Genomic DNA, 230,686 nt, shown 5'->3' on the forward strand with positions numbered 1-230,686 from the left:
ACTTGGTAATGAATACATCGTCATTGGACATATCCTTGAAGGCCACCAGTCGGTAATTATCGGGATGAATATCTTTTCTCATCGTACGCTCGTTTTATTCCTCAGTTTTTCAGGCTGCAAATGTAATAATTTTTACTGGAAAACAATCAAGCACAGAAAAGATTTTTATCTGCAGAATGCTTATCTTTCCTGTAACATTCCTCCCCCGAAAGCAACTAATAACCAACAAAAACCAAAAAAATCAAACGACAAATGGAACAGATCCAACCAAAAACCGGGAAGTACTCCCTGAATTACGGCCTCATCCTCGGCGCTATCGGGGTGGCCTTCTCCCTGATGCTCTTCCTGGTGGATGCGCATACTACCAACAGCCCGGTCGTGCAGATCGTCAATATTGTGATCTCCGTAGCGATCATCTTTTGGGGCATCCTCAGTTTCCGCAAGGCCAACGGCGGCCTGCTCAGCATTGGCCAGGCCCTGAAACTCGGGGCGGGCATCTCCCTGATCGCCGGGATCCTTTCGGTACTTTACCTGTTATTGCTCTCTAATGTTCTGGACCCGGATTTTGCCCGGGTAATGACCGAGGCGCGAATGGCCGAAGCGGCTGCCTCCGGGAACATGACCCCCGAACAAATCGAACAGGGGGTGGAAATGGGGGAGAAATTCTTCTGGTTCGGCTACCCGATTATCCTGATCATGTCCGTGGTCTTTGGACTCATCATCGGCCTGGTGGGCGGCCTGATTTTCAAAAAAACCGAGGAGGCCTGATTTTGGCCTAAAATCGTACATTTGGGCAGAACCGGAATACTGAGTATGCACCTGTCCATCGTCATCCCCTTGCTCAACGAGGCGGAATCGCTTAACGAACTCCACGATTGGATTGTATCCGTAATGCAATCCAATCGTTTTTTGTACGACATTCTTTTTATCGACGACGGGAGCAACGACGGAAGCTGGGAAATTATCCGGACCCTGGCAGCAACCAACCCCAACGTCCGGGGCATTCGCTTCCTCAAAAACTACGGTAAATCCCAGGCGCTGCATGCCGGTTTCCGCCAGGCTTCGGGCGATATCGTGATTACCATGGACGCCGATTTGCAGGACAACCCGGAGGAGATTCCGGAAATGGTCCGCATGATCCGGGATGAGGGCTATCACCTGGTTTCGGGGTGGAAGAAAAAACGGTACGACTCCCTGCTGATGAAAAACCTGCCGTCCAAACTCTTTAACTGGGCGGCGCGCAGAACCTCGGGGGTTCGCCTCCACGATTTCAACTGCGGCCTGAAAGCCTTCCGGAAGGAAGTGGTGGACCAGATTGAGGTTTCGGGCGAGATGCACCGCTACATCCCCGTACTGGCCAAAAACGCCGGGTATACCCGGATCGGGGAACAGGTCGTGCAGCACCAGGCCCGCAAATACGGGAAGACCAAGTTTGGGGCCGACCGGTTTATCAATGGTTTTCTGGACCTGATCACCATCTGGTTCGTCTCCAAATTCGGCAAGCGCCCCATGCACCTGTTCGGGGCCCTGGGCGTATTGATGTTCCTGATAGGTTTTGGGTTTGCACTCTACCTGGGTATCGATAAGTTATTTCTGAACCCGGCCGGCCGGCTGCTGACAGACCGCCCCCAATTTTTCCTGGCCCTCGCGGCCATGATCATGGGGACGCAGTTCTTCCTCTCCGGTTTTGTGGGGGAGATGATCCTCCGCAGCAAGCGCAACGAACAGCGCTATTCCATCTACGACCGGGTAAACATCAGCGAATCAGTGCAAAATGTCCGGTGACTTCCCGTCCTGTTTCCAAATGCAACCGGTACCAGTAATCGGATGCCGGGAGCGGGCTGCCCATGCGGTTGCCGTCCCATCCCGGGTCTGAATCGCTCATCTGCCCCACCAGGTTGCCGAAACGGTCGTAAATCTGGAGCTGATATGGCCCGAAATAGGCCGCATTGTGAAATTCCCACCGGTCATTTTTGCCATCCCCGTTCGGGGTGAAAAAGTTCGGCAGGCCGCCCACCGCGATTTCCCTTGAAAGTGTCTGGCAGGTCCCCTGTACAACGAGTTCGTATACCCCGGGTTCCAGCCCCCCGAAAAAAGGCGATTCCTGGAAATTCAGTCCGCCGTCCAGGGAAAAGGACACGGCGGATTCCGACCCCCCAACCATTACGCGAACGCTGTTGACCTGCCGGAAATCCGAAACGATTACTTCGTTTATTTGCAGGGTTTGCGGGGGAAGGACCCGGAATTCCTGCACCTGCTCACACTCCCCTACTCTCAGGATGACCGAATAACTGCCCGGGGCATCTACTGTCCGCACCCGGCTCGTACTGCCGTCGTCCCAAAGGTATTCGGAAAACACCTCCGGAGCCTCCAGAACCACCGGGCTGTCGCAGTAGGACATTTCGACAAAGCCGTCCAGGTCGGGCGGGGTGACAAAGTCGACCTGAACAGACCCGATCTGCCCGCATCCCCCCCCATCCTCGATACGGAACCAGACAAACCGGGGGGAACCGGGCTGGAACCGGATGTTATAATTGAAAAAAGCGCGTTGGCTCAGGAGGGCGTCCGAACGGGTGGCATGTAGGGTCAGGTTGCCGGAAGCCCCGTACAGACCGGAGAGAAAAGCTTCCATCTCCTCGCGCTTCAACCCTGCCGTGCTTTCCCCGGAAGTGACCTGACAGACCGTCATTACAGCTGCTTCAGGGATTTCCAGGAATCGCGTTTGCAATTCGATTTCCGATATGCGGAAACAATCCGGGGTTTCAAACACCCGGGCATAGACAACCTGGTCCGGAATCGTGTTGGCAAAGCCCACAGGGTTTAGCGGGTTCCGGTTAATTTCGGCATCCTCCCGGCTCAGGTAGTAGAATGCGTTGATTTCCGGGTTGCCCCCCTGCAGCGCCGGCAGGGCCTCCCCCAGGTTGAATTCCGCCAGTCCGTCGTCATCCCCGTCGATATCGCATTGCAGGAGTTCCACCGTGGACGGGGGGTCCGGGACGTCGGCAATCTCCACGAACTGCAAAAACTCCCGGCGGGTGCCGTTCCGATACGTCACATCGAAGCGCACCTCGTAAACCCCCGGGGACGAATATTGATGCCCGGGGACGATTTGATCCGAAAAGTTCCGCGATCCGCTGGCCGGGTCGCCGAAATCCCAGGAAATGGCAGCGATATCTCCGGCTCCATCCGGGGTAAACTGCGCGGTGGAACCAAAGCAAAGCGGATGTACATCCACCACAGTCTCAAAATAGGACTGGATAAACTGCGGGAGCCCGTAGGTGGCTGCCGGGCCGCCGAGGTTCGTGTCAAAAGGGCGAAAGTCGCAGGCATTCCCGGCAGCTTCCGGATTCCGGATCACGGATAACTCCCGGCCGGGCATGGAGTGGTAGATTCGCCGGTCTACCGCCAACTGGATACTCCCGCCTATAAACCCCTGTATGGGCCGTTCGAACCGATGGACCCGGTATCGGGAAGCGGGGATATCCGCCGTCGTCAGGTCGAACTGGAGGATCTCCACGATCTCCGTCTCGAGAAACAGGTCGGAGGTCTCCCCGCCAATCAGCGTCCCCGTCGCGTAGAGTTTGGAGGAATCCGGGGAGAATTCCACCCCGTAAAACAACAGGTCGCCGCCCAGGGCCCTCGGGTTGGCAACCCGGCCCGTACCGGCATCGAAGTCGTAGAGGAACAATTGGCTTTCAATCCCGGGCTCCACAATGGTATGCGCTATGGCCAGTCGCGTCCCGTCCGGGGAAATCTTGGCGCACCCCCTGAAATTGGCCGGAAGTCGCGTATCCGGCCCCAGGAGCGTAACCACGGGGTCGGGGTCCAGGCCGGAAGCCGTCAGCCTATACGCAAAGAAGCGGTCCCGGCGATGGGTGACCACCCAGTAAAAGTCGTCCCCTTGGTTCCGGACAGCCGTAATATTTTCCGATGCAGAAGCCAGTAGCGGGACATTGCGCCGTACAACCGCCCCCAGCCCGCCATTCCGGCTCATGTCCACCACGGAATAATTCAACCCGTTGGGGGTGCTCCCGGCCAATCCGCCGGCATACGCCAGGGCATCGTCCGGGGTAAATATGTAAAAAATCGTCTCAGAACCGGGCAGGGGAACCACCACCGCAGCCTGGGAGGTCGAGGGGCTGCCCGCCAGACCGTTGCCACCGTCCATCTGCTGGTGATTCCGGTCCCAAACCGAAATGCCGTCCGTATAGAAGAGCAGGTTGCCGTCTGCGTCCGAATACGCATCGCATCCCTCCACCGTATTCACCAGACCGTCAAAAAGCGCCACGGGTTCCCCCGAACTGAAATCCAGGCCTGCATACTGGCCAAAATACCAGACCGCCGCTTCTTTCTGGCCCAGGACTATTCCAAAGCCGTAGAAAAACAGCGCCAGGCAGGTGATCCATCTGGAGCGGTTCATGTTCATAGCGCTAGCAGCTTGTAAAGTACAAAATATTGGCCTCCTCCCTTCGGTTAACCGCTTAACGGCCCGTTTTTTCGAAGCATTTCCCCTATTTTGCATTTCTGATGTACCTTTGTTTAAAACTTTGAATATGGATTCCGAAACCATCCTGAAAACCGCAAAAAGCTGGCTCACCGACTTCTTTGACCCAGCGGTTAAAAAGGAAATACAGGACCTTGTGGAAAACGACCCGGAAGAGCTCAAAGACCGGTTTTACAAAAACCTGGAATTTGGCACGGGCGGGATGCGCGGCATCATGGGGACCGGCACCAACCGCATCAACAAATACACCCTGGGCAAAAGCACCCAGGGCCTGAGTAATTACCTGAAAGAAATTTACGGAGCGGACGGTTTGCAGGTGGTAATTGCCTACGATTGCCGGAACAACAGCCAGTCCCTGGCCCGCCTGGTTGCCGAGGTTTTTTCATCAAACGGTATCCGCGTCTACCTGTTCTCCGAACTGCGGACCACCCCGGAACTCTCCTTTGCCGTCCGTCACCTGGGTTGCCATGCCGGCGTGGTCCTGACCGCCTCCCACAACCCGCCGGAATACAACGGTTATAAGGTATACTGGACAGACGGCGGCCAGATTGTGCCCCCCCAGGACGGGGAAATCATCCGGGCCATCAACCGCCTGGAATACGAGGACATCCGTTTTGAACCCCGGGAGGACCTGATTAAAACGATTGACGCCGAGGTAGACGAGGCATTCATCGAGGCCTGCGTGGCCAACGGCAGTATTGGCGCTGCAGGGAAGGACGATTTCTCCATTGTATTTACCTCCCTCCACGGCACGTCCATCACGGCCATCCCACAGGTACTCGAAAAGGCCGGCTATAAAAAAGTGACCATCATCCCGGAGCAGGCCGAGCCGGACGGGAATTTCCCAACTGTGGCCTCCCCGAACCCCGAGGAGCCGGCTGCCCTGGCGTTGGCCCTGGAAAAGGGGGAAGCCATTGGCGCAGATATGGTGGTGGGGACCGACCCGGACAGCGACCGCCTGGGCATTGCCGTGAGGAATTCCGAAGGTCGGCTGGAACTGCTCAACGGGAACCAGACCATGGTACTGATGACCCGGTATTTGCTGGATGCCCGGAAATCCAAGGGCTTTAAGGGCAATGAATTTGTTGCGACCACCATCGTGTCCACCCCCATGATGCCCGCCATGGCAGATGCGTACGGGGTGGAATGCAAAACATCCCTGACGGGATTTAAATGGATTGCCAAGATGATTGTCGATTTCCCGGACCAGGAATTCCTGGGCGGGGGCGAAGAGAGTTACGGGTATATGGTCGGGGATTTTGTACGCGACAAGGATGCGGTGACATCCACGCTCCTGGCCTGTGAGATTGCGGCCCAGGCCAAGTCGGACGGCAGCAGCTTCTACCGGGAACTGTTGCAGTGCTATGCAGATTTCGGCTGCTACCGCGAACGCCTGGTGTCCCTGGTGAAAAAGGGAATGGACGGGGCAAAGGAAATCCGGCAGATGATGAAGGACTTCCGGGAAAACCCACTGAAACAACTGGACGGGTCCGAGGTTGTCCGCATCGACGACTACAACGACGCTACCTCCCTGGATACCCGCACCGGTGAGCGCACGCCCATCGACCTGCCCACCTCCAATGTCCTGGTCTACACAACTGCCGACGGGACGCGCGTAGCAGCCCGGCCCAGCGGTACCGAGCCGAAGATCAAGTTCTATGTGAGCGTAAATGCCCCCATCGACTCGGTCTCGGACTACCCAGGCATGCACCGGCAGCTCGAGGAAAAAATCGACCGGATACTGGCCGACCTGAATCTCGAAGGATGAAATATTTCCGGAAAATCCTCCGTTTCGCCCTCCCCTACCGGCGTTACGGGATCCTGAACATCTTCTTCAACATCCTCTACGCGCTTTTCAGCGCCCTGTCGTTTGTGGCGCTGATCCCCATGCTGGAGGTGCTGTTCCAGCAAACCGAACCCGTTCAGGAACCCCCGGTGTACGAAGGGATCGGGCAACTGGAATCCTATGTAAAAGATTCCCTGTACTACGAGCTGGGTTCCGTGGCCGGGGATGACAAGATGCAGGCCCTGGTCTGGGTAATCGGCCTGGTGCTGGTCCTTTTCCTGTTGAAGAATGTCTTCAACTACCTGGCGATGTTCTACATCACCTTCCTGCGGAACGGCGTGCTAAAGGACCTTCGGAATGCCATTTACGAAAAGATCGTGACGCTGCCGGTGTCCTTTTACTCGGAAAAACGGAAAGGCGACGTGATCGCCCGTATTACCTCGGACGTCCTGGAAATACAGCATTCCTTCCTGTCCATCCTGGAACTCATCGTACGGGAACCGCTTACCATCCTCTTTACGATCCTGGCGATGTTTTTTATCAGCGTCAAGCTCACGGTCTTCGTCTTTGTCTTTATCCCCCTGGCCGGGTTTATTATCTCGCGCATCGGGAAATCGCTGAAACGGCATTCCGACCGGGTACAGCGCGAACAGGGGAACTTCCTGTCCATCGTGGAGGAGACCCTGGGCGGGTTGCGCGTCATCAAGGCCTTCAATGCCGAAAAGCGATTCGCCGACCAGTTTGCCGCGTCTACCGGGCGGTTTTTCCGGTTCTCGAACAGCCTGCTCAACCGGCAGAACCTCGCCTCCCCCGTCGGGGAATTCCTCGGCATACTGGTTATCGGGATCCTGCTGTGGTTCGGGGGAAAGATGGTGCTGGTGGAAGGCAGCCTGAATGCCGCCTCCTTTATTGCTTATATGGGGCTCGCCTACAACATACTGACGCCGGCCAAAGCCATCAGCAAGGCCTCCTATGGGGTAAAAAAGGGCAATGCAGCAGCCGAGCGCGTACTGGAAGTACTGGAAACCCCATCCACCCTGTCCGATCCGTCAGACGGGAAACAAATTGACGGTTTCAATACCTCCCTCAAACTGGAACGCGTTTCGTTCCGGTATGAAGACGAGCCGGTACTGACGGACTTCAGCCTGGAAGTCGCCAAGGGGCAAACGGTGGCCCTCGTAGGACAATCCGGAAGCGGGAAGAGTACCATCGCCAACCTGGTGACGCGCTTTTACGACGTCAATGAGGGGCGCATTACCCTGGACGGGACGGATATCCGGGAAGTGACCAAGGCTTCGGTCAGGCATTTGATGGGCCTGGTAACACAAGACTCCATCCTCTTCAACGACACGGTCCGCAACAATATCCTGCTGGGTCGGGAAGAGGCGACGGATAAGGAAGTGGAGGCGGCCGCCCGGATTGCCAACGCTCACGAATTCATTACCCAGCTGCCCCGCGGTTACGACACGAATATCGGGGACGGCGGGAATAAACTCAGCGGCGGTCAAAAGCAGCGGTTGTCCATCGCACGGGCCGTGCTGAAGAACCCCCCGATCATGATCCTGGACGAGGCGACTTCGGCCCTGGACACGGAGAGCGAACGCCTCGTACAGGATGCCCTCGAAAAAATGATGCAGGGACGCACCTCCCTGGTGATCGCCCACCGGTTGAGCACCATCCAGCACGCAGACCGGATCGTGGTCCTGCAGAAAGGGCGCATCGTGGAACAGGGTACCCATCAGGAGCTCCTGGAACAGGGCGGGGTGTACAAGCGGCTGGTGGAAATGCAGCAATTGGCCTGATACAGGCACGAAATTAAACCAATCGGGTTTCCGGTGGTCCTATACCATACAAGCAGCAGATGTCTGAAGATGCCGACTTAATAGCCAGGTTGCAGGATCCCGCCCGCAAGGATGCGGCATTCCGGGTATTGCTGGAAAAATATCAGCAACGGCTGTACTGGCATATCCGGAGGATGGTGATTTCCCATGACGATACGGACGACGTGCTGCAGAATACCTTTATCAAAGTTTTCAGGCATATTGATAACTTTAAAGGGCAGAGCAAGTTGTATTCCTGGATGTACCGTATCGCCACGAATGAAGCGCTGAGCTACATGAAGAAACGGTCCCAAAGGATGGGTATTACCGATGAAGCGCTCAGGGAGCACCTGGTGGACAGCCTGGAGGCCGACCCCTATTTTGACGGCGACCAGGCCCAGTTGCAATTGCAGCGGGCGCTTGCCGGACTGCCGGACAAACAGCGACAGGTGTTTAACCTGAAGTACTTCGAAGAGATGAAGTACGAGGAGATGTCCGAGTTGCTCGAAACGTCGGTCGGGGCCCTGAAAGCCTCTTATCACCTGGCGGTGAAAAAGGTTGAAAGTTACCTCAGGGAAATAAATGCATAGACGATTAAACCTTTTTAACTAATTGGAATCTAACAAGTAATGATGGCAAAAAAAGGTAAAGGCGGATTCCGGGTGCCGGACAATTATTTTGAGGAGCTCCCGGGTCGCGTTGAAAAACGTCTGGAAGCTTCAAAAGGGACTCCCCTACCCCAGGAAGCAGGTTTCCGGGTGCCGGAAGGTTACTTTGAAAACCTGGGCGAACGCCTTGAATCGCGGCTGGGGAACACCCCGGGCAAGGTTCGGCCGCTCTGGCCGGTCCAGCTTGGCTGGGTAGCAGCTGCCGCCGCGGCAATTGCCCTGTTATTCACGCTCTGGCCGGCTAAGCCTGTCGATTCGCTGCAATTCGAAGACCTGGCGGGAATCGATATCCAGCAGTACCTGGAAGCAGACCGGGACGAGATGGATGCCTATGAACTGGCCGAAGGGCTCCCACTTGACGATATCGCAGTGGGCGATGTCCTGGAAAACATCCCGGACGAAGAACATATCCTTGAATACCTGAGCCGGGATAACGAATCAGTAGATGAATTATATTGGGACGACAATGAATAAATTCACCATTATAGCTTTATTGCTCACCGTATTTTCCGGGCAGCTCCTGCGCTCTCAGCGCGGTGACAGCCAGGAAAAAATCAAGGCGCTCAAAGTTGCGTTTTTTACCGAGCGGCTGGGCCTGAGTTCCGACGAGGCCGCTGATTTCTGGCCCATGTACAACGCGTACGAGGCCGAAAAAGAGGCAATTCGGGATGCGCAGAAACAGGAAGTTTTTCGCAGGATCGGTGCGGGCAACTATTCGGAACAGGAGGCGCGGAATATCCTGGATCGCTACCTGGAGCTTGAAGAACAGGAAGAAGAGCTGGATAAGGAATTCAACCTGGAACTCTCAAGGAAATTCTCGGCAACGCGGACGTTGTTGCTGTTCCAGGCGGAGTACGACTTCCGCAAACGCCTCCTGAACGAATTCAGGAAACGGGGCGGCAATGAACCCGAACCCTGATAGGGTTTACCGGCTGAAATTGAGGCGGGCCAGGCGCCCCCTGCCGCCCGCGTAAGCCACCGAATCATTTACAAAGCGGATCGTGTAAAACGACTCCCCGGACAACTCCCTCCAACTGCGGCCCTGATCCCTTGAGTACACAATACCCGTGTACCCGACGGCCACCAGGTCTTCCCCCCCGGAACCCGGCACAAACTGCACGCAACTTTTATAGCCCGGCAGCTCGCCATCCGCCACCCGCGACCAGGTCTGCCCCCCGTCCCGGGTAATCATTTTGTTCCCGGTACGAATTGCTGTGTCGGTATAGTCCCCACCGATGGCAAACCCGAGTTCCTCATCGAAGAATGCCAGGCTGAAAATACCCTGCGAATCGGAATCCACGGCAGCCGGGGTCGTAAATACCTCCCAATTGTTCCCCCGGTCCGGAGAATGGAAAACCCGCCCTTTGGTAGTGGCAACCCAGCAATGGTTGCCGGAAAGGGCAATATTCGTATTGCTGGCGGCAAAAGCCCCTTCCCCTTCTATTGCCGGCGGCAATTCGCCGCACGGCTTACGCTCCCAGGTCTTCCCGCCATCCCGGGTCAACAGGATGCTCAGGCATCCCTCCCGGGCATCCCCCACAGCTATTCCGAGGGTGTCGTCCCAAAATGCCATGGAATCGTAAAATACGCCCGGGCCGGATTCGGTAAACACGAGTTCCATCGAGCCGGAGTCCCCCGTTTTGTACAATAGAGCCGGATCGCCGGCAGATAGCAGGAAGAAGTCTGTAGCGGTATGGGCCACTGCCCGGAATTCCGGCCGGGAGCCCCTGTGTTCCAGGTTGCCCAACCGCACGGTTTCCCCTGGGAAGGAGATGCTGCCAAACCTGCCGTCACTACCGGCAAACCCGATACTCCCCGGAAGGACTTCCAGCGCCCTGTAGGACGCGGAATCCTCATGGAGGACAGTTATTGCAACCCGGGTGAATTCATGGGAGGCAGGGCCGGGTGTACAGGATTGAATGGACGCGGCCAGGCTTGCGACCAGGATCGGCATCCAACCGGAAAACGCACGTGGCATAGGCATAGATTTGAAGTAAAGATACCTTTATTCTTACCAAAACGATACCTTTGCCGGATGATGCGCATGCACCGAAATCTCGTATTTGCTGTCTGGGACGGACTGGACCAGATATTCAATGAAAATGCCTATGCCGACAAGGTGGTGGAAAAACTGCTCAGGCGCGATAAGCGTTGGGGAAGCAGGGACCGGGGGTTTATAGCCGAAACGGTTTACGACATGGTCCGCTACCGCAGGCTGTACGCCGAGATCGCAGGGGTATCCGCCCCCTACAGCCGACAGGACCTGGGCCGGATGTTCGCCGTTTGGGCGATTTTACGCGGCCATACCCTGCCCGACTGGAAGGAATTTGCCGGAACCCCCGAACGCCGGATCAAGGGACGGTTCGATGCGCTGCAGGAATCCCGGGCCGTTAGGGAGTCCGTTCCGGACTGGCTGGATGCCCTCGGGGCGGAAAGCCTGGGGGAGGCCGTTTGGGATCGGGAGCTCCGGGCCCTGAACCAGCAGGCCGAGGTGGTATTGCGGGTAAACCGGTTGAAGGCTTCGCCGGAGCAGGTACGGGAGTCCCTGTCGGAAGCCGGTTTTGAAACGGCTCCTATTTCGGGGTATCCGGATGCCCTCCGCCTTTTGGAGCGTGCCAACGTGTTCGGCAGCGAGGCGTTCCGTTCGGGCTGGTTTGAAATCCAGGATGCGTCTTCACAGCGCGTGGCGCCCCTGCTGGCGCCGGAGCCCGGGATGCGCGTTATCGATACCTGTGCCGGGGCGGGCGGCAAAAGCCTGCACCTGGCGGCCCTGATGGAAAACAAAGGGCAAATACTGGCCCTCGATATCTATGCCAACAAACTGCGGGAGCTCAAGAAACGGGCCAAGCGGGCCGGCGCCTTCAACATTGAAACCCGCCCGATTGAATCGTCCAAAACGCTCAAACGCCTGGCAGGCTCTGCCGACCGGGTACTGATCGACGCCCCGTGCAGCGGCCTGGGTGTTCTCAGGCGTAATCCGGATGCCAAGTGGAAATTGCGGCCGGAATTCGTGGAAGAACTCACGCGGACCCAGGCAGAGCTCCTGAATTCCTACAGCCAACTGCTGAAACCGGGAGGGAAACTGGTATATGCCACGTGTTCCATCCTGCCCGGCGAAAACGAACAGCAGGTGGCCCGGTTCCTGGACTCCGGGGCCGGCCAGGCGTTCCGGCTGGAGGAGGAACACCGCATCCTGGCCTGTGAATCAGGCTTTGACGGGTTTTACCTGGCACTCCTGAACCACACGGGCTGATCCGGCCAGGGAGCCGGTCGATCCCACCGGCGCGCCGGCAGACGCCAAAACCCCGGGATGCGGATTAATCGAGCGGATTAATCAACAGGCCGGCCGCGGTTTGTTAATTATTCAGCCAGTTGCTTACCGCTAAAATTGGTACCTTTACGGCTTCATCGTACAACCAACACACCGGTAGCAATGATCCACTTTTTCGGTGACCCCCAATCCAAGATTTATGCCCTGCAATCCAACGCGGACCTCCACCCGGAGGCTATCCGCAAACTCTCCTGGCTGTTCGGCAACATGCCCCGGCTCGATGCGGCGTCCGTGGACGCCTTTTTTGTTGGCCCCAGGGCGGCGATGATTACCCCATGGAGCACGAATGCCACAGAAATCACCCAGAACATGGGTATAGAGGGCATCCGGCGAATTGAATCCTACCAGGCCGTCCCTGCCGATTTTACAGAGTACGACCCGATGCTCTCCGAAAAGTACAACGGGCTGGGACAGGACCTCTTCACCGTAGAGCACCTCCCGGAACCCGTCCGGGAAATACAGGACATCGCGGCGTACAACGCTTCGGAAGGGCTGGCACTGAACCCGGAGGAAGTCAGTTACCTGGAAGCTCTCAGCGAGCGGCTGGGAAGGCCGCTGACGGATTCGGAGGTATTCGGTTTCAGCCAGGTGAATTCCGAACATTGCCGGCACAAGATATTCAACGGGACCTTTATCATCGACCACCGGGAAATGCCGGATTCCCTGTTTAAACTCATCCGGAAGACCTCGGAGGCAAATCCGAACGATATCGTCTCCGCCTATAAGGATAATGTAGCATTTATCAAGGGGCCGGAACTCGTGCAGTTTGCGCCCCGGAGCGCCGACAAACCGGACTATTACGAGGAAAAGCCCTTCCGCTCCGTCCTGTCGCTTAAAGCGGAAACCCATAACTTTCCAACCACCGTTGAGCCTTTCAACGGCGCTGCCACCGGGTCCGGAGGGGAAATCCGGGACCGCCTGGCCGGCGGAAAAGGCGCCCTCCCCCTGGCGGGTACCGCGGTGTATATGACCGCCTATTCCCGACTGGAAGAAGGGCGGTCGTGGGAAGCGCACGTCCCAGCAAGGCCCTGGCTCTACCAAACTCCCATGGATATCCTCATCAAGGCCTCCAACGGGGCCTCGGATTTCGGCAACAAATTCGGGCAGCCGCTCATTTGCGGCTCAGTCCTCACCTTCGAACACGAGGAGGAACAACGCGTCCTGGGTTATGACAAGGTCATTATGCTGGCCGGGGGAATCGGGTACGGCAAGTCCGACCAGGCCCTCAAAGACAAGCCTGTCCAGGGCGATCGGATCCTGGTGATGGGAGGCGACAACTACCGGATCGGCATGGGGGGCGCAGCTGTATCCAGTGCGGATACCGGGGCTTTCAGTTCGGCCATCGAGCTGAACGCCGTGCAGCGCTCCAACCCGGAAATGCAAAAACGGGCGGCCAACGCCATCCGCGGCCTGGTGGAAGGTGATAAAAACCCGGTGGTCTCCATCCATGACCACGGGGCAGGCGGCCACCTGAACTGCCTCTCCGAACTGGTGGAGGAAACCGGGGGGAAGATCCGCCTGGATAAACTACCCGTGGGCGACCCGACGCTTTCCGCCAAAGAACTTATCGGAAACGAATCCCAGGAGCGCATGGGGCTGGTGATTGCACCCCGGGACCTGGAATTGCTGCAGCGAATTGCCGACCGGGAGCGGGCGCCGCTTTACGACGTGGGCGAAGTGACCGGCGACCACCGCTTTACTTTTGCCTCCGATTCGGAGCGGCCCATGGACCTGGCCCTGGCCGACATGTTCGGCAGCTCGCCGAAAACGGTGATGCAGGACGAAAAACAAGACCGTACATATGCCGGGGTGGATTACGAGTTTCAGCGGTTCCACGCCTACCTGGAAGAAGTGCTCCAACTGGAGGCTGTGGCCTGCAAGGACTGGCTCACCAACAAGGTAGACCGCTGTGTGGGGGGGCTGGTCGCCAAGCAACAATGTGCAGGCCCCCTGCAACTCCCGCTGAACAATTGTGGGGTGATGGCCCTGGATTTCAAGGGGAAGGACGGGCTGGCCACCTCGGTAGGGCATTCCCCGGTCTCCGGGCTCATACACGCCGGAGCGGGCAGCCGCAACAGCATTGCAGAGGCCCTGACCAACCTGGTTTGGGCGCCCCTGGAAAAAGGCCTGAAATCCGTCTCCCTCTCCGCCAACTGGATGTGGCCCTGCAACAACCCCGGAGAAGATGCCCGCCTGTACGAAGCGGTTCAGGCGGCTTCGCAGTTTGCCATTGCGCTGGGCATCAATATCCCTACCGGGAAGGATTCGCTTTCGATGAAACAGAAGTACAGGGACCAGGAAGTACTGGCCCCCGGGACGGTCATTATCTCGGCCGCTGCCCATTGCAGCGATCGCCGGAAGGTGGTGGAACCCGTATTCCGGCCCGGCGGCGGCCCGGTGTACTACCTGAGTTTTTCGGGAAGCGAATTTGCCCTGGGCGGCTCCTCCTTTGCCCAGGTTTTGGGCAAGGTCGGCAACCAGGTGCCGGATATCCCGGATGCCGATCGTTTCGCGCGGGCCTTTGACACCCTGCAGGACCTGATCAAAAAAGGCAAGGTCCTGGCCGGTCACGATGTGGCTTCCGGCGGGCTGGTCACCACGCTGCTCGAAATGTGCTTTGCCGACGGGCAACTCGGGGCCGACCTGGACCTGACCGCAATCGGGGAGCCGGATTCCATGAAATTGCTTTTTGCCGAAAATGCCGGGGTGGTTTTCCAGGCAGTCGACAGCAAGGTGGAGAAGGAATTGAAGTCCGCCGGGTTGGAGGTTTACCGTATCGGGACGGTCCTCAGGGAACCCCGGTTGCATATCAAGAACCACCGCCAGAGTATGGACCTGGATGTCGCTGCCCTCAGGGACGTGTGGTATAAGACCTCTTACCTGCTGGATGCGCGGCAGACTGCCGGTGACCTGGCGGCGACACGTTACCGGGAATACAAGGCGCAACCCCTGAGGTATACCTTCCCGAAAAAATTCAAGGGATCGCTCCCCGCAATGAAACAACCCCCGGGTACCCGCCCCAAGGCGGCCATCCTCCGGGAAAAAGGCAGCAATTCGGAGCGGGAAATGGCCCATGCCATGTTCCTGGCCGGGTTCGACGTAAAGGATGTCCACATGACCGACCTGATCTCCGGGCGCGAAACCCTGGAGGACATCCGGTTTATCGGCGCGGTAGGCGGGTTCTCCAATTCGGATGTGCTGGGGAGCGCCAAAGGCTGGGCCGGGGCGTTCAAGTACAACGACAAAGCCAACCGGGCCCTGAATAATTTCTTTGCCCGCCCGGATACCCTCTCTGTCGGCATCTGCAACGGTTGCCAGTTGTTTATGGAACTCGGGCTGATCCACCCGGACCACGATGACCACGGGAAACTGACCTATAATGATTCGGGGAAACACGAAAGCGCCTTTACCTCCGTGGAAGTCGCTCCGAACCATTCCGTAATGCTGGGGTCCCTGGCCGGCAGCCGGCTGGGTGTCTGGATTTCCCACGGGGAAGGCAAGTTTGCCCTACCCTACGACCGTTCGCGCTACAATATCGTAGCTACTTACGGGTATGACGCCTATCCGTCGAATCCAAACGGCAGCGCCTTCAACACGGCCATGCTCTGCGACGACAGCGGACGCCACCTGGTGACCATGCCGCATATCGAAAGGTCCATTTACCCCTGGAACTGGGCCTGGTATGAACCGGGGAGGGAAGACGCGATTTCTCCCTGGATTGAGGCGTTTGTGAATGCCCGCAAATGGATTGAATCGAATAACGGCTGACCTTACCGGGAACCGGGAGAACAGGCCGATAAAACGCACGACCATGGATGTACATCCGGAAGCAGCCTTACAGGTCTGGCGAAGGAATCGTAAAAACCTTCTCCAGTTTATGAATTCGTATGACGCCGCCCAACTCAACCGGGTTCCCGACGGGTTTTCGAACAACCTGATCTGGAATCTGGGCCATATTCTGGCGGTGCAGCAATTGCTGGTCTACGGCCTGTCCGGACAGCCCCTGCATATCCCCCAAAAATTTGTGGTGCGCTACCAGCGGGATACCCGGCCGGAGGGCCCGGTGGACGAGGCGGAAATCTCGGAAATTCGCGAGTGGCTGGAAAGGACGGTGCCGTTACTGGATAAAGACCTGGAGGCCAATCGCTTTGGCACATTTCGACCATTTACCAATTCTGCGGGGTTCCCGGTAACGAACCTGCAGGAGGCCATCACCTTCAACAACTTCCACGAAGGGCTCCACCTGGGATATATGCTTTCGATCCGGAAGTTCCTCTGACCCCGCTTGGAAAGCTGTCTGCAGCGCCCTATTCGGTAACGGGCACCTCTACCTCTGTAATGATCGGGTCGCCATTGTTGTCGTCCCCCTGATAGAAGCGAAAGGTATACGTCTGATCAAACAGTACCTGGAAAACCAGGGTTTCGGTGCCTTCGGTGATTGCCTGTGTGCAGCCGCCGGTGTCCGTCCGGGTGCCTATCGCAACAATTTCCCGGACATCCTGTGCGGGAGAACCCACATTCAGTTGGTAAAACTCCGTGCACCCGTCCGGCAGCTGGTAGGTGACCGGGATTTCATAAAGCTCCCCGAGGTTGAAGGATTCCGGGAAGTCGATCTCGGAAATTACCAGCTGTTCAAAAGTTGTTTCGGGCCCGTCGTCATTACTGGAACAGGAACTCATCAGGAACACGCCTGCCAGGGCCAAAAAACTGTAGAAGTAATTTTTCATGGTGCAATTGTTTGAAAATTAACGATATTCAAGGTTGTTATAAAAAATAGGGCTTCCGGAGAATTCCGATTGCCGCTCCTAAGATGGATCTGTTCGGAAAACGTTGCGTTGCCATTTTTTAATACGGGCCCTTTTCTTATTTTGCAAGAACGCTTTACAAACTAACTATGCAATCCGTCACCCGACTATTTGATTTTCCGCATTACCAGCTCGAAAAATACGGCATGGACCGTGCCTTTGCAACTAAATACGACGGGGAGTGGTCGTATATCTCGTCACAGGAATACGTGGATCGCGCCAATGCCGTTAGCCGGGCCCTGCTTCGGCTCGGGGTATCAGCCGGCGATAAGATTGCGCTGATCTCCATGACCAACCGCACGGAATGGAATATCATGGATACCGGGATCCTGCAGGTGGGTGCACAGGACGTACCCATCTACCCGACAATTTCGGAGGAAGATTACGCCTATATCCTGAACCATTCGGGTTGCTCCTATTGCCTGGTGTCCTGCCAGGAAGTGTACGAAAAAGTGGCCGCCATCCGCGGGAAGGTCCCAAAACTCAAAGAGGTTTACAGCTTCGACAAACTGCCGGATTGCAAGAATTGGCAGGAATTGTTGGACCTGGGAGCGGATACGGGAAACCAGGACGAGGTTGAGGCCCGGAAAGCAGCGGTACAACCCGGCGACCTGGCCACGCTCATCTATACGTCCGGCACTACCGGCAAGCCCAAGGGCGTAATGCTGTCCCACGACAATATCGTATCCAATGTGATAGCCAGCGACCGGCGGGTGCCGTTTGAACACGGGGCTTCCGCACTGAGTTTTCTCCCGGTCTGCCACATTTTTGAACGGATGATCCTCTACCTGTACCAATATTGCGGGATCTCGGTCTATTTTGCCGAAGGGCTGGACACCATCAGCGAAAACCTCAAGGAGGTGAAGCCGCAGGTGATGACGGTCGTCCCCCGGTTACTGGAAAAAGTCTATGACAAGATTATCGCTAAGGGGGCCGACCTGACCGGTATCAAGAAAGCACTCTTCTATTGGGCGGTGGACCTGGGCCTGAAATTTGAACCGTACGGCGCCAACGGCTGGTGGTACGGGGTGCGCCTGGCCCTGGCCCGGAAACTGATATTCAGCAAGTGGCAGGAAGCCCTGGGCGGCAACCTGGAGACGATGGTGTCCGGGAGCGCGGCCCTGCAGACCCGCCTGGCCCGGATATTTGCTGCTGCTGGTATCCCGGTCATGGAAGGATACGGCCTGACGGAGACGTCCCCGGTAATTTCGGTTAACGACCAGCGGAACAGCGGATGGAAAATCGGGACGGTGGGACGCGTTATCGACGAGGTGGAGGTGCGCATTGCCGAAGACGGTGAAATCCTTTGTAAAGGGCCCAACGTAATGCTCGGTTATTACAAGGACCCCGAACGGACGGCCGAGGTGCTCCGGGACGGGTATTTCCATACAGGTGACATCGGCGAAATCGATGCCGACGGGTTTTTGAGGATCACCGACCGCAAAAAAGAAATGTTCAAGACTTCCGGGGGCAAATATGTGGCCCCGCAGTTACTGGAAAACCGCTTCAAACAATCCCGGTTTATCGAGCAGATCATGGTCGTTGGGGAGGGTGAAAAAATGCCTGCCGCCCTGATCCAGCCCAACTTCGAATTCCTTGAGGAGTGGGCGCGCCGCAACCAGGTAGCGGCAAGGGACCATCGGGAACTCATCCAAAACCCCAAGGTACTGGAGCGCTACCAGGAAGAGGTCGATAAAGCCAATGAGGACTTTGCCCGATGGGAAAGGGTAAAGCAATTCCGGCTGACCCCGGATACCTGGTCTGTTGAAGCCGGCCACCTTACGCCCACCATGAAAATTAAACGCAAGGCCATCCTGGAACAATACCGGGAACTCTACGACGATATCTACAGAGGCTAATCCACACTCTTAAGAGCTGGTCTATGCCGCTTTAAACGCGGACTACCGCGCTGCATGGCTGAAATTCTCTGATTTTATTATTTATTATGCATGCATAATAATATTTTTGTATATTTGATCAGCTTCTTCACAGCGTATGAAAGACATTACTATAGACTATGCCCTGAGGGCCACCTGGCAAGCCGTTGCCCGGATGTACAATGAAGAGGCCCGCAAATTTGATTCGACGATGGCGGTAGGCTTTTGCCTGCTGAGCATCGACCCAAAAGAAGGTACGCCTTCTACCGCCCTAGGGCCCCGCATGGGCATGGAGGCTACCAGCCTCTCGCGCATCCTGAAGAGCATGGAGACGCGCGACCTCATCGAACGCCGGCCCAATCCCGACGACGGCCGGGGCGTACTGATCCACCTTACGGCCTTTGGCCGGGAAATGAGGGCTAAATCCAAAGATGTGGTGCTCCGCTTCAACGAAGCGGTTCGCAGTGAAGTGAGCCCCCAACAACTCAAGGGTTTCTTTGAAGTGGCGGCAGTTGTCAACCAATTGATTGCCGAGCGAAAAATTTACGAACAAACCCCGGATGCCGAGTCTTCCGGAAAAAAATAATCGAGAATACACCTGACAATGAAGAGAAGAATCAACAAGGTCGCAGTAATCGGCTCGGGTATCATGGGAAGCGGGATCGCCTGCCATTTTGCCAACATCGGCGTGCAGGTCCTCCTCCTGGACATCGTCCCGAGGGAGCTGACCGAGAAAGAGCAGGCCCGGGGAATGAGCCTCGAGGATGCCGCGGTTCGAAACCGCCTGGTGAATGAATCCCTTCAAAAAGCGCTGAAGTCCAAACCCTCGCCCATCTACCACCCGGATTTCGCCAATCGTATAGAGACCGGCAATCTGGAAGACGATATCTCGCGGGTTTCCGAGGCCGACTGGATCATCGAGGTGGTTGTGGAACGCCTGGATATCAAGAAAAAAGTCTTTGAAAACCTCGACAAGCACCGGCGGGAAGGCACGCTGATCACGTCGAATACCTCGGGCATCCCCATCCGGTTTATGAGCGAAGGCCGCAGCGAGGATTTCCGGTCCCACTTCTGCGGCACGCATTTCTTTAACCCGGCCCGTTACCTGAAACTCTTCGAGGTAATCCCCGGTCCGGATACCAAGGAAGACGTCATAGACTTTCTGAAAAACTACGGGGAGCAGTTTCTGGGAAAAACCTCGGTGGTGGCCCAGGATACACCTGCATTTATCGGCAACCGCATCGGAATCTTCAGCATTATGAGCCTCTTTCATATGGTGAAAGAAATGGGGATGACCGTTGAAGAGGTAGACAAACTCACCGGCCCCGTAATCGGCCGGCCCAAATCGGCCACCTTCCGGACCGTAGACGTGGTGGGGCTCGACACCCTGGTACACGTGGCCGAGGGGATACACGAGAACTGCCCGGATGACGAGCGCCACGAGCTGTTCGCCCTGCCGGACTATATCCGGAAAATGGCGGATAACGGCTGGTATGGCAGTAAAAGCGGTCAGGGGTTCTACAAAAAAGTGAAAAAGGATGACGGATCGAGCGAAATCCTGAGCCTGGACCTGGACACCCTGGACTACCGGGACCGAAAACGGGCCAAATTCGATACCCTGGAAGAAACCAAAACCATCGACAATGTGATTGACCGGTTCCCGGTCCTTATTGGCGGGAAGGACAAAGCCGGGGAATTTTACCGAAAAAGCCTTGGGGCCCTTTTTGCCTATGTCTCCCATCGCATACCCGAAATTACCGACGCCCTCTATAAGATTGACGATGCGATGAAAGCCGGTTTTGGCTGGGAGCACGGACCGTTCCAGATCTGGGATGCAGTAGGCCTCGATAAAGGTTTGGAACTGGCGGTCGCAGCCGGGCAACAGGCGGCTCCCTGGGTAGAGGAAATGCAAGTCGCAGGCCACACGTCCTTCTACGAAATCCGGGACGGGGCCACGTATTATTACGACATCGATGCCGGGGAGTATCGGAAAGTCCCCGGGCAGGATGCGTATATCATCCTGGACAATATCCGGGAAAGCAAGGCGGTATTCAAGAACAAAGGGGTGGTGGTCCAGGATCTGGGCGACGGCATCCTCAATGTGGAATTCCGTTCCAAGATGAACACCATCGGCGCGGAGGTGCTCGCGGGCTTGAACAAGGCCGTGGACCTTGCCGAAAAGGACTATGACGGGTTGGTGGTCGGAAACCAGGCGGCCAATTTCTCGGTCGGGGCCAACATCGGCATGATCTTTATGCTGGCCGTGGAACAGGAATACGACGAGCTGGCCATGTCCGTGAAGTATTTCCAGGATACGATGATGCGCATGCGGTATTCGTCCATCCCGGTAATCGCCGCACCGCACGGCATGTGCCTCGGGGGCGGCTGCGAATTGAGCCTGCACGCGGATAAGGTGGTAGCCGCTGCGGAGACCTATATCGGCCTGGTGGAATTCGGCGTCGGGGTAATCCCCGGCGGGGGCGGTTCCAAGGAGATGGCCCTCCGCGCCGCCGATACCTTTAAGAAAAATGACGTGGAGCTCAACGTATTACGGGAATATTTCCTGACTATCGGGATGGCCAAGGTATCCACCTCGGCCTATGAGGCTTTCGATACGGGCATCCTCCAAAAAGGCAAGGATGTGGTTGTGGTTAACAAGGAGCGTCAGATTGCAACTGCCAAGGCCAACGCCCGGTTGCTGGCCGACCGGGGATATACGCGGCCCATTGAGCGTACGGATGTCAAAGTGCTCGGGAAACAGGCACTGGGGATGTTTTTGGTGGGCACGGACTCCATGGAAGCCGGCAACTATATCTCGGAGCACGACAAGAAAATCGCCAACAAACTCGCCTGGGTAATGGCCGGGGGAGATTTGTCCGAAGCGAGTTACGTAAGCGAGCAGTACCTGCTGGATCTCGAGCGGGAGGCCTTCCTTTCCCTGTGCACGGAACGCAAAACCCTGGAGAGGATCCAGCACATGCTGAAAAAAGGGAAGCCGCTTAGGAATTAGGGGTGTTGGCGATTTGGCGATTTGAAGATTTGAGGATTTGAGGATTTGAAGATTCAACTTTTCGAATTGAAACCTATAGAATTTGAAGACCTGAAAATAAAATCCATGAACACCGGGTAAATGAGTCCCGGATTAAAAATAAAAATGGGGGATGCGAGGCAGCATCCGGGATCACAACAACCGGATAGGCCCCTTCTGAAAAAAGCACCTGAATCATGAGAACAGCATATATTGTTAAAGCATACCGGACAGCCGTGGGAAAGGCCCCCAGGGGTACCCTGCGTTTTAAGCGGCCCGATGAACTGGCTGCGGAAACCATCGCCTACCTCCTGGAGCGCGTGCCCGGCCTGGAGAAACAACGCATCGACGACGTAATTGTGGGCAATGCCATGCCCGAGGCCGAACAGGGTCTGAACATGGCGCGGCTGATTTCCCTGATGGGCCTGAAAATCGAGGACGTACCCGGAGTTACGGTGAACCGCTACTGCGCCTCCGGCCTGGAAACCATCGCCATCGCCACGGCCAAAATCCAGAGCGGCATGGCCAACTGCATCCTCGCCGGGGGAGCCGAAAGCATGAGTTACATCCCCATGGGGGGCTACAAACCCGTCCCGGACTACGGGCTGGCCAAGGCCGGCCATGAAGATTATTATTGGGGCATGGGGCTGACGGCCGAAGCTGTTGCCAAACAATACAAGGTATCCCGGGAAGATCAGGATGCCTTCGCCTACGAGTCCCACCAGAAAGCCCTGAAGGCGCAAAAGGAGAAGCGGTTTGAATCCCAGATCGTCCCGATTGAGATAGACCACACCTATGTAAATGAGGCCGGGAAGAAGACCACCCGTCAATACGCCGTGGATACGGACGAAGGGCCCCGGGCAGATACGTCCAAAGAGGCATTGGCCCGGTTGCGGCCCGTTTTTGCAGAAGGAGGCAGTGTAACGGCGGGAAATTCCTCCCAAATGAGCGACGGGGCCGCCTTTACCCTGGTGATGAGCGAGGAGATGGTGAAGGAACTCGGCCTTGAACCCATTGCCCGCCTGGTAAATTACGCCGCCGTCGGGGTGGAACCCCGGATCATGGGGATTGGCCCGGTGAAGGCCATTCCCAAGGCGCTAGGGCTGGCGGGAATAAAACAGGACCAGCTGGAGCTCATCGAGCTGAACGAGGCCTTTGCCTCACAATCCCTGGCGGTAATCCGCGAACTCGGGCTGGACCCGGATCGGGTGAACGTCAATGGGGGAGCCATTGCCCTGGGCCACCCGCTGGGCTGTACGGGGGCGAAACTATCCGTCCAGCTATTCGACGAAATGCGCTTGCGCAACCTGCAGGGAAAATACGGCATGGTGACCATGTGCGTGGGAACCGGGCAAGGGGCAGCCGGGGTATTTGAATTCCTATCCTGAATCTAAAAAAACAAAAAATGAGTACCCAAACCGAAGAAAAAGAAATCCTGCGCGGCGGCCAGTTCCTGGTAAAGGAAACTGCCTGTGAAGACGTCTTCACCCTCGAGGACCTGAACGAAGAACAACGTATGATGCGCGAGAGCACGGTAGAATTCGTGGATCGCGAACTCTGGGCGCACTGGGAGCGATTTGAGCAAAAGGATTACGCCTATACGGAGCAATGCATGCGGAAGGCCGGGGAGCTCGGTTTTCTGAGCATCGCAGTGCCCGAGGAGTACGGGGGCATGGGCATGGGCTTTGTAAGCACCATGCTGGTCTGCGATTACATATCCGGGGCCACCGGTTCCTACAGCACCGCTTTCGGCGCCCATACGGGGATCGGTACCCTGCCGATTACGCTCTACGGAACGGAGGAGCAAAAAAAGAAGTATGTACCCAAACTCGCCAGCGGCGAATGGTTTGGTGCCTACTGCCTCACCGAACCAGGTGCCGGCTCGGACGCGAACTCCGGGAAGACGAAAGCGGTTTTGTCGGAAGACGGGAAGCACTACCTGATCAGCGGGCAGAAGATGTGGATTTCCAACGCGGGTTTCTGCAACCTGTTTATCGTTTTTGCAAGGATTGAAGACGATAAGTATATCACAGGATTCATTGTGGAGAATGACCCGGAAAATGGGATTTCCCTGGGGGATGAAGAGAAAAAGCTCGGGATCCACTCCTCCTCTACCCGGCAGGTCTTTTTCAACGAAACCAAGGTACCGGTGGAAAACATGCTGTCGGAGCGCGGTAATGGGTTTAAAATTGCCATGAATGCCTTGAACGTGGGGCGGATTAAGCTGGCGGCTGCCTGCCTGGAGGCCCAGCGCCGCGTGACAGACGAAGCCGTGCGCTATGCCGGGGAACGCAAGCAGTTTAAAACTGCGATAATCAATTTCGGGGCGATTAAATCCAAGATCGCCACCATGGCGACGAACGCCTATGTGGGCGAAGCGGCCTGCTACCGGGCAGCCAAAAATATCGAAGACCGGATCGCTCTGAGGGTGGCCGCGGGGAATTCCCATGCCGAAGCCGAGCTCAAGGGAGTGGAAGAATACGCCATCGAATGCTCCATCCTCAAGGTGGCCGTTTCCGAAGACGTCCAGGAGACCACGGACGAGGGCATCCAGATTTTCGGGGGGATGGGCTTCAGCGCAGACACCCCCATGGAGTCTGCCTGGCGGGATGCCCGGATTTCCCGGATTTACGAGGGGACGAATGAGATCAACCGGATGCTGGCGGTGGGCATGCTGGTAAAAAAGGCGATGAAGGGACATGTGGACCTGCTTGGACCGGCAACCGCGGTCGGGGAGGAACTTCTGGGGATCCCCTCCTTTGAAGCCCCGGATTACAGCGAGTTGTTCGCTGAGGAGAAGGACCTGATCGCCCGGCTTAAAAAGGTATTCCTGATGATTGCGGGTAAGGCGGTACAGACCTTCGGCACGGAACTCGAAGAGCACCAGCAGGTATTGATGGCCGCCGCGGATATCCTTATCCAGGTCTACATGGCCGAATCCGCAGTCCTCAGGGCAGAAAAGAACGCCAAACGCCAAGGGGAAGACGCCCAGGCCGCACAAATCGCCATGGCCCGGCTGAACCTGTACGAAGCCGTGGACATCGTGATCCGGCGCGGGAAGGAAGCCATCGTCTCATTTACCGAAGGGGATGAGCAACGCATGATGCTGATGGGCCTCAAACGCTTTACAAAATATACCAATCAACCCAATGTCGCCGCCCTGCGAGAACTGATCGCGGATAAAGTGGCGGAGTCAGGCGGGTATAACTTTGACTAATTCAAGTAGCACCTTTTGAGACAGAGGTGAGGCCGCCTTCCGCAAGGGAGGCGGTTTTTTTTCGCGCCTCCCTGTTCCCTTTTGTTTTGCCATGTGCGTCTGCCAAACTACTTTTAGCCCATGGCAAAGTCGCTTTTGGAACGGGCCTACGACCCGGAGGCATTCAGGGAGCTCGGAAAATCCCTGGTAGATACGCTGGCAGGGCATTTGCACGCAGCGCAAAACGGCCGGGGGAAGGTACTGGATTACCGGGATGCCGCAGACGAACTGGCATTCTGGAAATCATTTCCCGAAAAAAACAGCAGCTTCGCGGCCTGGACGGAGGAAGTACTGCGGCATACAACCCAGGTGCACCATCCGCGCTATATGGGTCATCAGGTAGCCCCTCCCCTTCCCCTGGCCTCCCTGGCGGCACTCCTGGGGGAATTCCTGAACAACGGCATGGCAGTTTACGAGATGGGGATGGCCCCGACGGCCATGGAACGCCTGGTTACCGACTGGCTTTGTGACCGGGCCGGGTTTGGCCCGGATGCGCGCGGATTCCTCACTTCGGGCGGGACCCTGGCCAACCTGACCGCCCTGCTGGCAGCCCGCCGCGCAAGGGGAAGGGACGATGTATGGAACCGGGGATACTCGGGGCGCCAGGCCATACTGGTCGGGGAGGCAGCCCACTATTGCATCGATCGGGCGGCCCGTATCATGGGCATGGGGCGTCAGGGGGTGATCCGGGTTCCCGTAGATGCCGGCTACCGGATGCGGACGGACGAGCTTCACCGGTTGTACAACCAGGCCCTCGCGGACGGGCTGGAACCCATCGCCCTGGTTGGCAGTGCCCCGTCCACCGCCACGGGCAGTTATGACCCGATCGAGGAGTTGGCGGACTTTTGCACCTCCCGGGACCTATGGCTCCATATCGACGGGGCCCACGGGGGTTCTGCCCTCCTCTCCGAAAAGTACCGGGGGTTGATGCGCGGCGTCCACCGGGCGGATTCCCTGGTCATTGACGGCCACAAGATGCTGGGTCTTCCCGTGCTTACCACCGCCCTGCTGTTCCGCAAGGGCAGCGTGTCCTACACCACATTCAGCCAGGAGGCCGAATACCTGCTCACCGAAACGCAGGAGGAAGATTGGTACAACCTGGCCAAGCGTACTTTTGAATGCACCAAACTCACCAGTGCATTTTGCTGGCATGCGGTAATCAGCCAATACGGGGAATCCGTATTCCCCGCCTACCTGGACCGGCAATACGATCTGGCCCGGGAATTTGCCGGGATGATCCGCCAGCGCCCGAACTGGGAACTCGCGGTCTCCCCCCAATCCAATATCGTCTGTTTTCGATGGGTACCCCCGGGGGCCGGGAAGGAGGTCTGCAATGAAATAAACGCGCGGATCCGAGGCGAAATCCTCAAGGAGGGAAGATTCTATATCGTCCAGACGCAGCTGAACGGGTTGACTTTTCTGCGCACGAGCCTGATGAACCCGTTTACGACCCGGGAGCATCTCGAAGAGTTGCTGGAAACCTGCGAAAAATACGGGGAGGCTTAGCTTTGCATCGTCTCCAGGACCCGTTCCACGGAATCCTTGCGGGAGAAATTGATGGCGCACTCAATCAGGGCCAGGTGGGAATACGCCTGGGGAAAATTCCCCAGCAGCCGTTTGGATTTAAAATCGATGTCTTCGCTGAAGAGCCCCAGATGGTTGCTGTAGGATAGCAACTGGTCAAAGAGTTCCCGGGCCCGATCCTCCTCCCCGATTTTAAACAGGCTGTTGATGAACCAGAACGTACAAATGGTAAAGGAAGACGAAGGCAGCCCAAAATCGTCTTCGTTCCGGTAGCGGTACAGGAGGCCTTCATGGCTCAGGTGGGTTTCGACGGCCTTCACCGTGCTGACAAATTTCGGGTCGCGGGCATGGATAAACCCATAACTCTCCATAAGCAGGACGGATGCATCCATGTGGAACGACCCGTAGGATTGGGTAAAGGCCTGCACCTCCTCGTTCCAGGCGTTTTCGTGGATATCGCGCTTGATTTCTTGTTCCAGGGCCGTCCACCGTTCAATTTTCCGCTGCTTGCGGAAGATCCGGGCAATTTTTATGGCCCGGTCGATTGCCACCCAGCACAGCACTTTGGAAAAGGTAAAGTGCCGGTCTTCCGTCCGGAATTCCCAGATGCCCTTATCGGGCTCCTTCCAGTGTTTTTGTACGATCCATACAATCCCCTTGGTGAGCGTCCAGAGTTCCTCCCCGTGCTCCAGGTCGTTCTTAAAACGCACGAGCTGGGCGTAGATCACATCCATCAGGATGCCGTAGATGTCGTTTTGCCGCTGTTTATAGGCCGCATTGCCCACGCGGACCGGCCGGGAGCCTTCATACCCGTCCAGGTGGTCCAGGGTAATTTCCGTGAGCCGTTTCTCCTTGTTGATCCCGTACATGATCTGGAGTTTTTCGTCCTTATCGGGGATCAGGTCGACGATAAAGCGCAAATATCGCCGGGCGACATTCTTATGACCCAGTTCGCTCACCACCTTCACCACCATGGAAGCATCCCGGATCCAGCAGAACCGGTAATCCCAATTCCGCGTTTCCCCTATGGTTTCGGGCAGGGAGGTCGTGGCCGCGGCCAGGATGGCTCCCGAACGGTCATAGCTCAGGAGTTTCAGCGTCACCGCCGAGCGCTGGATCTGGTCGTTGTATTCCCGGTAAAGCGGTGTCTGATTGCTCCAGTTGAGCCAGTACACCTTGGTGCGTTCCAGCTCCAGGTACATGCGTTTGGTGGTGGGCTTGAACAGTTTTTCGTTATAGGAAAGGAGAAAAAACCCATCCTTTTTTAATTCCAGGGGGCGCCCTTCCATCACCGCGTTCTTGTTGAAGGAGGTGTAGAGGAAAACCGTATCGTACTTCTCCCCTTTGTTTACGCTGGCGATAAAACTCTTTTTGATAAAGGTTTCAGTTAGCCCCAACCCGTATTCCAGTTTCGGGTCGTAGGATACGGAGAAGACCGGGCGGCCCTTGATGTGCCGGATGTAGCGGATAATTTCCGGCGGAGCGTGATAGGTGCCATTTTCTTTGTGATACCGCGGCATAAAATCGCGGACTTCAAAGATATTGTCCCCGTCGGCATACCGGGTAATCAGCAGGGCGGTATCTTTCTTGTACCGCTGGGAGACCTCGTACTCAGGGCCTGTATTGATGGAGAAACTGCCCCCTTTGTTTTTATCCAGGATTTTGGCGAATACGGAAGAGGAATCAAATTCCGGCAGGCAGCACCAATCCAGGGAGCCGTTTTTCGAAACCAGGGCCGCCGAGCGGCAATTTCCGATAATTCCGTAATCCAGGTTATCCATATGTTGCAGATTCTCTAAAAGTCCCCAATTTATTGGTTAAGCGATGCAATTTGACGAAATTTAGACAAACAGCGAGCGAAAAAGGTTAAAATCCACAAAATATGTCCAAAACCATTATTATTTCGAACAGATTACCCGTACAGCTGCAAATCAAGGAGGGTTCCATTGAAGCGACCCCGAGTGTGGGCGGCCTGGCCACAGGTATGAAATCGGTCCACAGCGACGGGGAAAGCCTGTGGATTGGTTGGAGCGGACTGACGTTGGAGGAGATCCCCGATTCCCTGGATGCCGATATTGACCAAGCCCTGGCCCGACACGGCTGCTCCCGGGTGGACCTGAGCAAAAACGAAGTGGATGGCTTTTATTACGGCTTCAGCAACCGGACCATCTGGCCGCTCTTCCACTATTTCATGGAGTACTCCGAATTTGAGTTGTCGAACTGGACCGTCTACGAGGCGGTCAACCGGAAATTCGCAGATGCCATCGCGGCAGCGGCGGCGGACGACGATGTGATCTGGGTACACGACTACCAGCTCATGCTCGTGCCCCAGATGGTTAGGGAGCAGCGGCCCGGCCTGTCCATCGGTTTCTTCCTCCATATCCCCTTCCCCTCCTATGAAATCTTCCGGACCATGCCCTGGAGGCGGGAAGTACTGAGGGGCCTGCTGGGTTCCGACCTGATCGGCTTCCACACCTACGACTACGAGCGGCATTTCCTCAGTTCCGTCCGGCGCCTGCTGGGCCTCGAGGTGTCCTTTAACGAAATCCACCTGGAAGACCGGGTGGTGAAGGTGGATTCCTTCCCCATGGGGATCGACTATAAAAAATTCAACGAAGCCGCCGCCCGGCACCGGGACATGAAACCCGGGGAAATCTCGGACCTCCAGAACCGGCTGGATACGCACAAGGCCTCCACCCCGGACGCAAAGTTTTTCCTTTCCATCGACCGTCTGGACTATACAAAAGGGATTGCGCGGCGCATCAAAGCCTTTGAGTATTTCCTCGAAAAATACCCGGAATACAAGGAAAAAGTACGCCTGATTATCCTGGCCGTGCCTTCCCGGTCCAAGGTGCCCCAGTACCAGCGGCTTAAAAGGGAGATCGACGAATTGGTCGGGCGCATTAACGGGGAGTTATCCACCGTTAGCTGGACACCCATCTGGTATTTCTACCGCTCCCTGCCCTTCGACAACCTGATCGACCTGTATACTTCCTGCGATATCGCCTGGCTCACGCCGATCCGCGACGGCATGAACCTGGTGGCCAAGGAATACATCGCCACGCGTACCGACCAGACCGGGGTGCTGATCCTCAGCGAGATGGCAGGATCAGCCAACGAAATGAACGAGGCGCTGCTCATCAACCCGAACAACTTCGAACAAATTGCCGAATCGCTCCACCAGGCGCTCAACATGCCCGAGGAGGAACAGAAGCGGCGCAATGCAGCCATGCAGAAACGCTTGGAACGTTACAACGTGGAAAAGTGGGCCAACGATTTTATGAATTCCCTGCCGACACAAAGGCAACAGGATTATTCCATGGTTGCGCGTCGGCTCTCGGTAGATCTCACCAACACGCTGCTGGAGAAATACCGGGAAGCCCGGAGCCGTATCCTGTTCCTGGATTACGACGGTACGCTGGCCGGATTCACCAACGACCCCCAGGACGCCAGGCCCGACGAGGCGCTCATGGAGTTGCTGGACCGCCTGAACGCCCAGGGGCGGACGGATGTTTTCCTGATCAGCGGCCGGGATAAGGACACTTTTACGCGTTGGTTCCAGGACAAGGAGTACGCGATGATCGTGGAGCACGGCGTCTGGATCAGCGAAGGCGGAAAACCCTTCAGCATGCTGGAAAATGTCAAAAACGACTGGATGGGCAAGATCCGCCCGGTGCTCGAGTCGTTTGTAGACCGGACGCCCGGTTCCTTTATCGAGGACAAAAATTATTCCCTGGCCTGGCATTACCGGAATACGGACCCGGATTTTGGCCAAAAGCGCACCATGGAACTCAATACGGTGCTCACCTCCCTGATCGCCAATGACGACCTGACCGTGATGAACGGGAATAAGGTGGTGGAGATCAAGAGCAGCAACGTGAACAAGGGCCGGGCCGCCATGCGGATGGTCGCCCGGAAGGAGTATGATTTTATTTTTGCCATCGGGGACGACTGGACGGATGAATTCATGTTCCAGGAATTGCCCAAGGAGGCGGTAACGGTTAAAGTTGGCCGCATGAAAACCCAGGCCCGCTATTTCCTGGATGGCCCCGGGGCTGTCCGCCAATTGCTCGGTCGGTTTGCGGATATCTGAATTCGGGCCGTGCTTTTGCAGCCTGCAATACAAATGAAACCTGCGATGAAAATAAAATTGCCGCTCATGCCGGGGGCCGGAAGGCCCAATACGCGAAGACGCATAAAGCAACCGCTCCGGGCCTTACTCGCCGGGGCGGCCCTGGTTTTAGGTAGTTCGCCGGCCTACCCCCAGGCGGAATCCGAAATCTTCCTGGCCCCGCTGTCCAGGGGCGAGACGGGCTGGACGCTGGGTACGGCCAGGAACATCTCCCAAAACCCGGGGTACGACAACCAACCCGCATTTTATTCCGCGGGGTTGCTCCTGTATTCCGGCACCCGGGAAGGACAAACCGACATCGCCAGTTACGACCTGCAGCAGGCCACCCGCCAATGGGTATCCGATACCCCGGGGGGAGGGGAATATTCGCCCCTGAAAATCCCCGGGCGCGCGGCGGTTTCCGCCATCCGGCTGGACACCAGCGGCCTGCAACGCCTCTACGCCTACCCCATGGGGGCCGGCGAAACGGAGATGTTGCTGGAAGGCCTCAAGGTCGGCTACCACGCATGGTTCGGGCCCGACCTGCTGGTTTGCACGGTATTGGTGGAAGACCGGATGGACCTGGTAGTTGCCTCCCTGCCCGATAATTCCCGATACACCTACCAAAAAGGCGTGGGCCGGTCGTTACACAAAATCCCCGATACCCAGCGTATCAGTTACACTACCGTGATGGCAGACCTGCAAGGGATAAAATGGATGGACCCCCTGTCGGGGGCAACCGGGGAGATTGCCCCGCTGCCGGACGGGGTACAGGACTATTGCTGGCTCCCGGACGGCAGCCTGATTTGCGGGAGCGGCAACCGGATCCTCCGCCTCCAACCCGGCCCGGGGGCCAGGTGGCAAACGCTCTGGGAATCCGACGATGCAGCCGTGGGCACGATCACCCGTCTGGCGGTGAGTCCCGACAGCCGGCATGTGGCCTTTGCCGCCCATCCGGAATAGTTGGAAATCCGTAGTGAATTAACTACTTTCAACAGGTGAAATTCCAGCACAACACCAACCGCCTTGAAGCTTTCAGCGACGGGGTTTTAGCCTTTGCCGCCACCCTGCTTGTGGTCGGCTTTGAATGGGACGGAGACTTCCGGGTACTCGAGTCACAGGGTACCAGTTTCCTGGCCTTTGCTGCCAGTTTTTTTGTACTGGTCGCATTCTGGTGGGTCCATTACAACTACTTCCGGCGGTCCGGCTATGTCGACAACTGGATCATCGCGGTCAATACCGTGCTGTTGTTTGTAATCCTCTATTATGTTTTCCCTCTGAAATCCCTGGTGAATTCCTTTATGGGACAGGAGCGGATTACCATGGAAGGGCTTTCCAACCTGTTCCGCATGTACAGCCTGGGTTTTGCCTTAATTTTCCTGTGCTTCGCCGCGATGTATTTTAGGTCTTATAAGAAATTGCGCGCCGTGGAACCCTCTCTTGTCAGCCTGTTCTATGCAAGGCATTTCACCATTTTCGTGCTGATAGGGGTCCTGTCCATGGTCCTCGCAACCCTGCAGGCCGGAGTGCAAATCGGCCTGCCCGGGTTTATATATGCCCTGCTTGGCCCCCTGTGTTTCTGGCACGCCCAATGGTTTAAACGCAAATACAAAGATATCGATCAATGAGACAGTTAGTACTCCCCCTATTCCTCTTATTCACAATTACCCTCCAGTCCCAGGCCGATCCGCGGCTCTACGACATCATCCAGGCGGTTTCGGCTGACCGCATCGAATCGGATATCGCCACCCTGGCGGGCTTTGGCACGCGGCATACGCTCAGCGATACCGTCTCCGATACGCGGGGTATCGGTGCCGCTCGCCGATGGATCAAAAAGGAATTTGAGAAAATATCCGCAGATTGCGGCGGTTGCCTGGAAGTCTTCTACCAGCGGAACCTGGTGCCCGAAGGGGAAAACAACCGGATTATCCGCGATGTATGGGTAGTCAACGTGGTGGCTGTGTTGCGGGGAACCGAAAACCCCGGCCGGTATGTGATCATGAGCGGCGATATCGATTCCCGGGTCAGCGACCCGACGGACTTTACCTCGGATTCCCCTGGCGCCAACGACAATGCCAGTGGCATGGCCGGTGTACTGGAGGCAGCCCGGGTATTGAGCCGGTACCAGTTCCGGAACAGCGTTGTATTTACCGGGCTGTCCGGGGAGGAACAGGGACTGTTCGGGGGGCGGGGACTGGCGGAATACGCCAAGAACAATGAATGGGAAATCATCGGCATCCTGAACAACGACATGATCGGGAATACCACCGGGGTGGACGGCGTGGTCAGCAACCGGGATTTCCGCATTTTTTCAGAACCCGTTCCCCCCACGGAAACTGAACGGGAGCGCCGGGCGAGGCGTTTCTACGGCGGGGAGGTAGACGGGATTTCCCGGCAATTGGCCCGGTATGTCCATAAAACCACGAAAACCTATATGCCGGAGATGAACCCGATGATGATCTACCGGCTCGACCGATTCGGCCGCGGGGGCCACCACCGGCCCTTCAACGATGCGGGATATGCCGGGATCCGCATCATGGAAGCCCATGAAAATTACACCCAGCAACACCAGGACATCCGCCTGGAAGACGGTATCCTCTATGGGGACCTCCTGGAATATGTGGATTTTCAATACGCGGCCAAACTCACGGCCGTGAATGCCATCGCACTGGCCTCCCTGGGCTGGGCCCCTTCCGCGCCCGAAAATGTCCGGATCGGGGGCATCGTGGAGCCTGCGGCCCGTTTGCAATGGGATCCGGTTCCTGGAGCAACAGCCTATAAAATTTACTGGAGGGACACCACCTCCCCGACCTGGGACCATTTTGTACAGGTCAACGATACGAGCCATACCCTGGAGGGGATTGTCATCGACAATTTCTTTTTTGGGGTAGCCGCCGTGGGGCCGGACGGGCACGAAAGCCTCGTGGCCTTCCCCTCCGGCATCCTCCGGGATTAACCCAGAAGAAATACCGGCATAGATGTGAAACCGATTCGCAAACTTCCTGAAGTTTTCATCCGTTACGCCGGGGTCATCACCCTGACGGCGGTTCTCTCCGGGCTGTTGGACGGCTGCTCGGACCCCACCCCGGCAGATCCGGTTGCCAGCGCCTACCTCCCGGATATCAACCAGCTTTTTGAGGAGTACTTTGTTCTGGATAGCCTCGGGGATCACGAAGATCTCGGCGACCTCCTGGTTCGCGAAAACCGGGACCTGAAGTCTTCGGAACTCTATTTGATCGCCGCGTGGGCATATGAAGGTGCCGGGCAGGCCGATTCGGTCCTCTCGCTGATCCACCAGGCCATCGACCGGGGGATGGCCAACCCGAAAATCCTCGGGAAATTCAGGGCAACCGCATTCTCCGAAGACAATCCGGAATACGTCCGGCTCCTGCACCGCCTGGATTCCATAGAAGCGGCGCTGAGCCACGTGGAGCATTTTGCCGTGAAACTGGAGGCCATGGAAGCGTTCTGGCCCTATTTTGACCGGGCGCTGGCCGATACCACCCGGGCCCGGCGGGAACTTCGCGCTTTTATCCTCGAGGGTCCCCGGGAACTCCGGGACTTCTATACGGTTCGCTATGGGAGTATCGACCAGATGTACGGACAGATGATCAACGGGGCCCCCGACTACTACCGCTACCTGAAGCAACAATTCAACCCGGATAGCATCCACGTCTTGAAATCCCGCACCACCCGCTGGATGGAACGTTTTAAGGATTTGTACCCCCAAGCTGTGTTCCCAAAAGTATTTGTCGTCCCGGGCATCCTCAATTCAGGGGGTACGGCCACGGAGATGGGACTGTTTGTGGGAGGGGACATGTACGGCCGGTCCCCAAACATGCCCATCGAGCAATTGACCGATTGGCAGCGGGGGGCGATTATGGGCTTTTCCGACCTGCCGGCGCTCACCCTCCATGAACTGATGCATTTTCAGCAGAATTACCGGGATACGCTGTTGAACGAATCCGTCCTGGCCGGGGTTATCGGGGAAGGCGTCTGCGATTTCCTGGTGGAATTATCCTCCGGGGAGCCCCTGGACAACGAAAACCTGCGATTTCTGGAAGACCGCGAAAACCACCATCGCATCTTTGCCGACCTCCGGGAGGACCTCTTCGGGTCGGACAATTCCCGCTGGTTGTACAACGGCGGCAGCATCGACGACCGGCCCCACGACCTGGGCTACACGGTGGGTTACCTCATCAGCAAATCGTACTACCGGAACCGGGACGACAAGCAACAGGCCATTTACGAGCTGCTCAACTCCTCGGACCTCGTTTCCATTGTCCGGCAGAGCGATTATGCGTATATTCTCGCCGGCCCTGCCAGCGCCACCCGGTAGTTGGCAGGACTTTTGAAGAGGATGTTACCAATGAGCGCATTTTACAGAACCACGATGAAACTTTTCCTGACCTTACTGGCCCTCTTTGGGCTGACAGCCGGTCTGTCCGCCCAGTTGGGAGCGTCCGGGCAACCGGAAACCTTTACCCGACAGGACTCCCTGCGGGGCAGTATCACGCCGGAACGCGCCTGGTGGGACCTCAACTATTATTCCCTGGACCTGCGCGTAAACCCGGAGGAAAAATCCCTTTCGGGTACCAACACAATCCGCTACCGGGTGCTCGAGCCGGCTACCCGGATGCAGATCGACCTGCAGCAGCCCCTGCAAATCGATTCGGTGTGGCAGGACGGACAGCGCCTGGACGTCACTTCCGAGGGCAATGCGCATTTTGTCCAGCTCCGGAAAGTACAGCGGCCCGGTGCGTTCGAAGCGGTGCATGTGGCCTACTCCGGGAAGCCGCGGGAGGCCGTGCGCGCCCCCTGGGACGGCGGGTTCTCCTGGGACACAGACAGCCGGGGCCAGCCCTTCGCGGCCACTTCCTGCCAGGGGCTCGGGGCAAGTGCCTGGTGGCCAAACAAGGATCATATGTACGACGAACCGGATAGTATGGCTATTGCCGTCCGGATCCCGAAACCGCTGATGAATGTGTCGAACGGGAGGCTCCGGCAGGTAACGGACCACGGCGACAGCCGGACGTATCACTGGTTTGTCTCCAATCCCATCAACAATTACGGGGTGAATGTAAACATCGCGGACTACGCGCATTTCGGGGATACCTATGCAGGGGAAAACGGGGATCTGGACCTGGATTACTATGTTTTACCCGAGAACCTGGAAAAAGCAAAAAATCAGTTCGGGCAGGTACCCCTGATGCTGGAGGCCTTCGAACACTGGTTCGGCCCCTACCCGTTTTACGAAGACAGTTTCAAACTGGTGGAAGTACCCTATCTGGGGATGGAACACCAGAGTTCGGTGACCTACGGGAACGGCTATTCCAACGGCTATTTGGGGCGCGACCTCTCCGGGACCGGCTGGGGTTTGAAATTCGATTTTATCATTATCCACGAAGCGGGGCACGAATGGTTCGCCAACAACATCACCTACCGGGATATCGCCGATATGTGGATCCACGAGGGCTTTACGGCCTATTCGGAAAACCTCTATCTGGATTACCACTTCGGGACGGAGGCCGCAGCCGCCTATGTAATCGGGACGCGCCGGAATATAAAGAACGACCGGCCGCTGATCGGCACGTACGGCGTCAACCGGGAAGGTTCCCCGGACATGTACTACAAGGGGGCCAATATGCTCCACACGCTGCGGCAACTGGTGGAAGACGATGCGCTGTGGCGCTCGGTGCTCCGGGGCCTCAACGCAGAGTTCCGCCATCAGACCGTCACCACTGCCCAAGTGGAACATTATATGAGCGAGCGAACCGGGAAAAACCTGAGTGCATTTTTTGACCAGTACCTGCGGACAACGATGATACCTACCCTGGAATACCGCCGGGTGGGCGATCGCCTGGAATTCCGGTATACCGAAATCGTAGACGGCTTTGACATGCCCATCCGAATCCTGGCAAACGGCGAGCCCCGGTGGATCTTTCCGGAGGCCGACTGGAAATCCGAGCCCCTGAAAGCCGATGCCGTCCTCGGGTTTGATGCCAATTTTTACATCCACAAGAAACCGGTGCCCGCCCCCTGAGTTGAGCGTTTCCCCGGAAGCACCTATAAAGAGCAACCATTCAAATCATCCAACTGATATAATTACACACATGATTGTTTTATTTCCTTACCTGAAGCACAGGTATTATCGCCATTTCAGGAGCCAAACCCGGGTGCTCCCCTCCCGCCTTCTAGCCGTTGGCTTCCTGGGCCTGCTGGTTTCCTGCGGGGGCAAGTCTGAGAATTCGGATTCCGCTGCGCCGAATCCTGAAGTAGTTACGGCGGAAGCGGCATCACGGATCGATTCCCTGCTGCGGAACATGGTGGTTACCGGGAATGTCGCAGGGATATCTGCCCTGGTCTGGGAGAAGGGTCAGGAGGCTTATTTCGGCGCCTATGGCTATTCGGACCGGGAAGACAGCATCCCGATGGACCGGAACACAATCGTGCAGATCTATTCGATGACCAAGCCCATTACGGGTACCGCGCTGATGACGCTCTACGAAGATGGAGCCTTTGAACTGGACGACCCGCTTACCCAATACGCCCCGGAATTCGCGGACATGCAGGTGTATACCGGGGTGGACGAAAATGGCGAAATGCTGCTGGAGCCCGTTCACCGCCCGATTTCCATCCGGGATATTACCCGGCATACCGCAGGTTTTCCGAACCGCCCGAACATCCCGGGCCTCAGCGAGGCCCTGGCAGCTGCAGATCCGTTGAATCGGGAAAATACGTTGCAGCAGCTCGGCGCAAAATTCGGATCACTTCCCTTGTGGTTCCAACCCGGGAGCCAGTGGGAGTACGGCCCCAGCGTAGATGTACAGGCCTTCCTGGTAGAGCGGATCTCCGGCCAGCCCTACGGGGCCTACGTCCGGGAGCACGTACTGGACCCCCTGGGGATGGAGGAAACCCGGTATTTCGTACCCGAGTCAGACCGGGACCGGTTTTCGGCCATGTACCGGCGGGAAGACGACAGCACCCTCACCCAATTACCCGATTCCACGGCTAAAATAGAATACCTGCAGCGCTGGCCGCTTACCCGCGGGGGATGGGGGCTGACCTCCACCCTGGACGACTACATGCGCTTTGCCCGCATGCTTTTAAACAAAGGGGTCCTGGAAGGCAGGGCAGTCCTGGAGCCGGAGACTGTTGAGCTGATGGCGACGAACCACTTACCGGACAGCGTGGAGGAACGCTCCTGGTTGCCCGGCAAGGGAAATGTGGGTTTTGGGATCGATTTTGCGGTACGCGTGGCCCCGCCAGCCTCCCCGGAGGAAAACAACGGGGTGGTCGGGGAGTTCTTCTGGGACGGAGCCGCGAGCACCCTGTTCTGGGTAGATCCGAAAAATGATCTCGCCGCCGTACTTTTTGTGCAATTATTTCCTTACGACCCGATAAAACTGCATAAAAAGTTCAGGGATGCAGTTTACGGACCTTACCAGCCGCGGTCCGGGACGGAAACCGAATAGAAGGGGACGGAGCCTTCCTCTCCAACTGCAATAGAAAGGGTTGGCACCTCCGATTTTAACCGCAATAAAAAGGCGCCCGTTGGGCGCCTTTTTTTCTCTGTGCATTTGCTCCGGACCAAAAACGGGTCCGGGATACCATTCATTAACGGAATTGGATACCTACAATGGCCATCATGCCGGGGTCGTCCCCTGCTGCTTCCTGCCGCTTAAACGTAAGGAATAACGGCTGCCGGCCGCTGAGCTCTTTGGAAAAGGCAACCGGGATGGCCGCACCCGGCCCGCTCGGGGAGTCCAGGCTACCCGTCCCGACGAGCTCCCCGTCGGCGCTGCCCAGGCGTAGCTCAAAATCCGACCCGGCGGCCGGGGGCGACTGCCACGCGGCTTCAAGTACCAGGGTATTTACTCCGGTAAGGTCATATCCGCCGAGATCCAGCCAGCCCTGAGGGGCATTGAGCAACACGAGGTCCATCCCGCCGAAGGTCATGGACTGCATCCCTTCCTTCTCCATGTCTTCCCGGGGGGAAATCCGGTTTCCGGTTAGTGCCGTCCGGGCAACCCCGGTTAGCGGCTTAACCCCGTTCTGTCCCGGGTCCGTATAGGATGCCGTCAGGATCATCGTATTAGCAGCCTGCGAAGGGTCCGGCACTATGGTGCCGTTGGCGGGCAGGGAGGGCGGCCGGGGCCGCTCGTCTGCCAGCGACAGGATGTAGGACGCCATTTGGTTCAGCTCATCCGTGCTCAGGTCCGGGTGGGCCGCCATGGCCACCTCACCCCAGACACCGCTTCCGCCGTTGCGGATTTTGTCCATCAGGTACCTCAGGTTGGAATTCCGCCGACCTTCCTGGTACTTCCGGGAGACCTCCATATAGGACGGCCCGATTGAAGCTTCCTGATCTTTATGGCAGGCCTTGCAATCCAGGCTCTGGGTCAGGGCCTTCCCGGTGATGGCGGCCGATGCCTGCTGGTGACCGAAGTCCCTGGAGCTGTCGTCCATGCCTTCCCGGTAGTCCACCGATACGTACAAATTATCATCCGGCGCTACTTCCTGTCCCTCGTCCATCACCGTAACACTATATTTTACAGGGACACCCGGGATAAAAAAGGATTCATTCCCGCCTTCCATCGAAATTCGGACTTCAGGCCGTGTATTCCCCACATAGATCGTCTCGGAGGCGCCTTCGGAAATTTCCCCGGAATTGTCCATCGCCCTTGCCGTCAGCTGGAATTCTCCGGTACCCTCAAAGGTATAGGCCAGGCTGGGTGCGTCGGTTACCAGGCTGTCGCCGTTGCTCATGGTCCAGACATACTGGATCGGGTCGCCCTCCAGGTCTTCGGCAGAAAGGGTGGCCTGGATGGCCAGGGGGGCAGCCCCGGAAGTCAGGTCCACTTCGAGGCCCTCGAGCATGGGCGGACGGTTCCCGCCGTTGTATTCAATGTAGCTCAAACCGCTGTTGTCATTGGCTGTAAACCATCCCGTTCCATACTCGAGCAGGTAGATGCGGCCGTCCGGGCCCACTTCCATGTCGATCAGGTTATTCAGCTGGATATCCGAGGCAAAGGGTACCATCTTATTAAAGGTCCCGTCCTCAAACAATTCCACAGATTTCATCCAGCCGCGCATCCAGTCGTAAACCAGGATTTTTCCGTCGTAATAATCCGGCAGCGCGCCTTCCCCGTTATACAGGTCCGTGTAGTAGGCGGGTCCGGCCATCGCGTTTCGTCCGCCGGATCCCACCTGGGGGAATTCCGCGGATTGCCCGTAATGGTAATAGACCATTGCCGGTTGTGCGGGGGGTAACTCCCTGAGGCCCGTATTGTTTTCCGAATCGTTGATCGGCCGTTCCGGGTCAAAGGTTTCCCCGCTTTCCCCGGTGGCGTAGTCGTAGTCCACATAGGCCTTATTGTCAGCGATAAACAGCGGCCAGCCAAAGTTGCCGGGCTCCCGGGCCTGGTTGATTTCGTCATAACCGCGCGGTCCCCGGGTCTGGAGGCTGTCGCCCCGTGCATCCGGCCCCACATCCCCCCAGTAGACATATCCGTTTTTAGGGTCAACGGAGATACGGTAGGGGTTCCGGTGGCCCATGGTGTAAATCTCAGGCCGCGTGTTTTCAGTTCCTTCGGCAAAGAGATTGCCCTCCGGGATACTGTAGCTACCATCTTCGTTAACGCGGATGCGCAAAATCTTCCCGCGCAGGTCGTTCGTATTCCCGGAAGACCGGCGGGCGTCGAATTGTTCGCTCCCCGGCAGGTCGTTCAGGGGGGCAAAACCGTTATTGACGTAGGGTACGTCCTGTTGGTTGAACGGGGTGGAATTGTCCCCGGTGGACAGGTAGAGCAGCCCATCGCCACCAAAGGCAATAGACCCCCCGGTATGGCAGCAGATCTCACGGTCGCTGGCCACTTCCAGGATCACCTGCTCCGACTCAAGGTCAAAATTCCCGTCCTGGTACTTAAATCGCGAAAGCACGTTTTTTTCTTCGTCCCCGGTTGGGGCGTAATAGACGTAAACCCAATGGTTATTGGCGTAGTCCGGGTCCTTTTGCAGGCCCATCAGGCCTTCTTCGGCATTGACCCCCGGCGTATTCAGCGTTTTATGGTATACGTCCAGGACCGCGACCTGACGGAAATCACCCGTGGCGGCTTCGTAGAGCATCACTTCGCCCCGGCGCTGCCCCACAAGGATGTCCCCGTTGGGCAGGATGGTCATTTCTGTGGGCTCAAAAAATTCGCCTCCCACGAGTTCCACCTTGCTGAAACGATTGGCCTCCGGCGGGATCTGCGAATGGGCCTGGTCGTAATCCAGTTCCAGGTTTTCCCCAATGGCATAGCGAATACCCCCCAGGAGATGCTGCAGGAACAAATCTTCCGAGAACGATTCCTCCGTGTGGCCCAGAGCCGTATAGAAGGCCCGTCCCCCGTCGTATTCATGGTACCAGGCCATCGGGTGGTAATCGCCATTTTCCCCGCCTTCGTAAGTGGATTCGTCTATGGTGATCAGGACGTTTACCTCGGGGTTCAAATTCTTAAAGTTGTACATTTCATCCGTGCGGTGCCAAACCGAGTCCTGGAAAAATTCGGTGGCCGGGTGTCCTTTGTCCACAATATGGAAGTCCGCCTCGGGAGTTCCTGCCGGATGGCTCTGGAAGTAGGCGCCGGCCAGTCTGCCGTACCAACCCCAATCGTATTCCGTATCGGTGGCAGCGTGGACTCCCACGTATCCTCCCCCGGCCTGGATATAGCGTTCAAATGCGGCCTCCTGGGCAGCATCCAGAACGTCCCCGGTGGTACTGAGGAAGATAACTGCGCTGTACTGGCTCAGGTTTTCCTCGGTAAAGCGGGCTGCATTTTCGGTAGTATCCACCGTAAAATTGTTGTTGGCCCCCAGTTGTTGGATCGCTGCGATACCGCTGGGGATAGAGGCGTGTCTGAATGCGGTCGTCTTACTGAAGACGAGGACTTTCGGAGGGCCCGGGCGCTCCTTGTCGCATGAAACCATCAATGCCAGTACGAGAATGACCGGCAGGGCTTTTCTTATTAATTTCATGAATCGGGTTGTTTTTGTTTAGTTTGACTTGCTAATGTACATATTACACGTATTGATTGCCAGAAATGCCAGAACTTTCTTGTATTTTTAAAAGGAAGTTACATTTGAAACAAACGTGGACCTGGAAACCCACTACTTTCCCACGGCCGGTGAATGGCGCCGCTGGCTGGATGCAAACGCCGGCAAGAGCAGGGGGATTTACCTGATCTTTTACACGGTGGCGCATGAAAAAACCAGCATGCGCTGGGAGGAAGCCGTCCGGGAAGCCTTGTGTTTTGGCTGGATCGATTCCACGGTCAAAAGCCTGGGTAGCGGGAAACGCCGGCAGTATTTTTGCCCGCGGAAACCCGGGAGCGTTTGGAGTAAGGTCAACAAGCAGCATGTCCGGGAACTGATGCAGGAGGGCAGGATGCGACCCGGGGGCCTGGCAGTGATTGAAGCCGCCAAAAAGGATGGCTCGTGGAGCGCGCTCGACGATGTGGAAAACGGGGTGGTCCCGGCCGACCTCCGGGAGGCATTTGAGTTACATCCCGAGGCGCGGGAATTTTTTGAAGAAATCGCCCGGACCTACCGGAAGAGTTATCTCTACTGGCTCTTCCAGGCCAAACGCGAAGCCACCCGCAACAGACGAATCAAAGAAATCATCCGGTTGCTCAAAGCCGGTAAAAAAACGCGATCCGAATGAAAACGCTCAGTAAACTCATAGGTGCCCTGTCGATAGCTTTTCTTTTTATTGCCTGCCGGCAGTCTTCCCCCGACACCCCGGGGGATACGGCCTATCTGTTCCGGAATGTTCACGTGGTGGATGTGGTCAATGGCCGAATCCTGGAAAACCAGATGCTGGCGGTAGATTCCGGCCGGATCCTTGAAATTGCGCCCCGTGTAAAAAATTCGGGGGCTTACGCAAACAACATCGATGCGGGCGGAGCCTATGCCGTGCCCGGCCTGGCGGAGATGCACGCGCACATCCCGGCCCCGCCGACCCCGGAGACGCGGATCGAGGAAACGCTATTCCTCTACCTGTCCAACGGCATAACCACCATTCGCGGCATGCTGGGCGACCCCTACCACCTGGAACTGAAAAAGCGGCTGGACCATGGGAACCTGGTAAGCCCGCGGATATTTACCTCCAGCCCTTCGCTGAACGGCAACTCCATACCCACCCCGGAAGACGCCCAGAGGCTGGTTACACAATACGCCGCCGACGGTTATGATTTCCTGAAGATCCATCCGGGAATCCGCCGACCCGTTTTTGATACCCTGGTAGCCACTGCCCGGGAGGAAGGCATCCCGTTTGCCGGTCATGTGCCCGTGGAGGTAGGGATTCGCCACGCCCTGGAGAGCGGGTATGCGACCATCGATCACGTAGACGGCTTCCTGGAGGGGCTGGTGCCCGAATCGGAGGGGGTGGACCCGCATGCCAACGGGTTCTTCGGGTTCAATTTTACCCCCCTGGCGAAAACCGAATCCATGGACCGGCTGGTAGCCCTTGCCAGGGCCTATGGCGTGGCCGTCGTGCCCACTCAAAGCCTGTTTGAGCGGTGGTTCGCCCCCGCGGACGCAGACAGCATCCTGGCCCAGCCCGAGATGAAATACATGCCAGCCGAAACCCTGGCCAACTGGAAGCGCTCCAAGGAGCAATATATGTCGGATCCTTCCTGGGACCCGGAACAATGGGAGGCTTTCAACGCAATCCGGCTGGAATTGATTGCCCGGCTGCAGGCGGACGGTTACGGCCTGCTTCTTGGGTCGGACGCCCCGCAGGTGTTCAACGTCCCGGGGTTTTCCATCCATCATGAAATCCGGGGGATGCGCAATGCGGGTCTTTCCCCCCTGGAAATCCTTCGGATGGGCACGCTTTACCCGGCCCGGTTTTTCGGGATGGAATCTGAAACGGGTACGCTGGAAACCGGGAAACGCGCCGAATTTTTCCTGGTGGAAGGCAACCCGTTGGAAGACCCGGGGACACTGCGGAATATGCGCGGGCTGATGCTCGGGGACCGATGGTTTCCGAAAGAGGCCATCGATGAACGGCTAGCGCAAATTGCGAAAAACAACGCAGGCGGCTAACCAGCTGCCCCCTGCCCAAACCACCCTACCCTAAGATTCAACCGGAACAGTCCGTAACAGTTACAGTACTCAAACGCGATATCTTTACTCGGGTCATGACCGGAAAATGTTAAATTTCCATGTTGGATTAAACTTTTGACGGGTAATTGCATCCAAAGGAGGGGATTCCTCCGGCCAATACCGGAGGGGCTTCTCAAATAACTCCTGCCCGGCAACCGGATATGGGGTCACAAGAAACGCTTCTAACACAAACACCCAATTAAAATGAAACAATTAAGCATCCTTTTAACCGCCCTCCTGACAACGGGTTTCCTGACCGCCCAGTCCGAATGGAAGGCAGACGGCGCCCACTCCAGTGTGGAATTCGAAATCACCCACCTGATGATCTCCACCGTGACGGGGAACTTCAATGAATTCGATATCTCGGCCAAGGCCTCGGACGATTTCAGCGCCCCGGAGTTTACGGCAACAGTCCAGACCACCAGTGTGGACACGGACAATGAGCGCCGGGACAACCACCTGCGCAGCGCGGATTTCTTCGAGGTGGAAACCTATCCTGAAATGACGTTTACCACCACCTCAAGCACCTCCACCGGGGAGAACACCTTTGAATTAAAGGGCGACTTAACCATCCACGGGGTGACCAAGCCGGTGACCTTTGAAGGTAAGGTTGGCGGTGTGATCACCGACCAGCGCAGCCAGAAACTCAAGGCCGGCGTGCGGTTGGAGACCACTATCAACCGCCTGGAATTCGGCGTTGGGGGGGACACTCCTACCCTCGGTGATGATATCGAAATCACCATCCGCCTGGAAATGGCTCAGCAATAGCCGAATCCGGCCCCTCAGACCCGGCGATTCAGTTTCTATTACAGATAACCAAACCAACACATCATGATACGCTTATCAAACCGACCCCTTGCGACGGGGCTCCTCCTTGCCATCCTGCTTTCAGGTTGCGGTCCCAAATGGGAAGAAACCCAGAAAGACGGGTTCAACCTGGTCACCAATGAAGGCGGTCAGACCCTGGGCTATTCCCCGGAATCCGGGGTGCAACTCCTGGAAATCGACGGGTATGCCTTTAAGGACCTGAACCGCAACGGTTCCCTGGACCCTTATGAAGACTGGCGCCTGCCGGTTTCTGAGCGGGCTGCGGACCTGGCATCCAGGATGTCGGTGGAACAGATCGCCGGGCTGATGCTCTACAGTGGTCACCAGCGCATCCCCGGAGGGGGATTCCGCGGCGGCGGCACTTATGGCGGGAAATCCCTGGAAGAAAGCGGGGCAGCTTCTTCCGACCTCACCGACCAGCAAAAAGCTTTCCTGACCGATGACAACCTGCGCCACGTATTGATGACATCCGTGGAAAGCCCGGCCGTTGCAGCCCAATGGAACAACAATGTCCAGGCGCTGGTGGAAGGTTTGGGACTGGGAATCCCTGCAAACAACAGTTCGGACCCACGGCATGAAGCGGAATCGGATGAGGAATACACCCTGGGCGCCGGGGGGGATATCTCCCGCTGGCCGAATTCCCTGGGGCTGGCAGCAACATTCGACCCCGGGCTGGTTGAGGAATTCGGGCGGATTGCCTCGGTGGAATACCGGGCCCTGGGCATTGCTACGGCGCTTTCCCCCCAGGTAGACCTCGCTACAGACCCCCGTTGGTACCGGTTCAGCGGTACTTTTGGGCCCCACCCGGTGCTGGCAACCGAGATGGCCCGCGCCTACGTGGACGGTTTCCAGACCTCGTCCGAATCTGCCGGGACCTCGGGGGGCTGGGGCTTTGAAAGCGTCAATGCCATGGTCAAGCACTGGCCGGGCGGCGGTACCGGGGAGGCAGGACGGGATGCCCATTACGGGTTCGGCAAGTTTGCCGTATTCCCCGGGGACAACCTGGAAATGCATAAAAAACCATTTGTAGAGGGTGCATTTAACCTCAATGGCGGCACCGGGAAAGCGGCTGCGGTGATGCCCTATTACACAATTTCTTTCGGGCAGGACCCGGGAGGCGACAATGTCGGGAATGCATTCAGCAGTTATTTTATCACCGACCAGTTACGCGGCAAATACGGTTACGATGGGGTGATCTGCACGGATTGGGGAGTCACGCGCCCGGATGAGGGGATGGCCGTCTTCGGTCGGACGCCCTGGGGGGTTGAACACCTGACGGAGGCCGAGAGGCACTACCGGATCCTGATGGCGGGGTGCGACCAGTTCGGCGGCAACAATGCAGCCGGCCCCGTACTCGAAGCGTTTGAAATGGGCGTTGCGGAGCACGGGGAGGAATTCATGCGGGAGCGTTTTGAAACCTCGGCCCGACGGCTCCTCACCAATATCTTCCAGGTTGGGCTCTTTGAAAACCCTTACCGGGATGTAGCTGAAACAGAAGCCATTGTGGGCAAACCGGAATACATGGATGCAGGGTACCGGGCCCAGCAGCGCTCTGTGGTGGTATTGAAAAACCAGGAAAACATCCTACCGCTTTCGAAGGAAACCGCGGTATATATCCCTGAACGATTCGTACCGCCTTCTCAGACCTTTTTCGGGGACGTCATCCCCGGACGCTGGGAAATGCCGGTAAACCCGGATCTCGCCGACAGCTATTTTGAGCTGGCGGAAAGCCCCGAATCCGCCGATGTGGCGATCGTGGTCATTACCGACCCGGAGAACGGGAGGACCGCCGGATACAGTGCGGAAGATGCGGAAGCCGGGGGGAACGGCTTTCTGCCGATCAGCCTCCAATACGATACCTATACGGCGGATACGGCGCGGGATCCCAGCCTGGCCGGCGATGCCCGGGAAGGCGATGTGCTCAATCGAACCTACCGCGGGAAGTCCGTGACGGCTAAAAACAAGTCAGACCTCGAACTCATCCGGCAGACCGTCCGGGCGATGGACGGGAAACCCGTGATTGTGATCCTGAAACTTTCCAACCCGACGGTCGTTGCTGAATTTGAATCTGCTATCCAGGGGCTTGTCCTGAATTTCAACGTTCAGGACCAGGCAGTGCTGGACGTCCTGACGGGGGTTGTGGAGCCATCCGGCCTCCTCCCCATGCAGATGCCGGCTAACATGGCAACCGTGGAGGCGCAATTCGAGGATGTGCCCCTGGACATGGAACCCCATGTAGATGCGGCGGGCCATGCCTATGATTTTGGCTTTGGCCTGAACTGGGACGGCCCCATTGAAGATGCGAGAACCCGGAAATTCACTTCGGAAAACAAATAATACCTATGAATCGATTCTTGTACATCCCGGCCCTGGCCGGGATGTTCCTGTTTACCGCCTTCGGGTTTTCACAAGCCCGGACGCAGGACACCCGGACTACCAATAGCCTGGTGATTGCCCGGGCCAATTCCCCCATAACCCTGGACGGCCAATTGGAGGAGGCCGCCTGGCAAGAAGCAGCGGTCGCCACGGATTTCTGGCAGAAATTCCCCATAGATGGCATACCCGCGGCCAAACGCACTGAAGTTCGGGCAACTTACGACGACCGCTTCTTTTATATTTCGGCAGTCTGTTACGACGTTGCAGACTACGTGGTCCAAACCCTGAAGCGCGACAGTCGGTTTTTTGACGGGGACGGTTTCGGTGTGGTGATCGACCCGCTTAACCGCCGCACGAACGGTTTCCTGTTTGGGGTAAGCCCGTATAACGTACAATCCGAAGACCTCTTGAGCCAGAGTTCCTTCGGCAACTTGAATTTCAGCTGGGACAACCGCTGGTTTTCCGAGGTAAGCCGGCTGGAAGACCGCTGGGTAGTGGAAATTGCCATCCCGTTCAAAACCCTGCGTTTTGAAGCGGGTATCGACACCTGGGGAATCAATTTTTTCCGGAATGACCTCAAGGAAAACCAGTACCACAGCTGGACGCCCATGCCCGTCAACTTCGACCTTACGGACCTGGGCTACACCGGGGCCCTGAATTGGGATACCCCCCCGGCCAAAACCGGCACGAATATTTCCCTCATCCCCTATGTGCGGACTTCGCATTACAAGGACAAGGAAGCCGATCCGGCGGCCAGCGAAACGGAATTCGACGCCGGCATCGATGCCAAACTGGCCCTGACTTCTTCCCTGAACCTGGACCTGACTGTAAACCCGGATTTCTCCCAGGTGGATGTGGACGTACAACAGACCAATCTGACGCGGTTCAACCTGAATTTCCCGGAACGCAGGCCGTTTTTTCTGGAAAATGCCGATTTGTTTACCAGTTTTGGGCCCCCTCCTGCCCGTCCGATATTCTCGCGCCGGATTGGCCTGGACGAAAACCGTATGCCGGTCCCCATCCTTTACGGGGCGCGCCTCAGCGGGAACCTGACCAAGCGTTTCCGCATTGGCCTGCTCAATCTGCAGACCCGGGCCGAGGAGGGCCGTAATGGACAGAATTACACGATAGCCACCTTCAACCAGAGTGTCTGGGACCGCTCCATCATCAAGGGGTACGTCACCAACCGACAGGCTGTTGTCAAGGACGAAGGCCTGGACTACGGGGATTACGGACGAAATGCCGGCGTAGAATTCAATTATGTAAATCTCCCGGGTACCTGGAATGTGATAGGCGGGTTACACCTGTCGGACAAACCGGACATCGGTTTGGGAACGTTCCGGAATATCGTAATTAGCCGGGACACGCGGAACGTCTCCTTCTTGGTAGATTATTTCGGGATTGACACGGATTACTATGCGGATATCGGCTTTATCCCCCGCCTGGACAACTACGATGCCGCCAACGACACGATTGTTCACCTGGGGTATGAACACCTTTTTACCCGGGCCGGCTATACCTTCCGACCCAAAGGAGACCGGGCCGTAATTGCCCACGGCTTTTCCCTGAGGAATGTGATGGACTGGCAACCGGACTGGACCTTCAACGAACGCAGCAGTTCCATTGATTACGATTTGCGGTTTCGCAACACGAGCCGGGCGAGCCTGAGCCTGGAGGATAATGATACAAGGCTCCTGTTTGCCACCCGTTTCACGGAAGGAGAACCCCTGCCGCCTGGGAAATACACCTACAGCCAGGCTTCGGTTGCCTATAGTTCCGACGAACGAAAATCCCTGGCTTTCGAAGGGGAAGTGCAGATGGGGGAATTCTTTAACGGGACGCTCAACCGCTTCAGCGCCGGGCTCACCTACCGGGTACAACCCTGGGGGAATTTCAGCTTCAGCCTGGAGCAGAATTACCTGAGGCTGCCGGAGCCTTACGGGGCCGCCGACCTGACGCTGATTGGTCAGCGCTCGGAGGTAAACTTCTCGAACAAGTTGTTCTGGACCACGTTTTTCCAGTACAATACCCAGTCCGACAACTTCAACATCAACAGCCGACTGCAGTGGCGTTTTGCCCCCATGTCCGACCTGTTCATCGTCTATACGGACAATTACCTGAGTACCCCCTTCCTTCAGGTAAACCGGAACCGGGGGATTGTCCTGAAATTGAATTACTGGTTGACGCTCTAATCCGGGTACTGCCCTACGGCCAGGGCCCGTCGACAGGCGGGGAGAAAAGGGGCGAATGCCGGCTTAGGGGAAGATCAGCCGGATCTCCGTCCCGGTATCCACCTCGCTCCGCAGGCGGACTTTGCCGCGGTGGAGCGTCATAATCTGTTTGCAGAGGCTCAATCCAATGCCGCTTCCCGTGGCCTTGGTACTGAAGAACGGCACAAAGACAGTCTCCCGGATTTCCTCCGGAATGCCCTTTCCGTTGTCGATTACACGGATGGTCCCCTGCCCCTGTTCATTTTTACGAGCTACCACCCGCACCGAGGAGCCGGGCCGGTTCTCGCATGCATCCATGGCATTGATGACCAGGTTAATCAGCACCTGTTCGATCAGGTAGGTATCTATATCCAGGCGCAAGTCCGGCTGGGGGGAGGAAAATATCAGGTCTACCTGCCGCTGTTTCAAAGACGGCTCCAGCAGGATACGGATATTCTCAAAGAGTTCCGCGCTGCCGATGGTAGTCCGGTTCAATTGAGTGACCTTGTGCAGGCTGCGGTAGGTCCTGGCAAACTTCATCAGGCCCTCGCTGCGTCTCTGGATACTCTGGATACCCGCACTGAGGTCTTCCAGTTCCAGGGGTTTTTCCGGGTCGTCCATGGCCGCCTGTATATGGTCCTGAAGCGTTCCCGACAAAGAGCTGATGGGTGCAATGCTGTTCATAATTTCATGGGTCATCACACTCAGCAGCTTTTTCCAGGCATCGCTTTCGTTCCGGTTCAGGGTCTCCTCGATATTTTGGAGCACCACGAGTTTGTAGGAGTCCTCCCCCACCTGGAAAACCGTATCGGCAATGAGCACGCGGACGGAGTCCTGCCGGATTGGCAATTCAACGGAAGCCGTGGTGGCATGGTAGGTTTCAAACAATTCTTCGTAGGCCTGCGGGAGCCGTTTGGCGATAAAGCTAATCCGTTTGAACGATGGGATATCCAGGAGCCTCAGGAGATATTCGTTTACCCAAAGCACCTGGCCGGTCTCCAGGTTGAAGGCGATGATACCTACTTCCACCATCTCCAGAATTTTCTGCAGGTAGCGGAATTGCACCTCCCGTTCCTGGTTGATATCCTTAAAGGTCTTGTTGACCAGGTTGAAGCCGCGGTGCAACTTCCGGATTTCGAGGGAGCCGTGTTTCTCGCTGAACCAACGGGAAAAATCCCGGTATTTTACCGCTTCAAAGAAATCGTCCATTTCGCGGAAACGGCGCACAACGCTCCGGTAGAGGGAATTCAATGCCCACAGGGATACCAGGGCGCCCCCTAAGGCCAGGTAGGTATGCGGCTTCAGCCACCCGTATATGCACACGGCCAGGGATGCCGCGAGCAGGAATGTCCGCAGCAGAAGGAATGCCGCATAGCTCCTAAAGGTCATACTTTTCGAGTCTGCGATACAGGGCGGTGCGGGTAAGTCCCAGCTCCCGGGCCGATTTGGAAATATTTCCGTTATTCTTCTCGATTACGCTGAGTATCGTATGCTTCTCCAGGGCTTCCAGGTTGGTGGTTTTCGGGACATCCCGGGCCCCGCCCTCTTTTTCCATGGCTGAAAAAACCAGGTCCTCCGCCCGCAATTCGTCTCCCTCGGCCATGATCACGGCACGCTCCAGGGCGTACTGCAATTCCCGGACATTTCCCGGGAAGGTATGGGCGTCCAGCTTTCGAAGGAATTCGGGTTCGAAGCGAAACGGTCCTTTACCGTATTTCTCGGCATACGCGTCCGCAAAATGGCGGGCGAGCAACCGGCGGTCTCCCCCGCGTTCCCGCAGGGGAGGGATCAGGATATCCACCGTGTTGATCCGGTAGATCAGGTCGCGGCGGAAGGTGGCTTCATCCGCCAGTTCCTCCAGGCCCTTGTTGGTGGCGCATACCAGGCGGATATCGACGGGAATCGGTTCGTTGCTTCCCAAAGGAGTTACCTGCCGGTTCTGCAGGACCGTCAGCAGGCGGGCTTGTTGCCGCAGGCTGATATTCCCGATTTCGTCCAGGAACAGCGTCCCACCCTGGGCGGCCTCAAATCGACCCGGGCGATCTTCCCGCGCATCGGTAAAGGCGCCTTTCCGATACCCGAAGAGCTCGCTTTCGAACAGGGAATCGGTCAGGGCCCCTACATCCACCTTGACAAACGGCCCTTTCCGGCGCATTGAATTTTCGTGAATGGCCCGGGCCACCAGGTCTTTTCCGGTTCCGTTTTCCCCCAGGATCAGAATATTTGCATCGGTGGGCGCTACCTTCCCCACTTTCGTAAACACATCCTCCATCGGGGCGCTCTGCCCCACAATCTGTGTATTGCCCCCTGCCCTGGGCGGCTTCGCCTTCCTCCCCTTCTTGCCCGCTGCCTCCCGTACGGCCTCCAGCAGTTTCTCGTTCTGCCAGGGTTTGACCAGGAAATCCGAGGCCCCTTTTTTCAAAGACCGGATGGCCAGGTCGATATCCCCATAGGCCGTAATGAGGATTACCGAGGCCCCGGGGTCCTTTTCCCGCACCTTCCCGAGCCAGTAAAGCCCTTCGTTCCCCGTATGGACCAGGCCGTTAAAATTCATATCCAGGATCACGACATCGAAGGATTGGCCGGACATCAGGTGGTCTATCTGGTTTGGGTTCCGGGCGGTTACCACCCGGGCCACCTTCGATTTCAGCAACAACCGGAGCGCAATCAGGACGTCTTCATCGTCGTCGATGACCAGAATATGTGCGTTCTTGAGCGACATACTACAATATTACAATTTTCAATTGCTCAGCCTGTGGCAGGGGCCGCTAAATTTCGGGTAGCGCACCCGGTGTTACGGCACCGGACACCCGGTGTATCAAAACCGGACACTCCACCCGCGCACAATCTAAACATCCACTTGATTTATAGCGCCTTATGGATTTGGCATGCTTTTGCACATGAAATTCATAGAATAGCTAAAACCACTATGGACATCCCAATTGAAAAGAAACGATTCGACTCCCGGAAAATCGCCTATATCGCCGGTGGCATTCTGCTGATCGCCCTGATTACCTACGTGGTTATCGCCACCAGCGGCGGCGCCAAGCTCAACGTGCAGACCGAACGGATTTCCATCAGTACGGTCCAGCGCGGCGCCTTTCAGGAAAACATCCCGGTGAACGGGGTGGTCCTGCCCATCACGACCATCTACCTGGACGCATTGGAAGGCGGCCGGGTGGAAGAGAAATTCGTGGAAGACGGGGCGATGATGCAGCAGGGCGAGCCCATCCTTCGGCTCTCGAACACCGACCTGGAACTCAGCCTGGTCAACCAGGAAACCCAGGTATATAACCTGCTCACCCAAATGCAGATTTCACAAAACGCCGCCAGGCAGAATACCATCAACAGGCTCAACCAGTATACCGATGTGGAAAACAGCCTGATTGAGGCGCGCCGGCTTTACGAGCTCAATAAGAGGCTGTATGAAAAAGACGCCATCGGACGGCAGGAGCTCATCATCGCCGAAAACGATTACAACTACCAGAAGGAGCGGATGGAACTGGCGGAGGAAATCCTCCGGCAGGATTCCCTTTCCGTCAGCCAGGAGGAACGGCAAATAGCCAATTCCTATGCGCGCACCCAAAACGCCCTGGAGCTCATGCGGCGCAAGGTGGCAGACCTGGTGGTCCGGGCCCCTATTGACGGGCAGCTGACCTCCCTGGATGCGGAAATCGGGCAATCCAAGGTCAAAGGGGAGCGCCTCGGACAAATCGACGTATTGAGCGGGTTCAAGGTACGCGCGGATATCGACGAGCACTATATATCCCGGATCTACACGGGCCAACGCGGGAGTTTCTCATTTAACGGGGAGCGCCATGTGCTGGAAATCAAGAAGGTATACACCCAGGTAACCAACGGGCGCTTCCAGGTGGATATGGAGTTTACCGGGGAGGCACCGGAAGGGATCCGCCGCGGGCAGTCCCTGCAGATCCGCCTGGCACTCAGCGAGGAGAAGGAGGCCCTGTTGATTCCGAAAGGCGGGTTTTTCCAGAAAACCGGGGGCAACTGGATATTCAAGGTGAGCGAGGGGGGCGGGACCGCCTACCGCACTGATATCACCCTGGGATCCCAGAATACGGAATATTACGAAGTGCTGAGCGGGCTCCAGCCGGGCGACCGGGTGGTCACGAGCAGTTACGACAACTATGGCGACATCCAGGAACTGGTCCTCGAGGACTGAGACGGGCGAGCTGAAATACGATTAGAACGAAATAATATACTACCACCATGATCAAAGTTGAAGAATTAGAGAAATTTTACAGTACCGAGGAGGTACGGACCATCGCCCTGAACAAACTGTCGTTTGAGGTGAAGGAAGGCGAATTCGTAGCCGTTATGGGCCCCTCGGGCTGTGGCAAGTCTACCCTGCTGAACATCCTGGGCCTGCTGGACGACCCGGACGGGGGGAGCTTCCAGTTCAACGGGATTGAGGTATCCGGGTTTAACGAACGCAAACGGGCCAACCTGCGCAAACACAATATCGGCTTCGTCTTCCAGAGTTTTAACCTGATCGACGAACTCACCGTCTTTGAAAACGTGGAACTGCCGCTGATCTATACGGGAGTGAAGGCCGCCGACCGGAAGGCGCGCGTGGAAGAGGTGCTGGAAAAGATGCAGATCATGCATCGTCGGCGCCATTTCCCCCAGCAGCTCTCAGGCGGACAGCAGCAGCGCGTGGCCGTGGCCCGGGCCGTGGTGAACAACCCGAAGCTCATCCTTGCGGATGAGCCCACCGGGAACCTGGACAGTTCCAACGGGAACGAGGTGATGGACCTGCTCACGGAGCTCAACGAGCAAGGCACCACCATTATCATGGTCACCCACAGCGAACACGACGCCAAGTACAGCCACCGGATTATCCGGATGCTGGACGGGCAGAAGGTGACCGAAAATGTACTGGCAACCTATTGATCCAACCGGGTCGGGAAGGCCAGCTTACCCAGCGGGCAGCTACCGGTAAAAAAGCAATTCTCGGAGTTTATTCATCAAGACCTTCCAAGTTGGGAGGCACCATCAAAAAACGACATGTATGTTGCGTAACTATTTCAAAATCGCCTGGCGGAATCTCTGGAAGAACAAGGTGTATTCCGGGATCAACATTATTGGGTTAGCTGCCGGCATGGCCGTCACCCTGCTGATCGGGTTGTGGGTTACGGACGAACTGGATTACAATTCGCATTTCCCGAACCGGGACCGGATTGCGCAGTTCTACCAGACCCAGACCTTCAACGGGAAGCAGGGAACCGGCTCTGCCATCCCCCGGCCGCTGGAATTTGCCATCCGGGAAAGTTACAACCAGTACTTTGAGCATATCGTCATGTCCTCCTGGCAAATCCCGTATTACCTGGAGGTAGGCGACAAGAAAATCAGCCGGGAGGGCAATGCCATGCAGGAAGGGGCCGTGGACATGCTCTCCCTGGAAATACTGCAAGGTGATCCGGCCGGGCTGAAGGAACCGAGCTCCATTATGCTTTCCGAGTCCGCGGCTACGGCATTGTTCGGGAACCAGGATCCTGTGGGCCAAATCCTGCGCCTGAACAGCGAACACGACATGCAGGTCACCGCGGTGTACCGGGATATCCCGAACAACACCAACTTCGGCGACATGGACTACCTGATCCCCTGGAAATTCTATGCAGAAAGCCAGGCATGGATCCGCAATGCCATGGATTCCTGGGGCAATAACTCCTTCCAGCTCTTTGTGCAATTGAAAGAGGGGATCGACATGGCCGACGCTTCAGAAGGCATCCGCAATGCAAAATACGACCGGGTAACCGACGAGGGACGCACCTTCAACCCGCAACTCATGCTGCTGCCCATGACCGATTGGTACTTGCGCGGACAGTTCGAGAACGGGGTGCAGAGCGGCGGACGCATCGAATACGTCTGGCTCTTTGCCTGGATCGGCCTTTTTGTACTGATCCTGGCCTGTATCAATTTCATGAACCTCAGCACGGCCCGTTCCGAAAAACGGGCAAGGGAGGTAGGCATCCGCAAATCCATCGGTTCCTCCCGCGGGCAGATCATCCGGCAATTCCTGGGGGAATCCCTGCTGACCTCGGCCATCGCTTTTGTCCTGGCCGTGGCGATCGTGCTGATCTCCCTGGGCGGATTTAACCAGCTCACCGCCAAGGAAATCAGTTTTCCCTGGGGGAATAGCCTGTTCTGGACATCCTCCCTGGCCTTCATTATCCTGACTGCCCTATTGGCCGGAAGTTATCCGGCACTCTACCTGTCATCCTTCCAACCGGTGAAAGTCCTCAAGGGGACCTTCCGCGCCGGTCGCTTTTCCGCCCTGCCGCGAAAAATCCTGGTCGTTACCCAGTTTACCATTTCGGTGGCCCTGATTATCGGTACCCTGGTAATCATGAAGCAAATACACCATGCCAAGAACCGCCCCATGGGCTACAATACCAGCGGTCTCATCCAGATTCCTGTGATGAGCCAGGACTTCTCCGGAAAATACGACCTGATGCGGAACGAATTCAAAACCTCGGGTGCCGTGGTGGAAATGTCTGCATCCAGCAGCCCGACCACTTCGGTGTGGTCCAACCGATCCGGGTTTACCTGGGAAGGCAAGGACCCCGGTTTCCAGGAAGATTTTGCCTGGGTAGCCATTACGCCAGAGTACGCTTCCAGCATGGGGCTGAAAATAACCCGGGGACGGGACCTGTCCAGGGATTTCGCCACGGATTCCCTGGGGGTACTCCTCAACGAGACGGCCGTGGAATATATGGGGATACAGGATCCCATCGGCATGCTCATCCGGGACGACGACGACGAAGACCCGGACCCGCCCCTGACCGTGGTCGGCGTGGTGGAAGACATGATCATGCAATCCCCCTACGAACCGGTGAAGCAGACGATGTTCGTATTTGACCGATACGAAAACATCAGCTATTACAACCTGAGGTTGAACCCCGAGCGAAGCGTTACGGAAAACCTGGCCACCGTGGAGGCGGTATTCAAACGCCAGTTCCCGAACCTGCCCTTCCAGTACGACTTCGTGGATGAGCGGTATGCACAGAAATTTGCTTCCGAGGAACGCGTTGCCGACCTGGCCCTGGTATTCACCATCCTGGCCATCCTGATCAGCTGCCTGGGCCTCTTTGGGTTGACCGCCTTTGTCGCAGAGCGACGCACCAAGGAAATCGGGGTGCGGAAGGTCCTCGGAGCCCGTGTTAGCAATATCTGGATGCTGCTCTCCAAGGACTTCCTGCAACTCGTACTGATCGCCTGCCTGGTGGCTTTCCCAATTGCCTGGTGGATGATGGACGGCTGGATTCAGAAGTTCACCTACCGGACGACCATCACCTGGTTCATCTTTGCAGCCGCCGGCCTGGGGGCCCTGACCATCACCGTAATCACCGTGAGTTTCCAGGCGGTTCGGGCGGCCACGCAAAACCCGGTCAAAAGCCTTCGGACCGAATAAATCCTCATCAAGAAACCGAGCAGCCATGATCCGCAACTATCTAAAAATCGCCTGGAGGAACCTGAAAAAAAACCAGGTGTTTTCCTTTATCAATATTTTCGGGTTGTCCCTGGGACTGGCGTGTTTTGTGCTGATCGCACTCTATGTCTCGGACGAACTGAGATACGATCGCCACCACGAATTTGCCGACCGCATTTACCGCGTGGATTCCGATATCCGGATGGGGGGCACGGACCTGAGCCTGTCCGTCACATCCGATCCGATGGGCGAAACCCTCAAAGCGGAATTTCCCCAGGTGTTGGAGTACGTTCGAATCTACAACAATACGGGGGCCAAGCTCATCCGCAGGGGTTCGGAGTTCATCCAGGAGGAACAGGTGGCCCATGCCGATTCAACGCTGTTTGATTTGTTTACCCTCCCGGTAATAGCCGGACAGGGGTCCCATGCCCTGAATGCGCCGAACACCGTGGTGATCTCCGAATCTGCCGCCAGTCGGTATTTCGGGAGTCCCCAGGCAGCCGTGGGCCAGGTGCTGGAAACCAATGACCCGGGCGATGGAAATTACCAGGTTACGGCCGTATTCGAGGATATTCCTGAACAATCTCATTTCCATTTTGACTTTTTCTTTTCCATGCAGAACGTCTCCTACAATTGGGGGAATTACGGGAGCCACAACTTTCATACTTACCTGCTGCTGGCCGAAGGGGCCGACCCGGCAGACTTTCCGGAGAAATTTGAACAAATCATTGTGGAATACCTCTCCCCGCTTCTAAGGGACTTTATGGATACGGACCTGGAATCTTTCCGCCAAAGCGGGAACCGGATTGAGTATTCCCTGATGCCGCTTACGGACATCCATCTGCAATCTGACCGGAGTTTCGAATTGGAGCCGAATGGCAACATCCAGAACGTCTATATCTTTGGCTTGGCTGCCCTGTTTGTGCTGGTCATCGCCTGCGTAAATTTTATGAACCTCTCCACGGCGCGATCTGCAGGTCGGGCCCGGGAAGTCGGAATCCGCAAAACACTCGGCTCCCGCAAACCCGCCCTGGTGGGCCAGTTCCTCACGGAATCCACGCTGCTGGCCGCCCTCTCGCTGGCACTGGCCCTGGGCCTCTGCGCCCTGGCAATGCCCTGGTTCAACGACCTGTCCGGTAAATCCCTGGTAATTTCCGACCTGTGGCGCCCCGGATACCTGCTTTTCCTGCTCCTTTTGCCTTTTGTGGTGGGTATCCTGGCCGGGCTGTATCCTGCATTTTTCCTGGCGGCTTTCAACCCGGTGCGCGTATTAAAAGGGGGTGGGGCAACCGGAAACGCGGAATCCCGGTTCCGGAATGCACTGGTAGTCTTCCAGTTTGCGGTTTCCATCATCCTGATAATAGGAACGTTGGTAATCTATAACCAGCTGGAATTTATCCGAAATATGCGAATCGGCTTTGACAAAGAACAGGTTGTGGTCGTGGAAACCGACGGGATTCCCGGATCCAGCCGGGAGACTTTCAAAAACGAGGCGGCTAAACTCGCCGGGGTGCATGCTGCCACTTTCGGGGGATACCTGCCTGTGGCCAATTCTTCGCGGGGGGACACCACCTTCTCTATGGATCCGGTGATGACGGAGGACAACGTTTTCAATATGCAGATTTGGCGGTCGGATTTTGACTACATCCCCACCCTGGGGATGGAGCTGCTCCAAGGCCGGAATTTCTCGCGTGAATTCGGGACGGATTCCACGGCGCTGATCATCAACGAGCGGGCAGCTAAAATCCTCGGTGTGGATAACCCGGTAGGGGAACAACTCTATACACAATCCCCGGATATGTCGGAGCCTTTGATATTTACAATAATCGGCGTAGTCCGGGATTTCAATTTCGAATCGCTGCGGCAGAATGTCGGCCCCCTGGCTATCCGCCTTGGCAGGAACGATTGGGTAACTGCCTTCCGTGTCGATCCGCAGGGCCTGGAATCCACCCTGGCGCAAATCGAAGCGAGGTTCCGGGAAGTGGCTCCCGGCATGCCGTTCACCTACACCTTCCTTGACGAATCTTTTGACCAGATGTACCGACAGGAGCAGCGAATGGGACAGGTAGCCCTGAGCTTTGCCGTACTGGCCATCCTGATTGCCTGCCTGGGCCTGTTTGGGCTGGTCACTTACGTGGCGGAACAGCGGACCCGGGAAATCGGTATCCGCAAAGTGCTGGGCGCATCCCTCGGGAATATCCTGGGGTTGCTCTCCCGCGATTTCCTCAAACTCGTACTGATCGCATTTGTTATCGGCAGCCCGGTTGCCTGGTGGGCAATGCATTCCTGGCTGGAAGACTTTGCGTATCGCGTCCCCATTGGGGCCTGGATCTTTCTCGCAACCGGCGGGGCGGCCCTGGGGATTGCCCTGCTCACCGTGGCATTCAAAGCCGTCCGTGCGGCCCTGGCAAATCCCGTAAAAAGTTTGCGCACTGAATAAAAAATGCCCTGAAGCGAAACGTCAGGCCCTAAGTATACACTCCAACATGTTGCTACAACTCGAAAATATCTATAAGTGGGTCCAGCAGGGGGGAAACCGGATCTACTTGCTCAAACACCTGAACCTGGAAGTAGCTGAAGGGGAATTCCTTTCGGTTATGGGGCCATCCGGCTCGGGGAAATCCACCCTGCTCAATGTCATCGGGTTGCTCGACAATTTCGATGAGGGTGCCTATTACTTCCAGGGCCAGGCAGTACACGGGATGCGGGACAAGCAGCGGGCCCGCTTGCAGAAGGACCACATAAGTTTTGTCTTCCAGGCCTACCACCTGATCGACGAGCTGACGGTTTACGAGAACATCGAGACACCGCTTCTGTATCAAAAGGTACCGTCCCCTGAGCGGAAAGCGCTGGTTGGCGACATCCTCGACCGCTTCAACATAGTGGGTAAAAAAGACCTGTTCCCCAGCCAGCTCAGCGGGGGCCAGCAGCAGCTCGTCGGTGTGGCCAGGGCCCTGATCTCAAAACCGAAACTGTTGCTCGCGGACGAACCGACCGGCAACCTGAATTCCCGCCAGAGCAAGGAAATCATGGACCTGTTCCGGGAACTCAACCAGGACGGTACCACCATCCTCCAGGCCACCCATTCCGAATTCAACGCCTCCTACGGCAGCCGCATCCTGCACCTGCTCGATGGAAGCTGGACCGATAATCCCGAATTATGATACATGTACGCTTAAGCATTCTGCCTGTTATTTTCTTGCTTATTGCCGAATCCCGGGTTTCTGCCCAGGAGTCTGCGGTGATTACCCTGGAAGACTGCATCGCCATGGCGCTAGAGAACAACCCCGGCCTGGAGGGCAGCCGTTTGGATGCAGAAACCGCCCGCGTCAACTTCCGCCTGGCAGCCGGGGATATGATGCCCGGGATCAACAGCAGTTTCGACCTCGGGATTAACGAGGGGCGAAGCATCGACCCGTTTACAAACGACTATATCAATGAGAAGCTGACCTTTTCGAACATTGGCCTGAACCTGAACGCCCTGGTGTTCAATGGATTTAGCCAGTACAACGCGATGCGCCGGCAACGGTTGAACCTGAAAGCGGCCGACCTGGAATACGAGGCGGCCCGGCAGGCGCTCTCCCTGGATGTTACCCTGGCGTTTCTCCAGGCCGTGAATGCCCGGGAACTCGTCCGCCTAACCGAAGGCCGTATTGGCTCTACCCAGGTACAGGTAGACCGGTTGAAAACCCTCTTTGACCAGGAAACAGGGAACCCGGCTGCCTTCCGCGACCTGCAGGGTCAGTATGCCTCTGACCGGGCCACCCTGGCCCAGGCCCGCAACGCCCTTACGGCTGCTGTGCTGGAGCTGGAACGACTGATCAACGCATCTTCCCCCATCGACCCGGCCCGGCTCGGCATCCTGATGGATTTTGAGCCCTATGCGCTGTCGGCCGAGGAGGTGTACGGCCAGGCCCTGGCGAAACTGGATGCCATCGAGGCACGCCGCCTGCGCCTGGAGGCAGCACGGAAAGGGGTTGCCTCCGCCCGGGGGCAGTTCACGCCGGAAATTTCGTTTTTTGCAGGGCTGCGGTCCAATTATTCCAGCCTTGCCAATATGTTTACCCAAACCGGGACCGAGGTTGTCGATACGGGCGATTTTGTTACGGTTGGCGGACAAAACTATCCTGTACAAAGCGAAAATTCGATTTTCCAGGCAGATCGGATCGAGTTTCAGGACCAGTTAGACAACAACCTGAACACCTTTTACGGGGTAAGCGCGCGCATCCCGCTATTTAATGGCTTGCAGGCGCATAACAACCTCAAACAACAGAAGATTGAACGCAGCCGGGCGGAGGTCGAACTCTCGCAGGCAGAACTGCGATTCCGGCAGGCCATCCGGGGAGCCCATGCGGATATGGAAACCGCATTGGAACGGGTTCGGGTGCTCGAGGAGCAGGTGACTGCCTATGAGGAGTCCTTCCGCATCAACGAAATCCGCTTTAACAACGGGGTTTCGAACAGTACGGAATACATCGTGAGTAAAAACAACCTGGACAATGCACGCGTGGCCCTTGCCAATGCGCAATACGAATACCTGCTCAGGGTGCGGGTACTGGAATATTACCGGGGGGAGGCGCTCTAACCGAATTGCTTAGGGATGCTGCCCCATACGCAGGAACCGGTAGCGGCCGTTCCAGGTCATCTCCAATGTATCGCCAACTACTGAAAACCGGACGTTTTCCCCTTTTTCCACATCGACGAATTTCAGGGAATCCATGGGGCTCAACAGGTTCTCCTCCCCGTTATTGGGGTCTTTAACGAATAAGTTTCCGTCCCGGGGCTCCACGAAAATCCGGTATTCCCCAATTCCGGGAACCGGAAAATCCAGGACATAATTCCCCGCTAATGCGGCCAGGGAATCTGCCGCCATCTCGATGAGTTGGACCGTTCTCGGTTTGCTGAAGCCCCAGCCGTAATAGTCGGATACCGCGCGGATGGCCTCCCCCATCAGGTTGCCCCCCTGGTCCGCATTGGTCATCACAATTACCGCCCGGCCCTGATGGGCAGTTGCCAGCATATTATTCGTAAAACCCGCATTTTTACCCCCGTGGCCAAAAAGCAGGGAATCTCCCTCCTTCTGCAGGGCCGGCCCGAGTCCCCAGTCCCCGAGGTGTTTGGTAAGCATTGCCTGCGCCGTTTGCTGCGAAATGGGGCCATTTCGTTCACCCGAAAGGATCTCCTGGATGGCAATACAATAGGCCGCCAGGTCGGATGGGATGGTCCAGAGGCCTGCGGCTGCCTGTTCCGGGTAGTTGTTCCAAAGCCCATCGATAAGTTCGCCATCACGGTCATAGGCGGCACTCGCATTGTCGGTGAACGGGGAGTCCAAGGGTTGTTGGTAGGTGCTATGATGCATCCCGAGTTGCGGGAGGATGTTTTTATCCATATACGTTTCCAAAGGCATCCCGCTTACGTCTTCAACGACCTTTTCCATGACGGTATACCCGCCGCCCGAGTATCTCCAGAGGCTGCCGGGCACCGTATCCACAACTATCGGGTCCGTGTTGCCGCGTCCCTCCAGCACTGTCACGATATCCGGAAAACGGTCTGTTTGTTTGTAGCCGGGGAACCCATGGACGGTCATCCCGGCTGAGTGGGTGAGCAGGAGCCTCAGGGTGACCCGGGCACTGTCCGTGTAGGCAGACTGCGGTACTTTCCAATCCTTGAGATAGGTGTTGACATCCGCATCGAGGTCCACCTTGCCTTCCTCCCAGAGTTGTAGGGCGGCCAGGGCAGCTATGGGCTTGCTGATCGACCCTGCCTGAAATAAGGTTGCCGTATCCACGGGCTGCCCCGTCTGGGTATTGGCCACACCATAGGCCCGGGCCCAGCGGAGTTTTCCATCCGATACCACGGCAATACCTGCCCCTGGGACGTTGTATTTTTCCATCCGTTCTTCCATAGAATAACGGGGGATGGATTCCCCTTCCACGAGGATCCCGGGGAGCAGACCGTTTTCGACCGTATGGATTTCAGCTGCCCGATCGTCCCCGGTTTCCGAGGCACAGGAAATAAAGAAAAACAGGATGGTCAGGACGTACAAATAGCGCATGAGATCGGGAATTTTCAGTTGATACTAAGATAATCGTTCTCCCGGATAGGACTGGCTGGCAGGGTAAAAGGTTACGGATATTTTCTCCTGAACTTAGGGGCTATGCGCATATCAGATCCGGTTGGCGACGAGGCGCAAACCGGGCTCTTCCACCGTGAGGCTCCTGGCGGTTTCCCCATCCAACTGGAAGGTAACGGTTACGGAAGGCGTCCCGTTATACACAAAGGCCTGGTTCCCGCGGTAGTACAAGCCCCCGCCAAACGCACCCAAACGCCCCAGTGAAAGCATTTTACGCATGTTCAGGCGGACGCTGAAACCGTCGGCCTCCCCGGGGCCGTATTTGTAGTCCCCCAGGTATTTCTCCTTTTCTGCTTCGCCCATAGGCGCATCCGGCCAGCCGGGGTCGGCATCCCCCAATGCTTCCAGGTAGTCGATTAAGCGCTGTTGCCGGGTAGTATCCACCGGTACGCCTTCAACCTCCCGCATGCCTGCTTTGGCATGGGAAAGCAGGGAGATGCCGTGGGGGCCATAAACCCTCTGAATCCCCGGGGTTGCTTCGATCATTGCGCGCACCGCTTCCAGAGCCCCGAGCATGGCGTAGGTGAAGATATTGGGGCGGGCACCCTTCCCCATCAAGTAGGCGGCGATATCCCGGCGGCCCACGTGAGAAGCAGCTCCCAGGGCAGTTTCAAAATCCCCGAAAGCCCAGTCCCAGCAGGCCCTGGCCAGTTCGGGCCGAGGTTCCACCAATTCCCGGACGCGATCCAGGTTCGAATGGCTGGCGCCTACTACAGAGCGAACCGACTCGTCAGGCAGGGAAGGAAAGTTCTCCGGGATGTCTGGCGTCGGAAGGCCTGTAGGCTGCCGGTAAATTGCGGCGTTCGCATATTGAATGTTCGGGAGGCTAACGGCCAGCAGGCCAAAAACGGAGGAATTCAGGAAGGTGCGGCGGGAAGGCGTGAATGGCATGCTGTTGGGAATTGATTCAACCTTCAAGGTACTGATTATCAGTATTCCTATTTGTGAAATCCATGTTAATTGGGATTTTTCCTGATACGGTTCCCATCCTCGTGGTAGCGGTCCACCACCTGCTTAAGAAGTGCGGCTTTCGGGGAGGGCACCGGCCCGTTAAAATCCAGGTCGGCAGCTTTTTCCCCCGTCAATAGGAAATAGAACTCACAAGCGTTCAAAAAGGAGCCTGCCGGGCTCGGGTGGAAGGCGTCGTCGAATAATCCAACCTCCGCATGCAGGTTGCGCATTTCCAGGAACAGGTCCCCGTGATTGGACTTTTCAACGCCATTGTCTGCAGCCAGTTTGGCGTATCCCGAATTGATGGCCCCGGTATGCCGCGCCAGGTTGTCCAGGGTCTCCGAACAATACGGCCTGCTGCGCAGGGACGGGTGGATTATGGCGCCCGGTTGACAAAATTGCAAGGGATAGGTGGTATCGGAAGCCCATGTATTGAACAGGATGATGCGCGCGGGGCCTCCCAGGTAGGATTTCGTCCTGGCGATGGCCGGGGAAACCGAGAGGTTGCGCGATTCAGGAATCAGCGCCTCCACGGTACCGGTTTGCAGGATGACGACGTTCCAGTTGCGCTCCAGCAATTTGTTTTCCGTGCCCGTTAGTTCTCCGGCCATTTTCCCGCGGGTAAAGGCCGTCGAATCCGTCAGTGCGGTAATCATTTGGGTAAAATGCCCCCTGAGCGACATGCCCGGCACCGTGCTCTGATGGATGCGCACCGGGTGTCCTTTTTCCGAAAGCATGGCCTGGAGCATCCCGGGCATATCGTGGTAATAGGTCAGGCTGTTGCCCACGAACAATACATGCGTGGTGTCCTGCTGGCCATTGAGACCGAATGAAATCAAGAAAAAGCACAGAAGGAGATGTCTCAACGAAATCGGGGTTGCGGGCCGTTACCCGGGTTTCATTAAAGGTAGTGAAAAGCCCGGTACCCGGTGCCGGTTCCGTATACCCGCATCCTGCAGGATACCCGTCCGCCCGCGGTTAATTCCCCCCAGGAATACTTGCATCTAGCGCCTGCGGCCCCGGTTTTGGCGCCCCTGTCCTCCGCCGCCCCTCTTCCGGGAGGCGAAATACTCCTGCTTGCGACGCTGCTTCTCCTTTTCGAATTCCTGCTTCTCGGCAGCCGTCATCGGGCGCTCCGTCTGCGGGAATGGGTGGTCCTCCACCCGTTCGATTTTCAGGTCGATCAGTTTTTCAATATCGCGGATATAGGCGTTTTCCTCCGGTTCGCAGAGGGAGATGGAGACCCCTTCCTCCCCGGCGCGCCCGGAGCGCCCAATTCGGTGGACGTAGGTCTCTGCCACATTCGGGATGTCGAAATTCACCACATAGCGCAGCTGGTCGATGTCGATGCCCCGGGCGGCAATATCCGTAGCCACCAATACGCGGACCTTCCCGTCCTTGAACTGGCCAAGCGCTTTCTGGCGCTGGTTCTGGGATTTGTTCCCGTGGATGGCCGCGGCTGAAATTTTTTTCTTGCCCAGGTTTTTTACGATGCGGTCCGCCCCGTGCTTGGTCCGGGCAAATAGCAGTACCTGGTCCATGTCCGGGTCCTTCAGGATATGCAGCAGCAAATCGTTCTTGTCGGATTTATTGGTATAGTAGAGGTACTGGCGGATGGTTTCCGCCGTTGAGGAAACCGGGCTCACGGCTACCTTTACCGGGTCGCTCAGGATTTTCCGGGAAAGGGAAACGATGTCGTCCGGCATGGTTGCGGAAAAAAACAGGGATTGCCGTTCCGCGGGCAGTCGGGCGATGATCTTCCGGATATCGTGGATAAAGCCCATGTCCAGCATGCGGTCCGCTTCGTCCAGCACAAAGTACTCCACCTTGCTCAGGGAAATGATCCCCTGGTCCATCAGGTCCAGCAGACGTCCCGGGGTAGCCACCAGTATATCGACCCCCCTGCGGAGGGCTTCTACCTGTTTGCCCTGTTTCACCCCGCCAAAGATGACGGTGTTGCGAATGCCGGTATAATGGCCGTAAGCCGTAAGGCTTTCCCCGATCTGGATGGCGAGTTCCCGGGTGGGCGTGACGATCAGCGCATTGACTACGCCGCGTTTACCACCGTAACGTCGGTCGCGTTCCAGATGCTGCAGGATGGGGATGGCAAAGGCCGCCGTTTTTCCGGTCCCGGTCTGGGCGCTTCCCATTACGTCACGCCGGTTGAGGACGTGGGGGATTGCCTGGGCCTGGATATCGGTGGGGCGGGAATAATTTTCTTTTTTCAGGGCCCGGAGAATGGGCTCTGCTAGTTCGAGTTGTTCAAATGTCATAGGGATGTATCGGTGAGATCCCCTGAGTTTTCAAACACCGGAACCTCGGATTAAGGGCGCGAAGGTACTGTTATATTCCGGTATTTTTCACGGAATTGGGAAATAATTGGGGAAGGGCAGCCCAGGCAGCCTGTTTTGATAAGGTGCCCAAATCCCTTACATTACGGGGAGGCATACTGCCTTACCAGGATACCAACCCCGGGGCTTATGAAGAAAGATAAAATCAGATTTTTTGCGGGCCTGTTGCTCGTATTCTTTGTCATCCTGGCCACCTACCGCATCGACCAGGCAAATTTTGACAAGGTGGAAGATTCCATCATCACTATCTATGAAGACCGGTTGGTGGTGAAGGACCTGATTTTCAAAATCGCAGACCTCCTGGACGAAAAACGCATGGCCCTGGCCACCTCGGATACCGTCTTCTTCCAGCGGCGCAACGCGGTGGTCGATGCCCAGATCGGGCAGTTGTTGCGGTTGTTCCGGGAAACCCGGTTAACCGAGAACGAAGAGCGGACGCTAACCGCCTTCGGGGAACAAATCGAGCAGCTGCAGGCTGCGGAGGCCGAAATGGCGAACCCCGCAACGCATCCGGACCGGGACGAACTGTCCACGAGGCTGGAAGTTCTGAAGGGGCAGGCCCGGACGCTTTCGGACATCCAGCTCAGCGAGGGGAAACGCCAACTCCTGATCGGTTCCCGGGCCATCCGGTCCAGCAAGCTCCTGATGCAGGTAGAATTGATTGTCCTGATTGTGCTTGCCCTGGGCATCCAGTTCCTGGTTTTGCAGAAGCCCCGGAGAAAAACAAAAGAGCCGAAAGAGCCGGAAGAAAAAACCTTCAAGGGGAAGATTACCTGAGTCCTTTTACGACGGAGTCCTTTTACGACGCTTAATCGGGGAATCGTTGTTTAACCAGTGCAATCTGCCCCATGTGTGCTGACGCGTGTTCGAGGACATGAAACCATACCCAATGGTTGTTGACTCCTTCCTCAATTTCAGACGCCAGCCAGGCATCGTCCCGGGATTTGAGGCCTCCCAGGGTTTTCTCCCGTACGGTATCCCAGATATCCAGGTAATGGGCAATCGGTTTGCCGGTGAAGGTTTCCCGCGACGCCTCCCCAAGGTCCGAGGCTGCCCCCCAAAAGGCCATGTCTTCTGCAGACCAGGCATTCCCTTCCAGGGTCTCGATCTGGTAATAGGCCTCGGTAGCCGCCAGGTGCATAATCAGGGCGCCGATGCTGTTGGCCCGATCATCGAACCTAAAATCAGTTTCAGCCAGGCTCAGGCCCCGGACATCGGCTTCAATCCGGTCTTTGATTTCCTCCAACATGTCCACCACTATCCCGATTTGGGGCGTAAATCCTTCAACCGGTTCAACTGCGTATTGGGCTTTTACAGGGGCATTTAACCCGACGATACCCGTTAAGAGCACGAGCCTGATAATATTCTTCATGAGTTCAGATATAAAATAGCGAATCGGTAGGGAAACGAGTTAAATATAAGGCAGATCCCTATGGAGGCTGTTTCTAGCGGGCCTTCTTAACACACCTTTAAGAAATCCCCGGACCCCTTTTCGTATTTTTAGGCCGCTAACTAATTCCCTTATGAAAAAACGACTTCTCGCAGCCCTGCTGCTGGCGGCAGCCCCCCTGTTTTCCCAACAATTCAACATGCAACTCGCAGGCGACCTGAAACCCCGGAATATCGGCCCGGGCGGTATGAGCGGCCGGGTTACCGCCATTGACGTGGTAACGGAGGATCCCGAGGTGATGTACGTCGGGACAGCTTCCGGCGGCCTGTGGAAAAGCACCTCCGGGGGAATCAAATGGGAACCGGTCTTCGACGACCAGGTTACCGCGAGTATTGGGGCCGTGGCCATCCAGCAGAGCAACCCTTCAGTGATCTGGGTGGGGACCGGCGAAGGCAACCCCAGGAACAGCCTCAATGGCGGATACGGGGTATTCCGCTCCCTGGATGCCGGGAAATCCTGGCAGCGGATGGGGCTGGAACAAACACGCCATATCCACCGGATTATCATCGACCCCACCGACCCCGAAACGGTGTATGTCGGGGCCATTGGCTCCCCCTGGGGGGAACACCCGGAACGGGGGGTATTCAAGACCACCGACGGGGGCGAAACCTGGGAGAAAATCCTGTTTGTCAACAACAAAACCGGCGTGGGGGACATGGTCATGGACCCCTCCAACCCGAACAAACTGATCGTGGGGATGTGGGAGCACCGTCGCTGGCCGTGGTTCTTTGAATCCGGAGGGCCAGGAAGCAGGCTGTACATGACCCACGACGGGGGTAAGTCCTGGAAACAACTCACCGATGCGGACGGCCTGCCCAAGGGGAACCTGGGGCGGATTGGCCTGGCCATAGCCACGAATAAGCCCAACCGGGTCTACGCCCTGGTGGAATCCAAAAAGAATGCGCTCTACCGCAGCGATGACGGTGGGTTTTCCTGGAAAAAAATCAATGACGGGGACGATATCGGGAACCGTCCGTTCTATTACTCGGACCTGTATGTGGACCCGGAAAACGAAAACCGCGTGTATTCGGTATTTACCTATGTGAATGTCTCCGAGGACGGCGGCAAGTCCTTTACGGAACTCATGCCGGCATACGGTGTGGACAATGGCGTCCACCCGGACCACCACGCCTGGTGGATCCACCCGGAAAACGGGCAGTTTATGATGGACGGGAACGACGGGGGCCTGAACCTGACCATGGACGGGGGCAAGTCCTGGCGCTTTGTCGGTAACCTGCCGGTGGCCCAGTTCTACCATATTTCCGTGGACAACGAGTTTCCCTACAACGTATACGGGGGGATGCAGGACAACGGCTCCTGGCGGGGGCCGGCCTATGTCTGGAAAGCCCAGGGCATAAGGAATTCCTACTGGCAGGAAATCGCCTTCGGGGACGGCTTTGACGTAGTCCCGGACCCGGATGATTCCCGTTATGGATATGCGATGAGCCAGCAGGGATACGTGGGGCGCTACGATTATGTTACCGGGAATGATTACCTGGTCCGGCCCACGCCCCCCGATGACACCACGCGCCTCCGGTTTAACTGGAATGCCGCTATTGCGCAGGATCCGTACGACAACAGCACGGTGTATTTCGGCAGCCAGTTTGTGCACAAAAGCACGGACAAAGGACTCACCTGGTCGGTGATTTCGCCCGACCTGACCACCAACGACCCGGAAAAACAAAAGCAAAGCGAAAGCGGGGGGCTCACCCTGGATGCCACCGGGGCGGAAAACCACTGTACGATCCTGGTTATCGAACCCTCCCCGGCCGAGCGCAACCTGCTTTGGGTGGGTACGGACGACGGGCGCTTGCACATTACCCGTGACGGGGGCGGCACCTGGACCGAGGTGGGCACCAACATCAAAGGGCTGCCCAAAGGGAGCTGGATCCCGCAGATCAAGGCCTCTCCGGACAACCCGGGAGAAGCCCTGCTGGTAGCCAACGACTACCGGCGGTTCAACTATACGCCATACGCCTACCGGACCCGGGATTTCGGGCGGAGTTGGGAACGGATTGTGGACGCTGACGACGTGGCCTCCTATACGCTGTCGATCATCCAGGACCCTGAAAATCCAAACCTGCTTTTCCTGGGTACGGACGATGGGTTGTACTACAGTATGGACGGGGCATCCAGTTGGTCCAAATGGGACCACGGCTACCCGACAGTTTCCACTAAAGACCTGGCCATACATCCGCGGGAGCATGACCTGGTCATCGGCACCTTCGGACGGGCGGCCTGGGTCCTGGACGATATCCGTCCCCTGAGGGCCATTGCCGGGAACCCGGCGGTCCTCGAGAAGGATATTGCCCTCTTCCCCACCCCCACTGCCTACCAGGCGGCCTACCAGCAACCCACCGGCAGCCGGTTTGGGGGGGACGCCATTTTTAACGGAGAGAATCGTCGGCGCGGGGCGATGATTACCTATTACCTGAAGTCCGGCAAAAAGGAAATGGATGCAGAAAAGAAAGGAGCCGGCAACAGCGGGGCAAATGAGAAGGAGTCGGCCCCGGGGGAAGACAACGAGGGGGAAGACAACGAGAAAATGACCCGGGACTCCGTTGTTTTCAAATTTTACGACGGGGAACGCCTGATCCGCACCCTCAAATACAAAACCCCCGATTCGGCGGGCCTGCACCGGATTTACTGGGGGCTGGATGAGGCGGGTGCAGACCGGCCTTCCCGATCCATCCGCAAACGCAACCGGGAACCCGGCGGCCCGGACGTGCTACCCGGCACCTATAAGGTGGTTGCCCATTTTGGCGAGTCCGCAGACAGCACAACCGTGAAGGTTGCAAGCGACCCGCGCCTGGACATCCCGCAGAAGGCACTTACCGATGCCTACGAGACCTCCCGGAAATTGGAAGGGTGGCAGCAAACGGCTGCCGATGCCGTCCGGCAGCTCATCGAAAGCAAGAACATCGCGGAGGAATACCGGAAGGAACTCAAGAAAAAGGACGAGGAGGCCTTTAAGGACCCGATTGCCGCTTCCGGGGAGATCGTTAAGCAGATCGATTCCCTGGTGGCCCTGTACATCGGGAAGGAAGACAAACGCCAGGGCATCGTGCGCAACCCGGAAATGACCGTGATGCAGCGCCTGAGCAATGCATCCGGCTATTCCAGCAGCCGCCCCGGCGGCCTCACCGCTACGGAGCGACAATTGATCCGGTTTGCTGAGGCAGACCTGCAGGCCGCCCTGGAAAAAACAAATGCATTTTTTACGGACCGTTGGGAAGCCTACCGGGACGAGATGGAAGCGCTGGAGGTAACTCCTTTTGAGGAAACTGAAACCTTCCGGCTGGAATAGGCGTCCTAATCCGGGAGACGACGAACCCACTTAAAAAACAAAGCCATGAAACGATTACTTTTTTTATCGCTCCTGGCCGTGGCTTTTGGCTGCAAGGAGGAGGCAGAACTGGAGAGTGAAACCCAATAAACGACCTAATATTTTATGAGATTGATAAATAATATCCAACAAGCGGGCCGGATCTCCGGCCTGCTATTGCTTTTAATGCTGGGCGCAAATACCCTGCAGGCCCAGGTGAACGGGGAGGAAAAACTGGGGGCCTGGTACATGTACTTCGGGATGAACCAGGTGGCCGAACGCTGGAGCATCCACACCGAGGCGCAGTTCCGTTTCTACGAAATTACAAACAGCTTCAACCAGATGCTTTTGCGCACCGGTGCAAACTACCACATTTCCGATGAGGCCATCGCCACTTTCGGGTATGCGTACATCGATACGGACCCGACATTTGAAGGGGATGAGGCCCTGTTGAATAAAATCACCGAACACCGTATCTTTCAACAGTTTATCCTGAAAAACACCGTAAGCCGTTTCGCTTTTGAACACCGCTACCGGTTGGAGCAGCGGTTCCTGAATTTCGACGGCCCGACGGAAACCCAGCACCGGGCGCGATACAGGTTGCAGGTAACCTATCCGCTCGGGGACACGTTTTTCTTGAACTGGTACGACGAGGTCTTCCTGAACCTTCAGGGCAACATTTTTGGCCAGAACCGGCTCTACCTGGCACTCGGGGCCAAACTGAGCCCGACCCTGAGCGTTCAGGCGGGATACCTGAAAAACCATTTCTCAACCGCGCATTACGACCGGTTGCAACTCGGGGTTTTCTTTAATCCGGACCTGAGGCGGAAACAGGCAACCCCCTAACCCTCCAGGCGGTGGGAAGCACGGGCTGAACCGTTAAAACATTTGCCATGAAATCTGAAAGCATCCGATTTACCGGCGCCGGGAACCTGCAATTGGCGGGCAAGCTCGAATTGCCGGCCGATAGGAAACCCGCCGCTTTTGCACTGTTCGCCCACTGCTTTACCTGTTCCAAGGATTTGCGGGCGGCACGTGAAGTAGCCAGGTCGTTGACTATGAGCGGTTTTGGCGTTTTGCGCTTTGATTTTACCGGCCTGGGCGGCAGCGATGGCGAATTCGCATCCACGGATTTTTCGAGGAATATCTGGGATCTGGTGGCCGCTTCGGATTTCCTGAAATCCCATTTTGAGGCCCCGCAACTGCTCGTAGGCCATTCCCTGGGGGGTACCGCCTGTCTGGCTGCGGCTTTTGAGCTTCCCGATGTACGGGCGGTGGCAACCATCGGCAGCCCGGCCAACCCAAAGCACGTAACCGGCTTGTTGGGGGAATCCCTTGAAACCATCGAGACAACGGGCAGCGCCGAGGTCCGAATCGGCGGCCGGCCTTTCAGGATCCGGAAAGAATTCCTGGACGACCTGGAGGATCATCCCCTGGAAGAACGCCTGGGCTCCCTGGGGAAAGCCCTGTTGCTGTTGCATTCCCCCCAGGATACCATCGTGGGCATCGACCAGGCCGAACGGCTTTACAGGGCGGCCCGGCACCCCAAGAGTTTCATCACCCTGGACAGGGCCGACCACCTGCTCAGCCTGCCGTCCGATGCCCGGTACGCCGGTTCGGTGATTGCTTCCTGGGCAGCCCGGTATACGGTGCAACCAGACCAACCGCCCCTGAAAACGGAGCAGCAGGTGGTAGCCAGCCTGGAAGCGGACGCCGGGTTTACCACAAAAATGCTCGTGGGCAACCACCGCATGCTGGCGGACGAACCGGAGAGTTTCGGCGGCCGGGACCTGGGCCCGTCCCCTTACGAACTGGTGGCTGCAGGCCTTTCGGCCTGTACGGCCATGACGCTTCAGATGTACGCCAAACGAAAAAAATGGGACTTGCAGCACGTGGAAGTCCACACCTCCCACGGCAAAGAACACGCCCTTGATTGCGACCAGTGCGAATCCGGGGAGGCACGGATCGATACCTTTCGAAGGGAAATCCGCATAACCGGAGACCTGGATGAAAAGCAGGTGCAAAAACTGCTCGAAATCGCCGATAAGTGCCCGGTCCACAGAACCCTGCACGGACCCGTCCAAATCCTGACGCGCCTTTCGCCATGATCCGGAGCCCAGAGTTTGAAACCACCCTGCAGGATACCCATGCCCTGGCCCTACCGGATGCGGTAGTCCGTCCGTTCGTTGAAAAAGACATGCGCCGGGTGGTGGTTTGCGCCAGATTCGAAGGAAAATCCGTCCGTTATCACGCTGCACTCCAGAAGCGCCATGGGGCCTTTTATATAATGTTCAACCGGAAAAACCAGAAATCCCTGGGCGTCTTCCCCAATGATTATTTTACTGTGCGTCTCGAAGAAGACCAGACGGAGTTCGGGGTGGACTTGCCGCCCGAGCTCGAGGAAGTCTTCCGACAGGACACAGATGCCTTCAAAAAGTTTCGCCAGTTATCCCCTGGGGCTTGCCGTTCTGTGATCTACTGGGTTCTGGGAGTTGCCTCACCCCAAAGGCGTATCGAACGCTCCCTGACGGTCAGCCGCCGGCTGCACCAGGGGGCGAAAACAGCTAGTGATCTGGTTAAAGGAAAGCCGGATTGAGGTTGCCATCCATTGGAATATTCCCTATTTTTAGCCGAATCCAAAAACAGTAAAATGAAAAAGACCACCATAAGCGTACTCGCACTTCTTTTTGCAATCAGCTTCAGCTGCAAAGAAACCAAGAAAGAGGCCGACGCCGCCGCGGATGAAATGGAAGAAAATATGGAAACTGTCACTGAGGAAGTCAGTGAGGAAATCGTCAAGTTCACCATGGAGCCCAAGAGCGACAGCGGGGTGCAGGGAGACGTCAGTTTTACCGAGAAAGATGGAACAGTGATGATGGAGGCTTCCTTCACAGGCCTCAGCGCCGGGGAACACGCCATCCACATCCACCAAAACGCCGATTGCTCGGCAGCTGACGGGACTTCTGCAGGCGGGCACTGGAACCCGACCGGGGAGCCCCATGGACAGTGGGGGGACGAAGCCGGATACCACAAAGGCGATATCGGGAATTTCACGGCCGCCGAAGATGGCACCGCCACTGTGGAATTCGAGACCGACCAATGGTGCCTGGGCTGTGAAGACCCGAACAAGAATATTATCGGCAAGGCCGTTATCGTACACCAGGGCGCGGACGACTTTACTTCCCAGCCCAGCGGGGCGGCCGGCGCGCGCGTAAGCTGCACCGGTATAATCCAATAATCCGCACAGGTTCCGATACCGAGCAAAACCCAGACCCTACCCTATTGGAACAGGACCTCCTGATTGAACAATTTAAGGCCGGCCGTTTGGCCGCCTTTAAAGAATTGCATACCCGGTATGCCCCGAATATCTGTGGGGTGATCCACACGATTTTAAGAAACCGGGAACGGGCCGAGGAGCTCACCCAGGACGTCTTTGTTAAAATCTGGGACTACCGGGCCAGTTACGACGCCTCCAAAGGCCGCTTCTTTACCTGGGTCCTGAATATTGCCCGCAATGCGGCAATCGACGAATTGCGCTCTAAATCGCACAAAGAGCAGCAATTGAACCTTCATACGACCTTTTTCGTAGATATGGCAGAAGAGCAGGAGGAGCAAACCTTCGGCGTGGACATGAATCACGTCAAAGGGTTGATCCGCGGCCTTGGTAAAAAATGCCACCAGATCATCGAATTGCTGTATTTTAAAGGCCTGACGCAGAAAGAGTCTTCGGACTATTTGGACATCCCCCTGGGGACTGTTAAAACGCGGGTCCGCAACTGCATCTCCCGTCTTCGTAAAAATTTAGTCGACTGATGGATGTTCAAGCCTACATAGAATCCGGGATCCTCGAGCTGTACGTAGCCGGGGCACTTGGCGAAGACGAAAGCCGCGAGGTGACCCGCCTGGCTTCCGAACACCCGGAAATCCTGGCAGAAATACAGGCGATTGAATCGGCCTTTAACCGGTTGGGCAGCAGTCTGGCCCCGTCGGGTGCCCGGTTCGATTTCGAGTCAGTCCGGCAGCGGATCCAGGCGGATCCTTCGGAAGGACGGGCCGGGACCCCCGGCGTCAGGACCCTGGAACCCCGGAGGAAACCCTGGGCAACCTGGGCCGGCTGGGCGGCAGCCCTGGTACTCGGGGCCGGGCTTATATGGATGGCAAGCGAACGGCAGCGCCTGCAGGCCGATGTCCAGGTACTCCAGCAGGACAACCAGTTCCTGGAGCAACAGGTGGAGGCGACCCGGGAGGCCCTTGCCGACACCGATTCTATAATGCGGGAACTCCGGGACAAAAATATTTCCGTCGTGCCGCTCGACGGCCAACAGGTGGCCCCTGAGGCCTACGCCCGCGTGTACTGGAACCGGGATTCCGGGCAGTTGCTGATCGATGCGATCGGCCTGCCGGAGCCACCCCCGGGAATGGTCTATCAGGTATGGTCCCTGAAGCTGGATCCGCTGACCCCCACAAGCCTGGGCCTCCTGGAGGATTTTGCCTCCGAGGATGACCGGATCTTTGCCTTACCCAACCCGAATGAATCCGAGGCCTTTGGAATTACCCTGGAGCCGGCAGGGGGAAGCGAGACACCCACCCTGGAGCAACTCTACACCCTCGGGGAGGTAAAAAAAGCTACTTAGTATCTTAGAATCACAAGCAGAACCGGATGCGGTCCTATGGATTGGGGCGGAATAATTTCCCGTAGAGACGCTTGAGGGTGTCCGGTTTGCATCCGCAATGAAATAGAATCAAGAGGAACAGATTGCTGAGGTTTACCCGCAGATAGGAATTCCGCTTATACTTCCGGGCGGAAACCACCATGTCATTATGGACGATTCGATAGGGGGTGCGGGCCCGTTTCATCCGACGAAAAAACTCAAAGTCTTCCATCAGGACCTGATCCGGGTCAAATCCGCCCAGGGCTTCAAACGTTTGTTTTTCAATAAACAGGCATTGATCCCCGCCTCCCGTAAAAAGCCCGTCCTTCCGGGTAAAATACCCATTGATCCTGAGCAGGAGCGTCGGGTTGTCGAAGCGATAGGAAAAAAAGCCCGCCTGGTAGTCTTCGGATAAGGTCCGGGAGATATCCCGGAAGAATTCGTCCGGCGGCCACACATCGGCATGCAAAAAGACGAGGGTTGTACCCCGGGCGCGCCTTGCACCTGCATTCATCTGGCTGGCCCGGCTTGTAGCCTCACATCTAACGGGTTCCAACCCAAGTTCCCTCAGGACCTCCGCAGAACCATCCCGGGTGGCACCGGACAGGACCGGCAGCAATTCCACGGGATGATCGCCCCGAATGCGCTGCAGGTGGGGGATTAACCGGCTCAGGTTGTTCCGTTCGTTATGGATGGGGATGACCACACTGATCATGGGCGGGAACTCGTATTTTGAAAAAATAAGGATGTTTTCGGAAATACGAGGTGACCCTCCGGGAGAAAAGTCCAGAAATTCCGGTTGGAGCCGCCAATAAGGTTCCTGGGGCGTATCAGTGCTTCATACGCAGCTGTCGTTCGGCTTTCTTGGTTTTTTGAAGGGAATGATGGGCCTGGTATACCATCACGGCAGAAAATGCCATTGCGGTAATACCAAGGGAAAATAACAGGATTTCCATAACATATAGGTTTTAAGTTCCGGGCCTTTCGGAGGGGCGTCCGGCAGGCAGTTTGGGTTCTGGACTGGGCAATATATAGATTCGCGTCCATAATGAACAATAAAAATTCACAGTTTTCGATGAAAAGCCCTGATTCCCAAAAGGATCAGGGCTTATGTGTAGCAAAATCAATTTGAATCCTAAAAACCTCCGTTTCGAAAATGCTACATCTTCAATGTCCGCAACCGGGACGGGGATTCCGGTCCAAGCTCGTATACGGCCTCCTCGAGTTCGGCAGCCAGTTGGGCGGCCCGGCCCTGCATTCCTGAAGCCTTGTAGATCTCAGCCGCGTACAGGAGCGTTTGGGGTTCAAAGGTCTTGCCGTCCACTTGTTCGCGGATGAGCTCGAGGGCCCTGGAGGTATCGCCGTTTCGAAAGTAGGCATAGGCCAGCAGGCCATGGGTTTCCGGGGTTGGCCGATTGTTGACCTCGCGCCGTGCCAGGTCCAGGGCCTTGCCAACCTGCCCGGTCGATTCCAGGTAAAGCGAGGCGGCATGGGCGTTATACATATCTCCGTATCCCGGATCACTGAGCAGGCTGGCAAAGCGGTCCAGATAGACCGACTGGGCCTGCAAATTTCCCTGGGAGGCGGCAATATCCGCCTGTAACAATGCGATATCGGGGCTCTGGTAATAAGTAGACACGGTATCCAGAATACGCAGTGCCTCTCCAGGTTGTTTTTCGTGCGAATAGACGATCCAGGCGATGCCCTTTTTGGCATAGGCATTGGAGGGATCCAGCTGCAAGGCTTTCAGGTAGTGCTTATAGGATTTTTTAATTTCCCCTGCGTGGCCGTAGTAATCGGCCAGGTTCGTGTAGCACCATTGCAACAAAACGGGGTTCTTGCTTCGCCCGGCTGTTTCGGTTGCCAGTTCCAGTGTAGATATGGCCTTCGGGAGGTTCCCCCGGTGGTCGCTCCACTTGGCCAGGCGAATCAGGTAATCCATCCGGACCATGTCGGCAATTGCTTTCAGGTGCGTCTCGGCTTCTTCATATTCGCCCAACTCCATCAGGATATCGAATTGCAGGGCGTGGTTGGCCCGCATCCCGCTACCCATTGCCATGGCAGAGTCCGCCAGGGCGGCCGCTTCCCGGAATCGGTGTTGTGAAATGTAGTTTCGCGCCAGGGCCCGGTAAAAATCGGCTTTGCCGATGGCGGCAATTTCCACCCCGCGCTGCAGGGCCTGTTCCGCTTTTTTCAGGTAGTCGATGTTCCCGGTATTGTCAAACGCCCGGGCGTATTCGCCTGCGACAATTCCAAAACTCGTCAGCTGCAGGCTGTCCGGCCGTATCTTGTCATTCCAGATCCGGAAATACTTGGATTCCGGGCCGGAAGGGGTCGCGGCTAGATAGGCGTCGTAGTCATTCGGATTCGTTATGCGTTCTTCGGCCTGATGCTGGCAACTGCTGAGCAGGACAACCGGCAACAGGAATAGATACAAAGTATATTTCATGATTGAGGATTTCTGAGGTTCAACATGTGATGGGTGTGCCACCGCGAATAAAGAAGGGGAGGGCCGTCCGGGGACGGGGTCCCTCCCCTGCTCTTTTTCACAGCAATTGCTTCTTATTCAGGCGCTCCCACATAGGGGAAGTCGGCGCTGAGGGTAGCGGTGAGGGCTACGCCGTCCGAGGTGAGCCTGGGCAGGTCCTGCATCCCGTCGCCATCCACATCCTGACCGCTGAAGCGGTCGCCTTCCATCCCGCCGAAGAGCAGGATCAGGCTGATATCGATTACGTCGTCCTGCAGGGTCCGCCCGGTCAGGCCGATTTCATCTCCGTCCGGCACCAGGATCCGACCGTCATTGTCGTTATCCGTACCCGGGTCGAAGTAGGTGGTGCGGGCATCCGGCGCCACTTCAAGCACGTCCGCCGCCAGGTAAGTGGTCAGCGTGGTGGCATCCAGCCCCAGGATATTCGTTTCGTAATCCACATCGGCCGGGTCCAGGCCAAGCAGGTTGGCATATACGTCGTGATACGCTTCAAGGCGCGCCTCGAATCCCGCCTGGAATGCCGCGGTCATCTCTGAGGGTATCGTGACGTTGTGGGCGTCTTTAACGCTCGCTTCGCCTTCCATGTCCGCGCTGAGGACCGTGTTGATCCCGGGCCGGCCCATGTGGTCCTGTTGCTCGTAGGTACCGCTGAAGTCGGGTTCCATCCCTTCCATACAGGGGGTGCAGCTGCCGCCGCAGTCAATTCCGGTTTCATCGCCGTTCATGACGCCATCCGTACAGGTGGGGTTCATAACCATTTCCATTTCCTGCGGGTCGTCGTCGCTGCAGGACAGGGTGAGGCTCAACATTCCGATGAGGCCCAGGCCTGCTAAATATCTATATACTTTCATCATTGTAAATTTTTAGGGGTTTATGATTTGCGGTTGGTGGTTACCCAGGTTTTGTACACAGGTACGCCCAGGGCGTTTTGTCCGGTAGGGGTACCCAACATGCTGTTGGGGATTTCAATCACAATTGACATGGTGTTGGCACCGTCAAAGGTATCGGTGGCCTCTTCCGGGGGAAGGAAGCCCTCGGGCGCCATACCGCCTATTACCGCATTGAACTGGAAGAAATCAAAATAGAACGGATCCTGTCGGGGACCGGCAAATAAACGGACGCCGTCTGAGGTCGTTTCTACCGTGGCGGATGGCCCGGAAATCGCTACGCTTCCAATCGGGTTGTCCGTGTAGATTCCGCTGCTCGTCCCGGTGGTCGGTGTATCGCTCATGAAAAAATACATCATCCCGCTCCTCGGGATTGCCTGGATCACCCGGTCTTCCACCAGGTCGCCGTCCAGGTCGATGTTGATTTCCGTCACGACATCTTCGTCAAAACTGCCGTACGCCAGGTCCGGCAACACATTGGATTGCAGGTCTACCACGAATACCGTGTTGTCCGACCCCTCGTTGGGCTCAAATGCAAAAAAATCTGCGATATCCGCTGTCGTACCAGCCGCGGAAGGGGCGTCGATGTGGTCGGCAGCCACAATCAGTGCGGCCAGGCCAACCAGGCCAAGCACGCCGCCGTAAATGTTACTCTTTCTCATCTTTTAGTTTTTAGAGGTGATTCGCCAACACTTACGGAGGAAAGCTGCCGGGGTTCGGTTTAAAATGTTAAAATAACGTTAAAGCTATCTGCCGGGCACTTTAAATCAGCAGTCGCATACACCGGACATGGAAATAAAAATTAATTTGGCCCTTTAAATCTGACGGGTCGTGAATCCCTCTTCCTCGGGCTGGATTGAAAAATTCGGGCATCTGGCGTCCAGGCACGCCGAACCTTTTGACGATTTCGGGCAGCTATACCAGGCGCTCCGCAAATTGGGATTCTCCTATGGAATGAATATCGGCATCCCCTCCTTTATAGATCCCGCCCACAAGCTGACCCAGGACGAATACGCCAAGCTCAACCTTTTATACGGACTGTACGCCACCTATCAACTGCGCAACCGCACGGTGCGCTTCAACTATTTCCTGGAATCCGTTTTTAATTTTTACAAGGATCTGGAAGTAGGGCGCATCAACTTCCTTCAAAAAATCCTCAGCGGGAAGAAAACGTCCAGTCAACTGGAAAAACTCCTGGATTCGCGGATCTACCTGGAAGCCAATATGCTTTCCAAGACCTTCAACAGCATTATTACCAATTCCCTGTTGTTCGTGGATGTCCTTACCTACAAACACTACCTGGACGGACACCAGCAATTGCGGCTGTACGCAAGGAACCTGGAATTTGTGACCATCAACATCACCTCCCAGGCGCTTGGAAGCAAGAAAAAGAACCCCACGGACGAGCGGCTCAGGGAGTTGTTCCGGTCATCCATCACCTATATGGAAGATCAGGAGGCCGAACCGGACCTGAGTTACCGCGCCATGCTCGAGGACTACCGGGGTACGGGGGCCGCCCGGTATTTCCTGGATGTGGCCTGTCTGACGGTTTGGGAAGACGGGAACCTGGAGTTCCGCGAATCCGATTTTGTCTTTCTTCTGGGGGAAGAACTCGGGCTGGACCGCGAATATGTCCGCCAGGCATTGGAAGATGTAACCCGGTTTTTCGGAAGCCACGCCGGGGAAATTTCGGTCCTCAACGACGGGCGGTTCTACGACGGCATGAGCCAGGTGGTCAACAAGCTGATCCGGCGGAACAGCAAACGGCTGCAAAACGAATTGTCCCAAAGCAGGGAACTCATGTACCTGCTCTCAAAATCCACTGTCCGGGAACTCACCGAGGAGGAGAAAAGAAAGGTACAGGAACAGCTCGTGGATATCTTTAAGAGCATCCCGTCGCTCGCTATTTTCCTGTTGCCAGGCGGGGCCGTTTTACTGCCGATGTTCATCAGTCTGATTCCCCGACTACTTCCCTCTTCGTTCGACGAAAACCGGGTGGATCCGGAGGAGGAATTGGAGAAATAAGCGGTATAAGAAAATTCTATAGCGGGTATTTAGTTGTTGTTATTCAGGCTTTTGAACCTATTTACTCCAACCATAACTTAAAGTCCTTTACCCGTTCCCGGCTTACGATGATTTCGTGCTCATCATAACGGTTCAATTTGATTTTAAGGCGGGAATTCGCATACGCGATGATGTCTTTTATGTGGTCGACATTCACAAAGAATTTCCGGCTTACCCGGAAAAATTTCGACGGTTCCAGGTCGTCTTCCAATTGCTCCAGGGTCGTGTCGAGCAGGTAGGTACGCCCCTCTTTTGTGGCTGCGTAGGTACCCTTGTTTTCCGAGAGGAAACATTCAATTTCGTCCGCATGGAGAATTTTAAGGTGCTGCCCCACCCGTGCCGTAAACCGCTTTTTGTAATCCCGCTCCAGCGGGTTGACCAGGAGCTTTCGGATGTCCTCAAAATCGACTTGCAAGGGCGCATTGGCCGCTGTTCGTTCCCGGAACTTTTTCAGGGACGCTGCCAACTCGTCCTCGTCGATGGGCTTTAGCAGGTAGTCAATACTGTTTAGCTTGAAGGCCTGCAGGGCGTATTCGTCGTAGGCGGTGGTGAAGATGATGGGGGAGCGCACCTCCACAGCATCGAAAATCTCAAAGGAAAGACCGTCCGAAAGCTGGATGTCCAGGAATATCAGGTCCGGGTTGTCGTGCTTCCGGAACCATTCGATGGCCTCCTCTACCGAATGGAGCAGGACCGCGGCAGTAACCCCGTGCTTTTCCAGCATACGGGAAAGACGCCGTGCCGCAGGCTTCTCGTCTTCAATAATAATGGCGTTCAAAAGCGGTTGGTTTTATTGATGGAATATTGCGATTTCCTGAATATCAGGTTACTTGAATTTTTCGGATTCCCTCCGGTCCTTCTCCATATACTTCCGGATTTGCTCGTCTTCCCATTTTTTGCCGAAGAATGGGAGCCAGCCAAATACCTTGGCCCCGTGGAAAGCCAATCCGATTCCCCAAAACAACGGGGTGTACAGGCTATACCATTGGAAGAGCGCCTGCCCGTCGTAGAAGATCCGGATGTTCTGCACAATCAGGAGCATTAAATTTATAAAAATAAATACGCTCAGGTGGATGTAGAACCCCTTGATCTCCTCCACGCGTTTTTTTGCTCTTTTAAGCTTTTCTTCTGGTGTTTCCATAACTACTTCTATCAATCGGCCGCTGTATGCAGCCGGGCCGGACCCTTAACGGGTCTATTCCCACCGTTTCGGATTGCGCTCCTCTTCTTCCATCAATTCCCGGATCTTGCGCTCTTCCCAGTCCCGTGAGAAAAACGGGTTCAGGTTAAAGGTATGGAGGGCGTGGAAAAAAAGCCCGATCCCCCATCCCAGGGCTGCCCAAAGGAACCATTTGTAGTCCCAGTACGTCAGGTAATTTATAATTCCCAACAGGGTAATGACGAAGATATAGGATGCGACATTCCCGTAGAACTTCTTGAGTTCCTCCACGCGCTCCCTGGCGCGGATGTATTTGCTTTCCTTTTTGAAATCTTCCATGGCGATTCGTTTTTTGGTTTTCAGGTTAAAATTCCTCCCGCGACATGTATTCGCGGATTTTGCGATCCTCCCATCCCCGGCCCAGGACCAGGTCGTAGCCAAATACCTTCAGGCCGTGCATCAACAGTCCGAACCCCCAGCCAATTGCGGGAAATAAAGCCCAGGGGAAACTGGTCGTCCGCCAGTTCAGCCAGATGAGGAAAGGGATAACAATCAGGTAGGTGATCAGGTTGCCGTAGAATCCGCGTATATCCTCGACGCGTTTCTTGGCGCGCAGGTAGCGGTCTGCATGTGAAAAGTCTTCCATTGTAGTTGTTTTTAGTTTCTGCATCAAATATGCAACGCAGGGCCCGCTAACTGAATTTATGCCGACCGAATTGTCGAAACCCGCTACCGAACCGCGGTGTACCTAAAAATCGTCCTTCTCCATCAATTCCCGGATCTTCCGCTCCTCCCAGCCCTTGCCCCAAAGCGGGTTGTATCCAAAGGCCTCCAACCCGTGCATCACCACCCCAAACCCCCAGCCGACGGCCGGGAATATGGCCCAGGGGAAGTCCGTACTCCGCAAATTCAACCAGGCCAGGAAAGGGATCACGATGCAGTATGCGGTCAGGTTCCCGTAAAAGTTCTTGATGGCTTCCACCCGTTCTTTCGCCTTTAAGTAGCGCTTATCTTCCAGGTACTCCTCCTGACGGCTCACACGTCTAACCTGTCGGGTTAACAGCGGCAGGGACACGCGGAACGTTTTGTCGTCCCGGGCAATTTCCACCTGTCGGTCCGTCAACAGGGCATAGCGCTGGCGGATGTTCCGAAGCCCCACCCCGCTTGATTTTTTTACCACGGCCTTCTCCTGCAGGTTGTTGGAGACCACTACCCTGCCGTCCAGTTCCCGGACGCGTATATGCAGGGGGCGGGAAGGGGTTACCACATTGTGTTTTACCGCGTTCTCCAGGAGCAATTGCAGCGAAAGCGGGACAATCCGGGCTTCCGGGTTGCTGCTGGCTTCGGGGATCTCGAAAACGATACTGTCTTCAAACCGCATCTTCAGGAGGCGGACGTAGGTGTGGGCAAAGGCGAATTCCTCGTCCACGGTGACAAGCTCCTTGTTTTTCTGCTCGAGGACGTATCGGTACACCTTGGAGAGGGAGGTTGTAAATCGCTGGGCCTGTTCGGGGTCTTCGTCAATCAGGCTCGTGAGTACATTCAGGCTGTTGAACAGGAAATGCGGGTCCAGCTGGTTCTTCAGGGCGTCGAATTGCGCAGCGGCCGTACCTGCTATAATTTTCTGTTGCTTTACGCGGGTTTCCTGCCGGTACTTGTTGTAATAAAAAAGGTAAAAGATCCCAGAGACCACCAGGGCAATCAGCAGGGAAATCGCATAATAGTCTGGGGTCTGCCGTTTCAGGAAGGACCCCACCGGTTCCCCCATCATCAGAACATAAACCGTAAAATTGGCCAGGGCAATGGCCAATAGGGAAACCAGGGCATTGCCCGCCAGGGAAAGGGCCAGGTTTTTCCATTTGAAAATCCGGTTTCCCCAGCGCCTGAGGGCAAAGAAGATAACATAGGCGTTGGCCAGGTAGATAAACAGCGTAAAGACCATGTGTTGTAAAAAATCCAGCAACTGGTCCATACTCCAGGTGAACTCCCGGCCCAGGAAATAATAGATTCCCAGGAAAACGATGTAAATGGCCACTCCCACGACGCTCGCGCGGCCCAATTCAATAAAAAATCGTTTCCAACCCATAGTGCGCTTTAAATGTAGCAAATGTTCGGGGAGCAACAGCCATTTCCCCAGGTCCGGACATACGAAGCCCGGAGGCATTCCCCACAGGTTCCAAAGAACCGGTATGCGCTCCGGGCCTGAAAATTTAACCGTCCGAATTGTCGGATCCGGCGGCTGAACTGTCTATTGGCTTACTTTTTCAGGAACCCTGCCAGCATTTCGTTGAGCTCCCTTGCATGGGTCAGGTGGAGTCCGTGCGGGGCTCCTTCCAGTACTTTGAGGGTAGCATCCGGGATGCCGCTGGCCGCCTGCCGGGCCGAAGTTTCTATGGGGACCGTCTGGTCGCCATCCCCGTGTACCACAAGGGTGGGCACCCGGACGTTGGCGAGTTCCGGCCTGAAATCCGTATGCATCCAGGCAAGGGCAGTCTGGATGGTGGCCCTGGGGGATGCGTGGGAGGCCACGATGAAGTCGTAATCGAGCTGTGCCTGGCTGATGCGGTCCTTTGCCGCGTTCTCGTCAAAATTGTAAAACCCTTTTGAAAATTCCTTCAGGAAGCCTACCCGGTCTTTCTGCAGTGCCTCCTTGATGGAGTCCAGTGTTTCCGCTGGGACACCCCCGGGATTGTCATCGTGTTGCTTGACCAGGGGGATGATGGAGCTGACCAGGGCAATTTTGTCGATGCGGTTGTCTCCAAAATCCGTCAGGTAGCGGATAACTTCGCCCCCGCCCATCGAAAACCCAACCAGTACGCAATTGTCGAGTTTGAGTTGTTCGATGATCTCGTTCAAATCACCTGCCAGGTCGGAGTACCCGTAGCCGTCCCAGGGGGCAGAGCTGATCCCGAACCCCCGCCGGTCATAGGAAATGCACCGGTAGCCGGATTCGACGAGCTTCCAGACTTGCTGTTCCCACATCTTATTGCTCAGGGGCCACCCGTGAATCAGGATAACGGCCTGTCCTTTCCCATAGTCTTCATAATAAATACTGTGTTCTTCCTCTTTGCTGTGTGTGATAAATGGCATATTCTCTTTTATATTTAAACTACGGGGTTTCCCGGGAATCCCTTGCCGGAATGCCATGGAATCCGTGCTGTATGCAAAGTTTGGAGTGCGGTTGCATTTACCGGACATGCATGCCGGAATTGCGCCATCCGGAATTGCACGATCCGGAATTGCGCCATCCGGAAACGGCCAAATTGCTACCTTTGGAATTCTGTCAGGCTTTTGCCGCAGGATAAAAATTATCAAGTGATACCACTCCATGTATATCCCGGATAAATACCGGATAGAAGATCCGCGGGTGATCCGGGAATTCCTGGAAGCACATTCCTTTGGCCTGCTTGTCTGCAACGGGCCGGCAACACCGATGGCCACCCATTTACCCCTTGAGCTCATACCCGGCAAGGACCCCCTGGAGCTATGCGGCCACGCTGCCCGGGCCAATCCGCAGTGGAAACATATCCGGGACGGACAGGAAGTCCTTTGTATTTTCCAGGGGCCCCACAGCTACGTATCCTCCTCATGGTACCGGGAGGAAGAGGTGCCCACCTGGAACTATATGGCGGCACACGTCCGGGGGGTCTACAACGTTCAGGATGCCGATCAGCTGCGGGCCTCCCTGGATCGACTGGTAGACAAATACGAAAGCGATTCCGTGGAGCCGGTATCCATGGAGGGGTTTTCGCCGGCCACACTCCGTCAAATCCGGGGCATTATCGGGTTTACGGTCCGCGTAACAGCCGTGGACGTTGCCTTTAAGCTATCGCAGGGCCGCAGGGAGGACCTCAACCGGATAATCGGCGAACTCAGCCAAAGAGGCGGATTAGCCGCAGCAGTGGCTGACGCGATGAAAAAGCATCTACTGTCTTGATTCTGAACGGTGAAATCGATACCTTGTAGGAAATTCAACCCACCATGTTACACAACAAATTCTGGCAGGGCTTCTTTGCCCTTGCACCGGTTGCGGGGCTCGTGTTGCTCTTTGCCGGCTATGCCGTATTCATGTTTACCCTCTTTGGAAATATCGAGCGGTTCGAAGGCCAGGAGGCCCCGCCGGCCAGCTTTTTTGGCGGGTTGGGCGTGTTTATTGCCATGATCCTGCTATTGGTCCTCGTCAGCCTGGGGAGCCTGGTGTTTTATATTGTTCACGCCGTTAAAAATCCGAACCTCCAGCACAACAACCTGCTGCTGGTGTGGATCCTGCTATTCATTTTTGCCAACGGTATCGGGCAGGTAATTTACTGGGTAGTCGAAATCCTGGGGAACCGTAAGTCGGCCCCCCTTCAGGATGGCTGACACATTTCCCAAGGCCCCGGATAGCATGCACCCGGGAAACGATGTGCGAATCGTGCCCTATACCCCCGCGTACCGGGAGGCCTTTTTTAGGCTGAACCAGGCGTGGATTGAACGATATTTCGAGATGGAACCCAGGGACTATCAGGTGTTAGGCAACCCGCAGGAGACGATCCTGGATCCCGGGGGCCATATTCTGGTTGCCCTTGCCGGGGGGCAGCCGGTTGGGGTCTGCGCCCTGCTCGCCTCCGGACGGCCCGGATACGATTTTGAACTGGCCAAAATGGGGGTGGACCCTGCCTCACAGGGGCGTGGGATCGGGCGTGCACTGGCCCGGGCCATCCTGCAAGTAGCCCGGAATTCCGGAGCCCGGAAAATCTTCCTGGAAAGCAGCACCCGCCTGCCGGCAGCCCTGTCGCTCTATCGGAAACTGGGCTTCCGGGAAATTGCCGGGGGCCCCTCCCCCTACAAACGCTCGGATATCCGGATGGGCCTTTCCCTTTGATTACCCCTAAATTACCCCCGTCGCTTGCCCCGAGTAATCTCTCAGGCCGGCACCTCTCACGGTTCGGGGGCCGAAATCCCCAATTCAGCAAGTTTGTTTTTTATGCCGCAAATGGGTTTTGCAGATTTGGGCCAGGTTCAACACAAAAAACGCAACCCATGAAAACACGCATCTTATTTACACTGGCATTACTTCTTTCCCTCGGCCTCGGCGCCCAGGATTTTAAAGGGGCTACCGTTACCGTTACCCTGGAAAACGTCCTGAATGATCAGGGCGATATCCTGGCCGCCCTGCACACGGACCAGACGTTTATGAAAGGGGCCGGGATCAAAAACTTTAAGGCCGGCGCATCTCCGGGGTCCCTGACATTCACCTTTGAAAACGTCACCCCCGGCACATACGCCGTTTCCGTCCTGCACGACCTGAATAGCAACGAGCGGATGGATTTTGAGAGCAACGGCATGCCCTCCGAACCTTATGGGATGAGCGGCAACGACATGGCGATGGGGCCGCCCACTTTTGGCGGGGCCGCCTTTGAGGTGGGCTGGGACGACGTGGAATTGCATATCCGCTTCTGACCCTGGACCCTATTCATCCTGCCGGGACCTTACCCCGGAACAACGCATAAACAAAGCCATCCCGCGGGATGGCTTTTGCCTTGCAATCTGTGGGGTTATTAAACTTGTTCCGCCAACCAGGCCCTTATCTTAAAGACAATTATCCACCGTCGCTAATTCAAGAGCGATTTAAAGGTGTCGGAGACTAAGTTATCTGAAAGTTTTATAATAATAGTAGGGTTAAATACGTTCTGGTTGTTATTGGATACCAAATCTTTAAAATTCAAAAATTATGAAATCGTTAAAATTTGCCTTTTTACTGTCCGCCTTGGTGCTGTTTATATCCTGTAGTAAGGATGATGACTCCTTTGCAAGGGTAAGTGTTAACGGCACCCAACTTACCGCCAGCCCTTCGGATTTTACCGTGGGCGACACCTCGGATTTCAACGGGGATGTGGATGCGAGCTTCACCGGGAATGGCGGGACTACTATCCGAATGTTCAGCTGGAACAACAACCTGAGTACCGCTGATTATAACGCGGATGTAACGCTTGCGGTTGAAGGAAGTTTCCGAATCATCGTAGAAGATGCCGATGGGATGCCCGTATTGGACCGGACCATCCAGGGCGGATCCGAGCCAGATTCCATCAGCGGGGTAACCGATTCAGGGGCTTCGGGCATCTGGACTGTGACCATTGAGGTCAAGAACTTCAATGGAGACGGCAGCTTTTCTCTGAGCGAAGGCAACTAAAATACATTCTCTTATATCGTTAAGCCCTGCGGAGTTCCCGCAGGGCTTTTTTAATTCCGACTATCCTTCGGGTTCTCTCATTGGTTTCAATTCCCATTTCAGTCAGTTTTCAGTCCGGAGTATTGAATCTCCCTATGATAATTCGCTATTACTATCCTTACATTTTATACTTTTAAGTCGCCAAACAGACTCAAATGACAATTACACAACTGCAATATGTCCTCGCCGTGGCGGAACACCGGAATTTTACCGTTGCAGCCGAGAAATGTTTTGTCACCCAGCCTACCCTGAGTATGCAGGTACAGAAACTGGAAGACGAACTCGACCTCCTGATATTCGACCGGAGCAAAAAACCCATCAGCATCACGGAAGCAGGTCAGAAGATCGTAGACCAGGCCCGGAATATCGTCAATGAGGCAGCGCGAATCCGGGACATTGTAGATCAGGAAAAGGGTTTTATAGGCGGCACGTTCACCCTCGGGATAATCCCCACAATCATGCCCACGCTGCTGCCCATGTTCCTCAAGCCCTTTATCAACCGGTATCCGAAGGTTCGGCTCATCATCAAGGAGCTGAGCACGGAAAGGTTGATTGCCAATCTTTTGGAGGGCCACCTGGATGCGGGGATTGCAGCGACCCCGCTCCGGAATGAGCAACTCACCGAGCGGCCGCTTTATTACGAGCCTTTTGTGGGTTATGTCCCGGACGGGCACAGGCTGGCGGGGCTTGGAAAGATCCGACCCGAGGACCTGGACCTGGAAGACATCCTCTTACTTCAGGACGGTCATTGCTTCCGGGACGGGGTGGTCAACCTTTGCAAGGGCGGGTTCCGCCTGGACTCGGACCGTTTCCAACTGGAAAGCGGCAGTTTTGAAACCCTGGTAAAACTAGCGGATGAAGGGCTTGGCATGACCCTCCTCCCCTACCTGCACACGCTGGACCTGGGGAATGGCAACCGGGATAACCTGCGGTTTTTCCAGGAACCTCCGCCGGCGCGGGAGGTGAGCCTGATCTACCACAAGAAGGAACTGAAATTCCAGATAACTGAATCCCTCAAGGAGGTTATCGCCTCCGTAGTTCGCGGCGCAATTGCATTTCAGGATGTTAAAATTATCAGCCCGACTCTGCAGGGGAACCGCAAACAACCCAGATAAAAAAACCCCGCTTTTGCGGGGGGTGTATCAGACGGGCAGGTATTGCAGCGTTTTTTGCAATTCCGGTTTGTCGGTGGTGAAGAGCAGCAACCAGTTGCGCAACTCCTCCAGTTCATTCGGTAGTAGTCTTTTGATCGCTTTTTGGAGTTCCCTGCTGAATAAACGCGCATCGAAACTCACCTTCTGGAGCACGGTTTTTGTGTACTCCAACATCGAACCAGCCATTTTTTGAGTTTGTTTAGTTAGACGTGTCTCTTCAAAAGTAACCAAAAATTGTTGCGGATTATTGCTCCCAAGTCGTTAAAAATTTGATATTTTCATCAACAAATAGTTAAAATAGTCCGATGCCCGGATACCTGTTGAGATTCGCCATTCCATATTCTGTTTTGGGCGCCCTGGCAATCCTGGTATTCCTCTCGGGTTGTTCGCCGGTTCGAAAAGTAAACCGGCATCTGAACAATCAATTCCAAAACGAAGCGCACTCCAACCAGTTCACCGGCATCCTCCTGGTGGATGCGACCAGCCGGGACACCCTCTTCTCCCTGAATGCCGAAAAGTATTTTACACCCGCCAGCAACGTGAAGCTATTTACGCTTTACGCCGCCCTGAAAACCCTGCCAGACAGGGTACCCGCCCTCAAATACGCCCGGCACCGCGACAGCGTCTACGTTGTGGGGACGGGCGATCCGTCGGCGCTCCACCCGGATCTGATGGACAGTACAGCCCTGAAGTTTATCCGGGGCTTCCCCCATGTTACGATGGTCAATTCCAACCTCACGGATCCCGCCTGGGGGCCGGGTTGGTCCTGGGACGATTTCGACGCGTATTACATGCCGGGCCGGAGCGCCTTCCCGGTTCACGGAAATATCCTGCGCCTGATTGGTTATCCGGACAGTTTGCACGTCTCCCCGTCCATCTTCAGGGACAGTCTTTCCCCCCGCAGAGGCGGACGGGCACGCTCGCAACTGCGGAATGTGTTCCTTCGAACCCCTTCTCCCGGGGATACCCTGGATATCCCGTTGCGGATTTCCGGACAATTGGAGCGGGATCTTTGGGCCGCTTTTTCGGGCCGGGTGGTTGTGCGCGGAGATACCCTGCCTCCGCCCCCCCTGGAAACCCTTCCCGGCATGGCTTCGGACAGTCTGTACGCCAAAATGATGAAGGAGAGCGACAATTTTATCGCGGAACAACTGATGCTCCTGGTGTCCGGCACACAATCGGATACACTGAGTTTTGAGGCTGCCCGCGACCGGGTACTGGAAGAGTTCCTGCCCGGGATACCGCAGGTCCCCCGATGGGTGGATGGCTCGGGCCTCAGCCGGTATAATCTCTTTACCCCGGAATCCGTGGTCTTCCTGCTGGACAAACTATACCGGGAGTTCCCGGAACCCCGCTTATTTGCCTTGCTGGCACAGGGGGGACAGGACGGGACCCTGGCGGCATGGTACCGGGACAGCGCGTCGCCGTACGTATTTGGAAAAACGGGGAGCCTGAGCAACAACCACAACCTCAGCGGGTACCTGGTTACCCTCTCAGGCAAACGGGTCTGCTTTTCGATGATGAACAACCACTTTACGCAGCCCTCGGATGTCATAAAGGAAAACATGCAGGAACTCCTGCAATGGGTGCGTGAAAATTACTGAATTTCCCGGGCTACTGGACGCAACGGGCCAAAAAGCGCAGCGTACTGGATTAGGATGAGCGTTTTGGCATCCCGGATCTCCCCGTTTCGTACCTTCTCCAGGATTTCTTCGAACCCGAACTCCAGCAATTCGATGTCCTCGGTTTCCTCGGGAACGCCACCGCCTTCCGCCTCCTTTTGCCCGGGGTGGTAAGCGGCCAGATAATAGTGCAGGATTTCGGTAACGGCGCCCGGGGAACTATACGCCTCCAGGATTTTTTCCAGTTGCTCCACCCGGTACCCCGTTTCCTCCAGGATCTCCTTCCGGATAGCAGCCTCAGGGTCCGCCCCGTCGAGCAGGCCGGCACAAACCTCGGTGAGCAGGCCGTCCGGGTTGTGGTTTACAAAAGTAGGCATCCGGAATTGACGTGTCAGGAGTACTTTCCGCCGGGATGCATCGTACAGTAAAACGGCTGCGCCGTTGCCCCTATCGTACACTTCCCGCTGCCGGGACTCCCATCTGCCATCCGAACGCCGGTACTCAAAATCGTATCGGTACAGGGTATACCAGGCACTTGAGAGCGTCTCTTTCCGGATATTTCTCAGTCTGTCGTTTTCGGGCATCTTGTCAGGGTTTAAACTCAAAGGTAGGGCTTCTGCAGCGCATCCCCACCCACGCACCACAGCCCCCCGGGAACGGCTGGCCTATAAAATTAAATTGATACTTTTAATGCGCGGGCGGCAACTAGCTGCCTGCTGCCAAACCTCTTTAAAATCCTTACACAGATCCGTTGCCCATGAATCCAATTCGATACACCCTGTTTTTACTGCTTATTACATTACTGGCCTCCTGCGGCCAAAACAACCGCTCCGGGAATGAGCCGGGAACCGACCTGCCTCGGATTGCCATTGCAGGACTCGGCATTGAATCGAGCACTTTTTCGCCGGCGCGGACCGAAGAAGCCGCCTTCCACCCCCGCACAGGCGATTCCGTTTTTACCCGATACCCCTTCCTCCATGCGGATTCCGTTAACCGGAAACGCGCCGAATGGGTCCCCACCCTGGTGGGGAAGGCCCTTCCCGGCGGGACGGTTACCCGCAAGGCCTACGAATCGCTGGTTGGGCAAACCCTCAAACGACTCGAGGCCCAAAAACCCTTTGACGGGCTTTTCTTTGACATCCACGGTGCCATGAGCGTCGAAGGGATGGATGATCCCGAAGGCGATTTGATATACCGCATCCGGGAGGTGGTGGGCCCTGAAGTCCTGATATCCACCTCCATGGACCTGCACGGAAACGTCTCCCGACGGCTCGCTAGGCATACGGACCTGATTACCTGTTACCGCATGGCGCCGCACGAAGACGCCCTGGAGTCCAAGAAACGCGCTGTGGAAAACTTGCTGGACCGGTTGGAAAGCGGCAAGGGGAAACCCGCTTACAAGGCCTGGGTTCCCGTGCCCATCCTGCTACCCGGGGAGAAGACCAGCACCCGGGTGGAACCCGGAAAGAGCCTGTATGCCAGGGTACCCGGCGTAGCGGCCCGCGACGGGGTGGTGGATGCCGCCATCTGGATCGGCTATGCGTGGGCAGACGAACCCAGGAACCACGCGGTGGTTATGGTAACCGGGGATGACCGGGAACAAGTGGTTTCCGGGGCGGAGTACCTGGCCGGGGAGTTCTGGAAGGTACGGGACGAATTTGAATTTGTGGCCCCCACTACGGACTTTGAAAGCGCATTACAATTGGCCCTTTCCAGCGAAGAACAGCCATTTATCATCAGCGATATGGGAGATAACCCAACCGCCGGGGGCGCCGGGGATGTCACCTGGACGCTTACCGAATTGCTGAAACGCCCGGAATTTACCACTCCGGGAGGGCCGACCCTTATCTACGCTTCCATCCCCGGCCCCGAACTGATACGGGAAGCCGTTCGCACCGGGGTGGGCGGTACCGTCAGTGCCCGGGTAGGGGCAGCCGTCGATGACCGGTATGCACCTCCCCTCTTGCTGGAGGGAACCGTCACCGCACTGCGCAAGGGCGACCAGCACGCCGGGACCGAGGCGGTGGTAAAAACCGGGAATGCCCATGTTATCGTTACTGAGAAGCGCAAACCCTACCACCGGGAAGAAGACTTTACCCGACTGGGGCTCAACCCCCGGGAAACGGATATCGTTGTCGTGAAAATTGGTTATCTCGTGCCGGAATTATACGACATGCGGGGCGGCTGGGTAATGGCACTCACGCCTGGTGGGGTGGATCAGGACCTGGCCCGGCTGGGTCATCAACGGATCATCCGGCCCATGTTCCCCCTGGACGCGGATATGGCCGACCCGGATCTGAGCGCCCGGATGATCCCCGCTTCGGACAATGCGGTTCCCGAATAGGCAGGGGTAATCCAGCCAAATTGCCGGCAGCCGGCTGTCCCGACCTGGTGCAGGAAGGATCGGGGCCTGGCGCAGGAAGGATCAGGGCCTGGTGCATCGGGGCCAACCGGCATCAGAACCGGTTGTCGCCGTCGAGCAGGTCGCCGAGACCTCCGAGGATGCTGCCCTCCCCTTTGTCCTTACCGCCGCCTTTGGGGGCTGCTGCCAGGACCCGTCCGGCCAGGCGGCTGAATGGCAGGGATTGGATATAGACAGTGCCCGGCCCCCTCAGGGTGGCAAAGAAAAAGCCTTCGCCCCCGAACAGCGTATTTTTGATCCCGCCCACAAATTCGATATCGTAGTCAACGGTTTGGGAAAAGCCTACGATACACCCGGTGTCGACGCGTAGTACCTCCCCTGCCTGGAGGGTGCGGCGCGCCAGGGTTCCTCCTGCATGAACGAAAGCCATGCCGTCCCCTTCGAGTTTTTGCATGATAAAACCCTCGCCCCCAAACAATCCCCGACCCAACCTGCGGGAGAATTCGATACCCACGGAAACGCCCTTGGCGGCGCAGAGGAATGCATCTTTCTGGCAGATAAACCTGCCGCCTTTTTCCTTCAGGTCTATGGGGACGATCTTTCCAGGGTAGGGAGAGGCAAAACTCACTTTCTTTTTGCCCTGCCCGCCATTGTAGAAGGCCGTCATAAACAGGCCCTCACCGGTAAGTACGCGTTTGCCGGCGGAAAATATCTTGCCCAGTACGCCCGTATCTTTCTTACTGCCGTCGCCAAAAATGGTTTCCATTCGGATGTCCGGGTCCATCATCATAAAACTGCCGGCTTCGGCAATGACCCCTTCGTTCGGGTCCAGTTCCACCGACACATACTGCATCTCCTCCCCGAATATTTCATAATCTACTACGTGGTTTCCGGTATTCATAGGTTGCATTCCTTTGAGTTACTATTCAGACTATCTGTTGGTAGCAGGCCAACTTAAAATGTTACAAATATCCTGAGGATTTCGCCTTGGACCCATTGGCCGGCAACGGGGGGGAATTATTGGGATCTATCCGAGCAGCCATTTTTTGGCCGGTCTTTTTTTCAGAAATAATTTCATCTCGTAACCCAGGCTGTTCAGGGCTGTTTCCGTAAATAGCTGTTCACTGAACCGGTCGGGGTCCGGGATAACCACCGCCAGTTTGAGGTTTGGGGTCCAACCGATGGAAGAAGCCCCTTTGGCGAGTTTGAATTTGGTCTCCATCCCGTAACTCCCGTTAAAAGACATGACAACAAGCACTTTATCCCGATTGTTTTCCCGGCATATCCGTGCAATCGCCTCCCACCGCTCCATGGCTTCCTTCAGCTCCTGCCCCGGGGCGATTTTGACGGATAGTTCTGCTGTTACATAATCGGGTCGGACCTGAAAACTGAGATCATAAGGCATATTATTGTTAATTGGCAATGGTTGATTGATGATATGCAGTAGAGAAAAAAGATACTAAAAAAATAAACTACTCAGGATTTGACCTTCAGCGTCCATTCAAAATCAAAGGTGCTCACCGTGACCCCGTCGGCGTTCACTCCCACCGATTGCATCCAGACTGTTTGCCCCTTCCCGGTCGTAACGGCCTGGTCGATGGCATGGCGGACCTTATCGCCGTCCGGGCATTCAAACCGGATGCGGCCCGTTGCCTTTTTGGAAAAGTTTGCCCGGTTGTTGAGTACCAGCATGGAGATCGGAAGCCCGCTTTTCCGGATGTGATACATAACCAGGGCCCCGGTAGACAATTCGGCAGCCATTCCCTGTACCGCCCAGAACATGGAGCGGAATGGGTTCTGGTTGATCCACCGGTGGGTAACGGCAGCTTCCCCCCGATTCCCATCCAGTGCCGTTAGCCGGACGCCGCACCACCAGGCCGCGGGTAATTTGAAGAACATGAATCTGTTGAAACTGCGAACCGATAAGGCCATCTGATGGGATTTATACCTATAAATGTATCAAAAATATCCCCGTTTACATTTGTTAAATATATGTTAATTTATAGTACTATGTTTTGCATAATACCTTTCTTCGTATATATATTTGCATAAGAAACAACTAGGCCATGACAGAATCACTATCAAAACACGAGCGCAACCTGTCTGCGTTAATCCACGGATCCACCCTGTCCCGGTTCTTTATTCCCTTCGGACAGTTCCTGGTTCCCCTGGTGCTCTGGCTCTCCAATCGCAACCAGCACGAATTTGTCGATTACAACGGCAAACAGGCATTGAATTTCCAGATCAGTATGTTCCTCTATTCCTTCCTGGTAGGGGCTATCAGCATCCCGTTCTTTGTGGCCTCAATTCCGGGGCTGTTTGAACACGGCATCCTCTCCTGGGACAACCATCACAATTTTGAATCCTTCCACTTTGACTTCGGGACCGGATTTTTTGACTTCCCGTTTTTCTGGTGGCCTGTCGGCATCGGCGGCTTGCTGGCCATGGGCCTGTTTGTCGTCAATATCGTTTATACGATCCTGGCTACGATCCGCACCAATGAAGGACAGTATTTCAGGTATCCCCTGACCATTAAATTCATTCGCTAATGAAAACGCAGACCATCTACCGCACCCTCCCTGCCCTGAAAACCCGGCACATCCTTTTGATCCTGGCCATTTTGGTCGGGGCGCTGGCGGATGCCTTCGGACAGGTCCCCGAAGATTCCGACCTGTACCGGACCATCCTGGACCTGGACCAGGCGTATTTCACCGCCTATAACGAATGCGATATGGCTACCCAGGAGGAACTCCTCAGCGACAGCCTCGAATTCTATCACGACCAGGGCGGGCTGAGCACATCCAAGTCCCGGATCCTGGAGAGTATTGAAGACAATATCTGTGGGCAAGTGTCCCGCAGCCTGGTGCCCGGAAGCGTTGAAGTACATGAAATTAAGGGCTTTGGGGCGGTTGAGATCGGATTGCATAAATTTTACAACAACCGGGAACCGGACGCCATATCAAAACCCAGTCGTTTTGTGACCGTGTGGAAACAGGAAAACGACGGCTGGAAAATGCACCGGATCATCAGCCTGCATTAGGCCACTAGGAGTTTATTCATCAATCAAACCATCATGAGAACAAGAAACGAACAGTTAACACCGACCCAACAGGGGGCACCTTGTGAAATGTCGGATTAAGACCCGAAATTATGAATGTAGAAAATACAAAAGCACAAATGCGGAAAGGGGTCCTGGAGTATTGTATCCTCTCCATCCTTAGCGGGGAGGACAAATACGCCTCCGAAATTCTGGATACCCTGAAAGACGCAAAGATGCTGGTGGTGGAAGGGACCATTTACCCCCTGCTCACCCGACTGAAAAATGCGGGGTTGCTTTCCTACCGTTGGGAGGAATCCACCTCGGGCCCGCCCCGGAAATACTACGGTCTCACGGAGACCGGCACCATTTTCCTCAAGGAGCTGAACACCACCTGGGACGAGCTCCGAACCGCCGTCAATGTGGTCACCAACGCAAAAAACAAGTAAGATGAACAAGACTGTAAATATCAATCTGGCCAATATGCTTTTTCATATAGATGAAAACGCATATCAAAAGCTCCTCCGGTACCTGGAAGCTGTCAAGCGTTCCTTTGCCGGCACGGCGGGAAGCGACGAGATCATCGCCGACATCGAGGCGCGGATCGCCGAGCTTTTTTACGAAAAAATGGAAAATGAACGGCAGGTGATCACCCAAAAGGAAGTGGACGCCGTCATCGCCATCATGGGACAACCCGAAGACTACCAGGTGGATGAGGATATTTTTGAGGATGTCCCGCCGGGTACGGGATCCGCCAAAAGCCGCACTACCCGTTCCGCCAAGAAACTCTACCGGGATATCGACCACAAATACATCGGCGGCGTCTGCGCCGGGCTCGAGCACTACCTGGGCCTGGACGCCCTGTGGATCCGCCTGATCTTTATCATCCTGGCCGTCTTTACCGGCTTTGGCTTCATCGCCTATATCCTGCTCTGGATCCTGGTGCCCGAAGCTGCAACTACCGCGCAGAAACTGGATATGACCGGGGAACCCGTGAATATCAGCAATATCGAGCGGAAGGTAAAGGAGGGCTTCGATGACGTTGCAGAACGGGTCCGCAGCGTGGATTACGAAAAAGTGGGTTCCAGGGTGAAAAGCAGTGGAAAGACCTTTTTCGACACGCTGGGCGACGTCATCATGTTTTTCTTTAAGGTAATCGGCAAATTTATCGGGATCCTGCTGATCATTATCGGGGCTGCCACCCTGATCGGGCTGTTTATCGCCCTTTTCACCGTTGGGGTGGTGGATGCGGTCCAGATTCCGGGCGTCGACCTGATCGGGTTGCTCAACTCCACGGAAACGCCCGTGTGGATTGTCTCCCTCCTGGTATTCCTGACAGTGGGAATTCCCTTCTTTTTCCTGTTGTACCTCGGCTTGAAAATCCTGGTGAACAATCTGAAATCCATTGGGAACATCGCCAAGTTTTCCCTGTTGGGCCTCTGGCTGATCGCCGTTATCAGCCTGGCCGTACTGAGCGTAAAACAGGTAGCTGCACACGCCTACACGGAAAGCGTCACCACCACCGATACGCTTGCGCTGGCCTCACCGGCCACCGATACGCTCCGTATCCGGTTTCGCGGAGGCGATTTCGACAGGCATTCCGGCCCGGTTGTGGCAGGCATGCGCATCCGGTATGACGATGACGACCAGCCCCTGCTCTATTCGGACGACGTGTTGCTCGACATCCGCAAATCCGAGGATTCGGTGGCTACCCTGCGCCTGCGTCGGGATGCCGACGGCCGTTCTTATGAAGATGCGCGCCAACGGGCCGGGTCCATCCGGTACGATTACGCCCTGGCCGGTTCGGCCATTCACCTCGACAACTTTTTCACCACCGACGTGGATAACAAAGTCCGCAACCAGGAAATCCGCCTGACCCTTTTTGTGCCGGAAGGCACCCACCTGATCTTTGAACCGTCTGCCCGGAATTACCTGGGAAGACGCACCCAGAACGACCGCGGGATGTATTACCGGGATATCGTCCGCCACCAATGGGTTATGGGTCCTAACGGCATGTTGGTATGCCAGGATTGCCCGGAGGATACCGGCTCCGGACAATGGGAAGATGACAGTCGGGAAAACCGGATTATCATCGACGAGAACGGGGTGGACATCGACCTGAAAGACGAACAGGACAGTTTTAAGATGAAAATCGACGAGAACGGGGTGGAGATCAAAGCCCAGGAGGACGGGCTCTGACAATTCATCCGGCTGAAACGACAGTTCGGTCGGCACAATTGGGGCAGCCCCTTGGGAAAGCGCAATTTTGAAAAGTACAAAGCAACAACCAGAACCTAAATGTAAACCGGGGAACCAACCCCACAATCAAAAATCGAATACCATGGCAACACTAGCGCGAATTACAATCGGAATTATACTGGCCCTGCTGGCCTCTTCCTGCATGCTCGACATGAATTGGGGTGCCGGGAAAAGGGGCAACGGCGTTGTGGTCGAAGAAGCCCGCTCCGTTACGGGCGATTTTACTGCCGTATCGGCCTCCGAGGGCCTGGATGTATACGTCACTCAGGGTGACGAGTACGATATCCGGGTGGAGGCGGACGAGAACGTCATCGACCTTATCGGCACGGATATCCGGGACGGGAAGTTGAAAATACACGCTATAGAGAATATCGGGCGTGCTACCAAGAATGTTTATGTAACCCTGCCGGAAATAACGGCTCTGAGCGCCTCGAGCGGCAGCGACCTGGAAACCCGGGGTACGATAGCGTCCCGGAACATCCGCCTGGATGCCAGTAGCGGTGCCGACCTGAAAGCGGCAGTAGAGGCCGACGAGGTGGAAGCCGATTGCAGCAGCGGTGCCGATATCCGGGTCAGCGGCCGGACCAACTTGTTTTACGCAGATGCCAGCAGCGGTTCGGACATCAAGGCCGGGGACCTGCAGGCAAAAATATGCCATGCCAACGCGAGCAGCGGTGCGGATATCCGGGTATATGCCACCGAATCCCTTACAGCCGATGCCAGCAGCGGCGCGGATATCCACTACAGCGGCGAGGCCAGCGTCCAAACCAAAAAATCTGCCTCCGGCAGCGTTCACAAGTACTAATCTTTTCGCCGGCCATTCATCAATCAGGACCCGAACGGTCTGCTGAAAACCCTTGTCCCCGGACAGGGGTTTTTTGCTGCGATTTACTACTTTCGGGATTCAAACCGATTCGATGTGAAACTGACCCTGCATGCCCACCAACTTGAACTGGCCCATACCTTCGGAATATCCCGGGAGCGATACGACCGCCAGCCCACGCTTATCGCCTGCCTGGAATCCGGCGGAAAAAAGGGCTACGGGGAAGCAACCTCCAACCCCTATTACGGGGTAACCGTCGAGGGCCTGATAAAGGAAATTGAGAAGGCCCGCAGCGCGGTGGAAGCATTCCCCCAAACCGACCCGGAGGCGTTTTACGAACTGCTCGAAAACCTGGAACTCACCCCATTTGCCCGCTGCGCCCTGGACCTGGCCTGTAATGACCTCCATGGGAAACTCCTGGGGAAACCCCTTTATGCAATCTGGGGGACCGCCGCCCGGGACCTGCCCGTTACAAACTTCACCATCGGCCTGGATACCCCTGAAAAAATGGTTGCCAAAATGCAGGAGCGACCCTGGCCCGTCTACAAAATCAAGCTCGGGACGGACCGGGATGTGGCACTGGTTCGGGAACTGAGGCAGCATACGGATGCCGTATTCCGGGTGGATGCCAATTGCGCCTGGACAGCCGGGGAAACCCTGGACAACGCGCGGGCCCTGAAAGAACTGGGCGTGGAATTCATCGAGCAGCCATTGCCCGCAGATGACTGGGAGGGGATGGAGCAGGTAGCCCATGGCAGCGTCCTCCCGATAATCGCAGATGAGAGCTGTATCGTGGAATCGGACGTGGATCGCTGCGGCCTCCACTTTAACGGCATCAACATCAAGCTGACCAAGTGCGGGGGCTTGACCCCGGCGCGGAGGATGATTCGAAGGGGCCGTGAACTCGGGCTGAAGATCATGGTTGGCTGCATGACCGAATCCACTGTCGGGATATCCGCCATTGCCCAGCTGCTGCCCCAACTGGACTACGTGGACATGGACGGAGCGCTGTTGCTTCGCAGCGACATCGCCCGGGGTGTGGTGATCACCGACGATGCCGAGGTGATCCTGCCGGAAACAGGGGGTAGCGGCGTGGTGCTGACAGCCGACTTATAAACCGGGCTGCGAACCACGGACCATGGGCCAGAAATTCAATTATGCAAAATAAACCACAGCACGTTGCAGGAATTCCGGGAACGGAAATCCGGTTAGAAGGCGCCACCTGGGGGTACTTCGCGGGCACCTCCTACCTGGGGTTGCAGACGCTGCCCGCCTTCACTGACCTGGTTGCCGATGCCACCCGCCGCCTGGGCACCCATTGGGGGGCTTCCAGGGAAGGGCCTGTTGCACCGGCCATCTACGAAGAAGCCGAAAAGCAAATCGCGCGCTGGACCGGGAGTGAAGCGGCCTGTAGTGTGTCGTCCGGCTTCCTGGCCGGCCGGCTCCTGGCCGATGCCTTCGCCGGTAAGGCTTTCCAGTGCGTCTATCACCCCGCCTGCCACGCCGCCCTTATGCCTGCAGGCGCCGAAAGGGCGCGCGATTTGAAGCACATGGTCCGGCAACTGGACGAAGCCCGGAACAACGGCGAGGCCCAACCCGTTTTGTTCACCGACACCATCGATTTTTCCAGGGGTCCTGAACTGGTTTCCAGGCAGTTGGAGGGAATCGACCTGTCCGGGGTCATCCTGGTTGCCGACGACTCCCACGGATTTGGGGTCCTCGGGCCTGACGGGGCCGGGGCTTGCAGCGATCTTGCCAGCCTGGATGCAGCCGAATTGATTGTTTGCGGGTCCCTGGGCAAGGCACTGGGTATCACGGCCGGAATTATCCTGGGCCGCTCCGAACGCATTCGGCAGTTGCGGAGACTGCCTGCCTTTGCCGGGGCCAGCCCGGCTCCGCCTGCCGGGCTGGCGGCCTTGTGTACCTCCCTGGAATCCGGGCTAATCCGGGCGCAGCGAAGCAAGTTACTCCTGAATATCCGGGACTTCCAGGGCCAGCTGGGCCACCTGACCTTTCTTTCCGGCCTGGACGATTTCCCCGTATACCTTTTTGCCGGTTCGGGCCTGGCTTCCTTCCTGGCATCCCAACAGATCCTTGTCTCGCATTTTCGCTATTCGGCAGAAAGCTCCGGAGCTCCCGGAAGGATTGTGCTTACTGCTGCCCACACCCCTGTCCAGCTTGAGAGGTTGGCAAAGCACCTCAGTCAATTTCCGGATACACAATAATTTAGCAATATAATTTGCGAACCGGTAGGAATTACACGGTATTTCTATGGCTTTATCAAAAAAATATGTATCTTTTTAACACTTTATTAGCACTTCAACATATTAGAGCCATGAAAAAAGTTCTCGGAATCGTTTTTTTGTTCGCTGTTTTTCTATCCGCTGTATCCATGAGTACCGCCCCCCCGGAAAGCCTGCACAGCCTGGAGGGGACCTGGGAACTCCAAAGTTTCTGCAATTATGCCGATAACGAGCCGGACACAATCAGCCTGGAAGAGGGGTACAGGCAGGTAAAAATGTATTACAATGGCAAGGTCATGTGGTCCCGAACGGACCCCAGTGATACGATTGGCCGTTTCGGGTTTGGTTCCTATAAGATCACCTCAAACGAATTGATAGAAGACATCGAATACGGGGACCATTACTTTATGGCCAACCTCGGGCCCATGCAATTCCGGTTCCGGTTGGTCCTTGACGACAATTCCTATAGCCAGATTACCCTGGATGAAGAAGGTAACCCGACGTTTTCCGAAAACTACAAACGCATTGATTGATCAGCAGATCAGGTATATTTGAATTAGCTGATGGGAATCCCGGAGCGCCGACGGTGCTTCGGGATTTCAATTTACAGCAGGCCCGGGAAGCCGGCTATTGCTGTTCCACTTCCTCCCCTTCGCCCGCTTCAACCTCGGAGAGATAGCGCTCAGCATCCAGGGCAGCCATACACCCCGTCCCGGCCGCAGTTACGGCCTGGCGGTATTCTTTGTCCTGTACATCCCCGCTGGCAAAGACACCCGGCTTGTTGGTCCGGGTAGATTTGCCATGGGTGACGATGTATCCGGTAGCGTCCATATCGAGCTGTCCCTTGAAAATATCTGTATTCGGTTTGTGCCCGATCGCTATAAACAGTCCGGTAATGGCAACTTCTTCTTTTTCCCCTGTCTGGTTGTTGACCATGCGCAGGCCTTCCACCACCTGATCCCCGAGTACCTCGTCAACTTCCGTATTGAAGCGTATATCGATGTTTTCCAGGCTCATCACCCGGTTTTGCATGGCCTTGGATGCCCGGAAATGGTCTTTCCGGACCAGCATGGTGACCTTGTTGCAAATTTTGGCCAGATAGGACGCCTCCTCAGCTGCGGTATCCCCGCCCCCGACAATTGCCACATCCTGACCTTTGTAAAAGAAGCCGTCACACACGGCGCAGGCCGAGACGCCGCCACCCCGCAAGCGCTGTTCACTCGGGATATTCAGGTATTTGGCCGATGCACCGGTAGAAATTATCACCGTTTCAGCTTCAACAACCTTGTCGTCGTCGATGGTTACCCGGTGGATTCCCCCGGGTTCGTCGCTGAATTCCACGGCCGTTGCCATGCCGATACGCACATCTGTCCCGAATCGCTCAGCCTGTTGTTGTAATTGCACCATCATGGTAGGCCCGTCCACCCCATCCGGGTAGCCCGGGAAATTCTCTACTTCCGTGGTGGTGGTAAGCTGTCCCCCGGGCTCCATCCCCGTATATACCACGGGCTTCAGGTCTGCCCGCGCGGCGTAAATGGCTGCGGTATACCCGGCGGGCCCGCTGCCCAGTATCAGCGTTTTGATGCGTTCGATGCTTTCAGACATATCTCGGCGTGTATTTAAAATGCTTAAATTGTTTGCAATGCAAAAGTAGGTTTTTAAGGCCGTTCCTTACAGGGCAAGTTATCAAAAGTTTATCAACGCACGGCAAAAGCCGCGCAGTGCCATCGCTTCGCTGCGTGCCGTCAGGCCATTGCATCCCGACGGGCCGCCCCGACGGGCCGCGACGCCTCGGCAGGGGCGCTGCGTTACAGCGTATCGCGCACCTCCCCGCAGGTGAGCATTTCGTCTCCAAAGTACGGGTTTCGAATCGATTCCTGTTTACTGAGCCAGTAAGCCCCCCGGTTCTCGTCGGCCATCGGGCAGTACTGGACAAATAACGTGCCGGGCAGGTCGGACACCCCGCTGGCCAGGGCCACCATCCGTTCAGACAACCCGATAAACCGCTCCCGCTTGCCGTCCACATCCGTTGCGGCACCCAGCTCCCGGAAATCGCCCCGGAGGCCCGAAAGGCCTTCGCCAGCACTTTTCAACAAGCCGGCTGCATGGGCCGCGGCCCGTGCCGCCTTATCGTTATCCGAGGTAACCAGGGCGTCTTTGAGCTCCAGATAAGCGGAAAGCACCTCCCGGAACACGGCCTGGTCTGCCTGCGGCAGTTTCGGACCGGGTTGGCCGGTGCCGGAACTCACATTGGCCGCCATACCATCCTCGGACCCCATATCCCCGTGGTCATGCATTTTACCCATCGGCTCGCTTTCCGGGTTCATCATGGATTTCTTACCCTGTAGTTGCGCCGCGGCATCCAGGGTGAAAGTCCCGTTAACCACTACTACCTCGCCGGGTTGCAGGCCGTCAAGGACCCGGTATCCCCCCGGGAGGGCGGTCCCAAGGTGCACTTCCCGCATTTCGAAAACGGGGCGGGAGGCATCCGGTTTTACGTAGACGATCGACCGTTCCCCGGTCCAGAGAACCGCAGATTGCGGGACCACCAGGCCTTCCCCGGCGGCTTCGCCCGAGACTTCCAGTTCCGCCCGGACAAACATTCCGGGTTTCAGCTCACCCCCGGAGTTGTCGATTGTAGCGCGCACCACAGCCGTACGGGTCGTACTGTTGAGGATTGGGCTGATGAATTGGATCGGGGCCCGGAATTCGCGCCCTTCAAGGGCCCCGGCACGGATAGTCAGCTCCTGGCCGGTTTTCAGAGCGGCGAGCTGGTTCTCGTAGGCGTCAAACTCCACCCATACTGTCCCCAGGTCGGCAATCCGGAACAGGGGCTCCCCTTTCCGAACGTAGTCCCCGGCTGCAACGTCAATTTGGGAAACTGTTCCCGAGACATCCGAAAATACCGGAAAATACTCCTGTACCTCCCCGGATTCCTCAATTTGCCGGATACGCTCCCCGGAGAGCTTCCAGAGCTCCAGTTTTTTGCGTACGGCCTGGTATAATTGGGGCTGGGTCTCCTTCAGGCGGGCGGCGGTGAGGAGTTCCTGTTGGGCCGCGACCAGGTCCGGGGCATACAGGGTGGCCAGGCGCTGCCCCTTGCGAACCGGTTCGCCTTCGTAGTTGATGGAAAGCGTTTCGATCCGGCCGTCGAAATAAGCCGATTGCGTTGCGATTTTCTTTTCGTTGGCCTCAATGGTACCCGACAGCGTCAGGACCCGGTTTCCGGATTCGGTGTCGCCCAGGCGGATCGTCTGTACATCGGCAAGGGCCAGGGCATTTTCGGTCAACCTAAGCTGTCCGGGAGCCAGGCCATCTGCTCCGGAGTCGGCCGGAATCAGGTCCATACCGCAAATGGGGCAACTCCCGGGTTCCGGCTGCAGGATTTGCGGGTGCATGGAGCAGGTCCACATTTGGTCCGCATCGGCCTGGGTATGGTTGTGCTCCCCGGTTGCATTCATCGCGTCGCCCGGTCCGGAGAATATAAAATACCCGAGCAGGAGTCCTGCCGCAAGGGCCAATCCAATCCATAAATATGACTTTTTCATGATGTGCGTTTTTTCTTGATTAAGTTGCGCTGGATCCGCCGCACGGTTGGCGAACTGATAAACCAGAGCGTAAACCCACTGAGTACCGTGATCAGGCCGAAAAGGGAAAAAGCCCGCAGCAGGGTCGTATTAAAATTATCCCGGGTCTGGTAGTCCATCGTATGGGTCATCCAGAGAAAATCGAACCAGCGCCAGTTTCGGTGGCGAACGGTCTGGAAGGCCCCGTTGGCAACGGCCACATACGCCTTCAGGTTTTCCGGAGACCGGTAGGCAACCTCATAGGCCGGTAGCGGGCGCCCCCTGTACTCGTGGTGGGGGCCCACGCTGTCGATGCGGCGGACCCCCGCCACCTCCAGGCCGGGAAGCATCTCCCGTTCGGCAACCAGGAGTGCTTCCTCCCGGGATATCCCGGGCTTTGCCTCCCCGGTCCGGGCATGGTACAGGGATTGATTATTGACCCAGTAAAAGGGCTCACCCCCGATATCCAGCAGCCGGAGGGTTGCAATGGGTTCCCCGATGCCCAGCTGGTCGGAAGCGAGCAACCCCGTGAAGGCCGTTTGTTTCGGTTCCATATTCCTGAAGTGGTCCCCGTGGATCTCGTCCAGGTCCGTCCAGGAAAAGTACATGCCGCTGATAGTCCACATCAGGAATTGTACCCCCAGCAGGATCCCGAGGTACCGGTGGGCCAGCCTGAATTTTCTCGCTGTTTTTCTGTTAACCATAGAATCAATTTATACGTGCAGCCCGAAGCCGCAATGCATTTGCAATTACCGAAACCGAGCTGAAACTCATGGCGGCAGCGGCTATCATCGGGGATAAGAGGATGCCGAAAAACGGAAACAGGACACCGGCCGCCACCGGGACGCCTATCGTGTTGTACACCAGGGCAAAAAATAGGTTCTCCCGGATATTCCGCATGACTTTTTTACTGAGCTTCCGGGCTTTAACAATGCCGCTCAGGTCTCCATCCACCAGGGTGACCCCGGCGCTTTCAATTGCCACGTCCGTGCCTGTGCCCATGGCGATGCCCACATCGGCTTTTGCCAGGGCCGGGGCATCGTTGATCCCATCCCCGGCCATGGCCACTACTTTTCCATCCCGCTTGAGTCGCTCCACTTCGGATAGTTTGTCTTCGGGGAGCATGCCGGCGCGGAATTCCGCAATACCCAGTTCAGCCGCTACAGCCCGCGCTGTCCGCTCGTTGTCCCCAGTGAGCATATGCACGGCCATCCCCCCCTGGCGGAGCTGGTCGAGGGCTGTACGGGTTTCATCCTTAATCCGGTCGCCCAGGGCCACGAGGCCGATGACCTCCCCATCTGCAGAGAGGAAGGATACGGTTTTGCCCTGGTCCTGGTATTCCCGGGCCTTCTCCTCGAGGACGGCGGGAATCCCGGCTCCCCGCTCCTCCATCAGGCTGGCATTGCCCAGGGCGAGGGACTGCTTGCCGACCATGCCGGTGACCCCTTTCCCGGTAACCGACTCGAATTGCTCCGGCTCCTGGATCGGAACGCCTTTTTGCTCCGCGTGTGCTACCATTGCGCGGGCCAGGGGGTGTTCGCTTTGCTGGTTCAGGGATGCGACCAATTCCAATACTTTCTCCCCGGGAACCCCGTCCGGGACCCCTTCCACCCCCTCAACGGAAGGCCGGCCCTCGGTTAACGTCCCGGTCTTGTCCACAATCAGCGTATCCACCCTGGCAAGGGTTTCCAGGGCGGCTGCCTCACGGATCAATACCCCGTTCTGGGCCCCTTTTCCGACCCCGACCATTACAGACATCGGGGTAGCCAGGCCAAGGGCACAAGGGCAGGCTATGATCAGGACCGCTATGCCATTGACAAGCCCATACACATAGGCTGGCTCCGGGCCCCAAATTGCCCAGACCACAAAGGTAATGACGGCGATCACTACCACGGCCGGGACAAAATATGCCGAAACCCGGTCTGCCACGTTCTGGATGGGGGCGCGACTGCGACTGGCCTCATTGACCAGGCGGATGATCTGGGAGAGGAGCGTATCGGAACCTATTTTTTCGGCCTCCATCAGGAAGGATCGGTTTCCGTTCAAAGTACCGCTTCGCAAGGAATCGCCTGCGGATTTATCCACCGGGATGGGTTCCCCGGTGATCATGGACTCGTCCACGGTGGTTTCCCCTTTAGTGAGCGTGCCATCTACCGGAATCTTCTCCCCGGGTTTTACCCTCAGGATATCCCCTATTTCGATTTCCTCTACCGGGATTTCTTCTTCTTTTCCATCCCGAACACGTACGGCTTTCCCGGGGGCGAGCTTTAATAGCTCCCTGACGGCGGAATTCGTTTTGCGGTGGGCGCGTGCTTCGAGCACCTGACCGAGGAGTACCAGGGTCAGGATGACGGTGGCAGCCTCAAAATACACATGGACCTCTCCGGTATCCGTCTTGAACTGCTCCGGGAAGAACCCGGGAAAAAGCAACCCGAAAACGCTGAATAGCCAGGCGATCCCCGCCCCGATACCAATCAGGGTAAACATATTCAGGTTCCAGTATCGGACCGACCGGTACGCCCGGGTAAAGAACATCCAGGTAGCGTAGAAAACCACGGGGATTGAGAGGACCATCTGCAACCAATTCCAGTATTTCCGGTCCATCCAGTTATAGATTGGGTTTCCGGGCACCATCTCCGACATGGCGATCAGGAATATCGGCAGGGTGAAACCCAGTGCCACCCAAAATTTCCGCAACAACCGCTGATACACCTTTTCCTCCGCACTGGCCTCAGGTTCCACGGGAACGAGTTCCATGCCGCAAATCGGACAACTCCCCGGCGTATCCTGACGGATTTCCGGATGCATCGGACAGGTATATCCGCTAGCCTGCCGGCTTGCCGAACCGGGTTGCTCCACAAGGTCCATACCGCAAACCGGACAATCCCCCGGGGCATCGTAGGTCTTATCCCCCTCGCATTGCATCGGGCAGTAATAGGTGCCATTCCCCGAATCCCGGTTGCTGCCGGTACCGGTTGAAGCCTCCCGTCCTGCGGTGCCCGGTTTTTCCCCGGGCAGGTGGATGCTGTACCTGCTTCCGGCCAGGGCCTCCCGGAATTCCCCGATGTCGATATGCGAATCCATCTCGACCTCCGCAAGTCCGGCATCCAGGTCTACGGTAACCCCGCGGACGCCGGCTACCGACTCCAGGGCTTCCCGGACGTGGTTCTGGCATCCGGTGCAACTCATCCCGTATATGTGATACGTGTGTTTCATGGTTTTTGACTTACTGATTTACGACACAAATATCGCAAGCGGTCTGTCCGGGGGTTTTCATCCTGATGGATCATTTTTATACAATTTTGTCCCATTCACTCCGGGGCGGATCCAACAACTTCCTGTAGGACCCCATGGACATGCCCGTAACCGACTTGAACTGGCGAGCCAGATGGCTGCTGCTCGAATAATCCAGTGCATAGGCAATCTGCGTAAAATCCATCTGCCCCATCTGAATCAGTTCCTTGACTTTCTCAATCCTGAGGCGAATCCAGTACTTTTCGACAGTGATTCCCTCACGACGGCTGAAAACCTTACTTATCATAGAATAGTCCCGCCCCGTGCGGGAAGCAATAAAGAAAGACAGCGACCCAAGCGGCACCAGGGTTTCATGCAGAGCCGTTACGAGCAAGGCTTTAACCTCTTCCACCAATACCGCCCCGGCCTCCCCGATCCGTTGGAACCCGTGCGTTTCCAGTATCCGGTCGATGCGATCAAAATCGGCCTCGTAGCCGGGGGGAAATTCAAGTTCCCCCAACCGAATGGAAATCAAGGGGATGCCCGCTATTTCCAGCGTATCTGCCAGCACCGATTTACACCGGTCGCATACCATGTTCTTAACCCGGATCTTCACCTGTCTCCCTTTAGTACCTTTCAGGATACCCTACAGGGCAACCAGTTTGTCCTCCACCTTCCCGCATTTGAGCATCCTGTCACCAAAATAGGGATTGCGGATTTCCTCTTTGTCGGAAAACCAAAAGCCGCCCTCGTCGTTGAAGGCCATCGGGCAGAATTGTTTATAGACCGCACCCTCGCTGATATGGTCCCGCAGAATGGGTTCCAGCTTCTCATTAAGCTTTAAAAAGCTGGCCCGTTGCCCGTCAATTCCATCGGCAGACAAAAAGGCTTCAATTTCGGCGGTGACGATCTCGTTCTCAAACCCGGGTACCCGGCCCATGTCCGCAGCAGCGGCTTTGGCCGCATCCGGGTTGCCGGCTACCAAAGCATCCTTTAACTTCAGGTAGGAGGCAAATACCTGCTGGGTAGCGTCTTCCTCAAACGCGATACGGGCTGTTTCCTTTACCTCAGTTTTTGCGGTTCCGGACCCTGTTGTTTCCGGGGAAGGATTCGCCTCTTTTTCACCTTTACAGGATAACATTAAAGAGATGACTGCCAGCGGCATCAGGGTTTTCTCCAATCGTTTAAATGGGTTCCTTTTCATGTTTCGAATTTTAGAATTAATTAATTTACTATGTGATTTTCCTATTATAATCCCGGTTGTGCCACCAGGTAATTGACCAGGGCGCCCTGCGATAAATACGATGCAAAGGCCTCGGTACGTTCGAGTTCCAATTTTAGTTCCATCTCCTGCATTTCGAGCAAATCCCCGAAATCCGCCTGCTGCGTCTGGTAATTCTTTAACAGGATCTCGATTGCCTGGCGGGTATTCTGGCTGTTTTCGGTCAGGGTGGCAAATCGGACCCTGGCGGATCGCTGCCCCTGCCAGGCCTGTTGCAACATGCCTTCCAGTCGGTTGCGCCGCGCATTTTCCTCGGCTTCCAGTGCCGCCTGGCGGAACTCGTTTTGTCGGGTGCGCGATTTATACGGTGAGCGAAACAAGGGAAAGGAGAAGGATACCATGGGCATCACAATGTCCTTCCCGCTGTCCGGAATGACCATATCCGTGCGTTCCGCCACGGGGATGTAATCCAGCCCCAGGCCAATTTTCGGGGCTGCGGATTTGCGGTTCAGGGCTTCTTCCCGTGCGACAGAGGCAAAGAGCCGGTCGTATTTCTCCAATTCCGGGTGGGGGCCCAACACGGGGGGATCGGGCTCTGGAAGCTCCCCGGGCAGCTCGGTCACCATAAAGCCGATTGCTGTTTCCGTGGCGTTGATCAGCCTGAAAAATGCAAACGCCCCGGATTCATACTGGTTTTCCAGGACCTGGGAACGGGCAGTTACGTCGTTTTTCCGAATCTCCAGCCGAAGGACGTCGACAGCAGACGCCTTTCCGGCCTCCACGGCTGCCAGGGCCACTTCCCGGTAGGAATCCAGCAGCACGGCCTGTTGTTCCAGTATGCCGATTTGTTGGCGTAGCGCCTGCAACCGGTAGTATGCCTGGGCCACCTCCAGCCGCAGTTGGCGGCGGGCAATCACCCAATCCAGGTACTCGACCTCAGCCATGCTGGAGGCGAAATTTTCGCGGGCGGTGATTTGCCCGAACCAGGGAAGCATCTGGCGCACGGAAAACCGGACAACCTGGGCACCCGTCCGGGTTTCGGGTTCGCTGACAAAGACCCCTGCCCCAATTTCTGTATCCGGCAGGGCCCGGGCCTCGTTGACTTTCTCCCCGGCCAGGTCGTGACGCAGGCGGAGCGCCCGCAACTCGGGGTTGTTCGTTTCTGCCAATTCAAAGAAGTACCTGATTTCCTGGGCACCCATACCGGATACCACTCCCAGGACAAAAAGCACATTCAGGGTTATCTTTTTTACATTCATGACGCAGTGCTTTTGACCGTTGGTGTCCCCAGGGGACGCGTACGGCGATTCAGTCGGTATTCTTCCCGCCAGCTGTAGAGCACGGGCACCACAAACAACGTGATGAGTGCAATGAGCATCCCCCCGAAACTCGGGATGGCCATCGGGATCATGATGTCGCTACCCCGTCCCGTGGAGGTGAGCACCGGCAGCAGGGCCAGGACGGTGGTGGCCGTGGTCATCAGGCAGGGTCGGATGCGTTTCTCTCCCGCCTCTACCACGGCATCCCGGACCTCCTGCAACGTATTGGGCTGGTTGCGACGGAAACTCTGGGTCAGGTAGGTGGCCATTACCACCCCATCGTCGGTGGCGATGCCAAACAGGGCAATGAATCCCACCCACACCGCAACGCTCAGGTTGATTGTGCGCAACTGGAACAGGTCGCGGAGGTTCTCGCCGAAGAACGAAAAGTCCAGGAACCAGGTCTGCCCGTAGAGCCACATGGTGATAAAGCCGCCTGCAAAGGCCACGGCAATGCCGCTGAATACCATCAGCGAGGTCGTAACGGAACGAAATTGGAAATAAAGGATCATGAAAATGATCAGGAGAACCAGGGGCACCACCACGGAGAGTGTCCGTTCGGCCCGGACCTGGTTCTCGTAAGAGCCCGTGAACCGATAACTAATACCCGGCGGCACTACGAGTTCCCCGGAATCGATTTTCTCCCGGATCATTTGCTGGGCGTTCTCCACCACGGTCACCTCGGCATATCCGTCCATCTTGTCGAACAGCACATAGCCCACCAGGAAGGTATCTTCGCTCTTGATCACCTGGGGCCCCCGTTCATACCGGATCTCCACCAGTTCGCTCAGCGGAACCGGGTTGCCCCCGGGAACCGGCACATAGACAGACCGGATGTCCTCAGGACTGTCGCGGAGTTCACGCGGGTAACGCACCCGGACGCCATAGCGTTCCCGGCCTTCCACCGTCTGGGTGAGCGCCATACCGCCCAGGGCTACCTCGAGCACCTTTTGTACATCCTCCAACAGCAGGCCGTAACGGGCTAGCTGGTCCCGGTCGATATCGATCAGCAAATAGGGTTTTCCCACGATCCGGTCTGCAAACACCGCCTCGTCCTTCACCCCATCGGCCTCTTTGATAATGCCTTCCAGCTCCCGGCCAAACGCTTCAATCTGCCGGAGGTCCTGCCCCTTGACCTTGATCCCCATAGGGGCGCGCATACCGGTTTGCAACATAACCAGCCGGGTTTCGATCGGCTGCAGCTTGGGGGCGGATGTGACCCCCGGCAGGCGGGTATTCGAAACGATTTCCTCCCAAATATCATCCGGGGATGCAATCCCGGGACGCCAGTTCCTGAAGTACTCCCCATCGGGGTCGGGTACCAGCATCCTGTGGGTGACGTCCGCAAAATAAACCGGGGTGACAGTATCGGCACGCATGTTCGGGTTGGCGACGGTCCCGCCCTGTTTCAGGATAAAAAGTCCGTCTCCGTCCGTTCGATAGCGCAGCCGCTCCCCGTCGGGACCCTGGAGGTATTCGGATTTATACTGGATGATATTCTCATACATGGACAAGGGCGCCGGATCCAGGGCGGATTCCGTCCTGCCTGCCTTGCCCACTACGGTCTCCACTTCCGGGATAGCCGCAACAGCCATGTCCAGTTGCTGCAGAACCCGTTTATTCTCCGCTACTCCGGCATGCGGCATGGAGGTGGGCATCAGCAGGAACGAGCCTTCATTCAGGGAGGGCATAAACTCCTTCCCGGTACCGCGCAGGATAAAGAAACCGGAAATGACCAGGGCCACCGGAAGGGACAGAAAAAGGAGCTTGTTCCGGAGCGTCCAGCGCAATATCTGCGTATAGCGGCTGCGGAACAGCGCAAAGCCCCCCAGCAGCCCCGCGCAGATAAGGGAAACGAACAGGAAGTTCAAAAACAGGTTTTGTTCCAATCCAAGCGGCCGCCAGTAGACAGAAAGCAGGGCCACAATCGTCAGGGCCGCAATCCCCACGTTTAATTCGGTTTGCCGGTTGCCCCATTGCGCCATGCGTTCCGGCAGGTATCCGGATACGCGTGGATCCGTCAGCAGCCCGGCCAGGGCAAACGCCACCAGGGCGAGCCCCAGCGGATAGCCCATCAAGAGCGTCACCAGGCCCACTGCCGCCAGCAGGGCCTGGACTGTGAAACGCAAATTCCTCCGATGCTTGCGCTTGCGGAAGAAATATGCGGCAAAGGGCGGTATCAGGAACAGGGACACGACCAGGGCGGCAGCCAACGCAAAAGTCTTTGTAAATGCCAGGGGTCGGAACAGCTTCCCTTCGGCCCCGATCAGCGTAAAGACGGGGATAAAGCTGATAATGGTAGTCAACACGGCTGTCAGGATGGCGCCGGAGACTTCCGCGGAAGCCTTGTAAACGGTTTCGTCCACCGGCTCGGAATCGTCGGATTCCTCCAGGTGCCGGATGATATTCTCGCTGAGGATCACCCCGATATCCACCATGGTCCCGATCGCAATGGCAATACCGGAAAGGGCCACGATATTTGCATCCACCCCTCCGTAACGCATGGCGATAAACACCATCAGCACCGCAACCGGCAGGAGGCCGGAGATCAGGACGGAAGCCCTCAGGTTAAAGACCATAACCACGATCACCAGGATGGTGATCAGTATTTCGAGTGTCAGCGCTTCCTCCAGGGTGCCCAGGGTTTCCTGTATGAGTTCGGTCCGGTCGTAAAAGGGAACAATGGTCAGTTGGGAAGTCCGGCCGTCGCTGAGTTGCCTGGAAGGCAACCCGTCGCTGAGTTCGGCGATTTGCTCCTTGACATTGTTAATCACCTCCAGGGGATTGGCCCCATACCGGGCTACCACCACCCCGCCGACCACCTCGGCTCCTTCCTTGTCCAGGATCCCGCGTCGCACGGCAGGGCCCAGCGAAATATTCGCCACATCCCCGAGCCGCAGGGCCGTGTATTCCTCCGAGGCAATAACCGCCTTTCGCAGGTCGTCCAGGGAGTCGATATAACCCAATCCTCGAACCAGGTACTCCGCCTGGTTGATCTCGATAGTCTGCGCCCCGATATCCCGGTTACTCATCCGCACGGCATCCACTACCTGTTGCAACCCGATATTGTATTGCCGCATTTTCTCAGGGTCCACATCAATCTGGTATTCCTGAACATATCCACCGATGGAAGCCACCTCCGACACCCCGTCGGCCGAAGAAAGGGCGTACTTCACATAAAAATCCTGGATACTGCGAAGTTCCTGCAAATCCCAGCCGCCGGTAGGGTTCCCCTCGGCATCCCGCCCCTCCAGAGTGTACCAGTATATCTGCCCCAGGGCCGTGGCATCGGGACCCAGGGCAGGAGTTACCCCATCCGGCAACAGACCCGCGGAAAGCGAATTGAGCTTTTCCAGGATCCGGCTGCGGCTCCAGTAAAATTCCACACCTTCTTCAAAGATGATGTAGATGCTTGAAAACCCGAACATGGAAGAGCTCCGGATGGTCCGCACCCCGGGTATGCCGAGCAGGGAAGTGGTCAGCGGATAGGTGATCTGGTCCTCGATGTCCTGGGGCGACCGCCCGGGCCACCGCGTAAACACAATTTGCTGGTTCTCGCCGATGTCCGGGATGGCATCCACAGGCACAGGGTCGGAAGGCAGCCAGTCCGACTTCCATCCAAACGGGGCGTTGGCCGTCCCCCAGCCCACGAAGAGGACCAGGAGCAGGACTGCCACCAATTTATTTTCTATGAGGAATTTTATGCCCTTGTTCAGCATGGGGTTGATTTAGCATTCTGGGAATCAATAGATCGTGACTTATGGAACCCGTGATCGGGAACCGGCACAAAACAGTCAGGCCCGTCGGCCAGTTGCGGCAGCGGGCGTTGTTCCGGGGAGGCTAAATCAAATCAGGAAAACCTGGTGGCGTACAGGTAGATCTCGTATGAGTTTCGGGGGAGAATAATCGTCAAACGGGGGTTCGGCAACCCGGGTATCCATTTCCAGCAGGATGGGGAGTCCCTTTGCCAGCAGGGCGACCATCACCAGACGCGGGCCCGAAACGGATTCGGCCTTTGTTTTCTCCAGGTGGTCCTGGCCCAGCACAACGATCTCGACATCGTCACAACAACCGGAGTCTGCCATTTGAGAATCATCCATGGCCATGCCGCAGTCGGAAGCCTCTGCAAAGAAGGCATAGTCTACCAGCATCTTCCCGCAGAAGTGCATATCCATGCTGAAGGACAGCGTGGAAAAGAGCAGCAGGAATGCCAGCAATACCGAACCGGTTTTATGTGCCACGGAATTCATATCAGAAACAAAACTACAAAATTCACCGGATTATTGTTTTGTTTAAGAGAAGTTTAGCGGTTTTGCCTGCAAACCGCTCCCTTCTCAGCCGGCGGCAGGCAGTTCCTCCGAGATCGGAGTTACAGGACCTGGAACCCCTGGGGAAAGGGATGTGCCTCATCGATGACCAGTGTGTTGTAACCGTAAACCCAGGCCGACCCGCGGATTTCGGGTACGATGGCGGGTAGCTCCCCGATCCGGGCCTCGGCCAGGACCCTCCCCTCAAATCGGGAGCCGATAAAACTTTCGTGCAGGAAGGCTTCCCCTACCCGTAGCCGGGCGCGGTGTACCCATTGCGCCATACGGGCAGATGTCCCCGTACCGCATGGGGATCGGTCAATGGCATTGTCGCCGTAAAAAACGGCATTCCGGGCCGTGGAATCCTTTGCCAGCGGCTTTCCGGCCCATAAAACGTGGGAGACCCCGGAAATGCTTCTGTCTTCCGGATGGATAAAGCGATCTGGGTACCGGGCATTTATAAGAGTTCGCAACTCCCGGCTAAAGCGGATAAGCTCTGAGGCCCGGAAGGTTTCGAGTCCGGGAAAATTGGGCTGGGGGTCTACGATGGCGTAGAAATTCCCCCCGTAAGCCACGTCAAACCGCAGTGTTCCCAGCTCGGAGGTTTCCAGCTCCAGGTCGGTGGCTGCGACATAAGCAGGGACGTTTGTAAAGGCCACCCAGAGGACTTTACCATCCCGGATCTCATAGCGCACCCGGACCAGGCCCGCAGGGGTCTCCAGCATAACAATGCCGGGGGTTTTGGGCCGGATCAGCCCCTCCTCCAGGCCGATGGTGATGCTGCCGATGGTGCCGTGACCGCACATGGGAAGGCAGCCGCTTGTTTCGATAAAGAGGATCCCCAGGTCATTGGCAGGATCGGAAGGGGGATAGAAAATGCTGCCGCTCATCATATCGTGGCCGCGGGGTTCAAACATCAGTCCCCGGCGAATCCAGTCGAACTCCCGGAGGAAGTGCCCCCGTTTCTCAGACATATTTTTCCCCTGCAGGTCCGGGCCGCCTTCGGCCACCACCCGAACCGGGTTGCCGGCCGTGTGCCCGTCGATGCATTTAAAAAGGTGCCGGGCCATTTTATAAATTGATGATCCCCTCATCCGACCACGCACCGTCCACCATGCGCCAAACCCCGGTGGGATTTGAATTGCGCAAGACATCCGGCAGGAGGGACTGGGGGCAATTCTGAAAGCTTACCGGGCGCGCCCAGCGAAGGATGGCATCCGTGCCCACCGAGGTGAACCGGGAGTCCGTTGTTGCCGGGAACGGGCCACCATGTTGCATGGAAGGGCAAACCTCCACCCCTGTCGGCACCCCGTTGAACAGGATGCGTCCTGCCCGGGACCGCAACAACTCCAGAACTTTATCGCTTTCCCTGAACTCCGCCTCACTGCCCAGCAGGGAAGCAGTTAACTGGCCTTCTAGCCCCGCCAGGGCCGCCTGGAGCTCTTCGGCGTCCCTACAAATTACCAGCAGGGTAAAGGGTCCGAACACTTCCATCTGCAACTTGGGGTTGGCGAGGAAATCGGTCCCGGATACCCGGGCCACAGTTGCCGGCACCTCATTGGGCCCCTCCGGGGGATTTCCCGGTGTCAGGAATTCCACCCCGTGCTGCTGCTCCATGGTCCGGCGCATGTCAGTAAAGTGGCCGGCCATATTCGGGTGTAACATGCAGGAAGGCGGGAATGCCGCAATTTCATCGGCCAGGGACCTGGCAAATGTTTCCAGGTCCGGGCTGTCAATAGCAAAAAGCAATCCCGGATTCGTGCAGAACTGGCCCACCCCGAGGGTTACCGAAGCCGCATAGGCCTTTGCCCAACCTGCTTTAGCCTTCAGAGCCGACGGCAGGAATACTACGGGGTTGACACTCCCCATTTCCGCAAAAAACGGGATAGGGACTTCCCGTTCGGCTGCCAGGCGCGACAGGGCCAGCCCCCCGGCACGACTTCCCGTAAAGCCTACAGCGGCCACGGCTTCATGGCGGACGAGGCGCCCCCCCAGATTTTGCGAAGTGCCTTGCAGGTGTGAGAATACGCCATCCGGCATCTTCGTCTCCCTGGCCGCGCGCAGGACTGCCTGGGCCACCAGTTCCCCCGTGGCGGGGTGCATCGGATGTCCCTTTACGATCACCGGGCACCCGGCTGCCAGGGCCGATGCCGTATCGCCCCCGGCCGTGGAAAAGGCAAAGGGAAAATTACTGGCGCCGAAAACCACCACGGGCCCTATCGGCAGCAGGCATTTCCGGATATCCGCTTTGGGCAGCGGTTCCCGGTCCGGCTGGGCAGTATCGATGCGCGCCTGCACCCAGGAACCTTCCTCCGCCAGGTCGGCAAACAAGCGCAACTGGGAAGTAGTCCGTCCGAGTTCGCCTTTGGCCCTGCCTTCCGGCAATCCGGATTCCACGGTATATGCAGCTATCAGTTGTTTCTTATTTTCCTCGAGCCCGTCGGCTATCTCGCGCAGGAATGCGGCCCTGCGATTGCGCGATAATCGCGCGTATTCCCCGGCAGCCTGTGCCGCCAGTTCTGCTGCCCGGTCGATTTCCCCATCGGTGGCTTCGGAGAACTCCCAGGGGTTAGGATCCCCGGTAGCGGGGTTGATGCTCCTGAAAGTCTCAGTACCTTCCGAAGAAGATGTTAATCCGATGAATTGTTTCCCGCTGATTGGTAGTTGCATGATGTGGGTGTATCTTGTTTACTGGGGCGGGGCCTGGAGGCCCCACCCCGTTTAATTACAGGTATTGCTTGTATTGTGGAAGTTCCGGCCGTTGCGCCATGGCTTTCCGGATAATCCCCATGACCCGTTCCCGTTCGGCCCCTTCCAGCGGCAGCCTGGGCGGGCGCACCTGCTCGGATCCCAAGCCGGTGGCCACTTCGGCCAGTTTGATATTCTGTACCAGCTGGGGGCTGATATCCAGTTCCAATAACGGCAGGAACCACTGGTATATGGACCGGGCTTCCGCTATCCTCCCCGCTTTTCCCAGGGCGTAGACCGCCACCGTTTCCGCCGGGTAGGCACAAACCAGTCCGGCCACCCAGCCGTCGGCACCCATCAGGATGCTTTCCAGGCCCAACGTATCCACCCCGGTAAGGATGCGAAGCCGGTCGCCAAATCGGTTCCTCAGGCGGGTTACATTGGAAATCTCCCGGGTAGATTCCTTAACTGCGCCTACGGTTGGGCAGGTACTCAGCAATTCCTCAAACATATCCGGGGTCACCTCAATCCCGTAATCCACCGGGTTATTGTAGATCAGGATGGGCAGGTCCGTACTATCCGCCACAGCCCGGAAATAGGCCACCGTTTCCCGGGAAGTTGCCTTATAGCGCATGGGGGGAAGCAGCATCAGCCCCTGGGCCCCGTTGAACGCTGCACGCCGGGCCGCCTGGACGGCATCCGAGGTGCGCTGTTCGGCGATATTTACAATCACCGGGATCCGCCCGTCGGCTTCCTTCAGGGCAGCCAGCGTTAAGGTGTCCTTTTCTTTTTCGGTAAGCGTACTGGCCTCCCCGAGGGTGCCGCCGAGGATCAGTCCGCTGACCCCTGCAGCCATCTGGGCCCGGACATTTTTAACAAACAGTCCGGTGTCCAGTTCATCCGAGTCGGTAAACTTCGTGGTGAGAGCAGGCATAACGCCCTGCCAGGTCCATTCCATGGTCGATTGTTTGAGGATAAAGATACATATCCCCTGATTATTTCGCGGCATGGTTTCCCTTCAGGTTTTACCCTTCCCGAGCAGGGGGTCTTACACGTATTTTCGAGACAGGTAGTATATTTACAGGGCCTGGCAAATCCAGGTCACCAGATACCAAACATACTATATGGACATCTTCCTGATAACCACCATCCTCGTCCTTGTGTCGGCCCTATTTGGCTATGTGAATACGCGGTTTATCCGGCTCCCGAATACCATCGGCCTTACGGTCATCACCATTGTGTTTACCCTGGCGGTCTTTGCCATCAGCGCTGTGGACAGCACATTGCTGGACGCCGAACGATACATCCTCGAGCACATCGATTTCAAGTCGCTTTTGCTGGATACCATGCTGGGATTTCTACTGTTTGCGGGGGCCCTGCATACCGACCTGGAAAAACTCAGGGCCCAGCGGTGGCCGGTGCTGGCATTCGCCACTTTCGGCGTCCTGGTTTCCACCTTCCTGGTGGGCGGGGCCACGTATGTGCTCCTGCCGCTTTTAGGCTTGCAGGTAGACTTTATTTACTGCCTGCTATTCGGCTCCCTGATCTCCCCCACGGACCCGATTGCCGTTTTGGGCATCCTGAAAAAGGCGGGAGCACCGAAAAAGCTGGAGATTAAAATCGTGGGGGAATCCTTGTTCAACGACGGCGTCGGGGTGGTCATCTTCCTGACTATCTTCGGTTTGGCCAGTGGCAGCGGGGAGCCCTTTTCCCTGGCCCACGTAGCCGAATTGTTTATCCACGAGGTGGCCGGCGGCCTCTTGCTGGGGCTCGCCCTGGGCTGGGTAACCTACCGGATGATGCGCAGCATCGACGATTACTCCATCGAGGTGATCATCACCCTGGCCACCGTGATGACGGGGATTGTTTTATCCCAGTACCTGCATGTCTCGGGCCCGCTGGCCATGGTAGCCGCCGGGCTGATGATCGGGGGTCCGCGTACGCGGAGCGCAGCCATGTCCGAGATTACCGAAACCTATGTGGACCGCTTCTGGGAATTGCTGGACGTTCTGCTCAATACGATACTCTTTGTCCTGGTGGGGATGGAAATCCTGGTCCTGGACCTGGAAAGCCCGTATGTCATCGCCGGGGTGGTTATGATCCCCATTACCTTGCTCTGCCGGCATATTTCCCTGTTCCTCCCGGTCAAGATCTTTGAGAAACGGCTGGATTTTGTACCCCACACGCATTTGATGATGACCTGGGGCGGCCTGCGAGGGGCTATTTCCATTGCGCTCGCCCTGGGCCTGACCCAGGATATGCACCGGGACCTCTTCCTGGTAGTGACCTATATCGTGGTGATCTTCTCCATCATCGTACAGGGCCTGAGTGTGGAAACCCTGGTGGGCCGCCTGCGTAAATGGTGGAATTGACCGTCAGGACACCGAACCCCTGCATTTGAAGCAAACTGCTAATCCACCAAAGCCTGGTAGACCAGGTTGCGCAGGAGCGCGTGATCGGGTACGCGGGCATTGGGCCGGACCTGGGTGAAGTAGACTACGATCAGTTCCTCGGCCGGGTCTACCCAGTACGTGGAATGGTACGCCCCGCCCCACCGGTAGGAACCTTCGGACCCATAGGTGCCGTGCCTCCCCATATCAGTGACCACTTCAAATCCCAGGCCGAAACCCCTGCCGGCGCTGTACGCCACATTTTCACCCAGGTGATTAACCGTCATCAGGTCGACGGTTCGGGGGGAAAGCAGTTGTTTGCCGTTATATGAGCCGCGGTTTTCCATCATCTGGAGAAAGCGATAATAATCTGCTGCCGTCGACACCAGGCCGGCACCGCCTGAAAAACTCTTTCGTGGCCCCTTCACATAATTGCCCTGGGTATTCATGCCGGCTCCATCCGGGGCGCGTTTAAGACCCCCGCCTTCTTGTGGGTTGTAAACCGTCGCCAGGCGTCCGACCTTGTCGGGAGGCACATAGAAAAACGTATCCTCCATCCCCAGGGGTTCAAAAACCCGCTCCCTCAGGAATACATCCAACGACTGCCCGGAGACCACCTCGATGACGGCCCCGAGGATATCCGTGCTGTATCCATAGACAGTTTTTTCGCCCGGGTGAGCGCTCATGGGCAGGGAAGCTATCCGACGGACCGTTTCCAGGATGGGCTCCTCCCGATCCGCGAAATACCAACCCATTATACCCGCTTCCTCCCACTTTTCCTGGGCCGGACCCCAGCCGTACCCGATGCCCGAGGTATGCGTCAGCAGGTCGCGCAGAGTTATGGGTCGGCGGGCGGGCTCTTCCCGGTAACCGTCGTCGTCATTAATGGCAACAATTGTTTCGGCGAATTCCGGAATGTATTTGGACAAGGGGTCCTGGATCAGTAACCGGCCTTCTTCCTGCAGTAAGAGGATCCCCACACTGACAATTGCCTTTGTCTGAGATGCAATCCGGAACAGCGCATTTTCGGGCATGGGGGCGCCCGATTCCAAATCCCTCTGTCCAAAGGCCCGGTGGTATGCTACCTGATCGCGGCGCGCCACCAGGATCACGCCTCCCGGTAGTTCCCCCGCCGCTACATACTGGTCAAAAGCCCTGTCCAGGCGTTCCAGGCGCTCGGCGGAAAAACCGAGGGCCTGGGGATCCGCTGTTTTTAAATCCTGGGCATGCAGTCCTGACAGGCTGACGATGCAAATGGTCAGGAACAGCAATGGACAACTCCGGAGGTCGCTGAAGAGGTCGCTGAAAAAGTCAAGTGTTTTCATCGGTTGGGTGGTTTGTTGGTTTGTATCGATTCCGAACAGTCTGGGAAGCGGTGGATTCCCCAAAAGGATCGGCCCGATAAGTTACCATAAAAATCCTATATTGAAAGGGGGGGGATCCCCTACTTTCAACCGTTAATACCAACCCTATGCGACTCACGGAATTCAAGGTACCCCTGCTGATTGCAGCTCTTTTCGCCACGGTTTCAACAGCCCAAACCACAGGCGCATCTGCCTCGATGCCAGCATCCCCATTGACGGAATCCCATAAGGCGAATACCCCGCTACCGGCGGCATCCAACAGGAACCCGGACCTCCTCCATCGGTGGACGGCGCGCTGGATCTCCCATCCGGAGGATCCCGGGGATACCTTTGGCGTATTCCATTTCAAAAAGGAGATTGAGTTGGACGCCAAGCCAGACACTTTTATCATTCATATATCGGCAGATAACCGGTATAAACTCTATATCAACGGAACGTATGTGACATTCGGGCCCGCCCGGGGGGACCGGCTCAACTGGCGGTATACGAGCCTGGATCTCGCCCCCTATCTCGAGCCGGGCATCAATGTACTTGCAGCAACCGTCTGGAATTTTGCGGAACATCGCCCGGTGGCACAGCACAGTTTCCGTACCGGGTTGATCGTCCAGGGGGACGGGGAGGCAGAGCGCGTGGCGGATTCGGACAGCACGTGGATGGTAACTGCCTGCAGAGCATTCAGCCCGCTCCCCGTGCAACTCAATGCTTATTACGTAGTGGGGCCCGGAGAGTCCTTTGACGGATCGGCCCACCACTGGGATTGGCAGGATCCCGGATTCGGGCTGGGTTTTGTCCCCGCCCGGGAAGGGGAAGTCGGCCGACCCACCATGAGCCTGGAAAAATACGGGGGCATTGCCGGCCATGTCCTGATGCCGCGGACCATTCCCCTGATGGAAGAGTCCCCCCAGGAATTCCAGGGGGTACGACGCAGCAACCCGGCCGGCCTGGTGGAGGACAATTACAATGGGACCCAGGTGCTGACCCTCCCCCCAAACATGACAGCGACCTTCCTCCTGGACCAGGGCCACCTTACCACGGCCTACCCCGTGGTACAGTATTCCGGGGGCAAAGGCAGCCAAATTTCCCTGACCTATGCGGAAAGCCTCTTCCACGCGGACGGCTCCAAGGGCAACCGCAACCAGGTTCAGGGGAAGTCCATCGTCGGGAATACCGACGTGATCCTTCCGGACGGGGGCAGCGGCAGGGTACATGAACCCCTTTGGTGGCGGACGTTTCGGTACGTCGAAGTACAAATAACCACCAGGGCGGAACCCCTGGCCATTCACCGGATCCACTCGCGGTTTACGGGGTACCCTTTTGAGGAACAGGCCGAATTCCGCGTTGATGCAAACTTTGAAGCCGATGCAGAATTTCAATCCCAAAACGGGTTCCGGGCGGATGCGAAACTGCTGGGTGAAATCTGGGAGGTGGGCTGGCGCACCCAACGGCTTTGTGCCGGGGAAAATTATTTTGACTGTCCCTACTACGAACAATTGCAATACGCCGGGGACACCCGGATCCAGTGCCTGGTGTCTGCCTATGTGTCCGGGGATACGCGCCTTTTCAAGAATGCGCTGCTCTCCTACCGCGACTCGAAAATGCCCTTCGGGCTGACACAGAGCCGTTATCCGAGCTACGACCCCCAACTGATCCCCACCTTTTCCCTGGTCTGGATCGCCATGATCCACGATTACTGGATGCTCACCCCGGATACGGAAACAGTGCGCGACCTGGTTCCCGGGATGCTGAGCGTATTGGATTGGTATGAAGACCACCTGGAGCCGAACGGGATGCTCGGGAAACTCGAGTGGTGGAATTTTGTGGATTGGGTGGTTCGGGACGGCTGGGATGCCGGCGTCCCCCCCGGGGCACGGGACGGGCAGTCAGCTGTCATCAGCCTGTATTACGTCTATGCCCTGCGCAAGGGGGCCGAGTTACTGGAGGCTTTCGGGTACCCGCAGCAGGCACGCCGCTATCAAACCCTGGCCGACCGGGTCGGGGATGCCGTATGGGAACAGTGCTGGGATGCCGGGCGGGGAATATTCGCCGATACGCCGGACAAAAATTATTACAGCCAACATGCAAATGTCCTGGCTGTACTTGGAGGGCTTGTACCGAAAGGCGGAGAAGAGAAACTCATGGAACGGGTACTCGAGCTGGAGGATATGGCCCCGGCCTCCTATTACTTTACTTTTTACGTAATCGAAGCATTGCAGGCCGCCGGTATGGGCGACCGCTACCTGGAAACTCTGGCCCCTTGGAAAACCATGCTCGACAATGGCCTGACGACCTTTGCCGAGGAGCCCGAGCCCACGCGTTCGGACTGCCACGCCTGGAGCGCTTCCCCCCTTTATTATTTCCTGTCGTTGGTGTGCGGGCTCCAGCCGGCCGGACCCGGATTTGAAACAGTAGAATTCCGGCCCCACCTCGGCCCGCTCCCGGGCGTTCAGGGAACCATCCCCCATCCGGCCGGGAAAATCTCGGTCCGTTTCCAAAAAACGGATTCCGGGGGTTTGGGCGGAATGATCGATCTACCGGCGGGGGTCTCGGGCCTCCTTCATTGGAAGGGAAAGGAAGTTTCCCTGCGTCCCGGGGCAAACGAGGTTCAGCTATAGACGCGACCCCGGGGAATGGCTGTAGCCTAATCCTTCGGGTGGGCCCCCAGCCTGAATCTCAGTGCCTCCTGCCAAATCTCAGTGCCTCCTGCCCAGATCTCAGGGCCTCCTGCCCAAATCTCAGGGCCGGGCGCCTGCCTAAACCGCCTGGTATTGCCCGGGCATGGGGACCGGGTACTTCCCGTCCGCATCGGGCAGGGAAGGCGGGGTTGTCTCCCAGCTAACGGTCTCCGGCATCAGCCTAACCTCCGAATTCATGGCTTCATCCCAACCGATGACCTGGCCGCTGTAGGTGGCCATGCGCCCCATAATTGCCGTAAGTGTGCTTTTAGCCCCGTTGTAGGCATCGTTGATCTGCCCCCCTTCCCGGATAGAGGCAAAAAGTCGGTTGTGCTCTTCCTGGTAGGGATTGTGCCCCTCGGAATTGGCAATGGCAGCCTGCTCCTTACCTTCCAGGTCGAAGATTTTAGCAACACCTGCATCATTGGTCTCCACCGATCCGGCAGTGCCCTGGAAGCACTCCCCCACCCGGTACATGGTACCCGGCTGGTGGCGGCACTGGCTCGCTACCACTGCCCCGCTGGGATAGGTATATTCCACAAAATGGTGGTCGTAGATCTCGCCGTGATCGGCTCCGGTACGGACCAGCCGGCCGCCCATCCCCTGGGCCGATACCGGGTACTCCCCGATAAACCAGTTGGCCACATCGATATTGTGGATGTGCTGCTCCAGGATATGGTCGCCGCAAACCCAGTTAAAATAATACCAGTTCCGCATCTGGTACTCCAGTTCCGATTGCCCGGCTTCCCGCGGGCGGAGCCAGACACCGGCGCTATTCCAGTATACCTGCCCGGATCGGATTTTCCCGATGGCCCCGGCCCGAAGCTTCTCAAGGGTCTGAATATAGTTTTCCTGGTAATGGCGCTGGAGGCCGACCACGACATTGAGATTTTTTTCGTCCGCCAGCCGGGCGGCCTCCAGTACCTTGCGGATCCCCGGGGCATCGGTAGCCACCGGTTTTTCCATAAAAACGTGCCTGCCGTTTTCCACCGCATAGGCAAAATGGTAGGGGCGGAATCCCGGCGGGGTGGCCAGGATAACTACATCGGCCAGGTCAATGGCTTTCTTAAAGCCGTCAAACCCAACGAATTTACTTTTCTCCTTCACCCGGACCTTCCCGGTACCCTGGTAGGCCTCCGAAAGGCTGTTGTAACTGGAAGCCAGACGGTCTTCAAACAGGTCGGCCATAGCCACCAATTCCACGTCCGGGTCGGCCTGCAGCGCCTGGTTGGCGGCACCCGTTCCCCTGCCCCCGCACCCCACCAGGGCGAGCTTTAATTTCGAGTTTTTGAGGATGCCGGCCATCGCTTGCAGATCAAAGGTCGGCAGCATCGTTGCAGAAGCCGCCAGGGTGGATGCTTTGATAAATTTTCTGCGGCTGGGGCCGGGAAGGTCTTGATTGTTCATTTTCATTTGTGTTTTTGGTAGCTGATCTGTGGTTATTTCGTATCCCAATATCGGGAAAAGTCCGAGGCTTCAGGTGGATTCTGGGGGCGCACAATGCGAAATCCGGCAAACGGGGCATCCGTAAACCAGAATTTACTCCGGGGAAACTGCGGGTCGCGCTGCTTCCACACCGGGTTGGAGGCCAGCCTTGCCGCATTTTTTAAAGCCTCCGGTCCGTCCCTGTAGGAGCCGCCCCTCAATACGCCGGGGTACTCAGCAACAGGGGGCTCAAACTCAGATGCTGCGTTTCCAAACGCCCCGGATTCAAAACGGTCCAGGGTCCACTCCGCCACATTCCCGTAGATATCGTAAAGCCCCCAGGGATTTGGCTGCTTCTTCCCAACCGGGTGGTAGGTCCCGTCGCTGTTCCCGCTGTACCAGGCGTACCGCCCCAGGCTGTCCGGCCGGCTGCCGAAAAAATACGGGGTATCCGTCCCGGCCCGGGCCGCGTACTCCCACTCCGCTTCCGTTGGCAAACGGTAAAAGTTCCCGGTTTTTGCGGAGAGCCATTTACAGAAAAGCGAGGCGGCCTTCCGGGTGACATTGCCGACAGGGAATTCTTCACCGGTCCCCATCCCCAGGCTCATATCCACATAGGGTATGGTGGCCCCGGCAACCGCATCGACTTCAAGGTTTACCTCGTTGCCACGGCCGGGCTGGGGTTCCGAATCGGCAGATCGCTGCAGGAATGCCTGGTACAGGCCCCAGGTGATTTCCCGGGAGGACATCCAGAAGGGATCTACCCGTACAATGCCGGGGGAAACGCCCGCCTGCCGGCTGGCCGGGGTATACGTCCCTCCGGGTATGGCGGCCATGTCGATTTCGAGGTTTGTACCCGCCAGGGTCTCCGTATAGCCAGCTTCCTGAGCGTTGCCGCTGGAAATTGCGAGCAGACACAACCACCCGATAGCAATCCCTTGAATCATTATCTTCATCAGCAGGTTAAAATAAGGAAAATGGCAGAATCTAAACGATTGTCCTACCTGCCCACCGGTTGCCGCCGCTACCTAACGTCCTCCCCCGAAATTTTCCAATATCCACCGGATACAGGGTTCCATCCACTGCCTGTCGGCGGTCGGGTTGACCATACCATACCCGTGACCGCCTTTTGCATAAAAAAACGAGGTCACCGGGATGCCCTGTTGCTGGAGGGCGGCGATAAAGAGTATGGAATTCTCCACCCGGACAACCGGGTCGTCCACCGCATGGGTTACGAAGGCCGGGGGCGTGTCTGCCGATACCTGTAATTCATTGGAATAATCCGCAATTCCGGTTTCCGGAATTCTCCACGTGCCGTCCGTATCCTGTATTCCGATCAAATTCCGGCGCGAGCCTTCGTGGGTGAGGCTATCGGCAAAGCTGATAACCGGGTAATTGAGTACCATAAAATCCGGCCGCAGGCTGGTTTTTCCCGGATTGGCAATGACCGCCTGCTCGTAATGGGTGCCGGCGGTGGAAGCCAGGTGCCCGCCTGCCGAACTTCCCGCTATCCCGATTTTATCCGGGTCCAGCCGCCACTCCACGGCCCGTTCCCGGACCAGTTGCAAGGCCCGTTGGGCATCCTGCAAAGGGGCTGTTTCCTTCCGTGACGAGGTGGCATCGAGGGGCATGCGATATTTCAGCACAAAGGCTGCAATCCCCGATTCGTTGAACTTTTGGGCCATTTGGTGCCCTTCATGGTCGATGGCGACCCCCGTGTATCCGCCCCCGGGGCAAATGACAATTCCGATTCCGGTGTTCCGCGATGCTTCCGGCAGGTAGACGGTAAGTTCCGGCTGGCTGGTTTTTGAGATAAACCGCCGGCTTTCGCCTTCTGGCCCCTTGTAGGACTCGACAACTTCCTGGACGCTATGCGGCAATTCGCCCGGTATAGCGCCGGCCGGGTAGAGTTTAAGGGTTTGCTGCCCGTAACCGATGAAACCAATCAAAAAAATCAAAAGGAAATATACTTTCTTCAAGTCACCCCAGTCCATCTTTTTAAAAATTTAAGGCCTGCCAGCCAGGTGGCACAATCATCCCTAGGCAAATCGCCTGCTTTTCATACTCGGTTTACTTTATTTTCAGTAACCGAACCGGTCCCACTAAACCAGAAGGCAATAAGGGCTCCGTTCCGTTGTAAAATGGCATCGTGGTAAAGGTAATCTTTTCGGTCACACCCGGTTGGGCATCCCCGATTAACCGGTTGACCCATGTATTGGTGACGCGGATTTCCAATTGATTCGCCCCATCCTTAAGAGCCTCTGTAATTTCAATCCGGTACGGGGCTTTCCAGGCAACACCCATGGATTGACCGTTGAGGATCACTTCTGCCAGGTTGTGTACCGCGCCCAGGTCCAGCCATACCCCGGCGTCTGCCGACGCTTCCGGCCGATCGAACGACTGGGTATACGTAGCCGTACCGGAGAAGTACTTCACCCCGTCATCCGCGTGTTCCGAAAGGGAGGCAAGGGATTCAAGCGTTATGGAGCCAGGTGCCCCGCGTCCTTCTTCAAACGTCACTTCCCACGGGCCCTGCAGGGTGTGGAGGGATTCCTCGGTGAATTCCGGCAATTCCCCCAAATCCTCGGTGGCTTCTCCTGCAAACACCACAAATACGGACCCCCAGGGGGCCATATCGAGGTCGACTACGGTACGCCCGTCCGTTTTTTTATAAGAAACCGGATGGACGGCCCCCGTCTGCGGATCCCAGAGCTCTGGTTTTCTACCGCTCACGCGGAAACTGGCCAGGGCCCGGGTGCCTCCTTCCGACCGGTTATTGAGCCAGTAAATATCAATTTCCCCGGCACGGCGGTGGCGGAACAGGATCTCATGGTCCGTGCCGTTAATGACCACATCCTGGGGCACATCCAGGGAAACATCCGCTCCTACATGCTCCAGTGACCAGGTGGCATCCGCCACGGCAGAAAAGACTTCGGGATCGTCGGCCAGGCTGGGCGAGGCTACCGGTTTTGATCCTTTGATCTTGACGCCCGCATCTGCCAGTTCCCGGAGCTTTTGCAGCGTCGAGAGCGTCATGCGGGCCGTACCCGGATCCAGTTGGAGCATCTTATAAGTCGCCCCGCCGAGGGTCTTCAGTTGCCCGTTGGCTGCGGTGACTGCCTCCTTGAGGATCGCAGCACTCACAAAATCGAATTCATGGCCCTCGGGAATATCCGGCAGGCTTTCCTGGGTGATGTGGGTGATGTTGTCGTTTTCCCCGTATAGGTAGAGGACATCGGCTACGTTCCGCCCTTGCTGCAACAGGTAGGAACTTCGCGCCAGGTAATTGATCCAGGCTTTGGCGCCTGCTCCGGACCAGGTTTCCTGTCGCGTGAAGTATTGGCCGAACGGGCCCAGGCTAAAGCCCGGCATCAGCCCATCCAGCGGCTGGTGGACCGAGGTGTGGATCACATACCGGTTCAGGCCTGAGGCGAGCTCCAGGTCGGCCGTACGCTTGAGTTTTGCCGGGTGCCATGAGAATGCGTTTTGGATAGAAGTCATGGATTCGGCCGCCACATACGGCTTCCCGTAGATGTTCGCCACGGAGGCCGATTCCCGGATGTCCCCTTCGCTGCGGACCTCTTCGTCCGAGCCCCCGGCCAGGCTCCCGGGCGTCCACATCGCCGACATGGGCACATCTGCGTTTCGCTTCACGTCCATACCGTCCGCCAGGTAAATCCGGTTGCCTTCGTGGCTCTCCGTATAGCGTCCCATCCCGCGTTTTTTCAATTCTTCGCCAATGGCGTCGTAATGATTATCCGCAATCATCTCCCCGATGGTTTTGCGAAAATCCCACAGGAACTTTTCGGAGGCTTCCCGGCTTTGAACCACCCGTCCTGTCAGCACGGGAATCCAGGGTTTGATGCTGTAGCCGCGGCGCGCCTCGAATTCGGCAGGCATATCGTGGGTCCAGTTCATGTGACCCGCCTCATAACTATCCAGGATGATATACCCCAGGCCTGACTCGCCCAGTTGCCCGCCTGTGGCATCCGCATACAGGTCCAGGTAATGGTTGATATAGCGGCGGACAGCTTCTTCATCCAGTTTGTCGACCTCAAGCCCCGTTGCCTCCGGAGAGGCCGGGTGATTCTGGCGACCCGTGAGCGAATAACCCAGGCGGACCACCTTCCACTTGCCATCCGGCACCTCCCAGTTGAGAAACCCGTCTTCGGTGACCTGGTCGGTCAGGTCGATGACCTCATCGGCTGGGATTGCCGCATCCGCTTCCTGCCGGTAGGTTTCCGTTTCTTCACTCCAGGCGCTGAACCCTGCCTTGTCCTCAAAACGGTCGATCCGGTCGGCCTGGTACAGGACGAATTCTGCTACGGGGACCCCATCGGGTTTGGCGGGTGCCGGTGCCCCGAACAGCGCCCCCACCCCTGCCGGTGCAGGTGGTAGCGTTTCATAGGCGAAACGCCAGTGCCGGGCCGAGGTTTCGGGAAAACTCCCTGAAGTCTGTGGGTTCAAAGTCCCGGGGATATCTACAACCTTCCGGAAATTGACCCCATCGTTGCTCACGTACAGTTTACGGTTCTGCGGGCTCCCCCTGAACTGCTCCAGCTGGCTGTGGTTTGCCCCCACCACGGAATAACTCCGGAAGGTCTGCGGACTGTCAAAACTGTACTGAATCCAAACCTCTTCCCCCACCTGCCCGGGCGGCAATTCCGTCGCAGTGTGTACATCCCCGTCGGTCAGAGCTTCCAGGGTAAAGTGTCCGCCGCTGGAGGAAACCCGGGGTGCCAACCGGGCCATAGGAACTTCACCATCGGGAACCCGGTAGGCAACCACAGCCGCATCTTCGTAGAATTCCGGTAATTCAATATGCCCTTCGCTCATCTCAATACCCCCTTCACCAGCGGCATTCTGGAAGCTCCCCGTGGCCGTTATGGGTTCCGGTAGTTTTCCATCATAGGTGGTCCCGCCTTCCAATACCATCTCGCTCCAGACATATTTTTTCATCCCGTCCCGGGGTTCCACCCAGGGACCGCCGGTAACGCTCCATCCCGGGGAACCCGCAATGGTCATTTCCAGGCCTTTTTCCACGGCCAGGTCTGTGGCGTGTTTGAAAGCTTCCTTCCACGGAGGCGTCATAAATACGAGCTTCTGGTCTACAACAACCGGCGTAAACAGGTTTGCATCAAAATTCTGGAACCCGCCAATCCCGGTACGCTCCATCCATTCCAGGTCTGCCGTGATACCTTCAAGGGTGACATTTCCGTTCATCCAGTGCCACCAGACCCGGGGCCGGGCCTCATTCGGCGGGTTTTCAAAGCCGGCACGCAGTTCGGCGAGATCCGGTGTTGGGTCTTGATACTCATGGGGGTCCTGCTGGCAGGCTGCCAGGAATGCCAGGACAGCTGTGGCGGCCAACATGTGTTTGATTGGTTTCATACTTCGGTTTGTTTTGTTTTTATGTTTGTTTACTCGGTACCTGCAGGTTGGACCGTCACCCGCTTGAGGCATATGGCCTATAATTTCTGGGCCTCAAACCGCTGGCTGCCGTAATTGAATTGCAACCCTTCTATCTCGCCTGCTTCATTCGCCACAAACCGCACCGTGTTGGAGGGCTCGTCCGTGTCGATATACAGTAGCGGATCGGTTGGGTCCGGCCGGTAGACGGCACTGTTTTCCGAGGTGACCATGCGGAGGTTTCCGCCCTCCAGGGATTCCACCTCGATTTCATAGGAAAACCCGCTGGTAAAGCGGTATGTCCCCGCAAAACCACCGGCTTCCGGGGTGCTCCGTTCTACGGCAACGCTGAAGGAATATGTGCCCGGGGCGAGTTCCAGGCGAACTTTTCCGTCCCGGTCATCCAGGCGCCTGAGTCCATCCGCGCGGTCAAGAGGCCGGCCGCCCTCCCGAATGGCGTCATAGGCCCCATAAGGCAGCACGATTTCTGCCGTGGTATTGACAGGCACCAGAACCTGATGCGAAAAAGTATCCCCTTCAAAAGCCCAGGCACTGCGGATGGTGCCGTAATAGGTGTCCAGGTTGGCCTCAGCCCGGGTAAGTCCCGCCCCGGGGGAGGCAGCGATGCGGAATTTCTTATAGCCCGGGCCTTCTGCAAGGGCCTGTATCCCTCCGATTTGCTGGTACATCCAATCCCCGATGGCTCCATATGCATAGTGGTTGTAGGAATTCATAGACGGGGTCTGGAAAGTCCCGTCGGGTTTGATCCCGTCCCATCGTTCCCAGATGGTTGTGGCCCCCTGGGTTACGGGGTAGAGCCAGGAGGGATACGATTTTTGCATCAGCAGCCGGTAGGCGATGTCCGTGTGCCCAAACCGGCTGAGTACGTGTGCCAGGTAAGGGGTCCCTAAAAACCCGGTCGTCAGGTGGTATCCATACGACTGGATATTCTCCACCAGGCGGTCGGCCGCCTGTTTGCGCAAATCTTCCGGGAGCAGGTCGAACTGCAGTGCCAGGACATAGGCGGTCTGCGTCCCCGAAACCATCCGGCCCGAAGGCGTCAGGTATTCCCTCCGGAAGGCACGGATGACGTCATCCAACAGGGCTTCGTATTCCCGGATATCCTCCTGGTTGCCCAATACCCTGGCTGCCTTGAGCAGCAGTTGGGTGGAATAGGCGTAAAACGCCTGGGAAATCAGGTATTTGTCCGTGATGGCAGCCCGGCCGTCCCGGTCGTCATCCGGGCTGTAAAACAGCCAGTCGCCAAAGTGGAATCCCTTGTTCCAGAGGTTTTCCGTGCTTTGGGACCGGATGTATTCCACCCATTGCTTCATGCTGGGATACTGGGTAGCCAGTAATTCCCGGTCGCCGTAGAGCAGGTAACTCTCCCAGGGGATGATGGTAGCCACATCGCCCCACCCGGCGCTGCCTGCTGAATTTTCCCCCAGGACATTCGGAACCACAAAAGGCACGGAACCGTTGTCCAGCTGGTCCGCGGCCACATCCTTCAACCATTTGGAAAAGAAGGGGTTTACGTTGAAATTGTAGGCAGCGGTACGGAAGAAGGCCTGCGCGTCCCCGGTCCATCCCAGGCGTTCGTCCCGTTGGGGGCAGTCAGTGGGCACGTCCAGGAAATTGCCTCGCTGCCCCCACTGGATATTGTGCTGCAACTGGTTGAGGAGCTCATTGGAGGTGCTGAACTGCCCGGTTTGATCCATGTCCGAATACAGGGCGATGGCTGTCAGGTTATCGGGTGTCGGGGTGAAGCCTTCAACCCGTACGTACCGGAAACCGTAAAATGTGAAATGAGGCTCCAGGACCTGCTCCGGGCTGCCGTCCAGGATATAGGTGGCTTTCTGGTCTGCATCCCGCAGGTTGTCCGTATAGAAATTTCCTTCTTTGGTCAGCACTTCCGCATGTTGCAGGATGACTTCCTGCCCGGCACTCCCCCCGAGACGGAGCTGCACCCAGCCCACCAGGTTCTGCCCGAAATCCACCACCACATCGCCCTCCGGCGTAGTCAGGATTTCAGCGGGCCGGAAAGTTTCATGTTTGCGGACCGGTTCATTCTCCGTGGCGATCAGGTTATCTTTCGCATAGTCCCCCACCCGTACGGGTTCCCAGGAGGCATCGGCATAGCCTGCCTGGTCCCAGCCGTCCAGCTCCTCGGTGGAATCGTAGGTTTCCCCGTCATAAATTTCAGAATTCCGTATGGGGCCTGTACTGCTCACCCAGGTGCCGTCGGTCAGGATGCTGCCTGTAGTGCCGTCCGCATAGGTGATATCCACCTGCATCAGAAGTGCCACATCGTCCCCGTAGTGGTCGCGCCGGTCGCCCCAGGCGAGGTAATCCCGGTACCAGCCATTGCCCAGTATGGCGCCTACCGCATTTTTTCCCTTTTGCAGCAAGTCAGTGACGTCGTACTGCTGGTATTGCAAGCGGGTGTCGTAGCTGGTCCAGCCCGGGGTCAGGTAGGCATCCCCTACGCGCTTTCCGTTGATCCGGGCCTCGTACATACCATGTGCCGTAATGTAAGCCGTGGCTTTACGGACAGGTTTGTCCAGGGTAAACTCCTTGCGGAGGTACGGACTGGGCCGGTTGATGGTATCCTCGGCAAAGCCCGGCCCGATCCATTCTGCCCTGAATTCGGTTTCCGGCCGAAGCAGGCCCATCTGCCAGTAACCCGTTGGGCTCCAACGGCCGCGCCGGCCGTCCTGGTCCCAGACGCGGACCTGCCAGGCGTATTGTTGCCCGCTTTGCAGTTCGGGCCCTGCATAGGCCACATGGACCGATTGTCCGGATTCCACCTTGCCGGAGTCATAGAAGCCCCAATCTGGGGAATCTCCCTTACGGGCTACCAAACCCACACGGACCTGGTAGGCCGCCTGGGATGCCCCTCGTTTGTCGGAGGCCATCGCCCAGGACAGGCGGGGGGATTCGTCTGTGATCCCGGAGGGATTTACCCGGTTTTCCACCCAGGTTTTTTCCACGGAAATTTGTGCGTTGCCCAGCAATCCGCAAATTGCGAGCAACAAGAAGAGGTAAGCTTTTAATTTCATTCTTGGCAGGTGTTTGTCCGGGCAGGAGGCGTATTCCACTCCCGGGATTAGTATTCATTCAAGATTAGCTATTCCACCCGGATTATCCATTCCGTACTGTTCCGTACACGTTGGAGCGGTAGGTGTAATTTCAACCCGGGAAAGTAGTCTTTAACAGTACAGAATAGTTTTCTTGCCAGGTTCAACTACATTTGGGATATACCATGTAATCAACGAAAGAAACGGTAAATAAATCGCTGATGAAAAATTCAACCCTAGCCAGATACACCTCGTGCCTCACATTACTATTTGTCCTGCCATTTTTTTCCGGTATGGCCCAGCCCCCCTCACCAGGCCAGATACAGGAGCGCCTTCCTGAAGGCACCACCATCCACGGCAATATCCCGTACCACAATGACACCCTTCAGAAACATTTACTGGACATTTATATTCCAAGTGAGGCCGAAAAACCGGTTCCCCTTGTGGTTTTTATACATGGTGGAGGGTGGATTTCCAATGACAAATACGCGGATATGGGCTATATGCCCAATACCATCAATGCGATGCTGGACAATGGGATGGCGATTGCCTCCATCGATTACCGTTTTGCGCAGGATGCCATTTTCCCTGGGATCCTGCAGGATTGCAACAAGGCGGTGAGCTTCTTATACGACCATGCAGGCGAATATGGGCTGGATACCAGCAACATCGGCCTGATGGGATTCTCGGCAGGCGGCCACCTGGCAGCGCTCATGGGGACCTCCCAGAACAATGAAGTGGAAGGCCTCCACGTGGCTGGCAGTTACCGGCCTTTCCGCTATCAGGCCGTGGTGGACTTCTACGGACCCACCGACCTGGTACTCCTGCCGGGGAACGAGGATGAAAAGTCGCCCGAGGGGATCCTTATCGGGGCTGCCCCCCTGCTTCGTCCGGACCTGGCAAAAGCGGCCAGCCCGATTACGTATATCGACCCGGAGGACCCGCCTTTTCTGATCTTTCACGGGGAGAAGGACAACATCGTCTCAAACAAGCAGTCCAAGCTATTCAGTGCCTGGCTGGATATCCATGGCGTGGAAAACGAATTGACCATCGTGGCGGACGCCCCGCATTTTGGAACCATGTACGATGTGGAGGAAATCCGCTCACGCGTTATCGCATTTTTAAACGAGCATTTGAAATAAGCGGACAAGGGCTCAATTACCCCATTTCGCGAATCACCCGGGCCGGTACCCCGGCCACCACGGTATTCGGGTGTACGTCCTTATTTACCAGTGCCCCTGCAGCGACAACGGAATTGCTGCCAACGGTAACGCCCGGCAGGATGGTAGCCCCTGCCCCGATCCAGGCATTGTTCCGGATAATCACCTCAGCGGGCACCATCGATTTCCTGGTAGGGATGTCCACCGGGTGATTCTCCGAGGTAATATTCACCCGGGGTCCAATCATCACATCGTCCTCGATGGTGATTCCCCCCAGGTCCAGGAAACTGCAGGCATGGTTGATAAAGACCCGCTTCCCTAGCACAATATTCCGGCCAATGTTGGTGTGGAAAGGCGCAAAGACGGTTGTGGAAGCATCTACCGGGCTACCGATGATCCGGCTGAGAATTTCCCGGATTTCGTCCACGTCCGACGCCACATTGAGCCTGGCCGAAAGTTTCAGGGTCTGGTTGACGGCCTCCCGGATCTCCGAATAATCCGGATCATCCATCGGGATAATTTCCCCCTTGCGCAACCGATGAAAGATGCTGTTTTTTCCCATGGTCAAACTCGTATAAATATTCGTATTACCTATAAAACAAAGAAGGTATTAAAGAAATAGATAGGATCAAAAAAAGGCCTGCTTCCCGCAGGCCTTTTTCCTTATCAATTTCCGGGGTGCATGCCCCGACCCTGCACAAGGCAGGCTAACCGGCTTTTTAAATACTGAAGTTGTTCCGTCCGCTTTGCAAGGCGCGCACCTTCCCGTTCCAGTGAAACTCCCCCGTGAGGCCGGCCGGCAGCGTAACGGTAGCTTCCAGGGCCTGGCCAGACCGTTTGTAATCTACCGAGATACTGCCTTCGGGGTGCGGCATCTCCCCACCGATTTCATCGATATCCCCAAGGTTGGGCGCAATGCGGACCTGTTTAAAGTTCGGCGCGGCACTCTCAATTCCCAACAGGATCCTGAAGAATTCAATATTCGGGCTGGACCCCCAGGCGTGGCAATCCGAACGGGTGGTTTCTACCTGGGAGGTCTCCCCCCAGGTTGTAAGCCCCAGTTCCATGTTTTTACGCCAGATATCCAGCATGTCCAGGTATTTGTCGCCATAACCGGCCTCCTTCAGTGCCAGGTGCAGGTAGTACTTGAAATAGATGGACGCAGGTGCCAGGGAATCGTCGTTAAGCAAGGCTTCCCCGATGGCCTGCATTTGCGGCGCGTCTACCAGCCCCGCCAGGATGGCCAGGGAATTAACATGCTGGGAAAAAGTGTCCTTAGCCGGCGTATCGGCAAATAGCCCACTGGAGGCGTCCCAGTATTTCTCCCGGATGGTGACTGCAAGCTGTTTTGCAAACTCGGAATACAGGGCAACAAACTCCTTATTCCCTGCTTCTTGCTCCAGGGAAATCCCGGCCTGGAGAGCGTGTAGCATTTGCAAGTCCAGGGCCGCTGAGGACCCATCCTCGGCCATCGGGGCCATCCCAAAGCGCCATTCGGGTACCCAATCCGTATAGTTCCAGCCCTGGACGTTTTTCAGAGAACCATCAGAATCCAGGTAGGTAATAAAATAATTCAGGATCTGGCGGGTCCCCATGAGTTTGTCCGCTACAAATTCTTTATCGGATCCGTACATCAGGTAGTCGTACAACATACTAACATACCAGAGGGAATAAGTCGGGATCACCTGGTTCTGCCGGTCCGGATACCGACTGAGCGTATACCCATCCGGCTGACGGGAGTAATCAATAAGATTGAGGGCATTTTTTGCCAATCGTTCGTCACCGCTGTTGTAATAGGAGACAAAATGCTGGATCCGGGTATCCCCAACATATTGGAGTCTTTCGTAATACGGGCAGTCCATATAGGTGTCCACCGCACAGAGGCGGGCGGTGCGCCAGCCGATCTCCATAATGTCCTTCAACTCCGACCGGTCTGTGCGAAGGGTGGCTTTCATTTCAAACGGATACCCGGTAAATGTGCCGTAAATGTCCTCGATGACCAGAGGCTCCGCCCGAGTCTTTATATCCAGCTCCACATAGCGGAAGGTCCGGTAGGTCAGGGTGGTAAATTCCTGGTTGGCCATGCCCCCGGAAATCAGGCTGTCCCTGCGGCCGGAAATCGTCTTGCCTTCAATTACATCCCGGTTGCCCTTGGCGCCTTCCGCATCATAGAGCCCTTCCGCATAGGTGATCAGAATTTGCGCCCCGTCTCCCCCACTGAAGCGCAGGGTGGGGTAGGCATTGGTCAGGTGGCCCTGGTCCAGGAGGATTTTGGCCGAGGAATTCGCCGGAATCCGAACAGGAGTCGCCGACGTGGGGAATCCCGGAGGTACCCGAACCCCTTCCGATTTCCGGACATTGGCAAAACGCTCCTCCCTGAGTTCCAGCGATGGAAGAATGGTTGGCACGAGTTTCCAACCAGGTCGTTGCCGGAAACCAAAGCCACTAACTTCCGTTGCGAACACCGGAGTGGCTGACTCCCAGGATGAATCGTCGAAATCAACGCGTTTCCAACCTTGGATTTTTTTATTGAAATCGATCGCATCTCCTGCCCCGGCAGCGTAATAGCCCCGAACCTGTTGGGGTTTTGCGGTATAACTCAAATCTTCCCGAACTTTCCAGCCCGAATTTGTATTGACCCCCTTATACAAAGAATCGGCATGCTGTAGGATCAAGGCTGTTTTATAAGAAAACTGAGCTACTGGCCGAAGCTCCGCTTCATTCCATACCTCCGCGGACAACACATTCTTTCCGGGTTTCAGGTACGGTGCCAACTCCACGGTTTCATAATTCCAATTTTCGATATCGCCCCAATAGGGACCTACAGAAACAAGCTGTCCATTTACGTACAGCTTGTAGCGGTTGTCCGCAGAAATATGAACTTTATAGGATTCGGGTATGCTCTCCATGTTGATAGATTTGCGAAAATGGTAGAGGGCCGATTTCTCATTATCCGAATTGGGAAGGGTGATCCACTGGGCGGTCCATTCTATCCCCCCACCAGAATTTCCAAATTGGGCATAGCAGGATGTAGCGAGAAATATTAGTAATAATGTGAATGTTCTATTCATGACTGGAAATTTTTTTCAACCGATGTATTCCGAATATCTGGGAGGTCATTGGTTTCGATGCCTCCCTTTAGATACGCAAGCCCGGTATTCGCTGGGCGATCCGGGCTTGCTCCACTACCTAAAATTTAAACAAGTGCATCAAAAATTAGGATTTAACAATGCTTCACTCGCAGGAAGGGGGAATGTTTCGGCTATGGTTGTGAAAGAAGCCGGTGGCGGTGCGATCCCGGGCGGATAATAGTAAGCCTCCGGATTCGCCTTTACCCGCGCCCCGAAATCGGACATCACCTGCTGGGCATTGCCGGTCCGGACCAGGTCCAGCCAGCGTTTGTTCTCAAAGGCAAGTTCCGAACGGCGCTCATCCAGGATGGCCTGCCGCATGGTAGCCTGGTCTACGCCGGTGATCGGCCCAAGCCCTGCCCGGTCGCGTACGGCGTTCAGGTATTGTTCGGCTTGTCCGGGCTGTCCCTGTTCGTTCAGGGCTTCTGCCAGGAACAACAGCGCCTCGGCATAGCGGTAAACGGGCCAGTTGACCCCCGTGAGTCCCGGGTTGGAATGGGGCTGCCAGAATTTCTTGATATACGGATAAAATGTTCCTTCGAGTTCAATGCTGTCCAGATTAACGCTGGTACGCGCGTCGGAGGCTTCCCGGCTCTGGATGTAATCCGGCGTCGGTATGTTGAACCCTTCAATTGTCGCTGCCTGGGAATTGGATACTCCGGAGATTTGGGCTACCTGGTCTGCTGTCAGCGGCATCGGCAGCCATTCGTACATAAAACTGCTGGCAAACCCTTCTGTGCCTTCCAGGTATTGCACCTCAAAGATAGACTCTGCATTATTCTTGTTGTTGATGTCAAACACACTGGCGTAATCGCCCAGCAGATTGTACTGCCCGGAATTTACCAGGTCCGTGAGCAAGCTGCTGGCCGCCGACCAGTTCTCTTCCACCATATACAGGTTAGCAAGCAACATCTGGGCAGACCCCCGTGTGGCACGGCCTGCTTCCTGGTTGGCCTTTACCGGGAGCAACCCGATGGCCTCGTCCAGGTCACTCACCACCTGGGCGAGGATCTCACTGCGGGAAGACAGCGGTAAGGCAGCTTCTTCACGGTTGGTTACCGGTGTCAGGTGGAGCGGCACGGATCCGTAATACCGGGCCAGATCAAAATAACTGTGTGCCCGTAAAAAGAGCGCCTGCCCGATGACGTTGCTCTTCACGCCCGGGTCGTCGAACTCTACCGCGTCGATTTCCGCCAGGATTTGGTTGGCCCTGGCGATGATCAGGTAGTTGTTGTCGTACTTGGTTTCGACAAAAGCGTTCGGACTCTGCACCAGAAAGTTGGCAACATTTTCCTCTGACTGCACCGCCCGGTAATTGGGGTTGTGCCGATAATGTGTATTGTCCGACCGCATCTCGCCCATTATGTATGCATCGCTGTAAAGGTCGCGCAAGGGGGCATAGGTGGCATTGATGGCCTGTTCAAAATCCGATTGGGTTTCGAAGAATATGGCCTGGCTTAAGGAGTCCTCCGGGGGCAGTTCCAGGAAATCCTCCCCGCAACCGGTCAAAAGGCCGGCAAGTAACAGACTGCTATATATATACTTTTTCATGTTCTTTTATTTAAAATGACAGGTTAATACCCATAGTAAAGGTCCTCGGAAGCGGATAGGCCGCCCAGTCGAAGCCCAGGGCAAGTGCATTGAGCTCCCCGGCCCCGGTACTTGTCGTGCTGACATCGGGGTTGGCGCCACGGTACTTCGTGAACATAAAGGCATTCTGTACGGAACCGTACAGACGTGCCCGTTTCAGGAAGGAATCGTCGCGGAGTTGGAAGTTGTATCCAACCGTGATATTCCTGACAGCCAGATAGCTACCATCCTCTATGAAGCGTGTGGAAAACCAATCGCGCTCCATGAATGTCGCCGCGGTGGTTTTTCCATAACGCCCGCTTCCCGGGTTTTCAGGAGACCTCCAGCGATCCTGCACATTGCGCAGAACATTGAAAACGCCATCCAGATTGGTGGTGCCCTGGTCGGAGGTAATTGCAATATCATTGCCGACAGATCCCTGCATAACGATGGTGGCATCCCAGTTTTTGTATCGGAAATCGTTGGTAAACCCGAAGATGTAATCCGGGAAGGGGTTTCCGATAACCGTACGGTCGTCATTGTCCCCGCCATAGGTAATCACGCCATCACCATTTACATCGGCAAACTTGATAGTACCCACCTGCGACTCAGCCGCCTGGGGAGAATTGTCAAACTCTGCCTGGTTGTCGTAAACGCCATCCCAGATGAGCCCCCAGAATTGCCCCAGGGGTTCCCCCGGGCGCGTGAGGCTTTGGTAGGCGCCGAAACCTGAGTAGATCCGGTCTACGCCCTCGGCAAGGGCCACCACTTCATTTCGGTTGAATGCAATGTTGAAATTGGAGGTCCAGGTGAAATCGTCATTGACAAAGTTCCGGGTAACCAGGGCAAATTCATGTCCCCAGAATTCAATTTCCCCTACGTTGTCGTTGAAGTTGGTGAACCCGGACTCCTGGGGCACTGCCACATTGAAGAGTAGGTCCGTCGTATTCTTTTTGTAGTAATCATAAATAAACTCCACGCGGTTATTAAACATGCGCAGGTCCAGGCCGATGTCGAATTGTTTGGTCCTTTCCCAGCCGAGGTTGTTGTTCCCCAGCGTAGTTACCGCTGCACCACTGGCAATGGTGTTCCCGAATACGGCATTCAGGGAGTTGTCTACCAGGGCATATTGCGTATAGTTCCCGATATTATTGTTACCGATTATTCCGTAGCTGGCGCGTAATTTACCAAAGGAAAGCCAATCCGTTCCTTCCATAAAGGCCTCATCTGTGAACACCCAACCTGCGGAAATAGAGGGGAAGTTACCCCAGCGGTTTTCGGAACCGAAGCGGGAGGACCCGTCGCGGCGTACTGCCAGCGTAAGCAGGTACTTACCCATATAATCGTAACTGAGCCGGCTAAAATAGGAGGTCAGGCTCCAGTCGTTGATATTGTTGAAAGTGGCTCCACGGTCTATATTTAATGCAGACTGGATGGTTTGCACCCGGTCATCCGGGAAATTCGAAAGCCGGAGCTGCTGGTATTCACTTTCGTATTTCTGATAGGACGCCCCCAGGAGAATTTCCAGGTTGTGGTCCCCGAAACTGCGCGCGTAGGTCAGCGTGTTTTCATTTAGCCAGCTTAGGTAACTGGTTTGAGCCCGCGTACTGGTTGCGAGTATGGGGGGGAGCGACGCGAAGGTGTTTGACGCGGTTGAGGGGCTGAAACTAAAAAAGTTCGATTGCCCGAAGTCCCCGTTGATGGAGGTCTTGACTGTTAGCCCATCGATTGGTTCGTAGGTGAGGTAAAGGTTTCCAAGAATCCGTGTTTCCTTGGTTTCATTGGTGATTTCCCTGGCAGCCCGCACCCAGTTGGGTGTCGGGAACGCGCTGACCCCCGGTATCCAGGCTGTGAGCGGATAGGTTCCGTCATCGTTCTGGTACGGGAAAATAGGCCAGGTGAGCAGGGAGTTGTTGATGAGTCCGCCCCCACCGACCCCGTCGATGTTCGCACCGTAAAAGGCACCGTCGGAATTCGGAATATTATCCACTACGTAAGTAGGAGCCACGGAAAACCCCAGATCCAACTTGTCCCCCAGCTGGAAGCTGGAATTAGCCCGCATGGAATACCGCTTGAAATCCGAATTGATCATAACGCCTTCCTGGTCAAAATACCCGGCCACAATGGCGTGGGAGGCGCGTTCTGAGCGCGAAGACCAATTGAGGTTGAAACTCTGGATGGCCGCCGTCCGGAACATCCCGTCGTACCAATCATAACTCTGTCCGGCATACTGCTCCGGGTTCTGGAAAGGTTCCGGTACGGCAACCCCGAGGTCTTCGGCCGATTCCTTCTTAAACTGGGCGAATTCCTGGGCATTCATCATATCAGGGCGCCCCTTCTGGGGAACGGTCTGCACCCCGCCATAATAGTTGAAGGAGAGTTCGCCTCCTTCGACTTTCCCGGATTTAGTAGTGATAAGTACTACCCCATTGGCCGCACGCGATCCGTAGAGGGAAGTGGATGCAGCATCCTTCAGGACGGAAATACTCTCGATTTCGTCCGGGTTGATGGAACTGATGTCCCCAACTATCGGCTGCCCGTCCACAACGTACAGCGGGTCACTGCCCGCAAGGATGGAAGCCTGTCCACGGACCCGGACCTGGACGCCCTCCCCGGGCCGGCCGGTTGTCTGGTTTATCTGCACCCCAACAAGGCGGCCCTGTAATTTTTGGGTCACCTGCGGTACCGGAAGGTCAGCCAGTTCGTCCGTGTTGATCTGCTGGACTGCACCAGTCACTTTTCGGCTGGACTGCGTCCCATACCCTACAATGACTACTTCGTCGAGTTGTTCAGTGTCCGGCTGCATGACCACATTAATAGTGCTCCGTCCGTTTATGGCGACGGTCTGTCGCACAAACCCGAGATAGGAAAATACCAGGGTGGCATTGGCCGGAACATCGATCGTGTAGTTTCCGTCAAAATCTGAGGTGGTACCCGTGGTGGTGTTTTGCACCAAAACTGTTACGCCGGGCAGCGGTTGCCCCGTTTCAGCATCAGTCACCGTCCCGCTGACGGTCCCCTGCCCAATAGCCCAGAAGGGCAACATCAATAGAAAGCTCCATATAAAAGGCAGCCTCCCGTCGGATCTTTTTGTTTTCATTTAGAGGATTGTTTGAGTTTGGTTTTGTTCTCTTCCATCGCCCGATCTGGGCAACATAGGACAAGTTTACTGGAATGAATCCGCAATGCTATTCCGTTCTGTACTGTTCTGTATGATTTCATATCCTGAAATCCTGATCCGCTCAAAATGACTGATATAAGGGCAACTCATTTAAGGTACGTGCGCGTAGTACCCCCATCCCCTGGCCCGCACTCCGGGTTGAAATCCGGCGATTCTGTATGGATGTTTTTTTATTGGTGAAAATTGCGGGCGGGAGGGGTGGATAACTTACAAACTGGGATGGCGTCCGGAAATAGGCGCAAACGCATTGATAATATAAGAGAAGTTGTTAAAGCGAATTCCGGGAAATCACGTAGAAGGGGTTGGCCACGCTTCGGGTCCCTTTTTCAAGGACCATGTCGGCTGCCTGGCGACCCAGGTTTTCGAAGTCTGTGGAAATAACCGTAATCCCATCGCGCAGGATTTCCTTTACGGGGGTATCGTTGTAGGAGATGATGCCCACCTGCTTGCCCAATACCAGTCCGGAGGCATTGATCTTCTTGATAAGGATCACCAGATCGTCTTCCTTGAGATTGATATACACCGTATCGGGTTCGAGTTCCTCCTCTTCAATTTTCTCCACAATGCCAAAATCATAGGCGAATTCCCCGCAAAACCGGATAAAACCCTTCTTGATTTCTACCGGGTGGTACGTGCGCTGGCGCAGGAGCATCTTAATTTTTTTGTATTTGCGCAATTTAGGGTTGAGCTCCACCAACGCATCGTAGATATTCTTCTCAAATTCCTGGAAAACGGTAGCTACCTGGATGCAATCGTCCGGGAGTTTTTTATCCAGGACAATGAGTTTCTGTTTCGGGATGGAAGCCTGCAGGAAATCGCACAGGTCTTCCCCCCCTTCCTCAAAATGGCAAATCACGACGTAGTGCGTATAATCCCGGTTCTTTCCGTATTCGATCAGGTCCTTAAAATGCCGGTAGTTATTCTCATATATAAAAAAATCGACAGTGGCCCGGTCTCCCAACGTCCGGGCAAAAGCATCGTAGATGATTTTTTTATGCACACTGAGCTTATTGAAAAGCAGGAAAACCTTGGCCCGCAGTTTCAGCTGGTCATTTTTGATGTAATACCCCTTGCCCGGGACCGATTCAATTATCCCGGACTCCTTTAAATGATCGTAAGCCCGGACCACTGTATCCCGCGAAATATCAAATTCTATAAGCAGTTCGTTGACTGAAGGCAATTTGTCGCTGGCACGTACGTCGCCGTTCTCGATTGCCGTATAAATGGAATCGATGATTTGTTTGTACTTGGGGACCTTGGAGGTTTCCTTTATGTCGATAAAGTCGATCATTCTCGGGGGTAATTATAGTGAAAATTACGGAATGGACGCTTTTAATCTTCCATTCCTGCCGAGGTTCAGGGGCGCTTTGTATATTTAAGGAACCGTGACGCATGGAACAGGCCCCAGAGCTACTTCCCCCCGCAGGTCCGGGTTTTTTCTGACTCCCGATGATCGAAAAACAAAAACAAAATTCGCCGGGTGACTTCGCCCGAACTGAACAGTACAGAACAGGTATCTCAAATGTGCAGAATACATTTATACGCAAATTACAGCTAACAACACGAAGATGAAAACGAAAACCTTCAAACACGTGGACTACCTCTGGGACGAAAAGGAAGCAGCCAAACTCGGCGACGACCAGGTGGCACTATTCCTGTACCGTTCAAACATCCTGGGGTCCGATCTGCGGATCACCAACTACGGCGGGGGAAACACCAGCTGCAAGACCATCGAAAAAGACCCGCTTACCGGGACTGAAACGGAGGTGATGTGGATCAAGGGCTCCGGCGGGGATATCGGGACACTTACGCGCGCCGGAATTGCCGGGCTTTATACGGACCGGTTGCGCAGCCTAAAGAATGTCTATGGCGGTTTGCAGGACGAAGACCGGATGGTGGGCCTGTTCAATCACTGCATATTTGACCTGGACAGCCGGGCGCCCTCAATCGACACCCCCTTGCACGGGCTCCTGCCTTTCAAACATATCGACCACCTGCACCCGGACGCCCTTATTGCAGTTGCCGCCGCCGAAGACAGCGAAAAAGTTACCCGGGAAATCTGGGGCGACACCATGGGCTGGGTCCCCTGGCAGCGCCCGGGTTTTGACCTGGGGTTGCAACTCGAAAAATGCCTGGAGGAAAACCCGGGGATTCGCGGGATCGTCCTGGGGAGTCACGGGCTCTTTACCTGGGGGGACACCTCCTACGATTGCTACGTAAACAGTCTGGAAGTCATCGAGATGGCCTCCGAATACATCGCCGGGAAAATAGAGGAGCAGGGACAGGTCTTCGGCGGCCAAAAAGTGGCCCCGCTGCCGGCCGATAAACGGCAAGACCAGGCAGCCCTGCTCATGCCGCTGCTCCGCGGGCTCTGTTCCTCCCACCGGCGGATGATCGGGCATTTCAATGACTCGGAACCGGTACTGGAGTTTGCCGGTAGCCGCGACCTGGGCAGGCTGGCCCCCATGGGGACTTCCTGCCCGGACCACTTTTTGCGGACCAAGATCCAGCCGCTCGTCCTGGAACTCGCCCCGGACGAGGACCTGACCGACCCGGAGGCCACCCTGGCCAAACTCGAGCCGGCTTTTGAACAATACCGACGGGAGTACGCCGAATACTACGAGACCTGCAAGCGGGAAAACAGCCCGGCCATGCGGGATCCGAACCCGGTGATCATCCTCTATCCCGGGGTGGGCATGTTCAGCTTCTCCAAAGACAAACAGACCACCCGGGTTGCCAGCGAATTCTACATCAATGCCATCAACGTGATGCGGGGGGCGGAAGCGATATCCGCCTATACGTCCCTGCCCCGGCAGGAGGCCTTTGATATCGAATACTGGCTGTTGGAGGAAGCCAAACTCCAGCGCATGCCAAAACCCAAAGTCCTTTCCGGCAAGGTGGCCCTGGTCACCGGTTCCGGGGGTGGGATTGGCAAGGCCATCGCCGATAAACTGGCAGCGGAGGGCGCCAACATCGTCCTGACGGATATTGCCGAAGACCGCCTGAAAGAAGCCCTGGGAACCTACAAGCGCGACCAGGCAGTGTCCGCCGTCTGCGATGTCACGAGCCGCAACTCCATCCGGGACGCCTTCAAAAAAGCAACCCTTGCCTTTGGGGGCGTGGATATCGTGGTCCACAGTGCCGGTCTCGCCATTTCCAAGCCGCTGAACGAAACCACGGAAAAAGATTGGGACCTGCTGCAGGATGTGCTGGTAAAGGGACAGTTTGAACTCGCCCAGGAGGCAACGGGAATCATGCGCAAACAGGGTCTCGGCGGTGATTTTATCAGCATCGCCAGCAAAAACGGCCTGGTGGCCGGCCCCAACAATGTGGGCTATGGAACCGCCAAAGCCGCCCAACAACACATGGTGCGCCTGCTGGCCGCCGAACTGGGCCCGGAGAAAATCCGGGTGAATACGGTCAACCCGGATGGCGTGATTGTCGGGAGCAAGATCTGGGAAGGCAAATGGGCCGAAGGACGCGCAAAAGCCTACGGCATAGAAGTGGAAGAACTTCCGGCCTTCTATGCAAAGCGCAACCTGATGAATGAAATTATTTATCCGGAGGATATCGCCGCCGGGGTCTTTTCTCTGGTCGGCATTTTGGAGAAATCCACCGGGAACATTATCAACGTGGACGGGGGCATGGCCAATGCCTTCACCCGTTAAACAACCAACATGAAGCTATCCAAAGACCAGATTGCATCCCTCAACAAAGATGCGGCCGGCGGACAGAAGTCCGCTTACGAATTCCTATCTGAAGCCCTGGAAACATCCGGTCACGACGTCGGGGACCTTACCCGTCAGATCGCAGATTTCCAGATTGCCATCCCGAGTTGGGCGCTGGGAGCCGGGGGAACGCGCTTTGGGCGGTTCTCCATGCCGGGCGAGCCTCGGAACCTGGAGGAGAAGTTGGCCGATGTCGGCCTGTTGCACGCCCTGACAGGGGCTGCGGGGGCTATTTCCCTGCACATCCCCTGGGACACCCCCGAAGACTACAAGGCTGTCCGGGAGCAGGCCGAAGAGGCCGGTCTGGTATTCGACGCCATGAATTCCAATACGTTCCAGGACCAGAAAGGTGCCGGGGAAACCTATAAATTCGGGTCCCTGAGCAACAGCTCGGAAGCTTCCCGCCAACAAGCCGTCGAACACAACCTGGAAGTTATCCGGATCGGCGAAAACCTCGGCTCTAAAAGCCTGACCGTCTGGTTGGCCGACGGGGCCAATTTTCCGGGGCAGCGCAATTTCCAACGGGCTTTGGACCGCACGGCAGACAGCCTGGAAAAGATCTACGCGGCCCTGCCCGAAGATTGGAAGCTGTTTATCGAATACAAACCCTACGAACCGAATTTCTACAGCACGGTCATCCAGGACTGGGGCACCTCGTTTATGCTCGCCAACCACTGCGGGCCCAAAGCCTATACCCTGGTAGACCTGGGGCACCACCTGCCCAATACGAACATCGAACAGATTGTGGCTACCCTTATGTACAAGGGCAAGCTGGGCGGGTTCCACTTCAATGACAGTAAATACGGGGACGACGACCTGACCGTGGGGAGCATCAAGCCCTACGCCCTCTTTTTGATTTTCAACGAATTAGTCTACGGCATCCGCAACAACCCGGACAACCCGTATCCCGCCTGGATGATCGACGCAAGCCACAATACCAAGGACCCGCTCGAAGACCTGATCCAATCGCTGGAAGCGATCCGTGAGGCCTATGCGAAAGCGCTGTTGGTAGACCAAAAAGCCCTGGAATCGGCACAGATGGAACACGACGTGGTCCGTTGCCAGGAAATCCTGCAGGATGCCTACCGTACGGATGTCCGTCCGCTGCTGCGCCAGGCGCGCCTGCTAACCGGGGCGGCAATCGACCCGATCGGCGCCTACCGCAAACTGGATGTTCGCAGGCACCTGACCGACCAGCGGGGGAGGGAAACCGTAGCAACCGGACTTTGACACGCACCGGATGGAACGCACGCTAACCGCCGTTTTCGACATTGGGAAGACGAACAAGAAATTCTTCCTGTTCGACCCCGAATTCCGGGAAGTATACCGGCAGTACGAGCGGTTACCCCTGACGGCGGACGAGGACGGACACCCCGCAGAAGACCTGGAAGCCCTGGTAGCCTGGATGCGCCGGGTCCTGGTAGACGCCCTTAAGTCCGGCAAGCCCATAGGCACCCTGAATTTTTCGAGCTACGGCGCCAGTCTGGTCCACCTGGATGGAGACGGCAGGGTACTCACCCCCCTGTACAATTATACCAGGCCCATGCCGGCTGAAATAGAAGATGCATTTTATGCCGCCTATGGCCCTGAAGATGTATTCGGCAGGATCACGGGCACCTCCCGTTCCGGCATGCTCAACTCCGGGCTGCAGCTGTACTGGCTGAAACAGGCCCGGCCCGGGGTTTTCAAAAGAATCCGGCAAAGCCTGCACCTGCCCCAGTACCTCAGCTATGTTTTTACGGGGCGCCTGCTGAGCGAATACACCAGCATCGGGTGTCATACGGCCCTCTGGGATTACGAAAATCAGGCGTACCACCCCTGGGTCCGGAATGAAAAAATCGATCGGTTGCTGCCGCCCATCGTACCTGCCGATGCAATTTCCACCGGGGAGGTGGCGGGACATACCTTGCGCATCGGCCCGGGGATCCACGACAGTTCAGCTGCCCTGCTCCCCTATCTGGAAAGTATCCGCAAACCTTTTATTCTCCTCTCCACAGGAACCTGGAGCATTGCCCTGAACGCGTTCACTGACGGCAGGCTTCGTGCAGGAGACAGGGATCGTGACTGCATCCATTACATGCGGATTGACGGCAGGCCCGTCAAGGCGTCCCGGTTGTTCCTCGGGAATGAGTTCGGGGTGCAACTGGATGCCCTCTCCCGTCACTACGGCGTTCCCCGGGACCGGTACCGGGAAGTGACTTTTGACCGCAATCTCTACCGTCAGATCCGAAACGCATTTGTTCCCGCGTTCCGCTGGACAAGCCTGGATACCCGCAACTGCCCGCCCGCCACACGGTGGCCCCACCAAACCTACGAGGCGGCATACCACCAGCTCGTTTACGAACTCTGCCTGTTGCAGGAAGCGCATATCCGGCATATCGTCGGGGACTCAGGGATCAAAAGGTTATACATCGACGGCGGCTTCAGCGATAACGAAGTTTTTGTGGAAACCCTCGCCCAACGGATACAACCCATGCGGATCCGCACCACGGATGCCTCCCTGGGATCTGCCCTGGGCGCTGCCCTGGCGGTTTCCGGTAAAGGCATACCGAAAGGGTTCCTCAAGCATCATTACGCCTTAAAAAAACACAAACCCCTGATCCTTTCCTGATATGGATTTTGACACCCGTTACCCGTCCATCGAATCCCTGCGCGAAAAAGCGCAACGCCGGATGCCGGCCTTTGCCTTCGAATACCTGGACGGGGGCTGCAATGAAGATATCAACCTCCACAGGAATACCGAGGAGCTCCGGGAAATACAGCTGGAGCCCCGCTATATCCGGAAAACCGGTGAAATTGATACGAGTTGCGAGCTCTTTGGGCACCGGTACGACATGCCCCTGGGGGTTGCGCCGGTAGGCCTGCAGGGCCTTATGTGGCCCAACGCCCCCGAAATCCTGGCCCGGGCGGCCCTGAGGCACAACCTGCCCTTTATCCTGAGTACCGTTACGACCACCGATATCGAACGGGCAGCCGAACTCACCGAAGGGCGGGCCTGGTTCCAGCTCTATAACCCGGTAGATCCCGAGATCCGGCAGGATATCATCCGGCGCGCCGGCGATGCGGGCTGCCCGGTCCTGGTGCTCCTTTGCGATGTTCCCACCTTTGGCTACCGGCCCCGGGACATCAAAAACGGGTTGGCACTCCCACCAAAAATGTCCTTGACAAACATCCTCCAGGTCCTGGGCAAACCGCGCTGGGCCCTGCAAACCCTCAGGTACGGCCAGCCGACGTTTGAAACGGTGAAACCCTATATGCCGGGCGGGATGAACCTGCGGCAACTCGGTGCCTTTATGAACCGGACGTTTTCCGGGCTTTTGGATGCCGAAAAAATTAAACCCATCCGCGACCAGTGGAAGGGGAAGCTGGTCCTCAAAGGCGTGGCTTCCGAATGGGATGCGCAGCAGGCCGTGCAACTCGGCTTTGACGGCATCATTGTCTCCAACCACGGCGGCCGACAACTGGACGCGGGCGAATCGACGATCCGCCCGCTGGCGCGCCTGGCAGCCAATTACCGCGACAAACTCACGGTGATGGTGGACAGCGGGCTGCGCTCCGGTCCGGATGTGGCGCGGGCCATGGCCTGCGGGGCCGATTTTACTTTTATGGGCCGCTCCTTTATGTACGGGGTCGGTGCCCTCGGGGCAAAAGGGGGCGACCATACCATGTCCATGTTGAAAACCCAGTTCCGCCAGGTGATGGACCAGCTCTGCTGTGAACGGGTGGAGGACCTCCCGAAACATTTGGTCATATAACAATTTCCGAAGGCCGGCCAATGAAGTCAAACAAGAAATGCCAACCGTACACGCCCGAACCAATTAAATCGAACTGAACAAACCAAACGAGCAAAACCCATGACGCAATTCGACATAGATGAACAAATCGAGGAACTCGCCGGGGGCGAATTCGAACGACAACCCGTTCCCCAATCCCGGCTGAAGAGCTGGAAGAGTTTTCTGGGCATGTATGCCGGGGAACACGCGGCGGGCACAGAGTTTGTAATCGGCCCGTTATTCCTGACTACAGGGGTCAGCGCCTTTGACCTGATCATCGGCTTGCTCGTGGGCAACCTGCTCGCCGTTCTCAGCTGGCGGTACCTGACCGCCGAGATTGCCGTGAAACACCGGCTGACGCTCTATTACCACCTGGAGAAGATTTGCGGCAAGAAACTGGTGGTGGGCTACAACCTGGCTAACGGCATCCTCTTCTGTTTCCTGGCCGGGGCCATGATCACCGTCTCGGCCACCGCGGTGGGTGTGCCCTTCGACATGGCCATGCCCAAACTCACCGATACGATGCCGAACAGCCTCACCTGGGTCCTCATCGTGCTGGTGATCGGGGCAGTCATCTCCCTGATCGCGGCCAGGGGGTATGAAACGGTTTCCAAGGCTGCCAACTGGATGTCCCCGGTAATCGTACTGGCGTTTGTCGCTTGCGGGGTGGTAGCCCTCGGACAATTGGGCATCGGCTCGTTCGGGGAATTCTGGGAAATCTGGGGCGAAGGCTCCGAACCGTTCCCCGGCCAGATAAAATACACCTTCTGGCACGTGGTACTCTGGTCCTGGTTCGCCAATGCTGCCATGCATATCGGGATGTCCGACCTGTCCGTCTTCCGGTTCGCCAAAAAAGCGAGTAGCGGCTGGACCACGGCAGCCGGGATGTATGTGGGGCATTATATGGCCTGGATTGCCGCTGCGCTCCTGTATGCCGTTTACCTTCGGACGCCGGAAGCCCAGGAATTGCTAGGGCTCGGACAGGCTCCGACCGTGGCTCCCGGGCCCCTGGCCTACAATGCCATCGGGGTATTCGGTATCATAGCCGTGGTACTGGCCGGATGGACCACTGCCAACCCGACCATCTACCGGGCCGGCCTGGCCTTCCAGGCCATCCTCCCGAAATTGTCCACCTTCTGGGTGACCATCCTGGCCGGGGGGGTCGCCACAGCCGCCGGATTGTTCCCGGCATTCGCCATGAAATTACTGGATTTTGTAGCCCTCTATGGCTTTATCCTCGCCCCGGTGGGCGCGGTGATCGCCTTTGAGCACTTTTTCGGGAAACGGGCGGGGATCGTCCCCAATTATGCAGAATTCCATAACCTGGGCATTAACCGGGCCGTCCTCCTTGCCTGGCTCATCAGTGCAGGCGGCTTCTACCTGCTTTCCGTCACCCAGGGGATCTTCCTTTCCTTCCTGACACTCCCGGCCTGGATCCTGAGCGGCCTGTTGTTCCTGTGGCTGAGCCGGATGGCACATGTAAAGCCCGGGGCCGCCGCAGCGGGATAATTGCAACGGGCCTTCGATTCGGGCAGCCACCCTGCCGCTTAGCAAGTAGGCATTCTGACAGGATACCACTGAATAAAAAAACCCTCCAGGCGGAGGGTTTATTCGTTTTCAGATGTCCATTGAATATCAGTCCTCCACCCGGAAACGATAGGTGCCGGAAGCCAGCCTCATCCGCACCTGGTTGCCGGTATCCGAGATATCCGTAATCCCTTCGCTGCGTTTGATCCTCCGGCCGCTTTCGGTTACCTGTTTTGGCGATTCCGCCTGCAGGATGAGCGTAGCAGTCGTATTGGCCGGTACGGTAAACTCATAGTCCACGGCCCCCGGTTGCTGTGTCCAGCTGCTTGCAATGCGGCCGTACGGGCTGTCGTAATATCCCCTGGCAAACTGCAGTTCGTTATCCGGGTCCGGCGTTGGGGCCAGGATAAACTCTTTGAATCCGGGGTGCCCGGGATCGCGACGGATTCCCAGGGAGTGGTTGTACATCCAGGAAGCCACTGCCCCGAACGAATAATGGTTGAAGGAGTTCATACTGTTGTTCCCACCGAAACCGTCTTCCACCGTATAGGAATTCAACCGTTCCCAGATGGTGGTGGCCCCGTTGACCACCGGGTAGAGCCAGGACGGATAGTCGCGCTGGCGGAGCAACCGGTAGGCTTCTGCATCATAACCGCTCCCGGACAGGGCGTGGTTGATGGACGCGGTTCCGATAAACCCGGTCATGAGCGAATAGGGCGGGCGGGCGGCCCCGGTATCGTCCGTGTTTTCGCGACGGACCGTCTGGGCGAGCCTCTCGGTTGCCGGTTTGGCGTAGGTTTCGTTGAATATCCCGAAATTGAGCGGGATGGCATACGAAGCCTGCGTATCCACAGGGTCACCGGGTTTCGGGGCCTGGTAGCCGGCAGGCGGCGGACCGAACATCCGGCCTTCATAGCCGGAGTGTACCGTTTGAAACGTTTCCGGGTCCACATAGTTTTCGTTAAAATACGCTTTGCGCTCCTCATAGCGCTGCCGATAGCGAGCGGCATCCTGCTCCCTGCCGAGGATCTTAGCAATTTCCGCCATGATTTTCAGGTCGTAGGCGTGATAGGCTGCCCAGAGCAGCGTATTGTCGTTTTTGCTGCCCTCCGGGCTCAGCCAGTCGCCCAGGGGTCCTTCTTCCAGGCGCCCGGTTTCCGGGTCAATCCGGGATTCCAGGAATTCCAGGTACTCGGCCATGGCCTGGTAGTGATCCTCCAGGATGCGCGTATCCCCATACTGTTGGTATACCTCCCAGGGAAGTATCATCCCTGCGCTTCCCCAAAGCGTCCCCCCGAATCCGCCTCCAACCGGGGCCACGTCGGTAAACCGTCCGTCCTCCCGCTGGATATCCCGCATAGCGAGCAGGTGGCGCGACAGGAAGGGGGCCACCCCGGCCAGGTAGGTAGCTGCCTGGGAAAATACGTTGATGTCCCCGCTCCAGCCCATCCGTTCGTTCCGGGCCGGCGTATCGGTGGGTATCGATAAGAAATTGGAGCGAAGCGACCAGGTGATGTTTTCCCAGAAGCGGTTGATGAGTTCGTCCGATGTTTCATAGGAGGAATCCAGGTGCCGGATGGAGCTAACGACCAAACCTTTAACATCATGGCTGGCAGGGGCCCGGACAGGCCCCGTCAATTCCACAAACCGGTATCCATGGAACGTGAAGCGCGGCCGGATAACCTCATCCCCGCCTTTTAGTATATACATATCCTGGGTCAGGGCTGCCCGGATGTTCTCCATCATGACCATCCCTTCGTTCCCTTCGTACTCCGGCAATTCCGGATACCGCACCTCGGCATACCGCAGAATCACAGTATCCCCGGCCTGTCCATTACGGATCCGGATTTCCGGAAAGCCTACCATGTTCTGCCCCATATCGTATACGAAAACCCCGGGCCGGACTTCTTCCCGGGTTTGGGCCACGAGTGTCTTCACCACGGCGGGCGGTAACCCGATCTGCGCGATCAGTTGTAAATTTGAATAGTCGAGCCCCGGGAAGGTGGTGCCCTCCAGGGACACCTCCCGGGCAGGCTTCCACCCGCGGGCGTCAAAGCCCGGGGCGGCCCAGCCGGCGATTTCCGCTTCCCGCCGGGCATCGTAGACTTCGCCCTGAAAATAACTGCCATACCGAACCGGGCCTTCCGTATATAGTTCCCAGGTATCCGGGGAGGTGGCCACTACAGCCTGGGATCCGTCTTCATAAGTGACTTCCAGCAGGGCCCTGAGGGAAGGTCGGTCTCCAAAGAAATTCCAGTTCTCGCCGCTATAGGTAATGTTGCCGCCCCACCAGCCTTCACTGAGCCACCCGCCCAGTACATTTTCCGATGCCGGCCGTATCCGGTCGGTAACATCGTACACCTGATACTGGTGGTGTTTGTTGTATTGCGTCAGGCCGGGGGTGAAGTAGTAATCCCCTACCCGTTCTCCGTTTAAATAAAGCTCGTATATCCCGCGGGCCGTAGCATAGATCCGGGCCCTGGCTACCGGTTTGTCTTCCAGGGTAAAACTGCTGCGCAGCATGGGAACGGCATCGTGGCTCGGGTTGGCGGTTACCAGCAGGCCGTCGGTACCCCCGCGGGCCACCCAGCCTTGCGGGCCGGTTCGAAAATTATCGGTGAGCTGGTCAGAAAAAATACCTGTATACGAATCCCCATCGGGGCTTTCACCGAACAATTCATTGGCGGGGGCCCGGAAGTTTTTAACGGATATACCCGTAAACACGGCCTGCTGCCCGGGACGCATGTGGAACCCAATATCCCCGAGCATCGGAAAACTGATGTAGTTGTTCCCGGATCCTACGGGATTTACATTGAACCCCTGCGGGCCAAACCGGCTCCCTCCCCCTTCGGATTTCGAAATGTTGTGCGCATCGTCTTCCCCGTCGATAAATACCTGGAAGATGCCAAAATTGCATTTCAGGTAGATCCGGTGCGGGTCGTACATGTTCTGCCTGTTCACCAGGCCCTCGGGGATATCGAGCGTTTTAAACGGCGTATCCGGGGAGTCCCCCGTATCGTAGCCTACCCGAAAAACGTGCAATTGTGCCGGGCCGTCCCCCTGAAGGAGCCCGCGGGCGTCCAGCTCAAAGCTGATATAATGACCATCGGGGCCTGATGCCACCCCCTGCAGGTTCAGGTCCTCGTCCATCAGGCGCGGGTCGTTGGCCCCCAGCAGGAAAGCTGCCCGGGTGCTTTCGGAAGCCGAATCCAGCTGCAGGCCATATTCGAGCTGGAAAACCGAAAGGTAATGTGCGTAGAGTTGCAGGTCCTCCGGACCGCCGCCAATCCAGGATGACCCCCGCCACCCGGGAGATTCCGGGTCGGGGTCCATAATCCCGGTCTCGAACCAGCTATGGGAGGTGTGCTCCCGGTTATCCCGGTCCCATACCGTGACGTTCCATGTATACCGGGTTTTAGGCTGAAGTGGCTGCCCGGCATACACGATATTCAGCGAATGCCCATCTTCGCGCCGACCAGAATCCCAAACCTGTGTTCCCGCCGGATCGATTACGCGGATCCGGTAATCTTGCTGGAAGATACCGCGATCTGCGCCATCAGCCTGTAATTGCCAGGAAAATCGGGGTTTCGCCTCGTCCAGCCCCAACGGGCGGTCGAGGTATTCGGTCTTCAAGCTGTCCACGGACACTTGCGCCGGGAGGGAAAAGGCCAGAAACAACAGGGCGACCAGGGCGAGAAAATGCGAATTGAATGTGCGGTGCATCGGTTGGATTGTTAGGGGTTACAGCGTCATCAAGATTACGAAATATGGCGGGCGCAACTGTTCCGTACTGTTCGGGAATTACGCGCAGAGAATGGATTTGCCAGCCTACCTGGGGAATCTTAAAATACGTTATTTTTAAATTCACAGAAACCTGCCCGCAATGAAAAATTGGTTCTCTCCGGCCGTAATCCTCCTTACTGCCATTTTGCTGACCGGATGTAACGAGTCGGCACCCCAACCAGGCCCGGAATTGGCAACATGGTCGGAACCGGTCCCGGAGATTCCCGACTACAGCAGCCTGGAACTGCCCGAGAAGCCCAATATTCTCTGGCTGGTTGCCGAGGACCTGAGCCCGTACATTGCCGCCTATGGGGACTCCACAGTACATACGCCCAACCTGGACCGCCTGGCGGCCGAGGGGGTCCGCTACACGCGGATGTTCTCGCCTTCCGGGGTTTGTGCCCCGAGCCGGGCCGCCATCGCCCTGGGGATGTACCCAACCCGTACCGGGGCCATGCACATGCGGACGGGACCCTGGTACAGCACCCAGGAAAACCCGCCCGATACGTGGTACGACGGCCGGAAAATCTACGAAGCTGTACCCCCGGCGGGCACGCACATGCACAGTACCCTGATGCGCCGGGCCGGGTATTACGCCACGAACAATGCCAAACAGGATTACCAGTTCCGGACGGAACTTACAGCCTGGGACGAAAGCAGTCGGGACGCCCACTGGCGCAACCGGCCGTCACCGGAACAACCGTTTTTTGCCATCTTCAATTTTGAGGTGACCCACGAATCCCGGATATGGATGCGGGCCGGGGATTCCCTCCTGATAGACCCCGACCGGGAAATAACCGTGCCGCCTTACCTGCCGGATACGGACTCCGTACGGACCGACCTGAGGCGGATGTATTCCAACATCGTGGAAATGGACCGGCAGGTAGGGATAATCCTGGATCAGCTGGAAGCGGATGGCCTGCTGGAAAACACGGTGGTTTTCTGGTACGGCGACCACGGGGGGCCGCTGCCCCGCAGCAAGCGGTCGCTCTACGATACCGGGTTGCAGGTGCCCTTGCTGGTGCGTTTTCCCGGGGCACAACTGGCCGGACAGACCGACGGGCAGCTGCTGAGCTTCGTGGACCTGAAACCGACAATTTTATCCCTGGCCGGGGTGGAGCCTCCCAGGGGCCTGGACGGGCGTGCCTGGGCCGGGGCGTTCCGGGCCGAAAAACCCCGGGAATACATCCATGCCGCTGCCGACGATTTTGACGGCTGCTGCCACGGCCGACTGCGTGCGGTCCGGGATTACCGGTTTAAATATATCCGGAATTTCCTGCCGGAACAGGCCTATTACCAACCGGTCCCCTACCGGGAACAAATGCCTGCCATGCGGGAACTGTTGCGCAGGAAGGAACAGGGTACCCTGGACAGCGTACAGCTGCAATGGTTTGCAACCGGCGGCGCGGGGGAAGCCCTCTTTGACACACAAAATGACTCCCTGGAGCTCCGAAACCTGGCCGGCAACCCGCAGTACGCGGATGTCCTGGAAGAACTGCGGGAGGAACTCAGCCGGTGGATGCAGGCAACCCACGACCTCGGGATGATTGACGAGCCGGAATACCTGGAGCGCATCTGGCCGGAAGGCTCGCAGCCCGTAACCCAAACCCCGGTCGTTGAAGCATCTTCCGGGCAGTTGATCCTGGAATCCGAAACCCCGGGTGCCGCAATTGGGTTTCAATGGGTTAAACCGGGGCAGATACCCGCAGCAGCCTGGACACCCTATACAGACCCAATAGAAATTCAAACCGGGCAGGAACTCGTGGCCCGGGCACACCGCATCGGATTTTTGCCCAGCCAGGAAATACGCTGGCAAGCCGCGGAATAATATCAGGTGGCAGGCAAACGCCCAGGCATTTCATTTAGTAAATCGGGCTGCGCCTCATGGGCCATCCGGGTAGAATTGGCTCCAATTCGCATCGGCCTGCCGGAGCAGCCGTTCTTCGTCCCGGTTCCATTTCTTCAGGGGGTTGTTCAGCCGCGTACGGTTAAAGAGCATCAGACGGCCATCCACCATTTTGTAGGTTTCAGGATCTACTGCAACCCGGTCCCCGGATTTCCCCATCGCATAGGCGCACCAGCCTCCATAGGCAGGGATGTACTGCTCCGGCATGGCCTGGAACAGGTGCATGTTGCGTTCCGTGGTAAACAAAAAACGTACCCCCTGGTAATCGTGGGAGAATTCCGGTGTCCCCCTCACCGGCGTCCCGCGGGTATAGCTTACCAGGTCGTACCCCTGAATGGCAACGCCGTCTTCCTGGTTGATCCAGCCGGCAGCATCAGGCTGGGCCACCGCCCACAGCCCGCAGAACAACAGGCATAGTAATACGTACGGTTTCATCTGCTTCAAACTTATAATGGGTAATATCCATGCAGCCGGCACCCAGGGACATCTGCGTGATGCTTGTGGAGCAAACCTCCGGCCGGTCCAGGACAAAAGGCGTGGGCGATTCCCGGCCGTGGATCCTCAACAGGGCTTCCCGGCTGTTCCCCTCCCGGTCCAGGGCTTCCCGGAAGTAGGCCTCCTTCTGGGCATGTTGTTCCCGGGTATACAGGGTGGCGGATGACCAGAGGTGCCCGGTTGCGGCATCCGGCTGGAAATGGTGCGAGTGGCGCCCGTCCCACACCCAGCGTTGGATCCGGCCCGGCTCAACGAGGATAAGCGTAAAGGGTTCCACTCCCGACGGGTCCGCATCCTTCAGGAAGCTATCGAAATCCGATGCCTCAAACGCCTCGAGGACCACGATTCCGCGACTCTTCCTGTAGGGCGGTTTTCGCTTGTGGTTCTCCAGGCCGCCGTTCAGGAGACAGGCCGTCCTACCTGTGTGGTCGGCAGCTATCCAGGTGCCGCCAGCCCGGGCATCCAGGGGAGCCATCAATTGTGTCCCATTGGAGAGTATGCGAGCTTGCGGCAACAGCGTTTCCCTTTTTGGGTCTTCGTCCCGGTTGGTTGTCAACAGGTAGCCGTCCGGGCGGGGTATATAACTTACTGTGCACATAATTTTCGATTTTGTAGTGCAGTTCGCGATGCAGGCTGGTGGGGATCTCTGCAGGTGTCCCGGCTTCGGCCGAGAGATTGGCCGGCAACGCGCTGCCTGTCCAATTCGACGGGGTTCCCGGGCATCCCTTACGCCGCAGACGTAAATTCCGCTCCAAAACCCCGCCTACCGCCTGACCACCCCGGCAGGGCTCCTGCCCTAAGGCAGCGTTTGCCTGGCCTGGCGGTCCGGGTCGTCCAGCAGTTCGCAATGGTCGTCCAAAATCATGGTTTCGCCCCTTTCGGGAGTGTAGGCAGCCCACTCAGGCAAGTCCCCGCCATTCGGGTTGCCCGTTCGCATAAACTGCAGCAGCCCATCGGACATCTTTTCGGCAAGTGCCCGGGGGCGGCTTCCCCCACCGGTATGGGTAAGCATCAGATCCGTGTTGTAAAACCAGAAACAGATATCCAGGCAATGAAAAGCGCGCATACGGTTGTTGAACAGGGGGGGCTCCCATCCAAACCAGGCCACGTAAACCGGGGCGGGTTGCGCGGATTTGGCATTGGCCGTTTCCACTACCGATTTCCTGTTGCTGGAAACCAGGCACATGATTTCTATGGGTTTTGCATTGGGGAAGGCCTTGGCATAGGCATCGTAAATCTCGGCGGCCTTGTCCCCGAAACCGCCGCGGAACCCGGCCTGGTCGGCGAGCATCTTTTTGGCCCCGGCAGCGTCGATTTTTTCAAGTTCCGGGTTGGTGCGGGACATCCCCCACTCGTGGAATGTACTGCATATCAGCATGGGGACATCCGAGGATACCCCCGACGCCTCTGAATAAAAGGTTCCTTTGGGGATATGCACCCCGTCTGCAACCGGTCGGAACCCGCCCCGGAAACCTCCCCCGCCCGGGTTTTCTTTTTCCATGGTCTCCTGGGCCCTTCCAGCAAGGAGGATATAGTCTTTCCAGGCCATTTCCTGGAGCTTTCCGATTTCCCCCGCCTGCAGCCCGGCTTCCTTCAGGATATACGATCCGAGTTTTTGGGAATACTCCTGGTCCAGGGCCGAGGTGGAAGACCCGCTCAGGGGTACCGCCTTGTGGATCAGTCCCCGGGTAGCCGGCATGGCCGCCAGGGTACATACTTTGGAACCACCCCCGGACTGTCCCATGATGGTTACGTTGTTCGGGTCGCCCCCGAAATTGGCGATGTTCTGCGATACCCATTCCAGGGCCGCTACCATATCCAGGGCTCCCACATTCCCGGAATGCTGGTATGCCTCGCCGCCAACCCCGGAAAGGTCGGAGAATCCTATGGGCCCCAGGCGGTGGTTGATGGAAACAAATACGATATCCCCTTTCCTGCTCAGGTTCTCGCCCATATAACCGTCCTGTTCAATACCGTTGCCATTGCGATACCCCCCGCCATGGTACCAGACCATGACCGGGCGTTTACCTCCGTCTGCCAACGCAGGCGTCCAGACATTGAGCCTCAGGCAGTCCTCGCTGACATCGTCGTAATTCCAATGGTCCGCAAAGGAGTACCAGGGGTTGGCATAGCGGTTGTCCATAATTTGCGGGGCGGTATTGCCCCACCATACGGCGGGTCGCACATCCGACCAGGGTTCGGGCTGCCGCGGGGGCATAAACCGGTTCTTCCCGCTTGTATCCGCCCCATATGGGATGCCCCGGAATTGATAGATGTCGCGGAGGACGAAACCCTGAACCTTTCCGTAAACGGTATCGGCTATGGCCGTGTCATCCCCGATAAACAATACCTGGTCATCGTTGGAAGGGGCGTTCTGCCCGGGCCTGGAGGCTCCCAGGGAAATACCGGAAGCCAGGCCAATGCCGGCTGCACCGGCCCCCATGGTTTGGATAAAATTTCTTCTGTTTGTATTCATGGTTGTCAGGTTGAATGAATGGGGACGCGCCGGCCCGCCACCCGGAGTTCGTTTCGTTTGCAGCGAATAAGTTACGAAATCATCTCCGTTATCCTGACAGCCGGAAATTTTACATATCAAAATTTTCGGTTCCTGTTACATTTTGCGAAACGGGGAATGGGTATCCCCATCAGGGAGGAGTATCCTGGAGGTAAGGAAAACGGACTTACCAATCCCGCAAGCCCAGAAGCTTCTCGCCCAGTGGCGAGAGCTCCGCCCGGGGGTAGCGCTCCTGCTCCCAGTTCCTCGGGTCGCCGGGAAAGGCATAGCCCTCGGGGGCCACCCGGTCCTTCCACGAGTGGATCCGCCACTCCCGGAGTTCCCGGTTCGATTCCTCGGCGGGCATCATCGAAATATATTGGGCAATGCGAACCTTGTTGTCCGAGCGGTTCGGTCGGATTCCATGGGGCTGCAGGCTGTTAAAGATCAGCAGGTCTCCCGCCTCCATGGGTACTTTTACGATTTTATCCTCCAAGCCGGCGATGTCCGGCTTGAACCGGTCCCGGTCCTCGGGCTGGGTTTGCTTCCAGGTATCGTAATTGCGGAACAACCAGGGGATGCACTGAAAGCCGCCCATCTCGGGGTCCGTCTGGTCGGCAAGGGCCAGGACGCCCTGCACCTGCTGGGGCCTGGTTTCCGGGTCGTAATCCCAATGGATAAAACCCTTGTACTCGTGGCCCGGGCGCATCGGGAAATTCAGGTTGGCCCGGTCGATGGTTACCCAGAGGCGTTCCGTCCCCCAGATATCGACAAAGGCATCATATACGCGCGGGGCCTGCCGGTTGTCCCACAGGGCCTGGTTGTTGTACACCTCCACCATCCCCGTACCGGCGAGTTCCTTCATCTGGATCTCCGCCCGGGGCGGGGCATACCAGGTTTCCGGGTTGTCCGGGTCCTTTTCGTCGAATTCCCAGAGAAATTCCGCTGTTTTTTGCGCCTGTTCCCGGGGTACGGCCCCTTTGATGACGATATAGCCGTTCTCCTTCCAAAATGCCCAATCGTCCGGGGAAAGCACCCGGAGGGCGTCCGCCCGGGCTTCCTGTCGGAGCGCCACCTGACTGCTTTTGGCCGTAGAGGGGTTGCCCGGTATGTCTTTGTGGGCGTTGTCGGATTGGGAGGGTTTTACAGGTGGATTCATAGTGATCTTTCTTTTTAAGGGTTTTTCGAAAACGGGCAATTACCCGGGAATTCCGGTTTGAAGGATGTTAACACGTATGGTCGCCGATGCCCGGGAAAAATCAGGCAAATAGCCGCTTCCAAACGTATTTCATTCCGATAACCCCTATGATGTTATACAAAAATGCCACTTTATTCGTTGAATTCTATGACGTCCTTTGACTTGCCTTTGTACTATATTGACAATTTGGCGTAGTTTAATCGGGATTCAATAGACAACACCATGCAAATCCGCCTGGAAACCATTACGAGTTCGGAAGACCGGTCGTTCTCCCTTATGTTCAACCCGAGGCTCAGCGACCTGTTCTTCTGGCACTTCCACCCGGAATTTGAATTGGTCTATATCGACAATGCCTGGGGAAACCGGCACGTGGGTCGGCATTTTTCCCGCTACAACCAGAGCGACCTGGTTTTGATCGGTTCGAACATCCCCCACCTGAATTTCGATTACGGGGTGACCACGGATTACCGGAAAGCGGTACTGCACATGAAAAAGGAGTGGGTGGAATCCCATTTTCTGGGAACGCGCGAACTCACGCGGATTAACCACTTAATGCGTTTGTCAGCCCACGGAATTGTATTTCACGGGACGATAAAACCCCAGGTAGGCGAATCGCTCTTTGAACTGGAAGGCCTGAGCCCTGACGAACAGTATTTCCGATTGGTGGGCATCCTGCAAGCCCTGGCGGAATCCCTGGAGACCGAGGAAACGGAACTGCTGCACGAACAGCCCTACCACAACCCGGCCAGCGCTGTCGACCAGGAGCGCATCCGGAAGATATTCGCCTATATCGATAATCATTACCGGGAACCCATTGCGCTGGAGGATATTGCCGGTACCTGCCACCTGACCCGGGAGGCCTTTTGCAGGTACTTCAAGAAAATGACCAAATACACCTTTACGGAATTCCTGAACCGCTACCGGGTAAGCCAGGCCAAAAGGGAATTGCTGGCAGGGAACACCGTAGGAGATGCCTGTTTTGCCTCCGGCTTCCAGAGCATGTCGTACTTCAACCGCGTGTTCAACCGGGTGGCCGGGATGAACCCCAGCGATTACCGGGATTCCGGGGAAGCCTTCAGGAACTCGCCACAACCGGGTCCAGCGAGCACCCCGGGTTCCTGATCCATTGCCTATTGCCGTACGCCGACGCCTGGACGGAACCCGGCGGGGCCAACCGGAGTCAACCGGGGCCAATCAGGGCCAACCGGAGTCAACCGGACCCATCCGGAGCCACCGGATTTTTGTTATCTTCGGATGGTGCACCAACCCTGCCGGCATCCGGTTCCGGGTTGTGCACGCATCAACCGACCTACATGAAATTTAAAGATCAATCGGCCATAGTTACCGGTGCCGGTAAGGGCATCGGGCTCGAAATTTGTCGGGAACTCATTCGGGAAGGAGCCCGCGTGGTCCTCAACGACCTGGACGAAAAACTGGCGGCAGAGGCGGCCAGGGCACTGGGCCCATCCTGCACGCCGGTTCCCGGGGATGCCAGCAACCCGGAAATTATCCGGCAGTTGGTCCATGCCGGGACCTCCTTTACCGGTCGCCTGGACATCGCGATCGCCAATGCGGGAATTACCTTGTTTGGCGGGTTCATGGAATATAAACGGGAAGATTTTAACCGGGTGATGGAGGTGAACCTTGCGGGGACCTTCTTCCTGGCGCAGGCGGCAGCCCGCCAAATGAAGCAGCAGGGCAGCGGCGGGGCCCTGTTGTTTATGTCTTCCGTCACCGGCCACCAGGCTCATAAAAACCTGGGCGCCTATGGCATGACCAAAGCGGCCATCGAATTGCTGGCGCGCAACTTGGTCCTGGAGGTTTCCGGTTTCGGGATCCGCGTCAACGCCATTGCCCCCGGGGCGACTAAAACGGAACGTACCCTGGAGGACCCCGATTACACCCCGCTCTGGTCCCGGCTTACCCCTATCGGCCGGCCTGCGGAAACCTCCGATATCGCCCGGGCCGCCCTTTTCCTGGTATCCGAAGACGCCCGGCACATCACCGGCCAGACCCTCGTGGTGGACGGCGGATGGACAGCCGTAAGCCCCTCTCCCTATGAAAAATGACGACCTCTTCCGGCTAGACGGCAAAACCGCCCTGGTTACCGGAGGCGCCAAAGGAATCGGCGCGGCCATCGCGCGGATGTTCGCCAACCGGGGGGCCCGTGTTTTTATCCTGGACAGGGACCGGGAGGCCGGGGAACAGACAGCTGCCGCAATCGCATCCACCAACAGGCAGGCGGCATTTTGTTTCTGCGACCAGGCAGATCCCGAATCGGTTGAAACCGCTATCGAACAGATTGTGGGGGAGGCGGACAAGCTGGATATCCTGGTGAACAATGCCGCCATAGCCCACATCGGGACGGCGGAAACCACCTCAGCCGAGGACATGGACCGGCTGCTGCGTGTAAATGTAGGCGGGGTCCACAACATGCTCCGGGCCGTCCTGCCCCATATGAAAAAACGCGGCGGGGTGATCCTGAACCTGGCGTCCATAGCCAGCGGGCTTGGCTTGCCGGAACGATTTGCCTACAGTTCCACCAAAGGGGCCATCGCCACCATGACACTATCCGTCGCCCGGGACTACCTCCCGTATGGCATTCGCTGTAACTCCCTTTCGCCTGCGCGCGTCCACACCCCCTTCGTAGACGGGTACCTGGCGGAAAATTACCCGGGCCGGGAGGAGGAAATGTATAAAAAGCTCTCCGCCACCCAACCCATCGGCCGCATGGGACGGCCGGAGGAAATCGCTGCGTTTGCCCTTTACCTGTGCTCGGACGAGGCCGCATTCCTGACGGGGTGCGACTACCCCATCGACGGGGGCTTTAAAAACCTGAACACCTGATGAAGCAACCTGAATTATTCAGCCAAAAGCCCAAGCCCGTCCTGGCCCACCGCTGTGAACTGGGTGAAGGCCCGGTATGGGACGACCGCACCGGCAGCCTCATCTGGGTGGATATCCTGGGGGGTACCATCCACGAATTCAATGCGGCCACCGGGAAACACCACCATATAAAAACCCAGGCGCTGGTCGGGGCCGTCGCCTTGTGTACCAACGGCCACCTGCTGGCTGCCCTGGACACCCGCCTGGAATTGATCCACCGGGATTCCGGCAAGCGCAAACCGCTGACGGCCCTGGGACACATCCCCGACGGGATCCGTTGTAACGATGGGAAATGCGACCCGGCCGGGCGTTTCTGGATCGGGACGATGCCCCTTTCCGAAGATCGGCCAATAGGGGCATTGTACTGCCTGGGGCCGGATGGGGAATGTAAGGAACAACTGCGGGGCATCACCATATCCAACGGACTCGCCTGGAACGCGGCGGGTACGACGATGTACTATATCGACACCCCCACCCGGGCTGTCCAGGCCTTCGATTTCAATCCGGAAACCGGGGCGCTTACCAACCGCCGGATTGCCTTTGGCATCCCGGAATCCGAAGGTTTCCCGGACGGGATGACCATCGATTCGGAGGATAAGCTCTGGATTGCCCATTGGGGCGGATGGCAGGTGGCGCGATGGGATCCGGAAACCGGCCGCAAACTCGGGGCTTTCCCCCTGCCCGCCTCCCAAATTACAAGTTGTTCCTTTGGGGGGCCGGATGGGGAAGACCTGTATATCACATCCGCCAGCAAGGGACTCACCCCGGGGGAATTGGAAAAGCAGCCCCTGGCAGGTTCCCTGTTTGTCGTTAAAAACAGCGGTTTCAGGGGGCGCCCCGCCAACCGATTTGCATTTGAAACAAAATTTGATACACCATGAAACTGATTCGTTTCGGCCAGCCCGGTGCCGAAAAACCCGGCTTGTATATCGACGGAACCCGCAGGGACCTCTCGGGACATTTTGCGGATTGGGACCGCGGCTTTTTCAATGCCGGCGGCCTGGAGGAACTCCGGGCACTGGCCGCAAAGGCCGGGGACCTGCCGGAAGTTCCGGAAGACGCCCGTTGGGGTTCGCCGGTTGCCCGGCCGGGCAAGGTAATTTGCATTGGCCTGAACTATTCGGACCACGCTGCTGAGAGTGGGATGGATATCCCAAGAGAACCTATCGTATTCCAAAAGGGTTCCAATACCGTGGTGGGGCCCTACGACGACATTTTGATCCCCCGCGGAAGCGAAAAAACGGATTGGGAGGTGGAACTCGGCATTGTCATGGGCCGGGATGCGCGCTACCTGGCATCCGAATCCGAGGCAGCGGCATACATTGCCGGTTATTGCATCTCCCACGATGTTTCAGAGCGGGCGTTTCAGATTGAAAGGGGCGGCCAGTGGACCAAGGGGAAATCCTGCGACACGTTCAACCCGCTGGGTCCCTGGGTGGCTACCCCGGAGGAAATAGCGGACGTACAGAACCTGGACATGGAACTAAGCGTGAATGGGTCCCAGCGGCAAAGCGGCAATACCGCAACGATGATCTTCAATTGCCGGTTCCTGGTGTATTACCTCTCGCAATTCATGACCCTGGAGGCCGGCGACCTGATATCCACGGGGACGCCCCCGGGGGTTGGCCTTGGGATGAAGCCGCCCCAATATCTGAAGGCCGGGGACGAGGTGGAACTGACCATCGCCGGGTTGGGATGCCAGCGCCAGGTGTGTAAAAATGCCTAGGCCCCGCCTTTGGGGACAGTGATTCAGGAGCCGGGATGCGGAACGCTATCGCATTCAAAACACCGGTCCGGACCCTCCGGCAATTCCAGTTCTTCGGACCCGCTTAGGCGGATTGGTTTGGAGGGCAAATCGCCCAAGACTTCATGGAACCGTTCGGCATACTGCACAATGGAATCCCGCCGGGATTTCAGACGGCTCCGGATTTGGGGGCCATCCAGGCTGTCGACAGCAGGGGGCCATACGGCAAAGGCACCGTCGATAGCGGCGTCCGAAAGCCGCGACTGCAAGTAGCCTGCAGCCTCCTTAAATTCCTCCAGGGAAGCCCTGCCCAGGAAATAGGCATCAAATTCCTGAACCAATCCGGGCAGGTAGCGGATGTCTGATGTGAAGGACTGCACTTCGGGTAGGGAAATCCTGTTGGCGATCAGGTTCGGCAGGATGCCGTCCTGGTCAAAAAATGCGTTGTCCCGGTCGGTGGGCACCGGGGTGGCCCGATAGCCTTCCGGGCCTTTTAAAAGGACCCAGCCCCATTGTTTTGCATGCCGGTCCCAGTCGCCGATAATTAAATCGAACAACCGCGCCCGTAGCAGGGCCTCCCGGTCCAGCCTGAGGGAATCTTTCAATTCGAGCTTGAGTTCCTGGAGGTCTTCCGTGTCGATGAGTTCTATCGCGCCCGGAATCCCGGTCCAATCCACGGGGCCTTCTGATTCGTATTCAAGATAGTAGAGCCGGTTACCGTATTGTTCGTTCAACTCCCCCAGGGATTCCTGGGCTGGTACAAAAACCAGTTGGGGATGCGTGTGGAGGATGCCGGCCGCCTCCGAGAGTTCGGCCACCGCCAGGGCGGCATACGGGTGCTGGGCGGAAACCCCGTCGATGACGATGTTCTCCAGGCCGAGCTGCCGTGCCAGGTCGGGCACCAGTTTTTCCGGGTCCTTGCTCAGGCTGCGAAGGGTAAAGCGGATTCCCTGCGGGTCCTTGAACTCCAGGGAATGGGTTTGTTTGCCCCCGCCTTCCTCGATGAAGGTCATGCCCCCTTTCAGCGTGTCCAGATAGGCGATGGGAACAGTTACCGGGGTGGCCCAGGCGTCGCGGTATTGTTCGCCCTGCATAAATTCCTTCACCCAACTGGCCTCGTAGAGCGTGTTGGCCGCAACCGTCACCGAATCGTATTCCCTGAAATCCAGGGATTCCACATCCCCCATCCCAAGAACCTGGCAGGTCCGGAACTCGTCTTCCGTTTCCCCCAGGGACCAATACACAAGAACCAGAAACAGGCCCAATACGATTAAGAAACCAATCAAATACTTACGCATGGCATTACATTTTTGGTCAGACGGATCAAGCGCTCAGAAACCGACGAGCTTTATGTGAGCGGGTCCCTGCGGAATACTTCGATCAGGTTAAAAATCAGGATACAGAAAAACACCCAGATGAGCCCTGCGATAAACCCGCCAACGATATCCGACGGGTAATGGACCCCCAGGTAAATCCGGCTCACGCCGATGCTCAGGATCAGCAGGGCCAGCAAAAAGATCACCAACCCCTTGAGGGCTGTATGCATTTTGAAATGGTACACCAGATAGATCAAAAACCCGTAAAACGCCATGGCGCTCATCGCATGGCCGCTTGGGTAACTGAGGGTCTTGACCACGACCAGGTGCTCAATCCCCGGGCGCGCCCGGTCTATAAAGCGTTTGAGTATCATATTGGAGATTGAGGCGAGGGCGAGAACCAGGACAATCTGCCAGATGTACTTCCATCGTTTGAATACCAGGATGGTCAGCAGCACACTGATGCCCAGGATCACCAGATACCCGTTTACATCCCCTATTTCAGTCACTGCGATAAAGTAGGATGTCAGGCCCGGGCTCCGGTAGGAAAGCACATAATCCGTGACGCGCTGGTCCCAGGCGGCCAGGGCCTCCGTATGCAGCGTGTCGGTGAGTTCGATAAACAGGTTGATACCGCCCACCACGATAATCAGGGCAGCTATCAGGGTCACCAGGTAGGGCGAAAACCGGGGCAGATGGTCCAGGACGGGAGCCAGAAACGACCGTAGCTTCCGGATCAGCGAATCCATCAGGGCGCGGATTGAAGTCTTCATAAAGCGTCAAAAGGTTGGTATCCTCAGAAAGGCAAAATAGCTAAAACCGATGGGAATTTTGTGTCCTATCAGTAGCCTGGGATATGCAACCCGAGAAAGAGGTCCCGGTAAGCGGTGAGCATCCCATCCTCGGGCCTGGGCGCAACAATGCCCGATCCACCCCGGTTATCCATCGCCTTTCGGTGGGTCCCGGTCAGCAGCGGGTCGTCCTGGAAATGGTAGGAATCCAGGTAATACGGGATGGTATTCGGCTCTTTGACGGTCAGGTGGATATGTTCCGGTTCGCTCCGGCTCGGATAGGCCCCCGGGCGGAAGGTGTAGATGGTGTATTTGCCGTCCGGGCCTGTACGGACCCATCCGCGTATAAAACCATGGTGGCGGGCCCAGCCGGTTTCATCCCCCCTTGTTTCGTAAATCCCCTCCCGGTTGGTCTGGTAAAAATAGAGGATAACCCCCTCTGCCGGGGTCTTACCGTCGGCCTGAAACACCGTCCCGGTAAGGCGGAGTTTGGGTTCTGTTTCCTTGAATTTCGGCAGGGTATCCACGGCATTCAAATGCCTATCCCCGTATTCGAGCAATGCCTCGCATCCCTCACACGGGCCGCCGACCACCCGTTCCTCCTGAGCCCCTTGTTTCTGTGGAGTCGGGTGATCTGCTGAGGCATCCCGGCCTCCCTGCCCCCGGCAGCTCCAGAAAGCCAGCGCCAGCAGTAGCAGTACAGCATTGCTGATTCCCGCGGGGCGACTGGGTATTGCAGCCCCTATCAGATTATCCAACTAACGGGGGTTTGTCGGAAATAAACGGCTGGTTGTAACGCCTCCGGCCATCGGCCTTGTAAAGCGCATTGGCCAGGGCCCCCATAATGGGCGGGAATGGCGGTTCCCCCATCCCGGTGGGGTCCGTGTCGCTTTCCACAAAATGCACGTCAATGGACTTGGGCGCTTCGCTGTGGCGGATGAGTCGGTAGCGGTCAAAATTGGTCTGCTCCGGGACCCCGTCCCGGAACGTCAGCGCGCTGTACATGGCGTGTCCTATTCCGTCTACTGCCCCGCCCTCGGCCAGGTTGGTGGCTGCATCCGGGTTGACGACAATCCCGCAGTCGATGGCGGCGCAAACGCGGTCTACCACCGGCTGGCCATTTTGCATCACCACATCGAGCACCTGGGCCACGTAACTTTCGTGGCAGAAATAAGCGGAAACGCCCCGGTATTTCCCGGGGGTGTCCTGCCCCCAACCGGATTTTTCCCGGACGAGTTCCAAAACGCCGGCATAGCGGTCTGCCTCATAGTCATTGTCCTCCCCCACCGGGTTGTCCTGAGCCCGCTTCAGCAGGTCCAACCGGAATTGGATCGGGTCCTGCCCGGCGGCCTCGGCCACTTCGTCCAGGAAGGCCTGTTCGGCCCCCGCGATAAAGTTGGACCGTGGGGCGCGGAAGGCACCAGTGGTGATATTCGTCTCCAGGGTCCAGTCTTCCGCCAGGTAGTTATCCAATGCCCCGGCCGGGAACCGGTTGGCAAAGAGCGGGCTTTCCGGCACGCCGCCGGCACGCACGTGGAAGGCCGTCAACTGGTTGTTTTCATCCAGGGCTGCCCGGTAGGTAGCCCGGTAAGCGGGCCGGTAGGTGCCCTGGGTCATATCGTCCTCCCGTGTATACACCAACTTGACGGGGGCCTGCACCTTTTGGGAAATGGCAGCGGCCTCCACCATAAAGTGCCCGTAGAGCCGCCGGCCAAAGCCGCCGCCCATCCGGGTCATCATGATATCTATTTTCTCCAGGGGCATGCCGAGCCGGGCCGCGACGGCGTGCTCCATCCACTCGGGAGTCTGGGTGGGGCCCAGAAGTTCCGCCCGGTCTGCAGTCACATGGGCAAAAAAGTTCATCGGCTCCATGGTATTGTGGGCAAGGAACGGGCAGGTATAGGTCCGTTCAATCACCTTGGCTGCATTGCTGAAAGCCGCTTCGGGGTTCCCGTCCCTTCGAACCACGCGTCCTTTCCGCGCCGCGAGTTCCTCCATTTTTTTTGCGTGATCGTCTGTGCTCTCCGCGCCCGCCGGGTGGTTCACCACGATATCGTTCCCAAACAGCGACATGCCGATGGATTGATCGGGAGCCGCTTCCCACTGGGCATTCAATGCTTTTTTGGCCTGGAAGACCTCCCAGGTAGTTTCCCCGAGTACAATGACCAGCTCGTTAAAAGCCGTATGGTCAAAGGCCCCCCGGCTGTAGTCGTCCTCGTAGAGTTTGATGGTGAAGACATCCCGGATCCCCGGCATGGATTTGACTGCCTCGGCATCGTAGGATTTCAGTTGCAGGCCGAAAGCTGGCGGGTGCACCGGGCTCGCTATCAGCATGCCCTCCCGCTGCACGTCCAGGCCGAAAAGGGGTTTACCGGTGACGATGTTTCGCCCGTCCACGTTTTTGCGGGACGTACCGATGATTTTAAACTCGGAAGGCGATTTGAGTTCCACGTCTTCCGGCACCTCCATTTTGGCAGCGGCTGCAGCCATCTCCCCGTAGCCGGCGGAGTTGCCGCTGGCCTCATGGGTGAGCATCCCGGCGTCCGTGGTGATTTCCGCTGCCGGGACCTGCCAGGCCTGTGCGGCGGCTTCCCGCAGCATGTGGCGGGCCGTGGCCCCCGCCATCCGCAGGGCCGGCCAGCCGTTTGCGATGGACCGGCTTCCGCCGGCTACCTGCCAGGAAAAATTCTCCGTGTTGAGCGCCGCCTGTTCGACAACCACGTTGTCCCAGTCCACATCGAGTTCCTCGGCCACGATCATCGGCATGGAAGTCTTTACATTCTGGCCGATCTCAGGGTTCGGGGACATGATGGTCACCACCCCGTTGTCGCCAATCTTTAAAAAGGCGTTCATCTCGAACCACTCCTCCGGCATCTCCAGGGTGGCAATTTCTTCGGTTTGTTCGGGTTTGCAGGAATTCAGCCAGCTGAACCCGAGGACCAGGCCACCCCCGGCCAGGCTGGTGTTCCGGATAAAGGCACGGCGTCCGAATTTTGTCTTAACAAGCGTCATAATAGTGTTTTAGGTGGATGTCTTAGTGAATCGGTGCGCAGGACCCCCGGCTATTCCCCGGATGCCGCCATTTTGATGGCTTTCTTGATGCGCACATAGGTGCCGCATCGGCAGATATTCCCGTTCATGGCCCCTTCGATGTCCGCGTCCGTGGGGGACGGGTTGCTCTTGAGCAGGGCGGCGGCAGACATGATTTGTCCCGCCTGGCAGTAGCCGCACTGGGGGACGTCCACTTCCAGCCAGGCCTTTTGCACTGGATGGTCGCCGTTTTCGGATAGCCCTTCGATGGTAGTCACTTCCTGGTTGCCCACTGCCGATACCGGCAGCATGCAGGAGCGCGTGGCCGTATTGCCCAGGTGGATGGTGCAGGCGCCGCACTGGGCAATCCCGCAGCCGTACTTTGTGCCGACCAGGTTCAGGTGGTCGCGTAGTACCCAGAGGAGCGGGGTGGACGGGTCCACGTCCACTTCCCGGATTTCACCGTTGATGTTGAGTTGGTATGTTGCCATAATTTCTGATATTCAATTAAATATACAATATTTTCTCGCCCATCCAACCAACTTCATGCCGTCGAAAGCGATTTCAAATAGGGCTGGTCGTACAGGCGTTTCCCGGTTGCCTGGTACAGGGCGTTGGCCAGGGCTGCGAAAATCGGTGGGAAGGTAGGTTCGCCCAGGCCGGTTGGGTCTACCGTGTTTTCAACAAAATGGATGTTTATTTCTTCCGGGGCTTCGGACATGCGGATCATCCGGTATTGGTCAAAATTCCTTTTTGCAGGTACGCCGTCTACAAAGGTCAGTTCCCCGAATAGCGCGTTCCCGATACCGTCAACAATTCCGCCTTCTGCCAGGTTCCGGGCGGCATCCGGGTTCACCACCAGGCCGCAATCCAGGGCACAGGTCACCCTTTGAACCCGGGGCACCCCGTTTTCCATCTTCAGGTCCAGCACCTGGGCAGCATAGGAATTGTGGCAGAAATACGCCGAAACGCCGCGGTGGATCCCGGGCTCCTGCTGCCCCCAACCCGATTTTTCCCTTACCAGTTCCAGTACGCCGGCGTATCGCTCCGGGTCGTAATCGTTATTCACGCCTTCCAACGGATTCGTGATGGCCCGTTCCAGCAACTCCAGCCGGAAATCGATCGGATCCTTACCGGCAGCCTCGGCCACCTCATCCAGGAAGGACTGTTCCGCACTGGCCATAAAATTGGAGCGCGGTGCCCTGAATGACCCCACAGTGAGGTTCGTGTCGATCGTCCACTCCTCGGCCAGGTAGTTGTCCACGGCCCCCGCCGGGAAACGGTCTGCCGCAAGCGGGCTTTCCGGGATCCCTCCGGTTTTCACATGGAAACCGATGAGCCGGTTGTCGGCATCCAGGGCAGCCCGGAATTGGGCGTGGTAGGCCGGGCGGTAAATTCCGTCGGTCATATCGTCCTCCCGGCTGTAAACCAGTTTCACCGGGGCTTTCATTTTTTGTGAAATCAGGGCAGCTTCAATGAGCCAGTGCGCATAGGAACGGCGGCCGTACCCCCCGCCAAAGCGCGTCATCTGAATTTCAATATCTTCTATGGGCATGCCCAACCTTGCGGCCAGGGCCTGTTCGGTAAGGTCCGGCTTCTGCAACGGCCCAATCAGATCGGCCTTATCCGCCGTTACATGGGCAAAAAAATTCATGGGCTCCATGCAATTATGCGCCAGGAACGGTGCGGTGTACGTCCTTTCGATAATCCGGTCGGCACGGGCAAATGCCCCTTCGGGATCGCCGTCCTTACGTCTGATTTCAGCAGGTTTTGCAGCCATTTCTGCCATTCGGGCGCGATGCTCCGTAGTGCTTTCCAGGCCTGCCGGAATGGTTTCCTGGTACTGCCGGCCGAAGCGGTCGCGGGTATTTGTGGTAGTTTCAATCGGCACGCATTCCATCTTCAGGGCCTTTTTCGCCTGCATTACCTCCCAGGTGGAATCCCCAACGATGACGGCAACCTCGTTATAGGTGCGCGTATCGAAAAACGTCTTGACATAATCCTCTTTAAAGACCTTAACGGTGAAGACATCCCGGATTCCCGGCATCCCCCGCACGGCCGAATCGTCGATGGATTTCAATTTCAGCCCGAAAGCCGGGGGATGGGCAATCATGGCGATAAGCATGCCATCGCGAACCGTATCCATGCCAAAAAGCGGCTTACCCGTTACGATTTTAAGCCCATCAACATTCTTGCGGGAAGTCCCGATGATGGTAAAATCCTTGATCTTCTTCAGTTCAATTTCCTCCGGTACGGCAATTTGGGAAGCAGCAGCGGCCATCTCCCCGTAGCCGGCCGATTTCCCGCTGGGCTCATGGTGCAACTGGCCCGCGCTTGTGGTAATCTCGCCCAGGGGTACTTCCCAGGCCGAAGCCGCTGCCTGGCGCAGCATGTACCGGGCCGAGGCGCCAGCCATCCGCAGGGCAGGCCAACCGCGCCGGATGGCCTGGCTGCCCCCCAGCCATTGGAACTGGAAGGCATCTGCATTGAGCGGAGCCTGTTCCACCACCACATTCATCCAGTCCACATCCAACTCGTCGGCCACAATCATCGGCATGGACGTTTTTACATTCTGCCCTCCTTCCGGGTTGGGGGCCATAATGGTCACCAGCCCGTTATCGCCTATCTTCAGGTGGCCGTTCAGTTGAAACCACTCCTCGGGTAGGCGGCTCACTTCCTCCTGGGTCATATTGCAGGAAGCCAGCCAGTTGAATGTCAGAATAAGGCCTCCGCTGCCGAGGGCGGATCGTTTGATAAATGCGCGCCTTCCAAAAGTTGTTTTAACTGGGGTCATGGAGTGTTTTCTTAAATTGAGATTTCCTAATAAGATACGAAATTTCAAGGGCTTGGGATACCTGTAATGGTCAAAGCGACAAGCTTTGACGCAAACCGCGCGGGTCTTGAATATCCGGCTATCCGACTATAGCCGGCCGGTCCGTTGCAAACGGCTGGCGGTACAACCGCCGCCCGCTTGCTTTGTAGATAGCATTCGCCAGGGCGCCCGTTACCGGCGGGAAGGGCGGTTCGCCCAACCCGGTCGGGTCGATGTCGTTCTCGACAAAGTACACCTCGATGTTCTTTGGCGCCTCGGCATGACGGATGATTTTATACTTGTCAAAATTCGTTTGGTTTGTGCGACCGTCCGTAAAGTTTAATTCGCCGTACATGGCATTTCCTACCCCGTCCACGATAGCCCCTTCGGCCATGTTGGTCGCGGCATCCGGATTGATGACAATCCCACAATCCAGGGCGCAAACCACACGTTCCACCTTCGGGGTGTTCCCTTCCATGACCACGTCGATGACATGTGCTGCATAACTGTTGTGGCAAAAGTACGCTGCCACGCCCCTGTGGACGCCCCGGGGGGATTGATCCCAATTCGATTTTTCGCGTACGAGTTTCAGAACCCCGGCAAGTCGATCCGGGTCGTAGTCATTGTTTTCGCCAACCGGGTTATTTTTTGCCCGTTCAATCAATTCCAGCCTGAAGTCAATAGGGTCTTTCCCCGCCAGCTCGGCTACTTCGTCCAAAAAAGCCTGCTCCACCCCGGCCATGAAATTGGAGCGGGGTGCCCGGTAGGCACCAATGGTGATATTTGAATTGACCTCCCATTGCTCGGCCAGGTAATTTTCCACCGCACCCGCCGGGAAGCGGTTGGCGAACAAAGGGGTTTCCGGGATTCCGCCCGCCTTTACATGGAAGGCGACCAGGTTGTTATCCGCATCCAGTGCCGCGCGGTATGTGGCGTGATAGGTAGGCCTGTAGATCCCGCAGGTCATGTCGTCTTCCCGGGTATAGACCAGTTTTACCGGTTGGCCCACTTCCCGGGATATCAGCGCGGCTTCTACTGCGTAATGGCCGTAGGCGCGACGCCCGAAACCGCCTCCCATCCGCGTCAATTCAATCTCCACCTTCTCGGGAGGCAGGTTCAATCGGGCGGCTACTGTGGGTTCGGTAAGGACCGGCGCCTGTAATGGCCCGGCGAGCTTGGCCCCTTCTTCTGTTACATGGGCGAAAAAATTCATGGGCTCCATGCAGTTGTGCGCGAGGAACGGGCAGGAATACGATCGCTCGATTACCTGGGCGGCCCCGGCAAAGGCGCGTTCCGGATTGCCGTCTTTACGCGCCGTTGTGCCCGACCCGGCAGCCATCTCCTCCATCTTTGCATAATGGTCATCAGTGCTTTCCAGCCCACCCGGGACTTCAATTTCCATCTCGTTGCCAAACCGGTCCATTTTGAACCGGGAATCGGATATAGGCTCCCACTCCGCCTGTACACTTTTCTTTGCATTCATCACCTCCCAGGTAGATTTACCCACAACGGCTACCAGGTCGGTAAATGCATTCGTATCAAAATACCCCCGTGTAAAGCTGTCCTCCAGCGTTTTGATCTGGATAACATCTACAATGCCCGGCATGGACCGGGCCGCGGTTGCATCAAAGGATTTCAATCGCAATCCGAAGGCCGGCGGATGGATCACCATGGCCGTAAGCGCCCCTTCATACTGGTAATCCAGGCCAAACAACGGCTTCCCGGTAATGATTTTCCGGGTTTCCACGTCCTTTTTAGAGGTTCCGATAATGGTAAAGTCTTCCACGTTTTTCAGGGTAACCTCCTCAGGTACTTCCAGGGTCGCTGCCAGTGAAGCCAGGTCTCCGAACCCGGCCGTATTCCCGGAGGCTTCGTGCGAGACAACACCATTTGAGACTGAGATTTCCCCGATCGGTACCGCCCAGGTTTGAGCAGCGGCCTGCTTTAGCATTTGTTTGGCAGATGCGCCCGCTATACGAAGGCCCTCCCACCTCCGGCGGATGCCCTGGCTCCCGCCGGTGAATTGCCAGCCGTAGGCCTCCTGGTCAAAGTTCGCCTGTTCCACCAACACATCCTCCCAATCGACATCCAGCTCATCGGCTACAATCATCGGCATGGAGGTGATGACCCCCTGGCCGAATTCGGGATTGGGGGCCATGATGGTGACCAGGCCGTTATCTCCGATCTTCAGGTAGGAATTGATCTCGAACCATTCATCCGGCATCTCCCGTACAGCCACTTCATTGGAATCTTTGGGTTTACAGGCATTGAAGATGCTAAAACCAAGCACCAAACCCCCTCCGGCCAGGCTGGTGTTCTTGATAAAGGCACGTCGCCCCATATGCGTTTTTACAAGCGTCATATTTGATATTTTATTTTTATTAAGCCGGGTTATCCCGTGGTTTGCTTAGCTTCCCCCCTGGGCTGCCTGCTTAACTGCTTTCTTGATCCGCACATACGTGCCGCACCGGCAGATATTGCCGTTCATGGCAGATTCGATATCCGAATCCGAGGGGTTCGGGTTTTGTTTCAACAGGGCGCTGGCCGTCATGATCTGGCCTGCCTGGCAGTATCCGCACTGGGGAACATCTACATCCAGCCAAGCCTTTTGTACCGGGTGATCGCCGTTTTCGGAGAGGCCTTCGATAGTCGTCACCTCCTGATCGCCTACCGCCGAAACGGGAAGCATGCAGGAACGTGTTGCTGTATCCCCCAGGTGGATCGTACAGGCGCCGCACTGGGCGATCCCGCAACCGTATTTGGTACCTACCAGGTTCAGGTGGTCGCGAAGTACCCATAAAAGCGGGGTTGCCGGATCCACGTCCACCGCCATGGTGGAGCCGTTGATTTTCAGGTTGAAATTTGCCATATGTGGTTTTTAATCCTTTAAAATTAAATATTCCGGGCTGCCTCGGGCTATAAAATTCAAACATAGCCCCCGGCTGCTTGTTAAACTTTTGTAAAAAGCTCACTCCCGGGTTAAAACCCCATTTCAGGGCTTGCCAGAACAAGGAAAATCAAAAGGAGGTAATATTTCATTTCGCTTTCTTTTGACGGTCCCTGAAAACAGTTGGGGGAACACCTGTGTGCCTCTTGAAAAATGCGCTGAAATTGTTGGCTTCCCGGAAGCCGAGCGACCAGGAAATATTCGCGATTTTCCAATCGGTTTCCCACAGCAGTCGTTTGGCCTCCAGGACAAACCGTTCATTGAGCACCTCCGTGGTGGTTTTGCCTGTAACTGCTGTCAGTGCCCGGTTCAGGTGGTTCACATGAACTTGAAGCACCCGGGCAAAATCGGAAGGCTTGCGGAGTTGCACGGGCGCCTGGTCTCCATCCACGGGAAATTGCTGTTCCAGGTGCTGTTTAAAGACCCGGACCAGGTCCGAGTTCGCTTTACCTTTTCCAGTCAACTGCTTCGTCAATTAATGCGAGATCTCGTGGGTGTCGCGGACACTGCTGAAGGTGAGGGCCAATAATTGCCAATTATCCCCTTCCCTCTTGTAGACCTCAGTGACCGTAAATTCGTTGGATACGTCATTTCCCCGAACGTGGGCCATCAGGGTGATCCGGTTCCACAGGACGGCGGTATCCCCGAAGACTTCCACCGCCACGTCATGTACATCGGCCTGTTTGTACCAGATGCTCCCGGTTTTAATGATTTCGAGCTCCCGATCCTTTTTCCAGGAACCGCTCATGTGGACGAACTTGGACTTCTCGTGAAAAACCTTGTCGAGTTCCTCTGCGTTCTTGTCTGCCATCCACTGCCATTTGGCCTGTGAAAGTTTCTCGATTTCCTGCTTAACAGCCGCATCCTGCGCGAATGTTGTAACTCCTATTACAAATACAAATAGACTGATAAATCTCGTTTTCATTTTCTTATGTTTAGAATTCATGTTGCTCTAATTTTTATTCCATATTTCAGTCAGCGTTCGAGTTGCCGTTCCCAAAAACGCGTGGCCAGGTCCAGCCATCCTTCAGCTTCCGTCCCCGTTCCCAGGCCAAAACCGTGACCCGCGTGTTCATATCTTTTATATTCCACATCCGCTCCGGCGCCTTTCAGGTTGGCAACCCGCCTTTCCACGGTGCGGATGTCGACAATTGGGTCATTCGCCGCCACCGTGATAAAGGCCGGAGAAAAATCGTTCGAATAGGTAGCCTGCCCCGTATAGGCAATAACTGCTGCGGCCGGTTTGGGCAAATTATCTCCCCCATAGGCAGACACGCCATCCCGGGCAATATCCCCCACCATCCGGGCACCGGCCGAGCCGCCCCAAAGCGAATACCCCCCGGTGTCCACTTGTAAATCCCGGGCTTGTCGAAATAGGTAGCTGATGGCGGCCGCTAAGTCTTCGGTTGCCCATCGCCCGCTGCCAATTCGATAGCGTATGACAAAGGCATTGTATCCCTTTTTACTCAATTCACGCGCCAGCGGAAAGCCTTCGTGCAGGGATCCCACATAGGAAAATCCCCCGCCCGGGCAGATGATGGCCATCGGGGCACCGGGTTTTCCCCGAAAATAGAAGAGGCCGGTATTCTTTTTATCCGGGTTTTGCCTTTTTTGGTCCTCGGTATAATAATCGTAAAATATTTTGTTCCCCTCGCCTACCTCATCGATCATATCATTCAAGGCCGCTAGAACATCGTCGGGTTTCACCCGGCTGTGGTAAGGCATCAATGACGCTACATTGCGCAGGGGAACATGGTAATAGCGAGTATTGTCGTCATGCGGCAACAGCAAGCGTCCGAATTCCCCAAAGGCCGTGTGGGCCACAATATCCCCCACCCGGTTGTTCTTATTTAAATGCCTGCTTTGTATATCCGATTGACGCACCTGAGTCGTTTTTTCCGGTTTATCCGCACCATTATTCCGGCAAAATATTCCGGGTATGGAGATACATATGGCAATTATGAAAGCACGGAAGAAGCCGGTTAAAATCATGGCAATTATTAATTTGCTTTTTCAGTTTCGGGTTTTGCGAATTTTCGCCCGCTTTATCACCTTCTCAAATCCCCCTGGTTTGTACTGTTGCACGGAGTAGCTCCATAACTTTCTCAATCACATCCAGACGTTCTTTTCTGGGATCCGGTTTGCCAACCGGGTTGCCGTCGGGTTGGATTTCGAGAATCCTGTTGCCTGCAGGTGTATATTCAGGCCATTGTGGCAGCCCGTTGGCATTGGGGTTACCTGTCCTGGCGAAGTTTACCCAATAGGCATTCATTATTCTCGCAACTTCTTTGTCTTCTGGCGTTGGAGGGGGCGGGGGCGGTCCGAAGCCCCCTACTCCGAGTTTGTTAAAAACAAACGCGACATCTGTTCCGTGACCAGGCCCAAAGGTCATTCGCTCCTTCATAGCCGCCGGTACATACGAAAAGAGAAAAACGTACGCCGGCTGGTCAACGGCAGCAACCGAACTTGCTGCAAACCGTGCGGGCTCCCCCCACACCCAATCCGTATTGAACCGGGTTTGTACCTCGGCAAATTCTTTACTGTTCCCAGGGTCATAAGCAGCTCGCGCTTCATCTTCAAGATCCCCGAACAAAGCGAATAACTCTGCCTTAGAACTGCTCGAGTTAACAAATCCGCCCCCAATCTCCGCGCTGTTATTTCCGATCATCAGCGGTACCTTCGCCTGTCTTCCTGCCTTGTAGGCACTCTCGGCAGTCTCCACAACAAATTCCCCGTCGAGAATGGGGCCTGAATAAATTCGTGGCCCTCCCTGCCCATCATATTCCTGCCCGCCGTCTACAATCTCCTCAACACTCAGGGATCGAAGTTTTTCCAGGGTAGCCGCATCGCTACCTTCTATCCCGTGTTTACGGGCAAAGTTTACGCCGATGGTTTCGGCTGAAATGGGGTAAAGTGCGTCGGCATCGTCCTTTCGTATGGGCCTGCCTGTAAGGACTCCGTCCCTTCCGCCGCTGGAATGACCGATTGCCTTGTGAAAAAGCCCCTGCGCGTCCGGAATGGTCATGAGCGCATGGATGGCCACGCCCCCGGCCGAAAACCCGAAAATGGTCACATTTTCCGGATCGCCCCCAAAGGCGGCAATATTCTTTTGCACCCACTTGAGGGCGGCAATGTTGTCCATAAATGCATAACTGCCTTTGTCCTCATCGGGATGCTCATCACTCAGGGCGGGAAATGCATAATGGCCCAAACGACCCAACCGGTAATTAACCGTAACCAGGATAACTCCCTGTTTTGCAAATTCATCGCCAACCGTCCCTGCCCCGGAACCGCTGCCGCCTGTAAAACCGCCGCCGTGAAACCATACCATTACCGGCAATTTTTCATTAGCCCCGGCATCTGCAGGAGCCCAGACATTGAGATATAAACAGTCTTCAGATGACCCGTCAACAATGGTGCCCGGAGCTCCCCCCCAGCCCGACTGTGCGCAAATTGGACCGTAGTCTACGGCATCGCGCACTCCTTCCCAGGGTGTTACCGGCTGTGGGGGTCGCCAGCGATATTCGCCAATCGGGGGAGCCGCAAAGGGAATTCCCTTAAAACTGGCAACAGCCTCGGCCTGTACTCCCCGCAATTCACCGTCCGCTGTACTGACAATGGGGTTTTGCGCGGTAGCGGTAAGCGATAGAATCAATAAAACAATAGAAAATAGTGGCTTCATAAGTGACTCATTAGGATTTCCTTCGGGGAATTTTGACACACTACAAATATGGATACGAAAGAGCGGAAGCCTAGTATATGAAATACGGTTAGTCATACCATTATTACCGATGGCCAGGCACATCCTGTTGAGAATGACACTGATTGCCTATTTTTGATGGTAAATAGCCGACAATGAAAAACATGGTGGAACTGGAAATGGTCAATGACTACTGCAAGGGGCTGGGATTGTCCGCAAGCCACCCTTTGGTAACCGTCGTGGATTTGTCCAAGGCCGACTGGAAGCCGCGCAAGGGTACCCGCTCGGTGCGCTATCATTTTTACGGGATTTTCCTCAAGCAGGGGCAACAGTGCATCATGCGGTACGGCAGGCAGAATTACGACTTCCAGGACGGGACTCTTGTTTTCGTGGGCCCGGGCCAGATAGTCAACATCGAACATATCGAAACGGATTACCAGCCAACGGGCTTCGCCTTGCTTTTCCACCCGGACCTGCTCCTGGGAACCCAACTCGGGAAAGTTATCGACTCCCATTCCTTCTTTTCCTATGAGCTCCATGAGGCGCTGCACATATCCGAAAGGGAACGGCAAATCGTACTGGACTGTTTTTCCAAAATAGAATTTGAATTGCAGCAGGGAATGGACCGGCACAGCCGGAAACTGGTCACCTCAAATATCGAATTGTTCCTGAACTATTGCCACCGTTTTTACGACCGGCAATTTTTTACCCGGGAACACAAGAACCAGGGCGTAGTAGGCAAATTTGAAAAATTACTCAATGGCTATTTCAATTCGGACAAACCCCGGGAAATCGGGTTGCCGACAGTTGCTTATTTTGCCGGGGAACTGCACTTATCGCCCAATTATTTCGGGGACCTGATCAAGAAGGAAACCGGAAAGTCCGCCAAAGACCTGATCCAGGATAAACTCATCGAAACGGCCAAGGCCCGGACCTTCGACACGGACAAATCCGTCAGTGAAATCGCCTTTGACCTGGGGTTTAAATACCCCCAGCATTTTTCCCGCCTTTTTAAGAAGAATGTCGGTTATACGCCGAATGAGTACCGCATGCTGAATTGACAGCCGCGCACTGATTGCTATTTCTATGTTCATTAAATCTATCCGACGTACCTGTTCAATGGGGATTCTGGCCATATTGTTCATGGTGACCGCAAGGATACAGGCCCAGGACCGGGATTCCACTGCCGTTCTGGACCGGTTTTCGGGCCAGGTTCTACGCGAAGGCATCCAACCCAGTGAACCCCTGCTGGACCATGTTAGCGGTTCCTTTTCCGTGACCAATAATGGCATCTCGCTCATCCCGTCATTTTCCCTGGGCGACCCGGCAGCAATCTTCCTTGGAAAGTTTGCCCGGAAGCGTTTTAGTGTGGAGCCGGATATCCGATTCTCCCTGCAGGGGAGGCCCTGGACCTTGCTTTTCTGGTTTCGCTACCAGGCTGTTGACAATGAGCGGTTCTCACTACGTGTGGGGGCGCATCCGGCCTTAAATTTTCGCACCGCAACTGTGTTGGATAATGGCGTGGAAAAAACCATCAACAGTGCGCGCCGATTCCTGGCAGCCGAACTGGCGCCCAGTTTTAAAATCAGTGAAAAAATTCAGGTCGGGGCCTATTACCTGACCTCCTGGGGCTTTGACGACACCTCGAAACGGGTGAATTTTGTGACACTGAACAGTACGCTGTCCGACCTGGACCTCGCCGGGCGTCTCTATATGGTCCTCAGCCCCCAGGTGTTTTACCTGTCTCAGGATGCGCTGCATGGATATTACAGTACGCTTACTGCGACACTTGCCCTCCGCAACTGCCCTGTTTCGATTTCAGCACTCTTTAACATGGCTATTGATACGGATATCCTCCCCGAAGAAGATTTTATCTGGAGCCTGACGCTAACGTACGGTTTTTAGTCCGTTTCAGCATACACAGAAATTTGAACGCTTTGGGTCTGCAAGAAACCCAGCGGATACTTCCCAGGGAAAACCTCCCGGTTTGGCGCCCCCCCCCAAAAAAAATCTCGCTTTTTGTAAAAGTTGTCATTGTATATTGTAATATTGCAATAAATTAATAATAATGGGATTGACCAAGTCCGAAATATTCACCGAGCAGCAGAATGAACTGGCCCTGATCGCCAAGGTGTTTGCCCACCCGGCGCGCATTGCCATCCTGCAACACCTTTTTCGTGTAGATGCCTGTATCTGCGGGGACCTGGTGGAGGAGATCGGGCTGGCACAACCTACCGTTTCCCAGCATTTGAAAGAGCTTCGCAGTATGGGGCTGATTAAGGGCGATGTGGACGGGACCCGCGTCTGTTATTGCATTGACCGTGAAAACTGGAATGCGATGAAAACGGAATTCAGCCAGTTCCTGGACCAGGATGTCCATTTAAAAGATACTTGTTGTTAAACATTTATGGCAAAAAACGCACCGAAACGCCTCGGTTTCCTCAACCGCTACCTCACCCTATGGATTTTCCTGGCCATGGCCCTGGGGGTGGGCCTCGGATATGGATTCCCCCGGATCGCCTCCGGAATCGATTCCTACAGCAGCGGCTCCACGAACATCCCCATTGCCATCGGGCTGATCGTTATGATGTACCCGCCCTTGGCCAAGGTAAATTACAGCCTGCTGCCCAGGGTGTTCCGCAACCTGAAAGTGCTATCCATCTCCCTGCTCCTGAACTGGATCATCGGGCCCGTGCTCATGTTTGTGCTGGCCGTCCTCTTTTTGGGAGACCATCCCGAGTACATGGTGGGGCTCATCCTGATTGGGCTGGCCCGCTGTATTGCCATGGTCCTGGTCTGGAACGACCTGGCCGAAGGCAGCAGCGAATACGGCGCCGGGCTGGTGGCCCTGAACAGCATCTTCCAGGTGTTCGGTTACAGTTTTTACGCCTGGATATTCATCACCGTCCTTCCCCCCTATTTCGGCTTTGAGGGCGCCCTGGTAGATATTTCGATTGCCACTATTGCCGAGAGCGTTGCCATTTACCTGGGCATCCCGTTTGCCCTGGGCATCCTCAGCCGTTGGCTCCTGGTCCGGGCAAAAGGCGTGGAATGGTACGAAAATAAATTTATCCCAACCATCTCCCCCCTGACGCTCATCGCGCTCTTGTTCACCATCGTGGTCATGTTCTCCCTGAAAGGGGAACTGATTGTCGAAATTCCCGGGGATGTGCTTTTGATTGCCGTTCCCCTGCTGATCTATTTTGCCCTGATGTTCCTGATCGGCTTCTTTGTAAGCCGGGCCGCCGGGGCCACCTATGACAAAAACGCCGCCATTGCCTTTACGGCTGCAGGCAACAATTTTGAACTGGCCATTGCCGTGGCCATCGCCGTTTTCGGCCTGAATTCGGGCCAGGCATTTGCCGGGGTCATCGGGCCGCTTGTAGAAGTCCCGGCCCTGATCCTGCTGGTGCGGGTAGCATTTTGGCTCCGGGATAAATACTACCCCGGAACCCAAACCGCCTGACAATCGATTCCCCGGGAGGTTACAACTGCCACTTAAACCCGCCATTGACGACAAAACCGTCCACCGGGGCGTAAATGTCCCGGAATTGCGGGTCGCTCAGGTCGCCGGTATAAATGGTGTCGAAGGCCGTCTGCCGGGTGTCCAGGAAATTCTCAAAATTCAGGTAAACGGACAGGTGCTCCCCGAGTTTCTTCTCGGTCATCACCCCGGTAATCCAGTAAGCCTGCCCGGTGGTCCCGTCGCTGAGTTGCTGCGGGCTGAAATAATACGCCTCCAGGCCAATCCAGAAATTGTCGTGTTTCTCATACATCAGCACATTGTTGAGCCGATGTTTTGCCACGAGCGGAAAATCGGAGGCCTCCCCGTTGTAGTGTTCCTTCACGTTCGCATAGGTATACCCCACAAAGAGTTTCAGGTCGCCGTAGCTCCACTTGAGGTTGACCTCGGCCCCGTGGGTATCCACATACCCGTCGGGTTGGGTAAACTCAAAGAGGTTGCCGGCCGGGATCAGCAGCAGCGGGTCTGCTATGCGGGTGTAATAGAACAGCACATTGGAGGACATGACCAACCCGGGGGCCAGGGGCATCCGGTGGTTGATATCAAAATTGGCCCCGGCCGATTCCTCGGCTTTCAAGGCTCCCATATCCAGGGGCAGGATGTTCCGGAATTGCAGCCGCTCGGCGTCTTCCGAGAAAACCGTGGGGGTTTTGTACCCCAGCCCGCCCCCCAGGCGGAACGTCCACGCGGAGGCCGGGTCGAACATCAGGGAGAAGCGCGGCAGGGCATACCAGCCATAGCGGTTCTGGTAATCCAGGCGGAAACCGGATTCCAGGGTCCAGAGGGGTGCCAGGTTCCAGGTATTCTGTACGAAGCCGCCCAGGGTGGCGTTGGAATACCCCAGGTCCCGTTCCGGGTCGCCCTCTGATTGGGTGAAGCGGTCCGTCCACAGGTTGAGCCCGGTGATCCACTCGGATTGTTCGCCTCCCCAGGAAATATTCGCCTCGGAAAAGGACGAAAACTGCCGGCCGCCAAAAGCGTAATTCGGAATGGCGATGGACCGGTCGTAAAAATTCAGGCTGTTTTTAACCTGCAGCCTCCCGGTCCCGCCCAGCCCGTGGTCCAATTCGAACTGGGTGGAGATACGGTCCGTTTCGTTCGCTTCAAAATAGGGGTCTGCTACTTCTTCACCTTTTGCAAACGCAATATTGCCCCCCAACCGCTTTTCGGTAACCAGGTTCACCCCGGCATGCATCTTAGTAGCATCGTCAAAATAGACAAACAGCTTGGGGTTCAGCGTAAACCGGTCGAATTCCGGGATGGCCGTCAGGCCGATGTCCGCAGGGTCATAAGGAGTGCCCATGTTATAGGATGCGAATACCGTAGCGCCCCAGTTTCCATATTTCTCCGAATAGAAGCCGCTGGCATCCAGCCCCAGGGCCGACGTCCCGTTCAGCATAAAACTCAGTTCTTCCTCTTCCCCCGGGGTTTTGGTGATCAGGTTTACCAGGCCGGCAATGGCCCCGCCCCCGTACAGCGTGGAGGATGCGCCTTTGATGACCTCCACCTGTTTGAGGTCCAGGGGGGCAATCTGCATCAGGCTGAGCCCGCCCGAAAACCCCGAATACAGCGGCATCCCGTCCCTAAGCAACTGAGTGTATTTCCCGTCCAGGCCCTGGATCCGGATGCTGGAATTATAACTCGTTGCCGAAGTCTGCTGGGTCTGGATCCCGGTACTTTCATTGAGGAGCATCCGGATATCCCCGGGCTTCATGTTGCCTTTCTCGGCGAGCTCCTCCCCGGCGATAAATTCCACCCGGGTAGGGATATCCGCAATGGAACGGGTGCTGCGCGTGGAGGTGATGGTAACCTGTTCCATCTCCTCATGGGCGGGGTGGAGTTCAATTACCGGTTCCGGGTCCCGGGCCGGCAAAGGGAGGTCAAATGTTTGTTCTTGCGGTTCAAAACCGATATAGCTGAACCGGAAGGTATGTGTTCCGTCGGGGATATCGGTCAGCAGGATGGTCCCCGTGGTATCTGTGGTCCCGCCCCGCTCCAGGGCTTCGATCAATACGGTTGCCCCGATAAGGGGTTCGCCGGAATCGGCGTCCCTGATGGTGGCGCGGAAATCGTTTTGGGCAGCCAGCCAGCCTGAAACCAGCAGGGCACACCCTATGAGTATATTCTTGATTTTCATCTTGAAAGTTTTTGGAATTCGTGCAAGGATGCGGAACCGGAATTCGCCCGGTCCACCTGTTGGCGCGGCGATCAGTCTACCGGCGCCTGGTTATAGGAATTCCGTAAAGATGGGCGGTCGCAATGGGCGGTGTCCCGGAGGGGATTGAAACCGGGTGGAGCGGCGATCCGCAATGAGTTGGCGAGCCTCCGGCATTGCGGACACCTCGGGTTCGACGGCCTGGGGTACGACGCACCCCGGGCAGGAGCCGCAGGCGTAGAATGGCGAACACGGGCCTTCCCCGTCGGGTGCTTCCCCGCAAGGCGCATCGGTGTGCCCGGCCGTTTCGGGTGCCGGGGTTTCCGCGCAACCATCCCCTTCCGTACAGCAGGGTACCGCAGACATCAAAAGGGTCAGGCAGGCAAAAAGGCAGGCCATGAATCGCATGGGGTAAAGATACTGGATTTCAGGGAACCGGCTGCCGGATTTTCTATCCCCGGGTCATCTACACAGCAATAGTAAAATGCTATTTAAACAGGGGGCGGTACTTCTCGCGGTTGTCCCAAAGGATCCAGAGCAGGACGGCCCAGACGAGCAGGGCAATCGGCAGGCCGGAAGGCCCCACGAAAATATGGGTAAGCAGGATGCCGACCGCTACCGGGAAGAAAATCAACGCCCCCAGGGCTCGCGTTTTGGGTATAATAATCAGGATCCCTGCCAGGATTTCAGCAATGGCAATCAAGGGCATCAGCCAGGAAATTTCCGTCAAGGCCCCGAAATCTTTGACCATGGCCTCGGGCAGGTCCTCCGGCGCGGGCATGTAGTTGAAGAATTTGTTGAGGCCCCCGTTGAGGAGCAACAGGCCTAACAAGGCCGAGAGGATATTCAGTGCGATCCGCATAGTATCATTTTGCATTCACCAGTTTATATACGCAGGGAATAATCACCAAATTCAGCACCGTAGCAGACAGGAGCCCACCCAGGATTACAACTGCCATCGGGCTCTGGATTTCATTGCCCGGCTCCCCTCCCTTAAGGGCTAGCGGGATCAGGGCCAGGCCCGTGGTAAAGGCAGTCATCAGGATGGGATTTAACCGGTCCAGAGCACCCGTCTTCAGGAGTTTTGTTCCATCCATCCCCACCTTCCTTAAATCTTCATAGCGCGATACCAGCAAAATACCGTTACGCGTGGCAATTCCAAAGAGGCTGATAAATCCGATGGTGGCCGCGATACTTATGATCCCTGAAGTGAAGTAAACGATCAGGATGCCTCCTATAAGTGCCAATGGCAGGTTGATCAGGACAATGAAAGACAGTTTCACATCCCTAAACTCAAAATAAAGCAGGAGGAAGATGACCAGGATGGCCAGGATGGCAGTTATCAACAGTAAGCGGGAAGCTTTGGCCTCGCTTTCAAACTGTCCGCCATAATCAATGCGATACCCTTCCGGAAGATCAATGGATCCTTCTATGATCTTTTCTATATCATTGACCACCCCCCGAAGGTCACGTCCCTGCACGTTGGCAGCCACCACTATTTTTCGCTGTACTTCCTCGCGGCTAATGGTATTGGGGCTGCTAACGGAACGAATCTCAGCCAATTGATCAAGGGGTGCCTGCCCGCCACCCGGAAGGCTGATCAGGGCAGATTCAATGGCCTGAATTTGGTTCCGCCATCTTTTCTCGAAGCGGACGACCAGGTCAAAGTACCGCTGTCCTTCGTAAATCTCCCCTGCCTTTTCGCCTGCGAAAGCCACATCTACCTGCTCCATAAGATCTCCTACTGTCATGCCGTAAGCTGCCAGTAGCTGCCTGCGAGGGGTAATGCGAAGCTGGGGCACTTCAATCTGCTGGTCCACGGCCACATCTGCAATACCATCCACCGACCCGATGGCCGATTCAATCTCCTTGCCCAGTTCAAATAACCGCTGCAGGTCATCCCCGAAAATTTTGATGGCAATATTGGCCCGGGTCCCGGAAAGCATATGGTCAATGCGGTGGGCAATAGGTTGTCCGAGGGTAATATTCACCCCCGGAACAACACTCAGTTTGGTTCTGACTTCCTCAAAAAATGCTTCTTTGGTCTTGCCGTCCAGGGTAAAAGGCACGTCAATCTCCGCGGCGTTCACTCCCTGGGCGTGCTCGTCCAATTCCGCCCGCCCCGTCCGGCGGGTTACCACCTCTACCTCCGGCATCTCCAGCAGCAGGCGTTCGATCAGTTCCCCGTTTTTATTGCTCTCTTCCAGGGACATGCCCGGAACTCCCACAGCGCTGATCACCAGGGACCCTTCGTTAAATTCCGGCAGGAAGCTCCGGCCCAGCTGGGTAATTAGGGCCAGGCTAAGCAGGAATATCCCGGCGGTTATGCCAATAGCCATTTTGGGAACTTTCAGGACCCGGTCCAGCAATCGGGTATAATGCTCCTGCAACCAGCGCTCCACCCGGGTTCCCCCGGCCTGTTTTGTGAGCACGTCTTCCCTTCGGAGTAAATAGGAACACAATACGGGGGTAACCGTCACTGCCACCAACAGGGAGGTAAGCACTGAAGTGATAAAAGCGATCCCCAGTGGCCTGAGCAGCCTGCCCTCCATCCCGCTCAGGAAAAACAACGGAATAAAGGAAACAATGATGATTAAAGTGGCAATGATAATGGAGCTTCGGATTTCAATGGAAGCATCTTTAACCACCGTTAAAACAGGGAGTCGTTCCCCTTTTGGCCTACGGATATTTTCCCGGAGCCTCTTAAATACGTTCTCCACATCGATAATCGCATCGTCGACCAGGGCTCCGATGGCGATGGCCATCCCACCGAGACTCATGGTATTGATCGTATATCCCAGCAGCTTGAGAACGATAATGGAAACCAGCAACGATATCGGTATGGCTACCAGGGAAATGACCGTTGTGCGCCAATTCATTAAAAAGATAAACAGGACCAGGACGACAAAAAATGCCCCTTCCAGCAAGGTTCGGTTAAGGTTGTCAATTGAGGCATCGATAAAATTGGCCTGCCGGAAAATATGGTTTTTAATTTCCACCCCAGGCAAGGTCCGCTGCAGGTCCGAAATAGCAGCGTCGAGCCGGTCGGTGAGTTCCAGGGTATTTACTTCCGGCTGTTTGGAAAGGGTAAGGATCACGGCCGGGGATGCATTCAGGGAACCATCCCCGATTTTATCGGCGGCCCCAATTTGTACGGTGGCCACATCTCCCACTTTCACTGTCTGCCCATTTACCTGCTTCAGGGTGGCCTCCCGAATTTGGTCGGGCGAATGCGCTCTGCCGCTTCCCTTAATAAGGTACTGGTTCCCATGCTGATTGAGGATGCCTCCCGGCGCGTTCCTGTTGCTCTCGGCCACTTTCTGAAGCAATTCCTGCAGACCTACGTTGTAGTACTTCAATTTTTCAGGGTTCGCCAACACTTGGTATTGCTTGTAATCGCCACCGATTACGATCACATTGGCAATGCCTCCGATGGATTTGATCCTGGGCCGGATGACCCAGTCCGAAAGGGTGCGCAACTCCATGGGGGATAAACTGTCGGACCGCACGCCCAGCAACATGATCTCCCCCATGATGGAGGAGATCGGCGCCATGGTTGGGGTACCCACCCCCTCAGGCAGGCTTTCCTGTACCACGGGGATGCGCTCGCTCACTATCTGGCGGGCCCGGTAAATATCGGTGCCCCACTCGAATTCTACCCACACAATGGAAATGCCGCTAGCAGAGGAGGAACGGATCCTCCGCACGTTGGGAGATCCGTTCATAGCCGTTTCCAGCTGGTAGGTAACCAGTTTTTCAACTTCTTCGGACTCCATGCCGTGGGCTTCGGTCAGGATCGTAACGGTTGGGGCAGTCAGATCCGGGAATACATCCACATTCATGGTACGGGCCAGGTAGATGCCCGCTGCACTCAGCAGGGCAGCCCCCAATAAAACCACCAGGCGGTTGTGCAGGGAAAGGGTCAGTATTTTGTTCAGCATAACTATTATTTAATGAGCATGGCCATGGGCGGGGGCCTGCCCCGACATGGAAGCCATTTTCACCTGATAGGCCCCTTTGGTTACCACCACCTCCCCAGGTGCCAGGCCCTGGGTGATTTCCACCTCATTCCCGTTGCGCTTTCCTATTTGTACGTACCGCCTTTCAAAGGCTTCCCCGGAGCGCTGTACGATTACGGAATACTCCCCGTAATCTTCCAGCAAGGCTTGGGCAGGTACTACAGTAGACAGTCCGGGGTTGCCAAAGGCCACCTGTACTTCCGTAAAACTTCCCTCCGGCATTTCCACGCCCTCATTGACCTCGGCATATATGCGGATCAGGGGCTGGTCTGCCTCAACCTCCTTGCCAACAGACAGGATCTTGCCCCCTTTGGCGAGTAGGCTGGACCACGTGCCGGGTGCGGGCTGGTACCATATGTTCCGGATGGATTGGAGCTCCCGGGCATACCTCGGGCTTACCTGAACCTGCAGCATGCTGCTCTTATGGCTCGTAATCGTGAGCAAAGTGGCACCCTGGGCTACGTAGTCCCCATTGACTGATGCGATGGATTTTATATATCCGTCAAAGGGAGCTGCTACCTGGATGCCGTTTCCAGTGTATCCCTGACTCAGGGTTTCATAGTTCGCCTTTGCAACGAGGTAGTTTTGTTCCACCGCTTCAAACTCGGCCCTGGGAACGATGCGGGAGTTCAGCAAAGCTTTCTTGCGCTCATATTCCGACTCCATGCGATTTAACTCCGCCCGGGCCTTTTGAATCTCTGTTTCCAGGTTTTCCCTGGCAAATCCTGAACTGCTCAGGGTCATCAAGACCTGTCCTTTGCTGACCGGACTGCCCTCAGTGAGGGAAGACCGACTGAAATTTACGCGACCATTTGCCGGGGCCACCAGGGTTCGGTAATCGGATGGGGCCACCTGCCAGGTACCGGATGTCGGCAGGGTCTCATAAATTTCTTTTTCAGTTGCCGGGCGGGTCTGAAAATCCATCTTCCAGGCCTGTTCCTTCAGAAAGGAAATATCATTCCCTTCTTCCGGCTTGGGAAGGCTACCCGCGGCTTCAGCCAAACTTGCGAAAACCGGGATATCTTCGAGGGTGATCCGGTCTGAATAGTCTGGTGTATTGATATCAAATACCAGTTGAAAGCTGCCGGCTTCCCCGGGTTGAAGAGCCGGAGTAAAAATCCCTGGAGAATTGGGGCCATCCACCGTATGGCGGATGCCTTTATTCCCCCTGATAAGGCTCACGGTAACACTTCCCTCCCGCACGGGCCTGTGTCCCTGCAAAACCGTAAAATGCGCGGCAAAACGGCTGGTTTGCCCAACCACCAGGGCCGGGAACTCCACAAACAATTCCGTTTTTTCTGTCCAGACGGTAAATGCCATGGCCGGGGTTCCTTCCCCTTCATGTGAATGCTCCCCAGCCTCATCATGGCTGTGGCCCTGGTCTTCCGAAGACCGGCACCCCGCGGAAAGCAGGATCAACAATATGACTAGATAACGCATCGTTGCGCGGTATTAAAATTAGTGATCGTGATGAGTGGTTCCGTCCTCATGGGTATGGGTGGAGTCTTTATCCACTTTTACTGAATCCGCTTCCAGGGTGAAGGATTCCTGCTGGTGATGCTCCCCCTCATGTGAATGCGTTTCTTCGCCTTCATGGCTGTGGCCGTGGTCTGCAGCCTCCGCCTCATGGGAGTGCTCATGGGTTTCGGCACCGTGTTCGTGTCCATGTTCGCCTTCTGCATTTTTGCCTTTGCAGGAAAAGACAACTACAAGGGTCAGTGCTAAAATAATTTTAGATATTTTCATGATTTTGGTCTTAAAAGGGTTATAACTTGTGTTTTAATAATTCTGCTTGCTGTCGGAACAATTCATATTCCATCTTAATCATGGAATCGTATGCATCCCGGTAAAACTGTAATTCTCTGTAATAATCCATAAAGGAAATTTCGCCTAGCTGATAGGCCTCCATTAGCAGGGATTCGCTGTCCATACCCGAAAGGGTCGTTTGATATTCACGATACCGCGACAGCATCATCTGATATTCGTTGACCTGCTTTTCGAACCGGGTGCGCGCCTCCTGGGTTTTTCTGGTGGAATTCACCTCCTGAAATTCCAGGTGAGACCTGGCGGATTTTACCTTGTTACGGTTGCTCCATAACGGCAGGCTTATCCCTGCATACAGTCCGGAATAGATCGCTCCCGGCACCCCCTGCTGATTGTACCCGGCAGTCAGGTTGGGCAGGGATTTATTTCGGGATACTGCCAGGGCTTGCGCAGCAATAACTTCCTCCTGCCGGATCAGGACCAGATCGGCATCATGCACCAGCCTGTCCTGCCAAAGTACGTCCAGGTCTGCTATGTCAAGGGTTCCGCTAAATTCTGAACCTTCTATTTTCAGGGGGGTACCGCCGTTGAGGTTTTGGAGGAGAAGTCGGACATTCCGCCTTTCGTTTTCAAGCTGCTGTACCTTAAACTGATCCTGTAGCCAGGCCACTTTGGCTTTGTTGAGCTCCAGTATCCCATTCTGTTCGCGCCTGTAAAGTTCTTCAACCTGATCCATCACAGTACGGGCCTGCTCCAGGCGTTCTTGTTCGGTTGCGATGCGCTTGTTGAGATAGATCAATTCCAGGCCGTGCCCTTTGGCCCGTAACAGTATTTCCTGTCGTCTCGATAGATACTCGAGCTCCAATTGGGTTTCCTGTTCTTCGATCAGGGTACCCCTGGCGCCGTAGACAGTTGGAAACTCGATGGTTTGGCTTACCTGGAATTCCGTGTAATCGCCCGTGGAGTTATCTCCATTGGGAAGGTAAAAGAAGCCGAATTGCGGATCAGGCAAGTTATTTCCTGATTTTAATTCCAGTTTTCTGCCCTCCAGATATGAGGATATTGCCTGTAGTTCCCGGTTGTTCTGCTCAATCTGCTGTAAAATTCCGTCGATTTCCGGGGTTTGTGCAAAGACTCCGGAAAGGAACAGGCATCCGCAGATCGCGAATACAAAATGCTTTTGCATGGTATTGGCTTTGGTTGAATCAATGGATGCGACAGAATAGCGAAATCCAGGCATTCAGGCCTTGTCGCTTCCTGTCGTTGGTAGAATCAACACAATACCGGAGGAGCCCGGAGGGAAATGGATAGATAAATGGCTAGTTGACCACCGGAATCATCGTCAACAAAAAAAGGCTCCCTATCAAAATTCGTTAGGCAGGGGCGGAAATAAAACCCCTCTGTCAGGTTAAAGTAGTTGAGCGCTTGTGTTTTATTCCGGGTAACAACCTCAACCGTCCCCGGCATGTAGTCATGGGAATGGGAGCCGTCGGAATGGGCTTCAAGCAGGAACCCCAGCAGATCCCTGGAGGCCTCCTTCTCTGCAGGTTGTTCGCCATGGTGGTGATGGTCTCCATCGTGATGGTGGTGTCCGGACGGCACTTTTTCCGAAGTTGACGGGTCATGCCCGTGATGATGTTCATGGGCAAAGGCATTGTGCGCCATCATGAGCCCCATGATAAGCAGCATCATTCCCGCCTTTATTTGTTTGAACCTGTGCATCCGGAAACAAAAGTAATGATTTCGAGGGAAGAATAAGGACCTCCGATGGTTGAATCACAGATATCCTCCACTCAATACAAACTACAGCAGTGAAAGACCTGATAGTTAAAAGTCTGCGCTCAACAGGTAAATATGTATATCCCGGCAATTTAGTCGGTTCGATTTCACGGATTAAAAAGTCCATAGCCGGACTCTGGCCCGCACGGCTTAAAACCAAAAAGAGCACAAGGATTTCCTCGCTGCGCTCGGCAATCCGTTCCATCCATTCTTGCAAATAGAGGGCCGAGCGGTTACACAAGGTCCGGTGGACCTTGTGTAGCGAGGAGCCAGGTGGTGCGTGGGCGGGTCTGGCGCGTTCTTCCCTTTTTATTTTCCGACCCACTTTCGAAAGCGAGCTTTCGACGCAATTGGATTTCGCCGCCTTTCGGCGACGCAATCCATTTTATCCCTCGGTGCAAATAGAAAAACAAAGCGCCTATTCGGCGCTTTACGCTTTTTATTTTCCCCTTTGCCTACAAAAGCAAGCTTTTGACGCAAGGGAAAATAAAAAGCGGTTTGCTCTCGCAAACCGCTTTTCTGCTTGGTCGGGATGACAGGATTTGAACCTGCGACCCCTTCGTCCCGAACGAAGTACGCTACCGGACTGCGCTACATCCCGAAACCGGTGGGCAAAGATAAAACTTTTGATCGGTTGCAGCCAAATTGTTCACAAACATCTCTGGGCATCAGACCTGAAAATTTTACCGGTAATCCATACCATTTACACCTGTTCAAACGGTTGGGCTTAAAGTGTACCAGGAACTTCACCTGCTTTTCCGGACGCTTCACCCCCGGATTGGGACGCTTCGGTTAGAAAAGCGTCCCGGGAGGCCCTACCCCGCCTTACATTTGTCCTGTAAATCATTGCAAACCCCATTATCAATACTATAGCAACCATGAAAATTTCAACAATTCTTTTAGGAGTCTCCCTGCTGGGAGGAACGTATATAAGCCAGGCCGCCGACAGCTGCTGCCACAAAGGCGACCACAGCGGAAGCACTGAACTGATCCGCGAGATGAACCGGGAGTTCGAAAGCCACCTCCGGGAGCAGGCCGCCGCGGTGCACCTGGACCCCACTTCCCTGGAAGTCCCCGAAACCGACCCGGTGATAGAATTCGACTTCGATACATCGGCCTATCTGCCGGTGGGCTTTGACCCCTACGCCGGGAAGATTGCCCACTATGAAGAACTGGATCGGCTGAACCTGTACACCGACGAAGAGGCCATCGACCTGGGCTTCGACACAGACGCCTACCTGCCGGCGGGTTTCAACCCCTTTGAAGGCATGGAATCCCCCGCAGGAGCACTGAGGACGGCGCGCAAATAATCAGATCAGTTGATTGATGAAGAGGCTTTCCGGCCTCGACAGACGGGCTTTCAAGCAAACTTGGGGGCCCGTTTTGTTTTTCGCCCAACCCCCCGGAAAACCCCTGCCCGAATATTCCGGAAAAACGCCCCCGCCCAAAATGTATTACATTTATCTATCAGCTAAGACGCGCCTTACCATGTCCAGAAAACCGGTCAAGCAAGCCACCCTGCTGCGGGTTTCCCTCCTGCTGGCGATCCTTGCATCCATCCCGCGCAATCTGTTCCTCTACAGCCTGATCAGCAGCGGACGGATGGACTCCTCGGGCATGTGGATCGTCGATATCCTTTTCCGCATCACCTTTATGGCCCTATTCGGCTGGTCCATCCTCCACCTGAATGCCAACCTGGCCTATACCCGGATCAACTGGCCGCCCTACCTCCGTTTTGGCGCCCTGATCCTCCTGGATATCGGCATGCTGATTGCCGCTATCCTCTTGTGGGAATACCTCCACGGGTTCCTGGACGAATCGGCCCTGACCCAGGAAGACTTCCAGTTCCTGCACTTCCGGTATGCCATCCTGCTGCTGGTCCTGTTTTTTATCGCCCGGATCCTGCGCCTGCAAACGGACCAACAGGAAAGCCTCATCGAAAACGAACGCCTTAAGCAGCAAAACCTGCAAAACGAACTCGCGGCCTTTAAGAACCAGGTAGACCCGCATTTCCTGTTCAACTCCCTGAATTCGCTTTCCTCCCTGGTCCGCGACAACGAACAGGCTTCCCAGTTTGTGCGGAAGCTCTCCCATATGTACCGGTATATCCTGCAGAGCGGGGATACCGACCTGGTATCGGTGGCCGACGAACTGAAATTCCTGGAGAGCTATACGTTTTTGATCCGTACCCGGTATCGCGACCGTTTTGAGATCGACATCCGCATCGACCCGGAATTAATGGAGGAATGCATTCCCCCCCTGGCCTTGCAGATCCTGGTTGAAAACGCGGTAAAGCACAATGAAATTTCCGAGAAAAACCCGCTGAAAGTGGAGATTTTCAACGAGGGGAAAACCCTGGTGGTCAGCAACAAGGTGCGGGAGAGGAGCTCCCTGCCGGACCGTACCGGCTATGGTCTCACCAATTTGCAAAAACGGTTCTCCCTTATCAAGAAAACAAAGGTTGCCATCCGGCGCACGGACGATGCCTTCCGGGTGGAACTCCCCTTAAAAGCTGCCTCGTGAAAGTAGTCATCGTAGAAGACGAATTGTCCGCCAGCGACAACCTCACCTACCTGCTCCGCGGCATCGACCCGGATATCGAAGTGCTGAAGGTCATCGATTCGGTAAAGGCGGCCGTGTCCTATTTTAAAACCCGGGACGACGCCGACCTGGTGTTTATGGACATCCACCTGGCAGACGGCCTGTCTTTTGAAATCTTCGAAAAAGTGCGGCTCACCATCCCGGTAATCTTTACCACCGCCTACAACCAGTACGCGCTGAAGGCCTTTAAGGTCAACAGCATTGACTACCTGCTCAAACCCATCGACCCGGACGACCTCCAGCAGGCCCTGCAGCAATACCACCTGCAAAAAGACGACGCCGGGCGACGCATTGATCCGGGTTCCGGGGAGCAGGCACCATCCGGGGAATCGGCACCATCCGGGGAACAGGCACCATCCGGGGAACAACGGGGGCAAGGGATCCGGCCCGAACAGGTATCCGGCCTGCTGGAGTTGCTCAACCAGGAAACGCGCGCCTACAAATCTACCTTCCTGCTGGCCCACCGCGACGAGCTCGTCCCGGTAAAAACCAACCAAATTGCCTATATCTACATCGATACGGGGGTGGTAAAGGCGATGACCTTTGATAAGCAGGCCTACGCCATGGACCAGAAACTCGAGGACGTGGAGGCTTCCCTGGACCCGAAACGATTCTTCCGGGCCAACCGGCAGTTCATCATCCAGCGCGACGCCATCAGCAACATCAAATACTACTTTAACGGCAAGCTCATCCTGCAGGTAAACCCGCCGTCCGCCGAGCGGATTGTGGTGAGCAAGGCCAAGGCGCCGGAGTTTAAGGAGTGGATGAATTCCTAGGGAATCCCGATACTGCCATCCCTTTGCGGACCTCTCAAAATCCATCGGGTTAAACCGCCAAATTGCGAGAAACAGCAATTCCTGTTGCGATATCCGCAAATCCTCCTGCTAACGTGCAGTTCGTCGATAAAATCGTGGATAACTATTTGAAAACTGGTAGCTTCAGGGTTCGGTTGGCTGCCGCATTTTGCGTAATCTAGCCTAAGTAATCAACCCTCGAGAACACCACCCCATGCTCCACAATCTTGGTTTGCTATCCGAGACCTATTTCCTTGTTCCCATAGTGGCGATCACCGCCTGGGCGATCAGCATCCGGATATTCCCCGTGATTATCTACGTGGTCCAAAAGAAAAATCTGATGGACGACCCGGGCGAAAGGAGTTCCCACAGCCAAAAAACTCCTACCCTGGGAGGCGTGGGCATGTTCCTGGCCTTCTGCATTACCCTGATGCTCTTCGGGATCTTCCTGGAATTCTCCAACGCAGACCTGATCAAGCTCATTTCGATTGTCGCCACTACCACCATCCTCCTGTTCCTGGGGATCAAGGACGACCTGATTGTACTGGCGCCCAAGAAAAAATTCATGGGCCAGATCTTCTCGGCCGGCATCGTGATCCTGCTCACGGACATCCGGATTACGGGTTTTGGCGGGATGCTGGGCGTCTGGGAGATGCCCTATTGGGTTTCTGTGCTTTTTTCCCTGTTTGTTTTTATCGTCATCATCAACGCCTTCAACCTCACCGACGGCATCGACGGCCTGGCCGGTTCCCTGGCCACGCTGGCAAGCCTGATTTTCGGGGTGTTTTTCCTGGTCAACGGAAACCTGCTGCTGGCGGTCACCTCCTTTGCGCTTATCGGGGCCATCCTGGGCTTCCTGGTTTTTAATTTCGCCAAGCGGGACAAACTCTTTATGGGGGATTCCGGCTCGCTCTTCTTGGGCTACCTCCTGGCCTACCAGGGGATGAGTTTTATCATGGTCAACCACGAGCCGTTTGCCGCATTTACAATGCCCCATGCGCCCACTGCCCTGCTCGCGGTCCTCTCCTACCCAATCATCGACAGCCTGCGCGTCTTTACAATCCGGCTGATAGAAAACCGCAGCCCGTTCAGCCCGGACCGGAACCACATCCACCACCGCTTTATTGCCCGGGGTTTCAGCCACATACAGGCCACTGCGGCCATCATCCTGAGCAATATCCTGCTGGTGGCCGCCATCTGGCTCATCAACGACTGGAACCCAACCCTGCAGTTGGTCATTGGCTTTGTCCTGGGTTCCCTGCTGTACAAATACCCCTTCCTGATCCCGGAAAGGCGTGAATCCGCCCCCGGGGTTGCGCCCATCCCGGTTAAGCGGCCCCAGGCAGCGGATGCCCGCCCCCTGCCGGTAACCGAACCCGTTGCAGAACGCTACACCTATTCGGAAACCAAAGAGCTGCAGCAAAAGCGCACGCACGTCTTTGCAGAGGCAAAACGCCGCTTTGTGGTGCACCGCACGCGGCAGGAACCGGAAAAGCCGGCAGATGAATACCCGGATTCCCGGGAACGCCAAGGGGAGTCTCGCGCTGGCGGCAAAGTCCCCGCCGCCGCCCACGAAAACGGGCAACCTGCCCCGGAGCGATCCGGATGGGCCAGGAGCCCGGATTACCCCCGTCGCAAAACCGAATGAGGCCCGCCGGCAAACCGAAACCGTATTGAGTTCCCCCAACCCAATCACTAGTTATTCGTTTAAAGCAAAGCCCGATGCGCATGGAACATGAAGAAAAGAAAAAAGTAGCTTTTATCACCGGGGTTACCGGCCAGGACGGGGCCTACCTCAGCGAATTCCTGCTCAATAAGGGGTATATTGTACACGGGTTGAAGCGCCGGTCGTCCCTTTTTAACACGGAGCGCATCGACCACCTCTACCAGGACCCCCATGTGGAGAACCGGAATTTTATCCTCCACTACGGGGATATGACGGACAGTTCCAACCTCATCCGGCTCATCCAGAAAATCCAACCCGACGAAATCTACAACCTGGCCGCGATGAGCCATGTCCGGGTTTCTTTTGAGATCCCGGAATACACGGCCAATGCGGACGGCACGGGGACCCTGCGGATCCTGGAAGCCGTGCGGCTGTTGGGGCTGGAACACAAAACGCGTATCTACCAGGCCTCCACCTCGGAGCTCTATGGGAAGGTGCAGGAGGTGCCCCAGACGGAAACCACCCCGTTTTACCCGCGGAGCCCGTATGGGGTGGCCAAGCTGTACGCCTACTGGATTACAGTGAATTACCGGGAGGCCTACGGCATGTTTGCCTGTAACGGGATTTTGTTCAACCACGAATCGCCCATCCGGGGGGAGACCTTTGTTACCCGGAAGATCACGCGGGCCGTGGCGCGGATTGCCATGGGGCTGCAGGACACGCTCTACCTGGGCAACCTGGACGCGGAGCGGGACTGGGGGCACGCCCGGGACTACGTCCGGATGATGTGGATGATCTTGCAGGCCGAAGCGCCCGAAGACTGGGTGATTGCCACCGGCAAGACCACCCGCGTTCGCGACCTGGTCCGGATGGCATTTGCGGAAATCGGTGTGGAACTCGAATTCAATGGCCAGGGTGAAAACGAAACCGGGCGGGTGGCTTCTGCATCCCACCCGGATTACCAGGTGCCCATAGGCCAGGTAGTGGTGCGCATCGACCCGAAGTACTTCCGTCCCACCGAGGTAGACCTCCTGGTAGGCGATGCCTCGAAAGCCTATGAAAAACTGGGCTGGAAACCAACCTGCTCCCTGGAGGAAATGGTCCGGGAAATGATGGCCAGCGATTTGCTGCTGATGCAGAAAGACCGCCACCTGAACCACGGGGGCTATTCCACCCCAAATTATTACGAGTAGGCCGTGGAAAAAAGCGACAAAATATACATTGCCGGGCACCGCGGGATGGTGGGCTCCGCCGTCTGGCGCGCCCTGGAAGCCGCCGGTTATTCCAACCTGACAGGCCGCAGCAGCAGCGAGCTGGATTTGCGGGATGCGCGGGCCACCTCAGCGTTCATTGCCGACGAGCAGCCGGCAGCCATCGTGGACGCCGCGGCGCGTGTTGGGGGGATCCTGGCCAACAGCCGGAACCAGTATGAGTTCCTCCTGGAAAACCTCCGGATACAAAACAACCTGATCCAGGCGGCCCATGAAGCCGGCGTACCAAAATTCGTCTTCCTGGGCAGTTCCTGCATCTACCCGAAAATGGCCGAACAGCCCATCCGGGAAGACGCCCTGCTCACCGGCCCCCTGGAACCTACCAACGAGGGGTATGCCCTGGCCAAGATTGCCGGGGTACGCCTTATCCAGGCACTTCGGGATCAGTACAGCCGCGACTACGTGAGCCTGATGCCCACCAACCTGTACGGCCCCAACGATAATTTTGACCTGGAGACCTCCCACGTCCTGCCCGCACTAATCCGCAAATTCCACGAGGCCAAACAAAACGACAACGCCCCGGTAACCCTCTGGGGCAGCGGCTCCCCCCGGCGGGAATTCCTGCACGTGGACGACCTGGCCCGGGCCGTGGTCCATGCCCTGGAAAACCCGTTACCCGACCACCTGTACAATGTGGGCACCGGGAGTGACATCACCATCAAAGAACTCGCCCGTATCGTACAGCGCATCGTGGGCCATACAGGCGAAATCCGTTGGGACACCTCCAGGCCGGACGGTACGCCCCGCAAACTGCTGGATGTCTCCCGTATGCATGCCCTGGGCTGGAAAGCTGAGATTGGGTTGGAAGCTGGGATTGAGAGGGCTTATCGGTGGTATCAATTACAACTCGGTTAAACCATATGGAGAACGCTATTGCCATATTGACGTCTTCGGTTTCCCGCAATGCCGGAGGATTATATGACGCAATTCGATGCCTCGCTTTGAATTTGAACGCTCCGGTAGAAATCTTTGGTCTCCAAGACGAGTACACTGAAACCGATCGATCCGGTTGGGGCGAAATAAAGCTAAATGCCTTTGAGACGAGCCTGTTCCGTTCATTTGGTTATGCGCCCGGGCTTTATACAAGCATTCATCAGAAAAAGATAGAAGTCCTTCATTTACACGGGCTCTGGATGTACCCGCAATGGGTTACCTACAACTGGCAAAAAAAACATAAAAGCCCCGTGATCATTTCTACCCACGGTATGTTGAACGCCTGGGCATTGGAAATTTCCTCGTGGAAAAAATATTTAGTCGGCAAAGCTTTTGCTTATAAATCACTAGAACGGGCAACCTGCATTCACGCACTTTGTTACTCCGAATATAAGGCAATTAGAAATTTCGGGTTAAAGAATCCCGTAGCTATTATTCCCAATGGGATTACCATACCAAAGAGGTCGAATTCTAAAGCTCCTACTCAGGAGAGAAAAACCCTGCTGTACCTCGGAAGGTTACACCCTATAAAGGGTTTGGACTTGCTAATAGATGCACTTGGGATTATCAAATCGGGAAACACAAACTTCTTTGAGAATTGGCAGGTGAAAATGGTTGGAGGCGGAATCCCAGCACATCGCGAAGCGCTTGAAAAAAATGTCCGAAATCTTGGTTTGGAAAATGACGTTTTTTTTCTGGGGCCCCGCTATAATTCTGCAAAGGAAGAGGCCCTCAGAACGGCAAGCGCCTACATTCTCCCAAGCTACAGCGAGGGCATACCTGTATCAGTTTTGGAAGCCTGGTCATACAAATTACCCGTTCTTATGACGGAAAAATGTAACCTGAGTGATGGTTTTGAAACAGATGCTGCCATTAAACTGGAACTGAATAAAGAAAATATTGCGGGACAAATTCTCAACATGGGGAGTTTTGACAGAAAGCAACGTGAAACTATGGGCGAGAATGGATTCCGATTGGTCCAATCCAAATACGATTGGAAGAAAATCGCCGAAAAATTTGAAAGAACCTATCGGTGGCTGATTGATGGAAAATCAAAACCCGAGTTTATCTATACCGATTAGTCGGGTTGCATTCCCTAGGGAAAAGTATGAACCTACTGGATACTTTATGATTGACCAAAATAAAATTGCGACCCGGATTTCCGATCTCTTTAAAAAGAAAGATCGAAACTTCGTTGTCGCCTCTCAAATATTTGGTGCCCTCATAGCCTTGATAAGCGGCAAATTGATCGCCTTATACGTTCATCCAACGGACTTTGGAACGTATGGGTTGCAGTTTGCAGCGTTCACTCTGTTTTCCTCCGTTCTAATTTACCCGGCCATTCAGTTCGTCAAAGCCAATTATTCCAAACTCGTTCCCAAACTTGGATTCAGACCTTTCACAATAGTCCTTATTAGTGTAATCCTTATTGCATTTTGCGGTTTGATGATATTCTTCCAACTCTATCTTGACACCGTCGAAATGGTATTATGGGGACTCTTATTTATTTACATGGTATTCAATGCCATGAACATGCTCCTTAACGACTTCCTGAACGTTCAGAACAAGTTGATACTCTTCTCCAAGATAGGTATGGCAAGGGTAACTGCCTCACTTGTTTTTATCGGGATCTTCTTTTTCTGGCATTTCGAATTTATGGATCATGTGCAGGCACTTTGGGGTATGCAGGTTGCTGGTTCCCTTGTGGGCATTCTATTTTTCTACAGGGCATATAAGTCATATACCCCAAAAATAAAGGTGCATTTCAAATCCTTTCTAAAAAGATATTTTCATTTTGCATGGCCTCTAGGCTTTTCCGCTCTTTGGATATGGATTAGCAATTATTTCGATCGATACGCAATTGAGTATTTTCTGAACATACAGGAAGTGGGGGTTTACAGTGCAAGCTATAGTGTTGGTTCCAAGTTTTTTCTGGTCATCAGTCCTGTATTTGTAATCTTGTCTACTCCTATCGTTTTTGGGAATTATAAAAAACAGGAAAAGAAGAAGCGCTTAAAAACCTTCGGATTTTATTATTCCTTAATCGCCCTTCCTACCTTAATACTTATCTATATTTTTCAGGAAACTATCGGATTCCTCCTCCTTTCTGAGGATTATTCGGATGGGTTTTTCTTAATTTTTTGGATTGCCCTGGCCTTTTTCCTTATTACGCTGGCGCAATTACTTGAACTCTATTTTTATTCGGAACAAAGAACACGTGTGATATTAGCAAGCAATATCGCTGCGGCGTCTACCAACCTATTATTGAACGTTCTTCTGATACCTTCATTAGGGATTCTGGGTGCTGCAGTTGCCACATGTTGTGGATTTACCGCATATTTCATTTGCACGTATCTGTTTTTCAACCAAAATGAGATATTGAGCCCCTTGGATGAATAGGATCGTTAAAAATATTGACTATATCCTTTTGATGGCTATATTCCTTCCCTACATACCGAATGGAAATGGGTTAAGGGTTGAGCATTTGGTTGTATATTCCATATTTCTAATCCTCCTGCTTTCAGGGCGTTTCCAAAAACTCAGAATCTTCCCCCATTCCTCCGTTGTGTTTTTGTACGGATTCCTCTTTATCCATGTTTGCATAAGTACCATTGTTAACCAAGTCCCGGTTGACTTAAAATTTCTCGCAAATTTTGAGAACTACACCGAGACTTTTGTATTGCTATTGATTTTGAATAGCCTGGTAGTGCGCAGAAGTTTTTTTACGAGGGAACGAATGTTCAGACTAAACCGGGTTTTCCACATTCTTCTGGGATTGAATACGGTGCTCATCCTATTAGAGATTTTCACCCCCTACTCGGACTCCATTATCCAGTACTATGTACAGAATAGTTCGGACGGGTTCAGGGAAGACACCAACTCCATGGGGCGCTATACGGGTGTATTCGACATTGTATTCGCCGGGGGGTTTGCTTATTCCCTGGGTTTGATTACATGGGTTTACAACTTTTCCCTTAAGGGACGTAAAAATTTCTTATTCCAGGTTATTCTTCTCGTACTTATTTTAATCGGCGGGTTTGCATCCGTATCGAAAGTCTTTTTTCTAGGCGGAATATTGCTGGCTTCCTGGCTATTCATTAACATCGGCCAGGTGAGGCCAAAAATTGCACTGGCTGTTCTCGCCTCAATCACGCTAGCTTTGGTGGCCCCGTATTTTATTGAGGATTGGAAGGGATTTGGCCTTTTTGAAGAATTTTATTCTCGGTTTGTTGAAGGTTCCGCTATGGAAGCCCTGAGTTCAGGGAGGTTGGGGAGCGACAACGGAATATACAGTATGGCCCTCAGCAGTGAAGTTCCTTTATTTTTCGGGCGTGGATTTACCATGGGGAGTTTACCCTTTTTTGACAGTGAACATGTGCAATTTTATTTCCAGGGGGGCGTTGTGGCAATCTTTGCATATTTCCTAATTTACTTCAGGAACTACCAGCTTACCTTCCAACTCGGCAAATACCTGAGAAATGAGCGATTCCTTTTTGTGGCCATACTATCCCTGGCCGTTTTTACTGCATTTGGAGGACCTGTATTTTTTATGAACCGCGTGAGGATATTTTTCTTTTTACAGCTTTTCTTCTTATACCGGTTATGCGCTACTAAATACCCAATTAAAAAGGTCAGTGGTACCACCATAGGCCGATTAGAAGATTATAAAGTCCAGAAATTCATTTAGGAGTTGATGACGAATAAGCGCATAAATATTGTTGTAATCGGGGACCGGGCTGTGGATATTGGTCTTCACGTAACTCTCTATTCGTTACTTTCAAACTCCTCATATGATTATCATCATATTTACTATATAACTCAAAATTTTACAGAGTCCGTAAGAACTAAACTTGAATATACCCTACATGACTTTTCCAAAAAATACGAATTAAATATCATTGAAAATCAAGCACATCAATTCACCGAGTTAAAAAGTTTACACGGCAACACATTTACATATTCCAAACTACTCTTGGCTGAACTCGTACCCTGCGACAAAGTATTATATCTGGATATTGACATTGTGGTTAACCTTGATATCAAAGAATTGGATCCTTTTTTACTAGATCTGGATGATTATTTGATAATGGCAAATGTTGAAAGAGGAGTAAAGGAGTCCCTAGAAAAAGAATTTTTCATTCAGGATCTTAAGCTGAGTAATATCAATTATTTCAATGCTGGGGTTCTTCTTGTCAACCTAAGTAAATGGAGGAGAATAGGTCTCACACAAGTATTATTGAATTTTGCAAATGAGCATCGGGATAAACTAAAATGTGCCGATCAGACAGTTATTAATGGGGCTATAGACGAACAGGAAATAGGATGCATTCCTAATCGATTCAATTTTAGAGTAGAAAACAATTTACCTAAAGGCACATACGATAATAGTACGAACATACTGCATTTTTATGGCAGACCTAAACCATGGGATATTCTAGCGGAACTTATTCATCCTCACCATAAGCTCTTTTCAAATATTTTAAAGAAAACCTATTTCAAAGACTACAACTCCATTCGAGATATTAGCTGTTCTTCTATTGCGAAGTTTATCCGGACTTATCGGAGCTATCTTAAGGTGTTATTTAGGATTAAAATGTAGTTTCATGGAACAAAAATTAGATAATGTAGATCCATATCCATATACGCTCTCAGATTATTTGAAGCGCTTTCTTTGGAGTTTAATTCAAAGTACTATTTGGAAAATATTACCTCATCGAATACCGTCACTTCGAATGATAGTCTTAAAGACTTTTGGAGCTAATGTTCAAATATCTTCCATGGCTTTTGGATCAACATCAATTTTTCGTCCGTGGGAGTTTAGCATAGGCAAATTGTCTACTCTGGGTCCAAGAGTTCGAGTTTATAATCTCTCTAAAATATCAATAGGCGATAATACAGTAATATCTCAAGACACTTATTTATGTGGTGGCACTCATGATTACTCAAAATCAAACCTTCCATTAATACGCCAAAATATAACAATTGGGAATAGTGTCTGGATTTGTGCCGGAGCATTTATAGGCCCCGGAGTTACCATTGGTGAGGGAGCAGTGGTAGGAGCCCGTGCAGTAGTAACATCAAATGTTGAACCTTGGACAGTAGTGGCCGGTAATCCAGCAATTCTAATCAAGAAAAGAATCATTTCTGAGTAATGAAAGTATCCGTAGTCATTCCTTTATTCAATCAAGAGAGATTTATTCAAAGATGTATAACTTCTATACGTAATCAAACCTATACGGACATTGAAATAATAGTAGTAGATGACGGTAGTACAGATAACAGCAAAGGTATTATTGAGCATAATTCCATAAGTGATCGCCGAATAATATTAATCCAACAAAAAAATAAAGGCACACTCCAAGCAAGGAAGACAGGAATTCAGGAATCAACCGGTGAAGCTATTATAACTGTTGATTCAGATGACTATCTAAAGGTTGACGCTATTTCTCTATTGGTAACAAAAATGACGGAAACAAATGCCGATATAGTAGTTGCTGACCATTGTATCCATAAGAATGGTAGAGTTATTAATAGGAAAAATGAGGTACCTAAATCATACGACAAGAAAGATGCTCTTCGGTTTCTCTTACTTGGTAAAATTTCCGTTCATGTCTGGGGACGCCTATACAAGCGCGAGTTGTTACAAAGCTTGAATCTACCGGTAGAAAAGGCAATAACCGAAGATGTTTTAACCAACTTTTATCTTTTCAGCACTTATAATATTAAGTTTGCCAAGGTTGATAAACCGCTATATCATTATATAATTCACCGCACTAATATTTCAAGGTCAAACGACCCAGAAGCGGTGGAAGGTTTCTTTCGAGAATTTGATCATGCCTTGGAAATTATTGGTCCGAAAAACAGGTATGACTTAGTAACCGAAATTTCCTATTACAGATCAAAAGACTGGATAGTCTATTGCCGTAAAGGTGGGCAGTTATCTAACAATAGGAGTTTCCATAGCAACTTTTTTAATGACCATTATTTCCGGGCAAAACATCTGCTGCCATGGTACTTGAGACTGGAAATGATTTTATTCAATATGAATTTAACCATTGCCAAGCTATTATTCCCAGTGATGAAATTTGGAGCAAATGTTACATCTTTTTTCAGGCACAAATTCATTGCTATTATTCCCCTAACTGCACTACCTGTAAAAAATGGATAGTGAAAAGCACAATATTAAATTGTGCGCCTTAATCCTCACTTTTAACGAGGAGAAAATCCTCCCTGAATGTCTCAGCGCCCTGAGCTTCACGGATTCGATTTTCGTGTTCGATTCCTACAGTACGGATAGTACCCTGGAAATTGCCAAAGATTTCGGCGCGAGCTGTATACAACGCAAATTCGACAATTATGCCAACCAACGGAACGCTGCCCTGAGTTCCATCCCCGAAGGGTTTGAATGGATTTTGATGGTGGATGCGGACGAACTAGTGACTCCGGAGTTGCAGGGCGAGATTCTGTCTGTCATACAATCCGGGGGCCATCACGATATGTACCGGATTCGACGGAAAGATTATTTTCAAGGTCGGTGGATTCGATATAGTAGCGGATATCCCACCTGGTTTCCGAGGCTCTTTAAACGAGGTAAGGTGCGGGTAGAGCGGGAAATCAATGAAGAGTATGTCGTGGAAGGTACCATTGGAAGCCTGAACAATCACCTTTTACACTATCCTTTCAATAAGGGATTGGATTGGTGGTATGAGAAGCACAGGCGATATGCAAAAATGGAGGCGGAAAAAATGTGTCTTGAAGTAAATGACTCCCTGGAACTAGGAGCTTTGTTCCACACCGATCCGGTTACGCGAAGAAAGGCCCAGAAAAGGTTAAGCTATCATATACCTTTTCGTCCTGTTTTTGTATTCTTCGCGTTTTATGTCCTGAAGCTTGGATTCCTGGATGGCAAACCCGGACTTGATTTCTGCAAGTTGAGGTATCGCTATGAATGCATGATAGATCGACAGTATAAATTGCTGAAAAAGGGATGAAAATTTCACTGATTACTGCGACCTATAACAGTCTGGATACACTTCCCAGGTGTCTTGAATCTGTTGCCTCACAGGATTACAAAAATATCGAACACCTGATCATTGATGGGGAATCTACAGATGGGACGTTGGAATTTGTACGGAAAAAATCCGAGGAGCTATCTACGCTAAGGGTACTTTCCGGGCCTGATTCCGGCATTTACGATGCGTTGAACAAAGGAATTTCAGTATGCAGCGGTGATGTCATAGGCTTTGTCCATTCCGATGATTTTTTAGCCTGTCCCGACGTGCTTTCCAAAATCGTCAAAAGTTTCAACAGCCCTGCGGTTTCAGGAGTTTATGGCGATTTACAGTACGTCCGTAAAGATAACCCCGGAAAAGTGGCCCGATATTGGAAAAGCAGCAGATTCAAATCAGGATTATTGCAACGGGGCTGGATGCCGCCCCATCCGACATTGTTTCTGAGAAACGGCGTTTATCAAAAACATGGAAAGTTTGATCTCGCATACAAAATTGCCGCTGATTACGATTTCATGCTTCGGGTATTCAAGGATCGCAATCTGCAGTTTGTTTATTTACCGGAAGTAATCACAAAAATGCGCTTGGGAGGAGCCAGCAATAGAAGTTTGAAAAACATCCTATTGAAATCAAAGGAAGACCTGCGGGCAATGCGATCCAACAATTTACCAATGCCTTTGATTGCTTTACTATGGAAAAACTTTTCCAAATTAAGTCAGTTTTTGAATCGCTAAATCGCGCCCGTTCATAATTTAATTGATAGATGAAGATACCAGGTAAATGGGTTAGCGGGAAAAAATACCGTGAGGATATCGATGGCTTGCGGGCAATTGCGGTAATAGCAGTCATTGCATTTCATTTTGGCTATTTACCTGCCGGTTATTTGGGAGTCGATGTGTTTTTTGTGATCAGCGGATTCCTGATTACGGGGATCATATACCGCGGATTTATAAAAGGGCAGTTTTCTATCCGGGATTTTTATTTACGTAGAATTAAACGCATCATTCCACTTGTACTCTTTATCTGCCTTGTTTCTTTATGCCTGGGCATGATTTTTATGTTGCCGGACGATCTTGAAAATTTAGCCCAGAGCGTTATCGCTACCAACTTCTTTAACAATAATACGCTTCAGATACTAACCACCAAGAATTATTGGGATGTTGTCAATGAATATAAGCCGCTAATGCACACCTGGAGCCTGGGCATAGAAGAACAATATTATTTGATCTATCCGTTTCTCTTTGTTCTTGTGGGTACGGTTCGAAAGCATTGGATCGTGTGGATTCTTGCATTATTGACAATACTTTCATTGGTGCTGTATTTCGCACCCTTTCCGTCTTATTTAAAATTTTACCTGTTGCCGTTTCGATTCTTCGAATTATCCATTGGAGGTATTGCCGCTATTCTGGTTGGACGAAATTTAATTCGCCATCGTCTCGCATTTCACTTGGCCTTACTTTTGCTGATTGTTCTTTTCGCCGGGCTAAATTTTCTCTCAGACCAATGGCTTTTATTTTTCACCATCGTAATTACCTGTGCAATACTCATATCCGCCAACCACGAAAACTCGTGGTCTTCACGGCTGCTTGAAAATCGGTTCATGGTTTTTGTGGGGAAAATCAGCTTTAGTTTATATATGTGGCATCAGGTGCTGCTGGCGTTCGGGCGCTATGTGTATTTCCAGGAGATGCAATTCACAGATTACCTGCTTGTTCTTTTCCTGACAATTGTCCTTTCCGTCCTTACGTATTACTTTATTGAAGAACCTTTTCGAAGACGCTTTTCCACGAAGGTTGTATTAATTGTTTTAACCGCTGTATTCCTGTTGACAACAGGCGTATCATGGCACATCTACACACAAGCTGGAATCCTCAAGGATGTGCCGGAACTCAGCCTGGTAAAGGAGCAGGGGGAGCGAAATATGCATGCCAGGTATAATGATCGCATAAATCAATTGAGTCATTCCTTTTCGAATAATAATCGCATAAAGGTTCTGGCAGTGGGGAATAGTTTTATGCGCGACTGGTGCAATGTTTTACTGGAATCTCAATATGCAGACTCCGTGGAAATTAGCTATTTTAACGAAACAACCCCTGTTAGTGAACTGAGAACCCCTGCCGAAATGGCTGAAATAATCTTCATCACCGATTTGGATAAATCCTTTATGGAGCAGCTGAATGTTTCCAGGGAAAAGGTCTGGTATGTCGGCACAAAGAATTTTGGTGTTAACAACGGAATTTTTTACAATCAATCCGGCCCTGACTATTGCAGCCAGAGAACCCACATGGAAGAAGGATATCTGGAATTAAATAGCAGACTGAAAAATACATGGGGAGATCGATACATTGACCTTATCGATCTTACGTTGGACCAAGAGAAGACCGTCCCTGTATTTACTCCGGATTGCAAATTCATCAGCCAGGATTGCCGGCATTTCACCAAAGCCGGGGCCAGTTATTTTGCCAGTCTAATTGAACCCAGAATAGCAGAAATACTTTATCATTAGATTCTAACGCCCTAATAGGATGGACTTTTAACATCTACACGAGTTATGCCTTTTTTATTGTTCTTACTTTTACCCCTTACCACGCAGTAGAAAATGTCTTATCAGGATTTTGACATAGAAAATGATTCAGGGAACAATACGTTCGATCTGAAAAAATTGATCGGGAAATACCTCCGGTATTGGCCATGGTTTCTTATTACTCTGATTTTAAGTATTGGGCTGGGTTATCTCTATATGCGATATGCCCCGATCACCTATCAATCAGTAGCAAAGATTGAGCTTCTCCACGATACGGAAAAAATGGATATCTCATCCGAAGCGCTTGCCGTTCTGGGCCAGGCATCTTCCTTCAACTTAGAAAATGAAATAGAGGTGCTACGTTCCTATCGGATATTGCGTCAGGTTGTTGAAACCTTGAATCTCGATATTTCATATTTCGTGATGGGACAGGTAAAAACAACTGAAATATGGAATCCGCCCTTTGCTGTCACAAAAATCATTGCGGAAGATAGTCTGACATCCACTAAATCCTACGAAATATTCTTCGAGGGTACGCAGGTTCAAATTCAGGATGAGTCAGAACGAAACTACAATGCCTCGCTTATCACTCCGGATACCTCAGGAGTTGATAAAGGGCTGCCTTTTGAGGTAAGCCTTCGACCCGATACGGATCTTTCAAATTTCCCGGGGAAACATTTTCGAGTTGTCCTTACCCCTGAAAAGCAGGCCGTCCTGAATTTAGCCAGGAAATTAAAAGTTGAACCGATTGATGAAGACAGCGAAATCCTGGCCCTGTCCATCCGGGGCCAAAGCGTGGAGCGTTCGGAGGCCATTTTGAACGAGCTGATCAATAAATTCAATCAGGACGGGATTAAGGACCGGCAGCTGGTTTCCAAGCGGACCCTGGATTTTATCGACGAGCGGTTCCTGAGCCTCTCCCAGGAACTGGACTCCATCGAGGTGGGGAAAGAAGACTTTAAACGCACCAACGACCTGTCCTACCTGGATTCGGACGTGGATTTTTCCCTTCAGCGGCGCGCGGTGGCCCAGGACGAAGTCACCCAGCTGGAAACGCAGGTCTCCCTGGCCGACCTGCTCAAGAAGGCGGTTACGGCCCAGTCGTCCTACGGCTTGCTGCCGGTGGACGTGGGCCTGGAAAACAGCGGGCTGAACTCCATGGTGGCCGAATACAACCAGATGGCCCTGGAGCGGGAGGAATTGCTGACCAATGTGGGGGAAAGCCACCCCACGCTGATCGCCATTTCCAACCAGCTGCAGAACGCCAAGGTGAATATCATGAAGACGCTGAACATCTACCAGACGCAGCTGAAGCTCTCCCTGCGCCAGCTCACCCGCGAAAAAAACCGGGCCAATACGATGTTCTCCCGCCTGCCGGAGAAGGAAAAGATGCTGCGCTCTATAGAACGCCAGCAGGACATCAAGGAAAACCTCTTTATCCTGCTGCTCCAGAAACGGGAGGAAGCCGCCCTCAGCTATGCGGTTACCGCCCCGTCCATCAAGGTGGTGGACTACGCGCTTACGGATACCGAACCCCTCTCCCCCAAAAAGCGGATTGTCTACCCGATGTCCTTCATGATTGGCCTTTTTGTGCCTTTCATAGTGCTGTACCTCCACTTTACGATTAACGGGAAGATCCAGGACCGGACGGACCTGGTGCGGCTGAGCCCGGAGGTCCCGATCCTGGCAGAAATACCCACCTTCAAAAAATCGCGCAAGGTGATCAACGCCGCAGACCGCTCTGTCTTGGCAGAATCCTTCCGCATTGCCACCACCAACCTGGATACGCTGCTTTCCGCCCGTGACGGGGCGAATGGCCGGGGTGCCGGGGGTGCAAGCGGATCCAGCGGTGCCGACGGGGCCGGGAATGCAGCGGACGCCGGGAATGCAGGGGATGCAGGGGATGCTGCCAGGGGCAAATGCGTTCTGGTAACCTCCTCGGTAAAAGGCGAAGGCAAGACCACCACCGCCCTGAACATGGCCCAGGCCTATGCGAGCATGCACCACAAGGTCCTGCTGGTGGGGGCCGACCTGCGCAACCGGGAGCTGATGAACTACTTTAAGCCGGATTCGTTTTCCTTTGGCCTTTCCGAATACCTGAGCGAATCCCGGGTAAAATGGGAGGATGTAATTGCCGGCGGTTTTGACAACCTGGATTATTTAAAGGTGTGTTTTGGCGGCAAGATGCCCCCGAACCCCACGCAACTCCTGTCCGGCAAAGGGTTCGCGCGGTTTATTCAGCGGGCCGTTTCCGAGTTTGACATCGTGATACTGGACTCCCCCCCTTCCCTCTCGGTGGCCGATCCGCTCCTGTTGGCTAAACACGCGGATGCCACGGTCTACATTACGCGAACGGGCATCACCGACAAGAATATGGTGCGCCACGCCAGGGAACTCCAGCAGAAAAAGCAGCTGCCGAATATGGCCTTTGTCATCAACGACGTGGGCTCGCTGAATTCCCGGAAATACCAGTACTAGTCTTAGCGTTACGGCTTATTGCGCGGTTGCATGGTTTTTGGCACAGTTCAGCCGGGATACGGGCGCATCAGCTCCCATCGGTTTCAACACTCAGCATTCGGGTTCGGGAAGTTGTCGGACTGGTCCTCCACCGTGTTGTCCAGGCAGGCAAAATCCTTTTCCACCAGCACGGACAGGGCCCCGGGGTCGTTCCAATCCGCCGAGTTGCTGTACCCAACACGGGTGTCTTCCAACCAGCCCTCCCGGGCCGATGCCGGCAGGGTTACCGTGACGGCTCCGCGGGTAAAGTCTGCCTTGGGCTCTGCCACGCCTACCTCCGCCCGGAGGATGTAGCGAAACACCCCGGATGGGAAAACGGTTTCCTCCTCGATATTCCCGATCTTGCAAAATGTTTCCACCTCGGCCCGCGTGAGCCGGTAACGCACTGAATTTCCTTTAATCCGTATTTTCATCTGTAGCAATATTGTAGTTGATCGTAACCCGGGTTCCCTCCCCCGGGGCGGAGTTGATAAAGAGCTTCCCCCCGATAAACCGGATGCGCTCCTTCATAAAGATCACGCCCATGCCGCCTTCGCTCCCCTGCCCCCGGGTGTGCTCCAGCTCCTCCGGGTCGAAGCCCTTGCCGTTATCTTCCACCACCACGCTCAACAGGTGCCCGTTGCGGTTGATGGTGAGGCGGATAGAGGCATCTCCGGCATATTTGATGGCGTTGTTGATGGCTTCCTGGGTAACCCGGTAGATATTCGTCTCCGCCAGGGATTCCAGCCGGATGGCCCCTTCGGTATTGTTGAGGAATTCAATCTCGCGCCCTGTGAGCTTGCTGAGTTCCGTTGCCATCTTTTGCAGGGCGGGCACCAGGCCGTGGTCGGTGAGTTCCGGCGGGGTCAGGTTAAATGTGGCCGTGCGCACGCCCTTGATCAGGTCGGAGGAAAGGCTTTTCAGGTAGGCGATTTTCTCCCGGGTTTTCGCTACCTGTTCCGGGTTGATGGATTCGATATTGAATTTCAGGGCCGTCAACATCTGGCCGATCCCGTCGTGGATGTCCCGGGCAATCCGTTTGCGTTCCTCCTCCTGCCCCTCCACTACCTGGCTGGCCCGAAGCTGACGCAATTGCATGCGTTCCTCATAATGCCTCCGCGTGAGTTCCTCTACCTTGGCCTTGGTCCGTTTCCGTTCGGTAATATCCGAACACATGATCAGGATGCTCTGTTTCAGGTCGGGCTCGTGGAACGGGATGATGGAGACTTCCAGCCAGAGTTTTCGGCCCCCGGGGCTTTCCACCTGGATTTCCTCTGTCCGGATCACCTTCCGCCTGCTGGAAAACAACTCCCTCAGGTATTGTTGTTGCCCGGGATTCCGGGTGAGGAGTTCCGGGAAGGTCACATTTTTGGGTACCTCGGACAATTCGAGCAATTCCAGGAATTTCCGGCTGATGGTCACAATCTGTCCGTCGTTCCGAATATTGGCAAAAAGCGCGGCATGGTTCAGCACGTAATTGAGTTCCTGTAATTCCTTGAGGGTCTTTTCCTTTTCCCTGAAATGCCGGTTGGCTTCCTCCAGGTGGGTTTCCGAAGCCGCTTTGCTCCGCACCAGGTTGGCGATGGTCTCCCGGATCTGCAGGGAGAGGGGGCGAAAGATCAATAATACTTCCAGGGCCAGGATCATCAGGGATACCGCAAGCAGCAGGTACTCCTTGTATTTGAGCTCCTGCAGGCGGGCGCGGCTCCGGGCATCATACAGGTTGACGATCGCGTCCATCCGGTCCAGGAATGCAGCTTCCTCCTGCAGGACGATGTCGAGTTGCCAGCGGAATTCCGGGGAATCGGCAGCCAGCGTATCGTGGCGGACCAGGTAGGCGGCCGCCCCAGCCAAAGCGTCAAAGCGCGGCTGGATGTCCCGGAATCTTTCCAGGATGTCCGGGTCGGTCTCCGGCGGCAGGCCGATACTGTCATTCCCCGATTGAAGCCCCCTGTGGGAAACCTGCCAGTCACCCAGGGTGCGGCGCAGTGTACGGACCTGTTCCCGCCGTTGTTCCGTCCCGGGCATGCTCTGTTCCAGAAGCAGGACCTCCTTGGTCAGTTTCTGGCTGAGCGCCCGCTGCCGGCCGGCCACATTGATCACCTTGGAATCGTCCAGCTGGGATTCCAGATGCAGCTGGATGAGGATTTGCGCAACGATAACCGTTACCGCAATGGCCGCTACGGCTATCAGGTACCATTTGCGAATCCGGAGAAAAGCCTCCGTTTCCAGGGGGATCTTATCGGGTCCTGTTTTCATGGCTTCCGCATGGTGCTGTGGGTTACTCCCCGAGGGCCTTCGCCAACAGCGATTGCACAGCCGGCGGATGGTCCATGGCCTGGGCCGCCCGGTGTCCTTCCGGCGACATTTTGCGCCAGGTCTTCCTCAGGATGTCGATGACCTTTTCTTCCGGGTGTTTGGCCGCAAAATCCTCAAAATAGTGCTCCAGGAAGACCAGACAGATAACATCCTCGAGTGCCTGGGTTTCCGGATCCCGCTTCAGTCGCTTTTTCTGCAAGAGAAATGCAACCCGGTCGATCATTTCCTGTTCATACCCGATTTCGGCCAGGACCTCCGAGGCTTTGTCCGCGTGGAATTTCTTGAGCTCTTGCCGCCACTTGAGGTAGCCGGGGCGGTCCATCGGATAGCGCGACCTGGGAATTTCCCATCGACACAGGTGCTGGCACCTCGCGGTAAGCTGCAGGGCCTCCGAGGCGTCCGGCCGGAATGCGTTCAGGGTTTGTGTCATCCGGCGCCCGTAGATCCATTCCCTGGGCTGGGGTTCCCCGTCTACCATTTCGGTATTCGGGTCCCGGGCATTGAGCTGGTCGAAGCGGTTAAATGCCGCATGCAATTTCTTGGGTTGGCCCATCGGGTTGGGATTTGTCCTAAAGCTATTCAGAAAAACCTATATACACAAAGCCGTCCTCGATTTTAACCGGGTAGGTGGTAATGGCCTCCAGGTCCCCGTTCAGGTTTTCGCCCGTCCGCAACGAAAAGGTGTTCTTATGGAGCGGGCAGGCCACCTTGTCGTGCCCAGCATCCTCGCCGATCATCCCGCGGGAGAGGACCATTTCCATTTTATGGGGGCAGAGGTTCTGGCAGGCATACCAGCGGCCTTTCCGGGCGAAGTTGAATACGGCGATCTGTTTGTCCCCGTATTTGACGCATGCCCCGCCGTTCCGGGGGAAGCGGTCGACGGGAGCAGCGCGGAACCAGGTGGTTACCGCGTCGTAATCCAGGGAGTCCGGTGTTGGGAAGTCGGTCATACGGTCTTTATTTGAGGGGTTGTCATGTCCAGGCCTTCGGCATTTTCTGCCCGCGCATCGGGACGAATTCCAGGTTGTTGTCAGGGTCGTCGGAGTTCACATAGTGGGTGTAGCGCGCGCGGATCTCCGGGGTTTCCACGGCTTCCTTCCACTCGCAGGTATACGTATCCGCCAGGCGCTGCATATCGGCATCCAGTTCCCCGGCGATCCCCAGGGAATCGTGGATCACCACATTCTGCAGGTAGGTGATCCCCCCTTCGAGCTTCTCGAGCCAGGCGGCCGTTCGGGTGAGCGGGGGGGCGGTGCGGATATAGTACATCAGGAAGCGGTCCACGTAGCGTACAGCCGTTTCCTTGTCTACCTTTTCGGCCAGCAGGACGGCGTGTTTCGGGTTGGCGCCCCCATTCCCGCAGACATAGACATTCCATCCGCCTTCCACCGCGATAAACCCGAAATCCTTGCAGCGCGCCTCGGCACATTCGCGGATGCAGCCGGATACGCCGCCCTTGATCTTGTGGGGGGAACGGATGCCCTTGTAGCGGTTTTCCACCTCGATGGCAAAGCTCACGCTCTCGTCCATCCCGTACCGGCACCAGGTAGAACCCACGCAGCTTTTGACGGTCCGCAGCGACTTGCCATAGGCGTGGCCGCTTTCGAAACCTTCCCGGATCAGTTCCTCCCAGATGAGCGGCAGCTCGTGGAGTTGCGCCCCGAACATATCGATGCGCTGCCCCCCGGTGATCTTGGTATACAGGTCGTACTTCATCCCGATGCGGCCAAGGGCCATCAATTGCCTGGGGGTGATCTCCCCCCCGGCTACCCGGGGGACGACGGAATACGTGCCGTTCCGCTGGATATTTGCCAGGTAGCGGTCGTTGGAGTCCTGGATGGTTTCCTGCCGGTTGGCGGTTTCGTTGTAGATACTGGCGAAGATTGCGGCAACCGCCGGCTTGCACACCTCGCAGCCGTGGCCGCTGCCCACCAGGTCCAGCAACTCGTCGTAATCGCGGATGCCGCGGAGTTTCACGATATCGAATAACTCCTGGCGGGAATAGTTGAAGTGCTCGCAGAGCTGTTCTTTGACCGTTTTCCCGAGGGCTTTGAGGCTTTCAGCCACGAGGTCGGCAACCATCGGCTTGCAGCCGCCGCACCCGGTGGTGGCCCGGGTGGCCCTGGCAACAGCCTTGACGCTCTCATTCCCGTCTTCGGTTACCGAACAGCAGATCCCGCCTTTGGTCACTGCCTCGCAGGAACACACCACGGCTGAATCCGGCAGGTCCATGACACTGCCCAGGGCGGCACCCTCCCCCCGGGCCCCGAGGATCAGGTCTTCCGGGTTTTCAGGTAGCGGCAGGGCATTCAGGTACAGCTGCAGCAACATATTGTAATCTTCCGCATCCCCTACCAGGATGCCCCCGAGCAAACGTTTCCCGTCCCGGGAGACGTTGATCCTTTTGTAGATCCCCTGGTACTTGTTCTCAAATACGATGGTATGGGCGTTATCCCCGTCGGCAAACGCATCGCCGAAACTGGCAACGTCCACCCCGATGAGTTTCAGCTTGGTGGAGAGGTCTACGGAGGCGCTCATCCGGGTGGGCTTCCCGAGGATCTGGTCGGCAGCCACCTGAGCCATCTCGTAGCCCGGGGCCACCAGGCCGTATATCATCTGGTTGTAAAGGGCTACCTCCCCGATGGCAAAAACCGAAGGGTCCGAGGTACGCATGGAGGAGTCCACCACAACCCCGCCCCGGGGCCCCACTTCCAGTCCGCATGCTCGGGCCAGCTCGTCCCGGGGGCGGATCCCGGCAGAAACTATCAGCATGTCCACGGGCAGGGAATCCCCATCGTCGAACTCCATCCCCTTGATGGACCCGTTGCCGAGGATGCGCTGGGTGACCTTGTTCAGGTGGACCCGGATACCCAGCGACCCGATCCTGGCCTGCAGGGCTTTGCTCGCCACCTCGTCGAGCTGCCGGGGCATCAGCCGGGGGGCAAACTCCACCACATGGGGTTCCAGGCCCATATCCCGTACCGCCTTGGCCGCCTCGAGCCCGAGCAGGCCGCCCCCGAGTACGGCCGCCCGGCCCGCGCCCAACCGGCGGGCAAAATCCTGGGTGGCCTCCAGGTCTTCGATGGTCCGGTAAACGAATACTCCCTGTTTCTCCACGCCTTCGATGGCTGGCACAAAGGGGGCGGACCCGGTAGCCAGGACCAGGTAGTCATACGCGAATTCGAGGCCAGCATCGGTAGTCACCTGTTTTGCCTGCAGGTCGATCCGCTCAATTCGCGAGCGGGTATGCAGCACAATCCCCTGGGTTTCGTACCAGGACCTCGGGGCGAGTTCCAGGCGTTCCGGGTCCCCGTCTTCAAAGAATTCGCTCAGGTGTACGCGGTCGTACGCCACGCGAGGTTCCTCCCCGAAAACGGTTACTTCAAATCCGTCCCTGTTGGGGTGGGAAGCGAATTTTTCGCAGAATTTATAACCCACCATCCCGTTGCCAATTACAATGATACGTTCCATAGGTTTCGATTTACCCTGCAATATTACGTATTTTTACGTATTTAACTACTGAGTATTTGAAAATAATTACGTAGTGTTTTTGCCAAATTCACAATATAATTTCCCCGGGATACCTCAACCTCCCACCCCAGCTATTCTGTTGGCCCCACCCATTTCACAACTCCGTCCCTGAATAACGAATTAATCGGGATGGCATATATACAAGGCAATACAGCGGCATGGAAACAAAAATTCCTCGATTCGTCTTGCTTACCTCCTGCCAAATTCCCAATCCCATCCCGCCTGAATCGCCGATTCCTCAATGGGGAGCGGTTGATTTTTTGAATTCCTAAAAAATACGTAGAGCATGGGGATATTTACATCTAAAATGTACGTATATATACTTACTTATTATAAGTTTGACCAAACAAAACCGCAAATCATGAAAACAAACCCAGCACAAAAAGCCACCTCCCTGAAGCTCACCCGGATCCGCACAATCCCCATCCGGACGTTCTGGATCACCTCCATCGCATTTTTCACCTGCTTCTTTGCCTGGTTCGGGATTGTCCCCTTTATGCCCGATGTGGTCCGGGACCTCGGCCTCACCCCGGACCAGAAGTGGAATTCCATCATCCTCGCGGTAAGCGGGACCGTATTTGCCCGGTTGCTGATCGGGAAACTATGCGATCGGTATGGGCCGAGGATGTGTTATACCTATTTGTTGATCCTGGGGGCCATCCCGGTGATCCTGCTCGGTTTTGTCCAAACCCCCCTGCAATTTTTGCTCTGCCGGTTCTTTATCGGCTTTATCGGGGCCTCGTTTGTCATTACCCAATTCCATACGTCCATCATGTTTGCCCCCAATGTGGTCGGTACAGCCAATGCCACATCGGCGGGCTGGGGGAACCTGGGTGGGGGCGCCAACCGCCTGGGCATGCCGTTGATTGCCGCGGCGGTCGTCAGTTTCGGCGTAGCGGAGGAAATGGCCTGGCGGTATGCCATGGTCATCGCCGGGGCGATCTGCTTTTCGATGGGGCTCGTCTACTACTTTTTTACCCAGGACACGCCGGCGGGGAACTTCAATGAACTGCGTAGAAGCGGCAACATGCCCGATTTGAAGAAGGACAAGGTTTCCTTCCTCTCCACGCTATCGGATTACCGCGTCTGGATCCTGTTTGTGGTCTACGCAGCCTGTTTCGGCATGGAACTCACCGTCTACGGTACCATGGACGACTATCTGCAAAACACCTTCGGGCTCAGCCGCACCAGTGCCGGCAACCTGGTCCTGTCTTTTGCGCTGATGAACATCTTTGCGCGCACCCTAGGGGGGATATGCGGGGACCGGTTCGGCCGCCTGCGGGGACTCCGGGGGCGCGTCCTGTTCCTGGTGCTCATCCTGGGAGCCGAGGGCCTGATGTTGTCCCTGTTTTCGCTTACAACCAGCCTGGCCATCGGGATGGTCTTCCTGATCGCCTTCAGCCTCACCGTACAAATGGCGGAAGGAGCCACCTTTTCGGTGGTGCCGTTCATCAATAAAAAAGCGATTGGCTCCATTTCCGGGATCGTGGGCGCCGGGGGGAACGTCGGGGCCTTCCTGGCCGCCCTGTTGCTCAAGTATAAGTCCGCAAACGCGGAGACCCGGGCCATCGAAGCCAGCGAAGGGCTGGGCGAGCAAGCAGTTGCCGCCGCCCAGGCAGCCGCGTCGTCGGCTGCGGTATCCAGCGGGTATTTCACCATCGGGGCCTTTGTGATCGTGTCGGCCCTGGCCGCCATGGCTATCCGGTTTTCCTCTGCCGATGAAAAACAGATTGCACGGGAGATGGAAGGCGAACCCGTACTTGCCAATTCCTGAAAGGCCCTAAGCTGCCGGGGCCCGGATTCCATTCCCCGGGCCCTTCCTTAAATAGCAACCTGTAAACACTTACCATGAAAAAGCTACATTCCACGTACCTGCTCACCGCTTGCCTGTGGGCCGCCAGCCTCTGCACCCCTTTACTCGCCCAGTTTACCCTGGACGGCGAATTCAGGCCCCGGGCCGAGTACCGGCACGGTTTTGGCAGCCTGATTGCCCGGGATGCAGAACCGGGTTTTTCCATCGCCACCCGTGCCCGGCTCAATGCCGCCTACAAACAACCGGGCTATACCTTTTACCTGAGCATGCAGGATATCCTGGTCTGGGGTGAAAACCGCCAGATCCTGCCGGCGGACCAGAACAATTCGTTTTCGGTATTCCAGGCCTGGGCAGAAGTGAAACTCGGCGAGAAATGGGCTACCCGTTTCGGGCGGCAGGTGATCAGCTATGACGACCAGCGCATATTCGGCGGCCTGGACTGGGCACAGCAGGGACGCAACCACGATGCCGCGTTGCTGAAGTTTACGGACAGTACCTTCCTGGCCCACCTGGGCCTCGCCTTCAGCCAGGACCTGGCCAGTCCGGGGGGATACCAATCCGTGGGCAATGCCTACAATACAACGGGTTTCTTCACCTATAAAACCATGCAATACCTGTACCTGAAAAAAACCTGGAAGTACCTCACGGGCAGCCTCATCCTGCTCAACAACGGCTTCCAGCGCTTCGACACGGCTGACGAGCCGGATGGTGCCGGCTACCTGCAGACCCTGGGCACCCACCTGGAATATTCCCGGGGCCGGGTAGGCCTGGCGCTGAATGCCTTCCTGCAGGACGGGGAGCGCCCCGGCGGGCTGCAGGCCCGGTGGGCGTACCTGCTTGGCCTGGACCTGACCTACCGGCCGGAAACCGGGCCGGGGCTCGGGCTCGGGATGGAATGGATCAGCGGTGACGACGCCGCGAGCCCCGGGGAGACCGGTGCCTTTTTCCCCCTCTATGGCACCAACCACAAATTCAATGGGTTTATGGATTATTTCTATGTGGGGAACCACGGGAATTCAGTAGGCCTCGTGGATCTGCATGCCAGCGCAAACCTGCGACTGGGAAAAAATGCCGGGCTGCTGGGCCGGATCCTTTATTTCAGGGGTGCAGAGGCACTCCCGGACGGGAACCGCTCGCTGGGTACGGAGGCCGACCTGGTACTGACCCGGAACTTTGACGGTTTCAGCCTGAAGGTCGGGTACTCCCACATGTTCCCGGCCGAGGGGATGTTTACCCTCAAAGGCGTCGACCGGGCATCCGCGGCGGACTGGCAGGACTGGGCCTGGTTGATGCTGGTGATAAAACCCGGCCTGATCCGCTAAAATATTTCCGTACTTTTGTCGGTAGCTAAACCGCATCCATGCCGGAACCTACATCCATTGTACTTGCCGACGACCATGCCCTGGTGCGCGACGGGATCCGTGCGCTGCTCGAGGAGCAGGAAGACCTGGAAGTCATCGGGGAGGTATCCAACGGCCTGGAAGCTATCGAAATGGTCTCCCGTATCCGGCCCGACCTGTTGGTCATCGACATCCGCATGCCCGAACTGGGGGGGATCGAAACCGTGGAGCGCCTCAGTCGGGAGGGGCATCCCACCCGGTGCATCATCCTGTCCATGCACGATTCGGAAGAGTACATCCTGAAATCCGTGGCGGCGGGGGCCAGCGGCTATCTGCTCAAGGATACCGACAAGGCCGAATTCCTCCGAGCCATCCACACGGTCCGCGACGGCGGAAAATATTTCAGCGGGGACATCTCGGATGTACTGGTCAACAACCTGCTGGGCCAAAATTCCCCACGGGCCGCATCCCGGCCGGCACCCGCGGCCTCCAACCCCTTTGACCTGACGAACAAGGAACTCCAGGTACTCCGCCTGGTATTGTCCGGGATGACCAACAAGGAGATCTCCCAACAGCTGAACAACAGCAAGCGGACCATTGAAACGCACCGCTTCAACCTGATGAAGAAAATGGAAGTCAAGAACCTCATCGACTTGTCCAAAAAGGCCCAGGAGTACAACCTGGTCTGATTTCAGGGATTCGCAATCAGGCGCCCGATAATTGTCAAAACCGCATTAATCCTCCGTACTTTTACCAAATTATAACTACGTATTTCTACGTAATAAACTAACTTTCGGCCATCATAGAACCCGGATTCGCATGGCTGGAAAAGAATCATTCGACACGATATGCTCCTATTGCGGCGTCGGCTGCGGCATGACCGTCAGCAAAGACCGGAACAACCAGCTCCAGGTATCGGGCAACGCGTCCTACCCGGTAAACCGGGGGATGCTCTGTAGCAAGGGCAAGACGCTCAACTATGTCGCCCAGGACACCTCCGACCGGATCCTCTACCCCACCATGCGCTGGAGCCGGAACCACCCCATGCAGCGGGTTTCCTGGGATACGGCCATGAAACGCGCCGCGGCTGTCTTCCGCAGCCTGATCGACCGACACGGCCCGGACAGCGTGGGGTTCTACGTGTCCGGCCAGTGCCTCACCGAGGAATACTACCTGGCCAATAAACTGGCCAAGGGTTTTATCGGCACCAACAACATCGATACGAATTCCCGCCTCTGTATGAGCAGCGCGGTGGTCGGATATAAAAAAACGGTGGGGTCGGATGCCGTGCCAATCGCGTACGCGGATATAGAAAAGGCCGACTGTTTCCTGGTGGCCGGCGCCAACCCCGCCTGGTGCCACCCGATCCTCTTCCGGCGCCTCGAAGCCCACAAGGAAAAAAACCCGGAGGTGAAACTCCTGGTGGTGGACCCCAGAAAAACGCAGACGGCTTCCCAGGCAGACCTCCATCTGCAGATCCTGCCCGGCACGGATGTGTACCTGTTCAATGCCATCGCCCGGGTACTCATCGAGAAACGGATGATCGACCGGGATTTTATCCGGAAACACACGGAAAATTTTGAGGCCGTCCGCCAAAGGGCTTTTGAATTATCGGTTCGGAAAGCGGCGGAACATTGCGGGGTATCCGCCCAGGATATCCGCCTGGCTGCGCGGTATATCGGCAATGCCAATGGCTTTATCAGTATGTGGACCATGGGCCTCAACCAGAGCGTGATCGGGGTGGATAAGAATGTATCCCTGATGAACTTGTCGCTGTTGACCGGGCAGATCGGGAAACCGGGCAGCGGTCCGTTTTCCCTGACAGGCCAGCCAAATGCCATGGGGGGCCGGGAAGTGGGTGGTATGGCCAGCCTTCTGGCGGTTCACAGGGACCTTGGCAACCCCCGCGACCGTAAGGCGGTCCAGGATTTTTGGGGGGGCAAGCCCATCAGCGGGGAACCCGGCCTTACGGCCACCGAAATGTTTGAGGCCCTGGAAAGCGGCAAGATGAAAGCCATCTGGATCATCTGTACCAACCCGCTGGTAAGCCTCCCGGATGCCCGACGGGCCGAGGCAGCCCTGAAAAAAGCCCCCTTTGTAATCGTACAGGATATATCCCATCGTTCGGAAACCACGCGTTTTGCCGACCTGCTGTTGCCCGCGGCCGGCTGGCTGGAAAAGGAAGGCACCATGACCAATTCGGAGCGGCGGATCAGCTACCTGCCCCGGGTTATCGACCCCCCCGGGGAAGCCCTGCCGGATACCGAGATCCTTTGGCGGTTTGGCCGGGAGATGGGATATCCCGGTTTCAATTACGCCTCGGCCTCCGAAGTCTATGACGAATACTGCCTGATGACCCGGGGCACGGATATGGATATCTCCGGCCTCTCACACGCCCGGCTTCGGGCAGAAGGTAGTTTTCAGTGGCCGGTGCCCCATGCCACCCACCCGGGCACCCCCCGGCTTTTTACAGACCGGCAGTTCCAGACCGCTTCCGGCAAAGCCCGGTTCAATGCGCCCGGACACCTGGCCAACCGGTCGGAAGAAACGGATACGGAATACCCCCTGGTCCTCACCACCGGGCGCGTGCGGGACCAGTGGCACACCCGTACGAAAACCGGGAAAGTCCGCAGGCTGCTCACCCATGTACCCGGGCCCTACATTGAAATGAACAAGGTAGATGCCTATGTGAGGGGGCTGAAAGACGGGGATATCGCTACGGTGACAAGCCGTCGGGGGGACGTACGGGTACGGGTAAAGGTAAACTTTGATATCCGCGAGAAGGTGGCCTTTATGCCCATGCACTGGGGCAGGGTACTGGGCGATGACTTCGGCCGGGCCAACAACCTGACGCAAAACCTGCTCGACCCGGTTTCCAAGGAGCCAGACTTCAAATACAGCGCTGTCCAGGTGGCCGCCTATCGCAAACCCTGGCAACGGATTGTGGTTGTTGGGGCCGGGGCCGCCGCCTACCGGTTTGTAAAGACCTACCGGGAGCAAAACGAAACGGACGATATCCAGGTTTTTTCCCGGGAAAACTACCCGTTCTACAACCGGGTCCTCCTCCCCGAATACGTCAATGAGGACCTCCCCTGGGAGGCCCTCCAAAAACTGAAGGCCGGGGAAGTGGCCAAACTGCAGATCGGGTTGCATCCCGGCAATGCCATCAGCAATATCGACCGGGAACGCAAAGTGGCTATCGACAGCCAGGGAAATGAACACCCGTACGACCTCTTAATACTGGCAACCGGCAGCCGGGCATTTGTTCCCTCCGAGGTCCGGCTGGACCTGCCCGGCCAGTTCACCATGCGCGAACGGGGAGACGCAGACCGGCTCAGGTCCTACCTGTCGGCAACCGGGCTGCCAAAGGAAGAACAGCATGTGGTAATTGTAGGCGGGGGCCTGTTGGGCCTGGAGCTGGCAGCCTCCCTGCGGAAAATTGGCATCAACATCAGTATCATCCAGCGGGCACCGCGGCTCATGGAGCGCCAGCTCGACCCGCTCTCCAGCAAGCTGCTGGCCGATGATGTGGCCGATCGGGGAATCAACCTGTACTTCGATAACGAGGTCAATACGGTGTTCCCGGACCGGGAAGCGGCCCACCGACTGCAGGTAACGTTGAAAACCGGCCGGACCTTCCCCTGCAATGCCGTGGTATACGCCATCGGGACACGACCCAATGTGGAACTGGCCCGGATGGCCGGCCTGGATACCCGCCGCGGCGTCGTGGTGGACAACTACCTGCGTACCAGCGACCCGGACATTTTTGCCCTGGGCGAAATTGCGGAGTTCGAAAACACGCTTTACGGGATCACCGCTGCCGCCGAGCAACAGGCAGATTCCGCCGCCCGTTTTATCCTGGGCGATCTGGGGAGTATCTACCAGGGCTCCGTGCTGATGAATATCCTCAAGTTCGAGGACCTGGACCTGTGCAGCATCGGCATGGCGAACGCCCCGGCAAACGACCCCTCTTATGAAGAAATCCTGCTGATGGATGTCAGCAAGCGGTATTACAAAAAGTGCATTGTCCGGGACGATACGCTCAAAGGGGCCATCCTGATGGGAGACAAATCAGAATTTGCGGAATTCCGCCAACTCATCGAGCAGGAAATCGAATTATCGGAAAAGCGAGAGGAGCTCCTGCGGGGCAGCTCCCCCGGGGAACCCCTGGAGGGCAACCTGGTCTGTTCCTGCAGCCAGGTGGGCGACGGCAACCTGTTGAACGCCATCCGGGGCGGATGCGACGATTTCCAGGATCTTTGCACCCGTACCGGTGCGGGACTGGGATGCGGCAGCTGCAAACCCGAAGTGCAGGAGCTCCTGGCAAAGACCTTGCAAACCACCTGATAGAAGCGTTATGAACGACGACCTGTACCGCATAATGATCCAGGGGGGCGTCACCTCCCCGGGCGAACTCAAGGAAACGATTGCCCTGCTGGAATCCCTGGGGCTCGATACCGTTTCCCTGGGGTCCCGGCAGGACCTGCTGTTTTCGGCGCCCGGCGAAGGGGTGGCAGAGGATAACCTGACTTCCGGCAGGGAAATCGTCCGCGACCGGCGCTACCAGAATATCGTCACCTCGTATGTTTCCTCGGACATCTTTGACAGCACGCATTGGCTCAAGGGGTCTACCTACCTCTACCTGATCGAGCAATTCGATTACCTGCCACGGCTCAAGGTCAATATCACCGACCCCCTCCAGCGACTCGTACCCGGCCTGAACGGCAACCTGAATTTCCTCGCTTCCCCCCACGAGGACTACTGGTATCTGAACATCCGGCTGCCCCATTGGGAGCGGGGGGAGTATTTCCCGGTACTGGTCTACAGCTGGGACATCACCTCCCTGTGCAGGTATGTCGAAAACCTGGAGGAACCCCCCGAAAATGCGGAATCACTTTTCGAGGACCTCCATTCCAATCTCGAACTCAACAGCCGGAGCATGGAACGCCCCCCCGAGATCCCCTACAAGACTTTTCCGTATTACGAGGGGGTCAACCGGATGGGCTTCGACAAATACTGGCTCGGCCTCTACTGGCGAAATAACCTGTACGACCTCCCGTTCCTCAAGGAACTCTGCGGGTTTTGCCTGGACAACAGTATCGGCAAGATCTGTATTACCCCCTGGAAGTCACTGATTATCAAGGGAATTTACGAAAGTGCACGTCCGGCCCTGGAACGGATGCTCGGCCAGCGCGGGATCAATGTGAGGCATTCGCAACTGGAAATGAACTGGCACCTCCCGGTAGCCGACCCCGGCGCATTGCAGCTTAAAAACTACCTGGTGGGCGTATTCCACGAGCGGGATATCAGCACCTACGGCCTGACTTTCGGCATCAGCAACGACGTGGGCAAGCGGACGCACTTTGCGGCCATTATCATCGAGAAGAACCCGGTTCCCGGAACGGCTTCCGGGGCGCTTTTCCGCCCGTCGTACAACATCCTGTACTCCAAAAATTTCGACCCGAACAGCTGCCGGTACATCCCCTTTGCACAGGACGTGGGCCGGGAGGTACTCCCTGACCTGCTTATCGAACTCAGCCGGATGTATTTCGGCCAACAGGACCAGGAGGAACCAAAGGCACGGCAACCCCGCCCGGATGCCGGGGAGTTCAACCTCCGCCATGTGTACCAGTGCCCGTCCTGCCTGACCATTTATGACCCGGTTTCGGGCGACCCCGACTCCGGAATCGCGCCCGGTACCCCCTTTGAGGAACTTCCCGCGAACCATAGCTGTACGGTCTGTTCTGCCGACGGTTCGATTTTTCAACCCCTGGAACTGAGTATTACAGAAAAGTAGTACATTAGACGCTGACAAACTTACCTGCACCATAACCTTTATCTGCTCATGTTAGGTTTGAGGGAGAATACCCCGTTAGAAATGCTCAGGCAATTCGCAGTTTACCTGGATGCGGAGGTCGTCGAATCCCATGGTTCCGGTCAACTGATCCTGGACAACGAAAAAGGCCAGGGCTCCATCAAACTTTTTGAGCTGTATCCCGGCCTAACTGCCTGGGTCTACAATATCCAATTTTTTGATGATCTGTCCTGGAAGGTTCAGTTTAACGGTGAAAGGAATTACTACCTGGGATACCACCTGAAGGGGCGGCAACGCCATAAATTTGAATCGGAAGAGCATTTTATTGACATTCAGCAATGGCAGAACTTTTTTATTCTGGGCACCGACCATACCGTTGCCGATTTTGTAATACCGGGTGGTGAACCGCTGCAAAGTTGTTACCTGATTCTGAAAACCCACGTGATCACGGAGGCCGATTTAAAAATAAAAACGCAACTGGAGACACACCTGGAAAACCTGTTCCGGGTGGGGCAAAAGCAGCTCGCCTATCGCTATTTGGGACAAATAGACACACAAACCGGGCATTTTGTAGAAACGATTATCAAAAACGAGCGGACTGACCTGGTGGGGCGCCTGCTTACCGAAGGCGCCGTTATGGGGATGCTCGCCTCCCAACTCGAGTCGCACCAACAGGAGCACCTGGGTACAGTTAAACGACCGGAACTCAGTATCGCGGATTTTGAGAAAATTAAAAACCTGACTGAGACTATCCGGGATAACCCGGGGGAAAAGATAGCTGTTGATGACCTGGCCGCCCGACTCGGGTTTTCCTCCCGGAAACTGCAACGGGGAATCCGCATCGTATACGGGTATTCCGCACACGAATTCATTACGAATGTGCGCATGGAACTGGCCCGGGAACTGATGGAAACCACCGACATGAATGTCTCGGAAATCTGTTACAACATCGGCTATTCCAGCCGGAGCCACTTCTCCAAGATGTTCCGCGCCCGTTTCGGGGTGGTACCGAGTTCCTACAGGAAATCGACCTAGTCCAAGATATTTCAAGGTCCAGGTTGCCCCCTAGTTCCTGTCGAGGAATCTCAATTCCTCCTGCAGCAACCCGGGCTCCGTCCGGATCGTTTCATCGATGACCAGGATATCCCCCGACCCGTACTGGTAGTGTTTCCAGGCCGGGAGTCCCGGCCCGTTCGGGTTGCCGGTTTTGGCAAAATTGAGCCAATAGGAGGAGAGTGTATCTTCCACCTTCCGGTCATACGGCTGCCAGGGCCGGTCCCAGGTATGTAGCGTATGGAGGGTAAAAGGCACTTCGCTGGTATGGAAGGCCCCGTAATTCGGGAAATCTGGTTTGTCCGGCGGCACATGCCCAAACTGGTAGAGGTAGCTTGTCCCCCCACTGGCTAAAGCCATCCGGTGCGCTGGCAGGCCGGCAAACCCCAACAAGGTTATCAGGCTCCTGGATTCCTGCACCTCTTCCCCGGTACTGCCCGGGAATAGCTCCAGGAAGGCGCCGGCGCGCTCCCCGTAGAGGCTGTCGGCCTCCCGGCGGTAGGCCTCGGGGGTCATGGCGTTGGACCCCATGAAATTCC

182 protein-coding genes, 1 tRNA gene and 2 pseudogenes (2 of these 185 running past the window's edge) are annotated in these 230,686 nt (G+C 55.8%); 100 read left to right on the top strand and 85 right to left on the bottom strand.

What is annotated here, in order from left to right; all coding sequences use genetic code 11:
• A protein-coding gene (locus AC3DKS_RS08085; RefSeq protein WP_015755264.1) for a type B 50S ribosomal protein L31 crosses the window boundary here: on the bottom strand, positions 1-82 show its 5' portion. 206 nt of this gene lie to the left of the window's left edge; the window shows 82 of its 288 coding nt (coding positions 1-82); it begins with the start codon at positions 80-82; its stop codon lies off the left edge, out of view.
• 170 nt (positions 83-252) lie between these two features.
• Between AC3DKS_RS08085 and AC3DKS_RS08090 the strand changes: the two genes are divergently transcribed.
• Together AC3DKS_RS08090 and AC3DKS_RS08095 are read left to right on the top strand one after the other, a co-directional pair.
• Entirely contained in the window at positions 253-768 is a 516-nt protein-coding gene (locus tag AC3DKS_RS08090; RefSeq protein ID WP_015755265.1) for a DUF4199 domain-containing protein, read from the top strand.
• A gap of 45 nt (positions 769-813) precedes the next feature.
• Complete coding sequence (locus tag AC3DKS_RS08095) at positions 814-1,785, top strand: glycosyltransferase family 2 protein (protein WP_272607887.1); 972 nt, start codon at positions 814-816, stop codon at positions 1,783-1,785.
• Here AC3DKS_RS08095 and AC3DKS_RS08100 read toward each other — a convergent pair.
• A complete protein-coding gene (locus tag AC3DKS_RS08100) occupies positions 1,757-4,420 on the bottom strand; it encodes a T9SS type B sorting domain-containing protein (protein WP_272607861.1) in 2,664 nt (887 codons plus the stop codon). The genes AC3DKS_RS08095 and AC3DKS_RS08100 overlap by 29 nt on opposite strands.
• 133 nt (positions 4,421-4,553) lie before the next feature.
• On the opposite strand from AC3DKS_RS08100, the gene AC3DKS_RS08105 reads away from it, so the two are divergent.
• Genes AC3DKS_RS08105 through AC3DKS_RS08125 form a run of 5 tightly spaced genes read left to right on the top strand, consistent with a single transcriptional unit; the run spans position 4,554 to position 9,697 of the window.
• Positions 4,554-6,272, top strand: a complete 1,719-nt coding sequence (locus AC3DKS_RS08105; protein WP_272607860.1) for a phospho-sugar mutase — start codon at positions 4,554-4,556, stop codon at positions 6,270-6,272.
• Positions 6,269-8,092, top strand: coding sequence for an ABC transporter ATP-binding protein (locus tag AC3DKS_RS08110; protein ID WP_474731327.1), 1,824 nt, complete (start codon positions 6,269-6,271; stop codon positions 8,090-8,092). Before AC3DKS_RS08105 ends, AC3DKS_RS08110 begins: the two co-directional genes overlap by 4 nt.
• A gap of 59 nt (positions 8,093-8,151) precedes the next feature.
• Positions 8,152-8,700: an RNA polymerase sigma factor gene (locus AC3DKS_RS08115; RefSeq protein WP_015755270.1), complete on the top strand. Its 549-nt coding sequence runs from the start codon at positions 8,152-8,154 to the stop codon at positions 8,698-8,700.
• Positions 8,701-8,739: 39 nt separating this feature from the next.
• Positions 8,740-9,252 (top strand): hypothetical protein, encoded by a 513-nt coding sequence (locus tag AC3DKS_RS08120; RefSeq protein WP_015755271.1) that lies wholly within the window; start codon positions 8,740-8,742, stop codon positions 9,250-9,252.
• Positions 9,245-9,697 (top strand): hypothetical protein, encoded by a 453-nt coding sequence (locus AC3DKS_RS08125; RefSeq protein WP_015755272.1) that lies wholly within the window; start codon positions 9,245-9,247, stop codon positions 9,695-9,697. Before AC3DKS_RS08120 ends, AC3DKS_RS08125 begins: the two co-directional genes overlap by 8 nt.
• 6 nt (positions 9,698-9,703) lie before the next feature.
• On the opposite strand, the gene AC3DKS_RS08130 is transcribed toward AC3DKS_RS08125, so the two are convergent.
• Positions 9,704-10,756, bottom strand: a complete 1,053-nt coding sequence (locus tag AC3DKS_RS08130) for a WD40/YVTN/BNR-like repeat-containing protein (RefSeq protein WP_272607858.1) — start codon at positions 10,754-10,756, stop codon at positions 9,704-9,706.
• A 60-nt stretch (positions 10,757-10,816) separates the two neighbouring features.
• Here AC3DKS_RS08130 and AC3DKS_RS08135 point away from each other — a divergent pair, with 60 nt between their 5' ends.
• From AC3DKS_RS08135 to AC3DKS_RS08145, 3 genes are all read left to right on the top strand, one after another.
• Entirely contained in the window at positions 10,817-12,031 is a 1,215-nt protein-coding gene (locus AC3DKS_RS08135; RefSeq protein ID WP_041327842.1) for an RsmB/NOP family class I SAM-dependent RNA methyltransferase, read from the top strand.
• 180 nt (positions 12,032-12,211) lie between these two features.
• A complete protein-coding gene (purL, locus tag AC3DKS_RS08140; RefSeq protein WP_272607857.1) occupies positions 12,212-15,877 on the top strand; it encodes a phosphoribosylformylglycinamidine synthase in 3,666 nt (1,221 codons plus the stop codon).
• A 43-nt stretch (positions 15,878-15,920) separates the two neighbouring features.
• Positions 15,921-16,388, top strand: coding sequence for a DinB family protein (locus tag AC3DKS_RS08145; RefSeq protein ID WP_272607856.1), 468 nt, complete (start codon positions 15,921-15,923; stop codon positions 16,386-16,388).
• 28 nt (positions 16,389-16,416) lie between these two features.
• Here the strand turns inward: AC3DKS_RS08145 and AC3DKS_RS08150 are convergent, their stop codons facing one another.
• On the bottom strand, positions 16,417-16,836 hold the full coding sequence (locus tag AC3DKS_RS08150) for a hypothetical protein (RefSeq protein WP_015755277.1): 420 nt from the start codon (positions 16,834-16,836) through the stop codon (positions 16,417-16,419).
• A 167-nt stretch (positions 16,837-17,003) separates the two neighbouring features.
• Here AC3DKS_RS08150 and AC3DKS_RS08155 point away from each other — a divergent pair, with 167 nt between their 5' ends.
• The 6 genes from AC3DKS_RS08155 to AC3DKS_RS08180 all read left to right on the top strand — a co-directional run bounded on the left by AC3DKS_RS08155 (position 17,004) and on the right by AC3DKS_RS08180 (position 26,581).
• Entirely contained in the window at positions 17,004-18,773 is a 1,770-nt protein-coding gene (locus AC3DKS_RS08155) for an AMP-dependent synthetase/ligase (protein WP_272607855.1), read from the top strand.
• Between the two features lie 136 nt (positions 18,774-18,909).
• Positions 18,910-19,377, top strand: a complete 468-nt coding sequence (locus tag AC3DKS_RS08160; protein ID WP_015755279.1) for a MarR family winged helix-turn-helix transcriptional regulator — start codon at positions 18,910-18,912, stop codon at positions 19,375-19,377.
• 18 nt (positions 19,378-19,395) lie between these two features.
• A complete protein-coding gene (locus AC3DKS_RS08165) occupies positions 19,396-21,801 on the top strand; it encodes a 3-hydroxyacyl-CoA dehydrogenase/enoyl-CoA hydratase family protein (RefSeq protein WP_474731321.1) in 2,406 nt (801 codons plus the stop codon).
• Positions 21,802-22,016: 215 nt separating this feature from the next.
• Positions 22,017-23,207 (top strand): acetyl-CoA C-acyltransferase, encoded by a 1,191-nt coding sequence (locus AC3DKS_RS08170; protein WP_041327253.1) that lies wholly within the window; start codon positions 22,017-22,019, stop codon positions 23,205-23,207.
• 17 nt (positions 23,208-23,224) lie between these two features.
• Entirely contained in the window at positions 23,225-25,036 is a 1,812-nt protein-coding gene (locus AC3DKS_RS08175; RefSeq protein WP_015755283.1) for an acyl-CoA dehydrogenase family protein, read from the top strand.
• A 120-nt stretch (positions 25,037-25,156) separates the two neighbouring features.
• On the top strand, positions 25,157-26,581 hold the full coding sequence (locus AC3DKS_RS08180; protein ID WP_015755284.1) for a pyridoxal phosphate-dependent decarboxylase family protein: 1,425 nt from the start codon (positions 25,157-25,159) through the stop codon (positions 26,579-26,581).
• Here AC3DKS_RS08180 and AC3DKS_RS08185 read toward each other — a convergent pair.
• Positions 26,578-28,380 carry a glycoside hydrolase family 15 protein gene (locus AC3DKS_RS08185; protein ID WP_015755285.1) on the bottom strand — a complete coding sequence of 601 codons (1,803 nt, stop codon included), beginning with the start codon at positions 28,378-28,380 and terminating at the stop codon, positions 26,578-26,580. The genes AC3DKS_RS08180 and AC3DKS_RS08185 overlap by 4 nt on opposite strands.
• Before the next feature lie 101 nt (positions 28,381-28,481).
• On the opposite strand from AC3DKS_RS08185, the gene AC3DKS_RS08190 reads away from it, so the two are divergent.
• The 7 genes from AC3DKS_RS08190 to AC3DKS_RS08220 all read left to right on the top strand — a co-directional run bounded on the left by AC3DKS_RS08190 (position 28,482) and on the right by AC3DKS_RS08220 (position 38,185).
• A complete protein-coding gene (locus AC3DKS_RS08190; protein ID WP_272607851.1) occupies positions 28,482-30,692 on the top strand; it encodes a bifunctional alpha,alpha-trehalose-phosphate synthase (UDP-forming)/trehalose-phosphatase in 2,211 nt (736 codons plus the stop codon).
• 45 nt (positions 30,693-30,737) lie between these two features.
• Complete coding sequence (locus AC3DKS_RS08195) at positions 30,738-31,673, top strand: TolB-like translocation protein (protein WP_015755287.1); 936 nt, start codon at positions 30,738-30,740, stop codon at positions 31,671-31,673.
• A gap of 35 nt (positions 31,674-31,708) precedes the next feature.
• Entirely contained in the window at positions 31,709-32,338 is a 630-nt protein-coding gene (locus AC3DKS_RS08200) for a TMEM175 family protein (RefSeq protein WP_015755288.1), read from the top strand.
• The gene (locus AC3DKS_RS08205; RefSeq protein WP_015755289.1) at positions 32,335-33,666 is read left to right on the top strand and encodes a M28 family metallopeptidase; all 1,332 of its coding nucleotides are present in this window, start codon (positions 32,335-32,337) and stop codon (positions 33,664-33,666) included. The genes AC3DKS_RS08200 and AC3DKS_RS08205 overlap by 4 nt, the downstream gene beginning before the upstream one ends.
• A gap of 24 nt (positions 33,667-33,690) precedes the next feature.
• Positions 33,691-35,049: a DUF2268 domain-containing putative Zn-dependent protease gene (locus AC3DKS_RS08210; RefSeq protein ID WP_272607850.1), complete on the top strand. Its 1,359-nt coding sequence runs from the start codon at positions 33,691-33,693 to the stop codon at positions 35,047-35,049.
• A gap of 54 nt (positions 35,050-35,103) precedes the next feature.
• Positions 35,104-36,753 carry a M1 family metallopeptidase gene (locus AC3DKS_RS08215; protein WP_272607849.1) on the top strand — a complete coding sequence of 550 codons (1,650 nt, stop codon included), beginning with the start codon at positions 35,104-35,106 and terminating at the stop codon, positions 36,751-36,753.
• A gap of 70 nt (positions 36,754-36,823) precedes the next feature.
• Positions 36,824-38,185 carry a serine hydrolase domain-containing protein gene (locus AC3DKS_RS08220; RefSeq protein WP_015755292.1) on the top strand — a complete coding sequence of 454 codons (1,362 nt, stop codon included), beginning with the start codon at positions 36,824-36,826 and terminating at the stop codon, positions 38,183-38,185.
• A gap of 142 nt (positions 38,186-38,327) precedes the next feature.
• Here the strand turns inward: AC3DKS_RS08220 and AC3DKS_RS08225 are convergent, their stop codons facing one another.
• Positions 38,328-41,729, bottom strand: coding sequence for a ThuA domain-containing protein (locus AC3DKS_RS08225; RefSeq protein ID WP_272607848.1), 3,402 nt, complete (start codon positions 41,727-41,729; stop codon positions 38,328-38,330).
• Between the two features lie 115 nt (positions 41,730-41,844).
• On the opposite strand from AC3DKS_RS08225, the gene AC3DKS_RS08230 reads away from it, so the two are divergent.
• From AC3DKS_RS08230 to AC3DKS_RS08250, 5 genes are all read left to right on the top strand, one after another.
• Entirely contained in the window at positions 41,845-42,414 is a 570-nt protein-coding gene (locus AC3DKS_RS08230) for a YdeI/OmpD-associated family protein (RefSeq protein ID WP_015755294.1), read from the top strand.
• Entirely contained in the window at positions 42,411-43,799 is a 1,389-nt protein-coding gene (locus AC3DKS_RS08235) for an amidohydrolase family protein (protein ID WP_272607847.1), read from the top strand. Before AC3DKS_RS08230 ends, AC3DKS_RS08235 begins: the two co-directional genes overlap by 4 nt.
• Before the next feature lie 264 nt (positions 43,800-44,063).
• Positions 44,064-44,627: a YceI family protein gene (locus AC3DKS_RS08240; RefSeq protein ID WP_015755296.1), complete on the top strand. Its 564-nt coding sequence runs from the start codon at positions 44,064-44,066 to the stop codon at positions 44,625-44,627.
• Positions 44,628-44,690: 63 nt separating this feature from the next.
• Entirely contained in the window at positions 44,691-47,024 is a 2,334-nt protein-coding gene (locus tag AC3DKS_RS08245; RefSeq protein WP_272607846.1) for a glycoside hydrolase family 3 protein, read from the top strand.
• 5 nt (positions 47,025-47,029) lie between these two features.
• Positions 47,030-49,255, top strand: coding sequence for a DUF5916 domain-containing protein (locus tag AC3DKS_RS08250; protein ID WP_015755298.1), 2,226 nt, complete (start codon positions 47,030-47,032; stop codon positions 49,253-49,255).
• A 63-nt stretch (positions 49,256-49,318) separates the two neighbouring features.
• Here the strand turns inward: AC3DKS_RS08250 and AC3DKS_RS08255 are convergent, their stop codons facing one another.
• Complete coding sequence (locus tag AC3DKS_RS08255; protein WP_272607845.1) at positions 49,319-50,662, bottom strand: sensor histidine kinase; 1,344 nt, start codon at positions 50,660-50,662, stop codon at positions 49,319-49,321.
• Entirely contained in the window at positions 50,652-51,995 is a 1,344-nt protein-coding gene (locus tag AC3DKS_RS08260) for a sigma-54-dependent transcriptional regulator (RefSeq protein WP_272607844.1), read from the bottom strand. Before AC3DKS_RS08260 ends, AC3DKS_RS08255 begins: the two co-directional genes overlap by 11 nt.
• Before the next feature lie 207 nt (positions 51,996-52,202).
• On the opposite strand from AC3DKS_RS08260, the gene AC3DKS_RS08265 reads away from it, so the two are divergent.
• The 6 genes from AC3DKS_RS08265 (at position 52,203) to AC3DKS_RS08290 (ending at position 61,311) form a co-directional block, all read left to right on the top strand.
• Positions 52,203-53,456: an efflux RND transporter periplasmic adaptor subunit gene (locus AC3DKS_RS08265; RefSeq protein WP_272607843.1), complete on the top strand. Its 1,254-nt coding sequence runs from the start codon at positions 52,203-52,205 to the stop codon at positions 53,454-53,456.
• Positions 53,457-53,503: 47 nt separating this feature from the next.
• Positions 53,504-54,187 (top strand): ABC transporter ATP-binding protein, encoded by a 684-nt coding sequence (locus AC3DKS_RS08270; protein WP_272607842.1) that lies wholly within the window; start codon positions 53,504-53,506, stop codon positions 54,185-54,187.
• 118 nt (positions 54,188-54,305) lie between these two features.
• Positions 54,306-56,708 (top strand): ABC transporter permease, encoded by a 2,403-nt coding sequence (locus tag AC3DKS_RS08275; RefSeq protein WP_272607841.1) that lies wholly within the window; start codon positions 54,306-54,308, stop codon positions 56,706-56,708.
• Between the two features lie 25 nt (positions 56,709-56,733).
• A complete protein-coding gene (locus AC3DKS_RS08280) occupies positions 56,734-59,166 on the top strand; it encodes an ABC transporter permease (protein WP_272607840.1) in 2,433 nt (810 codons plus the stop codon).
• Positions 59,167-59,212: 46 nt separating this feature from the next.
• Positions 59,213-59,890, top strand: coding sequence for an ABC transporter ATP-binding protein (locus tag AC3DKS_RS08285; protein WP_272607839.1), 678 nt, complete (start codon positions 59,213-59,215; stop codon positions 59,888-59,890).
• Complete coding sequence (locus AC3DKS_RS08290) at positions 59,887-61,311, top strand: TolC family protein (protein ID WP_272607838.1); 1,425 nt, start codon at positions 59,887-59,889, stop codon at positions 61,309-61,311. Before AC3DKS_RS08285 ends, AC3DKS_RS08290 begins: the two co-directional genes overlap by 4 nt.
• 9 nt (positions 61,312-61,320) lie before the next feature.
• Here AC3DKS_RS08290 and AC3DKS_RS08295 read toward each other — a convergent pair whose 3' ends face one another.
• The 4 genes from AC3DKS_RS08295 to AC3DKS_RS08310 all read right to left on the bottom strand — a co-directional run bounded on the left by AC3DKS_RS08295 (position 61,321) and on the right by AC3DKS_RS08310 (position 66,083).
• Positions 61,321-62,781 carry a serine hydrolase domain-containing protein gene (locus AC3DKS_RS08295; RefSeq protein ID WP_272607837.1) on the bottom strand — a complete coding sequence of 487 codons (1,461 nt, stop codon included), beginning with the start codon at positions 62,779-62,781 and terminating at the stop codon, positions 61,321-61,323.
• Positions 62,782-62,892: 111 nt separating this feature from the next.
• On the bottom strand, positions 62,893-63,750 hold the full coding sequence (locus tag AC3DKS_RS08300) for an ankyrin repeat domain-containing protein (protein ID WP_272607836.1): 858 nt from the start codon (positions 63,748-63,750) through the stop codon (positions 62,893-62,895).
• A gap of 65 nt (positions 63,751-63,815) precedes the next feature.
• On the bottom strand, positions 63,816-64,676 hold the full coding sequence (locus tag AC3DKS_RS08305; protein WP_148214377.1) for an SGNH/GDSL hydrolase family protein: 861 nt from the start codon (positions 64,674-64,676) through the stop codon (positions 63,816-63,818).
• A 138-nt stretch (positions 64,677-64,814) separates the two neighbouring features.
• A complete protein-coding gene (locus tag AC3DKS_RS08310; protein WP_015755310.1) occupies positions 64,815-66,083 on the bottom strand; it encodes a DEAD/DEAH box helicase in 1,269 nt (422 codons plus the stop codon).
• Between the two features lie 207 nt (positions 66,084-66,290).
• On the opposite strand from AC3DKS_RS08310, the gene AC3DKS_RS08315 reads away from it, so the two are divergent.
• Positions 66,291-66,938 (top strand): MCP four helix bundle domain-containing protein, encoded by a 648-nt coding sequence (locus AC3DKS_RS08315; protein ID WP_272607835.1) that lies wholly within the window; start codon positions 66,291-66,293, stop codon positions 66,936-66,938.
• 31 nt (positions 66,939-66,969) lie between these two features.
• Here the strand turns inward: AC3DKS_RS08315 and AC3DKS_RS08320 are convergent, their stop codons facing one another.
• Positions 66,970-67,533, bottom strand: coding sequence for a mycothiol transferase (locus AC3DKS_RS08320; protein ID WP_272607834.1), 564 nt, complete (start codon positions 67,531-67,533; stop codon positions 66,970-66,972).
• Positions 67,534-67,684: 151 nt separating this feature from the next.
• Here AC3DKS_RS08320 and AC3DKS_RS08325 point away from each other — a divergent pair, with 151 nt between their 5' ends.
• From AC3DKS_RS08325 to AC3DKS_RS08355, 7 genes are all read left to right on the top strand, one after another.
• Complete coding sequence (locus tag AC3DKS_RS08325) at positions 67,685-70,918, top strand: VPS10 domain-containing protein (protein ID WP_272607833.1); 3,234 nt, start codon at positions 67,685-67,687, stop codon at positions 70,916-70,918.
• A 144-nt stretch (positions 70,919-71,062) separates the two neighbouring features.
• Positions 71,063-71,782: a DUF2490 domain-containing protein gene (locus AC3DKS_RS08330; protein WP_336298665.1), complete on the top strand. Its 720-nt coding sequence runs from the start codon at positions 71,063-71,065 to the stop codon at positions 71,780-71,782.
• A 47-nt stretch (positions 71,783-71,829) separates the two neighbouring features.
• The gene (locus tag AC3DKS_RS08335; protein ID WP_272607832.1) at positions 71,830-73,044 is read left to right on the top strand and encodes a bifunctional alpha/beta hydrolase/OsmC family protein; all 1,215 of its coding nucleotides are present in this window, start codon (positions 71,830-71,832) and stop codon (positions 73,042-73,044) included.
• On the top strand, positions 73,041-73,532 hold the full coding sequence (locus tag AC3DKS_RS08340) for a YdeI/OmpD-associated family protein (protein ID WP_272607831.1): 492 nt from the start codon (positions 73,041-73,043) through the stop codon (positions 73,530-73,532). The genes AC3DKS_RS08335 and AC3DKS_RS08340 overlap by 4 nt, the downstream gene beginning before the upstream one ends.
• Positions 73,533-73,586: 54 nt before the next feature.
• A complete protein-coding gene (locus AC3DKS_RS08345; protein ID WP_272607830.1) occupies positions 73,587-74,174 on the top strand; it encodes a superoxide dismutase family protein in 588 nt (195 codons plus the stop codon).
• Positions 74,175-74,218: 44 nt separating this feature from the next.
• Complete coding sequence (locus tag AC3DKS_RS08350; protein WP_272607829.1) at positions 74,219-74,749, top strand: RNA polymerase sigma factor; 531 nt, start codon at positions 74,219-74,221, stop codon at positions 74,747-74,749.
• Entirely contained in the window at positions 74,749-75,570 is an 822-nt protein-coding gene (locus AC3DKS_RS08355) for an anti-sigma factor (protein ID WP_015755319.1), read from the top strand. The genes AC3DKS_RS08350 and AC3DKS_RS08355 overlap by 1 nt, the downstream gene beginning before the upstream one ends.
• Before the next feature lie 34 nt (positions 75,571-75,604).
• Here AC3DKS_RS08355 and AC3DKS_RS08360 read toward each other — a convergent pair whose 3' ends face one another.
• The 5 genes from AC3DKS_RS08360 to AC3DKS_RS08380 all read right to left on the bottom strand — a co-directional run bounded on the left by AC3DKS_RS08360 (position 75,605) and on the right by AC3DKS_RS08380 (position 79,625).
• A complete protein-coding gene (locus tag AC3DKS_RS08360; RefSeq protein WP_272607828.1) occupies positions 75,605-76,303 on the bottom strand; it encodes a TIGR04283 family arsenosugar biosynthesis glycosyltransferase in 699 nt (232 codons plus the stop codon).
• A 115-nt stretch (positions 76,304-76,418) separates the two neighbouring features.
• On the bottom strand, positions 76,419-76,544 hold the full coding sequence (locus AC3DKS_RS08365) for a hypothetical protein (protein WP_272607827.1): 126 nt from the start codon (positions 76,542-76,544) through the stop codon (positions 76,419-76,421).
• A 203-nt stretch (positions 76,545-76,747) separates the two neighbouring features.
• Positions 76,748-78,037: a tetratricopeptide repeat protein gene (locus tag AC3DKS_RS08370; RefSeq protein WP_272607826.1), complete on the bottom strand. Its 1,290-nt coding sequence runs from the start codon at positions 78,035-78,037 to the stop codon at positions 76,748-76,750.
• A 113-nt stretch (positions 78,038-78,150) separates the two neighbouring features.
• A complete protein-coding gene (locus tag AC3DKS_RS08375; RefSeq protein ID WP_272607825.1) occupies positions 78,151-78,927 on the bottom strand; it encodes a DUF4331 family protein in 777 nt (258 codons plus the stop codon).
• A 20-nt stretch (positions 78,928-78,947) separates the two neighbouring features.
• Entirely contained in the window at positions 78,948-79,625 is a 678-nt protein-coding gene (locus AC3DKS_RS08380; RefSeq protein WP_015755324.1) for a DUF4331 family protein, read from the bottom strand.
• A 169-nt stretch (positions 79,626-79,794) separates the two neighbouring features.
• Here AC3DKS_RS08380 and AC3DKS_RS08385 point away from each other — a divergent pair, with 169 nt between their 5' ends.
• A complete protein-coding gene (locus AC3DKS_RS08385) occupies positions 79,795-80,988 on the top strand; it encodes an LETM1-related biofilm-associated protein (RefSeq protein WP_015755325.1) in 1,194 nt (397 codons plus the stop codon).
• A 61-nt stretch (positions 80,989-81,049) separates the two neighbouring features.
• On the opposite strand, the gene AC3DKS_RS08390 is transcribed toward AC3DKS_RS08385, so the two are convergent.
• The 6 genes from AC3DKS_RS08390 to AC3DKS_RS08415 form a co-directional block, all read right to left on the bottom strand.
• Complete coding sequence (locus tag AC3DKS_RS08390; RefSeq protein WP_272607824.1) at positions 81,050-81,805, bottom strand: LytR/AlgR family response regulator transcription factor; 756 nt, start codon at positions 81,803-81,805, stop codon at positions 81,050-81,052.
• A 48-nt stretch (positions 81,806-81,853) separates the two neighbouring features.
• Positions 81,854-82,168 carry a 2TM domain-containing protein gene (locus AC3DKS_RS08395; protein WP_015755327.1) on the bottom strand — a complete coding sequence of 105 codons (315 nt, stop codon included), beginning with the start codon at positions 82,166-82,168 and terminating at the stop codon, positions 81,854-81,856.
• Between the two features lie 54 nt (positions 82,169-82,222).
• A complete protein-coding gene (locus tag AC3DKS_RS08400) occupies positions 82,223-82,525 on the bottom strand; it encodes a 2TM domain-containing protein (RefSeq protein WP_015755328.1) in 303 nt (100 codons plus the stop codon).
• Positions 82,526-82,550: 25 nt separating this feature from the next.
• Entirely contained in the window at positions 82,551-82,832 is a 282-nt protein-coding gene (locus AC3DKS_RS08405; RefSeq protein WP_015755329.1) for a 2TM domain-containing protein, read from the bottom strand.
• Positions 82,833-82,934: 102 nt separating this feature from the next.
• A complete protein-coding gene (locus tag AC3DKS_RS08410) occupies positions 82,935-84,272 on the bottom strand; it encodes a 2TM domain-containing protein (protein WP_272607823.1) in 1,338 nt (445 codons plus the stop codon).
• A gap of 170 nt (positions 84,273-84,442) precedes the next feature.
• A complete protein-coding gene (locus AC3DKS_RS08415; protein ID WP_272607822.1) occupies positions 84,443-85,276 on the bottom strand; it encodes an alpha/beta fold hydrolase in 834 nt (277 codons plus the stop codon).
• Between the two features lie 238 nt (positions 85,277-85,514).
• Between AC3DKS_RS08415 and AC3DKS_RS08420 the strand changes: the two genes are divergently transcribed.
• From AC3DKS_RS08420 to AC3DKS_RS08445, 6 genes are all read left to right on the top strand, one after another.
• Positions 85,515-86,123, top strand: coding sequence for an FMN-binding negative transcriptional regulator (locus AC3DKS_RS08420; RefSeq protein ID WP_272607821.1), 609 nt, complete (start codon positions 85,515-85,517; stop codon positions 86,121-86,123).
• 44 nt (positions 86,124-86,167) lie between these two features.
• Positions 86,168-86,548: a hypothetical protein gene (locus tag AC3DKS_RS08425; RefSeq protein ID WP_015755334.1), complete on the top strand. Its 381-nt coding sequence runs from the start codon at positions 86,168-86,170 to the stop codon at positions 86,546-86,548.
• Positions 86,541-87,050: a GNAT family N-acetyltransferase gene (locus AC3DKS_RS08430; protein ID WP_272607820.1), complete on the top strand. Its 510-nt coding sequence runs from the start codon at positions 86,541-86,543 to the stop codon at positions 87,048-87,050. Before AC3DKS_RS08425 ends, AC3DKS_RS08430 begins: the two co-directional genes overlap by 8 nt.
• Before the next feature lie 158 nt (positions 87,051-87,208).
• Positions 87,209-87,628 (top strand): DUF2141 domain-containing protein, encoded by a 420-nt coding sequence (locus AC3DKS_RS08435; protein ID WP_015755336.1) that lies wholly within the window; start codon positions 87,209-87,211, stop codon positions 87,626-87,628.
• Positions 87,629-87,899: 271 nt separating this feature from the next.
• Positions 87,900-88,358, top strand: a complete 459-nt coding sequence (locus AC3DKS_RS08440; protein ID WP_015755337.1) for a hypothetical protein — start codon at positions 87,900-87,902, stop codon at positions 88,356-88,358.
• A gap of 194 nt (positions 88,359-88,552) precedes the next feature.
• Positions 88,553-89,512: a LysR family transcriptional regulator gene (locus AC3DKS_RS08445; RefSeq protein ID WP_015755338.1), complete on the top strand. Its 960-nt coding sequence runs from the start codon at positions 88,553-88,555 to the stop codon at positions 89,510-89,512.
• Positions 89,513-89,539: 27 nt separating this feature from the next.
• Here AC3DKS_RS08445 and AC3DKS_RS08450 read toward each other — a convergent pair whose 3' ends face one another.
• A complete protein-coding gene (locus AC3DKS_RS08450) occupies positions 89,540-89,737 on the bottom strand; it encodes a hypothetical protein (protein ID WP_015755339.1) in 198 nt (65 codons plus the stop codon).
• 119 nt (positions 89,738-89,856) lie between these two features.
• Between AC3DKS_RS08450 and AC3DKS_RS08455 the strand changes: the two genes are divergently transcribed.
• Positions 89,857-91,155 (top strand): D-alanyl-D-alanine carboxypeptidase/D-alanyl-D-alanine-endopeptidase, encoded by a 1,299-nt coding sequence (locus AC3DKS_RS08455; RefSeq protein ID WP_272607819.1) that lies wholly within the window; start codon positions 89,857-89,859, stop codon positions 91,153-91,155.
• On the opposite strand, the gene AC3DKS_RS08460 is transcribed toward AC3DKS_RS08455, so the two are convergent.
• Complete coding sequence (locus tag AC3DKS_RS08460) at positions 91,149-91,757, bottom strand: NUDIX domain-containing protein (protein ID WP_015755341.1); 609 nt, start codon at positions 91,755-91,757, stop codon at positions 91,149-91,151. The two genes, AC3DKS_RS08455 and AC3DKS_RS08460, sit on opposite strands and share 7 nt — an antisense overlap.
• A gap of 173 nt (positions 91,758-91,930) precedes the next feature.
• Here AC3DKS_RS08460 and AC3DKS_RS08465 point away from each other — a divergent pair, with 173 nt between their 5' ends.
• The gene (locus tag AC3DKS_RS08465) at positions 91,931-93,517 is read left to right on the top strand and encodes a M81 family metallopeptidase (RefSeq protein ID WP_272607818.1); all 1,587 of its coding nucleotides are present in this window, start codon (positions 91,931-91,933) and stop codon (positions 93,515-93,517) included.
• Between the two features lie 112 nt (positions 93,518-93,629).
• Here AC3DKS_RS08465 and AC3DKS_RS08470 read toward each other — a convergent pair whose 3' ends face one another.
• The 3 genes from AC3DKS_RS08470 to AC3DKS_RS08480 all read right to left on the bottom strand — a co-directional run bounded on the left by AC3DKS_RS08470 (position 93,630) and on the right by AC3DKS_RS08480 (position 95,467).
• On the bottom strand, positions 93,630-94,445 hold the full coding sequence (locus tag AC3DKS_RS08470) for a TIGR00266 family protein (RefSeq protein WP_430930922.1): 816 nt from the start codon (positions 94,443-94,445) through the stop codon (positions 93,630-93,632).
• 117 nt (positions 94,446-94,562) lie between these two features.
• Positions 94,563-94,940: a hypothetical protein gene (locus AC3DKS_RS08475; RefSeq protein WP_272607817.1), complete on the bottom strand. Its 378-nt coding sequence runs from the start codon at positions 94,938-94,940 to the stop codon at positions 94,563-94,565.
• 71 nt (positions 94,941-95,011) lie between these two features.
• Complete coding sequence (locus AC3DKS_RS08480) at positions 95,012-95,467, bottom strand: DUF4442 domain-containing protein (RefSeq protein WP_272607816.1); 456 nt, start codon at positions 95,465-95,467, stop codon at positions 95,012-95,014.
• Between the two features lie 134 nt (positions 95,468-95,601).
• Between AC3DKS_RS08480 and AC3DKS_RS08485 the strand changes: the two genes are divergently transcribed.
• The 8 genes from AC3DKS_RS08485 (at position 95,602) to AC3DKS_RS08520 (ending at position 102,430) form a co-directional block, all read left to right on the top strand.
• On the top strand, positions 95,602-96,084 hold the full coding sequence (locus AC3DKS_RS08485; protein ID WP_272607815.1) for a DUF4870 domain-containing protein: 483 nt from the start codon (positions 95,602-95,604) through the stop codon (positions 96,082-96,084).
• The gene (locus AC3DKS_RS08490) at positions 96,084-96,575 is read left to right on the top strand and encodes a nuclear transport factor 2 family protein (RefSeq protein WP_272607814.1); all 492 of its coding nucleotides are present in this window, start codon (positions 96,084-96,086) and stop codon (positions 96,573-96,575) included. The genes AC3DKS_RS08485 and AC3DKS_RS08490 overlap by 1 nt, the downstream gene beginning before the upstream one ends.
• A gap of 110 nt (positions 96,576-96,685) precedes the next feature.
• A complete protein-coding gene (locus tag AC3DKS_RS08495) occupies positions 96,686-97,021 on the top strand; it encodes a PadR family transcriptional regulator (protein ID WP_041327259.1) in 336 nt (111 codons plus the stop codon).
• 1 nt (position 97,022) lies between these two features.
• Positions 97,023-98,771 (top strand): PspC domain-containing protein, encoded by a 1,749-nt coding sequence (locus AC3DKS_RS08500; protein ID WP_015755349.1) that lies wholly within the window; start codon positions 97,023-97,025, stop codon positions 98,769-98,771.
• Positions 98,772-98,913: 142 nt separating this feature from the next.
• Positions 98,914-99,636, top strand: coding sequence for a head GIN domain-containing protein (locus tag AC3DKS_RS08505; RefSeq protein ID WP_272607813.1), 723 nt, complete (start codon positions 98,914-98,916; stop codon positions 99,634-99,636).
• 114 nt (positions 99,637-99,750) lie between these two features.
• Positions 99,751-100,770 carry a dipeptide epimerase gene (locus AC3DKS_RS08510; protein WP_272607812.1) on the top strand — a complete coding sequence of 340 codons (1,020 nt, stop codon included), beginning with the start codon at positions 99,751-99,753 and terminating at the stop codon, positions 100,768-100,770.
• 41 nt (positions 100,771-100,811) lie between these two features.
• Entirely contained in the window at positions 100,812-101,879 is a 1,068-nt protein-coding gene (locus AC3DKS_RS08515) for an aminotransferase class I/II-fold pyridoxal phosphate-dependent enzyme (protein ID WP_272607811.1), read from the top strand.
• Between the two features lie 167 nt (positions 101,880-102,046).
• Positions 102,047-102,430 carry a hypothetical protein gene (locus AC3DKS_RS08520; protein ID WP_015755353.1) on the top strand — a complete coding sequence of 128 codons (384 nt, stop codon included), beginning with the start codon at positions 102,047-102,049 and terminating at the stop codon, positions 102,428-102,430.
• 94 nt (positions 102,431-102,524) lie between these two features.
• On the opposite strand, the gene trxB is transcribed toward AC3DKS_RS08520, so the two are convergent.
• From trxB to AC3DKS_RS08580, 12 genes are all read right to left on the bottom strand, one after another.
• Complete coding sequence (gene trxB / locus AC3DKS_RS08525; protein ID WP_272607810.1) at positions 102,525-103,502, bottom strand: thioredoxin-disulfide reductase; 978 nt, start codon at positions 103,500-103,502, stop codon at positions 102,525-102,527.
• Between the two features lie 203 nt (positions 103,503-103,705).
• Positions 103,706-105,445 (bottom strand): efflux RND transporter periplasmic adaptor subunit, encoded by a 1,740-nt coding sequence (locus AC3DKS_RS08530; RefSeq protein ID WP_272607809.1) that lies wholly within the window; start codon positions 105,443-105,445, stop codon positions 103,706-103,708.
• Complete coding sequence (locus AC3DKS_RS08535; RefSeq protein WP_015755356.1) at positions 105,442-106,167, bottom strand: membrane protein; 726 nt, start codon at positions 106,165-106,167, stop codon at positions 105,442-105,444. Before AC3DKS_RS08535 ends, AC3DKS_RS08530 begins: the two co-directional genes overlap by 4 nt.
• 4 nt (positions 106,168-106,171) lie before the next feature.
• Entirely contained in the window at positions 106,172-108,679 is a 2,508-nt protein-coding gene (locus AC3DKS_RS08540; protein ID WP_272607808.1) for a heavy metal translocating P-type ATPase, read from the bottom strand.
• 76 nt (positions 108,680-108,755) lie between these two features.
• Complete coding sequence (locus AC3DKS_RS08545) at positions 108,756-109,313, bottom strand: helix-turn-helix domain-containing protein (protein ID WP_272607807.1); 558 nt, start codon at positions 109,311-109,313, stop codon at positions 108,756-108,758.
• A 30-nt stretch (positions 109,314-109,343) separates the two neighbouring features.
• Entirely contained in the window at positions 109,344-109,901 is a 558-nt protein-coding gene (locus AC3DKS_RS08550; protein WP_015755359.1) for a DUF3347 domain-containing protein, read from the bottom strand.
• A 44-nt stretch (positions 109,902-109,945) separates the two neighbouring features.
• On the bottom strand, positions 109,946-111,178 hold the full coding sequence (locus AC3DKS_RS08555; protein WP_272607806.1) for a TolC family protein: 1,233 nt from the start codon (positions 111,176-111,178) through the stop codon (positions 109,946-109,948).
• The gene (locus tag AC3DKS_RS08560; RefSeq protein ID WP_272607805.1) at positions 111,175-114,957 is read right to left on the bottom strand and encodes an efflux RND transporter permease subunit; all 3,783 of its coding nucleotides are present in this window, start codon (positions 114,955-114,957) and stop codon (positions 111,175-111,177) included. The genes AC3DKS_RS08555 and AC3DKS_RS08560 overlap by 4 nt, the downstream gene beginning before the upstream one ends.
• 126 nt (positions 114,958-115,083) lie before the next feature.
• Positions 115,084-115,479, bottom strand: a complete 396-nt coding sequence (locus tag AC3DKS_RS08565) for an HYC_CC_PP family protein (protein ID WP_187289174.1) — start codon at positions 115,477-115,479, stop codon at positions 115,084-115,086.
• A gap of 128 nt (positions 115,480-115,607) precedes the next feature.
• Positions 115,608-116,615 (bottom strand): 4-hydroxyproline epimerase, encoded by a 1,008-nt coding sequence (locus tag AC3DKS_RS08570; protein WP_015755363.1) that lies wholly within the window; start codon positions 116,613-116,615, stop codon positions 115,608-115,610.
• Between the two features lies 1 nt (position 116,616).
• Entirely contained in the window at positions 116,617-118,215 is a 1,599-nt protein-coding gene (locus AC3DKS_RS08575) for an aldehyde dehydrogenase (NADP(+)) (RefSeq protein WP_272607804.1), read from the bottom strand.
• 55 nt (positions 118,216-118,270) lie between these two features.
• On the bottom strand, positions 118,271-119,191 hold the full coding sequence (locus tag AC3DKS_RS08580) for a dihydrodipicolinate synthase family protein (RefSeq protein WP_272607884.1): 921 nt from the start codon (positions 119,189-119,191) through the stop codon (positions 118,271-118,273).
• Between the two features lie 166 nt (positions 119,192-119,357).
• Here AC3DKS_RS08580 and AC3DKS_RS08585 point away from each other — a divergent pair, with 166 nt between their 5' ends.
• On the top strand, positions 119,358-120,605 hold the full coding sequence (locus AC3DKS_RS08585; protein WP_272607803.1) for a cation:proton antiporter: 1,248 nt from the start codon (positions 119,358-119,360) through the stop codon (positions 120,603-120,605).
• 38 nt (positions 120,606-120,643) lie between these two features.
• Here AC3DKS_RS08585 and AC3DKS_RS08590 read toward each other — a convergent pair whose 3' ends face one another.
• Positions 120,644-121,948: a serine hydrolase domain-containing protein gene (locus AC3DKS_RS08590; RefSeq protein ID WP_272607802.1), complete on the bottom strand. Its 1,305-nt coding sequence runs from the start codon at positions 121,946-121,948 to the stop codon at positions 120,644-120,646.
• A gap of 146 nt (positions 121,949-122,094) precedes the next feature.
• Between AC3DKS_RS08590 and AC3DKS_RS08595 the strand changes: the two genes are divergently transcribed.
• Positions 122,095-124,599: an alpha-L-rhamnosidase-related protein gene (locus AC3DKS_RS08595; RefSeq protein ID WP_272607801.1), complete on the top strand. Its 2,505-nt coding sequence runs from the start codon at positions 122,095-122,097 to the stop codon at positions 124,597-124,599.
• A 138-nt stretch (positions 124,600-124,737) separates the two neighbouring features.
• Here AC3DKS_RS08595 and AC3DKS_RS08600 read toward each other — a convergent pair whose 3' ends face one another.
• From AC3DKS_RS08600 to AC3DKS_RS08620, 5 genes are all read right to left on the bottom strand, one after another.
• On the bottom strand, positions 124,738-126,066 hold the full coding sequence (locus tag AC3DKS_RS08600; protein ID WP_336298664.1) for a Gfo/Idh/MocA family protein: 1,329 nt from the start codon (positions 126,064-126,066) through the stop codon (positions 124,738-124,740).
• Between the two features lie 32 nt (positions 126,067-126,098).
• Complete coding sequence (locus AC3DKS_RS08605) at positions 126,099-127,040, bottom strand: formylglycine-generating enzyme family protein (RefSeq protein WP_272640710.1); 942 nt, start codon at positions 127,038-127,040, stop codon at positions 126,099-126,101.
• 72 nt (positions 127,041-127,112) lie between these two features.
• Positions 127,113-128,063, bottom strand: coding sequence for an alpha/beta hydrolase (locus AC3DKS_RS08610; protein ID WP_420593345.1), 951 nt, complete (start codon positions 128,061-128,063; stop codon positions 127,113-127,115).
• A gap of 91 nt (positions 128,064-128,154) precedes the next feature.
• The gene (locus AC3DKS_RS08615; protein WP_272607797.1) at positions 128,155-131,475 is read right to left on the bottom strand and encodes a glycosyl hydrolase; all 3,321 of its coding nucleotides are present in this window, start codon (positions 131,473-131,475) and stop codon (positions 128,155-128,157) included.
• A 77-nt stretch (positions 131,476-131,552) separates the two neighbouring features.
• Positions 131,553-134,552: an alpha-L-rhamnosidase gene (locus tag AC3DKS_RS08620; protein ID WP_272607796.1), complete on the bottom strand. Its 3,000-nt coding sequence runs from the start codon at positions 134,550-134,552 to the stop codon at positions 131,553-131,555.
• Positions 134,553-134,791: 239 nt separating this feature from the next.
• On the opposite strand from AC3DKS_RS08620, the gene AC3DKS_RS08625 reads away from it, so the two are divergent.
• On the top strand, positions 134,792-135,712 hold the full coding sequence (locus AC3DKS_RS08625; RefSeq protein ID WP_272607795.1) for an alpha/beta hydrolase: 921 nt from the start codon (positions 134,792-134,794) through the stop codon (positions 135,710-135,712).
• A gap of 16 nt (positions 135,713-135,728) precedes the next feature.
• Here AC3DKS_RS08625 and AC3DKS_RS08630 read toward each other — a convergent pair whose 3' ends face one another.
• The 6 genes and pseudogenes from AC3DKS_RS08630 to AC3DKS_RS08655 form a co-directional block, all read right to left on the bottom strand.
• Positions 135,729-136,292: a DapH/DapD/GlmU-related protein gene (locus AC3DKS_RS08630; RefSeq protein ID WP_272607794.1), complete on the bottom strand. Its 564-nt coding sequence runs from the start codon at positions 136,290-136,292 to the stop codon at positions 135,729-135,731.
• Positions 136,293-136,449: 157 nt separating this feature from the next.
• Positions 136,450-138,138, bottom strand: coding sequence for a family 78 glycoside hydrolase catalytic domain (locus AC3DKS_RS08635; protein WP_272607883.1), 1,689 nt, complete (start codon positions 138,136-138,138; stop codon positions 136,450-136,452).
• 66 nt (positions 138,139-138,204) lie between these two features.
• A pseudogene (locus AC3DKS_RS08640) lies at positions 138,205-138,801 on the bottom strand (alpha-L-rhamnosidase N-terminal domain-containing protein); the annotation flags it as partial.
• Between the two features lie 138 nt (positions 138,802-138,939).
• The gene (locus AC3DKS_RS08645; protein ID WP_015755378.1) at positions 138,940-140,412 is read right to left on the bottom strand and encodes a RagB/SusD family nutrient uptake outer membrane protein; all 1,473 of its coding nucleotides are present in this window, start codon (positions 140,410-140,412) and stop codon (positions 138,940-138,942) included.
• A 10-nt stretch (positions 140,413-140,422) separates the two neighbouring features.
• Positions 140,423-143,530, bottom strand: a complete 3,108-nt coding sequence (locus AC3DKS_RS08650) for a SusC/RagA family TonB-linked outer membrane protein (RefSeq protein ID WP_202944100.1) — start codon at positions 143,528-143,530, stop codon at positions 140,423-140,425.
• A gap of 349 nt (positions 143,531-143,879) precedes the next feature.
• Positions 143,880-144,902, bottom strand: a complete 1,023-nt coding sequence (locus AC3DKS_RS08655; protein WP_015755380.1) for a GntR family transcriptional regulator — start codon at positions 144,900-144,902, stop codon at positions 143,880-143,882.
• 277 nt (positions 144,903-145,179) lie between these two features.
• Between AC3DKS_RS08655 and AC3DKS_RS08660 the strand changes: the two genes are divergently transcribed.
• From AC3DKS_RS08660 to AC3DKS_RS08680, 5 genes are all read left to right on the top strand, one after another.
• Positions 145,180-147,279: a bifunctional aldolase/short-chain dehydrogenase gene (locus AC3DKS_RS08660; protein ID WP_272607793.1), complete on the top strand. Its 2,100-nt coding sequence runs from the start codon at positions 145,180-145,182 to the stop codon at positions 147,277-147,279.
• A 9-nt stretch (positions 147,280-147,288) separates the two neighbouring features.
• Complete coding sequence (locus AC3DKS_RS08665; protein ID WP_015755382.1) at positions 147,289-148,569, top strand: sugar isomerase; 1,281 nt, start codon at positions 147,289-147,291, stop codon at positions 148,567-148,569.
• Between the two features lie 10 nt (positions 148,570-148,579).
• Positions 148,580-149,950 (top strand): FGGY-family carbohydrate kinase, encoded by a 1,371-nt coding sequence (locus tag AC3DKS_RS08670; protein WP_272607792.1) that lies wholly within the window; start codon positions 148,580-148,582, stop codon positions 149,948-149,950.
• 1 nt (position 149,951) lies between these two features.
• Complete coding sequence (locus tag AC3DKS_RS08675) at positions 149,952-151,094, top strand: alpha-hydroxy acid oxidase (protein WP_272607791.1); 1,143 nt, start codon at positions 149,952-149,954, stop codon at positions 151,092-151,094.
• A 99-nt stretch (positions 151,095-151,193) separates the two neighbouring features.
• Entirely contained in the window at positions 151,194-152,621 is a 1,428-nt protein-coding gene (locus AC3DKS_RS08680; RefSeq protein WP_272607790.1) for a purine-cytosine permease family protein, read from the top strand.
• Positions 152,622-152,747: 126 nt separating this feature from the next.
• On the opposite strand, the gene AC3DKS_RS08685 is transcribed toward AC3DKS_RS08680, so the two are convergent.
• A complete protein-coding gene (locus AC3DKS_RS08685) occupies positions 152,748-156,362 on the bottom strand; it encodes an alpha-L-rhamnosidase (RefSeq protein WP_272607789.1) in 3,615 nt (1,204 codons plus the stop codon).
• 160 nt (positions 156,363-156,522) lie between these two features.
• Here AC3DKS_RS08685 and AC3DKS_RS08690 point away from each other — a divergent pair, with 160 nt between their 5' ends.
• Entirely contained in the window at positions 156,523-158,250 is a 1,728-nt protein-coding gene (locus tag AC3DKS_RS08690) for a sulfatase family protein (protein WP_272607788.1), read from the top strand.
• A gap of 54 nt (positions 158,251-158,304) precedes the next feature.
• Here AC3DKS_RS08690 and AC3DKS_RS08695 read toward each other — a convergent pair whose 3' ends face one another.
• The 4 genes from AC3DKS_RS08695 to AC3DKS_RS08710 all read right to left on the bottom strand — a co-directional run bounded on the left by AC3DKS_RS08695 (position 158,305) and on the right by AC3DKS_RS08710 (position 162,476).
• Complete coding sequence (locus AC3DKS_RS08695; protein WP_041327266.1) at positions 158,305-158,763, bottom strand: YHS domain-containing (seleno)protein; 459 nt, start codon at positions 158,761-158,763, stop codon at positions 158,305-158,307.
• A complete protein-coding gene (locus tag AC3DKS_RS08700; RefSeq protein WP_015755389.1) occupies positions 158,702-159,421 on the bottom strand; it encodes an NRDE family protein in 720 nt (239 codons plus the stop codon). The genes AC3DKS_RS08695 and AC3DKS_RS08700 overlap by 62 nt, the downstream gene beginning before the upstream one ends.
• Before the next feature lie 198 nt (positions 159,422-159,619).
• Positions 159,620-161,299, bottom strand: coding sequence for a carboxylesterase/lipase family protein (locus AC3DKS_RS08705; protein WP_041327268.1), 1,680 nt, complete (start codon positions 161,297-161,299; stop codon positions 159,620-159,622).
• A gap of 205 nt (positions 161,300-161,504) precedes the next feature.
• On the bottom strand, positions 161,505-162,476 hold the full coding sequence (locus AC3DKS_RS08710; protein ID WP_272607787.1) for a phytanoyl-CoA dioxygenase family protein: 972 nt from the start codon (positions 162,474-162,476) through the stop codon (positions 161,505-161,507).
• 261 nt (positions 162,477-162,737) lie between these two features.
• Here AC3DKS_RS08710 and AC3DKS_RS08715 point away from each other — a divergent pair, with 261 nt between their 5' ends.
• The 5 genes from AC3DKS_RS08715 (at position 162,738) to AC3DKS_RS08735 (ending at position 167,127) form a co-directional block, all read left to right on the top strand.
• Positions 162,738-163,637 (top strand): AraC family transcriptional regulator, encoded by a 900-nt coding sequence (locus AC3DKS_RS08715; protein ID WP_272607786.1) that lies wholly within the window; start codon positions 162,738-162,740, stop codon positions 163,635-163,637.
• Positions 163,638-163,828: 191 nt separating this feature from the next.
• The gene (locus AC3DKS_RS08720; protein WP_272607785.1) at positions 163,829-164,584 is read left to right on the top strand and encodes an SDR family NAD(P)-dependent oxidoreductase; all 756 of its coding nucleotides are present in this window, start codon (positions 163,829-163,831) and stop codon (positions 164,582-164,584) included.
• Positions 164,574-165,362: an SDR family NAD(P)-dependent oxidoreductase gene (locus AC3DKS_RS08725; RefSeq protein ID WP_015755394.1), complete on the top strand. Its 789-nt coding sequence runs from the start codon at positions 164,574-164,576 to the stop codon at positions 165,360-165,362. The genes AC3DKS_RS08720 and AC3DKS_RS08725 overlap by 11 nt, the downstream gene beginning before the upstream one ends.
• Positions 165,362-166,282 carry an SMP-30/gluconolactonase/LRE family protein gene (locus AC3DKS_RS08730; protein WP_272607784.1) on the top strand — a complete coding sequence of 307 codons (921 nt, stop codon included), beginning with the start codon at positions 165,362-165,364 and terminating at the stop codon, positions 166,280-166,282. The genes AC3DKS_RS08725 and AC3DKS_RS08730 overlap by 1 nt, the downstream gene beginning before the upstream one ends.
• On the top strand, positions 166,279-167,127 hold the full coding sequence (locus AC3DKS_RS08735; protein WP_272607783.1) for a fumarylacetoacetate hydrolase family protein: 849 nt from the start codon (positions 166,279-166,281) through the stop codon (positions 167,125-167,127). Before AC3DKS_RS08730 ends, AC3DKS_RS08735 begins: the two co-directional genes overlap by 4 nt.
• Before the next feature lie 23 nt (positions 167,128-167,150).
• Here AC3DKS_RS08735 and AC3DKS_RS08740 read toward each other — a convergent pair whose 3' ends face one another.
• The 12 genes from AC3DKS_RS08740 to AC3DKS_RS08795 all read right to left on the bottom strand — a co-directional run bounded on the left by AC3DKS_RS08740 (position 167,151) and on the right by AC3DKS_RS08795 (position 181,846).
• Positions 167,151-168,443: a HipA domain-containing protein gene (locus AC3DKS_RS08740; protein WP_420593352.1), complete on the bottom strand. Its 1,293-nt coding sequence runs from the start codon at positions 168,441-168,443 to the stop codon at positions 167,151-167,153.
• A 50-nt stretch (positions 168,444-168,493) separates the two neighbouring features.
• Positions 168,494-169,234, bottom strand: a complete 741-nt coding sequence (locus AC3DKS_RS08745) for a phosphatase PAP2 family protein (protein ID WP_272607781.1) — start codon at positions 169,232-169,234, stop codon at positions 168,494-168,496.
• Between the two features lie 68 nt (positions 169,235-169,302).
• Positions 169,303-170,010 carry a dioxygenase family protein gene (locus tag AC3DKS_RS08750; RefSeq protein ID WP_272607780.1) on the bottom strand — a complete coding sequence of 236 codons (708 nt, stop codon included), beginning with the start codon at positions 170,008-170,010 and terminating at the stop codon, positions 169,303-169,305.
• A complete protein-coding gene (locus AC3DKS_RS08755) occupies positions 170,003-172,264 on the bottom strand; it encodes a xanthine dehydrogenase family protein molybdopterin-binding subunit (RefSeq protein WP_015755400.1) in 2,262 nt (753 codons plus the stop codon). Before AC3DKS_RS08755 ends, AC3DKS_RS08750 begins: the two co-directional genes overlap by 8 nt.
• Positions 172,265-172,314: 50 nt before the next feature.
• Positions 172,315-172,773 (bottom strand): (2Fe-2S)-binding protein, encoded by a 459-nt coding sequence (locus AC3DKS_RS08760; RefSeq protein ID WP_272607779.1) that lies wholly within the window; start codon positions 172,771-172,773, stop codon positions 172,315-172,317.
• Positions 172,774-172,826: 53 nt separating this feature from the next.
• Positions 172,827-175,076, bottom strand: a complete 2,250-nt coding sequence (locus tag AC3DKS_RS08765) for a xanthine dehydrogenase family protein molybdopterin-binding subunit (RefSeq protein WP_272607778.1) — start codon at positions 175,074-175,076, stop codon at positions 172,827-172,829.
• 118 nt (positions 175,077-175,194) lie between these two features.
• The gene (locus AC3DKS_RS08770) at positions 175,195-177,456 is read right to left on the bottom strand and encodes a xanthine dehydrogenase family protein molybdopterin-binding subunit (RefSeq protein WP_272607777.1); all 2,262 of its coding nucleotides are present in this window, start codon (positions 177,454-177,456) and stop codon (positions 175,195-175,197) included.
• 45 nt (positions 177,457-177,501) lie between these two features.
• Positions 177,502-177,963 carry a (2Fe-2S)-binding protein gene (locus tag AC3DKS_RS08775; protein WP_015755404.1) on the bottom strand — a complete coding sequence of 154 codons (462 nt, stop codon included), beginning with the start codon at positions 177,961-177,963 and terminating at the stop codon, positions 177,502-177,504.
• A 166-nt stretch (positions 177,964-178,129) separates the two neighbouring features.
• Positions 178,130-178,504: a helix-turn-helix domain-containing protein gene (locus tag AC3DKS_RS08780; RefSeq protein ID WP_272607776.1), complete on the bottom strand. Its 375-nt coding sequence runs from the start codon at positions 178,502-178,504 to the stop codon at positions 178,130-178,132.
• Between the two features lie 12 nt (positions 178,505-178,516).
• Positions 178,517-178,966 (bottom strand): nuclear transport factor 2 family protein, encoded by a 450-nt coding sequence (locus AC3DKS_RS08785; RefSeq protein ID WP_272607775.1) that lies wholly within the window; start codon positions 178,964-178,966, stop codon positions 178,517-178,519.
• A gap of 50 nt (positions 178,967-179,016) precedes the next feature.
• The gene (locus AC3DKS_RS08790) at positions 179,017-179,925 is read right to left on the bottom strand and encodes an alpha/beta hydrolase (protein WP_272607774.1); all 909 of its coding nucleotides are present in this window, start codon (positions 179,923-179,925) and stop codon (positions 179,017-179,019) included.
• Positions 179,926-180,097: 172 nt separating this feature from the next.
• Entirely contained in the window at positions 180,098-181,846 is a 1,749-nt protein-coding gene (locus AC3DKS_RS08795) for a carboxylesterase/lipase family protein (protein ID WP_238528074.1), read from the bottom strand.
• Positions 181,847-181,896: 50 nt separating this feature from the next.
• Between AC3DKS_RS08795 and AC3DKS_RS08800 the strand changes: the two genes are divergently transcribed.
• The 4 genes from AC3DKS_RS08800 to arsB all read left to right on the top strand — a co-directional run bounded on the left by AC3DKS_RS08800 (position 181,897) and on the right by arsB (position 185,207).
• Positions 181,897-182,802, top strand: coding sequence for a helix-turn-helix domain-containing protein (locus tag AC3DKS_RS08800; RefSeq protein WP_015755411.1), 906 nt, complete (start codon positions 181,897-181,899; stop codon positions 182,800-182,802).
• A 25-nt stretch (positions 182,803-182,827) separates the two neighbouring features.
• Positions 182,828-183,646 (top strand): hypothetical protein, encoded by an 819-nt coding sequence (locus AC3DKS_RS08805; RefSeq protein WP_488072690.1) that lies wholly within the window; start codon positions 182,828-182,830, stop codon positions 183,644-183,646.
• 163 nt (positions 183,647-183,809) lie between these two features.
• The gene (locus AC3DKS_RS08810; protein WP_015755413.1) at positions 183,810-184,142 is read left to right on the top strand and encodes an ArsR/SmtB family transcription factor; all 333 of its coding nucleotides are present in this window, start codon (positions 183,810-183,812) and stop codon (positions 184,140-184,142) included.
• Between the two features lie 6 nt (positions 184,143-184,148).
• The gene (arsB, locus tag AC3DKS_RS08815) at positions 184,149-185,207 is read left to right on the top strand and encodes an ACR3 family arsenite efflux transporter (RefSeq protein WP_015755414.1); all 1,059 of its coding nucleotides are present in this window, start codon (positions 184,149-184,151) and stop codon (positions 185,205-185,207) included.
• Between the two features lie 19 nt (positions 185,208-185,226).
• On the opposite strand, the gene AC3DKS_RS08820 is transcribed toward arsB, so the two are convergent.
• The 9 genes from AC3DKS_RS08820 to AC3DKS_RS08860 form a co-directional block, all read right to left on the bottom strand.
• Positions 185,227-187,401, bottom strand: a complete 2,175-nt coding sequence (locus tag AC3DKS_RS08820) for a TonB-dependent receptor (protein ID WP_015755415.1) — start codon at positions 187,399-187,401, stop codon at positions 185,227-185,229.
• A gap of 90 nt (positions 187,402-187,491) precedes the next feature.
• A complete protein-coding gene (locus AC3DKS_RS08825) occupies positions 187,492-187,827 on the bottom strand; it encodes a hypothetical protein (RefSeq protein ID WP_041327274.1) in 336 nt (111 codons plus the stop codon).
• 79 nt (positions 187,828-187,906) lie between these two features.
• Positions 187,907-188,281 carry a DoxX family protein gene (locus AC3DKS_RS08830; protein WP_148214385.1) on the bottom strand — a complete coding sequence of 125 codons (375 nt, stop codon included), beginning with the start codon at positions 188,279-188,281 and terminating at the stop codon, positions 187,907-187,909.
• Between the two features lie 4 nt (positions 188,282-188,285).
• Positions 188,286-191,360: an efflux RND transporter permease subunit gene (locus AC3DKS_RS08835; RefSeq protein ID WP_015755417.1), complete on the bottom strand. Its 3,075-nt coding sequence runs from the start codon at positions 191,358-191,360 to the stop codon at positions 188,286-188,288.
• 9 nt (positions 191,361-191,369) lie between these two features.
• Entirely contained in the window at positions 191,370-192,878 is a 1,509-nt protein-coding gene (locus AC3DKS_RS08840) for an efflux RND transporter periplasmic adaptor subunit (protein WP_041327275.1), read from the bottom strand.
• A gap of 18 nt (positions 192,879-192,896) precedes the next feature.
• A complete protein-coding gene (locus AC3DKS_RS08845) occupies positions 192,897-193,184 on the bottom strand; it encodes a hypothetical protein (RefSeq protein ID WP_015755419.1) in 288 nt (95 codons plus the stop codon).
• Between the two features lie 19 nt (positions 193,185-193,203).
• On the bottom strand, positions 193,204-194,388 hold the full coding sequence (locus AC3DKS_RS08850; RefSeq protein ID WP_041327872.1) for a TolC family protein: 1,185 nt from the start codon (positions 194,386-194,388) through the stop codon (positions 193,204-193,206).
• Between the two features lie 86 nt (positions 194,389-194,474).
• Complete coding sequence (locus AC3DKS_RS08855; protein WP_148214386.1) at positions 194,475-194,894, bottom strand: hypothetical protein; 420 nt, start codon at positions 194,892-194,894, stop codon at positions 194,475-194,477.
• A 611-nt stretch (positions 194,895-195,505) separates the two neighbouring features.
• A tRNA-Pro gene (locus tag AC3DKS_RS08860) sits at positions 195,506-195,582 on the bottom strand.
• Positions 195,583-195,859: 277 nt separating this feature from the next.
• Between AC3DKS_RS08860 and AC3DKS_RS08865 the strand changes: the two genes are divergently transcribed.
• The 17 genes and pseudogenes from AC3DKS_RS08865 to AC3DKS_RS08945 all read left to right on the top strand — a co-directional run bounded on the left by AC3DKS_RS08865 (position 195,860) and on the right by AC3DKS_RS08945 (position 214,258).
• Positions 195,860-196,291, top strand: coding sequence for a hypothetical protein (locus tag AC3DKS_RS08865; protein ID WP_015755423.1), 432 nt, complete (start codon positions 195,860-195,862; stop codon positions 196,289-196,291).
• Between the two features lie 178 nt (positions 196,292-196,469).
• Positions 196,470-197,504, top strand: a complete 1,035-nt coding sequence (locus AC3DKS_RS08870) for a sensor histidine kinase (RefSeq protein WP_015755424.1) — start codon at positions 196,470-196,472, stop codon at positions 197,502-197,504.
• A complete protein-coding gene (locus AC3DKS_RS08875; protein WP_015755425.1) occupies positions 197,501-198,358 on the top strand; it encodes a LytR/AlgR family response regulator transcription factor in 858 nt (285 codons plus the stop codon). The genes AC3DKS_RS08870 and AC3DKS_RS08875 overlap by 4 nt, the downstream gene beginning before the upstream one ends.
• Positions 198,359-198,590: 232 nt before the next feature.
• A complete protein-coding gene (locus tag AC3DKS_RS08880; protein ID WP_272607773.1) occupies positions 198,591-200,024 on the top strand; it encodes an MraY family glycosyltransferase in 1,434 nt (477 codons plus the stop codon).
• A gap of 74 nt (positions 200,025-200,098) precedes the next feature.
• Positions 200,099-201,235, top strand: a complete 1,137-nt coding sequence (gene gmd / locus AC3DKS_RS08885) for a GDP-mannose 4,6-dehydratase (RefSeq protein ID WP_272607772.1) — start codon at positions 200,099-200,101, stop codon at positions 201,233-201,235.
• A gap of 3 nt (positions 201,236-201,238) precedes the next feature.
• The gene (locus AC3DKS_RS08890; protein ID WP_272607771.1) at positions 201,239-202,168 is read left to right on the top strand and encodes a GDP-L-fucose synthase family protein; all 930 of its coding nucleotides are present in this window, start codon (positions 201,239-201,241) and stop codon (positions 202,166-202,168) included.
• A 5-nt stretch (positions 202,169-202,173) separates the two neighbouring features.
• Positions 202,174-203,328: a glycosyltransferase gene (locus tag AC3DKS_RS08895; RefSeq protein ID WP_272607770.1), complete on the top strand. Its 1,155-nt coding sequence runs from the start codon at positions 202,174-202,176 to the stop codon at positions 203,326-203,328.
• Positions 203,291-204,646 (top strand): oligosaccharide flippase family protein, encoded by a 1,356-nt coding sequence (locus AC3DKS_RS08900; RefSeq protein ID WP_272607769.1) that lies wholly within the window; start codon positions 203,291-203,293, stop codon positions 204,644-204,646. Before AC3DKS_RS08895 ends, AC3DKS_RS08900 begins: the two co-directional genes overlap by 38 nt.
• Complete coding sequence (locus AC3DKS_RS08905; protein ID WP_272607768.1) at positions 204,639-205,934, top strand: hypothetical protein; 1,296 nt, start codon at positions 204,639-204,641, stop codon at positions 205,932-205,934. Before AC3DKS_RS08900 ends, AC3DKS_RS08905 begins: the two co-directional genes overlap by 8 nt.
• 6 nt (positions 205,935-205,940) lie before the next feature.
• Positions 205,941-206,846, top strand: a complete 906-nt coding sequence (locus tag AC3DKS_RS08910; RefSeq protein WP_272607882.1) for a glycosyltransferase family 8 protein — start codon at positions 205,941-205,943, stop codon at positions 206,844-206,846.
• A 4-nt stretch (positions 206,847-206,850) separates the two neighbouring features.
• Complete coding sequence (locus AC3DKS_RS08915; protein WP_272607767.1) at positions 206,851-207,399, top strand: putative colanic acid biosynthesis acetyltransferase; 549 nt, start codon at positions 206,851-206,853, stop codon at positions 207,397-207,399.
• Entirely contained in the window at positions 207,399-208,415 is a 1,017-nt protein-coding gene (locus AC3DKS_RS08920; protein ID WP_272607766.1) for a glycosyltransferase family 2 protein, read from the top strand. The genes AC3DKS_RS08915 and AC3DKS_RS08920 overlap by 1 nt, the downstream gene beginning before the upstream one ends.
• Positions 208,416-208,434: 19 nt before the next feature.
• Positions 208,435-209,238 (top strand): glycosyltransferase family 2 protein, encoded by an 804-nt coding sequence (locus AC3DKS_RS08925; protein WP_272607765.1) that lies wholly within the window; start codon positions 208,435-208,437, stop codon positions 209,236-209,238.
• Complete coding sequence (locus tag AC3DKS_RS08930) at positions 209,235-209,990, top strand: glycosyltransferase family 2 protein (protein WP_272607764.1); 756 nt, start codon at positions 209,235-209,237, stop codon at positions 209,988-209,990. The genes AC3DKS_RS08925 and AC3DKS_RS08930 overlap by 4 nt, the downstream gene beginning before the upstream one ends.
• Positions 209,991-210,019: 29 nt before the next feature.
• The gene (locus AC3DKS_RS08935) at positions 210,020-211,762 is read left to right on the top strand and encodes an acyltransferase family protein (RefSeq protein ID WP_272607763.1); all 1,743 of its coding nucleotides are present in this window, start codon (positions 210,020-210,022) and stop codon (positions 211,760-211,762) included.
• Between the two features lie 93 nt (positions 211,763-211,855).
• A pseudogene (locus AC3DKS_RS08940) lies at positions 211,856-212,164 on the top strand (Wzz/FepE/Etk N-terminal domain-containing protein); the annotation flags it as partial.
• A 39-nt stretch (positions 212,165-212,203) separates the two neighbouring features.
• Entirely contained in the window at positions 212,204-214,258 is a 2,055-nt protein-coding gene (locus tag AC3DKS_RS08945) for a GumC family protein (protein ID WP_272640708.1), read from the top strand.
• Positions 214,259-214,341: 83 nt separating this feature from the next.
• Here the strand turns inward: AC3DKS_RS08945 and AC3DKS_RS08950 are convergent, their stop codons facing one another.
• From AC3DKS_RS08950 to nirB, 5 genes are read right to left on the bottom strand one after another with little or no spacing between them, the layout of a single operon-like run.
• The gene (locus AC3DKS_RS08950) at positions 214,342-214,710 is read right to left on the bottom strand and encodes a DUF7009 family protein (RefSeq protein ID WP_272607761.1); all 369 of its coding nucleotides are present in this window, start codon (positions 214,708-214,710) and stop codon (positions 214,342-214,344) included.
• Positions 214,694-216,535 carry a sensor histidine kinase gene (locus tag AC3DKS_RS08955; RefSeq protein WP_272607760.1) on the bottom strand — a complete coding sequence of 614 codons (1,842 nt, stop codon included), beginning with the start codon at positions 216,533-216,535 and terminating at the stop codon, positions 214,694-214,696. The genes AC3DKS_RS08950 and AC3DKS_RS08955 overlap by 17 nt, the downstream gene beginning before the upstream one ends.
• A gap of 22 nt (positions 216,536-216,557) precedes the next feature.
• On the bottom strand, positions 216,558-217,148 hold the full coding sequence (locus tag AC3DKS_RS08960; RefSeq protein ID WP_272607759.1) for a DUF4202 domain-containing protein: 591 nt from the start codon (positions 217,146-217,148) through the stop codon (positions 216,558-216,560).
• A 22-nt stretch (positions 217,149-217,170) separates the two neighbouring features.
• On the bottom strand, positions 217,171-217,545 hold the full coding sequence (nirD, locus tag AC3DKS_RS08965) for a nitrite reductase small subunit NirD (protein ID WP_272607758.1): 375 nt from the start codon (positions 217,543-217,545) through the stop codon (positions 217,171-217,173).
• Between the two features lie 22 nt (positions 217,546-217,567).
• On the bottom strand, positions 217,568-220,066 hold the full coding sequence (nirB, locus tag AC3DKS_RS08970) for a nitrite reductase large subunit NirB (RefSeq protein WP_272607757.1): 2,499 nt from the start codon (positions 220,064-220,066) through the stop codon (positions 217,568-217,570).
• A gap of 421 nt (positions 220,067-220,487) precedes the next feature.
• On the opposite strand from nirB, the gene AC3DKS_RS08975 reads away from it, so the two are divergent.
• The 6 genes from AC3DKS_RS08975 (at position 220,488) to AC3DKS_RS09000 (ending at position 230,129) form a co-directional block, all read left to right on the top strand.
• Positions 220,488-221,900, top strand: a complete 1,413-nt coding sequence (locus AC3DKS_RS08975) for an MFS transporter (protein ID WP_272607756.1) — start codon at positions 220,488-220,490, stop codon at positions 221,898-221,900.
• A 74-nt stretch (positions 221,901-221,974) separates the two neighbouring features.
• Complete coding sequence (locus AC3DKS_RS08980) at positions 221,975-223,261, top strand: alginate export family protein (protein ID WP_272607755.1); 1,287 nt, start codon at positions 221,975-221,977, stop codon at positions 223,259-223,261.
• A gap of 38 nt (positions 223,262-223,299) precedes the next feature.
• Entirely contained in the window at positions 223,300-223,968 is a 669-nt protein-coding gene (locus AC3DKS_RS08985) for a response regulator transcription factor (protein WP_272607754.1), read from the top strand.
• A 130-nt stretch (positions 223,969-224,098) separates the two neighbouring features.
• Positions 224,099-227,626 (top strand): nitrate reductase, encoded by a 3,528-nt coding sequence (locus AC3DKS_RS08990; protein ID WP_272607753.1) that lies wholly within the window; start codon positions 224,099-224,101, stop codon positions 227,624-227,626.
• A 10-nt stretch (positions 227,627-227,636) separates the two neighbouring features.
• On the top strand, positions 227,637-229,076 hold the full coding sequence (locus AC3DKS_RS08995) for a rubredoxin (protein WP_272607752.1): 1,440 nt from the start codon (positions 227,637-227,639) through the stop codon (positions 229,074-229,076).
• An 81-nt stretch (positions 229,077-229,157) separates the two neighbouring features.
• On the top strand, positions 229,158-230,129 hold the full coding sequence (locus AC3DKS_RS09000) for a helix-turn-helix domain-containing protein (protein WP_272607751.1): 972 nt from the start codon (positions 229,158-229,160) through the stop codon (positions 230,127-230,129).
• A 30-nt stretch (positions 230,130-230,159) separates the two neighbouring features.
• Here AC3DKS_RS09000 and AC3DKS_RS09005 read toward each other — a convergent pair whose 3' ends face one another.
• Positions 230,160-230,686, bottom strand: the 3' end of a protein-coding gene (locus AC3DKS_RS09005) for a carboxylesterase/lipase family protein (protein ID WP_272607750.1). It continues 1,003 nt past the right edge of the window; the window shows 527 of its 1,530 coding nt (coding positions 1,004-1,530); its start codon lies off the right edge, out of view; its stop codon occupies positions 230,160-230,162.

Source organism: Robiginitalea sp. (genome assembly GCF_982776155.1).

Excerpts from the sequence above, each read along its gene's own strand:
- AC3DKS_RS08090 (WP_015755265.1), top strand. The coding sequence starts at position 253 with ATGGAACAGATCCAACCAAAAACCGGGAAGTACTCCCTGAATTACGGC.
- AC3DKS_RS08095 (WP_272607887.1), top strand. The coding sequence starts at position 814 with ATGCACCTGTCCATCGTCATCCCCTTGCTCAACGAGGCGGAATCGCTT.
- AC3DKS_RS08100 (WP_272607861.1), bottom strand. The coding sequence starts at position 4,420 with ATGAACCGCTCCAGATGGATCACCTGCCTGGCGCTGTTTTTCTACGGC.
- AC3DKS_RS08105 (WP_272607860.1), top strand. The coding sequence starts at position 4,554 with ATGGATTCCGAAACCATCCTGAAAACCGCAAAAAGCTGGCTCACCGAC.
- AC3DKS_RS08110 (WP_474731327.1), top strand. The coding sequence starts at position 6,269 with ATGAAATATTTCCGGAAAATCCTCCGTTTCGCCCTCCCCTACCGGCGT.
- AC3DKS_RS08115 (WP_015755270.1), top strand. The coding sequence starts at position 8,152 with ATGTCTGAAGATGCCGACTTAATAGCCAGGTTGCAGGATCCCGCCCGC.
- AC3DKS_RS08120 (WP_015755271.1), top strand. The coding sequence starts at position 8,740 with ATGATGGCAAAAAAAGGTAAAGGCGGATTCCGGGTGCCGGACAATTAT.
- AC3DKS_RS08125 (WP_015755272.1), top strand. The coding sequence starts at position 9,245 with ATGAATAAATTCACCATTATAGCTTTATTGCTCACCGTATTTTCCGGG.
- AC3DKS_RS08130 (WP_272607858.1), bottom strand. The coding sequence starts at position 10,756 with ATGCCACGTGCGTTTTCCGGTTGGATGCCGATCCTGGTCGCAAGCCTG.
- AC3DKS_RS08135 (WP_041327842.1), top strand. The coding sequence starts at position 10,817 with ATGCGCATGCACCGAAATCTCGTATTTGCTGTCTGGGACGGACTGGAC.
- purL (WP_272607857.1), top strand. The coding sequence starts at position 12,212 with ATGATCCACTTTTTCGGTGACCCCCAATCCAAGATTTATGCCCTGCAA.
- AC3DKS_RS08145 (WP_272607856.1), top strand. The coding sequence starts at position 15,921 with ATGGATGTACATCCGGAAGCAGCCTTACAGGTCTGGCGAAGGAATCGT.
- AC3DKS_RS08150 (WP_015755277.1), bottom strand. The coding sequence starts at position 16,836 with ATGAAAAATTACTTCTACAGTTTTTTGGCCCTGGCAGGCGTGTTCCTG.
- AC3DKS_RS08155 (WP_272607855.1), top strand. The coding sequence starts at position 17,004 with ATGCAATCCGTCACCCGACTATTTGATTTTCCGCATTACCAGCTCGAA.
- AC3DKS_RS08160 (WP_015755279.1), top strand. The coding sequence starts at position 18,910 with ATGAAAGACATTACTATAGACTATGCCCTGAGGGCCACCTGGCAAGCC.
- AC3DKS_RS08165 (WP_474731321.1), top strand. The coding sequence starts at position 19,396 with ATGAAGAGAAGAATCAACAAGGTCGCAGTAATCGGCTCGGGTATCATG.
- AC3DKS_RS08170 (WP_041327253.1), top strand. The coding sequence starts at position 22,017 with ATGAGAACAGCATATATTGTTAAAGCATACCGGACAGCCGTGGGAAAG.
- AC3DKS_RS08175 (WP_015755283.1), top strand. The coding sequence starts at position 23,225 with ATGAGTACCCAAACCGAAGAAAAAGAAATCCTGCGCGGCGGCCAGTTC.
- AC3DKS_RS08180 (WP_015755284.1), top strand. The coding sequence starts at position 25,157 with ATGGCAAAGTCGCTTTTGGAACGGGCCTACGACCCGGAGGCATTCAGG.
- AC3DKS_RS08185 (WP_015755285.1), bottom strand. The coding sequence starts at position 28,380 with ATGGATAACCTGGATTACGGAATTATCGGAAATTGCCGCTCGGCGGCC.
- AC3DKS_RS08190 (WP_272607851.1), top strand. The coding sequence starts at position 28,482 with ATGTCCAAAACCATTATTATTTCGAACAGATTACCCGTACAGCTGCAA.
- AC3DKS_RS08195 (WP_015755287.1), top strand. The coding sequence starts at position 30,738 with ATGAAAATAAAATTGCCGCTCATGCCGGGGGCCGGAAGGCCCAATACG.
- AC3DKS_RS08205 (WP_015755289.1), top strand. The coding sequence starts at position 32,335 with ATGAGACAGTTAGTACTCCCCCTATTCCTCTTATTCACAATTACCCTC.
- AC3DKS_RS08215 (WP_272607849.1), top strand. The coding sequence starts at position 35,104 with ATGAAACTTTTCCTGACCTTACTGGCCCTCTTTGGGCTGACAGCCGGT.
- AC3DKS_RS08220 (WP_015755292.1), top strand. The coding sequence starts at position 36,824 with ATGATTGTTTTATTTCCTTACCTGAAGCACAGGTATTATCGCCATTTC.
- AC3DKS_RS08225 (WP_272607848.1), bottom strand. The coding sequence starts at position 41,729 with ATGAAATTAATAAGAAAAGCCCTGCCGGTCATTCTCGTACTGGCATTG.
- AC3DKS_RS08235 (WP_272607847.1), top strand. The coding sequence starts at position 42,411 with ATGAAAACGCTCAGTAAACTCATAGGTGCCCTGTCGATAGCTTTTCTT.
- AC3DKS_RS08240 (WP_015755296.1), top strand. The coding sequence starts at position 44,064 with ATGAAACAATTAAGCATCCTTTTAACCGCCCTCCTGACAACGGGTTTC.
- AC3DKS_RS08245 (WP_272607846.1), top strand. The coding sequence starts at position 44,691 with ATGATACGCTTATCAAACCGACCCCTTGCGACGGGGCTCCTCCTTGCC.
- AC3DKS_RS08250 (WP_015755298.1), top strand. The coding sequence starts at position 47,030 with ATGAATCGATTCTTGTACATCCCGGCCCTGGCCGGGATGTTCCTGTTT.
- AC3DKS_RS08255 (WP_272607845.1), bottom strand. The coding sequence starts at position 50,662 with ATGACCTTTAGGAGCTATGCGGCATTCCTTCTGCTGCGGACATTCCTG.
- AC3DKS_RS08260 (WP_272607844.1), bottom strand. The coding sequence starts at position 51,995 with ATGTCGCTCAAGAACGCACATATTCTGGTCATCGACGACGATGAAGAC.
- AC3DKS_RS08265 (WP_272607843.1), top strand. The coding sequence starts at position 52,203 with ATGGACATCCCAATTGAAAAGAAACGATTCGACTCCCGGAAAATCGCC.
- AC3DKS_RS08270 (WP_272607842.1), top strand. The coding sequence starts at position 53,504 with ATGATCAAAGTTGAAGAATTAGAGAAATTTTACAGTACCGAGGAGGTA.
- AC3DKS_RS08275 (WP_272607841.1), top strand. The coding sequence starts at position 54,306 with ATGTTGCGTAACTATTTCAAAATCGCCTGGCGGAATCTCTGGAAGAAC.
- AC3DKS_RS08280 (WP_272607840.1), top strand. The coding sequence starts at position 56,734 with ATGATCCGCAACTATCTAAAAATCGCCTGGAGGAACCTGAAAAAAAAC.
- AC3DKS_RS08285 (WP_272607839.1), top strand. The coding sequence starts at position 59,213 with ATGTTGCTACAACTCGAAAATATCTATAAGTGGGTCCAGCAGGGGGGA.
- AC3DKS_RS08290 (WP_272607838.1), top strand. The coding sequence starts at position 59,887 with ATGATACATGTACGCTTAAGCATTCTGCCTGTTATTTTCTTGCTTATT.
- AC3DKS_RS08295 (WP_272607837.1), bottom strand. The coding sequence starts at position 62,781 with ATGCGCTATTTGTACGTCCTGACCATCCTGTTTTTCTTTATTTCCTGT.
- AC3DKS_RS08300 (WP_272607836.1), bottom strand. The coding sequence starts at position 63,750 with ATGCCATTCACGCCTTCCCGCCGCACCTTCCTGAATTCCTCCGTTTTT.
- AC3DKS_RS08310 (WP_015755310.1), bottom strand. The coding sequence starts at position 66,083 with ATGACATTTGAACAACTCGAACTAGCAGAGCCCATTCTCCGGGCCCTG.
- AC3DKS_RS08315 (WP_272607835.1), top strand. The coding sequence starts at position 66,291 with ATGAAGAAAGATAAAATCAGATTTTTTGCGGGCCTGTTGCTCGTATTC.
- AC3DKS_RS08320 (WP_272607834.1), bottom strand. The coding sequence starts at position 67,533 with ATGAAGAATATTATCAGGCTCGTGCTCTTAACGGGTATCGTCGGGTTA.
- AC3DKS_RS08325 (WP_272607833.1), top strand. The coding sequence starts at position 67,685 with ATGAAAAAACGACTTCTCGCAGCCCTGCTGCTGGCGGCAGCCCCCCTG.
- AC3DKS_RS08330 (WP_336298665.1), top strand. The coding sequence starts at position 71,063 with ATGAGATTGATAAATAATATCCAACAAGCGGGCCGGATCTCCGGCCTG.
- AC3DKS_RS08335 (WP_272607832.1), top strand. The coding sequence starts at position 71,830 with ATGAAATCTGAAAGCATCCGATTTACCGGCGCCGGGAACCTGCAATTG.
- AC3DKS_RS08340 (WP_272607831.1), top strand. The coding sequence starts at position 73,041 with ATGATCCGGAGCCCAGAGTTTGAAACCACCCTGCAGGATACCCATGCC.
- AC3DKS_RS08345 (WP_272607830.1), top strand. The coding sequence starts at position 73,587 with ATGAAAAAGACCACCATAAGCGTACTCGCACTTCTTTTTGCAATCAGC.
- AC3DKS_RS08355 (WP_015755319.1), top strand. The coding sequence starts at position 74,749 with ATGGATGTTCAAGCCTACATAGAATCCGGGATCCTCGAGCTGTACGTA.
- AC3DKS_RS08360 (WP_272607828.1), bottom strand. The coding sequence starts at position 76,303 with ATGATCAGTGTGGTCATCCCCATCCATAACGAACGGAACAACCTGAGC.
- AC3DKS_RS08365 (WP_272607827.1), bottom strand. The coding sequence starts at position 76,544 with ATGGAAATCCTGTTATTTTCCCTTGGTATTACCGCAATGGCATTTTCT.
- AC3DKS_RS08370 (WP_272607826.1), bottom strand. The coding sequence starts at position 78,037 with ATGAAATATACTTTGTATCTATTCCTGTTGCCGGTTGTCCTGCTCAGC.
- AC3DKS_RS08375 (WP_272607825.1), bottom strand. The coding sequence starts at position 78,927 with ATGAAAGTATATAGATATTTAGCAGGCCTGGGCCTCATCGGAATGTTG.
- AC3DKS_RS08380 (WP_015755324.1), bottom strand. The coding sequence starts at position 79,625 with ATGAGAAAGAGTAACATTTACGGCGGCGTGCTTGGCCTGGTTGGCCTG.
- AC3DKS_RS08395 (WP_015755327.1), bottom strand. The coding sequence starts at position 82,168 with ATGGAAACACCAGAAGAAAAGCTTAAAAGAGCAAAAAAACGCGTGGAG.
- AC3DKS_RS08400 (WP_015755328.1), bottom strand. The coding sequence starts at position 82,525 with ATGGAAGATTTCAAAAAGGAAAGCAAATACATCCGCGCCAGGGAGCGC.
- AC3DKS_RS08405 (WP_015755329.1), bottom strand. The coding sequence starts at position 82,832 with ATGGAAGACTTTTCACATGCAGACCGCTACCTGCGCGCCAAGAAACGC.
- AC3DKS_RS08410 (WP_272607823.1), bottom strand. The coding sequence starts at position 84,272 with ATGGGTTGGAAACGATTTTTTATTGAATTGGGCCGCGCGAGCGTCGTG.
- AC3DKS_RS08415 (WP_272607822.1), bottom strand. The coding sequence starts at position 85,276 with ATGCCATTTATCACACACAGCAAAGAGGAAGAACACAGTATTTATTAT.
- AC3DKS_RS08420 (WP_272607821.1), top strand. The coding sequence starts at position 85,515 with ATGTATATCCCGGATAAATACCGGATAGAAGATCCGCGGGTGATCCGG.
- AC3DKS_RS08425 (WP_015755334.1), top strand. The coding sequence starts at position 86,168 with ATGTTACACAACAAATTCTGGCAGGGCTTCTTTGCCCTTGCACCGGTT.
- AC3DKS_RS08430 (WP_272607820.1), top strand. The coding sequence starts at position 86,541 with ATGGCTGACACATTTCCCAAGGCCCCGGATAGCATGCACCCGGGAAAC.
- AC3DKS_RS08435 (WP_015755336.1), top strand. The coding sequence starts at position 87,209 with ATGAAAACACGCATCTTATTTACACTGGCATTACTTCTTTCCCTCGGC.
- AC3DKS_RS08440 (WP_015755337.1), top strand. The coding sequence starts at position 87,900 with ATGAAATCGTTAAAATTTGCCTTTTTACTGTCCGCCTTGGTGCTGTTT.
- AC3DKS_RS08445 (WP_015755338.1), top strand. The coding sequence starts at position 88,553 with ATGACAATTACACAACTGCAATATGTCCTCGCCGTGGCGGAACACCGG.
- AC3DKS_RS08450 (WP_015755339.1), bottom strand. The coding sequence starts at position 89,737 with ATGGCTGGTTCGATGTTGGAGTACACAAAAACCGTGCTCCAGAAGGTG.
- AC3DKS_RS08455 (WP_272607819.1), top strand. The coding sequence starts at position 89,857 with ATGCCCGGATACCTGTTGAGATTCGCCATTCCATATTCTGTTTTGGGC.
- AC3DKS_RS08460 (WP_015755341.1), bottom strand. The coding sequence starts at position 91,757 with ATGCCCGAAAACGACAGACTGAGAAATATCCGGAAAGAGACGCTCTCA.
- AC3DKS_RS08465 (WP_272607818.1), top strand. The coding sequence starts at position 91,931 with ATGAATCCAATTCGATACACCCTGTTTTTACTGCTTATTACATTACTG.
- AC3DKS_RS08470 (WP_430930922.1), bottom strand. The coding sequence starts at position 94,445 with ATGCAACCTATGAATACCGGAAACCACGTAGTAGATTATGAAATATTC.
- AC3DKS_RS08475 (WP_272607817.1), bottom strand. The coding sequence starts at position 94,940 with ATGCCTTATGATCTCAGTTTTCAGGTCCGACCCGATTATGTAACAGCA.
- AC3DKS_RS08480 (WP_272607816.1), bottom strand. The coding sequence starts at position 95,467 with ATGGCCTTATCGGTTCGCAGTTTCAACAGATTCATGTTCTTCAAATTA.
- AC3DKS_RS08485 (WP_272607815.1), top strand. The coding sequence starts at position 95,602 with ATGACAGAATCACTATCAAAACACGAGCGCAACCTGTCTGCGTTAATC.
- AC3DKS_RS08490 (WP_272607814.1), top strand. The coding sequence starts at position 96,084 with ATGAAAACGCAGACCATCTACCGCACCCTCCCTGCCCTGAAAACCCGG.
- AC3DKS_RS08495 (WP_041327259.1), top strand. The coding sequence starts at position 96,686 with ATGAATGTAGAAAATACAAAAGCACAAATGCGGAAAGGGGTCCTGGAG.
- AC3DKS_RS08500 (WP_015755349.1), top strand. The coding sequence starts at position 97,023 with ATGAACAAGACTGTAAATATCAATCTGGCCAATATGCTTTTTCATATA.
- AC3DKS_RS08505 (WP_272607813.1), top strand. The coding sequence starts at position 98,914 with ATGGCAACACTAGCGCGAATTACAATCGGAATTATACTGGCCCTGCTG.
- AC3DKS_RS08515 (WP_272607811.1), top strand. The coding sequence starts at position 100,812 with ATGCAAAATAAACCACAGCACGTTGCAGGAATTCCGGGAACGGAAATC.
- AC3DKS_RS08520 (WP_015755353.1), top strand. The coding sequence starts at position 102,047 with ATGAGTACCGCCCCCCCGGAAAGCCTGCACAGCCTGGAGGGGACCTGG.
- trxB (WP_272607810.1), bottom strand. The coding sequence starts at position 103,502 with ATGTCTGAAAGCATCGAACGCATCAAAACGCTGATACTGGGCAGCGGG.
- AC3DKS_RS08530 (WP_272607809.1), bottom strand. The coding sequence starts at position 105,445 with ATGAAAAAGTCATATTTATGGATTGGATTGGCCCTTGCGGCAGGACTC.
- AC3DKS_RS08535 (WP_015755356.1), bottom strand. The coding sequence starts at position 106,167 with ATGGTTAACAGAAAAACAGCGAGAAAATTCAGGCTGGCCCACCGGTAC.
- AC3DKS_RS08540 (WP_272607808.1), bottom strand. The coding sequence starts at position 108,679 with ATGAAACACACGTATCACATATACGGGATGAGTTGCACCGGATGCCAG.
- AC3DKS_RS08550 (WP_015755359.1), bottom strand. The coding sequence starts at position 109,901 with ATGAAAAGGAACCCATTTAAACGATTGGAGAAAACCCTGATGCCGCTG.
- AC3DKS_RS08555 (WP_272607806.1), bottom strand. The coding sequence starts at position 111,178 with ATGAATGTAAAAAAGATAACCCTGAATGTGCTTTTTGTCCTGGGAGTG.
- AC3DKS_RS08560 (WP_272607805.1), bottom strand. The coding sequence starts at position 114,957 with ATGCTGAACAAGGGCATAAAATTCCTCATAGAAAATAAATTGGTGGCA.
- AC3DKS_RS08570 (WP_015755363.1), bottom strand. The coding sequence starts at position 116,615 with ATGGCCCGGCACCTTTTTAAATGCATCGACGGGCACACGGCCGGCAAC.
- AC3DKS_RS08575 (WP_272607804.1), bottom strand. The coding sequence starts at position 118,215 with ATGCAACTACCAATCAGCGGGAAACAATTCATCGGATTAACATCTTCT.
- AC3DKS_RS08580 (WP_272607884.1), bottom strand. The coding sequence starts at position 119,191 with ATGGAATGGACCTGGCAGGGCGTTATGCCTGCTCTCACCACGAAGTTT.
- AC3DKS_RS08585 (WP_272607803.1), top strand. The coding sequence starts at position 119,358 with ATGGACATCTTCCTGATAACCACCATCCTCGTCCTTGTGTCGGCCCTA.
- AC3DKS_RS08590 (WP_272607802.1), bottom strand. The coding sequence starts at position 121,948 with ATGAAAACACTTGACTTTTTCAGCGACCTCTTCAGCGACCTCCGGAGT.
- AC3DKS_RS08595 (WP_272607801.1), top strand. The coding sequence starts at position 122,095 with ATGCGACTCACGGAATTCAAGGTACCCCTGCTGATTGCAGCTCTTTTC.
- AC3DKS_RS08600 (WP_336298664.1), bottom strand. The coding sequence starts at position 126,066 with ATGAACAATCAAGACCTTCCCGGCCCCAGCCGCAGAAAATTTATCAAA.
- AC3DKS_RS08605 (WP_272640710.1), bottom strand. The coding sequence starts at position 127,040 with ATGAAGATAATGATTCAAGGGATTGCTATCGGGTGGTTGTGTCTGCTC.
- AC3DKS_RS08615 (WP_272607797.1), bottom strand. The coding sequence starts at position 131,475 with ATGAAACCAATCAAACACATGTTGGCCGCCACAGCTGTCCTGGCATTC.
- AC3DKS_RS08620 (WP_272607796.1), bottom strand. The coding sequence starts at position 134,552 with ATGAAATTAAAAGCTTACCTCTTCTTGTTGCTCGCAATTTGCGGATTG.
- AC3DKS_RS08625 (WP_272607795.1), top strand. The coding sequence starts at position 134,792 with ATGAAAAATTCAACCCTAGCCAGATACACCTCGTGCCTCACATTACTA.
- AC3DKS_RS08630 (WP_272607794.1), bottom strand. The coding sequence starts at position 136,292 with ATGGGAAAAAACAGCATCTTTCATCGGTTGCGCAAGGGGGAAATTATC.
- AC3DKS_RS08645 (WP_015755378.1), bottom strand. The coding sequence starts at position 140,412 with ATGAAAAAGTATATATATAGCAGTCTGTTACTTGCCGGCCTTTTGACC.
- AC3DKS_RS08650 (WP_202944100.1), bottom strand. The coding sequence starts at position 143,530 with ATGAAAACAAAAAGATCCGACGGGAGGCTGCCTTTTATATGGAGCTTT.
- AC3DKS_RS08655 (WP_015755380.1), bottom strand. The coding sequence starts at position 144,902 with ATGATCGACTTTATCGACATAAAGGAAACCTCCAAGGTCCCCAAGTAC.
- AC3DKS_RS08660 (WP_272607793.1), top strand. The coding sequence starts at position 145,180 with ATGAAAACGAAAACCTTCAAACACGTGGACTACCTCTGGGACGAAAAG.
- AC3DKS_RS08665 (WP_015755382.1), top strand. The coding sequence starts at position 147,289 with ATGAAGCTATCCAAAGACCAGATTGCATCCCTCAACAAAGATGCGGCC.
- AC3DKS_RS08670 (WP_272607792.1), top strand. The coding sequence starts at position 148,580 with ATGGAACGCACGCTAACCGCCGTTTTCGACATTGGGAAGACGAACAAG.
- AC3DKS_RS08675 (WP_272607791.1), top strand. The coding sequence starts at position 149,952 with ATGGATTTTGACACCCGTTACCCGTCCATCGAATCCCTGCGCGAAAAA.
- AC3DKS_RS08680 (WP_272607790.1), top strand. The coding sequence starts at position 151,194 with ATGACGCAATTCGACATAGATGAACAAATCGAGGAACTCGCCGGGGGC.
- AC3DKS_RS08685 (WP_272607789.1), bottom strand. The coding sequence starts at position 156,362 with ATGCACCGCACATTCAATTCGCATTTTCTCGCCCTGGTCGCCCTGTTG.
- AC3DKS_RS08690 (WP_272607788.1), top strand. The coding sequence starts at position 156,523 with ATGAAAAATTGGTTCTCTCCGGCCGTAATCCTCCTTACTGCCATTTTG.
- AC3DKS_RS08695 (WP_041327266.1), bottom strand. The coding sequence starts at position 158,763 with ATGAAACCGTACGTATTACTATGCCTGTTGTTCTGCGGGCTGTGGGCG.
- AC3DKS_RS08700 (WP_015755389.1), bottom strand. The coding sequence starts at position 159,421 with ATGTGCACAGTAAGTTATATACCCCGCCCGGACGGCTACCTGTTGACA.
- AC3DKS_RS08705 (WP_041327268.1), bottom strand. The coding sequence starts at position 161,299 with ATGAATACAAACAGAAGAAATTTTATCCAAACCATGGGGGCCGGTGCA.
- AC3DKS_RS08710 (WP_272607787.1), bottom strand. The coding sequence starts at position 162,476 with ATGAATCCACCTGTAAAACCCTCCCAATCCGACAACGCCCACAAAGAC.
- AC3DKS_RS08715 (WP_272607786.1), top strand. The coding sequence starts at position 162,738 with ATGCAAATCCGCCTGGAAACCATTACGAGTTCGGAAGACCGGTCGTTC.
- AC3DKS_RS08720 (WP_272607785.1), top strand. The coding sequence starts at position 163,829 with ATGAAATTTAAAGATCAATCGGCCATAGTTACCGGTGCCGGTAAGGGC.
- AC3DKS_RS08725 (WP_015755394.1), top strand. The coding sequence starts at position 164,574 with ATGAAAAATGACGACCTCTTCCGGCTAGACGGCAAAACCGCCCTGGTT.
- AC3DKS_RS08730 (WP_272607784.1), top strand. The coding sequence starts at position 165,362 with ATGAAGCAACCTGAATTATTCAGCCAAAAGCCCAAGCCCGTCCTGGCC.
- AC3DKS_RS08735 (WP_272607783.1), top strand. The coding sequence starts at position 166,279 with ATGAAACTGATTCGTTTCGGCCAGCCCGGTGCCGAAAAACCCGGCTTG.
- AC3DKS_RS08740 (WP_420593352.1), bottom strand. The coding sequence starts at position 168,443 with ATGCGTAAGTATTTGATTGGTTTCTTAATCGTATTGGGCCTGTTTCTG.
- AC3DKS_RS08745 (WP_272607781.1), bottom strand. The coding sequence starts at position 169,234 with ATGAAGACTTCAATCCGCGCCCTGATGGATTCGCTGATCCGGAAGCTA.
- AC3DKS_RS08755 (WP_015755400.1), bottom strand. The coding sequence starts at position 172,264 with ATGACGCTTGTTAAGACAAAATTCGGACGCCGTGCCTTTATCCGGAAC.
- AC3DKS_RS08760 (WP_272607779.1), bottom strand. The coding sequence starts at position 172,773 with ATGGCAACATACCAACTCAACATCAACGGTGAAATCCGGGAAGTGGAC.
- AC3DKS_RS08765 (WP_272607778.1), bottom strand. The coding sequence starts at position 175,076 with ATGACCCCAGTTAAAACAACTTTTGGAAGGCGCGCATTTATCAAACGA.
- AC3DKS_RS08770 (WP_272607777.1), bottom strand. The coding sequence starts at position 177,456 with ATGACGCTTGTAAAAACGCATATGGGGCGACGTGCCTTTATCAAGAAC.
- AC3DKS_RS08775 (WP_015755404.1), bottom strand. The coding sequence starts at position 177,963 with ATGGCAAATTTCAACCTGAAAATCAACGGCTCCACCATGGCGGTGGAC.
- AC3DKS_RS08785 (WP_272607775.1), bottom strand. The coding sequence starts at position 178,966 with ATGAAAACGAGATTTATCAGTCTATTTGTATTTGTAATAGGAGTTACA.
- AC3DKS_RS08795 (WP_238528074.1), bottom strand. The coding sequence starts at position 181,846 with ATGTGCCTGGCCATCGGTAATAATGGTATGACTAACCGTATTTCATAT.
- AC3DKS_RS08800 (WP_015755411.1), top strand. The coding sequence starts at position 181,897 with ATGAAAAACATGGTGGAACTGGAAATGGTCAATGACTACTGCAAGGGG.
- AC3DKS_RS08805 (WP_488072690.1), top strand. The coding sequence starts at position 182,828 with ATGTTCATTAAATCTATCCGACGTACCTGTTCAATGGGGATTCTGGCC.
- AC3DKS_RS08810 (WP_015755413.1), top strand. The coding sequence starts at position 183,810 with ATGGGATTGACCAAGTCCGAAATATTCACCGAGCAGCAGAATGAACTG.
- arsB (WP_015755414.1), top strand. The coding sequence starts at position 184,149 with ATGGCAAAAAACGCACCGAAACGCCTCGGTTTCCTCAACCGCTACCTC.
- AC3DKS_RS08820 (WP_015755415.1), bottom strand. The coding sequence starts at position 187,401 with ATGAAAATCAAGAATATACTCATAGGGTGTGCCCTGCTGGTTTCAGGC.
- AC3DKS_RS08825 (WP_041327274.1), bottom strand. The coding sequence starts at position 187,827 with ATGCGATTCATGGCCTGCCTTTTTGCCTGCCTGACCCTTTTGATGTCT.
- AC3DKS_RS08830 (WP_148214385.1), bottom strand. The coding sequence starts at position 188,281 with ATGCGGATCGCACTGAATATCCTCTCGGCCTTGTTAGGCCTGTTGCTC.
- AC3DKS_RS08835 (WP_015755417.1), bottom strand. The coding sequence starts at position 191,360 with ATGCTGAACAAAATACTGACCCTTTCCCTGCACAACCGCCTGGTGGTT.
- AC3DKS_RS08840 (WP_041327275.1), bottom strand. The coding sequence starts at position 192,878 with ATGCGTTATCTAGTCATATTGTTGATCCTGCTTTCCGCGGGGTGCCGG.
- AC3DKS_RS08845 (WP_015755419.1), bottom strand. The coding sequence starts at position 193,184 with ATGAAAATATCTAAAATTATTTTAGCACTGACCCTTGTAGTTGTCTTT.
- AC3DKS_RS08850 (WP_041327872.1), bottom strand. The coding sequence starts at position 194,388 with ATGCAAAAGCATTTTGTATTCGCGATCTGCGGATGCCTGTTCCTTTCC.
- AC3DKS_RS08855 (WP_148214386.1), bottom strand. The coding sequence starts at position 194,894 with ATGATGCTGCTTATCATGGGGCTCATGATGGCGCACAATGCCTTTGCC.
- AC3DKS_RS08865 (WP_015755423.1), top strand. The coding sequence starts at position 195,860 with ATGAAAATTTCAACAATTCTTTTAGGAGTCTCCCTGCTGGGAGGAACG.
- AC3DKS_RS08870 (WP_015755424.1), top strand. The coding sequence starts at position 196,470 with ATGTCCAGAAAACCGGTCAAGCAAGCCACCCTGCTGCGGGTTTCCCTC.
- AC3DKS_RS08880 (WP_272607773.1), top strand. The coding sequence starts at position 198,591 with ATGCTCCACAATCTTGGTTTGCTATCCGAGACCTATTTCCTTGTTCCC.
- gmd (WP_272607772.1), top strand. The coding sequence starts at position 200,099 with ATGCGCATGGAACATGAAGAAAAGAAAAAAGTAGCTTTTATCACCGGG.
- AC3DKS_RS08895 (WP_272607770.1), top strand. The coding sequence starts at position 202,174 with ATGGAGAACGCTATTGCCATATTGACGTCTTCGGTTTCCCGCAATGCC.
- AC3DKS_RS08900 (WP_272607769.1), top strand. The coding sequence starts at position 203,291 with ATGGAAAATCAAAACCCGAGTTTATCTATACCGATTAGTCGGGTTGCA.
- AC3DKS_RS08905 (WP_272607768.1), top strand. The coding sequence starts at position 204,639 with ATGAATAGGATCGTTAAAAATATTGACTATATCCTTTTGATGGCTATA.
- AC3DKS_RS08910 (WP_272607882.1), top strand. The coding sequence starts at position 205,941 with ATGACGAATAAGCGCATAAATATTGTTGTAATCGGGGACCGGGCTGTG.
- AC3DKS_RS08915 (WP_272607767.1), top strand. The coding sequence starts at position 206,851 with ATGGAACAAAAATTAGATAATGTAGATCCATATCCATATACGCTCTCA.
- AC3DKS_RS08920 (WP_272607766.1), top strand. The coding sequence starts at position 207,399 with ATGAAAGTATCCGTAGTCATTCCTTTATTCAATCAAGAGAGATTTATT.
- AC3DKS_RS08930 (WP_272607764.1), top strand. The coding sequence starts at position 209,235 with ATGAAAATTTCACTGATTACTGCGACCTATAACAGTCTGGATACACTT.
- AC3DKS_RS08935 (WP_272607763.1), top strand. The coding sequence starts at position 210,020 with ATGAAGATACCAGGTAAATGGGTTAGCGGGAAAAAATACCGTGAGGAT.
- AC3DKS_RS08945 (WP_272640708.1), top strand. The coding sequence starts at position 212,204 with ATGGGACAGGTAAAAACAACTGAAATATGGAATCCGCCCTTTGCTGTC.
- AC3DKS_RS08950 (WP_272607761.1), bottom strand. The coding sequence starts at position 214,710 with ATGAAAATACGGATTAAAGGAAATTCAGTGCGTTACCGGCTCACGCGG.
- AC3DKS_RS08955 (WP_272607760.1), bottom strand. The coding sequence starts at position 216,535 with ATGAAAACAGGACCCGATAAGATCCCCCTGGAAACGGAGGCTTTTCTC.
- AC3DKS_RS08960 (WP_272607759.1), bottom strand. The coding sequence starts at position 217,148 with ATGGGCCAACCCAAGAAATTGCATGCGGCATTTAACCGCTTCGACCAG.
- nirD (WP_272607758.1), bottom strand. The coding sequence starts at position 217,545 with ATGACCGACTTCCCAACACCGGACTCCCTGGATTACGACGCGGTAACC.
- nirB (WP_272607757.1), bottom strand. The coding sequence starts at position 220,066 with ATGGAACGTATCATTGTAATTGGCAACGGGATGGTGGGTTATAAATTC.
- AC3DKS_RS08975 (WP_272607756.1), top strand. The coding sequence starts at position 220,488 with ATGAAAACAAACCCAGCACAAAAAGCCACCTCCCTGAAGCTCACCCGG.
- AC3DKS_RS08980 (WP_272607755.1), top strand. The coding sequence starts at position 221,975 with ATGAAAAAGCTACATTCCACGTACCTGCTCACCGCTTGCCTGTGGGCC.
- AC3DKS_RS08985 (WP_272607754.1), top strand. The coding sequence starts at position 223,300 with ATGCCGGAACCTACATCCATTGTACTTGCCGACGACCATGCCCTGGTG.
- AC3DKS_RS08990 (WP_272607753.1), top strand. The coding sequence starts at position 224,099 with ATGGCTGGAAAAGAATCATTCGACACGATATGCTCCTATTGCGGCGTC.
- AC3DKS_RS08995 (WP_272607752.1), top strand. The coding sequence starts at position 227,637 with ATGAACGACGACCTGTACCGCATAATGATCCAGGGGGGCGTCACCTCC.
- AC3DKS_RS09000 (WP_272607751.1), top strand. The coding sequence starts at position 229,158 with ATGCTCAGGCAATTCGCAGTTTACCTGGATGCGGAGGTCGTCGAATCC.